Below are 195534 nucleotides of genomic sequence, written 5' to 3' on the forward strand. Positions count from 1 at the left end.
GGCCAGGGTGATGGGGTTTTTGGTTCCCGTGATGCCGGCAACGGCTCCGGCCTTCAACGTGGCGCCCTCCATGATCGCGGCGTCCAGTTCGTTACGGCCATCGGCGGTGAAGACCGCGCCCTTGCCAGCGTTGAACTGCGGATCATCCTCCAGTCCGGTAACCACGGCGACCACGGCATCAAGCGCGGTTCCGCCCGTGTCCAGCACAGCGCGGCCTCGGTCCAGCGCGGCCTGGAGGGCGGCACGATAGGCAGCCTCCGTCTCCGGACCCATGGTTTCCCGATCCATTACCCCGGCCCCGCCATGGATGGCCAGTGCCCAGGCGGGGCGGGCGACCGGTTCTGTCGTTTGTGCGCGCGGTTGGCCAGCGCAGCCCGAAAGACCCAGCGCGGCCAGCAGCAGGGCAAGATGGACAGGGCGGGCCGGTCGCTTCATGGCGGGCTTCTCCTTCAAGCGGAACAGTCGGGTTGGGCGATCATTGGCCCAGCGTCAGGATGACCGGTGTATGGTCGGAGGCTTTTTCCTTGCCCCGCGGCCCCTTGTCGATCTCGCACGCCACAAGCCGGTCGGCGGCTTGCGGGGACAACAGGAAATGGTCGATGCGCAGGCCATTGTTTCGGGGCCAGGCACCGGCCTGATAGTCCCAGAAGCTGTAGGCGGGAATGAGGCCCGGATGCAGGGTGCGAAATGCCTCCGTGTAACCCAGCGCCAGGATCTCCTGGAACTTCAGTCGTGTTTCCTGCCGGAACAAGGCGTCGTCGCGCCAGCCGACGGGATCGTAAACATCCTCAGGCCCCGGAATGACATTGTAATCACCGCCCAGGACGACCGGCTGGCCGCCCCCCAACAAGTCCGCCGCGTGCTGACGCAGCCGATCCATCCAGCGCAGCTTGTAAGGGTATTTCTCGGTGTCCACCGGATTGCCATTGGGCAGATAAAGGCTGGCGATCCGCACGCCATTCACCGTGCCTTCAACATAACGGGCCTGCTCATCCTCCGGCTCGCCCGGCAAGCGCGTGATCAGGTCACTGACCGGCATTTTCGACAGGATGGCGACACCGTTATAGGCCTTTTGGCCCACGGCATGGACCTGGTAGCCCAGTTCTTCAAACGCTGCTGCCGGAAAGGCGGCCGTTTCACACTTGATCTCCTGGAACAGCACCACGTCGGGTGCGGCCTCAATCAGCCATTGCGTGGTGTTAGGCAGGCGGGCCTTGGCGGAATTCACGTTCCAGGTGGCGATCTTCACGATGCTGCTGCCTTATCCGTTGAGCTGCCGGACGGGGTCGTGCCCGGCGGTGGCAGCCGATGGGCGACCACCGGTCAGGGTGACTAAACCGAAAATGAGGTGCCGCAGCCGCATGAGGACGCGGCGTTGGGATTGATGACCTTGAAATAGCTGCCCATCAGATCCTCGACGAAATCCAACTCGGCCCCGGCCAGCAGGTCGAGAGAGACATCGTCGACAACAAGTTTGGCCGTATCCTTGGCAAAGACGTGGTCATCATCGTTGGTGACCGTGTCGAAGGTGAAACCGTACTGGAAACCCGAACAGCCGCCGCCAGAGACCGTCAGACGCAACATCTGGTCTGGATTGCCTTCCAACACCGCCAGCTTGGCGATGCGCCGGGCGGCACTGTCGGACAGGGTCATGGCGCGGGTGCTGGGCGGTGGGGTGCTGGTCTCGCCCGTGGTGGCCGATGGGATGGTCATTGAATGGTTCCTGCCTGCTAACGACTGGACAAACGCTTACACCCTATGTAAGCGGCGAAGGCGTGTCCGTCAAAGGCGGGCATGGCATGCGCTGGAGATACCGCGATGATGCGTTGGCAGTCCCTGTTGTCCCGCAAACGTCTGGCCAAGGACGGATTGGCACCGGAACTGCCCTATCGCAGCGCCTTTGAGATCGATATTGACCGTATCACCTTCTCCACCAGCTTCCGACGCCTGTCGGACAAGCAGCAGGTGCATGGCATCGGGGGGTCGGATTATGTGCGCTCCCGTCTGACCCATTCGATGGAGGCCGCCCGTGTTGGACGGTCGCTGGGCAGTTGGGCCGGTGCAGAGATCATCCAGCGCTATGGGCAGGATGCCGTCCCGGCCAGTGCCGCCGATATTGGCGATGTCGTGGCGGCGGGCGCCCTGGCCCATGATCTGGGAACGCCCTGCTTTGCCCATACCGGGGAGGATGTGATTTCGGACTGGTTCGCGGGCACCGCGCTGGGCCGCGAAATCCTGTCGGGTGTCGATGGGCAACAGGCGGCCGAATTGTCGAATTTCGAGGGCAATGCCCAGGGCTTCCGCGTCCTGTCCCGGCTTCAGGGCTGGCGCGCCCAGGGCGGGCTGCAGCTGACGGCGGCCACACTGGGTACCTATGGCAAATATCCCTGGGCCGCCCCGGCCTTCCCCGGCGAAGAACGGCCCCATAAGCGCAAATATGGATTTCTGGGCAGCGAAACGGATCTGATGGCAGAGGTGGCGGGTCAACTAGGCCTGATCCCCACGGGGCGCGACGCCTGGTGCCGCCATCCGCTGGCCTATCTGGTGGAGGCGGCGGACGATGCCTGTTACTCCGTTGTGGATATCGAGGATGCGGTGAAGATGCGCATGCTATCCTTCGCCGATGCAGAGGAACTGTTGGAACCGCTGATTGATTGGGACCGGGCGGAGTATGAGGGGATCGAGGATGAGGATCGCCGCCTGATCTATCTGCGCGCCCGCGCCATTGACCGGTTGGTCACCGATGCCGCTGCCGCCTTCCTGGACAAGCTGCCCGACATTATGGACGGCAAGCCGGTGGGGCCGTTGCTGAAGATGATTGAGCGGACCGATGCGCTGAAAGAAATCTCCGACGTCTCCTACACCCAGATTTACCGCGGGCAGCAACGCTGCGAGACCGATATCGTCGCTGCCCGCACCGTCACCACCCTGCTGGATGCCTATGGCGAGGCCTTGCTGACGCGGGAGAAGGCGGGTCCGGGCGGAGAGCTGCCCCGGCGTTTTGCGTCGCTGCTGGAAACTGTGCCCGGCATCCGGCAAATCCCCTATGACCGCGCCGGCTGGACGCGGTCCTTGATGGACTACATCGCCGGCATGACCGACCGTTTCGCCATCCGGCAGGCGCAGTTGATCGCGGGGTGAGGGGGTTACAATAGCCCTTCGATCGCTGCCTTCAGCGCCTCGGGCTTCGTGGTCGGGCCGTACCGTCCAACCACCTTGCCCGACCGGTCCGCCAGGAACTTCGTGAAGTTCCATTTGATCCGGCTGCTACCCAGGAAACCCCGCTTTTCCTTGGTGATCCACTGATAAAGCGGGTGGGCATTGTCGCCATTGACGTCGATCTTGGCGAACATCGGGAAGGTGACGTCATAGGTGAGCGAGCAGAAATTGGCGATTTCCGCCGCGTCACCCGGTTCCTGCTTGCCGAACTGGTTGCAGGGGAAGCCCAAGACCACCAAACCGCGCGCTGCATAATCCCGGTGTAACGCCTCCAGCCCCTGATATTGATAGGTGAAACCGCATTTCGACGCGGTATTCACAATCAGCATGACCTTGCCGCGCCAGTCACCCAGGGACACATTTTTGCCGTCAAGCGTTCTGGCGCTGAAGTCATAGAGGCTGGTCATCGACACACTCCTGTTGATCCGTGCGCGATGATGCGACGGGGCGGGGTCGGTTGGCAATGTGGGGCGGGGATGGAATTCGATCTTTTCTTAGGCATCGACTGGACCGGGGCACAGCCGGCCCGCGCCGTGGCCGTGGCCGCCTGTGACAAGGCTGGCCTTGTCCGCCCGGTCTGGCCCTGTGATCGTTATTGGCGCCGGCAGAAGGTGGCCGACTGGATCGCCGCCGAAATTGCGTCGGGCCGCCGCATCCTGGCCGGGTTCGATTTTGGATTCGCCATGCCCTGGGTGGAGGGGGTGGGCTATCTGGATGGCCGCGTGCCGGATGTCACCGACATGTTCGCCCTGTGGGATCTGGTGGATCAGGCCAGCGGCGACGGGGACGATGATTTCGCCGGTGCCGCCGTACACGACCCACGCCTGTTCCCCAGTTTCTGGATTAATGGCCCGACGCCCGCCCATTGGGGCGATGGCGCCACCAAGCGGCGGCGGGTGGAGGTGGTGGCGGCAGAGACGGGGGCCGGCACGCCTGTGTCGCTGTTCAAGCTGGCCGCGGCGGCCAAGCAGGTGGGCAAGGCCTCGCTGGCGGGCATGCGCACCTTGAAGCGGCTGCGCACCCTGACCGGGGACAGGCTGGCGGTGTGGCCGGCCGAACAGCCAGCGCCGGGGCAAAGTGCGGTGGTGGAAATCTACCCCACCCTGTTTCGCAAACAGGCGCTGGGCGGGGTGCGTAAAATCACGGGTCGGGCAGCCATGGCCAACGCTGTGGCGCATTTCGACTGTACCTTGTCGCCGGATCTGCCGGAACAGTTTGACGATCATATCGGCGATGCCATCATCACGGCGGCGGGGCTGTCGCGGCTGGCGGGACAGGCATCGGCCTGGACGCCGGTGGGGATGACGCCCGACATCGCCCGGCGCGAGGGCTGGATTTTCGGGGTCGGCGCATGAAGATGGTGTTCTATGTCGCAATCGGTGGTGCGTTCGGCTCCGTGGCGCGGTATCTGACAGGGCTGTGGTTCGGTCGGCTGTTTGGTGTTGGCTTTCCCTGGGCGACGCTGACGGTGAATATCGTTGGTTCCTTCGTCATGGGATTGCTGGTCGCCCTGATGGCCCAGGCTTGGTCGCCCCCGGCGGAGGTTCGCGCCTTTCTGACGGTGGGCATCCTCGGCGGGTTCACGACCTTTTCCACCTTCTCCCTGGACGTGGCGATGATGCTCGAACGGGGGGAATTGGGTGGGGCGGCGGCCTATGTGCTGTCGTCCTTGATTATCGGCATCGGCGGGCTGTTCGCCGGGCTTTATCTGGTACGGATGGTGACGGCATGAACGATGCCGGTGAAGCGCGCGGTCCTGCAAAGATCGTAGAGACCAAACTGGTGGCCGAGGATGAGGCCGATATCCGCCTGGACCGCTGGTTCAAGCGGCATTACCCGCAGGTGGGCCATGGCGTGCTGCAAAAGCTGTTGCGCACGGGACAGGTGCGGGTGGATGGCAAGCGCGCCGACGCCAATACCCGCCTGATAACGGGCCAGACCGTCCGTATCCCGCCATTGCCCGACGTCGCCCCGGCACCGACAGAGGGGCATGAGGCGGCCGCAAAGCCCGCGAAGCCGCTGTTCAGTGACAAGGAAGTGGCAGCGTTGCGCGCGTGCGTCCTTTATCGCGATGCCGATGTTATCGTGTTGGACAAGCCGGCAGGCATGGCCGTGCAGGGCGGGACGGGGCAGGCCAAGCATCTGGACGCCATGCTGGACCTTTTAAAGTTCGATGCGCCGGGCCGGCCCAAACTGGTTCATCGGCTGGACAAGGATACCAGCGGTTGCCTGGTTCTGGCCCGTAACGCCTTTGCCGCCACACGCCTGACGGAGAGTTTCCGGGGCCGGGATGCGCGCAAGATCTACTGGGCCATCACGGTGGGCGTACCGGAACCGCACCAGGGCCGCATCGACCTGTCCATCGGCAAGGAGATGGCGGCGGGCGGCGAACGGATGATGGTCGATGAACGCAACGGCCAGCGCGCCCAATCCTACTACACCGTTCTGGAACATGCTCACCGCAAGGCGGCTTTTGTGGCCCTGTGGCCCCGCACGGGCCGCACGCATCAGTTGCGCGTCCATATGAATGCCATCGGCACGCCCATTCTGGGCGATGGTAAATATGCTGGGCAGAAGGCTTTCATTGATGGGGCGGACATGAAGCGGCAGATGCATCTGCATGCCCGCCGCATCATCATTCCGCATCCACGCGGTGGCACCATCGACGTAACCGCGCCCTTGCCGGAGCATATGAAAGGCGCCTGGGACTATTTCGGGTTCAGCGCCAATTTGAAGGAAGACCCTTTCCTGGCCCTGGATTGACGCTGCATCCGGATGGGTAGAACCGATCGGAACGGGGGAATGCCGCTGATATATGCCCGGTGATCGGTTCCGATCACGGGGACGGGATGGAAGGACCCCCGTCGCTCCTGCCGCCAGAGGGTTCCGGTATGACCCCGTGCTGCTCGCAGGCGGGTTCCCGCGCAACCACCTTCAGACGGCCGGCGGTAATTTTGGCCTTTGCCGCCTCGATCGCGCTGATCTGCTGTTCGGACAGGAAACGGTCAGCACCGGTGCGGACCCAGTCCACACCACCTTCGGCAATCCCCATCTCGATATTGCCCGGTTTCCAGGTGCCGTCGATCAACTCCCGCAGGGCGACCGTGACGGCGACGTCGATCCGTTTCACGGCGGTGGTGACGATATGGCCGGGGGCCAAGTCTTCCTGGTCACTGTCGACACCGATCCCGTATTTGCCGGCCTGGGCAGCGGCCAGCAGGGCATCACGGCTGGCAAGGCCGGCGGCGGGAAATATCACGTCAGCCCCCTCTGCCAGCATGTCGGAGGCCACATTGCGGGCCAGACGCCGGTCCCGGAATCCGTCCATGTTGGTGGTCATGTACCGGGCAAGCACTGGCATAGGGCGTGCCTGCTTGACGCCTTGAATAAAGCCGCAGCCGAACCGTTGCACCGGCGGTGTGGCAACAGCACCGATGAAACCCACCCGTGCCGCACGGCTGGCATAGGCAGCCGCCATCCCGGCCAGAAACCCCGCTTCCTGTTCGCGAAAGCGGATAGCCCGGACATTGCTCGCTGTCACATTGCCATCAATGATGGTGAAACGGGCATGCGGGTAACGCGGCGCCATTTCCTGCAATGCCTGTTCATGGATGAACCCAACCAGCACCAGGGTGGTGATCCCCCGTTCGACAAAGGCGCGGATGGCATCCGCACTGTCCTGCTGTTCAACTATGACCCGTTGGCGGAAATTCACCTTGTCCTGATATTCAAAGCGGCCGATGGCGCTGACCACCATCGAATTGAACACCCGGTCATCCTTCTGGCCACTATAGATAACGCCGAAATCGGTGACGGCCCGAGCGGGCGACACCAGAAGGCAGCAGGCCAGAAGGAAGAGGCACAGGACAGACCGCATGCTCCGGTGGGCGTTTCCTGGGTAATCGCGCCAAAGGCTATGGGGCAATAGTTGACATTTCGACATTGGTCGCGGCCGTCATTGATCCGGTTCTGCCGACTGGCATGCGCCACATGCCTTGCTGCCTATCGACTCCGATATCAACAGGGAGTAGCACAGACGCTTCGGAAGCGCTCAGTGCATACGGATAGATGTCGTTGAAACTCGCCCTGTTTGATTGTGACGGCACGCTGGTGGATAGTCAGCACGCCATTGTGGCTGCCATGGAAGCCGGTTTCGCGGATCAGGGTCTGCCGCCGCCTGCGGCCCGTGATGTGCGGCGCGTGGTTGGGTTGCCCCTGGTCGATGCGGTGGCGCGGCTGGCGCCGACCTTGTCCGTGACGACGCACGAGGCGATCTCTGAAGCCTACAAGGCAGCCTTTTATCGCAACCGTCTGGCCGGTACCCATTCGGAACCATTGTTTGACGGTGTGGTTGCCGCGCTGGATGCGCTGGAAGCGGCGGGTTTCCTGCTTGGCATTGCCACTGGCAAAAGCCGTCGCGGATTGGACGCCACCTTGGCCCATCATGGGCTGGCCCACCGTTTCGTCACCCTGCAGACCAGCGACCGGGTCGCCGGTAAGCCCAGCCCCGACATGGTTTTTGCGGCCCTGGCCGAAAGCGGGGCGGATGCCGCAGGCACAGTGGTGATCGGTGATACCAGTTTCGATATCCTGATGGCCCGGAATGCCCGTGTCAGGTCCATCGGGGTTGCCTGGGGCTATCATGACGGTGCGGAATTGCTGGCGGCCGGTGCCGACCTTCTGGTGCAGGAATATGCTGCCCTTCCCGACGCGGTGAGGGGCCTGCTGGTCAGGGATTGAGATGATGAAGCGCTTTTACAAAACAGTGGAAACGGCGGCAGCAGAGGGGGGCTTTACCCTGACCCTGGATGGCAAACCAGTCTGTACGCCCGCCAAATTGCCACTGATTGTGCCCACCCAGGCGCTGGCTGATGCGATGGCCGCCGAATGGGCCGCGCAAGGGGACGAGGTAAAGCCCGCCACCATGCCGCTCACGCAATTGGCCAGTACCAGTATCGATGGCGTGCGTGACCGGCTGGATGCCGTGGCCGAAGCCTCTGCCGTCTATGGCGAAAGTGAACTGGTCTGCTATCGTGCGGTCGAGCCCGATGAACTGATTCAGCGGCAGGCGTCCTTGTGGAACCCGCTGCTGGACTGGGCAGCCCGTCGCTATGATGCGCATCTGCTGGTCACCAGCGGGATTATGCACAAGCCGCAACCGGCCGACGCCTTGAAGGCGCTGCGCGCAGCGGTGGACCAGTTGGATGAATGGCATTTGACTGCCCTGCAGAATGCGATCGGCATCACCGGATCCCTCCTGGTGTCCCTGGCCTTGGTGGACCGCCATGTTTCGGCCGAGCAGGCCTTCGAACTGGCGCAGTTGGACGAGAATTATCAGATCGAAAAATGGGGCGAGGATTGGGAAGCGGCCGACCGTCGGGCGGTGCAGCGCGCCGATCTGGCACACACCGTCCGGTTCCTGGATCTGTTGCGCTGAAGCATAGATTGCTGCACTGCGCAAAAGGATGGGTAATATTTCCAGTCTGTCCAGAACCTGTTACAAGCACTTTTGAACAAAATACATTCGGTTTCTGGGGGGATTGGTTAGGATGGTGAATGATATTGGCCGTGTGGCATTGGCGCGTTTGGGCAATGTTGCAGATGCTGCTGTGAATGCTTTGCAGCGGCGGCTGGATGTTGACGGGTTGACTGCCGTTGATCTGCGCGCGCTGATCGAAGGTCGTTTGGACGCCGGCAAGCGCCAGCAACTGGCCGCTGCCTTCCACGCGTCCGGCAGGCCGGTGGCGGTTGCCGCTGCCGCCTTTGCCAGCACCCAGGCTGAATTGTCGGCGGCGCTGGTCGCGGCTTCCCGCTGGAGACATGCTGCTGCGGTGGAAGGCGTTCGGGCGTTGGGGGGCATGCTGTCCGATGCGGTGGCCGCCTTGCTGGAACCGGGTACGGTGGGCGGCGCTGGCCCGACTGCTGACAGCAAAGGCACGACCACCTTCATTGCCAATCTTATGGATCGCACTGTTGATGTGGCGACCGCCATCAATGATGCCTCGATCGCCAATGCGGAGATGGTTGGACAGTTACGGGCTGTCGACAGTCAGGCCCAGGCCATCGCGGCGGCAACCGAGGAAACTGTGGCCGGCGTCAACGAGATTTCGGCCCGAAGCCAGGATGTGGCCCGTTTGGCCGCTGAAGCCCATGATGTCGCCGAGGGCGGGCGTGAAGCGGTGGCCCAGGCGGTTCGTGGCATGGATGCCATCGCCAATGCCGTGGCGCAGAGCGCCGCACGAGTGTCCGAACTGTCAGAAGCCTCCGACCGTATCCAGGATATCCTGGCCAGTATCGAGGCCATTGCCGCCCAGACCAACCTCCTGGCCTTGAATGCCACCATTGAGGCGGCGCGGGCCGGTGAAGCCGGAAAGGGTTTTGCCGTTGTCGCCTCGGAGGTGAAAAGCCTGGCCAACCAAACGGCTAAGGCCACCGAAGATATCCGCGCCCGGCTGGCGCATCTGCGTGCTGAAATGGGCACCATTGTCGGGGCGATGCAGCAGGGGACCCGTGCAGTGTCTGTGGGGCAGCAGCAGATGCGCGAGGTGTCCGCCCGTATCGACGACGTCTCTGACCGTGTCGACACTACCACAGAACGGATGGCCGAGATTGCGGCGATCCTGCGCCAGCAGACGGAGGCTGCACAGGAAGTGGCCCGGGGCGTCACCGACATTGCCAGCCGTGCTGCTCGTAACAGCGTGTCCATTATGCGCAATGTGGACGCCACCAAGGGCGTGGAATCGCTGCTCGGCAAGCAGTTGTCCGACCTGATGAAGCAGGATATCCCCAACAAGATCGTGAAGATCGCCAAGGTTGACCACATCATGTGGAAGAAACGACTGGCCGATATGGTTGTGGGATTGCAGACCCTGAAGGCCGAAGAACTGGCCCGTCATGATAGCTGCCGGCTGGGCAAATGGTATTATGGTGCCGGCTCGATGCCTTTCCGCAGCCACCCGGCCTTTGTCGCCCTGGAAGCCCCGCACCGTTCGGTGCATGAACATGGCATCCGCGCAGTGGAACTGTTCAATGCCGGCAACCTGGATGGGGCCATGGAAGAAATTGCCCAGGTGGAAGAGGCATCGGAACGGGTTGTGGCCCAATTGGATCGGTTGCAGCACGCACCGGCCCAGGCAACACAGCCACAGGCATCCGGTTTTTGACCCCGAACCAGGGCAATGTCACCTGCCCCCCCGCAGATCCAGCACATAGGCCAATGTTACGCCAAGCCGTTCGACCCTGACGATTTCCGGACCCGCCGGGACAGGGCCGCAAGTGCTGCGCTTAAAGGCGATGTAGAAATCGGCCTCCCCTTGGCCATCGGCGGGGGCCTTCCAGGTGGGGGGCAGAAAGTGCAGGGCGCTGTCATGGGGGCCGCAGATGCGGACCCGATAGGGGCGGGCGATGGCACCACTGCCTTCCTGTGCAACGATGCGGTTGCGTAGCCTTTCGGCTGCCTCCGACAAGGGGCTACCCCAGTAATCCAGCTCGAACTTTCCTTGCGCACCCCGTACGCCGCCGGTCAGCGCATTGTACCAGATGGCCTCATACGGGTGCAGGCGGGCCATGGTCAGTCCCTGCCAGCCTATCCATAGGCACAACAAGGCTGCCGCCACCCCTGCACCGTGTGAGAACCGCTCCCGAAAGGCCGGGGCGCCCAGCCGGGTCGCAAGCCGATCCAGCCCGATCCCGGCGGCAACAGATAAAGGCGGCAGCAGGAACAGCAGGTGGCGGATCCCGTCATACAGCACGGCGCCCGTGACGATCACGATCAGGGGCGGCAGCAGGATGGCAGCGGTAAGCCCCACCCGTTCCGGGGGCAGGGATAAAGGCGCGCGTGTCGCGGCACGTATGGCCATGACCAACGCTACAGCCAGCCCCAGCAGCGTCACCTCTGGCAGTTTCACCCCAAATGCCACCGGCACATACCACCAGGGCAGATCGGTGGTGCTCAGGATCTGGCCGGCGAAGGGGAAGTTGAAGGATAAAGGGAAATGGGAAAAGCCGGCCAGCGCCTCCAGCGGGCGTGTCAGCGGGTCCAACTGCGCCCAAGGCCAGCAGGCCAGCATAATCAACCACGCCAGAATGAATGAAGCCAGCAACCGCACCGCCGCGATACACGCGTCACGCAGGGCCGTCGCCGTGGGCACCGTACGCAGATGCAGGGTCAGCCAGTACAGACATGCAATGACCAGTGGGCCGATCAGGACCACCCCGCCGACCCGGATGCCCAGGGCCGCGCCAAATGCCAGCCCGAAAGCCGCCAGACTGCCCCAACGCTGATGGGGAAGGGCACGGATCAGCCTGATTTGCAGCAGGCCCATCCAGGCGGCGGCGGTGGCAAAGGGCACATCCTTGGGGTTGGCGAACGCCTGCCCCAGCCATTCCGGTGTCAACAGCAGCAGCAGCACGGCCAAGGCTCCGGCACGGGGGCCGGCGAGCATCCGCGCCTGTGCCCGCACGGCCACCAGCCCCACGACGCCGACCAAACCGCCGATCAGGCGGCGCGACTCATAGACATCAAAGGGCAGTATGGCCCCGGCCGCCGCTGTCAGCGTGTCGTACAGGGCGCCGTACAGATACAGATTCTGAAAGTCCAGCACCCGCTGGTCCGCGCCCAAGGACAAGTACCAGTCCAGCGCCCGCCAGCCATTTTCAAGGTGCAGCGGTTCGTCCCAGGTGATGCCGTAATTCTTGAATGTGAAGGCCACAAAAAGCACGCTGATAGCCAGGGCCATCTGCGCGACACCATCCCAGAAGGACGATGTGGAGGCCGCGTCCGGTTGCGTGCCCATGGCGTGGGTCAGGTAAGGCCGCTGCTGCGCCGGTCGGGCAGGGCGGCTGGGGGGGCGGCGGCGGCATGACGATGGTCGGTGCGGCCATCCTCGACGGCGGTGCCGGTGGCAAAACCGACACTGTCGGCCACCAGGTACAGCGGCCGTCCTTTGACCTCCGTGAAGACCCGGCCCAGATAATCCCCCAGCACACCCAGGCAGATCAACTGCACCCCGCCCAGGAACAGGGTCGCCACCATCAGCGAAGCATAGCCCGGCAAATCCACGCCGAACAGCACAGTCTTCAGCACGATCACAGCACCATAGATCACGGCTATGGCCGCCACTGCCAGACCCAGCCAGGACCAAACCCGCAGCGGCAGGGTAGAGAAGGAGACAATGCCGTCCAGGGCGAACCGAAACAGTTTCCAGGTGCTGAAGGTTGTGGTGCCGGCATGGCGTGGTGCCGTCTCGAACGGCAATGCCACCTGTCGAAATCCGACCCAGCTATACAATCCTTTCATGAAACGTGTGCGTTCCGCCATCAGGTTCAGCGCATCAACCACGGCACGATCCATCAGGCGGAAATCGCCGGCATCGCGGGGCAGGGGCACTTCCGACATGCTGTCCAGCATGCGGTAGAAACGACGGGTCAGAAAGCGACGCAGCGGTGGGTCGGTATCGCGCGAGCGGCGCACGCCATAGACCACCTGCGCGCCGGCTTGCCATTGGGCATAGAATTCTTCGATGACTTCCGGCGGATGTTGCAGGTCGCTGTCCATCAGGACCACGGCGCGGCCGCTGGCATGGCGTAACCCCGCCGTCATCGCCATCTCTTTGCCGAAGTTTCGGCTGAACCGTACCAACCGAATACGCGGATTGTTGGTATGGGCAGCGACCAGCCGGGGCCAAGTATCGTCACGCGACCCATCATCGACGCACACAACCTCATACGGTACGCCCAGACGCTCCAATACTGGTTGCAGGCGAGCGAACAGCGCGTCGATATTCTCCGCCTCATTATGCATAGGCAGCACCACGGACAGCACCGTGGCCTCATTCAAGGGGCGCAGAGGCGTGGGGTGCCGGGAAGGGTCGTGGGTGGGCGACGACATGACGTGTCCTTGGACGGGCGCGTGACAGGGTGGATGGCGCTGGCCGCCGGCTCTGTCGCTTCACCGCCGACACTAAGCCTTTGCCCTATGGGCCGCCACCCAACCGGACGGTTAGGCCCATACCGGTCATGTGGGTGCCCACCATGGTTCACCTGCCCGGTCGATATAGCGTATCCGCCCTGTTTTTCCAATGGTCGCACAGGGATGCACCGGAAGGTCTATGCCGGTTGGTTCCACCGAAAGAGACTGGGGGGTAGCCTGGTGCTGCCACAATAATGACAATGTCATGGGAAAATCTGTTTAAATCAATGCCCAAAACGGCGCATTGAGCGGTAAATATTGGCCTGTAATGCATGATTTTTTAATCGAATATCGGTCTAAACGCGATCATTTATCGGTAAATTCTCTCGAGATACCCCGCTGATGAAAGGAGTTGATATGGATACCAACCGGAAAAACGCCAATCAATCTTCCGTCAGTGCAGAGCTTGCGCGGCTGGTTGCTGATGAGCGCGCCTATCTGCGCCGCTATGCGCTGGGGTTGTGTCACGACATCAGTTTGGCGGATGATCTGGCCCAGGAATGCATGGAGCGCGCCCTGACCCGGCTGCATCTATGGCAGAATGGCACGAACCTGCGGGCCTGGCTGTCCACCATGCTGCGAAACCTGCATATCAACGGCCTGCGCCGGCATCGCCATCATGTGAGGCTGGATGATTGTGACGGCGCCGATCTCGGGTCGGTGCCGGCCCGTCAGATCGGCCGAATGCAGATGCGTGATCTGCGCCGTGCCCTGTCCCGGTTGCCATCCGACCAGCGGGAGATGGTGGTAATGGTGGCGTTGCGCGGTGCCAGTTATGAACAGGCGGCGCGCAACGCCAAAATTTCGGTAGGCACGGTCAAATCCCGCCTCTCAAGGGCACGTGACACGTTGCGCCGCCTGATGGAGGGAGAGATGGAAGCCCGCGCCTGATGCCGATCAGGACAAACGCGGGCGTCCGCGCCGCCGCTTCTTCACCGCGGCAGGCGCCGCGGGTGGCTGGTTGATGCAGCGATGGAGGCCCTGATAGGCTTGCTGGATCAGAACCGTCAGTTGTTCAGGCGCGACCGGGTTGCCCTGCGCGTAAGACTTTGCAATTTTCACGGCCAGCAAACGCAGGTGCTCGGTCGAAATATCTGTCATCAGTTCCCCCCGCCCAATTGATTTTGGGCAGTGTGGAATCCAAAGCACTGCCAAGTCTATCCGACGCAATGTCTAGATGTACTAACGATCGACCTATATCCTTGGTCGGGTGTGGCGGATGGCGCAGGACGCCACCCGCCGGTTCCGGTCAGAACTGGTCGTCCGACAGCCCCATCACCGCCCGATGGCCATTGGTCACGATCAGCAGCAGCCCGCGGGCCTGCGGCAGGATCTGATCCGCATAGAACCGACCGGTGATAATCTTGCCATCCAGGAAACGGGCATCCGCGCCGGGTTCCCGCAATTGGCTATTGGCAGCCATCATCGCCTTGGCCGTCAGATAACCGCCGATGGTCACGCCGAACATCCGCAGATAGTTGACGGCACCCGACGCAACGGCCGTCAGGTCGGCCTTGCCCGTGTCCAGAACCCATTTTGTGGCCGTTTCGACCGCGTCAATGGCGTCGGCAAGGTTGGCGCCCATGGTGGCCATGTCGTCACCCGGTTGAGAGCCAATAGCGGCTGCCACCGACCGCATTTCGGCGATCAGGGCGCTGGCGGCCTGTCCGCCGTCCCGAAGGACCTTGCGGAACACAAGGTCATTGGCCTGGATGCCGTTGGTCCCTTCATAGATGGGGGCGATGCGGGCGTCCCGGTAATGCTGGGCGGCCCCGGTCTCCTCAATGAAGCCCATACCGCCGTGTATCTGCACCCCCAGACTGGTCAGTTCCACGCCCAGATCGGTACACCAGGCCTTGGTGATCGGGGTCAGCAGGTCATTCAAGGCGTTGGCGGCCTTCGCGGCTTCTGCATCTGGGTTGCGATGGGCGTCATCCAGGGCCGAGGCCGTGAAATAAACCAGGGCGCGGGCCGCTTCGATCTGTGACTTCATGGTCATCAGCATGCGGCGCACATCCGGATGCTTGATGATGGCCACCGGGTTCGGGTCCTTGCCGGTCAGGGCGCGGCTTTGCACGCGGCCCTTGGCATATTCCACCGCCTGCTGATAGGCGCGTTCGGCAATTGCCATGCCCTGAAGCCCAACGCCCAGACGGGCATTGTTCATCATGGTGAACATGTACTCGATGCCCCGATTTTCCTCGCCCACCATAAAGCCGACGGCACCGCCATTATCGCCATAGGCCATGACAGCGGTCGGGCTGGCATGGATGCCCATCTTATGCTCCAGGCCGGCGCAGCGCAGATCATTGCGCGCCCCCAGGCTGCCATCATCATTCACCATGAATTTCGGCACGACAAACAGGCTGATGCCCTTCACGCCAGCCGGGGCCGTCGGCGTGCGGGCCAGTACCAGGTGGATGATATTGTCGGTAAAATCATGTTCACCATAGGTGATTAAGATCTTCTGCCCGGTAATCAGCCAGGTGCCATCCTCGTTCGGTACGGCCTTGGTACGGACGGCCCCCACATCGGAGCCCGCACCCGGCTCTGTCAGGTTCATGGTGCCGGTCCATTCACCGCTGATCAGTTTTTCCAGATACAGCCGCTTCTGCTGTTCTGACCCGTGGGCCTGCAGCAGTTCCACGGCACCCTGGTTCAACATCGGGCACAACGAAAAGGACATGTTGGCCGAGGTCCACATTTCCTGGATCGGCAGGGCCAGCGTCCAGGGCAAGCCTTGACCGCCAAAATCCGGATCGAACGGTACCGCGTTCCAGCCACCCTCGGCATATTTCCAATAAGCGTCGCGAAAGCCGGGTGCGGTGGTGACCACGCCATTTTCCAGCTTGGCCCCGTTCTGATCACCCACCCAGTTCAGTGGCGCCAGCACATCGCGCGCCAGCTTGCCGGCTTCGTCCAGGACCTGATCCACCAGATCGGGCGTCACGGCATCATATCCTGGCAGCCCTGCCACCTGGGGCAGGCCGACCACATGGTTCAGCGTGAAACGCATATCCTGGATGGGTGCATTATAAGCGGTCATTTAGCCATGTCCTCCCGGCTTCATTGTCAGGGCGGGTTCCAGCGCACACCCTGTCCATCGTGGAAAGATTGCGCGAAGCCAATCACCCGGCAAGCCCCACCGGGCGGATGGTCGCATATCGGAACTACGATTTACATCTTACGTTAACGTAAAAGGCAGGTGCCTGTCATCAGCCTTTACGTGACGCACCACTTGGCATGTCTATTGCTTTAGACCCTGCGCCATCCGTACCCGTGGAGCCGACCCGTGAACACCGACCTCACCCTCCTGAACCAGGGCAGCGCTGCTGAAACCAAGGGAAGCGCGCGCAACGCGCCGGTCCATGTCGTTCGTGCCGTGCAGCAGGCCAGTGACGCCACCGGGGTCGATTTTGCCTATCTGATGGATAAGGCCGGGGTTGAAAGCGGCTATCGCACAGATGTCAAGGCATCGACCAGCAGTGCCACCGGCCTGTTCCAGTTCACTGAGGGAACCTGGCTGAACATGGTGGAACAGCACGGGGCCAAGTATGGATTGGGTGTTTATGCCGACAAGATCAATAATGGGTCAGTTTCCGACCCTCAGACCCGCCGCGAAATCCTCAATCTGCGCAAGGACCCGCGCCTGTCGGCGATTTTTGCCGCCGAACTGGCCAATGACAACAAAACCCATCTGGAGAATGAACTGGGCCGTCCGGTGGGCAATACGGAATTGTATATGGCGCATTTCCTGGGGGCAGGGGGGGCTGCCAAGTTCCTGAAGGCCTTGGACAAGAACCCCAACCAGCCGGCGGCCAGCCTGTTGCCTGATGCGGCCAAGGCCAATCTGAATGTCTTCTACGACGGCACGCGGCCGAAATCGGTCGGCCAGATCTTTGATAATTTTGCCGCCAAGTTCGATGGGGCGCCGGCACAATTTGCCGGGTCCACAAGCCTGGGCACGGTCCAGTCGGTCGATAATTCCTCACAACCCTGGCTGACCGGTAACCGCTCCGCCGCCAGCGGCAAGGAACCCATCTCCACATTCACCATCATGATGCTGGACAGTCTGGCCCTGCCATCCACGGATGAGGAGGAGAAGAAGCGCTCCACTGGTTCCGGCGCGCGCGACAGTGACGAAGGCGATGCCAGCAGCGGTAAGCCCAGTAACGGGTACGGCATGAAGGTTGGTCCCAACCTGTCGGCCGGGAGCCTGATCGCCGCGTAACACCGTACCGGCCGGCTACAGCAAAAACCCCGTCGGAGCGATCTCCGACGGGGTTTTTTATGGTGGCACCGGCGTGATTTGAACACGCGACCAAGGGCTTATGAGTCCCCTGCTCTACCGCTGAGCTACGGTGCCGAAACTCGGTCCGTTCAGGTCGCCCCGAACGGGAGCCGCTATTTATGAAACTGCGCCCGGCCTGTCAACACCTGATTTTAAAAATCCTCGTCGTAGAGCAGGTGCCTTTTGAGCTGGGCCCTGTAGGACCCGATACGGGTCCCGTCATGGCCTGGCCAGCCGGCCCGCAGGGCAGACATTTCTGCTTCCCGTTCGTTCAGGGCCCAGCAGGACAGCTCCGTCTCGCGCCCGGCATTGTTGCGCCAGCGGAATATGAACAGCTTGGGCGACGGGGATGACATGGCTCGGGGCATCCGTTCCGATATGATCCGGCGGAGCAGCATGCGGTGCGTCTGGGGGTGCTGTCCACCCCATCCATTGATGGTGGTGTTGCGGCACATGCGCCACAAGACTTTGGGGGTGCCGCCGGGGTAGGATGCCCGATCTCTTGGCCTTACCGGTTCGTCTGCCATGTTGCGCCTTTTGCTGACGCCGCTTCGCTGGTTTTTCCGTTTCCTGCTATATGCGGGTGTCATCCTGACATTGCTGGTGCTGGTGGCGCCCTTCGCCTTTGATATCCAGGGCCGGGCGGCGGCGGCCCTGGCCGCCATAAATGACGGGGGCCTGGCCGGGATCCGGGTGCAGGCTTTGCCGGAGTCGGTCAGCGGCTTTCCGCCGGAGTTGGAAATCCGTGACCTGCGGGTGCAGGTGACCGGCGGACCCAGACCAGCGACCGCCATGACGGCGGCCAAGGTCCGGGTTGGGGTCAATGTGATGGAAAGTGTGCTGCGGGGGCGTTTCATCCTGGTGGCCATGGTGGAAAACCCTGTCATCTACGCCAACCAGCCTCTGAATCTGGGGGCGATCGCCACCGCTATCGGCCTTGCCACCGGGTTGCAGACCCAGATCCAGTTAATCGGGGGCGAGGTCATCAATCCCGGCAGTCGTACCGTTGTGGCCTTGGGTGATGACACCCTGACCAATATCAATTCCCGATCCAGCGATGATCAGCAGGTGGCTGAAGTGGTCGCCCAGGATGATCGCGGGGCGTCAACCCTGGGGGGCGGTGGCGGTGGTGGTGCCGGTGCCACCGGCGCAACGGCAACCGCAGCAGGGGTCGGTGCCGGCGTTGTGCCTGGCGTTGTTGCCGGGGTCGCGGCTGGCGTCGGTGGCGTTGTCGCCGGCGGCGCCGGCGGCAGCGGCGGCAGGGGGCCGGGCGGCGGCACCGGCCCTGGCGGTGGCGGGACGGATCCGGGTGGCGGCGGCACCAACCCTGGTGGTGGTGGCACAAACCCCGGCGGTGGTGGAACTGATCCAGGCGGTGGCGGGACCAACCCCGGTGGTGGGGGGACCAATCCAGGCGGTGGTGGGACGACGCCAGGGGGCGGCGGCACCAACCCCGGTGGTGGGGGGACCAATCCGGGCGGTGGCGGGACGACACCTGGGGGAGGTGGGACCAACCCCGGTGGTGGTGGGACGACACCTGGGGGAGGTGGGATCAACCCCGGTGGTGGCGGGACGACGCCAGGCGGCGGCGGTGTCCTTGATCCCGGTGGCGGTATCATTCCCGGCGGTGGCGGCACAATACCTGGCGGTGGCGGCACCACCCCCGGTGGTGGTGGGACGAACCCTGGTGGCGGTACCAACCCCGGCGGTGGGGGGACCAATCCGGGCGGCGGTGGGACGACGCCAGGGGGCGGCGGCACCAACCCCGGTGGTGGTAGCACCAACCCTGGCGGCGGCACCAGCGACCCCGGTGGCGGCGGCACCAACCCTGGCGGTGGCGGCACCAGCGACCCCGGTGGCGGCGGCACCAACCCTGGCGGCGGTGGCACCAATCCCGGTGGCGGCGGCACCAATCCCGGTGGCGGTGGCACCAACCCCGGCGGCGGTGGCACCAATCCCGGCGGCGGTGGCACCAATCCCGGCGGCGGTGGCACCAACCCCGGTGGCGGTGGCACCAACCCCGGCGGCGGTGGCACCAACCCCGGCGGTGGTGGCACCAACCCCGGCGGTGGTGGCACCAACCCTGGCGGTGGTGGCACCAACCCTGGCGGCGGTGGCACCAACCCTGGCGGCGGTGGCACCAATCCCGGCGGCGGTGGCACCAACCCCGGCGGCGGCGGGACCAACCCTGGCGGCGGCGGGACCAACCCTGGCGGCGGCGGGACCAACCCCGGTGGCGGTGGCACGAACCCTGGCGGTGGTGGCGGGACCAATCCACCTATGTGCACCTGTCCTTGCGGCTTCTGATCAAGCCGTATCAGGCGCCTGTCGGTTGCAGCGGGTGGTTTAGGCCGCCTGCTGCCGCCGTGCCGCGCGGTCCAGGAACAGGCACAACGCCAGGACCGGGATACCAATGGCGGCCGTACCGGCGAAAAACAGGGCGTAGGCCCCCATTTGACCGGCGACCGGTTCCATTGCCTGCACCATCTGGCCGGAGAATCCTTTCAGAATCTTGCCCAGCAACGCATAGAAAGAGGATAACAGCGCATATTGGGTCGCCGTGTAGCCGAGACTGGTCAAGCTGGACATATAGGCGGTGAGCGCCACGCCGGCAAAACCGGTTGAGATATTGTCGACAATGATGGCTGCTGTGAACACGCCGATATCCGGCCCGCTAAGTGCCATCACCGAAAAGGCGAGGTTGGAGAAGGGCCCGAGGATGGCGCCTAGAATCAAGGTCCGGCGGAAGCCAAGCTTCACCGATGCCAGCCCGCCCAGCGCGATCCCGGCAATGGAGGCCCAAAGCCCGACGGACGCCCGAACGGTGCCGACCACTTCTTTGGTGAGCCCGAGATCAACATAAAAGGGGTTGATCATCGGGCCGATCATGAAATCCCCGAGACGGAAGGTGGCCACAACCAGCAGGATCAGGATCGACAGCGTGCCATAGGTGCGCAGGAAGGCCAGGAACGGGCCAATGAAGGCATCGACCAGTCCTTCGATACGCCAGAGCGGTGTCGCCGCCGTTTCCCCTGCCGGCGCATGGCGGGCCGGCTCGCTGCCCAGCAGGGTGGCGACCAGACCCACGGCCATCACGGCCCCGGCTACGCCATAAGAAGCCTGCCAGCCAATCCCCGCCGCCAGCAACAGGATCAGGCTGTCGGTGGCCAGCATGGCAGCGCGATAGCCAGTCTGGTAGGCGGCGGACAGCAAACCCTGTTCTGCGCCGTCCTTTGCACTTTCAATGCGCCAGGCGTCGATCACGATGTCCTGGGTCGCGGAGGCAAATGCCGCCAACAGGGCAAAGGCACCCAGCTTCCACAGGTTTGCCCCCTCCGGCCCCACGGCAGCCATGCCGAACAGCCCGCCGCCGATCAGCAATTGCGACAGCAGCATCCATCCCCGCCGCCGACCCAGCCGGCCCAGGACCGGGGCATCCAGCCGGTCCACCAGCGGTGCCCAGAATATTTTCAGCGAATAGACGATGCCAACCCAGGACAGGAAGCCGATCGTGGCCAGATCGGCCCCGCCCTCGCGCAGCCAGAAACCCAGCGTATTGCCGGTCAGCAGGAACGGCAGGCCCGAGGAAAAGCCCAACAGCAGCATGACCAGCACCTTGCGCTGGCGCAGCGAGCGCAGCACCTCGCGCCAGCCGATAGGCTTTTTCGGCTCCGGGGTTGCGGTGTCGACCGTCATGGGCATGTCCTGTTCGGTAGGCGAAGAGTTGACGCCGGAGTATAGGCAAGCACCGGCCGGCCCGCGCGGCCTATTTGCGCACGAACATTGCGCAGAATGCAGGTCGTTTGGACTGGAAAATACCAACCCTCTCCGCTTACAAAGTTTGACCCACCGGTGAAATCCGATGTTGGGTAAACCATATGCACATCCCGCCGCCGGGACGAGGCCGGTGCGGCGATGGCTGTAGAAGGAAGAGCAGGATCATGTCGACGGATACGCAGAAGGTGGGGACCGCTGGGCGCTGGACGCCGGACAGCTGGCGCGCCAAGCCGATCCGGCAGGTCCCGTCTTATCCCGACGAAACCCGGTTAAAGGCCGTCGAAGCCAAGCTGGCGGCCTATCCGCCGCTGGTTTTTGCGGGCGAGGCGCGACGGCTGAAGGATCATCTGGGCAAGGTGGCGCGCGGCGAGGCTTTCCTGCTGCAAGGCGGCGATTGCGCCGAAAGCTTTGCCGAATTCCACCCCAACAATATTCGTGACACCTTCCGCGTGCTGTTGCAGATGGCGGTCGTGCTGACTTTCGGCGCCGCTACCCCGGTGGTCAAGGTCGGCCGTCTGGCCGGGCAGTTTGCCAAGCCGCGTTCGGCTGATACCGAAATCATCGACGGCGTCGAACTGCCCAGCTATCGCGGCGACATCATCAACGGCTTCGACTTTACCCCTGACGCCCGTATTCCCGATCCGGAGCGGATGGTTCAGGCCTATAACCAGTCGGCCAGCACGCTGAACCTGCTGCGCGCCTTCGCCCAGGGCGGTTATGCCGACCTGCATAAGGTCCATCAGTGGAACCTGGGCTTTGTGGAGAAAAGCCCGCAGGGCGAGCGGTACCAGGACCTGGCCAACCGCCTGGACGAGACACTGTCCTTCATGGCTGCCTGCGGGATTACGGGAGAGACCACACCGCAAATCCGAGAGACAGAACTCTTCACCAGCCATGAGGCGCTGCTGCTGCCCTATGAACAGGCGCTGACCCGCATCGACAGCACGACCGGCGATTGGTACGACGTGTCGGCCCACATGCTGTGGATCGGCGACCGTACGCGCCAGCATGATGGTGCGCATGTGGAGTTCCTGCGCGGGGTGAAGAACCCGGTCGGCCTGAAATGCGGCCCGACGATGGACCCCGATGACCTGATCCGCCTGATCGACATCCTGAACCCGGCAGATGAGGCGGGTCGCCTGACCCTGATCGTGCGCATGGGCTCTGACAAGGTGGCGGACAAGCTGGCGCCGCTGGTGCGTAAGGTGCAGCGGGAAGGCCGTACCGTCGTCTGGTCTTGCGACCCGATGCATGGCAACACCGTCAAGTCCTCCACCGGCTTCAAGACCCGACCCTTCGACCGGGTCCTGGGCGAGGTGCGTGGCTTCATGGAGGTCATCCGGTCCGAAGGTGCCCATCCCGGTGGTGTGCATTTCGAGATGACTGGTCAGGACGTGACCGAATGCACGGGCGGCGCCCAGGCCATCAGCGATCATGCGCTGGCCCTGCGCTATCACACGGCCTGCGACCCGCGCCTGAATGCCAGCCAGTCGCTGGAACTGGCCTTCTTGATCGCGGAAAGCCTGAAGGCTGTGCGGGATGGGCAGCCGCGTACCCGCGTGGCGGCGGAGTAAGGTTCGAAGCCGGCGGCGGTGGGCTGCCACCGCCGTCGGCTCTTGTCTTGGTTGCTTATCTTTTCGGCACCCGCATGGTAACCCTGTTTGCAAAACAGCAATCCAGAGGTTTCCATGCCGTTGCCTGCCACCGTTAAGAAGACGCTCGCCGCCATCCTGCTGTCCGCCACGGCCCTGTCCGCCCAGGCCGGAACCACCTATGTCCAGGCCGACCGCATGGTCGATGTCGTGTCGGGAAAAACGGTGGAGAAGCCTGCCCTGGTCATCACCGATGGCCGGATCACGAGCGTGGGGACGCAAGGGTCGCTGGCGGTGCCGGCGGGGGCGGAGCGGCTCGATCTCGCGGGCATGACCATTCTGCCGGGCCTGATCGACATGCATGTGCATCTGACGGGCCGCCACGACATGCATGGTTATGAAGGGCTGGCGGAATCGACGGGTGATGAAACCATCAATGGTGTCATCCACGCGGAAAAGACCCTGATGGCCGGTTTTACAGCAGCGCGTAACCTGGGTGCCGCTGGTTATGCGGACGTTGCCCTGCGTCGCGCCTTGGCGGCCAACCGCCTGAACGGTCCCCGTCTTTATGTTTCCGGCCCCTCCATTGGCGCGACGGGTGGCCATTGCGACAACAATCTGCTGCCGCCCGAGTATGACGCGCACAGCCAGGGTGCTGCCGACGGTCCCTGGGGTGTGGTCAAGAAAGTGCGCGAGGTAAAGAAATATGGCGCCGATCTCATCAAGATCTGCGCGACCGGCGGGGTGCTGTCCAAAGGCACACAGGTTGGTGCCCAGCAACTGGCCCAGGAAGAAATGGACGCCATCGTCGCGGAGGCCAAGCGCCTGGGCCTGAAGGTCGCCGCCCATGCCCATGGCACTGCCGGCATCAAGGCCGCCATCCGTGCCGGGGTGGATACGGTTGAACATGCCAGCTTCATTGATGATGAAGGCATCAGACTGGCCAAGGAACGCGGCACCTACCTGTCCATGGATATCTACAACACCGAATATATCCTCTCGGCGGGAGAGGCGGCGGGCTTCCTGCCTGAAAGCCTGGCCAAGGAACGGGTGGTGGGCAAGACCCAGCGGGAGAGCTTCAGCCGCGCCGTGAAGGCTGGTGTGAAGATGGTCTTCGGCTCCGACGCCGGCGTCTACCCCCATGGCGATAATGGCAAACAGTTCGCCCGCATGGTGCAGTTCGGCATGACACCGATGCAGGCCATCCAGGCCGCGACGGTGAACGCTGCCGACGCCTTGGGGGCATCTTCGGATATCGGTGCCTTGGCTGTTGGCCGCTATGGCGACTTGATTGCCGTGAAGGGCGATCCGCTGGCCGATATCTCGGTTCTGGAAAGGGTCGATGTGGTGGTGAAGGGGGGGAAGCTGGTGAAGGGCACGCTCTGACGTTACAGGCCATTCACCCTTTCGACATTCGGGGGCAAAGCAGCGGCGGCATCTTGGTTGCCTGAGATCACGCGCCCCCGATAACAGGATCTGTCGATATGCGTCTGACCACCGCCACCCTTCTTGCCAGCCTGGTTCTTGTCATCCCCGCCCATGCCGACGATGCGGCCATTAACCGGATCTATGGTGATATGCGTGCCGCCTACACGACGCTGGATCTTAGCGTCATGGAACGAATTTACACGCCCGATGTCAGCTACCTGCAAGTAGGACCAGGCGAAGCGCAGTGGCAGGCGGGACGTGCCGACGTACTGGGCGGGTTCCGTCAGATGTTCGATGCGGCCCGGACCAATGGCGATGCGCTGGATATCCGCTTTCGCATTGTGCAGCGGACCATGCAGGGCGATGACGCTGCGGCCGATATCGGGCATTTCAAGCTGACGGTGACGCCAAAAGGCAAACCGGCACAGGTAATGGCCGGGACCTTCATCACCATGCCGGTGAAAACGGCCAATGGCACCTGGGCGTTCGCCGCTGACAGTTGGGGGCCGGTCAAGGTTGACGCTTTTGACAAGGCGGTCAAAAGCCAGGGCCTGCGTTTTGATGATTAAGGATTGTGGTCCGGATTTCACGCTGCTGTGACCAGGGCGGCGGCGCGGTGCCCGGACTGCACTGCCCCTTCAATGGTGGCGGGCAGGCCGGTATCGGTCCAATCACCGACCAGAAACAGGTTGGGGCCATGGCGGATGCCGGGCCGCCGTCGATTCTGATCTGGAGTGGCGGCAAAACCCGCCCGCCTTTCCTTGATGAGGCGTCCCATGGCGGGGCGGTCAGGGTCCCGCCCCAGCGCCGCCGCCACATCCCGCCAGAGCAGCGCCAGCAGGTCATCGACAGGCCGGTTGATCAGGGTGTCGGCGGCGCTGACCGTCACCGACACCACATCCTCGCGCACGAACAGCCACTCCGCAATGCCACCCGTCAGCCCCAACAGGGGCAATCCGCCGGGCAGTTGCGCGGACTGATCCAGGCGATAATGGGCGTTGAGGATGCCATGGGAACGATCGGGTATGGATAATGTGGGCAGAAGGGCGCCCACCGTTTCGGCGGGAAGGGCGATCACGACGCGGTCGTCCGGGGTGAGCCGGATCATTTCTGTCCCGAAATCAAGCAGGTCGACGGCGCCGTTCGCCGACCGGTAAAGCGCCTTTAGCCGCTTGCCGAAACGAACATCCCCCCCCGCCTTGGCCAGAAAGTTCAGTGCTGGATCGACCAGGGCTGCGGACAGCCCGCCGGGACCAGCAATGTACGGCCGGCAGGCTTCGGCGCCGCGCAGCAGGGTCTGCCGGAACACGGCCCAGAGCAGCCGGGCTGAACCCTCCTCATAAGGGGTGTTCAGGATCGACACGGCCAACGGCTTCCACAATCTTGCCGTCAGCGGATGGGACTCCGGCAGCAGATCGATCACCCGCCGGTCGGGACCGGCAAAGGCCAAGGTCAGGACCCGCAGATAATCGACCAACCGGCTATCGGGCACGCGGCGGTGCGGATCGGCCAGCCACAGTGGCAGGGGGCCGAGGCCCGGCCGCAGCGCCCAGTTCTCTCCGGTTTGCAGATCCCTGAAGGGCAGACATACCGGATCAACGGTCTGTAAGCCATCCCTGCCACCGACGCGGTCCAGATAGGTCAGACATTCCCGGTTGGCACCCAGGATCAGATGGTTACCATTGTCGATGGTCCGGTCCAGCTTTGCGTCGTACCAGGACCGGCAGCGACCGCCCGCATGGTCCGTCGCCTCATACAGGGTCACCTGCTGGCCGGCCGCGACCAGGGCAGTGGCGCAGGCCAGACCCGCCAGACCGGCACCGACGACATGGGTAGTGCCCGTCACAGCCGGGGCGAACGGCCCAGGGCGCAGGACAGCGCAACGCTGATCTTTTCCCACTTGCCCAGGCGGGGGCGACGGGTCAGCGCATCGGGCGACCAACCGCGCTGGCGCAGCCGCACCAGGATACGATGATACAGCACCATCATTGCAGCAGCAGGCCACAGCTTGCGGTGCGGCTGTTTCAGCAGGTTGTTGGCCTGATGGTAAGCAGCCTCTGCACGGTCCGCCAGCGCTTCACAGACCTGGGGCAGGGCCGGGTCGGTCAATAAGGCGACGGGGTCAGATTGAACTGCGTAAATGTCGATCCCGGCTTCTTCTAGCATCTCCTCCGGCAGGTAGCAGCGGCCATCCCGCGCATCTTCCTCCACATCCCGTAGAATGTTGGTCAGCTGCAGTGCCTCACCCAAGGCCAGGGCAAAGGCGTCGGCGCTTGCATCGCCCTTGCCGAAAATCCGGACGGACAAAAGCCCGACGGCCCCGGCGACCCGCCGGCAATATTGCGCCAGCATGCCCAGCGACGGGGCGCGGATCGGGCCATCAACATCCATCATCATGCCATCAATGACGGCCTGGAACTCTGCCTGGGGCAGATTGTAGCGGCGGACGGCAGCAGCCAGATCGCGCAGGCGCCCATGATGGCGCCCGGGACTGGGCATGCCATACATGGCATCAATTCGCCGCTGCCAATCGGTCAGGGCGCCCCGCTTGACCTCATTATTCTCGGTCCCATCAGCGATATCATCCACCGCCCGACAGAAGCCATAGATGGCGAACATGGCGCGACGCTTACGCTGACCCAGCAGGCGCAGCGGCCAGTAAAAGGTGGAGGTGCCGCAGCTTCCGGCCTTGGCCAGCCCGCTTTCCGGGGACAGGCGCGGCGGCCGGCGTGACATGCCACGCAGCACACCCAGCAGCACGGCACCCACGCGGCTGAAGGCGGACAATTGGACCTTCCCGGCCAGCGGGTCGCGCCGACGCAACTGTTTTGACAAGGCAACCGCCATTTCGATGATGACCGCCGATTCCAAGCGCAGGCCGGGGTTGGCGATCAGGCGGGGCAGGGCGCTGGCCCGGCGCAGCAGCGAATCGACATTGTCCAGGGTCCGGTCGATCACAGTCCGGACAGGCGGTGTTGCCTCCGTTTCCACCAGATGTTCGACCGAACCGCCGGCTTCCTTGAACCAGGCGGTGGGTAGGTAACAACGACCGAGTTCCACCCAGTCATGCCGGCAATCCTGAATATGATTGAGAATCTGCAAGGCCGTACACAGGGCATCGGAGGCCGGCGCCGCGTTTATCCCTTCCCCATGCAGTTCCAGCAGGAAGCGGCCCACGGGATTGGCGGAATAACGACAATAAAGGACCAGATCCTGCCAGGTTTTGCAGTGGCTTCCCATGGCATCCCGGCGGAACGCCTGAAGTAACTGGCGCGCATGGATGCCCGACACGCCGGTCGCGGTCTGGGTGGCCTTCAAAGTCAGGGCGGGGGCCAGCCAGGGCTGGTTACCGATGCCACTGACCAGGGCCCGCTCCAGCGCATCCAACTGGGCAATTTTCATGTCAGGTTCGACATGGGGATCATCGGCAATATCATCCGCAAGCCGCGCAAAGGCATAAAAGGCCAGGACATGCGGCCGGTAGGGCGCCGGGATCAGCCGTGACGCGACCGGAAAATTCTCCGCCGCCGCACCCTTGCGGGCCGCGGGATCGCCCGGTTGGGCGGGGTTCTGTGTGGACAGGCGGAATTCAGCCATGGGTCGGGCGGGGGCTCTGTCGTCGGTCGGAAGCGCAGTTTGCCACGACCGCCTGTCTTGTTGAAGGGGCGATAATGCGGCAGTGACACCCGTGGCGAACAAACCCCGCCGGCGGGACCGGCGGGGTTTGGACAATATCAGGGCAGGAAGGCCGATCTTCCCGGATAAGAGTGGTCAGACCACCCCGCCTCCGGGACCGGGCTGCCGGCGATCAGATCACCGCACCGGCTTTGATCTTGGCCAGGCGATCATTCACGGCATCCCAGCTCACGGTGTTCCACCAGGCGGCCAGATAATCGGCCCGGCGGTTCTGATACTTCAGGTAATAGGCGTGTTCCCACACGTCATTGCCGAACAGGACCGGCGTGCCGTTGAACAGCGGCGTATCCTGGTTCGGCTGGGCCACGATGGCCAGCTTGCCAGCCGTATCGGCGGTGACAAACACCCAACCGGAACCGAACTGCTTCGTGCCGGCTTCGTTGAACTTCTTCTTGAAGTCCTCAAAGCTGCCGAAATCACGGGTGATGGCTGCACCGACATCGCCGGTCGGATCGCCACCGCCATTCGGGCCCATGATGGACCAGAACATCGAATGGTTGGCGTGACCGCCACCATTGTTGCGCACAGCGGTGCGAATGCTTTCCGGCAGTTCGCCCAGGCGCTTCAGCAGATCTTCCAGCGACAGGTCATGCAACTGGCTGTGATCGGCCAGGGCATTGTTCAGATTGGTGATATAGGTCTGATGATGCTTGCCATGGTGAGTGGCCATGGTCAGCGCGTCGATATGCGGTTCCAGGGCCGCGGTGTCATAGGTCAGTGCCGGCAGGGTGAAGGCCATGATGATGGCTCCTGTTCATTCGGGGGTGGGTGTCGTCCCTGACGCGGGGACGACCGGACACGGGGTTGAGAGATACGACCGCCGGGCAGGCTGGTCAACCCGACGGTCTGATTAAATGTTCCCTCACGGCCGGGCGCGCGCCATCCGGCCGCGCGCCTGCACGCGCCAGGCCGGGCAGGCGGCCGATCCGTGGCCTCACCGGCATGCTGCCTGCTATGAATAATCACCGTCTCAACCAACTGGATCGCTTGGGCTTTGCGTTGCGACACGGAACGCCTATAAGGCGGGATCAATCTGGAATGGATGATTTCATGGCGCCGCCCGCCCTGTCCGCCTGCGCCGAGGCGGTCCGCAAGCATGATAATGACCGGTTCCTGACCGCCCTGTTCGCCCCGTCATCGGTGCGGGAGGATCTGTTTGCGCTTTATGCTTTCAACCATGAAGTGGCCAAGACACGGGAAGTCGTTACCGAACCCACCCTGGGCCAGATTCGCCTGCAATGGTGGCGGGAGAGTATCGAAGGCGCCTTTGAAGGGCAGCCCCGTCGGCATGAAGTGGTGGAACCGCTGGCCAATGCCATTACCCGTCATGGGCTGGACCGGACACAGTTCGATCTTCTGATCGATGGGCGTGAAGCCGACCTGGATGATGAGGCGCCCGCCGATATGGAATGTCTGATCAATTACGCCCAGGTAACCGGCGCACCCCCGGTCCGGCTGGCCTGTCAGATATTGGGTGCGCGCGATCCGGCCAGTATGGAGGCGGCACGGCTGGTTGGTACGGCTTGGGCCCTGACAGGGATTCTGCGTGCGACCCCCTTCCTGGCGCGCGGCCACCGTTCCCGGTTGCCCCTGACCTTGATGACGGAACATCGGGTGACCGAGCCGGCCCTGTTTGACGGCAAGCCGGAGCCGGGTCTGGCCAGGGTGGCCGAGGCCGTCGCCGACATGGCCCGGTCGCTGCTGCAACAGGCTCGCACCCTGCGCGCACAGGTGCCCAAGCAGGCGCTGCCAGCGCTGCTGCCGGCCATTCTGGCCGACCATTATCTGAACCGCATGGAAAAGGCGGGGTATGATCTTCTGTCGCCGGTTCTGCTGCGCCCCACCGTTGGGCGGCCGCTGGCGGTGGGCTGGGCGGCCACCATCGGCCGCTGGTAACCCGACAGGATGATCATCCCCTGAACTGAATCCGCCCCGGAAAGTCACCTTCCGGGGCGGATGTCGGGGTTATTCCGGGCTGGACGCGTCGCCGTCGGTTTCTGGCGTGCCCATCATGGCACCGGCCACGATGCCGGCATTGGCCCGGATCTTCTGCTCGATACTGTCGGCCACGGCCGGGTTGTTGCGCAGGAAGGTCTTGGCATTTTCACGCCCCTGGCCGATGCGCTGCCCGTCATAGGAGAACCAGGAGCCGGACTTGTCCACCACGCCGGCCTGGATGCCAAGGTCAAGCAGTTCGCCCACCTTGGACACGCCTTCGCCATACATGATGTCGAATTCGACGACGCGGAACGGCGGCGCCATTTTGTTCTTCACCACCTTCACGCGGGTCTGGTTGCCCGTGACAGTCTCCCTGTCCTTGATGGCGCCGATACGGCGGATGTCCAGGCGGACGGACGCGTAGAATTTCAACGCATTGCCACCTGTCGTCGTCTCCGGGTTGCCGAACATCACCCCGATCTTCAAGCGGATCTGGTTGATGAAGATCACCAGACAGCGTGACTTGGAGATGGAACTGGTCAGCTTGCGCAGTGCCTGGCTCATCAACCTTGCATGCAGGCCGACATGGCTGTCGCCCATTTCGCCTTCCAGTTCGGCGCGTGGCACCAGGGCCGCCACCGAGTCCACCACCAGGACATCAATGGCACCGGAGCGCACCAGCGTATCAGCGATTTCAAGCGCCTGCTCGCCGGCATCGGGCTGTGAAATCAGCAATTCATCCACATCCACGCCCAGCTTGCGGGCATAGGATGGGTCCAGGGCATGTTCGGCATCGACGAAGGCGCAGACGCCGCCATTCTTCTGGGCCTGGGCGATGGCATGCAGGGCGAGTGTGGTCTTGCCCGAGCTTTCCGGCCCGTAGATTTCAATGATGCGGCCCCGTGGGAAACCGCCAATGCCCAGCGCGATATCGAGGCCGAGGGAGCCAGTGGAAACCACCTCCGTCTCCTGCGACGCCTCCTTGGCGCCCAGCTTCATGATCGAGCCCTTGCCGAACGCGCGTTCGATCTGGCCGAGGGCGGCATCCAGAGCTTTTTGTTTGTCCATGGGTGTTTCAACCAGACGGAGTGGAGCTGCCGACATTATTGTCCCCTTCCTTCTCGCACGGATGAGCATGCGCGTTCAACTGAACCTGTTGTACCTTTTTCGTTCTCATCCGCCAAGGGGAAATGTTCTTATTACGTTCACTTTTTTCAGTGCCGTTTCCAGGCGAATACGTCCCACCCTCGAAAAAATGAACAATGTTCAGATGCGATCCGGTGTAAAATCCTCTATCATGATGGCTCCACTCCGGCCGATAGGTCCGCCAATGCCAATTTCTGGTGGGAATCACCGTTCTGTGAGCGGCCGTCTGATGCTGATGGCGCTGGCCTTCATTGCTGCTCCCTCGATCTTGGCGCAGACAGTGCCCCCCGGCCAAAAGCCGGTCGCCCGGAACGGCCCCGCCATGGAACAAGAGGTCATCGTCACAGGCCGCCGCGACGGCGAGCCGGACTTTCAGGAGCAGCAGGAATATCATTTTCAGGAATACCGGCGTCTGAAACAGATTTATGATCCCGACCCGTTGCCGGTCATCCGCAGCGACCGACTGGTCCGGATGCCGGAGGCCATCAGCAGCACGGTTCAGGGCAAACCGACCTTAACGGAAAAACAATGGTGAACAGCGTCGGTGACATGGCCCGTGCCGCACAGGCGGCGATGCGGGGCGGGCAGGAGGGGACAGCCCTCCGCCTGTGGCAACAGATACTCTCGGTTGATCCCGACCATGCGGTGGCCTTGCTGGCCCTGGGGGACGCAGCGCGCCGAACCGGGCAGATCCAGGCCGCGCGGGACCTGCTGACCCGTGCGGTGGCATCGGCCCCCGACCTTGTGTCCGCCCGCTGCGCGTTGGCCAATCTGCTGCTGCATCAGGGGGAACTGGCGGCGGCATCGGCGCATCTGGCGGTGGCGGCAGAACGGGGACCAGCCATTGCCTATGTCTGGCGGGATATCGGGCTGCTGCGTCGGGTGGCCGGGGACCCGGCCGGGGCCCTGCTGGCTTTTGATCGTTGCCTGGAACTGGCGCCAGGGGACAGCGCCGCCTCCTTGGGCCGGTCACTGGCCCTGCTGCGTCTGGGCCGCTGGCGAGAGGGTTTTGAGCTTTATCACCATCGCTGGTCCGTTTCCGCCCGCCCGCCCCGCCACCAGATGATTGAGGCATGGCGGGGTCAGGCCCCCGCGGGCAAAACCATCCTGGTGTGGGATGAACAGGGCGCCGGTGACACTATCATGTGCGCGCGGCTGGTCCGGCCTCTTCTGGCCGCGGGCGCCCAGGTAATCCTCGAAGTGCCAGGCGCCCTGGTGCCGCTGTTCGCCGATGGGCGGCATGGGCAGGTGGTGGAACGGGGGGCTGCCCTACCGCCCGTTGACTATGCCGTGCCGCTGCTGGACCTGCCGGGCCTGCTGAAGGTGGATCCGGGCGCCATTCCCTGGTCCGGTCCCTATATCATCGCGGACCCTGGGCGCACCACGGACTGGGGACGCCGGCTGCCACGACGGGGCAACCGGCCACGCATCGGTTTCAGTTGGGCCGGCAATCCCGCCCATCCCGGTGATGCCTGGCGGACGCCCGGCCTGGTGGCGTTGCAGCCCCTGCTGACGCATATGGGGGCCGACTGGTACGCGATGCAGGTGGTCAGCGGTCGGGACGCGCTAGGCGACCACCCCCTGCCGGACACTGTCACCGATCTGGGGGCGGAGATCGGCGGTTGGGCTGACACAGCCGCGATCCTGCCGCATCTGGATCTGCTGATCACGCCGGACAGTGCTTTGGCCCATCTTGCCGGCGCCATGGGGCGGCCGGTCTGGACCCTGATCGCCACCGACACGGACTGGCGGTGGCTCGAAGGATCGGCAAAGACCGGCTGGTACCCCAGCATGCGTCTGTTCCGGCAGCGTAAATGTGGTGACTGGGCGGGCCTGGTGACCCGCGTCGCCGCGGCGCTGCCGGCTTGATCGGCGACCGGGGGCAGGGCACCATCGGGGCCGGCGCCGCCCGACCAAGGAGAGCATCGTGGACCTGGACAGCCTGACCACGGCCTTCGAGATGCTGACCGACGGCGTGGCCTTGTTTGACGGGCAGGAACGGCTGGTCCTGGCCAATCCCGCCTTCAAGGCGCTGTTTCCGGTCACGGCCGCCCAGATGCAGCCGGGCGTGACATTTGAGACGCTGCTGCGGTTTGGCATTGATGCGGGTGATAATCCGCATGTCCAGGGCCAAGATGTGGAGGGCTATGTCGCCGAGCGTCTGAACCGTTTTCGTCAACCGACCGACCAGCCGGGCGAATTTCTGTTATCGGACGGGCGTTGGATACGGGTGCATGACCGGGCCCTCCCCCAGGGTGGTACCCTTTGCTTGCGCACTGACATCACTGAACTGAAGCGCCGTCAGTCGGACCTGCGTGACAGCGAACAGCGTTACCGACAATTGGTGGATCTGTCGCCCGATGGCATTGCGGTCCATGATGCCCAGGGGCGCGGCCGGTTTGTGAACCGGTCGGGTCGTGCCATCCTGGGCATCGGGGCCGAGGAGCCGGCGGCACGGTTCAATTTTCTGGACGCCACGGATGAGGAAACGCGGCCGCTGGCTGATCTGCTGTTACGCCGGGTGGTGACCGGAGAGCCGTTGCGGCAGATGCGCATCAACCTGCGCCGTCTCGACGGGCGCGGCATTACCGCTGAACTGTCGGCCGTACCGTTCCAGAGCGGGGGCGAGCGGCTGGTCATGTGCCTGTTCCGTGATGTCACGCATGAGGCGGCATCCAGCTTGCGGTTGAGAGAGAGTGAAGCGCGTGCCCGCTCCATCCTGGATACTGCCCTCGACTGTATCATCTCCATTGATGAGGATGGGCATATCCTGGAATTCAACCCGGCAGCGGAACGCACCTTCGGCTGGTCGCGGGCCGAAGCTGTGGGCCAGCGGTTGAGCGACCTGATCGTGCCGGCCCATCACCGGCACCGCCATGACAGCGGCCTGACCCGCATGAAGTTAGGCGGCGCTGGCGCCATGTTGGGCCGCCGCGTCGAGATTGAGGCGCTGCGCCGTGATGGCAGCCTGTTCCCCGTTGAACTGGCGGTGACCACGGTGCCGCTTGGTCCAGGTCAACGTTACACGGCCTATCTGCGCGACATTACCGAACGGCACCTTGCCGAACATGAGATCTGGGAAAAGACACGCATCCTGGACAGCATGATGGACAATGTCGGTATCGGCATTGAGGTCTATGACGCCGACGGTCATCTACTGGTCGCCAACCGCAGGGTGTCGGAACTGCTGGATATTCCGCCCGGCTTCATGAAACCAGGGCTGAAGGACCGCGATCTGGTCCGCTTGTTGGCCCAACAGGGTGAATATCCAGGCGAAACGGTCGAGGAAAGCCTCGCCGATTATGACCGTATCCGCCATGACGGCATCTATTTCAACGAGCGTCAGCGACCCAATGGCACGTGGCTGCAGGTCCGCCATTTCCCCCTGCCGGGGGGCGGTTTTGTGGTCCTGTTCGCCGATGTGACGGAACAGAAGAAGCTGGAGAGCCAGCTTCTGCAAGCGCAGAAGATGGAGGCGCTAGGGCAGTTGGCTGGCGGAATCGCCCATGATTTCAACAATATCCTGTCGGTCATCGGCGGGTATGCCAGCATGGCACAACAGGGGGTGCCGCGGGATGCACCGCAGGCCGGCTATCTGGCCAAGATCAGGCAGGGGGTGGATCGGGCTGCCGCCCTCACCCGTGAATTGCTCACCTTCTCCCGTCAGAAGGTGGCGCGGACAGAGGTGATCGACCTGGGCGCGGTGCTGCGCGGGCAGGAATTCCTGCTGAAACCGCTGCTGGGCGCGACCATCGACCTGTCCCTGCGGGTGCCGAACCATGCGGTCTGGGTGGCCATCGATCCGGATATGATAGCCCAGGCGCTGCTGAACTTGGCCATCAATGCCCGCGATGCGATGCCGGGTGGCGGGCCGCTGACGGTGCGGCTGGGCGTCGCGCAGGGTGAGGTGCCGCCGCCGGGCCTGGAACCGGGGGATTACGCTCTCCTGTCGGTCACCGACCAGGGAACCGGCATGCCGGTGGACATGTTGGACCGCATCTTCGACCCTTTCTTCACCACCAAACCGCCGGGGCAGGGCACAGGGCTGGGGCTGGCCATGGTCTATGGGACGGTGAAACAGGCTGGTGGCATGATCCTGGTCAACAGCCAGCCGGGCCGGGGCACCTGCTTCACGATCTGGCTGCCCCTGTCCACCCCACCAACGGAACAACGGCGGACCGACTTGCCGTCCAACACCCAAACAGCCCCCTGTTCCGCCACCATCCTGGTTGCAGAGGATGAACCCGAACTGCTGACCTTGGTGACGGGCTTCCTGGAACGCGAAGGCCATATAGTACGCCAGGCGGCTGATGGGGTGGAGGCGCTGGCGCAGTTTGAACAGGGCGGCATCGATCTGCTGTTGACCGATCTGGTAATGCCGTCGCTGGGCGGTGTGCGGCTGGCCCATCTGGTGACGGCGCTGGACCCTTCGGTTGCAGTCCTGTTCATGACAGGCTATCCCGGACGCGAGCATGCAGAGGCTGAGGATTTGCCGCCCGATCTTCCTGTGCTTTACAAACCAGTGGAGCCAGAGACCCTGTGCCGCTCGGTGGCAGAGGCCCTGGCCAAGCGGAGAAACGCATGACCCGCCTGTCTATGCCCGAAGATACGATCAGGTCCCTGCACATCCTGGCTAGGAACAACCGATCGCGTATCGGGGGTGCCCCATGAACCACAGCCGCAAGCCCCTGGGGCTGATCTGTGCCATTCCAGAGGAAACCGCCGCCCTGGCGGGCCATTTCCGTCGGGAGACGCAGCGGGAAATTGCTGGTTTCGTGTTTACGACGGGCTGGTTGGACGGGCACCCGCTGGTGATGGTCGAAGCAGGGATCGGCAAGGTGAACGCGGCCCTGGTGGGCACGTTGCTGCTGCATGCGTTCGAAGTGCGGGGGCTGCTGTTCTCCGGTGTGGCGGGTGGGTTGGACCCGGCATTGGATGTTGGCGATGTCGTTATCGCTGACCGGCTGATTCAGCATGATTACGGCGCCCTTTCTGATGGCAGGCTGACGCCCTATCAGCCGGGTGTGCCGCCGCTGCCCGGATTTGACAATGGCCACGGTTATGGGCTGGCTGACGGCATGGCACCGCGCATTGCGGCCGCCCTGGAGGGTGTGACCCTGGCGGGTATGCCGGGCGGCACGCGGGTGCCGGTCTGGCGGTTCGGTACGGTGCTGACCGGGGATCATTTTTTGAACTGCGCTGAAACGCGCCATGCGTTGCATGTCCGGTTCAATGCCCAGGCGGTGGAGATGGAGGGGGCTGCCCTGGCGCAGGTGGCGGCGACATTCGGGGTGCCATTGGTCGTGGTGCGGGCGCTCTCCGACCTTGCGGGCAGCGACAGCCATCTGGATTTCCCCAGCTTTGCCCGCATTGCTGCTGCCAACGCGGCCGCCATTGTCCCGCGCATTGTCCCGCTGTTCTAACTGTTGGGAAAAAAGCGCGGGCGCTCCGACAGGCCATGCCACACCCACCCGTTGAAGGGATGGGTCCGGCAAAACCCTGCAAGGAGCACCCCATGAGTATCAGCAGCATCAGCGGCAGTATCTCTGCCTTAACCAGCATTGGCCGCCCGCCGCAGGCACAGGAACGGTTTGAAGCCGCAGACACCGACAAGTCGGGCGGCTTGTCGCTGGAGGAATTTCAGGCGGCCGGTCCGAAGGATGCGGACAAGACCGGTCGTACCGGCACCCGGCCCAGCGCCGAAGACATGTTCGCCAGGATGGACAGCGACGGCGACGGCGCCCTGACCCAAGGGGAGATGGAAACCGCGTTCCAGAGTATGCGCTCGGAGATGAAGGGCACCTTGCTGGCCGCCCAGGAAGCGGCATCGGGCACATCGCGCACTGGCAGTCGCCCGGCAGGCCCGCCGCCGGACGGCCCGCCGCCGGAGGGTGAGCAAACAAAAACCGCGTCTTCAGCCGCCAGTTCCAGCCCGGACATTGCCAGCCTGCTGTCGACAGGCAGCAGCACCGGCGACGATGACACGGTCAGCACCCTGATCAGCCAGTTGCAAAGCGCAATCGGCCTCTATTCTCAGAAAAACACCGGCAACAGATCGAACATCACCAGTCAGGCTGCCTGACCGGAGACTGACCGTATTGGTCCGGCTGGAACTTCGCATGCCTTCAGCCGTGCCAGTCGGGGGTGGCAACACCGCCGCTACTTTGGGGGATGGCCGTGGGCGCTGCACTGCGGCCTTTCGGCCTCCCCCATATTTTACAGAGGGTTATAGATCGATCCTCGCCTTGCTTCCCCTTGCCTTTGCCGTCAGACTGACCACCTGTTCTCAGTAAACGGTGACCAAAGAGGTGAGGATATGGCCAGCGCCCCCGCTATCAACATCGGCATTTCCGATGATAACCGTGCCCGGATCGCGGAAGGTCTGTCCCGGCTTCTGGCCGACAGTTATACCCTGTATCTGAAGACCCATAATTTCCATTGGAACGTCACCGGTCCGATGTTCAATACGCTGCACACCATGTTCATGGCGCAGTATACAGAACTGCACACTGCGGTTGATGACATTGCCGAACGAATCCGCGCTCTGGGTTTTCATGCCCCCGGCAGCTACAGCCAGTTCGCCGCGTTGACCAGCGTGGCGGAAGAAACCGGTGTGCCCAAGGCGCAGGACATGATCCGCCAGTTGGTTGAGGGGCACGAGACGGTGGCCCGCACGGCGCGGTCGCTGTTCCCCATCGTGGATGAGGCTGCGGACGAACCCTCGGCCGACCTTCTGACGCAACGCATGCAAGTCCATGAGAAGACCGCGTGGATGCTGCGTTCCCTGCTGGAATAGTCGGAGACCGACGTACCCATGGCGATTTTCAAGACAGCGCCGCTCACTGCGGCACTGATGTCATGCTGTTGTGCCGCCGTCCCCGCCTTTGCACAGGAAACCGGTCTTCCTGCCGGTGTCGCGGCCATGTTGCGCGAGGCGGCGGGCCGGGACGATTCCGCACTGGACCTGGCCGAATCCCTGGCACTTGCGGCTTTTCCTGACCAAGGCCAGGCCATCGCAGCCTTGGCGGTTCGTCTGCGTAAAGACCGCAAGGACGCAGAGCACGCGGTGAAGCGTGCTGCCGCTGCCCATCTGTTTGCCGGCTGGTCCGGCGATGCAGAATTAGGGGCAGCCCTGTCTACCGGCAACAGCGATGACAAGACATTGTCAGTGCGTGTTGATCTGGTGAAAGAGACCGTCAGATGGCGGCATCAGGTCACGGCTGGCGCCGATGTCCAACGCGCCGACGGCGAAAACTCCAAAGAACGGTTCGAGGCTGGTTATGAAGTGAATTTCTTCATAAACCCTCGTGTTTACACCGCCGCTGAACTGGCATGGGAGCGGGATATCTTCGCGGGATATCGCCATCGTCTGACGGAAACCGTCGGCGCGGGATATGTCATCCTGGATGCTGATGGACGGCGCCTGTCGGTGGAAGGCGGGCCGGGTGCCCGGCATGTGTTCCTCTATGACATTCCAGGTGAGCCGGCCACCGAGAATGAAGTCGTTCTCCGCGCTGCGGCCGACTTCACCCAGGACCTGTCCAACAGCGCCAAATTTGCCCAGACAGTGAAAAGCCTTGTGGGTGCAAAAAATACGACTCTGGAGGCCACAAGTACCCTGACGGCCCGGATCAATGCCTTGTTTTCCGCCCGCGTTGCGGTGACCATCCGGCATGAAACGGCACCGCCCGATGACCGCAAATCCACCGACACCTTGAGCAGGGCCACGCTGGTCTATACGTTCTAAAGACTGTGTGATCACGGCCGGAGCGGGGGGATAATGTTGAAGCTGATCCTGATCCCACTGTTGCTTTGGTTGGTGTATGCAATCTGGTTCCGGCGGGCGCAGGAACGTATCTTGTTCCCGCCCGACCGCCGACCCCTGGTTCTAGCCGATGCCGGACTTGGCGATTTCCAGACTGTCTGGGTATCAAGCCGCGATGGTCTGTCCCTGGAAGGATGGTATCGGCCTGCCCAGGGATTTACCAAACCAACCTTACTGATCTTGAACGGCCGTGACCGGCATCCTGGCGCATGTGGTCCGCTGGCGCGGCGGCTGGCTGATGCCGGGTTCGGGGTGCTGCTGGCGGGTTTGCGGGGGCAGGCGGGCAATCCTGGGGCTGGCGGGCAGGCGGGCTGGATTGATGATAGCCGTGCCTGGGCCGATTATCTGGTTCAGCATGGCATCTCCGGCGGTCGATTGATCCTTTATGGTCGGGGCTGCGGCGCTTTCCTGGCGGCGGGGCTGGCGGCGGAAAGATCGGTTGCGCGCTTGGTGCTGGAAGCCCCATTCACCAGCATGACCGATCTGTTGAGACCGCGCCTGCCATTTCTGCCCCTGCGGTCGCTGCTGCGCCACCGGTTTGAGATCATACCCACCCTGGCGCATATCCAGGCCCCGGTGCTGATCCTTCATGCCGGTTCTGATCGGGAGGTGCCTGTGGCGTTGGGGCTGCCGTTGGATCGGCACTTTGTCAGCCCGCCACAGCACTACCGACCGGCCGGCGTGGCGGCGGCGGACCTGCTGTCCAATGGCGGTGACGCAGCGCTGATGGCCTTTTTGGAAGCGGTGCCGTCGGGACCCCGCGGCCCGACTCTGGACCAGGAAAAACCCGGTGGCGGCCGTGCTTTGGTGGTGCGTGAGTAAAGAAATCACCGGGTTCATGGCCGTATCCCTGTACCGGGCATGGACAGGGCGGCACTGGCCACGGTAAAACCCACACCCCATATTGTCGCGACCCACCCCGCTGTCAGGCCGTCATCCCATGTCCAAGAAGACCGTCAACGAAATCCGTTCCACCTTCCTCGACTATTTCGGCAAGAACGGCCACGCCATTGTCGACAGTTCGCCGCTGGTCCCGCGTAACGATCCAACGCTGATGTTCACGAACGCCGGCATGGTGCAGTTCAAGAACGTCTTCACGGGCCAGGAACTGCGCCCCTATAACCGCGCCACCACCTCGCAGAAATGCGTGCGCGCGGGCGGCAAGCATAATGACCTGGACAATGTCGGCTTCACGGCGCGTCACCACACGTTTTTTGAGATGCTTGGGAACTTCTCCTTCGGTGATTATTTCAAGGCCGACGCGATTGAGCTGGCCTGGAACCTGATCACCAAGGAATACGGCATCTCCCCGCACAAGCTGACCACCACCGTCTTCCATAATGATGACGAGGCGTTTGACCTGTGGAAGAAAATCGCCGGCCTGCCCGACGATCGCATCATCCGCATCCCGACATCGGACAATTTCTGGATGATGGGTGATACGGGCCCCTGTGGTCCCTGCTCGGAAATCTTCTACGATCACGGCGACCATATCGCCGGCGGCCCGCCGGGCAGCCCGGATCAGGATGGTGACCGCTTCATCGAGATCTGGAATCTCGTGTTCATGCAGTATGAACAACTGCCGTCGAAGGATGGCGGGTTCGAGCGTGTGCCGCTGCCCAAGCCGTCGATCGACACCGGCATGGGCATGGAACGCCTGGCCGCGGTCATGCAGGGCGTTCACGATAACTACGATATCGACCTGTTCCAGGGCTTGCTGGAGGCCTCGGCAGAGGCGACGGGCGCATCCCTGAAGGGGCCGCAAGCCACTTCACACCGTGTCATTGCCGACCATCTGCGCTCCTGCTCCTTCCTGATCGCCGATGGCGTCATGCCCTCGAACGAGGGGCGCGGCTATGTTCTGCGTCGCATTATGCGTCGCGCGATGCGTCACGCGCACATGCTGGGTGCCAAGGACCCGGTGATGCACCGTCTGGTGCCGGCCCTGGTGCGCGAGATGGGCGGCCATTATGCCGAACTGGTCCGCGCCCAGGCCCTGATCACCGAAACGCTGCGCCTGGAGGAAACCCGGTTCAAGCAAACGCTGGACCGTGGTTTGAAGCTGCTGGACGAAGCGGAAGCCCCCCTGGCCGCAGGCCAGGCACTGCCGGGCAATGTCGCCTTCACGCTTTATGACACCTATGGCTTCCCGCTGGACCTGACCCAGGACGTGCTGCGTACCCGCAACCGTCCGGTCGATGTCGACGGCTTCAACGCCGCCATGGATGAACAGCGCAAGAAGGCGCGCGCCGCCTGGGCTGGCTCCGGTGAGGCCGCGACGGAACGTGTCTGGTTCGAACTCAAGGATGAGGTCGGGGCGACCGAGTTCCTGGGCTACGATACCGAAGCCGCCGAGGGTGCGGTGACCGCCATCCTGGACAAGGAAGGCAACCGCCTGACCAGTGCTGCTGAAGGGGCCGAGGTCCTGGTTGTCGTCAACCAGACCCCGTTCTATGGTGAAAGCGGCGGTCAGGTCGGCGACGCCGGCACCATGATTTCCGCCAAGGGGGCCGAAGTCACCGTCCGTGATGTGCAGAAGAAGCTGGGTGCGGTTTTCGCCCATGTCGGCACGGTTACCAAGGGCACGCTGGCTGTTGGCGATGCGGTCGAACTGAAGGTCGATGGCAGCCGCCGGGGGGCCATCCGCGCCAACCACAGCGCCACCCACCTGCTGCATGAGGCCCTGCGCCGCCGCCTGGGTGACCATGTCACGCAGAAGGGATCGCTGGTTTCCGCCGACCGTCTGCGTTTCGACATTTCCCAGCCCACCCCGCTGGCCGCCAATGATGTGGCCGATGTTGAGGCGGCGGTGAATGCCCGTATCCGCGGCAATAGCGAGGTCACCACCCGCCTGATGACACCCGATGCCGCCATCGCCGTCGGCGCCATGGCCCTGTTCGGGGAGAAGTATGGCGAGGAGGTGCGCGTCGTCTCCATGGGTGGTGTGGACGAGGCAGGGAATCAGGAATTCTCCGTCGAACTGTGCGGTGGCACCCATGTCCGCCGCACCGGCGATATCGGCCTGTTCAAGATCGTGTCCGAGGGCGCCGTCGCCGCCGGCATCCGCCGGATTGAGGCGCTGACCGGGGCCGGCGCGCTGGCCTATCTGGAACAACAGGAAGGCCGTCTGCTGGACGCCGCCCAGGCGCTGAAGGTGCCGGCGGGCGAGGTGGTGGCCAAGGTCACCAGCCTGCTGGATGAACGCCGCAAGATGGAAAAGGAACTGGCCGACCTGCGCCGTCAGGTGGCGCTGGGCGGCGGTGGTTCCGGCGGTGCCTCGGAAGTGAAGCAGATCAACGGTTTGGGTTTCATCGGTCGCGTCGTCGCCGATCTGCCCGCTAAGGACCTGAAGCCCTTTGCCGATGAACTGAAGAAGCAGGTGGGCACCGGCGTCGTCGTCGCCATTGCCGTAGCCGACGGCAAGGCCTCCGTGGTGGTTGGCGTGACTGAGGATGCCGTGTCCAAGGCCAGCGCCGTCGATCTGGTCCGCGTCGCGGCAGCGGCCCTGGGCGGCAAGGGCGGCGGTGGCCGTCCTGACATGGCCCAGGCCGGCGGCCCCGATGGGGACAAGGCGGCGGATGCCATCGCGGCGGTGGAAGCGGCGCTGGGGGCTTGATAGATAACAATGGGCCGGGCGACAAACCCGGCCCTTTCGCATCTATCTCCGTTGGATAGTTTGGCGTACAATTTGGCCCAATTGAGCACCGGTTTGAGAGGCGGCCATGGACAGTCAGATGCCTACGCCCCAGGCGCTTATCGGTACATGGCGTCGGTTCGGGCCACTTGGCCCTGTCTATGAAATCCTCTCGGCAGGTGGCAAGCTGACCGGTGGCGACCGCGCCATGCGTATTCGCGTCGTCGAAAGCGGCGAAGAGTTGGATTACCGCCTGTCTGAAATTCTGGAAGACCCGCGGGATCGTTGATGTTTGCGAATGCCTTTGATCTGGTGGTGGCAGAGACAGCGCAACGTCACCCGAAGGGCGTTTCCCAGGCTTATTCCGATATCGGTGCCTGTCTGGCGCGCTATGGTTTCGACCGAGTCCAAGGCAGCCTCTACATTACCTCGCGTGATGATCTCGCCAATCTCTTCGCCGCGATACAAGGGCTCAAGGCGCTGCCTTGGTTACCCACCTGCGTTCGCGATATCAGGGCGTTTAAAGTGGACCATTGGTCGGATTTCACGGGCATTGTGAAATCTCCCTGATCTCACGCCCGCTCCACCTCATCCAGCGCCCAGTCAAAGGCCGCTACCTCTTCTTCCTCGTCCCCCGGCAGCGTCACATCCTCGTCCAGCGTCTCCAGCGTAATGCGCAGGCGCTGGCCCGGCTGGATGCCAAGCCGCAGCAGAATCTCGGGCAATTGTTCGGTTGTGACGTCGTTCAGTACCTGCCGCATGTTCAGGACCTCCGCATGACGATGTTTTCAGGGTAGCCATTCCGGACCGATCCGGCAATGATGCTGCACGGAACCATTGCCACAGCCACCAGCAGAGACCATGACCCGTTTCCAAGGCACCCAGGATTACGTCGCCACCGATGACCTTCGCGTTGCCGTGAATGCGGCGATTACCCTGCAGCGGCCACTTTTGGTAAAGGGCGAGCCTGGCACCGGCAAGACGGTGCTGGCGCAGGAAGTGGCGAAGGCGCTGGACCGACCGCTTCTGTCCTGGCATGTCAAATCCACGACCAAGGCGCAGCAAGGGCTCTACGAATATGACGCCGTCTCGCGCCTGCGCGACAGCCAGTTGGGTGACCCGCGCGTCAAGGACATCAAGAATTATATCCGTAAAGGACCCCTCTGGAACGCGTTCGAGGCCGACGACCCGCCCGTCCTGCTGATTGATGAAATCGACAAGGCCGATATCGAGTTCCCCAACGACCTGTTGCAGGAGCTCGACCGGATGGAATTCTTCGTCTACGAGACGGGGGAGACCATCAAGGCGGCCAAGCGGCCCGTCGTGATCATCACGTCCAACAATGAGAAGGAACTGCCCGACGCCTTTCTGCGCCGCTGTTTCTTCCACTATATCCGCTTTCCCGATGCCGACACGATGGCCCGCATTGTCGAGGTGCATTTCCCCGACCTGAAGGCCGAGCTGCTGCGCGATGCGCTGACCCTGTTCTATGAGGTCCGCGACGTACCCGGCCTGAAAAAGAAGCCCAGCACGTCCGAATTGCTGGACTGGATCCGCCTGCTGCTGGTGGAGGATGTGTCGCCGGAAACGCTGCGCCAGCGCGACCCGAAGAAGCTGATCCCGCCCCTGCATGGCGCCTTGCTGAAGAACGAACAGGATGTCCATCTGTTCGAACGCCTGGCCTTCCTGGCGCGGCGGAACAACGGATAAGGGGGGGCGGGGAGCGCTATATCTCCCCGAAACTCTGAACCAGCGATCCGACGATCAGATACCAGCCATCAATCAGCACGAAGAAAATCAGTTTGAACGGCAGTGAGATCATCGCTGGTGGCAGCATCATCATGCCCATCGCCATCAGCACCGATGACACCACCATGTCGATCACCAGGAATGGCACAAAGACCAGGAACCCGATCTCGAATGACCGCTTGAGTTCCGACAGCATAAACGCCGGGATCAGGACATGGATGGGGATGTCTTTCGGTTCCGCAACCGGTGCTGTTTTCGACATGTCCATGAACAGTTGCAGGTCACGTTCCCGAACATGGCGCATCATAAAAGCATGAAACGGTTCCACCGCACGCTTGAAGGCGGTGATTTCGTCCACCTCCTCATTGATCAAGGGCCGGATGCCGCGTTCATAGGAGGCCTGCAGCGTCGGTGCCATGATGAAAAAGGTCAGGAACATGGCCAGGCTGACCAGCACCTGATTGGGGGGGACCTGCATGGTTCCCAGGGCAGACCGCAGGAAACTCAGCACGATGGTGATGCGGACAAAGCAGGTCATCATGATCAGAATGCTGGGCGCCAGTGACAGCACCGTCAGCAGCATCACAAACTGGATGATACGCCCGGTGCCGCTGGCCCCCTGATCGCCCAGATCCAGGGACAGGCTTTGCGCGACCGCCGGTTCGGCCAGCAGCAGACAGGTGAACAGAGCCGGGACAAGGCGGCCAACCCGGTTCATCAGATGTGCCCTCATGATGTGGTCCCGGCCTTTTCTTGGCGATCCAGCGCCATCTTGAAATCCCCTGGCGGGGTGATGCCCGTTTCGATCACCCGGTCCTCCCCGATCCCCAGCAGCAGCAGATGTTCCACGCCGTCGCGGCGCACAAGCACCAGCCGCCGCCGCGCATCCAGGGCCATCACCTCTACCACGCCCAGCCTCTTATCGCCTTTTCGGCGTACGGCCAGACCGGCAACCGGACCATAGCGGCGCAGCAGCAGGGCGAAAAGCCCGATCAGCGCCAGAACAAGTCCCAAGGCCAGGATCAGGCGCAGATAGTTGGCGGCATCCATTCACATATCCTTGCCAGATCGGTAAGCCTGCGCAGCACGGATACGCGTGGCATGGGTCTCCCGTCCGCCAAGTTTGTCGCCATGCACCCGTTCCAAGGTGCCCGCCACCTTGTCCAGCGCCGCAAGCACCCGTTCAAGTTTGGGCAGCAACGCGCGGGCCTGTGGCGCGGGCAGGGCCAGGATCGCATCCAGGATGGGTTTGATTTCCCGTTCCAGCCCATACAGGTCCACCATCTCCCCGGTGGCCAGCGTCTCCTCTCCACTGGTCAGGAGCGACAGCAGGCTTTCCAGCGTCTGGTCGATATCGGCCGGTGCAGCCAGTGTGGGGATGGTGCCGTGTTCGGTCATGGTGTCGTCGGTCGATCCACTGGTTTCAGATTAAGTGCGCCTGCAGGTTCCGTGCCGCTGGCAGAGGCGCGCTCGTTCCAGGTGCCGTTTGCACGGTAGACATGGGCAAGGATTTCCGCCACGGCGGCGATCGCTTCAATGGGAATTTCGCTTTCCACATCGACGGCGGCAAGAATTTCCGCCAGGTCGGCGTCAGTACGTACCTTCACCCCATGGGCAAAGGCCAACTCCAGGATCTGTTCGGCCACTGCACCATGTCCGCTGGCCACCACACGCGGCAGATTGGGGTCGCCGCGTTCATGCCGCAGGGCAACCGCCACCTGTCGGCGGGCGGGTGGGGGCGGAGGGCTGTCAGCGGGTGGTTGCAACGGCCTTTCCTCTGTCATGCGTGCCGTTACGGGCACGAAACCACCCTTGCGGCAAAAAGCATCCTAACAGATGCCTTGGCCGGGTGCGAGCCGACTTGCACGCTTGCGATTTCACGTTTCTTGGCGCCGGGTTTGCGCTATGTTGGGAATGAAAGCCGCTGGGTCGCCCCCGATCTCGGCGGCGCTGTCCTGCAAAAGGCAGGGCCGATGGATGGGTGTCCATCGGCAGTGATGGCCGAATGGCGCAGAAATTGCATTAATTTTGCTCTGAACGGCATGTCTTGCCGGGCATGCGGTTGGTCAAGGATGGAAGGGTTTTTGCCATGGATCTGAAGGATAGCGGCATATTCCGCCTGATGTCGGACAAGATGGCCTGGCACAATCAGCGCCAAGAGGTGCTGTCGAAGAACATCTCCAATGCCGATACACCCAATTTCCGTCCCAATGATCTGGTGGAATTCGACTTTAAGAAACAACTGCGTGAAACGGCCCGTATGCCGTTGGCCGCGTCGACGTCCGGCCACCTGCAGGGCACCATTGTGTCCAAGACCGGTTTCAAGGATGGGGAGGAACGCAGCCCCTATGAAACCGCCCCGGCGGGCAATGCGGTGGTGCTGGAAGAACAGATGTTGAAGGTCGGCCAGAATTCCATGGAGTACCAGACCGTTACCAACCTGTACCGCAAGCAGGTGAGTATGCTGAAAACCGCGATGACGCCGCCGCGCTGAGGTGGCCGCTAAGGTTTAGGGGGATCGCACTATGGATCTGATGAATTCGTTGGCGGCATCCGCGGCAGGCATGAAGGTGCAGGGCACCCGTCTGCGCGTCATCGCCGAAAACCTGGCCAACGCCAACTCCACCGCGCCGTCGCCCGGCGATCTGCCTTACCGCCGCAAGGTGGTGCTGTTCCAGAATGCGCTGGACAAGGAGATGCAGACCGATCTGGTGAAGGTGAAGAAGATCGATGTGGATCGCAGCGACTTCCAGCGCCGCTGGGATCCAGGCCATCCGTCGGCTGATGCGGATGGGTACGTGCTGTTGCCCAACGTCAATTCGTTGGTCGAAAGCATGGATATGCGTGAGGCCCAGCGGTCCTACGAAGCCAATCTGAACACGCTGGATGCCACGCGACAGATGATCATGCGCACGGTCGATCTGCTGCGTTCCAACTGAGTGATGCACCGTTCCGGACAGGAGAGACAGAGCCATGGACATTCCCTTCAGCGGTGCCGCCGCCGCCTATGCCAGTGCTGCCACGCGCGGTCTTACCGCCGCGTCCAAACCGGCGCCGACGGAGGGACCGTCCTTTGGCGATATGCTGGAAACGGCGGTGGGCCAGTCAATCCAGTCCATGCACAAGGGCGAGGAGATGACGGCCAAGGGTGTCCTGGGCAAGGCTGATCTGGCCGATGTGGTGAACGCTGTCACCAATGCCGAGGTGACGTTGCAGGCGGTGGTCAATGTCCGTGACAAGGTGATTGCGGCCTATCAGGAAATCCTGCGCATGCCGATGTAAGGCCGGCGTCCGGGACAGAGATCATGAACGAAGCCGAAGCCATTGAAATCGTGCGTGATGCGCTGTTCGTGACGATCATTGTCAGCATGCCGCTGATGTTGATCGCGTTGGTGGTGGGGTTGGTGATTTCCCTCTTTCAGGCACTGACCCAATTGCAGGAACAGACCCTCACCTTCGTGCCGAAGATCCTGATCATGTTCACGGCCATGGTGTTCCTGCTGCCCTTCATGAATGGCCATCTGAAAAGCTTCACCGAACGCATCATGGATCGCATCGTGGCGGTGGGAACCGGCGACGATAGTCAGGAACCGGGTGGTGGTGGCTGATGTCGCTGGATGCCCTGCTTGGCGGGTCGGTATTTGCGTTCCTGATGATTTTTGTGCGCCTGGGGTCGGCATTCTTGATTATGCCGGGGTTCGGCGAACAATTTGTGTCGGCCCGTATCCGGTTGCTGTTCGCGTTGGCGGTGTCGTTCCTGTTGTTGCCCATCCTTCTGCCCACCATGCCGCCGCCACCGCCCAGCCCGGCCGACCTGACGCTGCTGATTATTGCCGAGGCGTTGATTGGTATCTTCCTTGGAACGGTGACCCGTATGTTGATGGCGGCGTTGGAGACGGCCGGCATGCTGATCGCCAACCAGGTGGGGTTGGCTGCGGCGCAGGCGTTCAATCCGGCCATGTCGTCACCGGGTAACCCGATTTCGGCCATCCTGGGCGTTTTGGCCCTGATGCTGATCTTTGCCACCGACCTGCATCACCTGCTGCTGATGGCCATTGTTGACAGCTACAGTTTGTTTCAGCCGGGGCAATGGCTGCCCATCGGCGATGTGGCCCAGCACCTGACCCGTGTGATGGCTGACAGTTTTTTGATCGGCATGCAACTATCGGCGCCGTTCACGGTGATCGGTCTGCTGTTCTATCTGGGTCTGGGTCTGATTTCGCGTCTCGTGCCCCAGATCCAGGTGTTTTTTGTGGGTGTGCCCATTCAGATCATTTTCGGCTTGATCCTGCTGGGGTTAAGCCTCACGGCGTTGATGACCTTCTGGCTCGCCCGGTTCGAAGGGCAACTCGTCAATATCCTGCAGCTCTGACGGGGGAGGGACCGAATGGCTGAAGACCAGGATGAAGACAGCAAAACAGAAGAACCGACCGGTAAACGCCTCGCGGATGCCCGCGAGAAAGGTCAGGTGCCTAAGTCGCAGGAATTCTCCCATATCTTTGTTCTGGGTGCATCCCTGGTCCTGGTCATGATGGTGCTGCCCTGGTCGTTCGGGCGGATATCTGTCAGCCTGGTGCCGTTCATCGAACAGCCCCATGCGATCGTGATGGATGTCGGGACACTGTCCAATGTCTTCGGCGACCTGATCATCAGTGTGCTGATCGCCATGGCCGTGCCGCTGTTCATCCTGTTGGTGGCCACAATTGTCGCATCCGTGGTGCAGGTCGGATTCCTGGTGACCACCGAAAAGGTATTCAAGCTCGACCTCAGCCGCTTAAATCCGCTGCCAGCGCTGGCCCAGAAATTCTCCGTCAAGAATCTGGTGGAATTTCTGAAGTCGTTGGCCAAGTTGATCATCGTTTCCATCGTGGTCTATGTATTGTTACGACCACTCTGGGACTCGGTTGATCACTTCATTGCCATGTCGATGATCGATATTGTCAAGGAAACACAAATCCTTTCGGCAAAGATCATCTTTGCGGTTCTACTTGTCCTGCTGGCCCTGGGTGCAGCCGACTATGTTTATCAGCGCTATACCTTCATGAAGGAAATGCGCATGACAAAGCAGGAGGTGAAGGACGAATTCAAGCAGGCGGAAGGTGACCCGCTGATCAAGGGCAAGATCCGTCAGTTGCGTATGGAACGGGCGCGCAACCGGATGATGGGTAACATCCCGACCGCTGATGTGGTGGTGACCAACCCTACCCACTATGCCGTCGCCCTGAAATATGATCCGGCGGTGATGGGTGCCCCAACCGTGGTGGCCAAGGGGGTGGACCATTTGGCCCTGCGTATCCGCGAAATCGCGGAGGAGAATGACGTGCCCTTGATCACCAATCCGGCTTTGGCGCGCGCGCTTTATGCCTCTGCCGAGGTGAATGAGGAAATTCCCGCCGATCATTACAAAGCTGTGGCCGAGATCATCTCCTACGTCTTCAAGATGAAGCGCAAGCCCTTGCCCCGCTGAGCGTTTCTGGCGTCGACCAATCTGTTGTAAACTGTCGGCCCTGCCGACGGACCGGACCCGTATCCCATGCGCAAAAGCAGCCCTGTCGCCCGCCCAGGCCTGAATCCCACCGCCCGCGCCGCCGGCCTTTGGGCTTTGGCCCTGGTGGTGGTGGCTGTGTCGGCGATGATTTATCTTTCCCGCCTGGACGGACCGCCGCCGGTCGAATGGCCGGCCGGGCTGCGGGGTGGGGTCGTCGTGTGGCTGGCGGGCGGGCTGCTGGCGTTCGCTGGCATCATGCTGGTCCGCACGGTGGCTAATCGGGCGGGGGCGGTCGAAGAACGCCGGCATCTGTTGGCGCGCGGGCTGGAGGCTGCATCCGTTCCCATGGTGATTGTCGGGCCGGAGGGGCGGGCGGTGCATTACAACCCCGCCTTTCGCGATCTGGCGCAACCCGGTGCCCAGCCGCCCCTGTCGGCACTGGGTCGTGCCGCTGGCGCCGGCCTGGCGGCGCTGGAGATCAAACGTATGCTGGCGGCAGTGGAGCGCGGCATCGCCGCGGATACGGTGCTGGCCTTTGCCGACGGGCGGGAGTTTCGCCTCTCCGCCCGTCCCCTGGATGGGGCAACGGGTTACTCTATCTGGCAGGCAGAGGAAAGCGCGGTTCAGTCCGCCATGGCGGAGCCGACATCGGTGGCGTCCCTTCCACCGGCCCCCGCTGACACAGAGGAGGTGGCGCGGCTGCGCCATGATCTGGCCCGGATGGAGGAGCGCTTCCGGCGTTTCTTTGATTACGCACCGATCGGCATTGTCCTGGTGGACAGTGACATGCGGCTCGCGGAATGCAACGACACGGTTCTGGCGTTGACGGGGCTGTCTCGTGACGACGTGCAGGGTCGTCCCGTGACCAACCTGTTCAAGCGGGACGGCCGTGCTGCCATTCAGCAGCGATTAATGGCCATCCGTGACGGGGCCGATGGCCATCCGGCGCATGAGGCACAGTTGCGGGGTACCCAAGGCCCCATCGTTCATCTCTACGCCCGCCGGGATGACGGGGCGCCGGGGGGTGGCATTGTTCTGCATCTGGTCGACATGACCAACCAGAAGAACCTGGAAGCCCAGTTCGTCCAGTCACAGAAGATGCAGGCCATCGGACAGTTGGCCGGCGGCGTCGCGCATGATTTCAACAATCTGCTGACCGCCATGATCGGTTTCTGCGATCTGTTGCTGCTGCGGCACAAACCTGGGGACCATTCATTCACTGATATCATGCAGATCAAGCAGAACGCCAACCGCGCTGCCAATCTGGTGCGGCAACTGCTGGCCTTTTCCCGGCAGCAGACCTTACAGCCGCGCGTTCTGTCGGTTACCGATGTTTTGGCTGAACTGTCGAACCTGCTGCGTCGGCTGATCGGTGAGAATATCGATCTGAAAATGCTGCATGGCCGCGACCTGGGTCTGGTCAAGGTTGACCAGGGACAGTTGGAGCAGGTGATCATCAATCTCTGCGTCAATGCCCGCGACGCCATGGCGGAAACGGGCGGGCGGCTGACCATCGTCACCTCCAACCTGCATGTGACTGAGGCGGTGCAACGCGCCACAGAAACCATGCCCCCCGGCGATTATGTGGTGGTGGAGGTCATTGATACCGGGGTGGGCATCCCTGCCGAAAACCTTCAGCGGATTTTCGAGCCCTTCTTTTCCACCAAGGAACTGGGGTCTGGAACCGGGCTGGGTTTGTCCACAGTTTATGGCATCGTGCGCCAGACAGGCGGTTTCGTTTTTGTCGACAGCGCACCCGGCGATGGCGCCAAATTCTCCATCTATCTGCCCCGTTATCAGGAAGATGGTGCTCAGGCAGTTAGCCTGGAGAAGGGGGAGAAGGCCAGCGCCGACCTGACCGGCACCGGCCGCATCCTGCTGGTTGAAGATGAGGACGCCGTGCGCGTCTTTTCCGCCCGTGCGTTGCGCAACAAGGGCTATGAGGTGGTAGAAGCGAAAAGCGGGGAGGCGGCACTTGACCTGCTCCGGGCGCCGGATTGTCCGCAGATGGATCTGATCGTGACCGACGTGGTGATGCCGCAACTGGATGGCCCCGCGATGATCCGCGTGGTGCGTGAATTCATGCCCGACGTGAAGGTGATCTTCATTTCCGGCTATGCGGAGGAACGGTTCCGCAGTTCGGTGGGGGGCGGGGATGTGGTGGAGTTTCTGCCCAAACCCTTCAGCCTGAAACAACTTGCCAGCAAGGTGAAGGAGGTCATGGAGCGGTAGTGGCTGGTCGCCACGCCGCCCAGACCACAAAGGCCAGCGGCACCAGCGCCGCACTATCGACCAGCGCAACGGTGCGCAACGGACCATCGGGTAGGCCGGCTTGAAGGTAGATCAACAGAAAACCCACCACGCTGATACCGGCGCTGATGGTGCCAAGACGGCGTGACGCTGGATCGAAGGCTGCAAACAGGCAACTGGCCATGACCGTCAGGAACAGCGCACCTCGGTGGGTAATAAGTGTAGCGATCGTGCCGTGTGGTTCAACGCCGTAAAGGCGGGTGGAGAGCTCCGGTGCCATCAGCACGGCGGCCGGTGGCATATGGATGATGGCCAGGATCATCCACGCCACCACAACCCAGCGTTTTTCCATGTTCTTCCCCATCAAGACTGTGCGGAACGAAGCATAGGCCGTTAAACCGGGCGCCTGCCATTACCTGGGAGGTAATGGGTCGGAATGTGTGCAATCTCCGACTGGACCGTCCTTTTGTTGACCGGAATGACGCTCTTTCCCGTTACTGCCGTCAAATGCCGGTGCTGCATTTGCAGGGTGGCATGGCCCCGCAGGGGCAGCGCGGCGGCCGTCGCTGTCGGATCTGTTTCCGGTCTGTCGCAAACAGGCATCGCGCGCTTTTCCTTTGACTGCACGCCATGTCCATTGGGGTGTAAACAAGTTTATGTATGCGAGTATAATAATTTAATGCATTAATAATGTATAAGCGCGCATATTAACAAATAAATATCAAGACAACAAATCATTATATCGGTATCAGGATATTACCAAAGCAACCTATGATAGGAATATACCATGTCTTATGATCTCACACAGACTCTCTTCCTCCTATCTTTGGCCTCAAACCGCAGCAGCGTCGTGCAATCGGCGCCGGGACAAAACCCCAAGCCCGCAAACCCGTCCGACCTTCAGCAATTTTTCAGCCTGGCGCTCAACAATCCACAGAGCCAGACGCTCGACATTTATGTGAAGGGTGTGGAGATCAAGAACGCTCAAGTCTCCGGATTTTTTGACAATGTCAGCGGCCAACTCGCCGGTGGACAATGGGATGTGGTCTGGGGGCCGCAGGTTTTCAGCAATCCCAACAACAAAGATGACCTTGAGGCCGACAACGCTCTGTATGTCGCCCACAATGCCACATTGGACATGTGGGTGGTGGCGATTGCGGCGACCAACATGTCTTCGGCCTATGATTGGGAAGACGAGGATTTTGCCGTTCGAAAAATGGTCAACTTTCCCTTCGATCCGACCAAGGCGCTGGAGGTTGTATCGCCAGACGCCAGTGTGGCGCAGGTTACCCAGGGCACTGCGCTGGGCGTTTCCATCCTGCTGTCGCAGATGCCCGACCCCAAGACGGGTGACAGCCTTGGCACCTTCCTGACCAACCTGATTGCAAACGACGTGGCAACTAGTGCGAGCAACCTGATCTTTACGGGCCATAGCTTGGCCGGTGCCTTGTCACCGACCACAGCCTTGCTTTTGCAGCCGGCACTGGCCGCCGCCGGTTGGAAAAACATCTATGTACTGCCGACGGCCGGCGCCACGCCTGGCAATGCCGTTTTTGTCGACCAGTTCACCTCGACCTTCAAACCGACAGCAGCGACCGTTGTTGCGCCCAGCATCGCCCAGGCCAGCGGCAACATCGTCACCACACTCAACCAGCTTTATTGGAACCAGGATGACGTGGTTCCACGCGCATGGACACAACTGAGCAGCTACCTGACCTACACGCCGGGCAAGGTTGTTGGCCATTACAACATCGCCCCCAACAATGAACTCATCGAGTTGCTGTTCGGCGCCGGCCTGAAGGTGGCGTTGACCACAGCACAGTCCTGGGGCACCAGCAGCAACCTGCAGCAGCTCACCAACAACACCGCCTTCTCGGCCCACTTCCCAGTGACCTATTGGGACGGCAGAACAACAAGCTGGGCCGAATACACTCCACCGGCGGAGATCTTCGGCGTTGAGGGCTTGCTGGATATCATTGCGCAGGTTCACATCGGTCAGTATTTCCAACCGTTCAACTTGGCGGTCAAGGCCTATGCGCCACCCTTGCCCACCACCAAGACACCGAATGACTTTGAGAAGCTGATCGCCCTGTTGAAGCGGCTGTTCGGTCTGGGGATCGCGCAGCATGAGGCGGCCAACGCCTGAGACGTGCGTAACATCAACAGCCCTTTGAGCGGAGGCATGTCGACGATCTGAATTCCTGACCGTCGGTACCGCCATGATTATCGCCGCGCAGAGCCCCGGGAATCTCCCATGATCACAGGTGATCATGGGAGATTGGCATGAGCCAAATCATCCTGCGGTGTTCGATCACTCAATCGTTTGCATGGTGCTGAAATCGCCTTACGGTTCCACAACCTTGCGCTGCTTCTTGCGTCCGGTCAGCGCCGCAATGATGCCGTGGAAGGTGCGCACTTCTTGTTCGGTCATTCCGCAGCGTTGAAGCGTATTGCGGACATTACGGATCATGGATGGCCGCTTGTCCGGGTGGGTGTAGAAGCCGGACTGTTCCAGTTCGCCCTCCAGATGGTCGAACAGGTTTTGCAATTCCGCTTTGGTGGCCGGTTCGGACTGGCCGGTATGAAGGTAGCGGTCTTCCACCTCCACCCCCGTCATCCACCATTCATACGCGATCAGCAGGACCGCCTGACCCAGGTTCAACGACGAGAAACCGGGATTCAGCGGTACGGAAATCAACGTATCGGATAAGGTAATATCGTCATTGACCAAGCCGGTGCGTTCCGGTCCGAACATCAACCCGATCTTCCGCCCTGCTGACCAATGGCCGCGCATTTCATTGGCCGCCTCACGCGGGGTGACGACCGGCTTCACCAGATCGCGCACGCGGGCGGCAGTGGAGAAGACCTTGTGCAGGTCGGCGATGGCTGCTTCGGTGCTGTCGAACACCCGCACCCGGTCCAACACCAGGGTAGCGCCCGCAGACGCCGACACAGCCTTTTCATTGGGCCAGCCGTCGCGGGGACTGACAAGACGCAGATCGGTCAGGCCGCAATTCAGCATGGCCCGGGCGCAGGCGCCGATATTTTCCCCCATCTGGGGCTGGATCAGGATGATGGCCGGGCCGTCCCCGTCTGCCTGCATCTTGGCCAGTTCGCGCTTGTTCGTCCCGCTCGACATCGTTGTCCGACTTCTTGAAAACCCTAAACGGCCTGGATATCAGGCTGCTTGGGCACTGTCGATAGCGGCACCAGACCGGTAAAGGCAATAGGTGATGCTGTCGGAGAGCGCGTTGAAGCTGGCATCAATGACATTGGCGGAGACACCCACGGTGGCCCAGCGCTGTCCATGCCGGTCGGCCGTTTCGATCATGACGCGGGTGACAGCCTTGGTGCCATCCTGTGCATTCAAGATGCGCACCTTGTAATCGACCAGCCGCATGCCGTCGAGCGCTGGGTAGACGGGGATCAGGGCCTTGCGCAGCGCCTGATCCAGGGCGTTGACCGGGCCGTTGCCTTCCGCCACTGTCATCACATTGTCCGGGCCGTTGGGGCCGGGCACTTCCACCTTGGTGGTGGCTTCTGACAGGGTTACCAACTCGCCCTTGGCATTCCACCGGCGTTCATCCAGGACCCGAAAGGCGGCGAGACGGAAATAATCCGGCACCTCGCCCAGGGCGCGGCGGGCCAGAAGCTCAAAGCTCGCCTCCGCGCCATCAAAGGCGAAACCTTCAAATTCCTTCTGTTTAACCAGATCGACCAGCACGCCGACGCGGTCATCCTTGGGATCGACATTCACGCCCACCTCACGCAGGCGGGCCAGGATGTTGGATCGACCGGCCTGATCGGAAACCAGAACGTGACGACGATTGCCGACCAGGGATGGATCGACATGTTCATAAGAGGTGGGGTCCTTCTCCACCGCCGAGACATGCAGCCCACCCTTGTGGGCGAAGGCGCTTTCGCCGACATAGGCTGCGTGGCGGTTCGACGTGCGGTTCAGCCGCTCGTCCAGCATGCGGCTGATATGGACCAGCCGGGCCATGCCTTCCTTGGTTATGCCGATATCATAGCCCATTTTCACCGACAGGGTCGGGATCAGCGAGAGGAGGTTGGCATTACCGCACCGTTCGCCCAACCCGTTCAACGTACCCTGTACCAGTCTTACACCGGCCCTTACGGCAGCGATGGAATTGGACACGGCATTTTCCGTGTCATTATGGGTGTGAATCCCCAAATGGCTGCCGGGAATATGTTTGGCCACTTGCCCGACAATGCTCTCCACCTCATGCGGCAGGGTGCCGCCGTTGGTGTCGCACAGCACCACCCAACGGGCGCCGGCCTCATAGGCCGCCTGCACACAGGACAGGGCATAGCCGGGGTTGGCCTTGTACCCGTCGAAGAAATGTTCGGCGTCGAACAGCGGTTCGCGCCCCCGCGCCTTGATCTCCCGGATACTGTCGGCGATCAGGGCCAGGTTTTCCGCCCGCGGGATGGCAAGCGCCACATCGACATGGAAATCCCAGGTCTTGCCCACAATACAGATGGCCGGTGACTGGCTGTCCAGCAGCGCCGACAATCCCGGATCGTTGGATGCGCTGCGCCCTGGCCGCCGGGTCATGCCGAACGCAGTGAAGATGGCCCTTGGCAGCTTTGGCGGATCGGCGAAAAAAGCGTTATCGGTGGGGTTGGCCCCAGGCCAGCCACCCTCGACATAATCAATGCCCAGCGCGTCCAGCTCCTGCGCGATGGCGATCTTGTCCGCCACCGTGAAATCAACGCCGGAGGTCTGCGCGCCGTCGCGCAGCGTGGTGTCATAGAGATAGACGCGGTTCGTTTCGTTCATAATCACAGGCCATACAGCAACGACGTTGCCGAATGTGGCGCATCGGCGCCTGCGGATCAATGGTCATGCGTGCATGGGGCAACTGTCCCCTGGTATCGACACCCTGACAACGGCGCTTGCTGCATGGGGGCACGCTGCAATCATCCCATTGGTCTAGACAGCATTCTGCCCTAAATAGGGCGACCCCCAGCTTGCAGGTTGATGATGATCGAGTGGCGGATCAGCGACCAGACTGTCGAATATCCCGAAGCCCTGGCCTTCATGGAGGCCAGGGTGGCGGACATCCGGGCGGGTACCGCGCCGGAAACCGTCTGGTTGTTGGAACACCCACCGCTATACACGGCGGGCACGTCGGCAAAGGACACGGACCTGTTGACCCCGATGCAGTTTCCGGTGTTCCAGGCCGGGCGCGGTGGCCAGTACACCTATCACGGGCCGGGACAGCGTATCGGCTACACCATGCTGGATGTGCAGGCGCGCGGTGGTGACCTGCATGATTTTGTCTGGCGGCTTGAAGAATGGCTGATCCGAACCCTGGCGCAGTTTGCTGTGAAAGGGGAGCGCCGCTGTGGCCGCGTCGGCGTCTGGGTCGATATGGGCCCGTTCGGACAGCCGGGTGTGGAAAACAAGATTGCCGCGATTGGTGTTCGTGTCCGGCGCGGTGTGTCCTTTCACGGCGTTTCGTTGAATGTGGAGCCAGACCTGAGCCATTTCGGCGGCATCGTGCCTTGCGGTATCCGCGAACATGGTGTCACCTCGCTGGCGGCGCTGGGCCATATCGTCACCATGCATGAGGTGGATATGGCGATGAGGGCCGCCTTTGAGGCGGTGTTCGGGGAGCGGCCCATCGCGCGCGGACCCGCCGCCTGTGATCTCACGGAGGGCTGAGCCATGGAGAAGCGGCGCAGTATCACCGCTCTGGTGCTTTATTTTGTCGGGGGCGCGGCGGTGCTGGTCTCCGCCTTCATGTTGATCGACCCCACCCCCGGCAGTTATGGGCCAGCCCTTGTTGGTTTGCTGCTGGGGGTGTTGCTTTTGGGTGTAGGGCGGGCCTGCCAGCACCTGTCACGCATCCGCGACCTGATGGAAGGGCGGGGATGATCGCCCCGCCATTTCTCAGAACAGGGTCGCGTAGCTCTCTGGTTTGAACCCCACCGTCAGTCTGCCGTCGCGGTCCAGAACGGGGCGCTTGATCATGGAGGGCTGTGCCAGCATCAGGGCGATGGCCTTCTCCCGGTCCAGGTCCTGCTTGGCAGGGTCCGGCAGCTTTTTGAAGGTGGTACCGGCACGGTTCAACAGCGGTTCCCACCCCAGCACATCAACCCAGGCGGCCAGTCGCTCGCCATCAATGCCCGCCACCTTGTAATCATGGAACCGATAGGCGACGCCTTTGGCATCCAGCCAGTCACGGGCCTTTTTCATCGTGTCGCAGTTCTTAATACCATAAAGAGTCACATTGCCCGACATGGCCTTGCTCCGCTGTCTTGAGGGTGTTCGTTTCAATTCGGCGCATTTCAAACAGGCGCAATTGAAGCGCAAATGACACTGTAAAACAATGAATTAGCATGTTTGCCGTTTAACAGATCGGTCCCGGCAAGGCCATCTTGGTCAGCACATGATCCCGGAATGTGCAGCAGGGCTTGTCTCAAATAAGCGGCCGGTGCATCATTGTCCACCGGTTACCAAAAAACAGTTGAGGGGCGGAAATGGCGTTGTCGCGGCGTGACTGGTTGCGCGGGTCGGCATTGGCGGCGGGTATGCTGGCGGCTCCGGGCGCCATGGCGACGATACCGGCCGGAGAAAAGCTTGAAATCTGGCCCGGTGGGGTCGGGCCGGGATCTAAAGGCGCCGCCCTGTCACAAAAGATGGTCGACCGTAGCCAGGACCCGGCACGGCCCGACCGCTACATGGAAGGCATCTCCCGTCCGTATCTGACCATCCACCGCCCCCTGAAGCCCGATGGTCGTGCCCTGCTGATCACGCCTGGCGGGGGCTATCAGCGGGTGGTGGTGGATAAGGAAGGCGGCGAACTGGCCCCGTTGCTGACCGCACGGGGGGTTACCGTCTTTATCCTGACTTATCGTCTTCCGGCGGAGGTGCCGCAACACGGACCCACTGTCGCGTTGCAGGATGCGCAGCGTGCCATGCGCCTGATCCGCCATCGGGCAAAATCGTTCAGAATTGATGGCGACCATCTGGGGATCATGGGATTTTCCGCCGGGGGCCATGTCGCGGCGACGTTGGGCACGCAGTTTGACCAACAGGTCTATGATCCGGTGGATGCCGCCGATAAACTGCCCGCCCGGCCCAGCAAACAGGCGCTCATCTATCCCGTGATTGATATGGGAATGTCCGCGCATGCCGGTTCGCGCGACCGGTTGCTGGGGCCGAACCCCTCGGAAGCGGAGGTGGAACGGTATTCCGCCGACCGACACGTGACGCCCGCAACACCCCCGACCTTCCTGCTGCATGCCAGTGACGATACGGCGGTGCCGGTGGAAAACAGCCTGCTATTTCACGCTGCCTGCCGACAGGCAGGGGTGGCGGTAGAGATGCATCTTTATGCCAAGGGTGGCCATGGCTTCGGTCATGGTGCCCGGATCGCCGCCGACAATACCCTGTACCGCTGGCCCGACCTGTTCATGGAATGGTATGGACGCGGGTAAGGCCGCCATGGACCAGCCCCTGGCCAGCCTCGCTTACAGGCCCCAGGACCGATAGACCTCGCCCCGGCTATCCTGGCGGCGGCTGGCGGGTCGAAATTCATTTTCGCGCCGCCGGGCGGCCTTTTCAACAGCGGCTACGCTGTGAAAATGCTTTCCATCCAGGCTGGTGAACAGCGGGTGGGCGGAATAAAAACGGAAACCCTGGCCATCGGCCACGGCAAGCCCGGCGGCATGCCGGCTGGTTTCAATGCTGTATGCCTGATTGGTCATGTCATGATGCTCCCATCGCGACAAAACAACGTTGTCGCGCTGTACAATGGTCATTTGCGGTGGCTGATGGCGGGCAGATCCCGCGTCAACAGCACCGCATCGGGCCGTCGGTGGGAGAGATGATCGTTGCCAACAAGAGGGTATGGATGCCCATTTGCCCTTCCTCCACAATGGTTTGAACCAAACCACGAAGGGACTTCGTGGCGCTTTAGCGGTTGGTGTCGCGGCGCAAGCTGCTGTTCGTCAAATTCCCGCGGGTCCTGAGGTGGACCAGACCAGACCTTACGACCTGTGGATAGACTTGGTGATCCGGACGCCACTGTCAAGGGGAAATCCAAGTGAATTTTTGTTCACATTGAATTGCATATCACACATGAGGTATGTTGTTTTTCCGGAACCACATTTCTCGTTGACGAAATCCGGCGAATGACAAACCTTGGGCAGCGACGGCGGGTAACCCGCCGACCCGATGCCCCGAAGGAGGCCGCTTCATGTCGCTTACCCGTTTTGCCACCCGCCTTGCCGCCGCCACCGTGCTAACGGGTCTGGCTGCCTTTGGTTCCGCCCATGCTGCCGATCCCGTGGTCGTCCGTGCCGGCTATATCCCCGTGCTGGGCGCGGCGCAGGCCTTTGTCATCGACAATCAGGGCTGGGATCTGCAAAACGGCTTTGATCTGCAATTGAAGCAGTTCGATAGCGGTCCGAACATGATTCAAGCGGTTGCCGGTGGCACGATCGATGCCTACATCGCCGGGATCGCCCCGGTGGTGGTGGCGCGCGGCCGGGGGGTCGGCATCAAGGTGGTTGCCGCCACGGCGGTGGAGGAACTGGTGATCGCCGCCGGCCCCGATCTGGCCAAGACGGCTGGCAGCCCTGCGCAGGCCATTGAGGCTTTGTCCAAGAAGCTGGGTCGCCCGCTGAAGCTGGCCACACAGCCAGCCGGGTCCGTGCCCAATACCTTCCTGCAATATTGGCTGTGGGAAGTGGCCAAGGTTGACAAGCAATATGTCGAACTGGTGCCGCAGGGCATTGACGCCACACAGCAGGCCCTGCTGGTCGGTGCCGTCGACGGGGCGATTATCCGTGAACCGGCCCTGACCATCATCACAGGCCGTAACCCGGATGTGAAGGTGCTGGCCTATGGTCAGGACATCCTGAAGAACCAGCCGGGCAATGTCATTGCCCTGACCGATGACTTCACGTCCAAGCATCCGGATATCGCGCAGAAGCTGGTTGAACTGACGGCCAAGGCGACCGAGGTACTGAAGAAGGACAAGAAAGTGGCGGTCGCCGCGATCGAATCCGCCATCGGCAAGGGTCTGGTGCCGGCCGCCGTGATCGAACAGGCCCTGTCCTCGCCGGCGGTGAAGTTCAACACTGATCCCGCCTCGATCCTGAAGGAAACCGCCCTGGTGCAGGATTATCAGGTGAAGCTGGGCACCGTGAAGGAAGCCACCCCGGTGGAGCAGATTTTCGATCTGTCCTACTACCAGAAGCTCAAGAAGTAATGACCGGCTCGTAAGGGTCGGCCCAGTGGTGGGCGGCACGGTTGCGGAAAACAACCTTGCCGCCCGCTACCCATTTGTGTGGAATTCCACCGCCGCCTCACCGCTGCACCCGTTCAAATCATTGGTCAAACCCCATGGCCCGCCCCCGCGCCCTCCGCCTTTCCCTGTCGCTGCTTGGTGTCCTGCTGTTCTTTGCCCTGTGGGAGGCACTGCCCCGCCTGGGCCTTGTGAAGCCCATGCTGCTGCCGGCACCCAGTGACATCCCCGCCACGTTCTGGCGGGAACTCACATCGGGTGCCTGGGTCGATGCCGTGCTGCAAAGTCTGCAACATTATCTGTCAGGGTTGATCCTTGGTTCGGCCCTGGGGGTGGCGCTGGGCGTGGCGACGGGCATGTCGCGGACGTTGGAGGACATGACCAACTGGATCGTGCGCCTGTTGCGCCCCATTCCGGGCCTGGCCTGGGTGCCGTTCGCCATTATCTGGTTCGGCGTGTCGTCCACGGCGGCGAATTTCATCATCATTGTTGGTGTGTTCTGGATCAATTACTTCGCGGCGCTGGGGGCGGTGCAGGCGGTTGACCGGGACTTGATCGAACTGGCCAACGCCTTTGGCCACCGTTCACCCTTGGCCCGGCTGGTGAAGGTCATTCTGCCGGCATCGGTACAACCGATCATGGCGGGCCTGCGCACCGGCCTGGGGCAGGCCTGGATGGCGGTGGTTGCCGCCGAACTGTTCGGCGTCGCCGGGTTGGGCCAGCGCATGATGCAGGCTTCCTCTCTGCTGGCCACGGATGTTGTGGTCGTCTACATGATCACCATGGCCGTGCTGTATGGCGTGGTTGATATGGCCTTTGTTGCCCTGCGTGACCGTCTGCTGGCGTGGAAAGCATGATTTCGATCAAGGATCTGACCCTGTCCTTTGACAGTGACCGTGGCCGCACCATCGTGTTGAAGGATTTCCATCTTGATATCGCAGATGGGGAGTTTGTCGCCGTGGTGGGGGCGTCGGGGGTGGGCAAATCGACGCTGCTGCGGGTGATTGCCGGTCTGGTCAAACCGACATCGGGTACCGTGACCCGCGACACGCCTGAAACACCGGGCCGCCGGCCTTATGCGATGGTGTTCCAGGATGCACGCCTGCTGCCCTGGCGTCGGGTGGTCAAGAATGTGGAATTCGGGCTGGAAGGGTTGGGCCTGGACAAGGCGACCAAGCGAAGCCGCGCACTGGCAGCGCTGGAACTGGTGGGGCTGGCCGACAAGGCCGACCGCTGGCCGCACCAGCTTTCGGGCGGGCAGCGGCAACGCGTGGCCATCGCCCGCGCGCTGGCCGTCGATCCTGACCTGTTGATGATGGACGAACCGTTCGGCGCCCTGGACGCGATCACCCGTCAGGGTTTGCAGGATGAGTTGGTGGATCTCTGGCAGCGCACGGGTAAGACCATCCTGTTTGTCACTCATGATATTGATGAGGCGGTGTATCTGGCAGACCGCGTGGTGCTGTTGGCCGGCAGCCCGGCCGGTGTGCGCTCGGCTGACCGGATTGACGGCCCCCGTCCCCGTCACCGCGATGATGCCGGTGCCCGTGAGACTGCCAACGCCATCCGCGGCCGTCTTTCCGGCATTGTCGAGGCGGGTGCAGGAATCTAAATTTTACGCGACAGTAAGTCACTTAACATCCGTGCAAGGAAAGACGCGGCCCCATTCGCGTCTTCTTTCATTCCTTCGCGGAGGTTCCCATGGCGTCTCGTCCCGCCCCTGTCGGCACCCTTGTTTCCAACCGTCAGGCATCCGCCCAGAACGGGCCAACCCAGCCACAATCCATCGCGCTTGGCCATATTGGTGTGAATCAGCCTTTGGCCGAAGGGCTGGCCCGGCTGAACCTGCTAGACCTTTTCGCCGACCAGGACAGCGGCGGGAACAAGGATGACAGCGCCGGCGACCGCCCGTCGGTGGCCAGCAGCGAGACAGTGACCACCGATAACACCACCACCACTCGCATCGTTTTTGAGGATGGGTCGACGCTGGTGGTCGATCGCACCCGCACCGATAACAGTGTCATGACCACCTCCACCCGCACGGATGCCGATGGTACGGCGTCGGTGGTGACCAAACTGGTGACCCAACTGGATGACAACACCATCCAGACATTGGTGACCAGTGACAAAGGAACGACCACCACCACCATCGCCCTGGACAGCGGCACCCGCACGGTCGACACGGTCACCAGCGACGGTGACCACATCACTTTTGTCCAGACCCGCGTTGCCGACGGGCTGGTGGGCGAATACACCCTTGTCCAGTCGGATGGTGACAGCGGGACCCTGGATTATTCGTTGCTGGAGAGTGGTGATACCAGCACGCTGAGCGTCGAAGGCACCACGGCCGATGGCGTATTGGTGGATAGCACGGTGATCATCGACACCGACACGCGGATGGTGACCATCACGGACATGCAGGGCGATGTGGCCACCTACAGCCTGCGGAATTTCCATGATCAGGTGCAGGACCTGGGCCTGATCGGCCTGATCGCTGATGTGGATACCGGCTATTTCGGGTGATTCTGCTGCGAAGTAGGACGCTCAGGAAGAACATCTGGGGGGGCAACTGCCCCCTCATACCCGGTGATAGGGGTGCCCGGCCAAAATCTGCTGCGCGCGGTAGACCTGTTCGGCCAGCATGCCACGCACCATCATATGCGGCCATGTCATTGGGCTGAAGGCCAGAACCAGGGCCGCCTTCTGCCGGATGCTGGCATCCAACCCGTCGGCTCCGCCGATGACAAAGGCCAGATCGCCCACGGCGGCGTCGCGCCACTGGCCCATGCGGGCGGCGAAATCCTCCGACCCCATCATGCGGCCGCGTTCATCCAGTGCCACGATGGTGGCACCGGGGGGAAGGGCGGCCAGCAGCAGTTCCGCCTCCGCCCGCTTCAACTCCTCCCCGTCCAGCCGCTTTTTGGTTTCTACCTCGCGCAACTGAAACGGCCAGGTGATACGGGCCTTATATTCCTCGAACAGGTCGCGGGCGGCACCGGGCTTGGCCTTGCCGACAGCGGCCAGCCAGATGCGCATTACTGGGCGGGCCCGCCGTCGAAATCAGCCGTCAGCGACTTCAGCGACGCCGGCGGCTCCACGCCCCACATCTTTTCAATACAATAGAAGGCGCGCACTTCCGGGCGGAACAGATGGACGATGACATCGCCGCTATCAACCAGAACCCAGTCACACTGCGGATAGCCTTCGGGATTGCCGACATGAATGCCCAGATCGCGCAGGCGGCGGGCCAGATGGTCGGACATGGCGCCCACCTGCCGGGCGGACCGGCCCGTGGTGACGACCAGATAATCGGCCATGCTGGTCTTGCCGCGCAGATCGATGGTGATCGTGTCCTCGGCCTTGTCCTCGTCCAGAACGGCCAGGATCAGTTCAAGGGTGCGCTCCGGCATATCCGCTGCGGCATTGGTGCCGGCGGCCGGGTGGGGGGAAGTCTCTGCGCTCACGATTTGGTTCACCAACGTCAATCCTTAAAGGCCTTTGCCATCCAGCCCCTGCCGGATCGCCGTTGCCGATGCGGGGTGCAGGGGCACGTCCAGGAACACCCAGACCGGCGGCGGCAGGTCGGCCAGGCCACCCGCCCGCCGCGCATCCACACGCGCAACGGCAAAACGCCGGGAAGCCTTGCCGCCCAGCGCAAGGGTAGAATAGGGATGTCGCGGGAAGATCGCAACCGGCACCTGCGCAAAAATCCGGGTCCAGTCGCGCCAGCGCGGCACTTGGCACAGATTGTCAGCCCCCATCAGCCAGACGAACTTTGTGCTCGTGAACCGGGCCTTTAATGCCGTCAGCGTGTCCACCGTATAGCGTGTCCCCAACCGCGTTTCGATATCGCTGACCACGATGCGCGGATGGTTGGCAATGGCACGGGCGCGGGCGATACGGTCGGCCAGTTTGCCCATGCCGTCCAAGGGCTTGAGCGGATTCTGCGGGCTGACCAGCCACCAGACCTGATCCAGATTCAAGGCCCGCAGCGCCATCAACGACATATGCCGGTGGCCGTCATGCGCCGGGTTGAACGACCCGCCCAGCAGGCCGATCCGCAGACCCCGCCACAGCGCGCCCGCCCCCGGTTTCGGTGGGGTGGGCACGCGGTGGCCATGCGTCAAGGGCAGGGCAGGGCGGGCGTGATCAGGGCCGGGTATGCCCATCACCACGCACCACGTACTTATAGCTGGTCAACTGTTCGGCCCCGACCGGCCCGCGCGCATGCAGCTTGCCCGTCGAAATGCCGATTTCGGCCCCGAATCCGAACTCGCCGCCGTCCGCAAACTGGGTCGAGGCATTGTGCAGGACGATGCCGCTATCCACCCGCGTCAGGAATCGTTCGGCGGTGGCGGCATTCTCTGTGACGATGCTGTCGGTATGGTGGCTGCCATGGCGACCAATATGGTCGATCGCCGCGTCCACGCCATCCACCAGCTTCACTGACAGGATGGCATCCAGATATTCGGTATCCCAATCCTCGTCGTTCGCCGGCTTTACCCGCGCATCCAGGGCCTGCACCCCGTCATCACCGCGCACCTCACACCCCGCCTGAATCAGGTCATCCAGGATGGGGGGCAGCAGGGTAGCGGCCACATCCTTGTGGACCAGCAGGGTCTCCGCCGCGCCGCAGATGCCCGTGCGGCGCATCTTGGCGTTCAGGGTGACGCGGCGCGCCTTGTCGGCATCGGCATCCTTGTCCAGATAGACATGGCAGATGCCGTCCAGATGATAGATCACCGGCACCCGGCTTTCCGCCGCCACCCGGCCTGTCAGCGACTTGCCCCCGCGCGGGATGACCACGTCGATCCAGCGCGTCATGGTCAGCAATTCGCCCACGGCGGCGCGGTCGGTGGTGGGCGGGGCCTGGATGGCGTCGCGCGGCAGCCCCGCCGCATCCAGGCCCGCATGCAGGGCCGCCAGGATGGCGCGGCCGGAATGGAAACTTTCCGACCCGCCGCGCAGAATGGCGGCATTGCCCGATTTCAGGCACAGGCCGCCGGCATCGGCGGTCACATTGGGCCGGCTTTCAAAGATGATGGCGATCACGCCCAGCGGCACCCGCACCTTCTCAAACCGCAAGCCGTTGGGCCGTTCCCAGCGCTCCAGCACGGCGCCCAGCGGATCGGGACGGTCGGCGATCTCTTCCAGCCCCTTGGCCATCGCCTCCACCCGTGCCGGGTTCAGCATCAGCCGGTCCAGCATGGCACCCGACAGGCCCTTTTCGGTGGCCGCATCCATATCCATGGCATTGGCGGCCAGGATCTCGGCGGTGCGGGCGCGCAGGGTGGCCGCTGCAACCCGCAGTGCCTTGTCCCGCGCCTCGGCTGGCGCCGTCGCGACAATCGCGGATGCGGCGCGGGCGCGGCGGCCCAGGGCATCCATGATGCTGGCGATATCCTGGCGGTCAATGCTGTCCATGGCGGTCAAATCCCGGTGCGGTGTGCGGCACGCAGCCTACATCGTCACACGGTCTGTTTCACCCCTGCCGCGCCGATGCCGGCCATGCTAACCTGTGCATTATGTCGATCAGCAGCCTCACCAGCACCCCGCCCGACCTGACCCGCGCCGGCCTTGAAGGCTTTCAGGACGCGCAGCAAGTGGTGCAGGCGGCGACCGAACAGGTGGCGGCAGGCAACCTGGACCCTGCCGTGATCCTGGATGTGAAACAGGCTGAAGTGACGGCAGGCGTTAGTGCGGCCATCATCAAGACCGATCAGCAGAATTTCCAGCGGCTGCTGGATATATTGGCGTGATGCGGGGCCGGTTTCCCGGCCCCGGTCACTATCACTTCAAGCTGCCGCAGAAGCGCTGAATGCGCGTGCAGGCTTCTTCCAGCACGTTTGTGCTGGTGGCGTAGGAGATGCGGAAGAAGGGGGACAGGCCGAAGGCCGCCCCATGCACCACCGCCACGCCCTCGGCTTCCAGCAGTTCAGAGGCAAAATCCTCATCCGTCTCGATGACCTTGCCCGTCGGTGCCGTCTTGCCGATGGTACCGGCGCAGGACGGATAGACGTAGAACGCACCTTCCGGGTTGGGGCAGTTGAGGCCGGCGGCCTGGTTCAGCATGGACACAACCAGATCGCGGCGCGTCTGGAACACGGCGGCGCGTTCCTTGATGAAATCCTGCGGACCATTCAGCGCTTCGACGGCGGCGGCCTGGGAAATGCTGGTCGGGTTGCTGGTCGACTGGCTCTGGATGATGCCCATGGCCTTGATCAGGGCCTTCGGACCCGCCGCGTAACCAATGCGCCAGCCGGTCATGGAATAGGATTTCGACACACCATTGACCGTCAGGGTGCGGTCATACAGGGCGGGCACGACCTGGGCGATGGTGGTGAACTTGAAATCATCATAGACGAGATGTTCGTACATATCGTCGGTCATGATGTAGACATGGGGGTGCTTCAGCAGCACCTCACCCAGGGCCTTCAGCTCTTCCGCCGTATAGGCCGCACCCGTCGGATTGGACGGGCTGTTCAGGATCAGCCACTTGGTCTTGGGCGTGATGGCCGCGTCCAGATCGCCCGGCAGCAGCTTGAAGCCGTTTTCCGCCGGGCAGGCCACCGTGACGGGCATGCCTTCGGCCAACAGCACCATATCGGGGTAGGAGACCCAGTAGGGGGCGGGAATAATCACCTCGTCGCCCGGGTTAAGGGTCGCCATCAGGGCATTGTACAGCACCTGCTTGCCCCCCACGCCCACTGTCACCTGATCGGGGGTGTAGGTCAGGCCATTCTCGCGCGCGAACTTGGCACAGATGGCCTTTTTCAGGTCCGGTGTGCCATCCACATCGGTGTAACGGGTCTGCCCCGTCTCAATGGCGCGGATGCCGGCGGCGCGGATATTTTCCGGCGTATCGAAATCGGGTTCACCAGCGCCCAGACCGATCACATCGCGACCGGCGGCTTTCAGCGCGCGGGCCTTGCTGGTCACCGCGATGGTGGGTGACGGCTTGATGCGGGACAGGCGGTCGGCAAGCAACGACATTTATCTTCCCCTGGTTGGGACTGCCCCCGATTGGGACAGATTGTGACCGGGCAGGGACCTTAAAGCGCCCGATCATTATCGCCAAGCACAGGATTGTTATAGGACAACCGCGTTTTGGGCAGGGGTGGCGGCAACAGGGCAAAGACACTGGTAACCGTTGCACCCCGTGACATCGGCAGCATTCTGGGTTATTTCCGGCTGATGCTAACAGAAATTGCCCAATGGCTCGGGGTCGCAGTGGTCGACCTCATCACCTTCACAGCGATCACCCTGGTGGTGATCACGCTGGTGGTGACGTTTGCGCTGTCGGTGAAACCCAAGCGGCTGAAGGCGCCCACGATCAAGCAGTATAATGCCGAACTGTTCAAACGGCGGATGGAGTTGGAGGAACTCTCCTACCCGATGTTGAATGACATCAAGATGGGCGGTGGCAAGGCCGGTACGATCCGCATCGACCATGTCATTCGCTTGCCGGCCAGTATCCTGTTGATCATCTCGGCCCCGGCGGATGTGGTGGGTCAGGTGCGATGCAACCAGAATGCCGGCCAATGGAAATATGTGAAGGCCGACCATACGGTCGGGACCTTCATCAACCCGGTCCTCCAGCTACACCCCTTGATCACCGCCATTCGGGCCCGCTTCCCCTTGGTTCGGGTGCGGGTGTTGTGTGTATTCCCCCGTCAGGCCGATTTCGGCGGACGTAATGTCAAGACTGCGTGCCTGCCGGATGAACTGGTGAAGATGATCCGGGAAATGGCGGCGGAGGATGGCACTCCCCAACAGGCAATGGACGCGGCCTGGGACAGCTTGTCCATCGCCCTGCGTCAGGGCGGTGGAGCGACGGAGACCAACAGCAATGAAGGCAAGGGCCGTCGTGCCGGCTGACCCGCAGGGGCTGTTCAGTGCGGAAACACCATGCCCAACCGCTGACTTTCGCTCGCTGTTCTGCTAAATTCTTTGACGCCAGCGCCCAAGCCATGGCGATGCCTCTTCCACTGGCCCCGCGTTTTGGAACACCTGCTGTTTTTGTGTTGCAGAATGTTTCATAGGCGGCTGACCGTGGCGATCTGCTTGGTTTGCAACACGGCCCCCAACCCTGGTTCACACTGTTTCACAGCGTCGCACCCGTGACGGCGCATTCAGGCGGCGCTATGCTGACCGCATGACCTATCTTGGCCCGACACCCAAGGAAGTGATGCTGTTGCTGTGCGCTCGGATCGGGTTTAACCCGCCGGCCTGACGGTGCCTGTCCGTCCGCCTGTCCGTCGCCTTTCGCTTCTTAGGGAGTTCAACCCGTGTCCGCTGTTGATACCGCCGCGTTGAAACGCCTGTCCGGTGCCCATCATTGGCATCCGTTTACTGACCATCAGGAATTGGCCGCCCTGGGTGGTCCCCGCATCATCACCCATGCCGACGGCGTGTGGTTGACCGACAGTACCGGGGCGCGCATCCTGGATGCCATGGCCGGGCTTTGGTGTGTGAATGTCGGCTATGGCCGGCGCGAACTGGCCGATGCCGCCTATCAGCAACTGACCGATCTCAGCTTCTATCACGGTTTCTTCAAGACGACGACGGAGCCGACGGTGCGGCTGGCGGCCAAGCTGGCCGAACTGACACCCCCAGGCCTGTCCCGCGCCTTCTTCGCCAATTCCGGGTCAGAGGCCAACGACACCATTGTGCGCATGGCTCGCCATTACTGGGCGTTGAAGGGCAAGCCCGAAAAGCGTGTCTTTATCGGGCGTGAACATGGCTATCACGGCACCACCATGGCCGCGACCTCGCTGAACGGCATGAAGGTGATGCATGAACAGGGCGGCCTGCCGCTGCCCGGCTTCGCTCACGTCATGGCACCCTATCCCTTTGAAGCACAGGGGCAGATGAGTGCGGAGGCGTTCGGTCGCCTTGCTGCCAGGGCTGTAGAGGAGAAAATCCTCGCCATCGGTCCTGAAAATGTCGCCGCCTTTATCGGGGAGCCGGTGCAGGGGGCCGGCGGTGTCATCATCCCGCCCGACAGCTACTGGCCGGAGATCAACCGCATCTGCCGGGAACATGACATCCTTTTGATTGCGGATGAGGTGATCTGCGGCTTTGGCCGGCTCGGTCACTGGTTCGGTTCACAACGTTACGGCATCCGTCCCGATTTCATGACCCTGGCCAAGGGCATCACATCAGGTTACGTGCCTCTATCCGCGGTCATGGTCGGTGACCGGGTTGCGGAGACGTTGATCCATGAGGGGGGCGAGTTCTACCACGGCTTTACCTATTCCGGTCACCCGGTGGCCTGTGCGGTAGCCCTGGCCAATCTGGAGGTGATTGAACGGGAAGGGCTGGTGGACCGCGCGCGGACGGAAATCGGACCGTATTTGCGGGAAAAGTTGGAAGAGGTTTTGGACGGCCACCCCATTGTGGGTGAAATCCGCGCTGAAGGCATGATCGGGGCCATTGAGATCGTCAAGGACCGGCGCACGCGCGAGCGGTTTGCAGGTGGGGGCAAGGTTGGCCTGATGGCGCGGGATCATTGTTTTAACAATAATCTGATCATGCGCGGCATCCGCGATAGCTTGGTCTTCGCCCCGGCCCTGTCCATGACCAAAGAAGAAGCGGATGAGGCGGCGCGGCTGGCCAGACTGGCACTGGACCTGACGGCCAAGGACCTGGGCGTCCTGTAGGGAAGGGTGGGGGCGGTCATATCCGCCCCCGCTCACCCGACCTTACTTCTTCGCCGGCGCGATATTCGGCAGGTCTTCGGACAGGATCGTCATGTTGAAGGCATAGGAGACATCCCCGTCATCCTCGTCGCGGTAGAGGGTGCCGATGAACTCCTCCCCGATCGTCACTTCCACCGGCTGGCCCTTTTTGGCCGGCGGGTTCACGGTGATCTTGTCGTTGCCGAAATTCTTGCGCAGATAGGTCTGAAGCCGCGCGATCTCATTGGGGGTCATGTCCATCTGCCCTTTCTTGTGGCTGTCAGGTTGTTGGGTTCGATGAAAAATCAGGGGCGCCGCCCCGACCGGAACGGCGCCCCTTCTGTTGATCCGGCCGGGGACAGGATAACCCGATCCCCGACAAAGATCAGTGGGGAAATCAGCCCGCGTTGGCCATGGCGATGACAGTATCGCCCATGCGGTTGGAGAAGCCCCATTCATTGTCGTACCAGGTCAGGATACGCACGAAATTGCCTTCCATGACCTTCGTCTCGTTCAGCGCGAAGATCGAGCTGTGGCTGTCATGGTTGAAATCGGTGGACACCAGCGGCTCGGCATAAGCGCCCAGGATGCCCTTCAACGGACCGGACGCAGCGGCGTCCTTGATCAGTTGGTTGACCTCTTCGACCGTCGTGTTGCGCTTGGCCACGAACTTGAAATCGACGACCGACACGTTCGGGGTCGGCACGCGCAGCGACGTGCCGTCCAGCTTGCCCTTCAGCTCCGGCAGAACCTTGCCCACGGCCTTGGCGGCACCGGTTGAGGTCGGAATGATATTCAGGGCGGCGGCACGGGCGCGGTGCAGATCCTTGTGGAACGTGTCCACGGTGTTCTGGTCGCCGGTATAGCTGTGGATCGTGGTCATGAAGCCATGGGCGATACCGATGCCGTTGTTCAGCACATAGGCGACGGGGGCCAGGCAGTTGGTGGTGCAAGAGGCGTTCGACACGATCTTGTGTTCGGCCGTCAGCTTCTGATGGTTGACGCCATAGACGACCGTCAGGTCCTCATCCGTGGCCGGGGCGGAGATCAGCACCTTCTTGGCGCCGGCGGTCAGATGCTTGGACGCGGCCTCGCGGCTCGTGAAGATGCCGGAGCATTCCAGGGCGATATCAACCCCCAGCTCGCCCCAGGGCAACTGGGCCGGGTCACGCTGCTGTACCGAACGGATCGTGTGGCCATTGACGACCAGATTGCCATCCACCACCTCGACCGTGCCGGGGAAGCGGCCATGGACGCTGTCATATTTCAGCAGGTGGGCGTTGGAATGGGCGTCGGCCAGATCGTTGATGGCGACAACCTCGATATCCTTGCGGCCGCTTTCGATGAGCGCGCGCAGAACCAGTCGGCCGATACGCCCGAACCCGTTGATCGCAACTTTGACAGCCATGCTTTCCTCCGATTGAACGACGCCCGCGCCGGCTCTGGCGGGGGGGCCGAGGGGCCGTGGGACAGCCCCAGTTCCAAAGCCGAATTAACCCTTGAACCCCCCGCATACAAGGGCGCAACAGTCCCTTCCGCCATGCGTGAAGCGCACGGGTTGCAGCTTAGTTTTTTTGTGAGAAGGGTGCAATTCAGGTAACAGCGTTACCGGCATGACTCTTGTCAAGCGACACACGGTGGTGGCTTGGCCCAGAATTGCTGCCTTCTTGACGGGTCCAATCCGGGGGACGCGGCACAGTTCATCCGCTCAAACCTTGAACAGGTACTACCGTCAGCGCGTGCCGGTACCATTGATCCAGCCGCCGCCCAGCATGCGGTCACCATCGTAGAACACGGCCGCCTGACCGGGAGAGATGCCATATTGGGCGCTTTCAAGCTCCACAACGGCATTGCCGCCGCCATGCAGGACAAGGATAGCGGGGGCGGGGTGCTGGGCTGACCGTAGCTTGACCGTTACCGGCAGCGGTACACCCAGCGCCGGGGGGCCCAGCCAATTCAGTTCACGGACCATGACCTTGTCACGGGCCAGCGCTGCCCGTGGTCCCACCACGACCTGGTTCGCCACGGGATCGACACGGACAACATAGAGCGGGTCCACATCCTCGCCGGCGTCGGTCTTCCGCCCACCGATGCCCAGGCCCTTGCGTTGCCCCACCGTGTAGTTGATGACGCCGTCATGGCGGCCCATGACCGTGCCATCGACATGGACAATCTCTCCTGGTCGCACGGCGCCGGGGCGCAGTTTTTCGACCACCTTGGCGTAGCCCCCGGTGGGAACGAAGCAGATATCCTGGCTATCAGGCTTGTCTGCCACGGCTAGGCCCAGCGCATCGGCGATGGCGCGCGTTTCCGTCTTGGGCTTATCGCCCAGGGGAAAGCGCAGGAAATCAAGCTGTTCCTGGGTGGTCGCAAACAGGAAATATGATTGGTCGCGATTATGGTCGGCCCCGCGCAGCATGGCGGCCTGCCCCTCCACCATCGTGCGGCGGGCATAATGGCCGGTGGCCATACAGTCGGCGCCTAACTCGCGTGCCTGATCCAGAAGGTCCTTGAACTTGACCGTCTGGTTACAGCGCACGCACGGGATCGGCGTTTCACCCTTAAGATAGGTATCGACAAAATCGTCCATCACTGACTGCTTGAACCGGCTTTCATAGTCCAGCACGTAATGGGGAATGTCGATCTGGTCGGCAACACGGCGCGCGTCATAAATGTCCTGGCCGGCGCAGCAGGCTCCCTTCTTGCCGACGGTCATGCCATAATCATAGAGTTGCAGCGTGATGCCGACGACGTCATAGCCCTCACGCCGCAGCATGGCGGCTGCCACAGAACTATCGACGCCGCCAGACATGGCGACGACGACGCGGGTATCGGCCGGGGCCTTATCAATGCCAAGCGAGTTCATGAGCGATATATAGCCGCAAATGCCGCCGGGACAATTGCGCATCGCTTGCGGGGCGGCCATTCGCCAACGCACTGGCGGTGCGCCGCCATCTTCGCTAAAACGCTTGTTTGAAAGATTTCGGAATGTGACCGGTTCAACTGCAACTGTCCGGGCGCCACTGGAAGCGCCGACGGGCGATCATGTCGGGGAAGGTGCCATGCCAATCGTGACCGCCAATGGGATCAACATTGCCTATCGGGACGAAGGGCAAGGCCCGGCTTTATTGCTCTGCCACGGGTGGCCTGAACTGGGCCATAGCTGGCGTCATCAGGTGCCCGCACTGGTGGCAGCCGGATACCGGGTGATTGTGCCTGACATGCGTGGTTTCGGCGGTACCGACGCGCCCGGTGCAGTTGAAGATTATACGATCCTGCATCTGGTGGGCGACATGGTTTGTCTGCTCGATTCCCTGAAAATCAATCGTTGCACCATCGTCGGACATGATTGGGGGGCGCCTGTCGCCTGGCATGCCGCCCTGATGCGGCCCGACCGGTTCCGGGCCGTGGCCGGTCTTGCCGTTCCCTGGTCGCCGCGCGGCCCCCATGGCAGTCTGGTGGGCATGGCCCGCGCCCAGGGGTTGGACCGGTTCTATATGTTGTGGTTTCAGGAACCGGGCGTGGCGGAAGCGGATCTGGGCCGCGACCCCTATGAGACCCACCGTCGCCTGCTCGTTGGGGCGTCCGGTGCCTCGGCAGCGATGGGGAAGGGCTGGCCGTTGATGATCGCCGAGGGCAAGGGATTGGTTGAAAGCTGCCCCTCGGTTGATGTTCTTCCCGGCTGGCTCAACGAAGATGATTTGCAGGTCTATGCCGCCACCTATGCACGCACTGGCTATCGGGGTGGGCTGAACTGGTATCGCAATCTCGACCGCAATTGGGCGCTGACAGCCCCCTGGCATGGTGCGGCCATCAGCGTGCCCGCCTGTTTTATTGCGGGCCAACTGGATGGTGTGCTGCGCATGCCCGGCATGGACAAGGCCTTGCGCGCCATGGACGGCGTGACGTGTACGGATTTCCGTGGCACGACACTGGTGCCGGGGGCCGGACATTGGGTGCAGCAAGAGGCACCAGCAGAGGTGAATTCCGCGCTGCTCGCCTTTCTGGCTGGGCTGTGACAGCCTCAGCGACCACCGGCGCAGTGATTATCCGGCATCTCCACCATCCTGGGCGATGTCATCGGCCAGTTCGCCCGCCATTTCGACGAACAGTTCAGCATCGGCCTGGATGCCATTGGCCTCACAAATCCGCATGAACACGCGATAGCCATGCAGGATGGCAACATCCATCGCCGTCTGGTCGCCTTCCTCGCTGTACCGGTCCTTGATGCCCTGTTCTTCCAGGGTGCCCAGGATATCCATCTCGGCAGCCTTCAGGACGGCTTCCATCGCCTGTTTGTGAAGTGTGGACATGGGTCCGAGTTCCTGTAAATGAGCAATCGTCACGCGGCCGGGCCTTGAGACCCGGCCGCTTCATACCATCGAATGGTGGCTGCGCAAGCATTTGCTTGGCACTTCTGCCCAGCATGACGGCCAGCCGTCATTTGCGCCAATGTTCAGTTACGCAGATTGATGGCCTGCGGCTTGCGCGTCTTGCGGTTGATCTCGACCTCATATTCCAGCCACTGCCCCTCTTTCAGGGTGGAGAGGCCGATATACTGGACGGCGGAAATATGGACAAAAACGTCCTCACCGCCATCCTCCGGCGTAATGAAGCCATACCCTTTGGCACTGTTGAACCATTTGACGGTGCCCGTGGGCATGGCCGATCTCCCCGGCGCTGTCGTTTCGATGGCGGCGAACATGGTCCCTTGAGCCCCGCAATGCAAGTGCTCCCCGCGATGTGTCTATTGTGTGCGTGCCGATGCCGGGGTGATCAGCGTTGCCAGCGTGTTGCCATCCACCCGCCCGTCGAACCGGATTTCGGCGTTCATGGCCCAGCGCCGTGCCAGATGGATGGTGGGGATGACGGGCATGTCGCGTGATGCGATCATGGCCATTTCACCCAGCAGCAGCCCGCGCTTCCCGCGATCGGATTCCATCGCTGCCAGCGACAGCAGCCGGTCGATTTCCGGGTTGCTATAGCCCACGAAATTCTGGTTGCCGGTCTTGCGCGCCGGATCGCGGCTATGCAGCAATTCCCTGCCTGTATAGCCCAGTTCGCCGGTAAACGCGATCCAACCGGACAGGAACAGGTCATAATCCAGGGATTGCATGGCCGGCAGGACGTTGCCCACTGCAACAAAACGGATGTCGAGCGTGACCCCGACCGCCAGAAGATAGCGGGCAATCCCTTCGGCCACTCTGGCAAAGGGCTCAACCGTGATAAGCCGTAGGGTGCGGCCTCCCGATACGCCAGACTTCTCCAGAATGTGGCGGGCGTTGATCTGATCAAAGCCGATTGCCGCCCGGGGCTCATGCCCCAGAATGCCGACTGGGGCCAGTTGCGCGGCCGGTTCTGCCGACCCCTGGGCAACCCGTCGGGCCAGGGAAACACGGTCAATGGCCATGGCGAGGGCGCGCCGCACGGCCGGATCGGCCAAGGGCCCGATCGGGTTGGGGGTCAGGATCAGGGTGCGCAGGGGACGGCTATCGACAACCCGCAGATCGCGCCGTCCGGCCAGGAACTCCAAACTCTCCGGCACCACCTGATTGATGATGTCGACATCGCCGGCCACCAGTGCGCGGGCCCGCGCCGCTCCACCGGGAATGGGCAGTAGACGTACCTGTTCCCAATAAGGTTGCGTTCCCCAGTAACCGTCAGTGCGCGCCAGTTCGGCTGGGCCGCCGCTGGTAAAGGCGGTCAGGCGGTAAGGGCCGGTTCCCGGCACCAGACCATTTGCAAAACGGTCTTCACCCAAGCTGGTCAGTGCGGCCGCCATGTTGGCGCATCCGCCAGGGACGTACGGTTCTTTCCAGCCATTCGGCGCCGGGATGATGCTGATCATGGTCAAAAGCTGGGGCAACAAGGGGTTAGGGCCCTGTGTTGTGATCTGCACGCTGCCGGCATCCCGTGCTGCCACCCGTTCCACACCGGCGATTAGCCCGGACATTGAACCGCCATTGCTGTCCAGGCGGCAGAAGGTAAAGGCGACATCCTCCGGAGCGAGGGGCTTGCCATCATGAAAGCGCACATTGGGGCGTAGAGTGAAAACCCAATCCCGCTCACCGACCGGACGCCATTCCGTTGCCAACCACGGAACGGTCCCCAACGCCAGATCGGGCATGATCAGCGGTTCGAAAACATGGAAGGCAAGATTGCGGCTGTCGGCGGAGTTCTGACGGTGCGGGTCCGCCGACATGGCAACCCCGTCCAGCCCGATGCGCAACAAGGGGGGAACGTCGCCAGCCCTGACCGGCACGCCCGTCAAGTATACCCATGCCAACAAAAGCAGAAGGATCACCGGGACGTTGCCGGCAAGCGACTGTGGCGGCAAGAGACGTTTACCGTGGGACACGGCCCGACTTTCCCGAAAAATTGCCTTTAATGCAGGGTAAGTGATTCCCCACTGTCTGAACAGTGTTTCGGACGGGATATCGGATCCGTCAGTTAATCCCTGTCAGCAGATCACTTTCTGCCCCGTCCCGTGGATCGGGTGCATGAGGGTCACCCGCAGCGGTTTCCCGGCCCAGATGCGGTAGACCGATTGAGCGCAGGCCACCGATCAGGGTGCGTTGTACGATCACGCCGCGCTGTTCCAGGTAAGACAGCAGCCGTCGGGCCCGACCGGGAGACCGGCTGCCGCAGGCACGGGCAACGTCGGCATCCGAAGGGCAGGGTGCATGGGCCAGGGCGGCGCGGGCCAGCAACAGGAAAACCCCCTGCATGTCCTCTGGCAGGCTCTTGGCGGCCTTCTCGGCCTCTGCCCAAGCCGGATCATTCGTCTCTTCAACGTCAACACCGGCCCGGATCACGGACAGCCGCCGGCGGAAGCTGGGCATATCCAGCGTTTCCCCCCGCAGCCGATGGATACGGCAGCGCACGAGGAAGTCCTGGTACAGCACTGCATCAGTACGAAAGGCAGCACCGGGGTCGGACAGGACCTGACGCAGCACCTCGTCAAGCTTCTCGTCATTTTCCGCCGCGTCGAACAGCGATGGTTCGGGGTTGAGGGCAGCCGTGGCCGCCATTTCCGCCTGTCTTTGTCCGGCGATCCTTAGGGCGGCGTTGATGTCGGGCGGCGGGGATGGCGGCGCCCGGCGCACGGGTGGCGGGGCCGCCAGTTCCGCAGCCGATGGGGTCAGAATCAGGTCTCGGGCGTCCATGGCCGGCTGGTCCGGCAGGGGCATCAGCTTCGGGCTGCCGCCGCGCCCGGCTGTCTCCACCGGACCGACCTTGATCGGCAGCGGACGGCGCGATAATGCCGGGCCCAAGGCGACGAAATGTCCACGTTGCAGGTCACGGAACATCTCCGCCTGCCGTCGCTCCATACCCAGAAGGTCGGCGGCGCGGGCCATGTCGATATCCAGAAAAGTACGGCCCATCAGGAAGTTGCTGGCCTCCGCCGCCACATTCTTGGCCAGCTTGGCCAGACGTTGGGTCGCGATGATGCCGGCCAGTCCGCGTTTGCGGCCCCGGCACATCAGATTGGTCATGGCGCCCAGGCTGGCCTTTCGCGCCTCATCCGACACTTCGCCGGCAGCAGCGGGTGCAAATAACTGGGCTTCATCGACTACAACCAGCATCGGATACCAGTAGTCGCGCTCCGCATCGAACAGTCCGCCCAGGAAGGCGGCAGCCAGACGCATCTGACCTTCGATATCAGCGCCCTCCAGCGATAGCACCACTGACACGCGATGCTGACGCACACGGGCGGCCACACGCTGCAGGCTCTGCTCGCTGTGTTGGGCAGCATCCACCACCACATGGCCGTACTTTTCGGCCAAGGTTACAAAATCACCCTCGGGGTCAACGACGCATTGCTGCACCCAGGGCGCCGACTGTTCCAGCAGTCGACGCAACAGATGCGACTTGCCTGACCCGGAATTGCCCTGCACCAGCAGGCGGGTTGCCAGCAATTCCTCCAGGTCCATCGTGGCGGCGCGTCCCTCCGCCGTCAAACCCATGTCGATGCCGACCTGCATCCTGACCAATCCCGCTGATTTCCGTCTGAGGCGGTCTATAGCGCATCAAGGCCGTGTGGGGGAACCTTTACGGCCGGGCCTACCGGCCATCAAGCTGATCGACATCCACGGCCACCAGCACGCCATGATGGCCGCCACCGAGGATCACCCCACGCAACGGACAGACATCATCATAATCCCGGCCCCAGGCCAGCGTGACATGGTCAGTATCGCATTGGCGGCCATTGGTGGGGTCCAGGTCGATCCAGCCATCGTGAGGCCCACACCAAGCCTGAACCCAGGCGTGGCTGGCATCGGCCCCCTGCAGCTTTGGTTTGCCGGGCGGCGGCAGGGTACGTAGATATCCGGAGACATACCGTGCAGGCAGGCCCAGTGCTCGCAAGGCCCCGATCATCAGATGCGCGAAATCCTGGCAGACGCCCCGTTTACGGGCCAGAACCTCGCTGATCGGTGTGCTGATGGTGGTGGCTGTGGGATCGAAGCTGAAATCGGCATGGATGCGCCGCGTCAAATCCAGTGCCCCTTCGCCGATTGCCCGTCCTTGCGAAAAAAAAGCGGCGGCGAACAGGGTCAGAGCAGTATCGGCCAGCGGAACACGCGCCGATGGCCGAACAAATTCCGCCGTTTCGGCCAGGGTCGCCGCCAGGGCCGCCACTTCTTCCCAGCATGGGGTGGTCTCGGCCAGCAAGGGCGGAGGCGGCGCTACTGTCACCTCGATCTCTGCGGTGACCGTCAGTTCGCGGTGGGGGGTGTGCAGGGCGGCGTAGGTGACCGGATTGCCGAACCAGTCATGCCGTTCCGTCACAACACCCGGCCAGGGCACGATCGACAAAGTGGCCTTGTGACAGGTCTGACGCGGATGGTCACGCGGGGCCAGATGGGCCAGCATGTGGGCGCTGGTGACCGGATCGCCATAACCATAGCGCGTCACATGTCGGCACTGATAGCGCACGGCGCCCCGTTCGTTGCCGTCCACGGCATCCTCTTCACGTCGTGCGGGCAAAGGCATGGCTGAAGTAAGCCTGACTGAGCAAGTTGGAGATTTCAGGCAATAACCGCCCCAACCGATCGGTCAGGTCGGCTAGTGCCGTGGGGTCCCGCGTCGGCTGGGGATCGGCCACAAGACGAGAGGCGGTTTCCAGCAACTGGTTGGCCAGAAGGGTTGGGCTGACCGACAAACCTTCACCGTCAATGGGGGGCAGCTTCACCAATTGACGCTGCACTGTCTTGATCTGGAAAGCCAGCGAACGCGGATGGTCATCATCGGCCAGTAGCAGGGAAAGCACCGGTTCACGCCGGATTCCGACCGGGTGACGGTCGCGATAGGCGGCTCCGGCGGCAGCCAGTTCCAGCAGGACCGACAGTGATGCAACCGTTCCCGCCGTACCAGGCCCCAAGCCACAGCCATTGAATGCCCCGACAATGCCGATGGCCCGTTCCAGACGGCGGCCCAGTACCAGGAAACGCCAGGCTGGACCACGCGACATGCCATCCAGTTCCAACCCGATGAGCGAGGCCAGCAGGCGGGACACCTCGTCCAGGCGAAGATGCATGGCGGCTGGGTCGGTCTTCAGCGGCTGCGATGCGACCTCGCCCAGAACGGTCAGCACCCGACTGAATTCACCGGGAAGCCGATCGCGCACGCCGGCAGCAGCCCGGCGCAGTCGGTCCATGGTTGCGCGCAAGCCTCCAGGATTGGCCGGATCGGCCACGATCTCCAGCGCCTGGCGCATGCCGCGTACGGCATCGGTCTGCGGCAAGCCGGCAATCTCCATCGGGATCATGCCGTTAAAGCCCATCAGTCGCAGCAGCGGGACCAGTTCCTCCTCGGCGCCCGGATGGGCATCATCGGACAGGCGGCGGGCGGCCGCCCTCAGGGTGCGGACCGCAGCATCGGCGCGTTCAGCATAACGCCCCACCCAGAACAGATGATCAGCAGCCCGCGACGGTAGATCCCCCGCACGTGGTCCACTGTCCCCGCCACCGTCAGGCATCAGGGAGGCAAGTCCCCGTCGGCGTTGCGGCTGACCGATGGCACCGCCGACGATCCACACATCCTTGGCCCCCGCACCGGTCTGTAAGGTGACGGAGGCAAAACGTTCGTCGGCAGAAATACGGGCGAGGCCGCCTGGCATCACCATCCAGTCGCCATCGGGTGTGGCGCAGGCGAAGGCCCGCATAACCAACGGTCGGGCCACCTTGCGTCCATCGCGCCAGACCGGGGCGGTAGAGGGCACCACCGGTTCCTGCGCAACCCAATCCTGCGGGCGGCGGCGCAGACTGGCCGCCAGGGCCGCGCGCCCCGCCGCATCCAGTTCCGGTCCGAAGGTGGTCCGATGACCCATACTGGAATAGGCGGGGCGGAACACAAGCCGGTCAAGGCCGGCGACCATCTCTGCCCGTTGGCGTGGGTCTCCCCCCCAATAGGTGGTGACATCGGCCAGAAGTGGCGCTTCACCCAGCAGATGTCGGCTCAATGCCCCCATCCAAGGCATCAGGGCCACGCTGTCCGTCAAGCCGCTGCCCAGGCTGTTGCACACGGCGACATTGCCGGCCCGCACAGCCTCGACAAGTCCGGCCACACCCAGCGCACTGTCGGGGCGCAACTCCAGGGGGTCACAGAAATCATCATCGACGCGACGCAGGATCACATCGATCCGCTCCAGTCCACCCAGCGTCTTCAGGTAGACCGCTTGGTCACGCACCGTCAGGTCAGCACCTTCCACCAAGGTTAAGCCCAGATGACGGGCCAGGAAGGCATGTTCGAAATAGGCTTCGTTCAGCGGACCCGGCGTCAGCAGGGCCAGACGCGGACAGCCGTCAGGCCCCGATCCACGTGGTGCCAGACTGATCAGGGTCTGTCGCAACTGTTCAAAGAAGGGCGACAGCCGCTCGACATTGCAGCCACGGAACGACTCGGCCAGTGTCTGGCTCATCACCACCCGGTTTTCCAGCGTGTAACCGGTGCCCGTTGGCGCCTGTGTTCGGCTGGCCAGCACCCGCCAGATGCCGGTGCGGTCACGGACCATGTCCGTCGCGACGAGGGTCAGCCGCGCCCCGGCAGCCAGATCCATCCCGTGGCAGGCGCGCAGAAAACCAGGATCACCCAGCACCAGTCCGTATGGCAACACCCCGTCACGCAGGATGGACTGATCGCCGTAAAGATCAGCCAGTACCCGATTGAGCAGGCGGGCGCGTTGCCGCAGCCCTTCCGCAATCATCAGCCATTCTGAATGCGGCAACAGCAGGGGGATTGGGTCGAGCGGCCAGGGGCGCTCCACACCTTGCGGATCAGCATAGGCGTGGTAGGTCACACCATTTTGAAACAGCAGCCGCCTGCCCGCATCCCACCGTTCCTCCATTGACGCACTGTCCGCCGCGCCGGAGGAAATGAAACCTTGCCAATGCGCGCGCACATGTCCATCGCCGGTGACCATCTCGTCCCAGGGTTCCGCAGATGCGCCCGCATTGTCGCGGGAAAGATCAGCCAAGGCGTAGGTCAAGGGTCAACGGGAACTCAGGGTTTTTGATCTCGATCGGGGCCGCCATGGGTCCCGGTGTGTGGCCGAACGGGAAGAACCTGGCCAGCCGCCGCCCCTCTGCCTCATTGGCATTGACCGGGAAGGTGGTGAAGTTCCGCCCGCCTGGATGTGCCACATGATAGGTGCAGCCGCCAATCGAGCGACCCGTCCAACTGTCCACGATATCGAAGATCAACGGTGTATGCACGGGTATCGTGGGGTGCAAACAGGTAGGTGGCTGCCATGCGCGATAACGAACGCCAGCAACAAACTCTCCTTCTGTTCCTGTCGGATGAAGCGGGACCTTGCGGCCGTTACAGGTCACGACAAACCGTTCATCGGTCGCACCGGCGAGTTTCACCTGCACCCGTTCCAGGCTGCTATCCACGAAGCGGACAGTGCCGCCGCCGCCCGGCTCCTCGCCCAGCACATGCCACGGCTCCAGTGCCGATCGCAGCTCCAAGTTCAGGCCGCGCTGGGCGACATGGCCAAGGGTGGGGAAACGGAAGTTCAGATGCGGCTTGAACCAGCTCTCCTCGAATGCGTAGCCGGCGGCACGCAGATCGGACACAACGTCTTGGATATCCTGCGCCACAAAATGCGGCAGCATGAACCGTTCATGCAGTTTGGTGCCCCAGCGGACCAGTTTGGCCCGGTAGGGTGTTTTCCAGAACCACGCGATCAGGGAGCGCAGCAGCAACTGCTGCACCAGACTCATCTGCGCATGCGGGGGCATTTCAAAGCTGCGCAGTTCCAGCAGACCCAGGCGGCCAGTGGAACTGTCGGGACTGTAGAGCTTGTCGATACAGAATTCACTGCGATGAGTGTTGCCTTGAACATCGACCAGCAGATGGCGCAGTGCCCGGTCAACCAGCCAGGGCGGGCAGTTACTTCCGGCTTCATCCAGAATTTTGAAAGCAATCTCCAACTCGTAGAGACTGTCGTGCCGCGCTTCGTCGACACGTGGATGCTGACTGGTCGGGCCGATGAAAGTGCCGGAAAACAGGAAGGAGAGTGAGGGGTGGTTCTGCCAATAGGTTAGCAGCGATCGCAGAACATCGGGCCGCCGCAGGAACGGGCTGTCGGCCGGGGTCGGGCCACCGACCACGACATGATTGCCGCCTCCGGTACCGACATGACGTCCGTCCAGCGCAAATTTTTCGGTTGCCAGCCGACTTTGCCGCGCATCCTCGTAAAGATCGGTGGTGTTGGCGACCAGTTCATCCCAACTGCTGGCGGGATGTATATTGACCTCAATGACACCAGGGTCGGGTGTTACGGCAATATTCGCCAAACGTGGATCCTTGGGAGGGCCATAGCCTTCCAGCACTACTGGCATATCCAGTTCAACACAGGTTGCCTCAATGGCGGCCACCAGTTCCAGCCAGTCCTCCAGATATGAGGTGGGCGGCATGAAGATATAGAGCCGTCCATCACGCGGTTCCACGCACAAGGCCGTGCGCACCACCCACCAGGCCGATTGTCCTTTGTCAGGTGCGCCCTCTCGAACATCGGCCATACGGCGGTGGGGCTCACGGGGTTCTGTCCGGCCTTTGTTATCTGCCACCATCTGCGTCAGTTCTTCATACGCTGGCAGAGGGGTGCGGGGATCGAACGGGTCTTGTTCGTAATGATAGGGATATTGTGACGGCGCGACCCAGGGCAGCGACCCCAATGGCAGGCGGTACCCCACAGGGCTGTCGCCGGGTGCCAGCAGCAGCTTCTCCGTCCGCGTGGCCCAGGATGATGACAGCCAGACCGGTCCCGATGCCTCATGCCGTCGGTTCAGTGGCAGGGCAAAACCGATGGGTTGGTCGAGCCCGCGCTCGAACACCTTGGCCAGACGCGCGCGCTCCTCCTCATTCTCCAGCTTGCTGTCAAACGGATCAACATTGATGGGGAGCTTGCGTTCCTTATTGATGTAATACCAGGGGTCTTCAAACGCGGCGCGGGCATAATCACCAGGGATACCCAGCTTTTCTGCCAGGGTTTTGATGAACTGTTCGGCCTGTTCGGCCTTTAACCCGTAGTCCCGTCGCTCATCCGCCTGATACTCATCATGGGTCCACAGCGCATCACCATCCTTGCGCCAATAAAGCTGCAAGGCCCAACGTGGCAGGCTTTCGCCGGGATACCATTTGCCCTGGCCGAAATGTAGCAGCCCGCCCTGGGCAAACCGTCGCTTCAGCCTGCGGATCAGGTCGCCCGACAAGAGACGTTTGGTGGGACCAAGGGCGGATGTGTTCCATTCCGCCCCGTCCATATCGTCGATTGAGATGAAGGTCGGTTCGCCGCCCATGGTCAGGCGGATATCACCCTCCACAATCTCCCGATCGACCTGCTTGCCCAGTGTATCAATGGCAGCCCATTGGTCTGGCCAATAGGGTTTTGTTGTGCGGGGCTGTTCGCGGATGCGGGTGACCGACATCTGATGGTCGAACGACACTTCGCACATTTCAAGGCCACCGGTGACGGGGGCGGCGCTGAACGGATCAGGTGTACAGGCCACCGGAATATGCCCTTCACCCGCCATCAGGCCGGATGTCGGGTCCAGCCCGATCCAGCCGGCCCCCGGCAGATACACCTCGCACCAGGCATGCAGGTCGGTGAAATCCGCTGTCGGTCCCTCCGGTCCTTCCAACGGTTTCTGGTCGGCAACAAGCTGGATCAGATATCCGGAAGCGAACCGCGCCGCCAACCCCAGATGGCGCAAAGCCTGCACCATCAGCCAGGCGCTGTCCCGACAGGACCCGCTGCGCTTCTCCAACGTTTCTTCGGGCGACTGGACACCGGGTTCCAGACGGATCACGTACCCGATCGCTTGTTGCAGTTTGGCATTCAGACCCATCAGAAAATTGACGGTCGGTTGTTCGGTGCGGTCAACCTCTGCCAGGAACGCCGCCAAAAGCGGGCCTGCTGGTTCAGTTTCCAGGAACGGCTTCAGATCCTTGGCCAGCAGCGGTTCATAGGTGAAGGGCACCTTCTCCGCTGCCGGTTCCAGGAAGAAGTCAAAAGGGTTGATCGCTGCAAGATCGGCGACAAGATCGACTTCCAAAATGAATTCGGTCGTCTTTTCCGGAAACACGAAGCGGGCCAGCCAGTTGGATTGCGGGTCCTGCTGCCAGTTCAAGAAGTGCTTTTTGGGCGTAACCTTCAAGGAATAGGACAGAATCGGGGTGCGCGCGTGCGGCGCTGGCCGCAGCCGTACAATCTGAGGGCCGAGGTTGACCGGTCGGTCATAGCGATAGACGGTCTTGTGGTTCAACGCGACATGAATACCCATTCGCCCGTGGCCCCTCTACCGATATGCGACCGTCAGATGACGACGCGATGACGGTAACACCAAAAGGAAGGGGGGTTAAGGTGCGTTGCAGCATTTAATGGTCCGCCCGCCGAAACTGTTGGTCACTTGCCACAATCCCGCCCTTCCTTTCTGCATGCTGTGCGCAGGCAGGGGTTCGGTGTAGGGTGCCAAAAGACCTCGCGGATCAGATGATTGCGTGAAGGTTCCGTCATGCCCGGACACACACGACCAAGTTTGGAAAAATGAACGTTTTCAAAGACTTCGAAGCCAAGATTCACGATGCCCTGAACCAGCTGGTTCAGGCAGGGGACCTGCCGTCCGGGCTGGACTTCTCCCGAATCACTGTTGAGCCCCCGCGCGATCCCAGCCATGGCGATGTGTCCACCAATGCGGCGATGATCCTGGCAAAGCCCGCTGGCAAGCCGCCGCGTGCCATTGCCGACGCGCTGGTGGCCCGGCTTAAGGACGCCGCGGTGGTGACCGAGGCCTCGGTTGCCGGCCCCGGCTTTGTGAACCTGCGTATCGATACCGGTTTCTGGCTGTCGCGTATGGCAGACATCCTGGTTCTGGGCGCCGGTTTCGGGTCCAGCAATCTGGGTCAGGGCAAGCCGGTCAATGTGGAATATGTGTCGGCCAACCCCACCGGTCCTATGCATGTCGGCCATACACGCGGCGCCGTGGTGGGTGATGCCCTGGCCCGTCTGCTGATCAAGACTGGCTTCAAAGTCACACAGGAATATTATATCAATGATGCCGGCGCGCAGGTCGATGTGCTGGCCCGCTCCGCCCACCTGCGTTACCGGGAGGCGTTTGGCGAGACGATTGAAATCCCCGCCGGCCTCTATCCTGGTGACTATCTCGTGCCTGTCGGTCAGGCATTGAAGGATCGGTATGGCGACAAGTTCCTGGTGGCCGATGAGGCTGAATGGCTGCCGCTGTTCCGGGAATTTGCCGTCGCGCAAATGATGGTGCGCATCAAGGAAGATCTGGCGCAGATGGGCGTGAGGCATGATGTCTTTTCGTCTGAACGGGCCCTTGTCGATGCAGGTGCCGTCGATCTGGCCCTGAAAACCCTTGAAGAACAGGGTCTTATCTATACCGGCGTGTTGGAGCCGCCCAAGGGCAAGAAACCCGACGATTGGGAGCCGCGGCCCCAGACTTTGTTCGCAGCCAGCCGGTTTGGCGACGATGTGGACCGCCCGCTCAAGAAGTCGGACGGGTCCTTTACCTATTTCGCCAATGACATCGCCTACCATTTTGACAAGTTCCGCCGGGGCGGTGGCGACCTGATCGATGTCCTGGGCGCTGACCATGGTGGTTATGTGAAGCGCATGCAGGCCGCTGTGACCGCCATTACCGGCGGAAAGGGCGCCCTGGACGTCAAGATCTGTCAGTTGGTCAACCTGATGGATGATGGTCAGCCAGTGAAGATGTCCAAGCGCGCTGGCCGTTTCGTCACCTTACGCGACATCGTGGATGAGGTGGGGGCCGGGGTGGTTCGGTTCATCATGCTGACCCGCCGCAATGACCAAACTCTGGATTTCGATGTGGCAAAGGTCACGGAGCAATCCAAGGAAAACCCGGTTTTTTATGTGCAATATGCACATGCACGCTGCCATTCCGTCCTGCGCCATGCCGGTGAAGCAGGTGCCGATCTATCAGCCGCCGGGCTGGCTGCCGCCAACCTTTCGCGCCTGTCGTCGGAGGAAGAGGTGGCGATTGTAAAGCAGATACTGTCCTTCCCCCGCATGGTGGAAGCGGCGGCAGAAGCGCATGAGCCGCATCGCGTCGCCTTCTATTTGTATGAATTGGCATCCTCGTTTCATGGCCTGTGGAACAAGGGCAAGGATGACGCTTCCATGCGTTTCCTGATCGATGGCGATGCTGACTTGACCCGCGCCCGTCTGGCGTTGGTCACCGCTGTGGCCCAGGTGATTGCCTGCGGCCTCGATATCCTGGGCGTCGAGCCCGTCAAGGAAATGCGTTGAGGCGCCGTTCGCATGACCTACTACGATGATGAGGATGATAAGGGCCAGAATCCCCCGCCCGCCGCGGGCCGACCGGCCTCGCGTGGGGATTTCCGGGCAGATCCGTCCTTCAGCCCGCGTGCTGTTTCGCCGCCGCCCCATCCCCCGCATCCCCAGGCCGCGCCTAGCCCGATGGATGATTATGTGCAGCCACAACGCCCTGCCGCGCCGCCGCCGCTGAGTGCCCATCCGCTGCCGCCAGTGTCGCCGGCTGAGACCTTTATCGACCCGGCCGCTGCTGGTTACCGCGCACCGGCGCAGGACCCCTATGCCGACCCGGCCTACCAGTCGGGTTATGCTCAGGGTCCCGCAGCGCAGCAGGCCCAGGATGCCTATTACCAGGATTACGAACAGCAGCATCCCGGTTATTATCAGGCTGAGCTGCCCCGCCGCCGTAATCTGCTGAATATTGGTGTCATCGCCGGGGCGGTCATCGTTTTCGGCGGCATTATCTTTTATGCCTACAATCAAGGCATGCGCGCCGGTACGGAAAGTGTCGCCCCCATTCTGCGTGCGGACACCAGTCCGACCAAGATCCGCCCGGAACAGCCGGGCGGTATGGAAGTGCCACACCAGGACAAACTGGTCTATGACCGGTTGAATCCCGCCAACAGTACGCCGCCGGGTGAGGTTGAGCGCCTGTTGCCACCGCCGGAGGCCCCGATGGATCGGCCACGCAGTGACATGGCGGAGCCGTCGGAAGAGCTGCCCCTGGCTGAGGAAGGTGAAGGCGCGGTGGCTGCCCTGCGCGACGCTGTGCCCGAGGAATCTGGCTATCAGCCAGCGCCGCAGCCCATCCCCACTTATGCCCCGCCGGTCGCGGCCCCCGTGCCAAATCCGGCACCGGTGCCGCTTCCCCCGCCGCAACGTTCCGTCCAGGCCCCGCCCGTCGTTGCCCCGCCGCAACCGGTCCCGGCTCCTGCGATCGCCCCGCCACCTGCCGCCACCATGGCACCTAAACCGGCTGTGACGGCGCCGCCGGCTGCCGGCGGTTCCGCAAAGCCCACGGCCGGGGGGGCATCTGTGCGTATTCAGGTCGCTGCGGTGGATGCGGAAAGCAAGGCCACTGCCGAATGGCAGCGGTTGCAGCGCAAGTTCGCCGGTGAACTGGGGGGCCTGTCGATGCGGACGGTCCGGGTGCAACTGCCCAAGGGTATTTTCTACCGGATCCAGGGCGGTCCGGTGGATGAGGCGCGGGCCAAGCAGATTTGCGCCGCCATGACCGCTCAGGGTGCGGGGTGCAGCATTGTCCGCTGATATCGCGGCCCTTGTTCTTGGGTGTGAAGCCACTGTTCTGACGGCGGCGGAACGGGATTTCTTCCGTGATGCCAACCCGTTTGGTTTTATCCTGTTCCGCCGCAATGTTGATAGCCCCGAGCAGGTGCGGGCCCTGGTGGCCAGCCTGCGGGAATGTGTTGGCCGCCAGGCACCGGTCTTGATCGATCAGGAGGGCGGACGTGTGGCGCGGTTGCGCGGGCCACACTGGCCGGAACTGCCGGCAGCGCGCGCCGTCGGTGGTCTGACCGACCCTGAAAAGGCGGCACGTGCCGCTTGGCTGCATGGTCGTCTGCTGGCCGCCATGCTGGCGGATCTGGGCATTGATGTGGATTGCGCGCCGGTGGCCGATGTGCCGGTGCCGGGGGCGCATGATGTGATCGGTGACCGTGCTTTCGCGATGGACCCAGGCGCCGTGACCAGCTTGGCGGCGGCGCAGGCGGCGGGGCTGCTGGCCGGCGGCATTCTGCCCGTCGTCAAGCATATACCCGGCCATGGCCGCGCCTTCGCCGACAGCCACAAGGAGCTGCCGGTGGTTACGACGGCACGGGCGGAACTGGAGACTTGGGATTTTGCTCCCTTCAAGGCACTGGCGCAACTGCCGGCGGCCATGGTCGCACATGTGGTCTATTCCGATATCGATCCCGACCGTCCCTCAAGCATTTCGCCCACCGTGATCGGCGACATCGTGCGCGGCCATATCGGCTTTGACGGTCTGTTGTTCAGTGACGACCTGTCGATGCAGGCCCTGTCCGGTACGCTTGGGCAACGGACGGCAGCGGTGCTGGCCGCCGGCTGTGATGTTGCCCTGCACTGCAATGGCCAGATGGCAGAGATGCAGGACGTGGTCCGCCATGCCCGCCCGCTGGACGCGGACGGCCACCGCCGTTGGTCGGCCGCCTCTGACCTTGTCGCTCCCGCTCCGCCCACCGATATCCATAGCTTGCGGGCCGAGTTCGACCGGCTGCTGGCGGGGTGAGGCAATGCCAGACTTTCAGGACATATTGTTCAAACTGTCGATCATGGCCCTGCCGGCCCTGTTCGCCATCACCCTGCATGAAGCCGCCCATGGCTATGCAGCATTGAAATTTGGTGATCGGACGGCGCAGATGCTGGGCCGTCTGTCGCTGAACCCCTTGCGACACATTGATCCGGTTGGCACGGTCCTGCTGCCGATGACTATGTTCATCTTTACCGGCTTTATGTTTGGCTGGGCAAAGCCGGTGCCTGTGGATTTCCGCAACCTGCGCAACCCGAAGCGCGACATGATCTGGGTGGCGGCGGCTGGGCCCGGTGTGAACTTTATTCTCGCCTTTGTGTCCGCCCTGTTGCTGCATGTGGCACCCATGGCTCCGGATGTCATCGCACCGTGGATGGTGAACAATCTGGCAGTGTCGATCCAGTTCAATGTCCTGCTGGCCTTATTCAATCTTATCCCGCTGCCACCGCTGGATGGCGGCCGGGTCCTGGTGGGTATCCTGCCTATACGGGCAGCCATGGCTGTGTCCCGGCTGGAGCCCTATGGCATGGGTATTCTATTACTGTTCGTTTTCTTGATCCCATTTGCGGCGGGCCATGCCGGATTTGATTTCAACCCGCTCTTCATGGTGCTGGGCCCGGCCACGGATTGGGTCGTCAATGCCATTGCCGGGCTGGCCGGCCTGCCATCGTGAGCGAGCGTTTCGATGGGGGTCGTCCGGTCGATGATCCACCAGTCGCTGAGGCCCTGCTGCTGGACATTGACGGTTTTGAGGGACCGATTGACCTGCTATTGACCCTGGCAAGGGATCAGAAGGTCGACCTGACCCGCATTTCCATCCTGCAGCTGGCCGAACAGTTCTTGTCCTTTATCGATGTGGCGCGGCGACTTCGTCTGGAATTGGCGGCCGATTATCTGGTGATGGCCGCATGGCTGGCCTATCTGAAGTCACGGCTGCTGCTGCCCGACCCGCAGCCCGATGAACCCTCTGCTGAAATACTGGCCGCCGCCCTGACCTTGCAGTTGCAGCGGTTGGAGGCGATCCAGGGGGTCGCGGCCCGACTGATGGCCCGCCCGCGCCTGGGCCGTGACCGCTTTGCGCGTGGGGCACCGGAAGATCTGCCGATCTTTGCCAAGCACCGCCATGACGTGTCGCTTTATGATCTTCTGAAGGCCTATGGAGACATATCCGGTCGGCAGGCGCGGCAGTCCCCCTTTACCATTCCGGTAACGGAATTGTATTCAGTTGAAGAGGCAGTCGCCCGGCTGGAGGCGTTGCTGGGCCGCATTCCCGACTGGTCATATCTTTCAGCTTTGCTCCCCGCGGGATGGCGCGGGCAGGGGGTTAAGGCCCGATCGGTGATGGCGAGTAACTTTGTAGCTCTGCTGGAACTGGCCAGGGCCGGTAAACTGGAAATGCGTCAGGATGGTGCTTTTGCCCCCATCCAACTGCGCGCCCGTCGGGACGGGGAGGGGTTAGGTTGAGCGATCTTTTCAATGCGGACACGCAACTTGTCCGCCTGCTGGAAGCGATCCTGTTCGCGTCTGCCGACCCGGTCACGGAAGAGGCGTTGCAGGCACGTATTGGCCCTACACCGGTCCGCCCCCTTTTATTGCAACTGGAAAATCTGTACCGCCATCGCGGCGTCAATCTGGTGGCGTCGGGCGGGCGGTGGGCATTCCGTACCGCTCCCGACCTGGGTGATCAGTTGCGCACGGCAGTGGAGGTCTCTGCGAAACTGTCGCGTGCCGCCGTCGAAACCCTCGCCATTGTTGCCTATCATCAGCCGGTGACGCGCGCGGAGATCGAGGCAATCAGAGCGGTGGCGACTTCTAAGGGCACCCTGGACATCCTGATGGAGGCCGGATGGATACGGCCGGGCCGGCGGCGCGAAACGCCAGGCCGTCCCCTGACCTGGGTGACAACACCACATTTCCTTGATCATTTCGGTCTTGAAACCCTTCGCGACCTGCCGGGCGTTGATGATCTGCGCGCTGCCGGCCTGTTGGATAAATCCGCCGCTCTCCCCACCCTGCCGGGGCTGGAGCCTGCGAGCGAGTAAAGGCGCGGTATTGCTACTTTCTGCGGATCATATTACCTTCGTCCTGCACGCAAAGAGGGACAGGGTAATATGCGCAAGCTGGTTTTTGCGGCGGTTCTGCCTTTAACCCTGACGGCTTGTGCCAGCATGGTGGACAGGCCCACCACCGCCAGCGCTCTACCGGACGAAACGCCGGCGCAACTCTACGCCGCCGCGCTGTATGAAGCCGCTATTCCCAAGCCCTCCACCATCGGACCGGGGCTGTTGCGCATCGCACCTGATAATCCAAAGCTCTCCTGGCGCAATGGCCCCGATGGCAAGCAGGTGCTGGTGGCCTCTGTGATGTCCAGTTACGCTTACGATCGATACTACAGGGGTCAGCCAACCGGTGGGCCGACCGGCTGGGGCCAGATCTGGGTGACGGCCGTTCCGCAGCTTAAGGAATTCTGCACCGAGGTGCCCGGCGACGCTGCGGCCAAGACCCTGCGGGTGGTGCAATGGCTGGGCCTCAACCCCGCCAGCCCCTACGCCCAAGTGGTGGAGTTGTGGATTGAACCGGAACAGTTGGTCCGCCCCTGTCCCATTACCGATATCACCGCCGCCACCTGCACTCTGGACACGGCGGATCAATCGGGACCGCCCGCCGTGAAGGGAACGACCACCCGCCCCATCTGTGCGCCGGGTGATGCACCCTGCGCCGAAAAACAGTCCTATTGGGACTGGTTTGCCACCAATATGCGCCTGAACCTGAAGGAGGGCGGGGCACCCTGGACCCGGCTTGGTTACACGTTCGACTGGAAGCCTGCCAAGGATGGGGGCTTCGTGCGCTATGGCGGGTCGGAATTCGTGATGAAACCTGGGGCGAAATATCAGGTGCATGCCGCCTATACCCTGGCCGAGTACTGCGCGGCGCCGGGCTCCTAATCCCCCAACCGCCAATCGGCGGGTGCAGGACGGCGGTCGCCGGCCATGAAGCGGCCGCCATAGGGGGCCAGGCAGAGATCGACCAGGGCCAACACTTCGGCAGCGTCCTGGTCACCAAATAACTCCGCGAAGGCATGTTCAAAAGCGCTGGCCAGCATGGGGTCCAGGCGCATCAAAGCCTTGGCCAGACCCTTGCCGCTGCCGGTCCAGGCGCCGGCAGCCCGCACCGTGAAGTCTGCTAGTTCGATGTAAAGCCTGGAACCGATAGCCAATTGTTCGGCCGCACTGCGCGGCTGTGCCAGATCGGCGGCCAGGTCGGAGATGGAATAACGCCGTGTGCGTAGCTCCTGCTCCGTCAGGGGCGGGGGGCCGCCATCCAGTACGGCCTGCGCTTGGCGCTTCAGCTCTTCGATTAAGGCGGGGTCGCCCGCGATGGGCAGGCCATTGGCCACCATGCGGGCCAGCGACGGCTTGCCTTGTTTGCGGTCAGCCTCCCAGAAATAGGCCAGCGTGTCCGGGTCGTGCAGGAACAGTTCGACCATCACGCCCTGGCGTTCATGCGTTTCCCGCACCGCGGCCGGCAAATGATGGTGGATCAGAACGGCGTCGATGTCGGACCCCGGCCCGGCATTGCCCTTGGCGACCGATCCTGCCAGGAAGGCGGCGATAATGTCCGGTTGCTCCGTCCATTCACGCAGGATCGTGTCGGCCAGGTCGATGGTCGGGGTAATCGCACTCATCCCAGGCTTTCCCGCAGCAATTGCAAGGCCCGTCTCACGGTGGCCAGCCGCACCGTCGTGCGGTCACCGGGGAAGATATGGCGTTCCACCACACTATCGCCACCCCGCCTGGCCCGCGCGATGAAGACCAGCCCCACTGGCTTCGTTGCCGTCCCGCCCGTCGGCCCGGCAATGCCGGTGACGGCGACGGCCACATTGGCGCGGCTATGGGCGATGGCGCCTGCCGCCATGGCCTCGGCCACCCGGTCATTGACGGCACCCAACTCGGCGATCAGGGATGCCGGCACGCCCAGCATGTCGGTCTTTGCCGCGTTGGTGTAGGTCACGAACCCCCGGTCGACCACCGCACTGGATCCCGATACATGCGTCAGGCAGCCAGCAATCAACCCGCCGGTGCAGCTTTCCGCCGTGGCCAGCCACAGGCCGCGGGCCGCGAACCCGTCGCGGATGTCCTCGGCCAATTGCACCAGATCGGGCGGGAACATGGCGCCTACTCCAGGATTAGGGGCAGGCGGACGGTGGCGGCGGCCTGTGCGGCGATGCCTTCGCGCCGGCCCGTGAAGCCCAGCCCCTCCGTTGTCGTCGCCTTCACCGACACACGGGCCGGGCTCAGGCCCAGAATGTCCGCGACCCGCGCCACCATGGCATCCCGGTGCGGGCCGATCTTGGGCCGTTCGCAAATGATGGTGATGTCGACATGGGCGATGACCCCGCCCTTGTCCGCCACCAGGTCTGCGGCATGGCGCAGGAACTGCGCACTATCCGCCCCCTTCCATTTCGGGTCGCTGGGGGGGAAATGCAGGCCGATATCGCCCGCCGATATGGCACCCAGGATGGCGTCGGTGAGGGCGTGCAGGGCGACATCGGCATCGGAATGCCCATCCAGCGTGGCATCATGTGGCACCGACACGCCGCACAGCCAGACCTGATCGCCGGGCGCGAACTTATGCACGTCAAAGCCGGTGCCCGTGCGCACATCGCCCAGGCGGGCCAGGAACAGTTTCTCGGCGCGGGCCAGATCGTCTTGGTTGGTCACTTTCAGATTGTCCTGGTCACAGGGCACAAGGGTCACGGTCAGCCCCGCCTCTTCCGCCACGGCGGCATCATCGGTCAGGTTCAGGCCCGCAGCGCGGCGATGGGCGGGCAGGATATCGGCAAAGCGGAAGCCCTGCGGCGTCAGCGCCCGCCACAGAGCCGTACGGTCCACGGTTCCGGCACTGACAATGGCACCGCCCGCCACCGTCCCGCGCTTCAACGTGTCGGCCAGCGGTGTAGCGGCAATGGCGGCGGGGCTGGTTTCAAGCGCCGCAATCACATCACTGATGGCCTGTCGATCGACCAGCGGTCGGGCGGCATCATGGATCAGCACCAGATCGGGCGGGTGCCCGGCCATGGCCTCTAGCCCGTTCAGCACCGAATCCTGTCGCGTTGGCCCACCCGCGATGGGCGGGGGCAGGTCCAACCCCTCCACCGCCTTGTCATACAGGTCCCGGAAGGCCGGATCGATGACGACGCGCACGCCCGTTACCGCCGGATGGCGCAGGAACGCCTCCACCGTGCGGCGCAGGATGGGCTGTCCCGCCAGATGCAGATACTGCTTGGGCAGATCACCCCCGAAACGCAGGCCGCGTCCGGCGGCGACGATCAGGGCGGTGCAGGTGGGCATGGGCCACATCTCTTGTCATGGACAACCGGTCGCGACCCTAGCGCGGATACCGCAGCTTCGCCAATGCCCCCGCATCATGGGTGGCCCCTGTGTCGGGGCGAAAACCGCCATGCGGCGGTGAATATTGTGTTTTTTCAGACCTGTGATAAGCTCTGTGCCTAAATTTCATGCATTCGCGAAAATCGCCCACGGATTAGGCAGTTTTGCGACACGAACGTCAAGGTTCCGCGTCCCATGGTCAAGCCGCTTGCCCCCCTTCAGATCGGTCCTGTGCGTATTGAGGACCCGGTGATCCTGGCGCCCCTGTCGGGTGTGACCGACATGCCTTATCGCCGGCTGGTGAAGCGCACGGGCGCGGGGCTGGTCGTGTCAGAAATGATCGCCAGTCAGGCCATGATCCGCGCCACCCGCGAAAGCCTGCTGAAGACCGAATGGCACCTGGACGAAGCGCCGATTTCCATGCAGTTGGCGGGGTGTGAGCCCGAGGTGATGGGGGAGGCGGCCAAGCTGAATGTCGATCGCGGCGCCCATATCATCGACATCAATTTCGGCTGTCCCGTGAAGAAGGTGGTGAATGGCTTTGCCGGTTCGGCCCTGATGAAGGACGAATTGCTGGCCGGGCGCATCATGGAGGCGACGGTGAAGGCCGTTTCCGTTCCGGTAACAATGAAGATGCGGAAAGGTTGGGACGCCAACAACCTGAACGCCCCCAACATGGCCCGCATTGCCGAAGAATGCGGGATCAAGATGCTGACGGTCCATGGCCGCACCCGCTGTCAGATGTATAACGGCACCGCCGATTGGAAGTTCATCCGGCAGGTGAAGGAGGCGGTGAAGATCCCCGTCATCGCCAATGGCGACATCAACAGCTTTGACGATGCCGTCCGCTGTCTGGAGGAGTCCGGGGCCGATGGCATCATGATCGGGCGCGGCACCTATGGTCGCCCCTGGTTCATTGCCCAGGTCATGCATTACCTGCGCACGGGCGTGAAGCTGCCCGACCCGCCGCTGGCCGACCAGATGCAGACGGTCCTGGAACATTACGACGCCATCCTGGCCCATTACGGGGTGGAGGCCGGCATCAAGATCGCCCGCAAGCATGTCGCCTGGTATTCCAAGGGCATGAACGGGTCGGCCGATTACCGCCATCAGATCATGACCAGCGAGGACCCGGAACAGATGAAACAGCAGATCATCGCCTTCTATTCCGCCGCCCTGGATCGCGGTGTCACTGAACGGATTGCTGCCTGATGGCGCGCACGCCGCCGGCCCGCCGCATCGGCGGGGATATCGACCCGACCTCCATCCTGGCCGCATTGCCCGACCCCGTGATGGTGGTGGATGGCGATGGGCTGATCCGCTTCATCAATCTGGAAGCCCAGGAATTCTTCGATGTGTCCGCGACCCGCGTCCTCGGCACGAAGCTGACGGAGTTGATCCCGGAGGACAGCCCCGTGCTGGGCCTGCTGGAACAGGCGCGGATCACCCATGCCACCGTCTGCGAATATGGTGTTCAGGTGGAAACGGCGCGCATCGGGCCGCATTCTGTCACCATGCAGGCGGCCCCCTTGGGCGACCCGCCGGATCAGGTGGTGCTGACCATCCATGAACGCTCCATCGCGCGGCGCATCGACAAGCAGTTGAACCATCGCGGTGCCGCCCGCTCCGTCGTCGCCATGGCCGCCATGCTGGCGCATGAGGTGAAGAACCCGCTGTCCGGTATCCGGGGTGCGGCGCAGTTGCTGGAAGAAAACGCCAGCGAGGATGACCAGATCCTGACCCGCCTGATCTGTGACGAGGCGGACCGCATCGTGGCCCTGGTCGACCGGATGGAGGTGTTCACCGATGGCCGCCCGCTGGAGCGCCAGGCGGTCAACATCCATGCCGTCCTGGAGCATGTGCGCCGCATCGCCCAGACGGGCTTTGCCCGCCATATCCGATTTATTGAGAAATACGACCCGTCACTGCCGCCCGTGTTGGGCAATCGCGACCAACTCGTGCAGGTCTTCCTCAATCTGGTCAAGAACGCGGCAGAAGCCTGCCCCGAACAGGGCGGTGAGATTCTTTTGACCACCGCCTATCAGCATGGCGTGCGTCTGGCCGTTTCCGGATCGGACAGCCGGATGCAGTTGCCGCTGCTGGTTTGCGTGGGCGATAACGGCCCCGGCATCCCCGAAGATATCCGTGCCAATCTGTTCGATCCCTTTGTTACGACGAAGATGAATGGAACCGGCCTGGGTCTTGCATTGGTCGCCAAGATAATCGGTGACCATGGTGGGGTCATCGACTTTGAAAGCGTACCAAAGCGTACGATCTTCAAGGTCTCCCTACCGGTCACCGACCAGAACGGTCACGGAGAGGGTGCCTAAAAAATGGGCGCAACCATTCTCGTCGCAGATGATGATCGGGCCATTCGGACGGTGCTGACCCAGGCTTTGGCCCGCCTGGGACATGAGGTGAAGACCACCGGCAACGCCGCCACGCTGTGGCGGTGGGTGCAGGAGGGGGAGGGCGATCTGGTCATCACCGATGTGGTGATGCCGGACGAAAACGGCCTCGACCTTGTGCCGCGCATCAAGAAACTGCGTCCCGACCTGCGCATCATCGTGATGAGCGCGCAGAACACGCTGTTGACGGCGGTCAAGGCGGCGGAACGCGGGGCGTTCGATTACCTGCCCAAACCCTTCGATCTGAAGGATTTGATGGCGATCGTGCAGAAGGCGCTGTCCGCGCCGGCGCAGGCCCCGGCCCCCGTTGCCGCCCCCGTCGAAGACCCCGAGGAGGAGGCGCTGCCCCTGATCGGGCGGTCGCCGGCCATGCAGGAGATTTACCGCGTCCTGGCCCGCCTGATGGGCACGGACCTGACGGTGATGATCACGGGCGAAAGCGGGACCGGCAAGGAACTGGTGGCCCGCGCCCTGCACGATTATGGCAAGCGCCGGGGCGGCCCGTTTGTCGCCATCAACATGGCGGCCATCCCGCGCGAACTGATCGAGAGCGAGCTGTTCGGGCATGAGAAGGGGGCCTTTACCGGCGCTACCATGCGCTCCACGGGTCGGTTTGAACAGGCGCAGGGCGGCACCCTGTTCCTGGACGAAATCGGCGACATGCCGCTGGAGGCGCAGACGCGCTTGCTGCGCGTGTTGCAGGAAGGCGAATACACAACCGTCGGCGGGCGCACGCCGATCAAGACCGATGTCCGCATCGTGGCGGCCACCCACCGCGACCTGCGTACCTTGATCCGTCAGGGCCTGTTCCGTGAGGATTTGTTCTACCGCCTCAACGTCGTGCCCATCCGCCTGCCGCCGCTGCGCGAACGCACAGAGGATGTGCCGGCCCTGGTCCGCCATTTCCTGAACCAGGCCGCCCAGCAGGGATTGCCCGCCAAGTCTGTGGACAATGCCGCCATGGACCGGCTGAAGCGTTACCGCTGGCCCGGTAACGTGCGCGAGCTGGAAAACATGGTCCAGCGTCTGGCGGCCCTGTACTCCCAGGAAGTGATCAGCCTCGACGTCATCGACACCGAACTGGCCGAAGCCAACCCGGCGGCGGCCCCGGTGCAGGAACCGGTGAACGAAGGCCTGTCAGCGGCGGTCGAACGCCACCTGCGCGAATATTTCGCGGCGCATAAGGACGGTATTCCTGCGGCGGGCCTTTATGACCGGATTCTGCGCGAGGTGGAGCGTCCGCTGCTGTCCCTGTCGCTGACCGCGACACGGGGCAACCAGATCAAGGCAGCACACATGCTGGGCCTGAACCGGAACACGCTGCGCAAGAAGATCAGGGATTTGGATATTCAGGTGGTGCGGGGGTTGAAGTAACAACGCATTCGCCTGCTCCCAATTGCCTCCCCCGCGAAAGCGGGGGTCCAGGGGCCATGGGGAGGAACGTTGCCAAGACACGCCAAAGCCGTTCGGCTCAGATCGCATCCGCTCCCCTCCACTCCCCAGCGTCATCCCCGCGTAAGCGGGGACCCAGCGTCAGGCGCGGTTAGCGCCGATATGAGTCATGTTGCAGCTACCGCTGCTCTCGCTGGGTCCCCGCTTACGCGGGGATGACGCTGGGGGGCAGGCACCAACCGCTTCAAGCTAAACCAGCTGCCAGCCTCAGGCGGCGTCGTGACGTTTCAGCAATATCTCCAACGACACCGTCTCGCTCCGCCCGGCGCGGACAGCCTCCAGTTCCGCCTGGGCCAGGTAGGCGTCTTCCATGTCCTGAAGATGTTCTTCAAGTGCCTCCCGAATGTACGAAGCCTTGGTCCGGCCCGTGGCACGGGCCAGCGCATCAAGCCGCTGTTCGATATCCGCATCAAGGCGAACACTGACGGGCATGGCGACTTCTCCAGGGCGTCTTGCGCGTACTTTACCCCATCCCCTACACATCGAACGGGGGACACAAGGATTGGGACGATGGGCTGCTGGAACAGCGAAAGGGCGGGGGCATTTGCCATTGCTCTTTCACACCCGTCCCCATACCCTCGTTCCGCTATAAACAGTCTGGCCGAAGGACCGGGCCGCCATGCGCGAAGTCCAGATTACCGATGCCAAGGCGCATCTGACCCAGTTGATTGACGCGGTGGAGCGGGGGGAGACGGTGGTCATCACCCGTCATGGCCGCGCCGTGGCCCGCCTTGTGCCGGAGCCGGAAAGCCACACAGCGAAAACCCGTCAAACCATGGACGAAATCGCCGCATTTCGACAGACCATGCCGCGCCTGTCACTGGATGAAATCCGCCAGGCGCGTCACGAGGGGCACTGCAACTGATGCCGTTCGTGGTGGATGCTTCCGTCGCCGCGATATGGTTGCTGCCTGACGAAGGCAATCCGGTTGCAGATGTCGCTTATCAGCGGTTGCTGACCGACACAGCTTTGGTTCCATCCATCTGGTGGTACGAGATGCGCAATATCTTCATCAGCAACGAACGGTGCCGCCGCATCAGTAGCGAGCATACCGTGCGGGCGCTGACGCTCCTGTCGGGTCTGCCGATCAAGGTCAGCGCAATCCCAGACAGTGACAACATCATGGCGCTGGCCCGAAAGAATCGCCTGACCATCTATGATGCCGCCTACCTCGAACTGGCCCAACGTGAGATCATCCCACTCGCCACTTTGGACGATGCGTTGATAAGTGCAGCGGCGTCGGAGGGTGTTGTACTGATACGATAAGGCAATCGGCCAATTGTAGCCTTGAATGTCGGGCGAGTTACCGGCGTCGGCGCTGTCGACACCGAACTAACCGAAGCCAACCCGGCAGCCTCCGTGCAGGAACTTGAGATCAAGGGCCGGTCGGTCGCTTATTGAGTAATTTAATAATCGGAAATTTAGCTGTTTCGCACGGAAAATTTAATCAATTGCCTTATTTTACAAAGATTTGCCGATTGGATAGAGCGAGACAAGCATAAAAGTCGAGGTTTGGATCGTTGGAGAGTTGGCCTTCACTGAGGTCAATTGGAACAGGTAGTGATTGGCTCGCCCTATGCTTTTGTGTAATTTCATTGGTTCGACGGATGGAGTATTCGCGGAAAGTATCGGGGTCTCCTTGTAGCGCGAGTGCATGATAATAAGATGACACAATTTGAAATGCTGCTTCTCCAAATAGGACGAAGCGTCGTCCGATCATGACTGATTTCTCTGGGTATTTTTTCTGAATTTCTGTGCGCAGAGTGTTCAGTTCATTTTTTTCTTCCGGTAAGCAGTGGTACATAGCGAAGTAATACAGTTGAAAAGCTTCTTCAGAGCCATCTAGGGCCCTTTCAAGGGCTGTGGTAGATGCAAATAAAAGTTGGCGGTCAGAATCTACGGGTTTCTCCTGATTTATTAGTTTTCTAAGCGCTTTGAAAATCATACTTCACCTATGCATAATTATTTGTCAAAATGGACGGATAATTTTAGTTGTGAGGCATATTTAATCTATATGTTGGTGCTTACGTGCTTGCGTCACCATTTGGAGTTTTCAGGTTATGGCGTTTCAGCACCGCCTCAAGAGGTACGGTCTCACTGCGCCCTGCCAGCACGTTCTCCAGTTCAGCCCCTGCAAGACGGGCATCTTCTATATCCTGAAGATGGTCCTCAATGGCTCCATGAAGGTTATCCGGTGTAATCACCTCAATCATGGCGGCGAGGTCAAGTTCGTCCGTTGGCACCGGTTCAATCACGATCCGACCCGCCTCTTCCCGCACATAGACGGTGGCATCCATATCCAGCTTTGCGGCGCGCAGGATTGCGGCGGGGATATGGACAGCGGCGCTGTCGCCCGATTTCTTCATCGTCACCTGCATGATGAAACTCCATCGGCCTGAGCAAACTTTTTGGCATCCTATCATGGGGAAATGCGGCCCGCCACGCCCCAGGCCCAACGCCAGCCCCCACCACACCCTGTTGCAGCTTTATCACGTTGCGGGCTGGCGTCCGGTGTAGCTTTCTGGTAACAGTGTCCCCCTGGTTCTGACAGCCCAAGGCAGACGCTTTGCCCCGTTCCGGATCGTCACACGCCCGTAGCCACTTCCCCGGTGTCCCCGCATGACGGCAACGGCACCCGGCATCGCCCCCCGGTCGGATGGGCTTTGGCGGCGCATTGTGCGCTGGTCGCGGGGGCGGCATCTGTCCACGCTTGCCGGTATCCTGCTGATTGTCGCGGCCATTGCCGCCGGGGCGGCGACCTATGCCGCGCTGACGGAGACGCTGCCCGTCGCCATTGATCAGAATACCCTGATGCTGCTGCTGACGCTGGATGGCGTGTTGCTGTTGCTGCTGGGGGCGGTGGTGGCGCGGCGGATTGTGGCGCTGTGGGTGGAGCGGCGCCAAGGTTTGGCGGCGTCACGGCTGCATATGCGGCTGGTGGCGGTGTTCTCCATCCTGGCGGTGGCGCCGGCCATCATCATGGCCATCTTCTCTGCCCTGTTCTTCTATGTCGGCCTGCAAAGCTGGTTTTCCGACCGGGTGCGGCTGGTGGTGGATGAAAGCCTGGCGGTGGCCGAAGGCTATCTGAAGGAACATCAGCAGACCCTGTCGCGCGACGCCGAGGTGATGCGCAACGATCTGGCGCGTCTGCCGCTCAATATCTATTGGGACCCGCCGCGCTTCCGCCAGTATTTCCAGTCACAAGCCCTGATGCGCAATGTGACGGAGGCGGTGATCTTCGACGGTACGGGGCAGGTGACGGCCGTGTTCGGCCTGGGCTTCGCCTTCGATTTCACTACCGTGCATGCCGAGGATCTGGAGCGCGCGCGCAAGGGCGAGGTGGTGCTGATCGTCAGTGAGGGTGGCAACCGCGTGAATGCCATAGTCCTGCTGGACCAGGATTTTGACCGCTTCCTGTTCATTGGCCGCCCGGTGGAAAGCCGGGTGCTGGAACATATGGATGTGACGCAGAGTGCGGTTCAGGAATATCGCCATATGGAGGAACAGCGGTTCGCGCTGCAGACCCGCATGGCGGTGATCTTTGTCGGCGTGGCGGTGCTGTTGCTGCTGGCCGCCATCTGGCTGGGCCTGAACTTTGCCACATATCTGGTGGCGCCCATCTCGTCCCTGATTGCGGCGGCTGAACGTATCCGCGCCGGCGATCTGACGGCGCGTGTGCCCGATAGCGGGCTGGAACCGGAGGATGAACTGGTCAGCCTGTCCCGTGCGTTTAACCGCATGACCAGCCAGTTGGAAAGTCAGCGGTCGGAACTGGTGGAGGCCAACCGGCAGTTGGATTTGCGCCGCCGGTTTACAGAGGCCGTGCTGGCCGGCGTGTCGGCAGGTGTGCTGGGCCTGGACCAGAATGGCCGCATCAACCTGCCCAACCTGTCGGCGGCCAACCTGCTGTCGGTGGGTGATCCCTCATCGCTGATCGGGCGCGACCTGCTGGAGGTGGTGCCGGAGCTGGAAGAGCTGATGGGCAATATCCGCCGGCGCGGCGGCAAGCAGGTGGAAGGGCAGGTGCAGATCCGCCGCCTGGGGCAGCAGAAAACCCTGCTGGTGCGGGTCGCGGCGGAGGTGGTGGGGGGCGAGGTCAAGGGCTATGTTGTCACCTTTGACGATGTCTCCGAACTGATGTCGGCGCAGCGCAAGGCGGCGTGGGCCGATGTGGCGCGGCGCATCGCGCATGAGATCAAGAACCCGCTGACGCCCATTCAACTGTCGGCGGAACGGCTGCGGCGTAAATATCTGAAGGAAATCACCAGCGATCCCGACACGTTCAAGGCCATGACCGACACGATCGTGCGGCATGTCGATGATATCGGGCGCATGGTAGATGAATTCTCGGCCTTTGCCCGCATGCCGCAGCCGGTGATGAAGCCGACGGCCATGCAGGATTTGACGCGCCAGTCGGTGCTGTTGCAGGCATCCGCCTATCCGGCGATCAAGTTCACCTGCGACATGGCGGACGCCCCGCTGGTTGTCACCTGTGACAGCCGGCAATTGGGTCAGGCGCTGACCAATCTGTTGAAAAATGCCGGCGAAGCCATCGAAGGCCGGTTGGAGGAAACACCCGCTGGCGCGGAAAAGCTACCGGGTGAAATCACGGCCCGCATCCGGGTGGAGGATGAACGGGTCCTGCTGGCGGTTGAGGATAATGGCAAGGGTCTGCCGCAGTCCGAGGAACGGGACAGGCTGACCGAGCCTTATGTGACCACGCGGGCCAAGGGCACGGGCCTTGGTCTCGCCATTGTGAAGAAGATCATGGAAGACCATGGCGGTGCGATATTGCTGGAGGACCGGCCGGGCGGGGGCGCCCGTGTCACACTGGTCCTGCCGCGCAACATCGCACCCACCGCCACGGTCACGCCGGATATGAACACCGCCGACGCGCGGAGGGGTTGAGAAGACATGGCACACGACATTCTGATCGTCGATGACGAGGCTGATATCCGCATGCTGATTGCCGGCATCCTGGAGGATGAAGGCATGAAGACGCGGGAGGCGGCGGATGCGGACCAGGCCCTGGCCGCCGTCGCCGCCCGCCGGCCCAGTCTGGTCATCCAGGATATCTGGTTGCAGGGCAGCCGCCTGGACGGGTTGCAGGTGCTGGCCGAGCTGAAGCGCGACCACCCCGACGTGCCCGTTGTCATGATTTCCGGCCACGGCAATATCGAAACGGCCGTCGCGGCCATCAAGAACGGGGCCTATGATTTCATCGAAAAGCCGTTCAAGGCCGACCGCCTTTTGCTGCTGGTCGAACGCGCGATTGAGGCAGCGCGTCTGCGCCGAGAGAACCGCGAGTTGCGGGTCAAGGTCGGGGCCGATTTCGATCTGATCGGCCGTTCGCTGCCCGTGAACCAGTTGCGCCATTCGGTGGAAAAGGTGGCCCCGACCGGTTCCCGCGTCCTGATCTCCGGCCCGCCAGGCAGCGGCAAGGAGGTGGTGGCCCGCATGCTGCATGCCAAGTCGCGGCGCAATGACGGGCCGTTCGTGGCGCTGAACTGCGCCACCATGCGGCCCGACCGGCTGGAGGTGGAACTGTTTGGTACAGAGCACGGGTTCGAGGGCGGCGGCCGCAAGGTCGGCACTTTTGAACAGGCCCATGGCGGCACCTTGTTCCTGGATGAGGTGGCGGACATGCCGCTGGAAACCCAGGGCAAAATCGTCCGTGTGCTGCAGGAACAGACGTTTGAGCGGGTGGGCGGCACCTCGCGGGTGGAGGTGGATGTCCGTGTCATCGCCTCGACCAACCGCGACCTGACGGCGGAGATTGAGATCGGCCGCTTCCGCCAGGATCTGTTCTACCGCCTGTCCGTTGTGCCCCTGAAGATGCCGCCGCTTCGGGAACGCCGGGAGGATATCCCCTTGCTGGCCCGGCATTTCATGCAACGGACCGCGGAGACGGCGGGCCTGCCGGTCCGGGTGTTCGGGGAGGATGCGATGGCGGCGTTGCAGGCCTATGACTGGCCGGGCAATGTCCGGCAGTTGCGCAATACGGTGGAATGGCTGCTGATCATGGTGGCTGGCGACCCGTCAGAGGCGATCCGCGCCGACATGCTGCCGCCCGAGATTGGCGCCATCACGCCCACCGTCCTGAAATGGGACAAGGGCGGGGAGATCATGGGCCTGCCCCTGCGCGAGGCGCGCGAAGTGTTTGAGCGGGAATATCTGCTGGCCCAAGTCACCCGCTTTGGCGGCAATATCTCCCGCACCGCCAGCTTTGTCGGCATGGAACGCTCTGCCTTGCACCGCAAGCTGAAATCGCTGGGCGTGCATGGCTCGGACAAGAATGGGCTGAAGCTGGTGGAGTAAGCAGCAACGGTTGCTGCGCTTCTTTTCCCGTCAATTCCTGACAGGGTACTCTTCATGAAAGTCATCGTCTGTGGCGCCGGGCAGGTCGGCTCTAACATTGCCAAATATCTGGCGTCGGAGGGCAACCATGTCACCGTCATCGACCAGTCGCCCGAACTGATCCAGAAGATCAGCGATACGCTGGACGTCCAGGCCATGGTGGGCTTTGCCTCGCACCCCAATGTGCTGGAGGCCGCCGGGGCTGCGGATGCCGACATGCTGATCGCCGTAACCCTGGCGGACGAGGTCAACATGGTCGCCTGCCAGGTGGCGGCCAGCCTGTTCAACGTGCCGACCAAGATTGCGCGTGTGCGCCATCAATCCTACCTTCAGCCCATCTGGGCCGATCTGTTCTCCCGCGAGCATCTGCCGATCGACTTCATCATCTCACCCGAGATCGAGGTGGCGCGGGCAGTGTCGCGGCGGTTGCAGGTGCCAGGCGCATTCGACATGATCCCCCTGGCGGACGGCCTGGTGAAAGTGATCGGTGTGGTTTGCACCGACAATTGCCCGATCATCAACACCCCACTGCGGCAGTTGACCGGCCTGTTCCCCGATCTGGCCATCGAGGTTGTGGCCATCATCCGCGGTGACCGGCAGTTCATCCCCGGTGGCAATGATCAGATGTTGCCGGGTGATGAGGTTTATTTCGTTGCCGATACGAATCATGTCAGCCGCGCCATGGCGGCCTTTGGCCATGAGGAACGGCAGGCGCGGCGCGTCATTATCGTGGGCGGTGGCAATATTGGCCTGTGTCTGGCGGAAGAGATTGAACAGAACCAGCCCGGCGTGTCGGCCCGCATCATTGAGGTAGACCGCCGTCGCGCCACCCTTGTGGCGCAAAAACTGAAGCGCACCATGGTCCTGCATGGCGATGGGCTGGACCCTGCCATTCTGGAGGAGGCAAATGTGGCCGCCTCAGAGACCGTGGTTGCGGTCTCCAACAGTGACGAGGGCAATATCCTGGCCAGCCTCCTGGCCAAACGCAATGGCTGCAAGCGCGCCATCACCCTGATTAACAAGACCACCTATCAGCCGCTGGTCCTGCCGCTGGGCATTGATGCCGTGGTCAGCCCCCGGTCCATCACGGTGTCATCCATCCTGCAGCATGTGCGCCGGGGCCGCATCAAGGCGGTGCATTCCCTGCGTGAGAATTTTGCCGAGGTGATCGAGGCAGAGGCACTGGAAACCTCTACCCTGATCAACACGCCGCTGAAAGATATCCGCCTGCCGGAGGGCATTATCGTGGGGGCCATCGTGCGCGCCGGCAAGGTGATCATCCCGCGCCCCAGCACCGTCATCAAACCCAACGACCGGGTGATCATCCTGGCCGAGGTGGGGCAGGTGAAGAAGGTGGAGAAGATGTTCGCCGTGCGGCTGGAGTTTTTCTGATCCGGTTAATATTCATTGCCGCTGATATTATTTGAACCCTTCTATCGACCTCCGGATGGGCCCGCTGGCGGTTGAAGCCCGGTGGTCGGGTCCGATCACTGGGACATGGTGTTAGAAGCCTGTCAGAATCCGCAGTCTGCGTTCTATTAGGGCGATTACGGGACCCCAGTCGCCTGACTGCTGCTGTCGAAACAGGGTTGCGGTTGGGTACCATGGGCTTGACGTTCTATCGCGTAGCCAGCGCCAATCACTGGGCCAGCCCAGCAGTACCCATGTTGGCCGTTTGCACGCCCCAGCCAGATGGGCGACGGATGTATCAACGCTGATCACCAGATCAAGCCGGCCTAAAGCAGCGGCCGTATCCGCAAAGTCGTTTAACAAAGGACCGAGATCGGTAACGCCTGGGCGGGAAGCCAGTGAACAGGACTGTTGCGGCCTCATGTATTTTTGCAGCAGGAACCAAGCGATCCCTGGTATCGACAGTAATGGCTCTAGTGCCGAGACAGGGATTGACCTGTTCTGGTCATTATGGTGATCCGGATTGCCCTGCCAAACCAAACCGACGCGTAAGGTCCCGCGTCGTGCCATGATCCGCGCTGCCCACTGTTCCTGTTCAGCCGTTGGCGGTCTTAGATACGGGGTCTGATTTGGAACGGTGGAAAGCGTGGTCTTGAATATTCCGGGCAAACTGGCAATCGGCACATGGGTTGTGAAAGGGGGCAGGCCAGTACTGCCGGGAAAATCCGCCGCCCTTTCCACAATATGCAGGGACTGCCGGCTGAAACTGCTTTCAAGTAACCGGACCAAACTGTTTTGCGCTTCCACGACCACCTTTCCTTGAAAGGCTTCCGCAGCCATTGGAATATATCGCGCCATCTGCAGTGTATCACCCATCCCTTGTTCGGTATGGATCAGCAAACAGCCATCAGGGTTTGGATCACCTCTCCATTGCGGGGCGTTGAAGTTCCGGCTTCCCGCAGCCATGCCACCATGGCCGCACCACCGCGCCTCAAACTGCCGCCACCCTTCCTCATACCGTCCTTCGCGTAAAAGACAGAGGGAGAGATTCCAGGCTGCCTTTGCGGAATCTGTTTCAATCTTGAGCGCTTGTTCAAGGTCCGTAATCGCGTCGGCATCCCGGCCCAGAACATGAAGCGTGATGCCGCGCTGAATAAGGGCACCAACCATATTCGGCTTCAGAGCGAGTGCATGGTCATAGCAGGCAACGGCGTCGTTCAGCCGCCCTGCATTTTCATGAAGACGTCCCAGGTTGAAAAAGCCCGTGGCATCGGGCTGCAATCTTACCGCATTTTCAAGTGAAACTCTCGCTTCGTCAAATCGCCTTAATGTTGTTAAGCAGATCCCCAGGTTGGTATGTAAATCGACATTATCCGGTGCTAATGTGATTCCGAGCCTATAAGAGGCTACGGCCGCGTCCCAATCATGTTGAGATTGGGCAATTAGGCCCAATCCGTTCAAGGCCGCTACATCATTTGGGCTGATTTTCAACAGGGTGCGGTAATAATTACCTGCTTCTTGATACTGACCATCTTCAAGGTTGATCGCAGCTAGATTGATCAGGGACATTCTTAAAGCGAGTTCGTCGGGCTCCATCATGGAAAGCACTTGCCCATAGAGTTCCCGTGCCTGGGAAAAATCTTCGGATTTGTGTGCCTGTAGGCCAAGATTGTAGAGTGATCGAGATTTTTTATGGCTGTCCATGTTATTCATTTTTCTGCTTTGTTAAAGATTTTATCCACTTAATTTGCCAAGACGGTGGTGTCTTTGGGAGCATATCTTATTTAATCATTCGCTGTCAGAGGTTTCAATGAATCCAAGAAGCCCTTCTGTTTACATAAAATATATGGGAATAGCGGATTGGTGTTCTTCAGATTGGATCATGCGAGGCTTATGACCTAGGCAGAGCAAATTTCAGTCTGGCATAGCGCATTCTTCGGCCGTTGGGGCAAGGTCCACAATGACAATTCCGCCCCTTGACCATGCGGGGCCGGACGCGCGACATCTGGCGTAGAAATCACCGATGGACCGCTCCCATGCCCCGCATCGCCTATGTCAATGGCCGCTACGTCCCGCACGCTGATGCCAGCGTGCATATTGAGGACAGGGGGTTTCAGTTTGCCGATGGCGTTTATGAGGTGGTCACCATCGTCGATGGTCGGCTGGCCGACGCGGACGGGCACCTGACCCGGCTGGCGCGGTCGCTCAAAGAACTGTCGATCCCGTGGCCGGTGAAGCCAGCGACCCTGCGCTTTGTTATGGGCGAAATGGTCCGGCGCAACCGCGCGCGCCATGCACTTCTGTATATTCAGATCACGCGCGGTGTGGCGCCGCGTGATTTCAAATTCCCGAAGAACCCGGCTCCGACCCTGGTCCTGACCTGCCGACGCACCGCCTTTCAGCCGGCAGCCACCCTGGAGAAGGGCGTGTCGGTCATCACCATGCCCGATATCCGCTGGCTGCGCCGGGACATCAAATCCACCAGCCTGCTGCCGCAGGTGCTAGGCAAGCAGAAGGCGGCAGAGGCGGGGGCGTTTGAGGGCTGGATGGTGGACGACCAAGGTTTCGTGACCGAGGGCTGTTCGTCCAACGCCTGGATCGTTACCACTGACGGCATCCTGGTGACCCGCCAGCCCAGCAATGAGATTTTGAACGGCATCACCCGTCTGTCCATTCTGGATTGCGCCCGCGATCTGGGCATAGCGTTTGAGGAAAGGGCGTTCCGCGTGGATGAGGCCTATGCCGCGCGTGAGGCCTTCATTTCCAGCGCCAGCACCTTCGCTCTGCCGGTCACCCGTATCGACGGGCACACCATCGGTGACGGCAAGCCCGGCGCCCTCAGCCTGCGCCTGCGCCAAGCCTATATGGACCATATTGGTTCGACTGACCCTGTGAGTGCCAAGTGACCCTTGATCATCCGGCTCCCCCCTTTGACCGCCTGCCGCGCGCCATTCTGTTCGATTGGGACAATACGCTGATCAGCAATTGGCGCTGCGTCCATGCCTCCGTCAACGCGGCCCTGCGCGCCTTCGACAAACCAGAATGGACGCTGGAGGAGAGCTATGGGCGCATCCGCAAATCCCTGCGCGACAGTTTCCCGGAGATTTTCGGGGAGGAATGGCCGCGCGCCCGCGACATTTTCTACGCGCATTTTGAAGCCAACCACCTAACCCACACCGACGTGCTGGAGGGGGCGACGGAAATGCTACGCATCCTGCATGGCCTGGGCATTCGGCTGGGTGTGGTGTCTAACAAGACAGGCCGGTTTCTTCGGGCCGAGGCCGAGATGCTGGGCTGGGCGCCCTTGTTCGTCGCGCTGGTCGGGGCGACCGATGCGGCGGCGGATAAGCCGGACCCGGCCCCCGTTCACCTGGCGCTGAAGCCCATGGGGTTTGAGCCCGGCCCGGATATCTGGTTCGTCGGCGACGCTGATGTCGATATGGAGATCGCGCATCGCACGGGCCTGACCCCCATTCTGGTGGGGGATACACCGCATGTCGGCGATGGTTTGGATCGCTTCCCCCCCGCACTATGTCTTGACGGGTGTGCGGCGATTTCATCCTTGGTGAAACGGATTGCTGCTACCATATCGACGGACATCCGCACTGTTGGCTGAAAGGGTGATTGTCGGATATCCTGATCAAACTTGGGCCCCCGTCGGATGGGTGCCCCAATAACCCGAGCATAAGCGAGGCTGCTCCAATGTCAGAAAAATCCCAAAATGTGCAGGACGTGTTCCTGAACCATGTCCGCAAGAGCAAGACACCGGTGACCGTATTCCTGGTCAACGGTGTCAAGCTGCAGGGCATCATCACCTGGTTTGACAATTTCTCCGTGCTGCTGCGCCGCGACGCCCATTCGCAGCTTGTCTATAAGCACGCGATCTCGACCGTGATGCCGGCGCATCCGATCCAACTGTTCGATCCGCCGGCCAAGGAGACCGACCACGACTGAGTTGAGTAATCACGAGGGGCGCGGGTCATCCACCCGCGCCCTCGTCCTGCATCCGGTCCTGCCTGAGGACCGGAACGACGCACGTGGCCCCGAATCCCGCCTGGAAGAGGCGATGGGTCTGGCCGCCGCCATCGACCTTGACGTGGCCTATGCCCGCGCCATCCGCGTGACCCGCCCGCGCCCAGCGACATTGCTGGGGACCGGTGCGGTGGAGGAGGTGGCTGCCCTGGTGAAGGACGCAGATATCGGTCTGGTCATTGTTGACCAATCCCTGACCCCCATTCAGCAGCGCAACCTGGAGCGTGACTGGAAGGCCAAGGTCATTGATCGCACTGGCCTGATTCTGGAGATTTTCGGAAAGCGGGCCCGTACGCGTGAAGGCCAGCTTCAGGTGGAACTGGCGGCCCTGACCTATCAGCGCTCCCGCCTTGTCCGCTCCTGGACCCACCTGGAACGCCAGCGAGGTGGTTTCGGTTTCCTGGGCGGTCCGGGTGAAAGCCAGATCGAAATGGACCGCCGCCTGATCAGCGACCGGATCGTGAAGCTGAAGGGCGAGTTGGAGGAGGTGCGCCGCACCCGTGGCCTGCACCGTAAGGCGCGCGAAAAGGTGCCCTACCCGGTGGTGGCGCTGGTTGGTTACACCAACGCGGGCAAATCCACCCTGTTCAACCGCATGGCCGGGGCGGATGTCTTCGCCAAGGATCTGCTGTTCGCCACGCTTGATCCGACCATGCGATCCATCATGCTGCCGTCGAACCGCAAAATCATCCTGTCGGACACGGTGGGCTTCATCTCCGACTTGCCGCACGGTCTGGTGGAAGCGTTCCGCGCTACCCTGGAGGAGGTGATGGCCGCCGACATCATCCTGCATGTACGCGATGTTTCGCACCCCGATACCGAGGCGCAGAAGGCCGACGTCGAGTCTGTCCTGAAGGGCCTGGGCATTGAGGTTGATACCGATCCGCGTGTGATGGAGGTCCTGAACAAGCTGGACCGTCTGGGGGAGGAGGATCAGCAGACCCTTCTGCGCCAGGCGCGGCGTAATGGTGGCATCGCCATTTCGGCCCTCACCGGCTCTGGCCTGGATACGTTGTTTGACGCGATCGACCGCCGCATGGTGGCCGGACGCGAAGTGGTGGAGTTCGACATCGATGTCAGCGACGGTGCCGCCATCGCCTGGCTCTATGGCAAAGGTGAGGTGCTGGACCGCCAGGATGACGAAACCTGCGCCCGCCTGCGCGTCGGACTGGACCCGGCTGATCTGGCCCGGTTTCAGGATCGTTTCCCCTATCGCGTGCGTGAACAGGCGCTGGCATCATGACCCTTCCTGACCCTGATAAGGTGGCCGCCATTATCCGGGATGTGGCGGCCACCGAAATCATCCCCCGCTTCCGCAGCCTGTCCAAGGCTGACATTAAGGAGAAGGGGCCGGGCGATCTGGTGACCGTCGCTGATGAAGCAGCAGAGCGGGCACTGACCGCACGCCTGTCCGACCTGCTGCCCGGCTCGTTGGTGGTGGGGGAGGAGGCGTGCGCCGCTGATCCCACCATCTTGTCCCGCATCACGACCGGCAACGATCCGGTCTGGATCATTGATCCCGTTGATGGGACGAGTAATTTTGCCAGTGGTCGCCCGGTCTTCGCCGTACTGCTGGCCCTCGCGGTCAAGGGGCAGACCGTGGCTGGCTGGATCTTTGATCCAATGGGCGAACGGATGGCCGTGGCGGAGCGGGGGCAGGGCGCCTGGATGGATGGACAGCGGTTGACAGCTTTGTCCGGCGGCGCCCTGGCAACGCTGCGCGGGTCGCTTTCCACCAAATTCTTCCCACCGGAGGAAAAGAAGCGGATCGAGGCGCTACGCCCGCACTTTGCCTCCACCTACCGCCTGTTCTGTGCGGCACATGAATATCTGAACCTGCTGACCGGCAAGGGACAGTTCGCACTTTACAACCGCACCATGCCCTGGGACCACGCCGCCGGCGCCCTTGCCTATGCAGAGGCGGGTGGTCATGTGGCCCGTTGGGATGGCGACACTTATCAACCCGGCCGAACCGATGGCGGTATCCTGCTGGCGGGCGACCGGGAGACCTGGGACCAGTTGCGCCGTTTGTTGTTTCCAGGTTTACACTGAGGGTGGCGTGCGCCACCCTTAACCCTTCGCCTTCAGCAGATCGCGGATTTCAGTCAGCAGAAGTTCGCTCTTGGTCGGCTCCACCGGCTTGGCTTCTTCTTTCTTTTTGAAGCGGTTTACCTGCTTGACCAGGATGAACACCGCCCAGGCGACGATGAAGAACTTGATCACCGCATTGATGAACAGGCCATAATTGATGGTGGTGACACCGGCGTCCTTGGCGGCCTTCAATGACGGGTAGTCACCGCCCGACAGGCTGATGAAATAGTCGGAGAAGTCGATCCCACCCATCAAGTAACCAATGGGCGGCATCAGGATATCATTGACCAATGAGGTCACGATGGCGGTAAAGGCGGCACCGATAATGATACCAACCGCCAGATCCACCACATTACCACGGCTGATGAAGGTCTTGAATTCGTTGAGCATGGGTTCCCCGTTCCCATCGGCAATGCCCCCATGGCGCTTGCCTGAAAAATCAGCATCTTCCATCGTCAACGGAATGGAAAGTCCGAACTGCCCGGCTGAAGGTTAATCTGATGCCCTTATCCCGTCCCGTTATTGCTGAAACCATCAGCGATGTTGCCATGCTGGAAGCGCTGTATGGTCCGCCAGGGGCCCCATCTTTGGCCAAGGTGACAGGGCAACTGACCCCCGCCTATCGGAGCTGGTTATCAGCAGCCCCCTTCTTTGCCCTGGCTACCGCAGGCCCCAATGGTCTGGACGTCTCCCCACGCGGCGATGCCGGTGCGGCGGTCGCCATCCTGGATGACCGGACGCTGCTGATCCCCGACCGGCGGGGCAATAACCGTATCGACAGCCTGCGTAACATCATCGGTGATCCGCGTGTGGCCTGCCTGTTCATGATCCCTGGCGTTAATGAATGCCTGCGCATCAATGGCCGCGCCGCCATCAGCACCGCTGCCGATCTGTGCACACGGTTTACGGTGGCAGGACAGGTGCCCCGGTCCGTGATCTGGGTGGAGATTGACGAGGTTTATTTTCAGTGCGCCCGCGCGCTGATCCGCTCCGACCTCTGGGCCATGGGGGCCAAAGGTCGACCACAGGGCATCCCGACCGCCGGCCAGATGACGGCAGAGGCCAGCCAGGGGGCAGAGGGTGGCCCTGCCTATGACGCGGCCCTTTCCGAACGCCAGCGCCGCACATTATGGTAGGGTTGGTCAAAACCGGGGTCGGGGGAAGAACGGGGATGTGGGGCCTTCTACGCTTTATCGCCACGCTGATCGGCGTGATTATGTTCCTGACCCTGCCCATGGTTTTCCGGGATAGCATCCCTGACGGGCTGTTCGGCGCTTGGGATGGCCTGCTGCGGCCTCTGCGTGACCCGGTTACCCAATTCTGGTGGCAATATTTCAACCGCCTGGATCAGCAGCCGCTGTTCCAGCTCTCAACCCTTCTGACACAGGCGTTGCTGATCACCCTGGTGATTGCTGCCCTGCGCTGGGTCTGGCAGCGCCGCACTGCCTAGGGGCCAAGGGGCATTGCAATGCCTCCCGCAAGGCCGGCGACTGTCGCTCCGTGCGCCCCTGTTTGCGTAAGCCAAGCCGCCGGAAGGCGGCGCCCGGCGTCTGACGGAGCGTGCCTTACAACCAGTCCTGCAACCGGTACCACAGCATGCCCAGCACCAGGGCCGGCATTTTCAGCCCCGGCGGTCCCGGAAAGGCCCGGTGTGGCACACGGGCAAAAAGGTCGAAGCGGCCCGCCTGACCGGCAATCGCTTCGGCCATCACCCGCCCGGCAATGGCGGTCAAGGCCAGACCATGGCCGCTATAGCCTTGCGCGAAATAGGTGGTGGGGCTGACGCGGCCCAGATGCGGCATGCGGTTCATGGTGATGGCGACATAGCCGCCCCAGCAATACTCCACGCCCAGATCGGCCAACTGCGGGAAATATTTCAGCATGGTCCGGCGCAGGGATTGTTTCAGGTCGGGCCGGTCAAACCCGGAATAGCTGACGCCCCCGCCGAACAGGAACCGGTTGTCGGGGCTGCGCCGGTAGTAATTCAGCACAAAATTCACATCCGCCACGGCAATGTCGGACGGGATCAGGGCCTGCGCCCGCGCTGCCTCCATCCGCTCCGTGCCGATGATATAGGTGCCCGCTGGCATCACCCGACTGCGAATGGGCGGACATACATCGCCCAGATAGGCATTGCCGGCCAGGACCAGGAATTTCGCCGATACCGACCCCGTTGCGGTAAACGCCTTGGGCGCTGCCCCCGTATCGATGCGCACCACCCGGCTGCCCTCATGGATGCGCACGCCCAGCGTCTCTGCCGCCACGGCCAGCCCCAGCGCATAGTTCAACGGGTGCAGATGCCCGCTGCCCGCATCGAACAGCCCGCCCAGATAGGCATCGGTCGCCACCATGGACCGGATTTCATCCCGCCCCACCATGCGCGTCCTTCCATAGCCCACCCCCTCCAACTCCGCCTGATGCTCGGTTAGGCTTTTCAGATGCCGGGGTTTTAATGCAGCCAGCAGATATCCCCATTTCAGATCGCAATCGATACCATGCCGCGCGATCATGTCGGTCAGCATGGCCTTGGCCTCTTCCGACAGGTCCCACAGCCGCCGTGCATCCGCCTTCCCGACCCAGCCCTCGATCTCCGAAATGCCCTTGTTGAACCCGGTGATCAACTGCCCGCCATTGCGCCCAGACGCCCCCCAGCCCACAGACTCGGCCTCCAGAATGGTGACCGACATCCCCTTGTCCGCCAGCTCAATGGCCGTGACAAGGCCCGTATAGCCACCACCGACGATGCAGACATCGGTCGTGACATCCCCCACCAGCGGCGGGCGGGCGGGGGCAGGGTGGGCCGTGGCGGCGTACCAGGAGGGGGCGTGGGGCATTGTCAATCGCGCGCAATGTGAAGGCAATGACCCTTGAAAGGGTAACAGGTTCATTATGTCTAGCAAAGAGTTTAGGGGATATTCGGCTGCGACGATGAAAAACCTTATAGTAAGTTATCTTTATTAATAAAACTTACAAATACTGTTTCTGACTAAATATTGTCAAAGTAAGCTCATTTGTTATGTGAAATTCAATCTAATAACACCGACCAAAAGCCATTGCTCTGGACGACGTGAGTGCGTTCCCATCGCAAAAGCCATTCCATTTCTCGGGTATTCTTCCCCGAATGTGACTTCCATACTTCTTAGTGCCTCCTGTTCCCCTTTGTCATGTCTTCTGCGATAAAAAGTAGCGGCTGTCTCCCAGTCGTCACAAGTGGCTTTGTGTGATTTTCCGTCAGAATCTTTCCAGTCAAAATGAAAAGCGAATGGGCACGGTTCCAATGCCTCTAAGTCAGGATCCAGGAGGGATTTTTGCCTAGCCGCTTCCTGATATGCGATGCGTTCTCTTTCAATTTGAGTAACACTCTTTCTTTTATAAAAGAACTTTACAGTTTCTGGTCTAATTAACGCTAACGTCATGCCGTGGCTGGCAGCTTGGTCCGTGGAGTTCATTATTATGCGGTTTAGGAAAATAGCTCGATCCCGCTCAGGCATGATTTCACATGATTTGATCGTATCCTCCTGAACCCTTCTACTTTCCTTGCGTCGATCGTCAGGGCCGGGTGCAATCCAATCATATTCGATCCACTGCCATCTTCTGAAACCCTCTTGGAGACGGCGAAAGTGTATAGGGTACTGACGACGCCATTCTCCTTGTAGCGTCACACCTGCACAACAAACCGTCTCTCCATGTTTCTGGCCAACATGGGGTAGAGCCTTTACTAATATGACAACTCTTTCACGCCCGCTTTTCTGAAATCCATGTACTATGGACATTCCTTACCTGCCTGCTAAGGCCGTGTCTGACGCCTAAGTGGAAAATCGGCACGGTAATCTTATCAGAAATAGCTTCAGCGACAATGCTTCTATGGCATTCAGAGTGACTGCGCTCGTAGCACAGCAAACAAGCACCGCCTTTCTCAACGTGCTGAACTGCAAGCGATAAATCTCTCTGGGCTGCCACTGATTTCATATGTTCATTAAAAATATCTTTAAATTTTTTATAGTCACCGGCTCGCGCAGCTTCACGGCCTGCCTTTGGGTCACCTAATCCACGAAGATGAATGTACTCTATGCCTGCGTCAGCTAATGCCTCGGAAAGGGCCTTTTTTGCGAATCCCTTTCTTCGCGATATGGGAAGTTCTCTAATGTCTATAATGCGCTCCACCGAGGCGGTTTTGAGCGTGGCAATGAAATCCGCTATGTCAGCGGATTCATATCCTATCGTCGCTAGTCTGATTTTATCCATCATCATTCTGAGAGTTTTGAATGAATCGGTGTCGTCTGTCAATCTACATAAAGTCATTCATGAGTTGATATTTCTTGCTAAGATGTGCATGAGTAGAAGGATTTTGTCAAAATGGAATTGATAGGTGCTAACCGGCCTCGCTACTTTGTTTATCAGGTGGTAGCCGCAGTGTTAAAGTACTTCAAAATAGACAGCGGCGAAGCCAGTAGTTCGCCGTGGAATTCAGCATTGGGTAACCAAAATCTTCATATGTTCAACAACTCATTGATTGTCACTTCGTCCTCCCCCTCCCCCCACCTCACGCCCTATCCCGTTCATGCTCCATATAAGCCCGCAGCACCCCGTTCATCCGCGTCAGATAGCCGCCGCCCTTCGACTTGAAGAACTCCAGCACATCGGCATCCACGCGCAGCGACACGGCAACCTTGTTCCTTGGCTCCACGCGGCGGGCGGCGTCGAACCATGTCGCGTCGGCCAGGGGGGCGGCGTCGGGGTCTTCGGCGACGGCGCGGGCGATGGCGGCGTCATCCATGTCGCGCAGCGCCGACAGGTCAGGTAAGGTCCGGTTCGGGTCCGGCAACCGCCGCGTAATAGGCTTTTCGTTCATCCTCGTTGGCCTTTCTTGCCGAAATCAGGCGAATGGCGTCACCGCGCGGGGTCCAGACGACCGCCAGGACCAAATCCGCCACCACGCCATAGGTCACGAACCGTTCCTCGCCATAATCCTGCCGCCGGTCGGGGCGGTCGAATGTCGGCTGGTCCCAGATATACAGCGCCCATGCGAAATCAACCTTGTGCTTGGCGATGTTCGCGGCGCGTTTGTTCTCGTCCCACTCGAACGCTGGCGGCATGGTGCTGGCTCCGGATCAACCGGACCAGAATGCCGCTATTCGTATGGGTGGTAAATCAGGGACAGAAAACTATCTAAGTGTTTAGCCAGTGCCTCGGTTATGTATATACAATCGAATACACAAACCGTCAAGAGCCACACAACCCTTACCCCGACCGCAGATACTTCACCGCCGCGTCCCGCTCAAACAAATACAGCAGCGTCCGTAACGCTTTGCCCCGTTCCGTCTCCAACTCCGGATCGCGGGTGATGATCAGCTTCGCATCATCGCGCGCCACGGCCAGCAGTTCGCCATGCACCGCGATATCGGCCAGCCGGAATTCGGGGATGCCGGATTGTTTCGTGCCCAGCATTTCGCCGGCACCGCGCAGTTCCAGGTCTTTTTCGGCGATGATGAAGCCGTCTTCGGTGTCTTTCATCACCTGTAGCCGCTGTCGCGCCACCTCGCCCAATGGTTGGTAATAGAGCAGCAGGCAGGTGCTGGCCCCGGTGCCGCGCCCGACGCGGCCACGGAGTTGGTGGAGTTGGGCGAGGCCGAAACGTTCGGCATGTTCGATGACCATGATGGTGGCTTCGGGCACGTTTACGCCCACCTCGATCACCGTGGTGGCGACCAGGACGTCCAGGCGGCCTTCGGCGAAATCGGCCATGACCTTGTCCTTGTCCGGCCCCTTCATCTTGCCATGGATCAGGCCCACGCGGTCGCCCAGCCGTTCCACCAGGGTGGCGTGGCGGTGGGTGGCGGCGGCCAGATCGACCTGTTCGCTTTCTTCCACCAACGGGCACACCCAATAGATGCGCTGGCCCGACGCGATGGCGCGGGAAAGGCCGCCCGCCACCTCCTCCAACCGGTCGGCATGCATGACCACCGTTTTCACCGGCTGCCGACCCGGTGGTTTTTCATCCAGGCGCGACACATCCATGTCGCCATAGACGGTCAGGGTCAGGGTGCGGGGGATGGGGGTGGCGGTCATCACCAGCGTGTCGACCCCGCGTCCCTTGGCCGCCAGTTGCAGGCGCTGGTGCACGCCGAACTTATGCTGTTCATCAATCACGGCGATGGCCAGATCGGCGAACATCACCTCTTCCTGGAACAGAGCGTGGGTCCCGACCAGAATGTCGATCTCCCCCGCCGCCAGCCGCTCCAGCAAGGCGGCCCGCGCCTTGCCCTTGTCCCGCCCCGTCAGGACGGCCATGCGCACGCCCGCCGCTTGGCAGAGCGGGGCCAGGGTTTCGGCATGTTGGCGGGCCAGGATTTCGGTGGGGGCCATCAGCGCTGCCTGTGCCCCGGTTTCGACGGCGTTCAGCATGCACATCAGGGCCACGATGGTCTTGCCGCTGCCCACATCGCCCTGCAACAGGCGCAGCATGCGCGACGGCTCCGCCATGTCGGCGTAAATCTCCGCGAGCGACCGTTCCTGCGCGCCCGTCAGGCGGTAGGGCAGGGCGGCTGCGACGGCGGCACGCATGCGTCCATCGCCCTGGGTCACCCGGCCCGACAATTTGCGCTGCTGGGCCCGGACCAGGACCAGCGCCAATTGGTTGGCGAGCAGTTCATCAAAGGCCAGACGTTGGCGCACGGGGCCCAGCGGGTTGATATCCGCCTCATCCACCGGATGGTGCAGGCGGGTCAAGGCGCTGTGCCAATCCGGCCAGTCCCGCGCCCGCAGCCAGGCCGCATCCTGCCATTCGGGCAACTGCGGCGCACGGGTCAATGCCGCCTGGATGGCGGTGCGCAGCGGCTTGGGGTTCAACCCGCCCGTCAGGGGATAGGTTGGCTCCGTCGCTGAGGGTGGTGCCCCTTCATCGGCGGGGGCGGCATGGTCGGGATGGGCGATCTGCAAATGGTTATTGTAATATTCCGCCTTGCCGGAGACGGTGATCTTGCTGCCCACGGGCAGCTTCTTTTCCAGCCAGTCGCCCTTGATATGGAAATAGACCAGATCCATCGACCCCGTATGGTCGGTACAGCGGATGCGGTAGGGGCGGCTGGGGGTTAGCGATGGCATATGCCCATCCACCCGGACCGTCAGCACCACATGCCGCCCGTCCGGCGCCTCGGCAATGCTGGGCACCTGGATACGGTCCACCACGCCCACGGGCTTGTGCCACAGCAGGTCCACCACATGCGGGCCGGCCAGCTTTTCCGCCAGCTTGCCAAGGCGCGGGCCCAGGCCGGGCAGGCTGGTCACGGGGGCGAACAGGGGAAACAGGATGGCAGGGCGCAAGGGCTTGACCCTATCTGACACGAACGGGGCAGGGGACGGCTGACAGCCGGTCCACCACGTTCTATATCAAAGCCCAGCTTCAAACCGGAACCAAGATGATGATCGATCTTCCCGACGCCGACCTGTCCCCCCGCCGCAAGCGCCTGATCTTCCGCAGCGACCATCGCGGGACCAAGGAGATGGACCTGCTGTTGGGCAGCTTTGCGCGCAAACATATCGCGACGATGGACGAAGCGATGGTCGACCGGTTCGAGGTGCTGTTGGAAATGTCAGACCCCGATCTCTATCACTGGATCACGGGCCAGGAACCCACCCCGCCCGAATGGGATGACGCGCTGATGGACATGCTGAAGGCGCATCGGTATCGGTGAGGCTGTTACGGTAACGAGTGGGCGATAGGGTTTAAGTCGTCTTTAACATGCTTTCCCCGCGAATGCGGGGAGCCAGGGGGCCACAGGCCCGACCGTTGGTCCCATCGGCCCCTGGACCCCCGCTTTCGCGGGGGAGGCACGTTTTGGCGATTGGAAGCATTGTGCCCTCTGTCGCCTGATCCCCTTTTGTTCCGGTACATCCTGCGCTATACCCGCCCTGTCGCGCCCAAGCCGAAGTCAGCCCCCATGACCATGATTCCCACGCCCGATATCGCGCTCAACCTGGGCCATCCGCGCCGCCTGCTGCTGTCCGGCGCGCCGGACGGGCAGGATGCGCGCCTGCTGGCCGCCCTGGCCAAGCGCGGGGGATCGGCGGGGTTGCTGCATATCGCCAGCGATGATGCGCGCGCCGCACGGCTGGCCGATGTCGTATCGTTCTTCGCGCCGGATGTGGAGGTGCTGCATTTCCCGGCCTGGGACGTGCTGCCCTATGACCGCATCTCCCCCAATGGGGAAATCGTGGCCCAGCGCATCACCACCATGACCCGGCTGCTGCGCGCCAATGCGGGCAAGCCGTTCCTGGTGCTGACCACCGTCAACGCCGTGGTGCAGAAACTGCCGCCACGCCTTGCCTTCCGCAATGCCAGCTTTGCCGGCAAGGTGGGCGCCCGCATCAATGTGGCGGAGCTGCAGCGCTTCCTGTCGCAGAATGGCTATGTCCGGGCGCAGACAGTGCGCGAGCCGGGGGAATTCGCCATCCGGGGCGGTATCATCGACCTGTTCCCGCCCGGCAGTGGCGAGGCGCTGCGCCTGGACCTGTTTGGCGATGACCTGGACGGGGTGCGCAGCTTTGATCCCATGACCCAGTTGACCGTGGAAAAACGCGACGGGTTCCTGCTGACACCCATGTCGGAAGTGTTCCTGGACGAAATGTCGATCCAGCGCTTCCGTACTGGTTATCGGGAGCATTTCGGCGCGGTCATGGATGATGATCCGCTGTATGAGGCGGTCAGTGCAGCACGCAAACATGCGGGCATGGAACATTGGTTGCCCTTGTTCCACAGTTCCATGGAAACCCTGTTCGATTATCTGCCTTATGCGTCGGTGACGCTGGACCCTAATGTCGAACAGGCCCGCGACGAGCGGTTGGAGCAGATCCAGGATTTCTACAATGCCCGCCGGACCATGGTTGAGGCGGAGAAAAAATCCGGCAATCCGGCCTATAAGCCCATACCGCCCTCGCTCCTGTTCCTGGATAGCGACACGTTCGACCGGCATCTGGCCGTGCGCGCCGTGGCGCAGCTTTCGCCCTTCGCTGCCATCGAAGGGGAAACGTCCAACACGGATATGGTCGATGGCGGCGGTCGCAAGGGCCGCGACTTCGCTGATGCGCGTGTCCAGTCCGGCGTCAATGTCTATGACGTGCTGCGCGAGCATATTGAGGCGCTGACCCGCGACGGTCGGATGGCGGTGATTGCCGGTTACACGACCGGTTCACGCGACCGTCTGCTGTCGGTGCTGAAGGAACATGGGCTGACGCGGCTGAAGGCTGTGGATACCTGGGCCGAGCTGGGCACCCTGGACAAGGGCACCACGGCGCTGGCCGTCCTGCCGCTGGACCATGGGTTCACGGCCCCCGGTCTGGCCGTGATCACCGAACAGGATATTCTGGGCGACCGCCTTGTCCGCGCCGGCTCCAAAAAGAAGCGCCGCAACGCCAACTTCATTGCCGAGGCGGCGTCCCTGAACCCGGGCGATTTCGTCGTGCATATCGACCATGGCATCGGCAAATATGACGGGCTGGAAACCCTGACCGTTGGCGGTGCCCCGCATGATTGCCTGCGTATCCTCTATGATGGCGGCGACAAGCTGTATGTGCCGGTAGAGAATATCGAGGTCCTGTCCCGTTATGGCAGCGAGGAGGCGGGTGCAACGCTGGACAAGTTGGGCGGGGCCGGCTGGCAGTCGCGCAAGGCCCGCGTCAAGCGCCGCTTGAAGGACATGGCCGACGCCCTGCTGCGCATCGCCGCCGAACGCGCGCTGCGCCAGGCCGATGCCGTGCCGATCCCGGATGGCGCCTGGGACGAATTCTGCGCCCGTTTCCCCTATGCCGAAACCGACGACCAGCTTCGTGCCATCGATGATGTGATCGAGGATATGGGCTCGGGCAAGCCGATGGATCGCCTGATCTGTGGCGATGTCGGTTTCGGAAAGACGGAAGTGGCCCTGCGCGCCGCCTTTCTGGCCGTGATGGCGGGCAAACAGGTGGCCGTGGTCGTGCCCACCACCCTGCTGGCACGCCAGCATGCCCGCACGTTTGAGGCGCGGTTTGCGGGCCTGCCCGTCCGGATCGGGCAATTGTCGCGCATGGTGACGACCAAGGATACCAACCTGACCAAGCAGGGGGTGTCCGACGGCACCGTCGATATCGTCATCGGCACCCATGCCCTGCTGGGCAAAAACCTGGATTTCAAGCGCCTGGGCCTGGTCATCGTGGACGAGGAACAGCATTTCGGCGTGAAGCAGAAGGAACGGCTGAAGGAATTGCGGGCCGATGTGCATGTGCTGACCCTGTCGGCCACGCCCATCCCGCGTACCCTGCAACTGGCCTTGTCGGGCGTGCGCGAATTGTCGGTCATTGCCACGCCGCCTGTGGACCGGCTGGCCGTTCGTACCTTCGTCCTGCCCTTTGATCCCGTGGTGATCCGCGAGGCCATCCTGCGCGAACATCACCGGGGTGGGCAGAGTTTCTATGTCTGTCCGCGCGTGGAGGATCTGGACAAGGTGCGGGTGCGGCTGGAAGAGCTGGTGCCCGAGGTGAAGCTGATCACCGCCCACGGCCAGATGGCGGCGACAGAGTTGGAGGACGTGATGACGGCCTTCGACGATGGCAAGTATGACGTGCTGCTGGCCACCAACATCATCGAAAGCGGCCTGGACATCCCGCGCGCCAACACCATGATCGTTCACCGCGCCGACCTGTTCGGTCTGGCCCAGCTCTATCAGATCCGGGGCCGCGTGGGCCGCTCCAAGGTGCGGGGTTATGCCTACCTGACCTATCAGCCCAAGACGGTGCTGTCGGCCACGGCGCAGCAGCGTCTGCATGTGCTGGAGACGCTGGACAGCCTGGGGGCGGGTTTCCAACTGGCCAGCCACGACATGGACATCCGTGGTGCGGGTAATCTGCTGGGCGAGGAACAATCCGGCCAGATCCGCGAGGTTGGCGTGGAGCTGTACCAGCAGATGCTGGAGGAAGCGGTGGAGGCCGCCAGAGGCGGCCTGTCCGACCTGCAGGTGGCAGAGGATGCCTGGTCACCACAGATCGCGCTGGGCATGCCCGTTCTCATCCCTGACAGCTACGTTCCCGACCTGGGCGTGCGCCTGACCCTCTATCGTCGCCTGTCCGACCTGGACAGCAGGCAAGAGGTCGAGGCGTTTGGTGTGGAACTGATCGACCGGTTCGGCAAGATGCCGCCGGAGGTCGACAATCTGCTGCGTCTGATGGAGATCAAACGTCTGTGTCGGGAGGCTGGCGTGTCCAACCTGGATGCGGGGCCAAAGGGAGCGACCGTCGGCTTCCGCAATAACAGCTTCAAGAATCCAGCCAAACTTGTTGAATTCATTCAGAAACAGGCGGGTACGGCCAAACTGCGCCCCACAGACCATAAGCTGGTCTTCCTGCGCCCCTGGGATTCGGAAGAAACCCGCATGGCGGGCGCCCGCACCCTGATGCAGGCACTGGCCCAGATGGCCGCCGGGGAGCGGGTTACCGCCGACTTAGCGCCGCCCCCGCCACCGCCTCCACCCCCGCCGCCGCCAAAGCCACTGGTCAAGCGGCCGCCTTTTGGCGCACCAAAGCGGCGGTGGTGATACCTTTGGCATAAAGCAAAACGGCGCCGGGGTGACCCGGCGCCGTTTCAGACTGCTGACAAACCCCGTCGAAATTTGGCGTGGTTTTGTTTTTGGTGATTGCAGGCGGCGCGGCGATGGGCGGGCAGGATGTCGGCGAAGCGAAAGCCCTGCGGCGTCAGCGCCCGCCACAGGGCCGTTCGGTCCACCGTCCCGGCACTGACAATGGCACCGCCCGCCACCATCCCGCGCTTCAACGTGTCGGTCAGCGGCGTGGCGGCAATGGCGGCGGGGCCATGCGCCAGCGCAGCGATCACATCGCTGATGGCCAGTGCATCAACCAGCGGCCGGGCGGCATCATGGATCAACACCAGATCGGGTGGGTGGCCCGCCAGCGCCTCAAACCCGTTCAGCACCGGATCCTGCCGCGTTGGCCCACCCGCGATGGGCGGGGCGAAGTCCAGCCCCTCCCGCCGCCATGTCATACAGGTCCCGGAAGGCCGGATCGATGATGGCGCGCACGCCCGTCACCGCCGGGTGACGCACAAACGCCTCTATCGTGCCGCGCAGGATGGGCTGTCCCGCCAGATGCAGATACTGCTTGGGCAGATAATCCCGAAACGCAGGCCGCGTCCGGCGGCAACGATCAGGGCGGTGCGGGTGGGCATGGGGCCAGATCATTTGTCGTGAAAGAGGGAAGCCGACCCTTGCGCGGAACTGTGTGCCAGCCAATCGCCGCGGCGCCCAGGTTGGGTCTGCGCCCGCGGCAGAGGGCAAAGCCTTGTCCGGCCTTATCACCACCGCCGCTATGGCGCGTGGCCTCGGGATATCTGCCCCAGCGTGTGCTGCATCCCTCCCGTTGGAGCGACTTCAAAATCGGACAGATGACATGTTGGCGACACCAGTGACATATCTGGGTTGCCTGCAAATAATATCTTAAGTTATCATTAAGAATTGGCACCTGCAATTAAAGGCCGCATTCTCATGTCCAGGAGAACAAGCATCAGCGACATTTCTGATTACCGTAAATTGTGTGCTGAGGCTGCTGAGAAGGATAGTATTTTCGCCACTTTCCGTAATCATCCAGTTTACACATCTATCGTTGAGACGGTAAATGGCGAGGCTGGTGCTCAGTATGCTACAGTTGCAATTAATAGATTTCCTATAATAGCAAAACATTTGGATGAGCTTAGGCGCAATGACCTTCACGGTGGGCCACAAATGTTCCGATATAGTGATATCGGGGCATTCTCGCCAACGACTCTACGCTATATTAAATTTTCAGTCGACATGCGGGAAATGTTTGGCGACCTCGATGGTATGCGTATTGCGGAAATTGGTATCGGATATGGTGGACAATCTCGTATCCTGCGTTCTCTATTCAAGATAAAATCATATGATCTCTTTGATCTACCTGAACCTCTGCTGCTTGCCCGGCGATATTTGGGTATGTTTGGTTTGGAAAATGCTAATTTCTTCGATATTGATGCTGGGGAATTCGGACCGTATGATCTTGTGATCAGTAATTACGCGATCAGCGAGGTCGAGAAATCGGTTCAAGATAAATATATTGACAAGGTTATATTAAAATCAGCACGAGGTTTTGTGGTGTGTAATCGGGAATTCTTCAAATACTCTTATCCTGGGTTTTTGTATGACCCCGTTGAATTCTGCAGAAAGATCCCAGGAGCAAGCCAATCACCGGACTGGCGCGATGAGATCAGCACTAACCGTTTAATATTCTGGCCACATCCATAAGAAGTGAAGATAACAACAGCCCCTGGCGGGATATCACCCAGGGGCTGTTGTCATCACATGCTGCAGCAGGATGAAACAGGCTTACAGCCGTTCCTTCGCCGCCTTGACAATGGCATCGGCAGTGATGCCGAAATGCTGGTACAGTTCCTGGTAAGGCGCGCTCTCGCCGAAGCCGGGCATGCCGATAAACACGCCCTTCTCTCCGATCCAGCGGTCCCAGCCAAAGCGGACCATGGCTTCCACACCGATGCGCAGCCCATCGCCCAACACGGCCTTCTGATAGGCTTCGGACTGTTCAGCGAACAGTTCCCAGGACGGCATGGACACCAGCGCCGTGGGGATGCCCTCGGCTTCCAGCTTCTCGCGCGCGTTGAAGGCGATCTCCACCTCCGACCCGGTGGCCAGCAGGGTCACTTTGCGGGGACCGGATGCTTCCCGCAGGACATAGGCGCCCTTGGCGGACAGGTTCTCGTCCGTGTGCTCCACACGCATGGTAGCCAAATTCTGACGGGTCAGCGCCAGCACGCTGGGCCGCGTCTTGGCGTCCAGGGCAATTTCCCAGGCTTCTGCCGCTTCCACGGCGTCGGCCGGGCGCAGGACCAGCAGGTTGGGGATGCAGCGGAGCGCCGGGATATGTTCCACGGGCTGGTGTGTCGGGCCGTCTTCGCCCAGGCCGATGCTGTCATGGGTCATCACATGGATGACCCGCTGCTTCATCAGCGCACCAAGGCGGATGGCCGGGCGGCTATAGTCAGAGAAGGCCAGGAAGGTGCCGGAATAGGGGATCACGCCGCCATGCAGGGCCATACCGTTCATGATGGCGGCCATGGCATGCTCACGCACGCCGTAATGGACGTAACGGCCATCCCAGCTATTCTTCTGCACGGCCTTGGACAGGGCCTTGACGCGGGTATTGTTCGACCCGGTCAGGTCGGCCGAGCCGCCCATCATCTCCGGCACCAGCGGGACGATCACGTCCAGCGTGTTGCCCGATGACTGGCGGGTGGCGATCTTGGGCTTGGTCTCCGACACGGCCTTCTTATGGGCGTGCAGGGCAGAGCGGGCCTCGGCCGGCAGGTCGCCGGCAATGGCGGCCTTGAAGGCCAGACGGTTGGGCGACCGCGCCAGACGCTTGACCCAGGCATCGACGGTCGGGTGACCGCGGTCGCCGAAATGGCGCCACGCCTGCAGGATGGATTCCGGAATCTCAAATGGCGCATGCGGCCAGTTCAGGGCCTTGCGTGCGCCCTCGATCTCGGCAGCACCCAGCGGGCTGCCATGGCTGCCGGCGGTGTTAGCCTTGGTGGGTGCACCATAGCCGATGGTGGTGCGACACGCGATCAGCGACGGCTTGTCCGTTAGTTTGGCTGCCGCAATGGCCTGGGCAACCGCCACCGGGTCATGACCGTCCACGGCGGACACGTCCCAGTTATAGGCGGCATAGCGGGCCTTCACGTCCTCGGTAAAGGACAGGTCAGTGGAGCCATCAATGCTGATGCGGTTGTCATCCCACAGCACGATCAGCTTGGACAGGCCCAGATGGCCGGCCAGCGAGCAGGCTTCATGGCTGATGCCTTCCTGCAGGTCGCCGTCGCCGGCAATGACATAGGTCGTGTGATCGACCAGATCGTCACCAAAGCGGGCATTCAGGATGCGCTCGGCCATGGCGAAGCCGACAGCGGTGGAGATGCCCTGGCCCAGCGGACCGGTCGTCATTTCGATGCCGCGGGCCATGCCATATTCGGGGTGGCCGGCAGTCTTCGCACCCATCTGGCGGAAGCGCTTGATCTCGTCCAGCGTGATGTCTTCATACCCGGTCAGGTACATCAGGCTGTATTGCAGCATGGAGCCGTGACCCGCCGACAGGATGAACCGGTCGCGGTCGGCCCAGTCCGGGCGCTTGGGATCGAACTTCAGGAACTGCGTGAACAGGACGGTCGCGACGTCGGCCATGCCCATCGGCATGCCGGGATGTCCGGACTTGGCGGCTTCCACCGCGTCCATGGACAGGGCGCGGATGGCGTTGGCGAGTTCGGCGTGGGAGACGCCAGCGGTCAGATCGGACGACATTGCGCGAAGGGCCTTTCATGCGGGGCGCCGGCCTTTGGTGTGGCCGGACATTGCTCTAACGAAGCGCGGTACCGTTATGCTGTGTCGGAACAAGGCAGACGGGTAACTGCGACCGTCCCGGTCCGACGGCCGATATCCCCCGTATGGTGGCGGCAAATTGGCCAAAAGCGCCGGGGGGGTCAAGCGACAGCCAAGCATGGCGGATGCCCGGCCATGGCGGGGGCTATCGTGACGGAATCAGCGGTTTTTTTCGGTGGCATTGTTGACGTGGGGGGAGGGCGGCCCCTAAGGTCTCTCGTCTGTGCCGTGCGCGGTGCCGGCACCCGTCCACCTGCCCCTGAATGAGCCACCGCCTTGGACAGCCTGACCGCCGCGCTGGAGCGCCTGGATAAGTCCATCGGTCTGCTGGATCGCGCCTTGACGCGCCGGCTGGAACGGTTGGATGCCCATGCCGGAACGGCTGGCTGGCTGGCGGAAAAATTGCGGCTGGAGGCGGAACTGGCGGCCGCGCGGCATGCCGAACGACAGGCACAAGAACAGGCCCGCGTCATGAAGGTTCGTCTGGACGCGGCGATTTCACGCCTGCAGGGCGTGCTTGAGGAAGGTTGAACATGCGTCGTGTCGATTTCACTCTGAATGGCCGTAACCACTCGCTGAACTGCGAGGATGGGCAGGAAAAGCGTTTGTTGGAACTGGCGGCTTATGTCGATGCCCGCATGCAGGAACTGACGGGCGGATCGGCGGGGCATGAGGTGCAGAACCTGATCGCCACCTGTATTGTGCTGGCAGACGAGTTGATGGAGGCGCGGGCCGAGGCCAAGGCCCTGCGGTCCGGCCAAACTCCCGCGCCGATCATCCATGAACCGTCGCCGCCGGCACCGGCTGCGTCGTCGGCAGATGAGGCAAAGGTGGTTGCCGCTGTCGATACGCTGGCAAAACGCATCGAAGACATTGCAGCGCGGCTTGAACGCGCCTAAGTTAGAGTCAGGAAGTTGGCTGCCTGGCGCGTCAGGTCGCTTTATCCCCGGGGCCGATAATCATTCCTCGAGGGGGCTGTCCCTACCGGCGCCGTGGTGTCGGCATATGGCTCCCACCTGTTTGCACAGGTCACGAGGGATAGCATTCACCAACGGCCAAGGCGGCCATCTTCCGCTTTTTCCCGCCACTGCACTTGGTCGACCGATGACCGACCCCGATGTCGATCTGATCGCACAGGCCAAGCAGGCCGCCCGCGTCCGGGCACGCGAAGCCCGTGCTCTGTGCCATGCTGAACGGGGTGCCACCGCGGCCGCTTTAATCGCCACCCATCTTCTGTCGCTGCTGCCGGACCTGCGCCCCGGTCCCCTGACCATTGCGGGCTATCATCCCAAGGGGGATGAGGTCAATGTGCTGCCCGCCCTCTCGGCTATAGCGGCGGCCGGCCATGCCACCGCCTTGCCGGTGGTGACGGGCCGTGCCTGGCCTCTGATCTTCCGTCTCTGGCGGCCTGGCCATCCGCTGGTACCCGGTGCTTTCCGCATTATGGAGCCGATGGATGAGGCACCCCTGGTGCAGCCCGACATCGTGCTGGTGCCGCTACTGGCCTTCGATCAGTCCGGCTTCCGTCTGGGCTATGGCGGTGGTTTCTATGACCGCACCTTGGAGGTCTTGCGCGCTGAGGCGCCTGTCCTGGCCGTGGGCATCGGCTATGCGGGGCAGGGGGTGGATAAGCTGCCCATCGACGCCTACGATCAAAAACTGGATTGGATTGCAACGGAACAGGGCGCATGGCGTCCGTCCTGAGCGTTTTTTGGGGTAGAAGATGCGGTTGCTTTTCCTGGGCGATATTGTGGGGCGCAGCGGACGTGAAGGTGTCTTGCGGCATCTGCCCGACCTGAAAGCCAGGCTGAAGCCCGACTTCATCGTCGTAAACGGGGAGAATGCTGCTGGCGGTTTCGGCATTACCGAAAAGATCGCGCAGGAACTGTTCGATGCCGGGGTCGATTGCGTGACCCTCGGCAACCATGCCTGGGATCAGAAGGAGTTGCTGGGCCAGATTGGCCGTCTGCCGCAACTGGTACGCCCTATCAACTATCCTGAGGGCACACCGGGGCGTGGTTTCACGATCCTGCCTGCCAAGAATGGGCGGCATAAGGTGATGGTGATCAATGCCATGGGACGCGTCTTCATGGACCCGCTGGACGACCCGTTCCCGCCTGTGGAGAAGGTCTTGAATATCCACCGCCTTGGCGGGCCCCGCATGGGGCCAGCGGGCGTTGATGCCATCATCATGGACATGCATGCCGAAGCCAGCAGCGAAAAGATGATCATGGGCCATGTCCTGGATGGCCGTGTCAGCCTTGTGGTCGGCACCCATTGCCACGTCCCTACCGCCGATCTTCAGATCCTCAATGGCGGGACTGCCTATCAGACGGATGCCGGCATGTGCGGTGACTATGACACTGTCATTGGCATGAAAAAGGAAGCAGCCATCCATAAAATGCTGCGTAAGACCCCGGGCGAACGGTATTCACCGGGCGAAAATGATGCAACCGTTACCGTCTGTGGTGTGTTTGTGGAAACCGATGACCGCACTGGCTTGGCAAGGCGGGCTGAATCCGTTCGGGTTGGTGGCCGTTTGGGGCAGAGCCTTCCTGTGGTCTGATGGTTTTCAGTTGGTGGTATCGTCAATGTCGCGCAGCGGCAGGACGATCCGTTTGTCCAACCCCAGTTCCCGCGATAATTTTCCATAATGCTTTTCCAGCAACTGGGCGTACCGACCATTATCCCGCAGCCGCTCCAAACCTTGTTTCAGGATTGGTGCCAGGTTGGCGGCGGCGGGTGACAGGTAAAACACACTGTCACGGTTGTAGCGCAGCACAAGGCGTCGCTCTATCTGCAGGTTGGGATTGGCGCGCTGATCATTTTGAACTTCCAAAGCGCCCCGTGGCAGGTAATCGATGCCTCGGTTACCCACCTCCAGCATTTTGAACAGGCGTCGCCAGTCCGATACGCCGGGGCTGACGGCCAGACCGTTCAGCTCCCAGATGTCTTTATCGACCCACTCTCGACCCATGCCGGCAGATAGTCCTTGTTGTCGAAAGTCATCCAGCGAGCGGATGTTATCAAACCGAGCCTGATCGCCTTTGCGGATAAGCAGGATACGTTGTCCAATCAACCCACCGGTCAACGGAAAATCTACCAGAATATAGGCCTGATCACGCCGTGGCCCCCGGACCATCCACATCACATCCAGTTGGCTGGTGCGCAGCATCACTTTGAACCGGTCCATGCCGGGACCGGATACCCCTTGCAGTTGTACTGGTTTGCCCGCCGCAGCAAAGGCCTCCGTTAGCAATTCATAAAAGAATACATGGTTGCCTTCCGGCGTCTGTAGCACACGCAAGGTGGTGGTTTCCGCCAGCACTGCTGGTGGGGCGCTAAGCAAGATCATCAGAAGAAGCAGCAAAACCTTGCGCAGCAAAATTGGCTTCCATGAACACGCCGTGATTAAAAACTGACGATAGCGGAGCGATTGGCAACAATCACGCCCTCTCACTATGTACATATGTATGGGTTGAAGGGCCGAGATTGGCGCCCAATTCAGGCGGGCAGTGTGAGGGGCGCCCCTGGGATACGACACCATTCATCGCTGGGGATCAGGAAATCAATCCGCTCTGCGCCCGTCGGCAGATCGCTGGTTTTTATACTGAAGCCGCACAGCCCGTCACCCTGTCCGGCAGCAGCGACATCACCGCGGTATTCGTCAGCCAGCAGATTTCGGAAGGGGCGGCCGTCAACTTCAATCCGGACGGTAACGGGGGGCCGACCCGGATCATAGGCCCACCCATGGATACTGTTGCCGATAATGCCATCAACCCACCCGCGGGTCCGACCGCCAGCGGAGTAAGGTTGGCGATGACCTGCCTGGGTATAGGTGAGAATGCTGTCCGGACCTTCATGAAAGGCCTGCCATCGCCGCCGCTGCTCGGTGGGCGGCATGTCCGGTGTGATCTGGGCCAGCAATAGAATGTCTGATCGCCGCCTAGCGGGGCCGCGCCAGGATTGGCTGGGGCGGGGGGGGAACGGCCGGTGTCCATAAAAACATGGTGCGAGTTCACCCACCAGGGACAGCAAACAGGGGAAGGTCAGTTCATCCAGGCTGCGATGCCCGATCCCTGGCGGAATGTCGAAATATCGGACGGCGAGGATGGGCCCTGCATCGACAGCCGCTGTGGTGATATGGGCCGTCACCCCAAACCGCTGCGCACCCTCATACAGGGCTAGATGGTTACTGGCGGAACCGGGATAGTCGGGCGTTGCGGGGTGGAAGTTTATGGCCCCCGCGCTGCACAGATCCAGCATCCAGGCTGGGATGATATGCCCGAACCCAACACTGATCAGCCGGATGGACCGTTGGCCACTGGACTTTAGAACCGTATCCAGTTGTGAAAGATCGGTAACGACTGTCGCGTCCGGAAAGAGCGGCTTTAAGATTGAAACCAGACCTGCTCCCGTTGCCAGGATCACCTGGTCTGGTGGGGGCAGGGCCAGATCCATTGCCTGTTTACCCCCGGCTTTCCTGGGCGAAACGGACGGCCTCTTCGGCTGCCTTGAACAAGGCCTTGGCTTTGTTCACCGTCTCCTGATACTCAGCCTCCGGATCGCTGTCCGCTACAACACCGCCGCCCGCCTGTACATGCATCACCCCATCTTTCAGAACGGCAGTACGCAGGGCAATACAGGTATCCATCGTGCCATTGGCAGCGAAATAGCCAATGCAGCCACCATAGATCCCGCGCCGTGTCTTTTCCAACTCGTCAATGATCTCCATCGCCCGCACCTTGGGAGCGCCAGAGACTGTACCGGCGGGAAAACCCGCGACCAGCGCCTCGATCGGGGTGAATTTGGGGTTCAGCTTTCCTTCCACGTTCGAAACGATATGCATGACATGGGAATAATATTCGATCGTAAACTTTTCCGTTACCGTAACGGTTCCCGTCTGCGACACCCGGCCCACATCGTTACGGCCCAAATCCAGCAGCATCAGATGTTCGGCCAGTTCTTTGGGATCGGACAGAAGGTCGGCGGCGAGGGCCTTGTCTTCCGCCGCATCCTTGCCCCGTTTGCGGGTTCCGGCGATCGGGCGGATGGTGACAGTGTCGTCACGCAGGCGCACCAGAATTTCCGGACTGGACCCGACAACTGACAGGCCACCGAAGTCCAGAAAAAACAGGAAGGGTGACGGGTTCAGACGGCGCAATGCCCGATACAGTGCGAACGGTGGCAGGGTGAACGGCACGGAGAAACGCTGGCTGGGCACCACCTGAAAGATGTCGCCAGCGCGAATATACTCCTTCGCTTTTTCCACGATGCCGAAATATTCCTGCATCGCCGTGTTGGATTCCGGGGCGGGCAGCGCAGGGATTTCCGTTGTGGTCTCATGAGTACCCGGAACCGGTCCTTCCAGATCGGCGACTGACTCAGCCAGACGGTCGCGCGCCGCCTGCAATGCCGCCGTTGCCGACATGCCGGCGGCCGGACGTACCGGGGTCACAACTGTCACGACATTCTCGATGCCATCGAAAATCGCCATGACCGTGGGGCGGATCATAATGCTGTCGTCGACATCGAGTTGATTGGGATTGCTGTCGGGCAGCTTCTCCATCAACCGGACCATGTCATAGCCCAGATAACCGAACAGCCCGGCTGACATGGGCGGCAATTCCGCCGGCAGGTCAATCCGGCTCTCTTCCAGCAGATCGGACAATACCGTCAACGGCGCGCCGGTACAGGGAACAAAGCGACCGGGGTCGGTCTCGGCGTTGCGGTTAATCTCCGACGCCGTACCGCGGCAACGCCAAATCAGGTCTGGCTTCAACCCGATCATGGAATAACGTCCGCGCACCGATCCGCCGGTGACCGATTCCAGCAGGAAAGCGTTGGGACGTCCGCGTACCAGCTTCAGCATGGCGGAAACGGGCGTATCCAGGTCGCTGACCAACCGGGTCCAGAGCACCTGTGCCGCCCCAGCCTCATAGGTGCGGATAAAGGTGCTGTCTTCCGGGAAGGTGCGCACGGGAATTACTCCTGGGTAGTGCGGTAAAGCTGGTTGATCAAATTCTGGTTGATCGTGACCCCGGAATGGGCACGCAGCGCCGCCAGATATTGCAGGATCAGTTCATCCTGCATTGCTTGGCCGGTCGCATCAGCCAGTTGGGCCAACTGACCCGCCGCCAAGGGGTTGGCAGGATCGGCCGGGATGATCCCGGTCAGTTTGGCCACAACAACCCCGGTCGGCTTGTCTGCCGTGGTTACATTGCCAATGGCACCGCTGAACAGGGTCTGGACGGCGGCGGGCGGGATCAGGGCACTGGGCGCACCAACCCGCATCAGCGGATCAATATTCTGGGCGAGTGCGCCAGGAACCCCAAGAGCGGCATCCTTGGCGGCGGCACCAGCCTTCATCTTTTCGGCCACTTCTTCGGCTTTTTTGCGCGCTGCGATCTGCTTCTGTTCCGCCTGCCAGTCGCCAAGTACGATTGATTTAACGTCGTCGAGCGGCTTCAGCGTGGCCGGGATCACCGATTCCACCTGGACAGCGAAGAAGGCATCACTTCCGGCTTCTTCCACGCTGCCAGTCTGGCCGTCAGCCACAGTGAAGCCCGAGGCCACGATCTTGTCGAAGGCCGGCAGGCCGGTGCCCTGGACAGTGCCCGTCTTGTCAGCGCCACGATTGTCGATGCTGTCCAGTTTGACGATGCGTGCTCCAACGGTCTGAGCGGCCTCAGCCAGGGGTGTGCCACCGGCCAGCTCATCCTCCAGCTTCGTGGACAGTTCAAACAGCTTTTCGATGGCCTTGTCCTGCCGCACCTTTGTGGCGACTTCTTCCTTCACCTCTTCCAGCTTGCGTTCACCGCCCGGCTGCACCTTGGTGACGGTGAAGATATGGAAGCCAAAGGCACTTTCGACCGGCCCGCCTGACGCGCCTTCCGGTGTGGCAAATGCGGGTTCAGCCAGTTCGGTCGGTAGCCCGTCCTTCAGCACGTCCTCAAGCGTTACAGCTTCCACGCCAACGGCGCGTGCCACCGCTTCTACCGCCTGTCCGGCAGTCACGTCAGCCAGCGCCTTCTCTGCGGCTTCCTTGTTGGGGAACACGGCCTGGGTGATCGACCGCTTTTCCGGCGTGATATAGTCCCCGGCATGGGCGTCGTAATATTCCTTCAGCAACTCTTCCGTGACCTCGATATCCTTGGTCAGGTTTGCCGCTTCGATCAGGGCCACGTTCAGCGTGCGATATTCCGGTGCGGTGTAACGGATGGCCTTTTCCTTGTGGAATGCCTCCAAGGTGGCCTGGTCCGGAGAGGGGGCGGCCGGCATGGCATTGTAGGGAATGGTGACAATTTCGAATGTCCGCCCTTCAAACCGATAGCGGTAAAGCGCTTCGGCCAGGGTTTTGGAGGCATTGGCACCGGCAGTCACGGCGCCAATCATGTCACTGCGCGCCATGTCGTTACGCACATCTTCGACAAAGCCCGCCTCTGTCAGGCCATTCTGCTGCAAAAGTGCGCGCATCAGATTGGCGTCAAAATTGCCGAAACTGTCCTTGAACGCCGGAACCTTCAGGACTTCCTGGCGCACCGTCTCATCTGCGACCCGGAGGCCCAGATCTTCTGCGGCCAACGCCAGCAATTCCTTTTGCACAAGCTGTTCCAGGGCGCGGTCGCGCAGACCGAACTGATTGGCCTGCTCTTCGCTGAATTCCGGACCGATCATCTGCCGCATCCGGTTGAATTCGGTACGGTAGGCCTGATCCAGCTCTAGGGGTGTGATGCTGCGGTCACCGACCTTGGCGACGCCAGTCTGCACCCCCTTGGTGACATCGCCGATGCCCCAGACAGCGAAGCTGATGATCAGGGCCACGAACAGGATCTTGACGACCCAGGAGCCAGCGGTGCTGCGGATGATCTGAAGCATGGGGACGCTTGAAGTTCCATCAAATGGGTGCGGCACAATCCGCGGGACTGCGGATGGCACCGCCGGGCCACAGCCCGGAAAGCGCGGCATCATAGGGAAGCTGCAACCGTGGGGCAAGTCCGGGGGGCGGGCAGGGGCCATGTGTTGCACTTGGGCCCATGACAGCGTTGACCTTTTGGACAGGACTGGGCTGTCCGCATAATGTTTGTGTCACATAAGGCCGGCAGACCGGGATCAACCTGGCGGACATGGCCGAAAAGAAGAGTAGAGGATAAAATGACCGTTCGCCGTTACCTGATTGCCGGCAATTGGAAGATGCATTGTCGGCGCAGCGATGGTGCCGCACTGGCTGCCGATCTGGCTGCCCGTGTCGGTCCCGTTGCCGATAGACGATTCGACCTGTTGGTCTGTCCGCCCGCTACCATCATCGGCGCCATCGCCCAGACCGTCGCCGGTCAGGCTGTTGCAGTCGGCGGACAGGATTGCCATGCCCAGGCCCAAGGCGCCCATACCGGTGACATTGCCGCTGAAATGCTGGCCGATGTCGGTGCTGGCTGGGTGATTGTGGGCCATTCGGAACGCCGCACCAACCACGCAGAAACCAGCGCCCTGATTAAGGCTAAGGCTGCTGCTGCCCTCCGTGCCGGACTGACCGCGATCATCTGTGTGGGGGAAACAGAGGCTGAACGGGATGCAGGTCATGCCGAAGCTGTCGTAGCGGCGCAGCTTGCCGGCTCGATTCCCGAGGGTGCGACCGCCGCCAACACCGTCGTGGCCTATGAACCGGTCTGGGCGATCGGCACCGGCCGGACGCCGACCCTGGCGGACATTGCTGCCATGCATGGCATGATCCGCGCACGCCTGTCCGGTTTGGTCGCCGACCCGGATGCCGTCCGCATCCTTTATGGCGGATCGGTGAAGCCGTCCAATGCCGCCGAAATCCTCGGGCTGCTCGATGTCGATGGCGCCCTCGTAGGGGGTGCCAGCCTGAAAGCGGATGATTTCTGGGCCATCGCGCAAGCCTGCCCTTGAGACTTCGCTGTGGCGTGCCGACGCGGGACCGGATAAGAAGCGTGACGGTTACATGACGCGGGTGCATCCCGTTTCCCCTGCATGGGGAAGCGGGCGGCCTTGCGTTTGGGCGCGTGATGCGCCATTTGCTTATGGTCAGGTATCGTGGGGTCCCACGATCCGTTTCAATTGGTTGCAGGGATTGTTGGGATGCAAGAGGTAGTCCTGGTCGTGCATCTGCTGATCACGTTGGCGTTGATCGGCGTGGTTCTGGTGCAGAAGTCGGAAGGCGGCGGCCTGGGCGTAGGGGGCGGCACGATGGGTGGTTTCATGACCGCTCGCGGCAGCGCCAATCTACTGACCCGCACGACGGCCATCCTGGCGGCCCTGTTCTTCTGCACCAGTCTGATTCTGGCCATCTTGGCCGGCACGGATGGTAACCAGAAGAGCATTTTTGATCAGGTGCCGGCCCCCGGCACCCAGGCGCCGGCAACCCCTGCCGAGCCTGCCAAACCGGCGGTTCCCGTCGGCCAGTAAGGTCCGGTGGCGAAACGGCCCGTTGAACAGGGGAGAGGCGGCAGACATGCCGCCTCTTTCCGTTAGGGCGTGAATAGGGTGACGTGGGCTTTTTGCCTCGGTTTAATCTCAAGTGCTTGGGCCGTATGGGCCCAACCTGTTGGCATGTTTGGCGAAGGTTAGGGTTCCATGACGCGCTTCATCTTCATCACCGGTGGTGTGGTTTCGTCGCTGGGCAAGGGCCTGGCATCCGCAGCCCTGGGGGCGCTGCTGCAGGCTCGCGGCTTCAAGGTCCGCCTGCGCAAGCTGGACCCCTATCTGAATGTCGATCCCGGCACGATGAGCCCGTATCAGCATGGCGAGGTGTTCGTCACCGATGACGGCGCCGAAACCGACCTCGACCTGGGCCATTACGAACGCTTTACCGGTGTTCATGCAACCAAGTCGGACAACATTACCACCGGCCGCATCTATTCCAATGTGCTGGCCAAGGAGCGTCGGGGTGACTACCTGGGCGCCACGGTGCAGGTGATCCCCCACATCACGGACGCCATCAAGGATTTCATCGCCGCCGATCTGGATGGCGAGGATTTTGTGCTGTGCGAGGTGGGCGGTACCGTTGGTGATATCGAATCGCTGCCTTTCCTGGAGGCCATCCGCCAGTTTGGCAATGACCGTGGTTCGGAAAACGTGCTGTTCTGCCACGTTACCCTGGTCCCCTATATCCCGGCCGCCGGCGAGTTGAAGACCAAGCCGACCCAGCATTCGGTGAAGGAACTGCTGTCGGTCGGCATCCAGCCGCAGATGCTGCTGTGCCGCGCCGACCGCGACATTCCGGAGAATGAGCGCCGTAAGATCGCGCAGTTCTGCAACATCAAGAAGGAATGCGTGATCGCAGCATTGGATGTGGACACGATCTATCAGGTACCAATCTCCTATCACGAGCAGGGCTTTGATACCGAAGTGCTGAAATATTTCGGCATGGCCGCCGACAAGGCGCCTGACCTGTCGCGCTGGGAAGAGATTGTGCGCCGCGTGCGCAATCCCGAAGGGACGGTCACCATTGCCGTGGTGGGCAAATATACCAGCCTGCTGGACGCCTATAAGTCACTGGGCGAGGCGTTGACCCATGGCGGCATCGCCAACAATGTGAAGGTCAAGCTGGATTGGATCGACGCTGAGATATTCGAAAGCGGCGAGGCGCTGGAACAGCTAGAACATGTCCATGGCATCCTGGTGCCGGGTGGATTCGGTGAGCGCGGGACCGAGGGCAAGATCCGGGCTGTGCAGTTTGCGCGTGAACACAAGATCCCCTATTTTGGCATCTGCTTTGGCATGCAGATGGCTGTCATTGAGAGTGCCCGTCACTTGGCAGGGTTGGAACAGGCCGGCTCCACCGAATTCGGTAAGCCCGATCCGGCTGTTGTCGGTCTGATGACGGAGTGGGTGCAGGGTAACCAACTGGTGCAGCGCCAGGAAGGCGGTGATCTGGGCGGTACCATGCGCCTGGGTTCCTATAGCTGCCACTTGCTGCCCGGCACCCGCGTGGCAGATATCTATGGCAGCGAGGATATCGTTGAGCGCCACCGTCACCGCTACGAAGTGAACATCAACTTCAAGGAAGCACTGGAAAAGGTCGGCCTGAAATTCTCCGGCCTGTCACCCGACGGCATCCTGCCGGAGATTGTGGAATTGCCGGACCATCCCTGGTTCGTGGGCGTGCAGTTCCACCCCGAACTGAAGTCCAAGCCGTTCGACCCGCATCCGTTGTTCACCAGCTTCATCGGTGCCGCCATCGCGCAGAGCCGGTTGGTGTGATTGAACAGGATATGAAAGGCCGGGGTGGGTGCTCACCTTCCCCGGCCTTCTTTATTTTCTGCGCCCGCCGCCCCATATGGCGGCATGAAGGAGCAAGCCATGACCCGCACTGTCACTGTCGGCCCGCTGTCGATCGCCAATGACCGTCCCTTTGTGCTGATCGCGGGCCCCTGTCAGTTGGAGAGCCGTGATCATGCCTTTGCCATGGCGGGAGCCTTATCGGAACTGACGAAGAAGCTGGGTATCGGCCTGATCTACAAGACCAGCTTCGACAAGGCCAATCGCACCTCGGTCAGTGCGCAGCGCGGTCTGGGCATGGATCAGTCGCTGCCCATCCTGGCCGATATCCGGGCGACCTTCGGCTGTCCCGTGCTGACCGACATCCACACGGCCGAACAATGCGCGCCCGTGGCGGAAGTGGTGGATGTGCTGCAGATCCCCGCCTTCCTGTGCCGGCAGACCGACCTGCTGCTGGCAGCGGGTGAAACGGGCAAGCCCATCAATCTGAAGAAGGGGCAGTTCCTGGCGCCCTGGGACATGAAGAATGTCGCCGCCAAGATCGTATCCACCGGCAACCACAACATCCTTCTGTGCGAACGTGGGGCCAGTTTCGGCTACAACACATTGGTCAGCGACATGCGGTCCCTGCCAATCATGGCGCAGACCGGATATCCCGTCGTCTATGACGCCACCCATTCGGTACAGCAACCGGGCGGGCAGGGGACCAGCAGCGGCGGGCAACGGGAGTTCGTGCCCGTTCTGGCCCGTGCCGCCATCGCCATTGGCGTGGCGGCTGTGTTCATGGAAACGCATGAGAACCCCGACTGTGCCCCCAGCGATGGCCCCAATATGGTGCCGCTGGATCAGATGGAAGGCGTGCTGGGCACGTTGCTGGCTCTGGACCGCATCGCCAAGGCGAACCCGGTGGTTATGTAGGATTGTAGTTTTTTATATTCAGCTCTTGAGATTTAGTCTACGTAATATTATCTTTTTGAGTACAGGCTAAGAAAAGTTAATCTTTACTATAATTTTTACTATTGGAGGTCGCAATGAGTAACGTTAAGCAGTCTGCTCTTGATGAGATATATAATATTGCTCTGGACGCCAAAAGTAAAATTGGTGACCAAGATTTTATCGCGAACGCATTAGATAAAATCATTTCAGCCGCACGGTATGCTCAACCGGTAAATAATTATAAAAAAGTTAATCAAGATGGTTGATGCTATTGTGGTTGAGGTCGCGTCATCTGGTTCTAAAAATGGTATTGGTTTATATAGATTTGTTTCGCTCCCGAGAGTCGGGGAGATGATTACGATTGCTGGAAAATTGGATTTAGAGCATTATTTGGTAAGCACTGTCGAACACTTAGGTGTGGATGTGAGGCCTACGACTGTAGCTGCGTCTGTTGCCCTTGAGGAGGGTGCTAAAGTTATAATTTATGTATCCGTTTGTTCTGCTATTTAGCGGGGGCGATTTCGTTTCCTCGTAAATCCTATTCGTTCAGTAGTTTGACAAATTCTCCCCATTTCCTCACCATCGGCGTATAACGAAAGGTGGGGTCACCAATCCCGCTGGTGGTGTGAGGAAGACGCAATCCATGTCCGTTCCGTCCCTGGGCCCCCGCAATGACCGGCGGGGCGGCCCAATTTCCCGTTTTATTGGTCGGATGGGCCTTCGCCTCCTGGGGTGGCGCATTACGGGTGCCTTCCCGAACCTGGAAAAATTCGTCGTTATCGGCGCCCCGCATACGTCCAACTACGATTTCTTTGTCGCCATGGCCACCATCCTGGCCACCGACCTGCGTATCCATATCCTGGGTAAGCACACTTTGTTCTGGGGACCACTGGGTCCAATCATGCGCTGGTGTGATATCCTGCCCGTGGACCGTCGTTCGGCACATGGTGTTGTCGGTGATTGCGTGGCTGCCTTGAACGCCGCCGAACGGATGGTGGTCGGTATCGCCCCAGAGGGCACACGTAATCCGAAGCCGGGCGCCGGATGGAAGACGGGCTTCTGGCATGTTGCCCGACAGGCCGGCGTTCCGATCATACCTGTCGCGCTGGATTATGCGGCGCACACGATCCGCATTGGGGAGCCGCTGGCGACAACAGAGAGTATCGAGGCGGATTTTGCCTTGCTTTCCGCCTTCTATGCAGGCGTGCAGGGGGCGAAGCGTCAGCTTCCCGACATCATACCGGTGGGCAATGGGCGGCCTGCCGACCCTGTGGGCACGGCGGGGTAGCGAAACCGTCCCTTGTCGGCGCTTGTCTCTGGCGTTATCCCCTTCATCCCGTATTAACCCTTCACCGGGTTCACGGCATCCACCACGCCCACGTCAGAGAGAGGCCCCATGTCCGCCATCATCGACATTCACGCGCGCGAAATCCTGGACAGCCGCGGCAACCCGACCGTTGAGGTCGAGGTTCGCCTGGAATCTGGCGCCTTTGGCCGGGCCGCCGTTCCGTCGGGCGCCTCCACCGGCGCGCATGAAGCCGTCGAACTGCGCGATGGCGACAAAGCCCGTTACCTGGGTAAGGGTGTGCTGAAGGCTGTCGAGGCCGTGAATGGCGAGATCGCCGACACGCTTGTTGGTCTGGAAAGCACCGATCAGGTCGCCATTGATCAGGCGATGATCGACCTGGACGGCACGCCCAACAAGGGCCGTTTGGGTGCGAATGCGATTCTGGGCGTGTCCATGGCCGTGGCCAAGGCGTCGGCCGATGAGCTGGACCTGCCGCTCTACCGATATGTCGGTGGGGCCAATGCCCGCATCCTGCCGGTGCCGATGATGAACATCATCAATGGCGGCGCGCACGCCGACAACCCGATCGACATCCAGGAATTCATGGTGATGCCGGTTGGCGCGGAAACCTGCGCCGAGGCCATCCGCGTGGGTGCGGAGATTTTCCACGCCCTGAAGAAGAAGCTGAAGGCTGCCGGCCATAACACCGCCGTCGGCGATGAGGGTGGTTTTGCGCCCAACCTGTCCTCCACCACCGAAGCTTTGGACTTCATCGTTGCCGCTATCGCCGACGCTGGTTACAAGGCCGGTGAGAATGTTCTGCTGGCGCTTGATGCCGCCTCGACGGAGTTCTTCAAGAACGGCAAGTATGAGCTGGAAGGCGAGGGCAAGAGCCTGACCCCGGCCGAGATGGTCGCCTACTGGGCCGATCTGGTGTCGAAATACCCGATCGTCTCCATCGAGGACGGCATGGCCGAGGACGACTGGGACGGCTGGAAGCTGCTGACCGACACGATCGGCGGCAAGGTGCAGTTGGTCGGCGACGACCTGTTTGTCACCAACCCGGCCCGCCTGTCGGACGGAATCAAGAAGGGTGTTGGCAATTCCATCCTGGTGAAGGTCAATCAGATCGGCACCCTGACCGAGACGCTGGAAGCTGTCCGCATCGCCCAGAATGCCGGCTACACCGCCGTGCTGTCACACCGTTCGGGCGAGACCGAGGACAGCACCATTGCTGACCTGGCCGTTGCCACCAACTGTGGTCAGATCAAGACTGGCTCGCTGTCCCGCTCCGACCGGATCGCCAAATACAATCAGTTGATCCGCATCGAGGAAGGCCTGGGTGTCGCGTCCGTCTATCCTGGCCGGTCGGCGCTGAAGCGCGGGTAACCCCGCAGGGGTGCCGGACCCCAACACGCCCGTTTTGTTTGTGAAAAGTCCACCCAGCATGGCGCCGGGTGGACTTTTCTGTTCGAGTTGAACAATATTCGCGCCAGGGTAAGGTCAAAGCTGTTCTTTCATTCTTTAGCACCAAGAAAATCTATTGGAATTATACAATCAAGAATGTGCAAAAAATTTGTTTTATCTTAAAAATCATGTTTATTTTTGGAGCGGTTATTTGCGTTCCCTTTGTTAGGCTGGATTTCCGCAATGTCAAAGTCGCTCAAGGTGGCGTTCGTGACCCCTTACAATCCTCACTCACTGCGGGATTGGAGCGGCACACCATTTTATGCGTATCGGGCGCTACAGCGGGTTTTTAATGAGGTCTGTCACATACCCTGCCCGATTGTCGGGACTTTTCAGCGACTTGCCCTGAAGGTTGGGGCGCGGTTTGGGGTGGATACTGCCCGTGAACCCTTAATCTCCACCTTGTTCTGCCGGGAGATTGAAGGCAGGCTAAATGCGTGCAGCCCAGACATTGTGATCGGTTTATCGGCATCCGTCATCTTGTCCAGATTGCGGACTGCGGCGCCGATGCTTCACATTTCGGATGCAACCTATGCTGCGATGAGCGGCTATTATCCGGGTGAATTCGCGGGTGTTTCGGCCAGGTCGAAACGCCTTGGTAATGCCATGGATGCCGCGTCGCTGTCGCGTTCGGCTGCGGCAGTGCTAAGCAGCGACTGGGCCGCGCAATCGGCCCGCGAGGATTATCAGATTCCGGCCGATCGCGTTCATGTCTTGCCCTTGGGGGCCAATCTTGATCCCGACACAGTTGCTGTGACTGACCGTCAAACCGACAAATGCCGGTTATTTTTTCTGGGTGTTGATTGGAAGCGCAAGGGCGGTGACATTGTTCACGAGGCATTCCAATGCCTTCGTGCGCGCGGTCTTGATGTGGAACTGCATATCGCAGGCTGCACCGCCCCTGTTGATGGGCCCGGCATTTACCAGCATGGATTCCTGTCAAAAGGTGATCCACAGCAATATGCCAGGTTGAAGTCGCTGTTCAGCACGGCGTCATTCCTGTTTGTTCCGTCACGGCAGGAGGCCTTCGGGCTTGTTTTTGCCGAAGCGAGCGCCGTGGGGCTGCCCAACATCTCCACCGCGACCGGTGGCATCCCTAGCGTCGTGTCAGACAGTGTAAACGGTGTACTATTACCACTGTCGGCCAATGGTGCCCATTATGCGGACCGTATTGCCGCATTATGGTCTGACCAACAGGTCTATAGCCGGATGCAGCAGGCATGCGAGGAACGGTTCCACGCATGCCTGAGCTGGGATGCGTGGGGACAGGCGGTGGCGCGGATTTCGGGCGCGGTGACGGCTCGTCACTGACCCGCCGCTCGCAGCAATCTTGCCGCATCAACGGCGCCATAGGTCAGGATGGCGTCGGTACCCGCACGTTTGAAGCCCAGTAGGGTTTCCAGCAGCGCCGCTTCATAGTTCAGCCAGCCATTGGCCGACGCTGCCTTCAGCATCGCGTACTCACCACTGACATGATAGGCGAAAGTGGGGACACGGAATTCTTCCTTTACCCGGCGGATGATGTCCAGATAGGGCAGACCCGGTTTTACCATCACCATATCGGCCCCTTCAGCGATATCCAGGCCAACCTCACGCAGCGCCTCATCACTGTTGGCCGGGTCCATCTGATAAGTCTTCTTGTCACCCTTCAGCAGACCGCCTGTCTGGACCGCATCACGGAAGGGGCCATAAAAGGCTGAGGCATATTTGGCAGCATAGGCGCAGATCCGGGTCAACGTATGCCCCTTGGCCTCCAGCGCGTCGCGGATGGCCCCAATACGCCCATCCATCATATCGGACGGGGCCACGATATCGCAGCCGGCATCAGCCTGTACGAGCGCTTGCAGGACCAGGGCCTGCACCGTTTCCTCGTTTAAGACATAGCCATCCTTCACGACGCCATCATGACCATGGCTGGTATAAGGGTCGAGCGCCACATCGCCCAGAATACCGATATCCGGCACTTCCCGCTTGATGGCGCGGATAGCCTGGCACATCAGATTGTCCGGATTGCCCGACTCGCGGCCCTCCGGGTCTTTTCGGTCGAACGGCAGGACCGGGAACAGGGCGACGCAGGGGATGCCCAAGTCACGGGCCTCCGCCACTGCCGGCACCAGCAGATCAAGCGACAGACGCTCTACCCCCGGCATGCTGCCGATAGGTTGACGTTGGTTCACGCCCTCCACCGCGAAGATCGGCCAGATCAGGTCGTTCACCGTCAGATGGTTTTCCGCCACCATACGGCGGGTCCAGCCATCGACACGGTTACGGCGCGGGCGGGTGCGGGGAAAGCTATGCATCTTGGGACCTGTTCAGGGGAACGCAGATGGATGCTACGCCTCCCCAACCACCGGCGGCAACAGGAAGCCCACAGCATTAAAGCCCCAGGAACTCATGCACCGCATAGAGCATGATTTTGACCGTCAACGCGATGAAACCGAAGGCGATGACGGTGCTGGCCACCGCACTGATATAGCCGGCAATCAGGGCGATTCCATCTCGTTCCATCAATGCCAGCGCAATCAGGGCGATGGCGATGGACGGAAAGATGTTGCCCATGAAGATCGGTAGAATCAGGACAATGGATAGGAAAAAAACGATGAAGCCGGCCAGCCGCTCCATACGCCCATCCATCAGATGTGTGAACCGCGGTATGGTAATGTTCTCCACCTTGCGCAGCCAGGGTTCCGCCTTCACCAGGACCGCCATCAGGTCCGCCCGCAGAATGCTGCGGCGGCGCAGGAAACTGGGTAACCAGGGATGCGGATGGCCAACCATCAACTGCAAGGAAAACACCACAATGGGCATTCCCGTAACAGCCGACATACCGGGTGGGGCCGGTAGGATGGTTGGCAGCGCAAAAAGCAGCATCAAAATGCCGTAAGCCCGTTCGCCCAGGCCATCGATCATCTCGCCAATGCTGATCCGCTCACCTTCGACCCTGGCGATTGTATCCAGCAGAACATCGGTTGTGCGCTTGGTTTCAATCGACGCCGGCTGTTCCGGGGGAACTTTACTGGCGTGGCCGGGCAAATCATCGGGTTCGGGCGGCAATTGTGTGTCCACGGATCAACCTTCATCCCGACGGAACGCTATGTCCGCCAGCCCCTCATATATCCCGCGTGGGTTACCGGATCATGAAGGGACGTCCGCGGCCGAACGTCCCACCCTAACAACGCGGGATATGGGGATGCTCATCCCAGATTGAAACGGGTAATGGTCGCCGCAATGTCGTCACCGAATGTTGCACCCAGTCGAATGACACCCGCATCGGCGGGAACCCCCTTCAACTGGTCAGCGCCCATACTGGTCATCAGTGCGGCCGGCACGTGCTGGGTTACGGACATGGCGCGCAGGCCACGGATCAGGTCGATGCCGCCCAACCCTTCCATGACGGCGGATGCGATCAGCAGGTCCGGGGGCATCCGCACGGCAATTGAAATTGCTTCGATCGGATCGGACACAATATTGACGCGGAAGCCGCAGGCCGCCAACTCACCGGCAGCCTTGCGTGCCACCAGCTTGTTTGGCGTTACCAGCATGATTTCAACATCCCGCACCTCGACATCAGTAATGTCGAATTCAAACCGGGCGGGCAGGCGGCGGATAATCTGGTTGGTCGCCGCGATGTCGGGCTGTTCCTCCAACTCTGCCATTTCCGCGATACGGTCGGCAAAGATCTGAATTTCGGCGATCTGCTTCTCATCCAGGTCTTTTAGGTCGGAGCAATAGGTCTCCAGGCGCTGGGCAATCAGGGACACGATCGGATAGCCGAAGGTTGACCCGGACCCTTTCAGGGAATGGATTTCGCGGCGCAACTCGCGCAGCCCATCCGCCCCCTTGGCGGTACCCGACTTCACCTGATCGAGCGTGCCGTAGATGGAGGAAAGACGGTCACTGATATAGTCGCTGAATTCCGACTTGAGCTGTTCAAGCAGCTCGTCCATATCGACTTCGGCCATCCTGATATTCCTCCTGTCCGCAAGACTTATCCCTGTACCCCGCCGACGGGTCCGCCATCAAGAGCGCCGGGGTAACCGATGGGTTACAGCGGGCATGCGGAAATGAACAAGGCCTGGATGCAGGGTCGCATCCAGGCCTTGCCCCTGTGCGTCAGTGGCCCTGTGATCAGGCCGCGCGCTTCAGTTCCAGGGTCTTCCACACCGACAACAAGGCATCGACCAGATGGTCCATCTTGCGGTCATCATGGAAGGGGGTGGGGGTCAGGCGCAGCCGTTCGGTGCCGCGTGGCACGGTCGGGTAATTGATTGGCTGCACATAAATGTCGTGGTGGCGCAGCAGGTCGTCGCTGGCTTGTTTGCACAAATGCGCGTCGCCGACCAGCAGTGGCACGATATGGCTGACTGATGGCATCACCGGAAGACCGGCCTGGGCCAGACGTCGCTTCAGCGTCGCCGCGCGTTCCTGATGCCGGATACGGATTTCGTTGTGTTCCTTCAGGAACATGACCGACGCTAGTGCGCCGGCCGCCAATACCGGGGCCAGTGACGTGGTGAAGATGAAGGACGGCGCGAAGCTGCGCACGCAATCAACCAGCGCCGTGGAGCCGGTAATATACCCCCCCATGACGCCAAACGCCTTGCCCAGCGTGCCCTCAATCACCGTCAGGCGATCCATCACGCCTTCGCGCTCCGCCACGCCAGCGCCGCGCGGGCCGTACATGCCTACGGCATGCACTTCGTCCAGATAGGTCATGGCACCGTGCTTGTCGGCGACATCGCACAGTTCCTTGATGGGGGCGATGTCGCCATCCATCGAATAAACACTCTCAAAGGCCACCAGCTTGGGCTGGTTTTTCGGATAGCGCGACAGCAGGGCATCCAAATGGGCCACGTCATTATGGCGGAAAATATGCTTTTCGGCCCCTGAATGACGGATACCCTCAATCATCGAGTTGTGGTTCAGCGCATCGGAGAAGACCACACAGTTGGGCAGGATGCGCGGCAGGGTCGAAAGCGTGGCCTCGTTACTGATATAGCCCGAGGTGAACAGCAGCGCGGCTTCCTTGCCATGCAGATCGGCCAGCTCCTTCTCCAGCATCACGTGATAGTGATTGGTGCCGGAAATGTTGCGTGTACCGCCGGCGCCAGCCCCGCATTTATGCAGGCTGTCGACCATAGAGCCGATGACCACAGGGTGTTGACCCATGCCCAGGTAATCGTTGGAGCACCAGACGGTGACATCCTTCGGGGGGGCATCCTCCCCGTGAAATGTGGCGGTCGGAAATTCACCCACACGGCGTTCCAGATCAGCGAAAACGCGGTAACGGCCCTCACGCTTCAGGCCGTCGATCTGGCTCTTGAAAAAATTCTCGTAATCCATGGGCCGTTGTCCCGTTCACGCCACTGATGGAAATGTCACGCCGGTCGTGCCGTTTGTCCACCCTTGTTTATTACTGCAAAGGTGTCGTCGGCAAAACCCCACGCGACCGCTTGTCGCGCCATTCCAAGATAGGTCGAAACGGGCGACTGTCAGCCAGCTTGCCGAAGAACCATGAAGACCGCGTTGATTTCGGTCAATTCATCATTGGCTATGCGAGGCATCCGGCGCGTAGCGATGATCCGGGCATGCTCGCCCATCCGCCGCCACACGCCGATCGATACAACGCTGTGCACCAACAGCCAGGCTGATCGTTCACGCACGCAGACAGTGGATTTAGCCAGGATGATCGCAGCGAACCTGGTGGACGCATCTGTCGCATCAAAAAACAGATCCCGGCCTGGAGGACCCACGGTCGATGCTGACGGGGGACTGAGGCGAAGTACGCATTAGCCCACCTTTACTCCTTCCCGCACCAGCCAGTCCGCCGTATCGGCCAGCGATTTCTCAAATCGGAACAGCAGCGTTTCGATTTCCTGTTCGGTGATGATCAGGGGCGGGGAGAAGCCAATACTGTCGCCGATGGGACGCAGAATGGCGCCATGCTGGTGGCTGAAGGAGACCAGCTTCGCCCCCACCCCCAGGGACGGGTCAAAGGGTCGCTTCGTCATCTTGTCGGCCACCAGTTCGACCCCGCCGATCAAGCCGATGCCACGCACTTCGCCGACTAACGGGTGGTCACGGAAGGCGCGCAGCCCTGGTTGCAGGTGCTGCGCCATGGCGCGGACATGGCCGACAATATCACGCTCCTCATAAATCTTGAGGGTCTCCAGGGCGACGGCGCAACTCACCGGGTGGCCGGAATAGGTGTAGCCGTGGCCGAACGTCCCGATCTTGGCGCTTTCCGCCACGCAGGCCTGATAGATCGGTTCCGACACCAGTACCGCAGACAGGGGCAGATAGGCCGATGTCAGGGCCTTGGCCGATGTCAGGATATCCGGCTTCATGCCATAGGTCTGGCTGCCCCACATATTGCCGGTGCGGCCATAACCGCAGATCACTTCGTCAGCGACCAGCAGCACGTCATACTTTTTCAGCACTGCCTGGATTTTCTCGAAATAGGTGGCCGGCGGCAGGATGACGCCGCCGGCCCCCATGACCGGCTCAGCAAAGAAGGCGGCCACGGTGTCCGGGCCTTCTTGCAGGATCAGGGCCTCCAGATTGCCGGCCAGCCGGGTGGCGAAATCCGCCTCGCTCTCTCCTGGCTGTCCGAACCGGTAATAATGCGGGCAGTCGGTATGCAGGATACCTTGCAGGGGCAGATCGAAATCCCGATGACAGTTCGGCAGGCCCGTCAGGCTGGCTGCCGCAACCGTGACGCCGTGATAGGCCTTTTGCCGAGCGATGATTTTTTTCTTCTGCGGTCGGCCAAGGGCATTGTTGTAGTACCAGATCAGTTTCACCGCCGTATCGTTGGCCTCCGACCCCGAGCAGGCGAAGAACACCTTGCTCATCGGCACGGGTGCCAGAGCAATCAATCGTTCAGCCAGATTGATGGCTGGTTCATGCGATTTATGGGCAAAGGCATGGTAAAAGGGCAGGGTCCGCATCTGCCGGATGGCGGCGTCGATCAGACGCGGCTCATCAAAGCCCAGGCTGGTACACCAGAGACCGGCCACCCCCTCGATATAGTCCTTGCCCGTCTCATCTGTGACGGTGACACCCTTGCCCGAGGCGATGACCAGTGGCCCGGTCGTCTCATGCGCCTTCAGGTTGGTATAGGGGTGCAGGTGATAGGCGATGTCACGGCTGCCGGCGGAGTTTCCCAGATGCGTCATGATGGTGGCGTCCTGTTGCAGGTTGCTGCCATGGTGAAGCGGGCAGGTGCCGGAACGCAACCCCCTAGCCCACCCGTCGAGCGGTGCTGGGTGGGGCATCGTGCAGCCGGCCCCAGGCACGGCGCAACTGCCGGGTTGAACCAAAGCCAGCCCGTTCAGCCACCGCCTCCATGTCCAGACGCGAATTTTCGATCATGCGCCGGGCCAGACCGACCCGCAGCCGGTTAACATAATCGGGTATTGTCATGCCTGCATGTTCCCGGAACAGCCGTGACAAATGGCGCGGGCTGGCATGAGCGATGTTTGCCAGGGCCGTCAGGGACCAATCGTGCGCGGGATCATTGGCGATGGCGTCTTGGACCCGGTGAATGGCGGGATGCAGGTGGTTACGCCCCTCAAGCCAAGGGGACAGTTGCGGATCGGCCCCGGCCCGGCGCATGTAGACAACCAGGTACCGCGCGACGGCAGCCGCGACACCGGCGCCGCAGCGACGGGAGACGAAATGCAGGGCCAGATCAATGCCGGCGGTAATCCCGGCACTGCTCCAGCAATTGCCATCCTCCACAAACAGGCGATTCTCCAGCACCCGGCAGCCATTTTCGGCCCGACGCAGATCATCATAGGAACTATGGTGCGTGGTGCAGGCCTTTCCTGCCATCAGGCCGGCACGGGCCGCAATAACAGAGCCAGAGCAGATACATAAAAGCAGATGGTCAGGACGCACGCTCCGGCGCAACCAGTCCACGATCACTTGTTCATACTCATCATCAACGCGCACATCCTGGCCGGGCAGCGGGTCAATATTGCCAGACAGCAGGATCACGGCATCGGGCGGCAAATGGTCAGGCAGGGGGGCAATGCCGGAGAGGAGCAGACCCACAGAACTCGACATCTCCGACATCGGCCCCACAAAGGTCAAGGTGAAGGCGATCCTGTCTTGCTCCACCCCCGCGCGGCGCAGCACTTCTGTCGGTCCGGCGACGTCCAGCAGCATGGCCCTTGGTGGCAGGACAACATAAACGGGGATCATCTGCTGCCCGCTTGTCTCCTGTCCCCGGTGGTTACCGGCGCGCATCAGGCTGCCTCCCGCCCCGTTCTGCCTTGAATGGCGCGGGAGAGGGCCTGTTCCACGCCAGTGATCGTAGCAAAGCGATCCGCCAGGACCAGTTCCGTCCGCGCCTTGATCTCGGCGGCTGGCCAGCAGCGGCCCGCCCTGTCCGTCATGTCGAAGGTCAAGGTGGCCTCGGTGACGTAATCGACCGCATAGCCCAGATCGCTGGCATGGCGTGTTGTTGTCTCGCAACATTGTTCGGTGCGGATGCCGCAGATGATCACGCGCTGGATTCCTTTGGCGACCAGCCAGACATCCAGGCCGCTGCCGACCAGGGCGCTGTGGCGTGATTTTTCAAAACATGCATCGGGCGCGATACGGATGGGCGATAGCAGGCGGACATGGCCGGACGCTTTCGAAAATGGCCCATCCGGATCAACATGGAAAATCTGGGCGATGGGCAGACCTGCCTGTGCGGCGCCATCTATCAGGGCCTGAAGGCGCTCAAAGAACGGTATCGCCACGGCTTCCTGCCAGTAGGGGCGCTGACGGAAACTCTCCTGGACATCAATAACCAGCAGGGCCGTATCATGTGCGGACATTTTATGCTCCGGTGCTTGTCGTGACGCGTCGGAGGCTAATCAGATTTCACCCTATCCGAAAGGCATTGGCCGGACCAGAAGCGGACGAAAAAAGACATCAGTGTTGGGGTGCAGGTCGCGCCTGACGGCGGGAGAAGACCGGGCTTTGCGACGAATTATGCGGAATTCCTTCCTGTGCCCCTGCAAATCCGTGGAAAGCGCTGAATCGGCTTGGTATCATTCCGGTTCGACAGCGATGCTGGATTCTCCTGGGGTCAACCCCGATGGAGTTTCAGTGGGCGTGTGTCGGTTCTGGGACGTGTCGGGGTGATGTCAATGGAGACCGATGGCGGCGGGTCAACCGATGCCGAAGTGCCGCGCAAGAAGTTGAGCGGCAAGAAGATCGTCCTGTTCATTGTGTTGCCCGTTGTGCTGATCGTGGCGGGCGCTGCGGCAGCGTTTTTTACTGGTGCGCTGGATGGGCTTCTGGGCAAGAAGCCGGCAGGTGAAGGCGAGCATGTGGAGGAAGAGCAAAAAGAACCGGAGTTGCCGCCCTATAATGGGCCGCCGGTCTATGCCGACATTCCCGACATGCTGGTCAATCTGAACACAGGCGAGCGCCGGGCCACGCTGCTGAAGCTGGGGATCTCGCTTGAATTGAACCGCCCGGAGGAGAAGGCTGCCGTTGATCTTGCCATGCCGCGCATCACCGATGCGTTCCAGGTCTATCTGCGCGAGTTGAAGGTGGATGATCTGCGCGGGTCGGCGGGCATGTACCGGCTGCGGGAGGAGCTGCAGCTGCGGGTGAACACGGCGGTCGCCCCGATCAAGGTCAAGGACGTGTTGATCAAGGAATTCCTGGTCCAGCAATGATGCAAGGGGAAGCGTGATGGCCGGGCCCGAGGAACTGAGCGAAGAAGAACGCATGGCGGCCGAATGGGCTGCCATGGCCGATGAAGGGGCTGGCGACGCCTTTGGCGACATGGGCGGCGGCGGTGGTGGCGGTGCCACGCGCGTTCTTAATCAGGACGAAATCGACAGTCTGCTGGGTTTCGACAAGGACGGAGCCGGCGACGGCGACAATACTGGCGTTATGGCGCTGGTAAACTCGGCGCTGGTGAATTACGAACGTCTGCCGATGCTGGAGGTGGTGTTTGACCGCCTCGTTCGCATGATGTCGACAAGCCTGCGTAACTTCACCTCCGACAATGTCGAAGTCTCACTGGACCAGATCAGTTCGGTGCGTTTCGGCGATTACCTGAATTCTATTCCGCTGCCGGCCATGCTTGCCGTATTCAAAGCGGAAGAATGGGATAATTACGGGCTGATGGTCATCGACTCGGCCCTGATCTATTCTATCGTGGACGTGCTGCTGGGCGGTCGGCGTGGTACCGCGGCGATGCGTATTGAAGGCCGCCCCTATACGACCATCGAACGTAACCTGGTTGAACGTATGGTGCATGTGGTCCTGTCGGACCTGTCGGCGGCGTTTGACCCACTATCGCCGGTCACCTTCCGTTTTGACCGGCTGGAAACCAACCCCCGCTTTGCCACCATCGCACGACAAGCCAATGCCGCCGTGCTGGTCAAGCTGCGCATCGACATGGAAGATCGTGGCGGGCGTCTGGAACTGCTGATCCCCTACGCAACGCTGGAACCTGTGCGCGAACTGCTGTTGCAGATGTTCATGGGTGAAAAATTCGGTCGCGACAGCATTTGGGAAACCCACCTGGCATCCGAACTCTGGATGACGGATGTGCATCTGTCCGCCGTCCTGGACGAGATCGTGCTGCCGCTGAGCGAGGTGATGGCCTGGCGGGTTGGCAGCCGGGTGCTGCTGAACGTGGCCCCGGACGAGACGATCGAACTGCGCTGCGGTGATGTGCCGATGTTCCTGGGCCGAATGGGCCGTAAGGGTGGTAACATCGCTGTCCGTATCGACAAGGAATCCCCGAAACCGGAGACGCAGCCATGATCGCCTCCATCCTGTCCCTGTTGCTGGATGTGGCCATCGTCGGCCTTCTGGTGGCCACCATCATTTATGCCCTGCGCTTGAACCGGCAATTATCCGCGGTCAAGGAAAGCCGGGCCGAGCTGGAAGAACTGGTTAAAGGCTTCGCCGAGGCTACGGCCCAGGCCGACAGCTCTGTGAAAGGCATGCGTAAAACTGCGCAGGAGTCGGGGGAAAACCTGTCCGCTCTGATCAATCGTGCCCAGACCTTAAAAGAGGAAATGGAGCTGATTGTTCAGGCGGCTGATGGGTTGGCTAACCGACTGGAGGCCGCGTCGGGCAAGGCGCGGGCTGCCGTGATGAATGCGGCCCCGGCCGCCCCGGTGGCGCCCGCCCCTTTGGCGGCGCGTCCAGCCGGAGCCCCTGCGCCGTCGGCCCCGCGACCGGCGGCGGCAGCATCGGCGCCGTCGGCGCCGCCCGCTCCAACGACGGCCGGGGCTGAACCCCGATCGCGCGCGGAGAAGGAGTTGTTGCAGGCGCTGGAGAATCTGCGGCAATGACCGACACGTCCAGCCCGTCCGCCGCCAAACCAGTGGTCAAGCCCGTTACCGGCGCAAAACCGGCAGCAAAACCCGCCGCACGCCCTGTAGCTCGCAAGGTGCCGCCAAAGCCGGCAAAGCCGCGTCGTGCGCTGATGCGTCCTGGGCTGCTGCCGGCTACGATCTTCGTGGCGACTCTGGTCTTGGGGTTCAAGGTTGGTGATATCTGGCTGACGATCTCCACCGGCAAGGGCCTGTCGTTGATCCCGTCATCGGTGGCGGAGGAAACGGTCCCACAGGGCCTGCCTGCGGCGACAGCAGCGTCGGCCAGCGCGACGCCGCCCCCTGTTGCGCCGGGTCCCACAACCACTCTCGCCGTCCCGCCTGCCCCCGCGCCCGCCATACCCGTTCCGACGCAGGTGGCTCAGGCACCACAGACACAGCCGTCCACCGCCCCGGCGCAGGCACCACCCGCGACGGAGCCGGCATCACAACCGGCCGATGCCCCGAGCCCCGCCCCTTCCGGCACGCCGGGCCAGGGTTTCACCCCCACGGAGGTGGAACTGCTCCAACGCCTGCAGGAGCGGCGGGAGCAACTGGACAGCCGGGCACGCGAGCTGGACCAGCGCGAAGCCATGCTGACCGCCGCCGAGACACGATTCGACCAGAAAATCACTGAACTTCAGAACCTGAAGAAGGAAATCCAGGGGCTTCTGACACAGGCAAATGCTGAACAGCAGGCCCAGTTGGACAGTCTTGTGAAGATTTATGAGACGATGAAACCGGCGGATGCTGCAAAAATCTTCAACAACCTGGAAAATGATGTGTTGCTGAACGTGATCAGCCGCATGAAGGAAGCCAAGGTCGCCCCTGTCTTTGCCGCCATGGACGAAAAGCGGGCGCAGGAGGTTACCATCCTTCTGGCTGCACGGAAGAGACTGCCCACCGTGCCAGAATGATTGTATGAAGGGCGGGGGGAGCCTGTCCCCCCGTTATCCGGCGCCCCGCCAGCCCCGCATTATCGCGCTTCGAAGGTGTTCTGATGTTCCGCACCGCCACTGCCACCGACCCCGTTCTTCAGGAACGGCTGGACAATGCCCGTTCCGAAGCGCGCCAGCCGCTGTCACGTGAAGAGGTGGCGACCATTGTCGCGTCGGTTCTGTCCTCCATGGGCGGCGACATGGGGCAGCATGACCTCCATCTTTATGCCGAACTGGAAGGACTGGCGCGGTTTATCAACAACGCGAAGAAGGAGATCGCCAGCATCCAGCCGGCCGATATCCATTCCGAGCATATCCCATTAGCGACCGATGAACTGGACGCGGTGGTCGGCGCCACGGAAGATGCGACCAACCGTATCATGGATGCCTGTGACCAGATGATGGCATTGGCCGGCGATGTGCCGGCAGAAGTGTCCAACAAGCTGATGGACATCACCACCGGCATCTATGAGGCCTGCAATTTTCAGGACATTACCGGCCAGCGTATCACCAAGGTGGTCCGCGCCCTGAAACATATCGAACAGAAGGTCGAAGCCTTGCTGGTGGCCCTTGGTGAGGAAGTGCAGCGCCGCCACCCGACCATGGAGACCGCCGCCACGCCCGACACGCCGTCCGATGCCAAGCTGTTGAATGGTCCGTCCATGCCCGGCGCGGGTATCGACCAGGCCTTCATCGACAGTCTGTTTGATTGAGGTTGAATGCCCGAGACGCACACATCCGGCAGCACCGATCCTGACTCGGCGGTTCCCCTGCGGTTCGGCGCGTCCGCAAACCGACAGGAGGGCGGGGATGGGGCGACCATGCTCTATCTCGGTGTGTTTATCCTGCTGCTGGCCTTCTTCATCCTGTTGAACAGCATCTCGCATTTCCATGACGAGAAGGTGGGCGCGGTTATCCGCAGCGTTGATGAGGCCTTTTCCACCCAGGCTCTGTTGACAGGCTCTCCTGGCGACCGGCAGCAGGCCCGGCGTGAGGCGGCGCGTGCCATCCAGGATCTGGGTGACCTGATCCGGGCGGATCTGCCGCTTGCCAAGGTTGAGGCAGGGGATCAGACGGGGACATTGGTGGTGTCGCTGCCGGTTGATAACCTGTTCCTCGCCGATGGCAGTGCCATCCGGCCCAGTCATCAGGCACTGATGGAACGGATGGCGCGGGCGTTGGAGCCGCGCCGGCACGGCGTATCGGTGCGGGCGGAGTTTTTGTTTGCCACCACAGGGGCGGCCGACCGGGCGGCCCTGGTAACCCGCGCCGGTGTGCTGGCCCGGTCTGTCACGGCGTTGGGGGCCGATCCCGCTTCCTTGTCGGTCGGAATGGAACCTGGTACGCAAACAGGTCAGGTGCGCCTGCTGTTCACCCTTCAGACGGGGGAGGGGCCATGATGACGCCACCCCGGTCCCCTCATTCCCCGTTCAGCTTTGCCACACCAGCCACCCCGTCGGCCAAGGCCTGGCTGGTTACCTTTTCCGATCTGATCTGTCTGCTACTGACCTTTTTTGTGATGCTTTATGCCATGTCGGAGCCTGACCCCGCCCGGTACAAGGCCCTGGCGGCCGGCGTGCCGGGGGCGGACCCGATGCAGGTCGGAGAGCAGCGGGCAGAGGCGGCCTTTTCTGCTGCCAGCCTGGATCGTGGCAAGGCTATCGATTTGGGTTATTTGGGCCGTGTCTTTGAAAGCCAGATGGCGGCAAACCCGGAATTGGCCGATATGCGCATTGCCCGTATTGATGGCAGCCTTGTCCTGTCCATGCCGTCCGACCTGCTGTTTGCGCCGGGTGACGCTGCCCTGTCGGCGGGGGGCAAACGCATCCTGTTCCTGATGGGAGGTGTTGCTGCCAATATTGGCAATGCGTTAGACGTGGTCGGCCATGCAGATGCATCACCAGCCGGTGCGCGGTGGACCAGCAATTGGGAGTTATCGCTGGCCCGTGCGCAATCGGTCGCTGATGCGCTGCGGGAGGCAGGATATCTGCGGGATATCACCCTTCGCGGCCATGGTGACGGTCAGTCGGGTGGGATGGTTCGGGCTGAGGCACGGCGGGTTGATCTGGTTGTTCGTGAACATGGGGACGGGTCATGAAGACTTCCCGCCTTCTGAACACGACACTAGCCCTGTCGGTTGCCGCGGTGGCGCTGCTGTCCGTTCCGGCAGGGGCGCAGCAACCCGCACCGACGGCCGCCAACGCTGCGCCGGCAGCCCCCCGCGTTCCAGTTCGCAGTGGGGTCCATCCCGACTATAGCCGCCTTGTGTTCGACTGGCCACGGGAGGTCGCCTACACTGTAGAACAGGCCGGTGCATCGGTCAGCGTGCGGTTCCCCGTGGCCGCACAGATCGACCTTGCTGGCGTGTTGCGGGCCCGGCCCAGCCGTATCAACGGTCTGACACAGGCATCGGCCGATGGTGCGGTGACGGTGCGCTTCGACATTCCGGCCGGTGCCGGTATCCGACATAGCCGTGCAGGCAACCGGATTGTGCTGGATGTCCTGGACAGGCCGCCCACCGGAACCCAAGCCGCCCCGGCCGCTACGCCGCCGTCGACGACCCAGACTGCCAGCAGCACCGCTGCGCCGGCATCGGCACCGGCACAAGGCCAGCAGACGGGCTCCCGACCTGTCGATCCCCGATCCGCACGGGAAGGGGCGCCGCTTTACCAGCTTCGCGGCAATGGCATCCCGGCTGCTGCGGGGGGAACGGCGGCGCCCGCTCCTTCGGTTGCCGCCGCCTCGGGAGCGCCCACACCGTTGGTGCCGCCACCGGCTGCTACACCGCTTGCCCCTCCGCCGCCCGTCGCGGCAACACCCGTGCCGCAACAGCCGGTCACTGCACCACCAGCAGTGGCACCTGCGGCCGCTGCGCCACCCGTACCGGCACCGACTGTTGCGGCAGCCTCGGTCCCTGCGGCCCCGTCCGAGCCGGTCTCGGCACCAGTCATGCTAACGTTTGATCCAAAGGTTGCGCGGACAGCCGCAATTTTTGAACGCGCTGGTTTTCTTTATGTGCTGTTCGGGGAACCGGTTCCGGCAGACACGGCACCGGCCATACCGCCAGAACTCCAGGTCGCTGTAGAACCGGTGGCAGTGGACGGTGGCGGCGGTTATCGCCTGCCAATGCCTGCTGTGGTGCAGGCCGCAGTCAAACGCGATGGCACTGCCTGGCAGGTGGTTCTGTCGCGCACCAGCGAGATGGACGATGCAGCCGTTTCCAGCAGCAGCATCCAGCCAAAGCCCGATCCGGATTTTGCCCTTGGTTCCCGGCTGGTTATTCCGGCGGCCGAGGCGGAGCGGGTGATCCCGTTCAAGGATCCTGTGGTCGGCGACACCCTGTTTGTAATCCCGCTTCCCCTGCCGGGCCAGCATGTACAGGCGCCGCTGCGCTATACCGAAGCACAGTTTCTGCCGACATTGCAGGGCGTGGTGGTCCGCGCCCTGGACGACCGGCTTTCGGTGCAGCCGGTGCGTGAAGGGGTGGAAGTGACGGTGCCTGGCGGCCTGCGCCTGTCGCCGCCGGCCGATGTGGCGGCGGCAATCCCACCGCCCCCGCCGCCGGTCGAGCAGGAGAAATTGTTCGATTTCAAGCGTTGGGGTCAGGTGCCGGTTAAGGATTATATCAAGACCCGACAGGCCCGCTGGGACCGTCTGGCCGACCTTCCGGAAGCGGAGAAAACCCGCGGCCGGCTTGATATTGCCCGTTTCTATCTGGCCAACGGCATGGGGTACGAGGCACTCGGCATGTTGAGCCGCGTGCAGACCCTGCAGCCTGATGTCGATCGGCGGGCGGAGTTCCTCGCGATCCGCGGCATCGGACGGGTCTTGACCGGCGATTTTGCCGGCGGTCTGGCTGATCTGTCGAACCGGCAACTCGCCGATGAACCGGATGCTGCACTCTGGCGGGCCGCTTCCTTGGCAGGGCAAGGTGATTATGCCGGTGCGCATGCAGGTTTCCAGGCGTCAAAAGACCTTTTGGATCGCTATCCGGAGCCGTTTTACACCGGTCTTGCCCTGGCGGCGGCCGATGCGGCCTTGCGTGTGAACCAGCCGGAAGCCGCAGCCCTGACTATGGATCGGGTGGCCAAACGCGGCGGCGAAACCGGGAACCAGGCAGCGGCAGTGCAGTATTTCCGTGGCGCCGTGTTCCGCGCGCTAGGCGATCATGATAAGGCCCTGTCTTACTTTAAGCAGGCACGGGACGGCCGTGATCGGCTGTATGCGATGCGGGCCAAGCGGGATTACATCGATACGGCCCTGGCTGCCGGTAAGATGGACCCGAAGGTCGCGGCCAAGCAGATGGAGGAAATGCGGTTTGCCTGGCGCGGTGATGCCCTTGAACTGTCCAACCTGCGCCGGATCGGGGAGGTCCATGCCCTGGCCGGAGATTACCCGCAGGCGTTTGACACCATGCGCCAGACCATTTCCGCCTTTCCCGACACGGCCGAGGCCAAGGAGATCGCGGCCGACATGACGCGGACCTTCACGGACCTGTTCGCCAAGGACGGGGCCGCGAAGATGACGCCGCTGGAGGCAATGGGGCTTTATGAGCAATATCGCGAACTGACCCCGCCCGGCCCTGAAGGCGACCTGATTATTCGCAGACTGGCGGAACGGCTGGTGGAAATCGACCTGCTGGACCGTGCGGCACAATTGCTGGATCATCAGGTTCAATATCGCCTGGCCGGCGCGGAAAAGGCGCAGGTCGGGACGCGGCTGGCCGGTATTCGGTTGCTGGACGGCAAACCAGAAGAGGCCGTGGCCGCGCTGGATAAAAGCACCGTGCCGGAAATTACCCCGGAACTGGCAGAAGAGCGGAAGTTACTGCGTGCCCGGGCTCTTTCGCAGATCGACAAGGGGGCGGAGGCGGTGCAACTGCTGGCCGCAGATCAGTCCCGCCTTGCCAATTTGCTGCGGATTGATATCGCCATGCGGGACAAGCAATGGAAAGCCGCTGCCCAGGCTCTGGCTGATGTCATTGGCCCGCCCCCGGCGCCTGGCACCACCCTGGACCCGCAGGTTTCAAGTCTGGTCGTGAACCGGGCGACGGCACTGTCGCTGGCGGGGGACAATGCCGGGCTGGACACGCTTCGCCGGGATTTCGGGCCGGCGATGGAAAAGACCAAGGATGCGACCTTCTTCCGCCTGCTGACCCGGCCGGAGGAGTCGGCGGGGCTGGCCGATGCCAATACCATCCGTCAGCGTATCACTGAGATCGACCTGTTCCGCAGTTTCCTGGACAATTACCGCACCGCCCGCCAGGAAGCAGCCACTCCGCCGCCGGCAACGCCCGCCGGACCGGCACAGCCGCCGTCGTGACCTTGAACATTGCGCCGCGCCGTGCCCATCTGAAATAGTGGGAACGGAACGGGATCGGCTGTGCGGGGATTTACCAGGTGTCGGGTTTGTTTGAAGCACAGGCGCCACGGCCGCTAGCCGACCGGCTGCGGCCGCAAAGCCTGGATCAGATGGTTGGCCAGGATCACCTTCTGCGCCCTGATGGTCCGATCGGCCGCATGATCGGATCGCGGCGCTTGGTCTCCATGATCCTTTGGGGACCGCCCGGCTGTGGCAAGACTACCCTGGCCCGGCTGCTGGCGCAGACAACCGACCTGCATTTTGAACCCCTCTCCGCCATTTTCAGTGGCGTGGCCGATCTGCGCAAAGTGTTTGAAGCGGCGAAATCCCGCCGGCAGGCGGGTCAGGGCACGCTGCTTTTCATTGATGAAATTCATCGTTTCAACCGCTCACAACAGGACGGGTTCCTGCCCTATGTGGAGGATGGGACCGTTACGCTGGTGGGGGCAACGACGGAAAATCCCAGCTTCGAACTGAACGCCGCCTTGTTGTCGCGGGCACAGGTGTTTGTGTTGAACAGGTTGGATGATGCGGCCCTTGAGAAGCTGCTGCAACGGGCGGAAGCTGAGGAGGAGCGGCCCTTGCCGCTGGACGCGGATGCCCGCGCCTCGGTCAAGGCCTTGGCCGATGGTGACGGGCGCTATTGCCTGAACCTGTGCGAGGAACTGTTTGCGCTGCCGGCAGACACGATGCTGGACACCAATGCCCTGGCCAGTGCGGTTCAGCGGCGGATGCCTCTCTATGACAAGGCGCAGGAGGGCCATTACAATCTGATTTCTGCGCTGCATAAATCCCTGCGCGGATCGGACACGGATGCGGCACTCTACTGGTATGCCCGCATGCTGGCCGGGGGCGAGGATCCGCGTTACATCGCACGGCGCCTGACAAGGTTCGCGGTAGAGGATATCGGCATGGCCGACCCGGCGGCCCTGACCCAGGCGACAGCGGCGTGGGAAGCCTACGAACGGCTGGGCAGCCCGGAGGGGGAACTGGCGATCGCACAACTGGTCATCTATCTGGGCACGGCGCCCAAATCGAATGCCGCCTATACCGCCTATAAGGAGGCTGTGCGGGCCGCCAAGGAGACGGGCAGCCTTTCGCCGCCCAAGCACATCCTGAACGCGCCTACCAAGCTGATGAAACAGCTTGGCTATGGTCACGGCTATCATTACGACCATGACATGGCGGAAGGTTTCAGCGGCCAGAACTATTTCCCCGAGGAGATGGGGCGGCGCGCATTCTACCGCCCTGTCGAACGCGGTTTTGAGCGCGAGATCAAGAAACGCCAGGATTACTGGGCGCGGCTTCGGGTGGAGAAGGGTGGGGAGTGAGTTTTTTAGGAGTTTGCCAGTCGCATGAAAATCCACCGTCGTACCTTCCTTGCCTCTGCCGCCGCCCTGTTAGCCGTCGGTCCGGCCAGTGCCGCACCTTCGGGTTTGTCGTTGGGTGAGTTGCTCCATGCCGACCATTTCTGGGATGGGCTGGGCCAATGGCTGTTGCAGGCCCACCGGCCGGGCAGGGTGACGGCAGCCGGTGGTGTGCTCGATATTGATGTGCCCGCCGGGACCAGCCTATGGTTCCGGCCCCGGTTGTCGGGGCCGGTCGCCATTCGGTATGAGGTGTTGATGGTGGCGGAAGGCGGACCGAACGACCGGTTGTCGGACATGAATGCCTTCTGGATGGCCAATGATCCGGCGGCACCGGATGGCGATGCGCTGGCCCGGGATCGTTCGGGCAGGTTCGAGGATTATGACGATCTGGTGCTCTATTACGTGGGCCAGGGCGGCAATTCCAACAGCACCACACGGTTCCGTCGTTACACAGGCCGGGTGGGGGATCGTCCCTTGCTGCCGGAGAATGACCGGCGGCTGCCGGCGGACATGCTGGTCGGTAATGTCTGGCAGACAGTGACCCTGGCGGCGGTCGGGTCGCGCATCCGCTATTGGCGTGATAACCGACTGTTGTTCGATTTCGAGGACCCGGCCCCCCTGACTGCTGGCCATTTTGCGCTGCGTACAACGCAAAGCCACCTGCGGGTTCGGAATTTCCGGGTGCATCGCGCGGGTTACATCTGATTTGCTCAGGCCACGCTTGCGTTAACCGGTACTTGCGCCGACCGGATTGCCGCCCCACTCTTAAGGCGCCCGATGCCGGAGAGCCCACCTCTTGACCGCCTTCCTGTCCGACCGCGTTCGTGCGATTACCGACTGGCTGTTGCTGGAAGGCAACCAGCTTGTCGATATCGACCAACTGTTCGCACAGTTGGTCGATCGTGTGGCGCAATCGGGCATCCCGATTGGCCGGGTGTCGCTGAACCTGGAAATATTACATCCCGAAGTGGTGGGGGAAGGACGGGTCTGGCTCTGTGGCCAGGCCACCGGCACGCACCGGCTGAACCGTGTCGATACTGACATGGCCGAATATCTGCGTTCACCTGTTCATCGTGTGGATGAAACAGGTATGCCTTTTCGTGTGCGCCTGACCGACGAGGTCACGGATATGCCGCTGTTGGGCCGCCTGACGCGGGAAGGGTTTCTCGATTACTTTATTGCCCCTATTCAGGTGCAGGATAAGCACCGGTCAGCGGCCATGTCATTCGCATCCAAACGCAGCCATTTCAATGATGACGATATCCGCGACCTGACCCATATCGTGGCCGCCGTGTCGCCCATTCTGGAGGCCCGCGTGGTGCGCAACATCGCGCGCGACCTACTGGCCACATATCTCGGGGCTGGCGCTGGTGACCGCGTCTATGCCGGGCAGATTTCGCGCGGCGACGCGGATAACATCTTTGCTGCCATCCTGTTCGCCGACCTGCGCAGCTTCACCCGTTTCACGGCGGACAATCTGTCGACCACCGTCATGGAGCGGTTGAACCATTGGTTCGACCTGGCGGTCGATGCGGTGGAGGCGCATGGCGGTGAGGTACTGAAATTTATGGGCGATGGCATGCTGGCTATCTTTCCGGCCGACATGCTGAACCCGCGGGAGGCCTGCGGACAGGCATTGGCCGCCGCCGCCACCCTCCACCAGGCGGTCATCACCTGGAACGACGCCTGCCCCCACGGTCAGACCCCTATCGATTATGGCCTGTCGCTGCATCTGGGCCATGTTGCATTCGGCAATATTGGCGGTAAGCGCCGACTGGATTTCACGGTGGTCGGTCCCGCCGTCAATCTGGCGAGCCGCCTGCTGGAAGTCGCCAAGGAGCTGGATAGCCATTTTGTCGTCTCCACTGCCTTTGCCGGCTGCTCCGGTCGGGCCATGCGATCGGTGGGGGTGCATCCCGTGCGCGGATTGGACCATCCGGAAGAGATTTTCGTGCCCTGTTGATGGGGTCCATGCTATCGCTGGCCACCGTTTTCATCCTCTTTGTCTGATCCCGGAAAATGACCGTCGCCGTCCGCTTCGCGCCCAGCCCGACTGGCCACCTGCATATTGGCAATATCCGCACCGCCATAGTGAACTGGCTGTTCGCGGCGCGCCATGGTGGCAGTTTTATGTTCCGTCTGGATGACACGGACGAGGAGCGGTCAACGCAGGCCTTTGCCGATGCCATTGCAGAGGATTTAACCTGGCTGGGGCTGACCTGGGACCGGTATGCGCGCGAATCCGACCGCTATGCCCGCTATGCGGACGCGGCAGAGGCGCTGAGGACGGCCGGTCGCCTTTACCCCTGCTATGAGACGCCGGATGAATTGGGGCTGAAGCGCAAGGCCATGTTGGCCCAGCATCGCCCGCCTATCTATGACCGCGCCGCCCTACGCCTGACCGATACCGACCGTGCACGTCTGGAAGCGGAGGGCCGCCGGCCGCATTGGCGCTTCAAGCTGAACCATAGCGACATCGTCTGGGACGATCTGGTTCAGGGGCACAAACATTTCCGGGGTGCCGACCTGTCAGACCCGGTGCTGATCCGGGAAGACGGGCGCCCGCTCTATACTCTGACCTCCGTTGTCGATGATCTGGACTTTGCCATCACCCACATTGTCCGCGGCGAGGACCATGTGACCAATACGGCGGTGCAGGTACAGTTGTTTGAGGCGCTGATCGGCATTATGGGCCAGGGCATCGTGCCCACCTTCGCCCACCTGCCGCTGATTGCCGGGTCTGAAGGCGAGGGGCTGTCCAAACGGTTGGGTTCGCTCTCCGTCCGTTCCCTGCGCCAGGATGAGGGGGTGGAGCCGCTGGCCCTGATCGCCTATCTGGCGCGGCTGGGCACATCGGATGCCATCACTGCGGCTGGCAGCATGGCCGAGCTGGCTGAAGGTTTTGATTTTGGCAAGTTTGGACGCGGTACGCCTAAGTTCGATTCTGACGAACTCATGCGCCTGAACACCCAGGTGCTGCACAATGCCGCTTTTGCCGACGTCGCTGACCGCCTGACCGCGATGGGTATGGTGGGGGTGGAAGAGGCCTTCTGGCTGGCCGTGCGCCCCAACCTGACGCGCCTGTCGGACGCGAAGGAATGGTGGGCCGTGACCAAGCAGGCGGTGACGCCAATGGTTGATGACGCTGCCTTTCTGGCCACAGCGGCGGGATTGCTTCCCGCCGCCCCGTGGGATGACACGACCTGGGGTGTCTGGACAAAGGCAGTGTCGGCGGCCACGGGGGCCAAGGGCAAGGCCCTGTTCCTGCCGCTGCGCCGGGCATTGACCGCCCATGATCACGGGCCAGAGTTGAAGACCCTGCTGCCGCTGATCGGGCGGGAGCGGGCGCTGGCGCGGCTGTCGGGTTGTACGGCCTGACCGACGCCCGTTCTTTCTGATGACGATCTTTCTGCAAACGGAAAGCCTGCTCCCATGACCCTGTCGCTTTACAACACGCTGCTGCGCACCAAGGAAGCGTTCGCGCCCATCGACCGGACCCATGTGAAGCTCTATGTCTGCGGGCCTACCGTCTATGACTATGCCCATATCGGCAACGCCCGGACCTTCAGCGCCTTTGACCTTCTGGCCCGGCTGCTGAAGCATCTGTATCCGAAGGTCACCTACGCCCGGAACATCACGGACGTGGATGACAAGATCATTGAGCGGTCGAACCAGTCCGGCGAGCCCATCGACAGCGTGACGGCGCGCACCACGGCACAGTTCCATGCCGATATGGATGATTTAGGGCTGCTGCGCCCCGATATTGAACCGCGCGCCACCCGGCATATCGGCGATATGATCGCCATGATCGAGGCGTTGATCGCGAAGGGTTTTGCCTACGCGGCAGAGGGCCATGCCCTGTTCAATGTGCCATCCATGTCCGATTATGGAAAGCTGTCACGCCGCAGCCAGGATGAACTGATCGCTGGCGCGCGGGTGGAGGTGGCGCCCTACAAGAAGTCGCCCGCTGACTTTGTGCTGTGGAAGCCGGCCAAGGAAGGGGAGCCCGGCTGGGACAGTCCGTGGGGCAAGGGGCGCCCCGGCTGGCATATCGAATGCTCTGCCATGACGGCGGCGCATTTGGGGCAGGTGTTCGATATCCATGGCGGCGGGCTGGACCTGATCTTCCCGCACCATGAAAACGAGATTGCGCAAAGCCGCTGCGCCCATGGCACGCAGGTCATGGCCAATGTCTGGATGCATTCCGGCTTCCTGACCATCGCCGGCGACAAGATGTCCAAGTCGTTGGGCAACTTCTATACGGTGCGCGAACTGCTGGATGAATTTCCGGGCGAGGCGCTGCGTCTGGCCATCCTGTCGGCCCATTACCGGCAGCCGCTGGATTTCACCAAGGACAAGGTTGAGCTATCCAAGAAGAAGCTGGATCGCTGGTACCGTTTGTTCAAGGAGAATTCCGGCGTCTTTAATTTTGCAAACTCTGCTGTTTTGGATAAGCATGATGGTAAGGATTTAGATCCGGATTTTCTGAATGCACTGTGCGATGATTTGAACACGCCAGAGGCTATAAAGGAAATTGACCGCCTGGTTAACGAAGCGTACGCGGAAAACAGTTCGACAACAGCCCTTGCATTAGCCATGCGGAAAGTAAAGGTCGCCGCCAACCTGATGGGTTTCCTGACCCAGGAGCCGGAAGCCTGGTTCAAATGGCAGCCGGCGGGTGCATCCGGTCTGGATGATGCGGCCGTTGAACAGGCCATTGCTGACCGTCTGGCGGCCCGGAAGGCCAAGAACTTCGCTGAGGCGGATCGCATCCGCAACGATCTGGCTGCCCAGGGCATCATTCTGGAGGATGGGCCGAAGGGCACGACCTGGAAGCGAGGGTAACAGGCAACGCCTCGTGTCAGGTCTTGGGCTTTGCCGTCGACCTGACTTTCTTATGCAAAATCAGCGTGCCAGGCGGGGCCCGGCCTGGACGCTGATCTCGCCGGTGCGGTTCAAGGCCTTGGCCAGGGCGTCCAGGCGGCGCTGAACACTGTCGCCGGTTAACATGGCGGCATCTTCCGGCAGGACCAGGGTCAGCTTCTGATCGCCCAGGCGCAACAGCGTCCGTTGCAGCAGGGTCGCGGCACCGCCGGTCAGCGTGTGGGCCAGACGCAGGGCCAGCCCGACAATATAGGCGCGGGCCAGCGCCCCTTCCTTCAGCAGGCCACGGGCAGGCGCCAGGATGGGGCTGTCCATGGTGCCGGCATAGCGCACATGGACGGATGTTGCCAAAAAGGCGCGTTCGGCATGGTCGACACCGGCGAACGGCATGCGCAGGATGCGAAGGAAGGCATGTTCGGCGCGGTAATCGGGGTGTTCGGCCCACCCTAGATCCGACAGAAGACAGGCCGCCTGCCGCAGCCTTCTGGCCGTCGGGTCCTCGCCCACGAACAGGGGGGCGGTCCAACCGGTCAGGATTTCGGCATGGCCGAAACGGCCGATCCGTTCAGCGACATCCTCGCAGGCGGTGATCAACGGATCTTGCCGTTTCTCCGTCGCGTCCAGCAGGTCATACAAGTGCCCTTCACGCAGCCCATAGGCAGAGAAAGTGACACGGGCTGGCTGTACCGCCTTTAACACCCGTTCCATGACCAGGGCCGCCAGCGGCAGCGTGTCCAGGCGCCGTTTTGATACACCCTGCATCTTTTCCAGATTGCTGCGGCCAGCGCGGGCCACCGCGCCGGCAAACTCTGTCATGGCGGCGCCATCCACACTGTACTGATGGATGATATGCAGTGGATGGTTGACCTGTTCCAGATGCATCTTGGCCAAGGCACGCCAAGCGCCGCCCACCGGGTAATAGGTGCGGCCCCTGCCACGCGACAGCCAGTCCAGTTTGGCCAGATGTTGGTCGATCAGTTTGGCAGCCGGTCCTGGCTTGCCCTCCGTTGCCTCCAACAGGCGCAGCGGGCCCAGCGGCGTTGTGACCTGTGCCCCGATCTCACCCTTCTCTAACAGCACCAGTTCGAGGCTGCCACCGCCGAGATCGCCCGCCAAGCCTTCGGCATTGGGCGACCCGGACAGCACACCCAGTGCCGCCAGCCGCGCCTCTTCCTCTCCCGACAGAACATCGACATGAAAGCCGGTACGGCGCGTGATTTCTGCCACGAAGTCGGCCCCATCGGCGGCATCCCGTACTGCCGCCGTGGCCAGGACGTCGATCCGGCGGACCTGCATACCTTCCAGCAGGCGTCGGAAGCGGACCAGATTATCCAGCGCCACCATCACCCCGTCGGGGTTCAGCCGACCCGTCCGTTCGACTGTTTTGCCCAGACTGGGCAGCACCTTTTCATTGAACAGGGCGACGGGCGACCGTGTCAGTTTCTCATAAACGACGCAGCGCATCGAATTGGAACCAACATCGATGACCGCCAAGCGGTCGTCGGCATGGGCGTGATCCACGTTGGGGTGATCCGCTTTTAGTGACAACATCGGGGAGAATGCCGGGTTACGGGAAATTGCTCAATACCAGTTTCGGTGGCAACCGCGCCTCCGTTGTGGCACTGCCCCGACCGGACAGGCTGGGGTTTGTCATGAAGTAGGTATGAGCATTAAAGCTCTCCAGGCAAGGCTCCACGCGGCGGTATGTCGCGTCAGGCTGCAAGACCCAGCTTTGCGTATTATCCTTCAGGTTGGCGACCATGATCTGGTCCAGAACCTGTTGGTGTACGGTCGGGTTCTCAATGGGCACCAGGGTTTCGATGCGGCGATCCAGGTTGCGCGGCATCCAGTCGGCGGAGGAGACAAAGATCTTGGCCTGACGCGCAGGCAGGCCATGACCATTGCCGAAACAGATCACGCGGCCATGTTCCAGGAAGCGCCCCACAATCGACTTCACATGGATATTGTCCGACAGGCCGGGGACACCCGGCCGCAGACAGCAGATACCGCGAATGACCAGTTCGATCTTCACCCCGTTCTGCGACGCTTCATACAGTTTGTCGATCAACTTTGCATCGACAAGGCTGTTCAGCTTCACCCAGATCTGGGCCGGACGCCCGGCATGGGCATGCGCGATCTCCGCATCAATCAGGTCGACCAGCCGCTGACGCAGGGTGATCGGGGCGATCGAAATCTTTTCCAACGCCTTCGGCGTGGCGTATCCCGTCATGTAATTGAACATATGGGCCGCGTCATGACCCAACGCCACATCGCAGGTGAAGAAAGAGAGATCCGTATAAACCTTGGCCGTGATCGGGTGGTAATTGCCGGTACCGAAATGCACATAGGTACGCAGCCCGTGACTTTCTCGGCGGACGACCAGCGATACCTTCGCATGGGTCTTCAGGTCCACGAAGCCATAGACCACCTGCACACCGGCGCGTTCCATGTCGCGGGCCCAGCGGATATTGGCTTCCTCATCGAAGCGGGCCTTCAGTTCGACCAGCGCCGTCACCGACTTGCCCTGTTCGGCAGCGTCGATCAGGGCGGCGACGATGGGACTGTTCTTTGATGTCCGGTACAGGGTCTGCTTGATGGCCAGCACATTGGGGTCGGCCGCAGCCTGGCGCAGAAACTGCACCACAACATCAAAACTTTCAAACGGGTGATGGACAACAATGTCCTTCTGCCGGATCGCGGCAAAACAATCCCCACCAAAATCGCGGATACGCTCGGGGAAGCGGGCATTATAGGGGGAGAACAACAGGTCCGGGCGGTCATCGCCGATGATCTGCTTGGTATCCGCCAGCCCGATCAGACCGTCCAGAACAAAGACATCATCGTTGGAGACGCTGAGTTCGTCGACCAGAAAGGCCCGCAATTCCTTTGACATGCCGGCGTTCACGGCCAGTCGGATCACACTGCCGCGCTTGCGCCGCTTCAGGGCGGACTCAAACGTGCGGACCAGATCCTCTGCCTCCTCCTCGATTTCCATTTCGCTGTCGCGCAGCACCCGGAACACCCCATGACCTTTCAGAACAAAGGGGGGGAACAGGCGGGAAATGAAGGTCAGGACCACCTGTTCCAGCAGGATGTAGCGTGTCTCCACGCCCGGCAGCCGGATGAAACGTTCCAACTGCTGTGGCAGCAGCACCAGCGCATCCAGGTTGGCGCTTTTCTGCGGGTCAAACAATTGCAGGGCCAGCGCAAAGCCGCTGGACGGTACAAAGGGGAACGGGTGAGCCGGATCGACCGCGATGGGCGTGAGGACGGGGAAGATCTCGTCAATGAAGCGCGCTTCCAGCCAATCATGCTCTGACGCCGTCAATTCATCGGGATCGACGACAGCAATACCGTGGGCCCGCAACTGTTTGCGCAGCATCAGCCAGCAGACCTGCTGGTCGCGCATCACCTCCGTCACCCGGTAGTTGATCGCTGCCAATTGCTGGGCCGGGGTCAGATTGTCATCTGACGGGGTGGCCACTTTGGCCGCCACCTGTGCCTTCAGGCCAGCGACACGCACTGTGTAGAATTCATCCAGGTTACTGGCCGAAATGGACAGGAAGCGCAGCCGTTCAAGCAGCGGGTGCTGGTTGTTATAGGCTTCTTCCAGGACGCGCTGATTAAAGGCCAGCCAGGACAGTTCGCGGTTGATAAACCGCTCCGGGCTGTCGGCGGCGATACCGGCCTTGGGACCTGTCGCCGCACCGGGCAGCAAATCCGGTGTAGGCGCGTCGGCGGGCAGCATGTCGGGGGCGGCGGTCACGGTGGTATCGTCCTTCTGGTCCTCACGGGCCGGGGAAGTATATGTTGCTTCTGTGACGGTTTCGGGTACGCGGGTCCCGCGCGGGCGGCGACGCTGCCCTGCTGTTGCGGTTCCGCTTTCCTTGCCATGGGTCGTCATGAAGACACTCTATCTGCTGCGGCACGCCAAATCGGACTGGGATGATCCCCGTTTGGCCGATCATGATCGGCCATTAAGCGCGCGGGGCCACCGCGCCGCCGCGACGATGGCGAATTATTGGGCCGCGCGCAAGGGTGGGCCGCCGCGACCGGAGCTTGTTGTCTGTTCCACGGCGGTGCGCGCCCGTGCCACGCTGGATATTGTGGCGGCATCCTGGGGACCTGACCTGCCACCCATCACTTTCGACCGCGGTCTTTATCTGTGTGGAGAGGAATTGCTGCTGGACCGGGTGAAGGCCGTGCCCGATGCAGTGGCCGGGGTGCTGTTTGTCGGCCACAACCCCGATTTCCAGTTGCTGGCCCGTGACCTGTGCGGCCGGGGCGACGCGGGGTTGCGCCAGTCATTGGTCGCCAAGCTGCCGACCTGTTCTTTTGTAGAAATTACGGTGCCGGATGGCGTGACCTGGCGGGACCTGACCTGGGGCAGTTGCACCTTGTCGGGCTTCATCCGGCCGCGTGATCTGGAAGAACGGTAACCGGGGGTCATTGCCCCTTCCGTCTTATGACGCACTGCGGTATGTGAAGGGAAATCCTATGTCGGAACCAAGGCGCGAGCCCCCTTGAACGCCAAGCCCAAGGCCCCCCGCATTCCCCGCCCGCAGCGGGAAGTGGAAATCAAACTGCTGGCTGACCCGGCGGACCTGCCGCGTATCGCAGCCCTTTCCCTGGTCCGGGAACGGCTTGTCGCGCAGGCTGAGCCGGTGCGTCAGCACACAAGCTACTACGACACGCCTGGTCTGGCATTGGCTAAGCGGGGCTTGGCGCTTCGTCTACGCCGCCAGGGGATGAAGCGTGAACAGTCAGTGAAGACCATGTCATCCGGCGAGGGTGGCGATGGGGCCGGTATTGCTGTGCGCCGGGAATGGCGTTGGGATGTGGCGGGTGATGGGCTGGATACCAGCCTGCTGCGCCTGGGGGATCTGTCAGAACTGATCCCGCCTGATGCGCTCGACTGCCTGTCCCCCTTGTTTACCACCGATGTGCAGCGCACGATCTTGATGTTGCGCGCCGGGGATGAGGGGCGGGTGGAACTGGCGCTTGACCTGGGGCAGGCGCTGGTTCTGTCGCCCGACGGACAGCCTTCTGCCCGGCACACCATCAGCGAAGTGGAATTGGAATTGCGCCAGGGTGAGGTGGCGGATCTGTTTCGCCTGGCCGCCGATATCCATGCGCGTGTGCCGCTGCGCCTGTCGACGCGCAGCAAAGCCGATCTGGGACTGGCTTTGCTGACAGGGGCGCAGCCGCGCGCCCACGCTGTACGCCCCCTGGGTATCACCCCCATCACCACGGTGATGGAGGCGTTCCGGCATATCGGTCGTAACGGTTTGGCCCATCTTCTCGACAATCAACCCGCCTTCACTGAAGCCATGGGCGATCCGGCGGCCCTGCGTGAAATGGCGTCGGCGGTGCGGCGGCTGATCACGGCGTACAGCCTGTTCGCTGACCTGATCCACACTGATCAGGGCGATGCGTTGCGCGACCAGTTGAAGGTGCTGGGGCGTAAACTGGAAAAGGCACGCGATTGGCAGAAGCTGGCCGTGGCCCTGACCGACCTGCCACAGGATGCCCGCAAGGGGGCTGTTGGGCCGGTTTCGTCGGCGCGGGCCAGGGCATTGAATAAAGCCATGCGCCTGTTGGCCTCTCCGGCATGGACCGGGTGGCAGCTTGAGTTTGCCGCTTGGCTGGAAGCCGGCGACTGGGCGCAGCAGCCCCATGGCTGTCCTTTCGGGACCACGCTTTCAGAAATTGCCGGCGACATGCTGCGCCAGCGCCTGGATGCCCTGCGCGCCGTTGGTCTGCCGACGGATGTGTCCACTGCCATCAAGGCGCATAAGCGCCTGCGCAAGCTGCGCTATGACCTGGATTTCTGCCGGGCTGTGTGGCCCGCCGAGCGGGTAGATCCGTTGCAGCGCGCCGTTGATGCGCTGCGGGTGCCGTTAAAGCAGGTGGCCGACGATATGACCGCTGCCGGCCTGCTGGACAAGATCGAGCAACCGGTTGCCGCAGACGCGCTGCGTCAACGCGCGGCGGCCGCCCTGAAGCCGCTGCCGGCTTTGTGGACGGCGTTCCTGGCGGCGGATGTGGCGGCAGTGGCCGCGTAAGCTGGCTGCGCGCTGTGAGTGTTCAGTTGATGCCGGAAGAGCTGTGTGGCGCGTCGGGGGCTGATCTTTCACCGGCCACTGTCATCTGGCACCTGATGTGGCGCCACGGTCACGCAATCCCAAAGCGATATTCACTGCGTGACCGGAAATGCTCCCCTGGACGCAGGATAGTCGTCGGGAAACCCGGTTGATTGGGGCTGTTCTGGAAGTGCTGGGGCTCCAGGCAGACGCCGCAATGCGGTTTATAGGCGGCACCGCCGCGACCGATCATGTCGATACTGTTGGCGGTGAAAAGCTGCACGCCGGGTTCGGTTGTCCAGAGTTCCATGGTGCGGCCGCTGCCGGGATGATGCAGCCGGGCTGCCTTGCGGGGTCTGCCACCATAGGGGCCACGTATCACGAAGCAATGATCGTAGCCGCCGCCGATACGCATCTGTTCCTCAGGTGACGCAATATCGCGGCCAATCGGCTTGGGCGTGCGGAAATCCAGTGCCGTGCCGTCGACAGGCCGGATCTCCCCCGTCACCATCTTATCAGGAGCAAAAGCCGTGAACCCATCGGCCTCCAAGGTCAACAGGTGGTCATGGATCAGTGACCCTGGTACGCCGGACAGGTTGAAGTACCCATGATGCGTGGGGTTCAGGACGGTGGGCCGGGTGGTCAGCGCTGCGATATCCAGACAGAAGCGGTTATCCGGTGTCAGACTGTAGGTCACACTGATGGCCAACTCCCCCGGAAAACCCTGGTCCCCATCGGCAGATAGCAAGGTCATGCGAACGGCGGCACCGTCCAGGATCATGCCATGCCAGTTACGCTTGGCAAAACCCACTGGCCCGCCATGGGAGGAATGTTTTGATCCTCCCGTCTCTAACATCACCTCGCGCCCCTCCAGGGGAAAGCGGCCATTGCCAATGCGTCCGGCATAGCGACCGACCAGCGTACCGAAGTTCCGCGACCTGGTTCGGTAACTCTCGAAATCATCCAGCCCCAGGACGATATCGGCGAAACCGCCGCTCTTGTCCGGCATGATCAGATTGGTGACGGCGGCGCCATAGGTCATGACCCGCAGACTGGCCCCGGTACCATTGCTCAGGGTGTAGAGCGTCACCGGCGACCCGTCCGGCATCCGCCCGAAGACCTGTTCTGTCACGCCCCGCCGCCCGGATATCCGCGTGGAACAGGCGGCCAGTGGCAATGCCGATAATGCGGAAAGAAGCGTGCGGCGGGACAGGATCATGGTCATGGGCGGCAATTTCCCCAGCATCAACAAAAAAGGGCCGGGACGCGGCATGCATCCCGGCCCCCGTTTCTCGGTGTCACTTACAGCTTGTACCGGGCCCCCAGGAAGAACTGACGACCGGTCTTGTGATAGACGTAAGTGGAGTTACGCACCCCATCAAGCTCGCCATGATACTGGCGGTTGGCTTCATTGGTAAGGTTCAGCGCCTCGAACGAGATGGTGAAATTCTCCGTCACATTGTAAGAGGCTGAGGCGTCAAAGGTGGTGGTGGCGGATTTGCCATTAGCCACAATACCACGGGTGCCGGCATTGGCGGCCGGGACCTGCTGATAATAGCCGGAACGGTAGGCAACAGAGACGCGGGCATTAAACTTTTCCCCATCATCATAATAAAGCGTGCCGTTCCAGGCGTCGGGCGACAGGTTGACCAGATCCGCTGTGACAAAGACTGAACAGGCCGCCGTCGTACAATAGTCGATCTTCGACGACACATGGGTATAGTTGGCCTGGACACCCAGGTTGTTGAACCCTTCCGGCAGGAAGCTGAACGGCGCCTGGAAGCTGATTTCAAAGCCCTTCAGCGGCCCACCCGGTGTATTGGTCGGTGTGCTGAACACGTAGGTCAGGTTGGGGTCACGCCCGCCGCCGGCCGGGAACGCTTCGGCATTCATGGCTGTCAGTTGGGCATAGGTCATCGTCTGCTGCGTGGTCTGCACAAAGGTTGAGATGTCCTTGTAGAACCAGGCAAAAGAGATCAACGACTCCTTGGCAAAGTACCATTCCAGCGACAGGTCTACTGTATCAGCGCGATAGGGTTCCAGCGTGACATTGCCCAAGGACGCGCTGGGGTTCGGCGCATTCAAGGCGGTCAGGGTGAAGACCGGCGTCAGATTGGTGACCGGCGGCCGCGACATCACCTTGGCGGCGGCGGCGCGCAGGATCACATCATCTACCGGTTCCAGCGACAGGTTGATGGACGGCAGTGTGTCCTTGTAGCTGTTCTTGCCGGTGACGGGACGGGTGGCCCCATTCACAAAAGAATAACCCGTGGCGGTCACATCCGTCTCGACCTGACGGACGCCGACATTGCCGCGGAACGGCATGTCGCCCAGTTCGGCGTTCCAGTCAACCTGGGCCCAGAAGCCCAATGATTCTTCCTCGACATTGCGCCAGTTGGCCACGGTAGCGCTGTTTTCCAGACCCTGGCGGCGGAAATCGCCGCCGGGTACACCCGTGTCGCAGTTACAATTGATATTGAACAAGCGCTCGAACGCCGCGAGATCCGGGACCAGCCAACTGGTCACCGAACCGCTGGGCAGGTTCAGTCCCTTGCCAAAGCCGGTCAGAAGCTGGGTGACGCTGGCCAGAGTGGTGCCAGCGGGCAGGGCCGGGGAAACATTGCTGGTCGCTGACGGGCGGGCGAAGGCCTGGGCATCAGACTTGAACCGTTTCCAGTTGACGCCACCCTTGGCGCTGAACGTGTCATTGATATCCCAGGCCAAGTCACCCTGGGCGGTATCATAGACATTGGTCTGGAAGGTCGGATTCATGCGGATTTCCGACCGGGGGTTGGCGCCGGTGGGACCGGTAATCACCCAACTGGACGGGCTGGTGACATCAAACCCATAACTGATCAGGGGCAGGTTCCGGTTCTGGCGGAAATCCCAGCTATAACCGTCGGTATCCTGACGATCCATCAGGACCGTGGTCTGTACTGGATTGTCGAACTTCGACTTGGCACGGCCACCGGTGACGCTGCCGCGCACCGTTTCGCTGAAATCATGGTCGACATTCAACGTATACTGAGTGAATTCGGTTTGCAGCACATCGAAACGCTGTTCGGACCGGATATCCATGTCATCAAGGCGGGCGAACAGCATTTCGCCGGTCTGCGAGTCAATTTCCGTCTGAACGATATCGACCTGCGGCTTGCCGCCTTGTGTGGCATTGCGGCTCAGCGACCAGGCTTCCAGGAAGTTTTCCTGACGTGTGCTGTCCAGTTTTGAATACAGCACGTCAAAGCTGACGGTGGTGTTGCCCTCTGCCGGGCGGGCCTGCAAGGACAGGGTGGCGCCTGTACGTTCCTGGTCATGGACCAGACGGCCATAGCGCGGGATGCGCGGATGGAAGATACCGCCGGCGGCCGCCGCACCGCCGGGGAGGGCGGCCGGGTTCTGGAAGCCGTTATCGCCATTGGCGGGGCCCCAGCGCACAGAGCTGAACCCTTCCTCCAGCAGGTCACGCTCGGAGTAAGCGACCGACAGCAGCGCGCCGATCTGATCGTCCAGCCAGGTGTTGGACAGCAGCACCGCACCGCGCGGGTTTACCTTTTCCGACAGATCATTGTACCCGGCCTGACCGGAAGCAGCCGCGGTAAAGCCGCTGAAATCAAAGGGGCGGGAGGTTTTCAGGTCGACAGTGGCGCCCAGTGACCCTTCCTCAACCTCGGCCGAGGCGGTCTTGCGCACCGTGATATTGTTGAACAGTTCAGAGGCGAAAACATTGAAGTCAAAGCCACGGCCGCGGTTGGTGCCACCAGAACTGTCGGTGGCGCCAGTGGTCGCCTGCGCCTCGATCCCGTTGATGCGGGTACGGGTGAATTCCGATGACAGGCCGCGCACTGTCAGTGACCGGCCTTCGCCTGCGTCGCGGTCGATGGAAACGCCGGGAATGCGCTGAATGCTCTCGGCCAGATTGGTATCGGGGAAGTCCGCGATATCCTCGGCGCTGATGGCATCAACGACGCCGGCCTCATTGCGCTTGATGTTCAGGGAGTTGGCCAGGCTGGCGCGGAAACCGGTGACAATGATTTCCTCAAGCACGGCACCACTGTCGGTCTGGGCTGGTGCTTCCTGCGCCTGCACAGCGCCGGTTCCAAAGGCCAGGGACATGGCGATGGCCGAGACACCAACGGGAAAAAAGCGGCCAGAGCCGCGATGGCTGCGGGACATGGGGTTCCTCCTCCTGTTCGGGACGTCGATGCTGTACCGCATCGTTTGTCCCATTTTTACACCGATGACTGGCGATTTTACTTGCCAATTGTCACCGGTGTCATATGAAACTATGCACGGTTTAGGCTGGAACGCAAGCGGTGGAAACAGCAAGTCGAAACTTCTTCGGCCCTGTGGCGCAGACGCGTTTTGACAACCGGCAAAAGCAAGGCAGGCGGTTAAACCGCCGCCATGGCCAGGGAAGGAAACCAGAATGGCGCACGCGAAACGGTTGCTGGCAGGGGTCGCCTTGCTTGCCTTGAGTGTTGGAGCCTTTCCGGCGATGGGCGCGGATACGCCTGATGGGCTGCTGTTCCAGGTCACGGGTGACCGGGGGCTGGCCGCTGACAGGGCCGTCGGTGATACCCACCCGACCTTCGCCGACAAGGTGGCTGTGGTGGCCAAGGGTGGGGCCAATGGTGCCTATCTTCAGGCGGCTGATGATCAGGTCCTGGCCTGGTCTGCGCCTGGCAATATCCGGGCGCAGCGCGGAACCCTCAGCTTCTTCTGGCGCTCCCGCTATCCCGTTGGCAGCAATCAGTTTCCCCTGTTCCGCGTGTCCTTCGCCAACCACAGTAGTTGGGACATGGTGTTCTTGCGGCTGGACTGGAATGGCAAGGGCTTCGACGGCTTTGTGACCGATACCAATCTTGCCCGTGTGCGCGTTTCTTGGGAAATGCCCACGGCCCTGGCACCTGATGCCTGGACTCATATCGCCTTTGCTTGGGATGAGGCGGTGGGGGTGCAGCTTTATGTGAATGGGGCCCTGGTGGCCCGCAAGGATCAGCCTGCCTCACTGGATGCCAGTCTCGACCAGTTTGGACCTCATAGCCGGATCATCAGCCCGATCCAGGTTCAAAGCCGGTATAACTTCCTGCGTGGTGGCGACCTGGATGATATTCGTATCCATGATCGCGCCCTGGATGCGGCCGCGGTCAAAATGCTCGCCCAGGGGGGAAAACCTGCATCGATACCATCGGTACCCGATGGCGCAGCCGTTTGGATGCACCGTCACGGCTTTGACCGGGCCGATGATCCGCCTCCCTATCTGGCCGATGCCAGCACCCGCATTCGGAAGGTGGAATTCACTGAACAGCGCGATATTGCGCAACGGATGTGGAAGGGCAATGACGGTATCCGGGAGACTACCTGGCCGGGCGTTTACAACCGCTCCCGACTGGCTGGCCGCCATGATTATTTCACCTTGCCGGACTGGAACGTCTATTCAATGGGGGGCAAGTCCGGGACGTGGTTCCTGCCGGAAGAACCGTTCAATCAGGTGGAAATTCAGGGTGCCGCACATGGAAAGCTGGGCTGGCTGAAGGCGGTGACGGTTCCAGAAGGAAACGCCCAGATCACCAGCGATGGTGATCTTCTGGCCCGGCGCCGGGTAGGGACGGAACGCAGTACAACCCGCCTGCCACAGACCGTGGCCGGTGGCGCCCTGCGTTTTGTGAATGAGGTTCAGGAGACCCCGATCCAGGAGATTGCAGCCTATCATGTCGGCCCCGGCACAGCGCCGGTTGGCCTGGGTGATTTCCATTTCAACCTGCGCTTGGCGGTAGAGCCGGATTTTGTCGCAATCCAACCTCTGCGTCGTTTCATCAACGGACGTTATCCAGAGGGGGAACGCGATGTGATCGTCGCCTTACCAGATGGCAGCGTTCCCACCCGCCAGCGTGTGACAGCCCCGGTCAGCGCTGGCCGGCCCGTCGCCCACATCGCTATCCCGATGGATTTCCGCCGTCAGCAGCCCGGACTGCCGCTTTATCGTGCCAGCACGGAAGGGTTTGAGAATGTCGGTGGCCTGGATGGGATCGAGTTGGAGATCCCTGCGCTTGACGTGAAACCAACCCATAAGGGCGGGTTGGTCGCCCTCAATATAAGAGTGAAGGACCCGCTGACGCCCGAACGGGATTTGCTGGATGTGAATGTCGCTGTCAAACCGGGTGAGGCGCGGACCTTGTGGCTGGACACACGCGACCGCATCCTGCCGTCAGATAAGCCGCTCTATCTGACCATCGCGGCTTCTGCGCCTGACTTTTCGATGGCGAAGCTGGATGGTGCCGCCCTGCGGTTGGTATTCAAAACCAAGGCTGAGGCCAGACCTGAGCATGTGGTTGATCGCCAGCGACAGATTCAGGATAATTACGGCTTCCTGGTGGAAGAGCGCCAGAGCAGCCGCAATCTGCGCCTCTTCCAGCGTTTTTATGAAGATCTGGCCGACCTGCTGCGTATTGACCCCGATAACAAGGTCGCCAATGCCTATTGGTCTGAATGGAATCCGCAGCAACCGCTGCCGCCGGTTGATCTGCAACCCGCCCCGGCGGGGGTACCAGCCTGGGCTTGGGGCCAAACACGCTATCTGTCTCAGGTTCGCTCCTTTGTAAACTGGTGGATCGACCATCGGCAGGTACAGGGGGAATTTGGCGGCGGTCTGTCGGACGATACCGACCTGACCAACCAATGGCCGGGTCTGGCCATCATGGGGGTTGATCGGGAAAAACTGACGAAGTCCCTGTCAGACATGGTCGAGGCCCTTTATGCCAATGGCATGATGACCAACGGGCTGGGGACGATCGTCACCGATGAGTTGCATGTTTATGAGGAAGGCATCAATGCCCAGGCGCAGATTTCGCTGTTGACGCCGGGCGATCCCTTGGTGGTGCAACGGCTGATGGAAACGGCCGCGACTTATCCGGACCTGACGGCAGTCAACCCCAAGGGCAACCGGCTGCTGGTTTCCAACTATTTCGGCGCCGGCCATATCGTCAAGGAAGCACCCTGGCAATGGTCCAAACCCTATTCCTATCTGGTCTTCCACCCCGGTATCCGGTTGGTGGAGATCAATGGCGATCCGGCAACCCGCACGTTACTGCTGGAGGTTGCCGATGGGTATCTGGCGCATGGCAAGCAGGGGGGGGATGGCACCTGGGTCTTCCCGTCGGAAATCAACTGGCCGGATGGCGCTACCCGCGGTACGGCCGGGCCTGAACAGACCAATCTGCTGATGTGGGCCGCCTACCGCTGGACGGGGGATGCCAAATATCTTCGGCCTATCGAACAGGTGTTGCGCAGAGGGGGGCTGGCGGCCCTGTCGGGCATCATCAGCAGCGATGCCGCCATTGACCTGAAGCGTACCGACTTGCGCACGGCTGTTCTGGAACAGGCCAAGGCCGATCGTTACGCCAGCCCCTACATATATCACACCGCCTGGGTGGCTACGGACGACAAGGGTTGGCTGGTCAAACAATATGATCGGCAGCGGCATCTTGCGACACTGCGCATGGAAATGATGACAGTTGATCACTGGTGGACCGACCGTGTCGAGCTGCCGACCCAGGAATTGCAGCGCCAGCGTTTGGGTGGTGTCGCCCTGTATCGCAACGCTATTGTGCGCGGCCATCGCATCGAATGGGATTTTGATGATCGCGATGGAGCGGAGAAGGTGGCCATCCTGGTAAAGGAACCGACCCGAACCGGTATGCGCATCTTGGCCCATAACCTGTCTGACACACCTGTCACGGCCCGGATCATCGGGGCGGACGTCGCCGCAGGCGACTGGACCCTGGCTGAAGGCATCGACACCGATGGTGATGACCGGGCTGATTCCACCCCTAACAGCAGCAAGATCATATTCGGGGAGGGCAAGTCGGTCGCTGTCACATTGACGCCGGGTCAAACCCATGTTCTGGAACTGACACTTTCAGGACCGGAACAAGACCTGACCGGGCGCCCTGACCTGGCGGTCGCAGCCCGCGATGTGGTGCGGGCCAAGGGCAAGGTGGACGTGACCGTTTACAACATTGGTTCTGTGCCTGCACCCACCGGCCGTGTGCGGTTGCTGTCCCAAGATGGCGCCGTCCTGGCCGAAACGCCGCTGCCGATGATTGCCGCTCCGCTGGATCTGAAGCTCAGGCAGGCCACGGTATCGCTGAAGGCCCCGGCCGCGGCGGCAGCGGTGGAGGTTGTGCTGGATGGGGGCGTCTTGGAGGCGCGGTCCGACAACAATAAGGTGATGCTGCGTTGAAGGTTGCACTGGGGGTGGCTGGCGCCAGCCGACTTGTCACCCCCACAACAATCGGATTGGACGCACCGCGCGGCGGGTCTATAGGCTGAGGCCGGAATACACGCCACCGGTGCCTTCATGCCCGTCAATCTTGCTTTGTTTTTCTGTTCGGTCCTGATCTGGGGCTCAACCTGGTATGCCATCACGTTCCAGTTGGGGGCCGTGCATCCGGCTGTTTCGGTCGCTTATCGATTCTTGTTGGCAGGCGGTGTGTTGCTGGCCTGGCTGGCGCTGCGTCGACAGCCGATTCTCCCCAAACGCGACGGGTGGGGCCTGATCCTCGGTGCGGGTCTGCTGAACTTTTCGCTGAACTATTTCATGGTCTACAAGGCCACGGAACTTCTGCCGTCCGGTCTGGTGGCTGTCGCCGGTTCGGTCCTGTCAGTGATGAATGTCGTCAATGCCCGACTGTTTCTAGGGCAGCCGATCCGGCCCGCCGTGCTGGTCGGGGGCATGATGGGGGTAGCGGGCGTGCTGCTGCTGTTCACGCCGGAGCTGGATGGGGGTGTTCTGACGGGCGGGGCATTGATCGGATTCGGCCTGATGATGATTTCCAATTATTCTGCTTCGCTGGGCAACATGGTTGTGTCCAAGACCCGCAAGGCCGAAATGCCGCTGATCACGACAACGGCTTGGTCGATGCTGGTTGGTGCCTTGTTCATGGTGTTGGTCGCGTTGATCCAGGGGGCCAGCTTTGCGATTGTCCCGTCCATGCCCTATTTTCTTTCTCTGCTCTATCTGGCCCTGTTTGGCTCTATCGCCGCTTTTCTGTGTTATTTCACATTGTTGGGGCGTATCGGGCCCGGCCGTTCAGGGTATGTCGCCATCATGACGCCCGTGGTAGCGCTGGTTGTGTCTACCCTTTTCGAGGATTATCACTGGACGCCCGCTGGCATCGCCGGGCTGTTGCTGGCAGTCCTGGGCAATCTTCTTGTCATGGCGCCGGCCTCGCTGGGGGCTCTTCTGCGGCGTCAGGCCGCATGAACCTGAAAACGGATTGGGGCCATGTGCGGGTGGCGTGTGTTGGGATGCTTGCCCCCATGCTTTCGGTGGTGTATTCCCACCGGCTGAATGTCGGAGCGTAGCGCAGCCTGGTAGCGCGGCTGGTTTGGGTCCAGCAGGCCGGAGGTTCGAATCCTCTCGCTCCGACCATTCCTTTCTGTTCAACCATCTGTGTGACAGGGTCAGCCATGAAGGTCCGGATCTACCAGCCCTCCAAGACCACGATGCAGTCCGGCCGTGGCAAGGTCGGTGATTGGGTGTTGGAATATGAGCCGGCCACCCCGCGTCGTCCCGAACCCATGATGGGCTGGACCAGCTCTGGTGATACCCTTAATCAGGTGCGGATGAAGTTCCCGACCAAGGAGGCCGCCCTGGCCTTTGCCACAAAGAAGGGTTGGGACGCCGATATCGCTGAATGGCAGGAGCGCCGGGTGATCCCCAAGAACTACGCGGATAATTTCCGCACCGATCGGCCGCGCATCGGCCGTTTCTGATCCGAGCGCTATCCGGCCCCATAGCTCAGCTGGATAGAGCACTCGCCTTCTAAGCGAGCGGTCGCAGGTTCGAATCCTGCTGGGGTCGCCATCTTTCCGTTCTGCAAGGGCCGCCTGTCCATCGTGACTGGCGGCCCTTTTGTTTGCCCGCAAGCATGCCAAGCATGGCTCAGGCCGGCAAAAGCCGCCGCTTTCCGGCTTTGTGGGACCATTTTCATCACTCGGCAGGAAATGCCTGCCTAGGCAAAAATCGCCGCCCGGTCCTGACAATCCCGCCCCGATGCCGGGAAGAAACCACCGTGCCTGTCCTGCTCGGCCCCGAAAAATACCTCTTAAGTACAGGTCCGTCGTCATTCTAAGACTTGGCACGCTTCCTGCTTATCCCCTGTCGAACCCATCGTGTTCACCCTCAGGAGGAAGAGACCGAAGCTCTGGACAAGGCGTTGAGCGAGTAGCGGTGCCGACCGGCCTCACGGCGAAAGCCGAACAAGCAAGTCTGATACCGCGATCAGCAAAACGGATTGCCCGATCCGAAAAGAAACTGCCGGTCCTGCACCGCACCCGGCGTCTTCCACGGTTACGGCGACGTCCTTCCTGATCAGTCCACGAGATCGATTTGGGCCGAAACGGCCCCTCTCACGGCTCAAAAGGAGATATACCATGTCGACCAGTGACGTTCAGTTGACCGCAGGAATGCGAAACAACCTGCTGCTGCTCCAGAAGACCAACAAGCAGGTAGAAAGCATTCAGAACCGTCTGGCAACGGGCAACAAGGTGAATTCTGCCCTGGACGGTCCCACCAATTTCTTCGCGGCTAAGGGCCTTAGCGTTCGGGCCGGTGACCTGTCCAAGCTCAAGGAAAGCATGGGTCAGTCGATCAGCACGATCCAGGCTGGCGACAAGGGTATCACCGCGATCGAAAGCCTGGTGGAACAGGCTAAGGGTCTGACGACCACTGCCTACGGTAACCTGGGTACCGACGCGGCATCGATCGCCACCCGTAAGTCGCTGGCCGAACAGTTCAACCGCATCAAGGACCAGATCGACAAGATCGCCCGGGACAGCGGTTATCAGGGCAAGAACCTGCTGGTCGGTAACGGCCTGACGCTGGACAGCACGGCCGAAAGCCGTGCCAAGGTGAACTCCATCAACGGCTTGTCCAACAGCCGCGTCACCAACGTGGTCAGCGCCGACACCTACTCCATCCGTGTCTCCGGTACCGGCGCAATCAGTGCTGATCTGGAAGATATCGCCAAGGCCGAAGATGCCCGCGGCATCACTTCGCTGAAGGTTTCGGGCACGCTGTCGTCCACCGCTGGCAACTTCTCCGACATCAGCATTCAGATGCGCGGTAATGCCGGACGTGAGCGTACGCTGGTTGTCACCGAAAATGGCGAAAGCCGGACGGTGAAGTTCTTCGACAACACCCAGTCGGCGACCGCGGCCAATGTGACCGCTGGCAAGTCCGGTGTGGCGCAGGTGTCGAAGATAACCATCGGTGGTGCGATCGAGAAGGGTGACACCTTCACGGCCACCGTGAACGGTCAGGCTTTCACCTACACGGCGGTTGACGAGGACGTGACGTCCGCTGTTCCGGCTGAACGCCGCGCTGCCATTGCCGAGAAGCTGCGTGACATCGTGGATAACGCCGTCGGCGGCGGCACCGGTGCCACCGGTCGCTTCAGCATCGCCGATCTGGATGAGGATAACGATGGCACCATCGAAGGCTTCACCATCACGTCGTCTGAAACGACTGGTACGGGCGTCAGCTTCGCGGTCGGTGCCACCACCACAAATGCGGCTGAAAAGGCGGTGTCCATCTCCTTCTCGTCCGGCACTGTTGTCACCTTCACAGTGGATCGCAAAGCCCTGGAAGATCTGGGAACGGCCGCTAACGGTACGTCCACGATCGAAAAGAACGTCGATCTGACCGTGTCGGCCACCAACCTGAACGGTGTGACCATCGAACGGTCGGGCAACAATGCCCGCGGTGCCGGCAAGCTGTCGGATGGTGAGAACTCACTGGCCTTTGACAGCGGTACGGTCCGGTTCGAGGTTGACAGTTCGGTTCTGAAACAGGCGGCTTCGGCAAACCTGTCGAACAATCTGATCACGGTTCAGCGGACGGATGCGAATACCGAAAACGATCTGACGGTGCAGTTCAACGAGAACAACACCTCCACAATCTCGGTGGCCTCGCAGAACATTCAGACCGATGGTCAGGGCTTGCGTCTGGATTATGCTCAGAACGGCTTCCTGGATCGCTCCGATATCGACAAGGCCGTGGCCAGCCTGGACTTTGCGACCTCAAGGCTGCGGTCGACATCTCAGGCGCTGTCCACGAACCTGAATGTGATCCAGACCCGCGAAACCTTCACGAGCGAGTTCTCGAACGTGTTGACCGAGGGTTCCAATAAGCTGATCCAGGCTGATCAGAACGAGGAAGGTGCAAACCTGCTGCTGTTGCAGACCCGCCAGCAGCTCGGCACCATCTCCCTCTCCCTGGCCAACCAGGCCCAGCAGGCCATCCTGCGTCTCTTCTAAGAGACAAACGCAGGGTCAGGACGGGCGGCGACCGCAAGGTCGCCGTCCTTTCTTTTTGAATTGATATTTACATCGCAATAAACAGACGAATTATTCTAAAAAGCAATTTATCTGACCGGTGATGGTGGGCTGTTGCGTGCTCGCGTGCATTCGGGTACAGGCGATGACATGCGTTTTCTGATCCGTATCCTGATCTGGTCGCTGGCGGTGGGGTTGGTGCTGGCCTGGTTGGGCTGGACACCGGGCGACCTACTGCGCCATGCCCTGGCTGTACTGGGGCAGGTCCCCGACGCGCTTGCCGACCTTTTCGGATGGGCATGGCCCTATATGCGCCAGGGGGCGATCATCGTTGTGCCTGTCGCCCTAATCCTGCTGCTGCTGCGGGTGATGCGCGCACCAAGGAGCCGCAACCGCCCCGATTGAGCGCGCGGATTTACGGTGACCGCAAAAACGCTCCAAAATCTGAGGTCCGTGCGGTGGAACCTGATCGGCTTTCGCACCGGGGGTTCTGGTTTTCGGACCTCATGGAGGGGCCGTTACGACCCAACGATGACGGACAGGGTCGCAACTGTCAGTGCCAACCTGGTCAGACGGGCAGGGCGCGTTTTTCTGCGGCGGCGACATGCACCAAACGGGCAGCGCGATTAAAGTTTATGGTGATCATCAAGGTCGCGCGCCCATTGATCAGATGGACATTCTTGTCGGCATCCACCGGCAATGGCACCTTTCGGGCCATGCAATGGGCCAACAGGGCCGCCTGCAGCTCTGTTTCCGGAATGGTCAAAGAATGGTGGCCATTGTCATATGTGATGGTGCAATTGATGCTCTCATCCACGCTGTTCAGGCTCAGGCCGGTGATCTGCCCTGCTGGCAGCTCTTCTTTTAAGCGCCGTTTACGATCCAGAATCGCGGACAGCACTTCCCGGTCCTTGAACAGAATGCAGCGCAGTTCCTTCATCCGACAATGTCCGGTAGCATCACGACCTGGCCACCGTACACGCATCCACCAGTGTGTCACAGCCCTGAAGTTATGAACTTATGGCTGGGCTTTCTGTTTGGGCCATTCAGAAACCTGGAGAAGGATCCGGCTTACCGTACAATGCCTCCGGTGACATCAGGATCGGGTCGGTAACATGCAGACCTGTCGTTTCCGCTCGCCGGTAAAAGCAGGATCGACGGCCCGTGTGACAGGCCGGCCCCTGTTGGTCAACGCGCAGCAATAATGTGTCGCCATCACAATCGACGCGCCATTCGATCAGCATCTGGGTCTGCCCCGAGCTTTCACCTTTGCGCCAAAAGGACTGGCGGGAGCGCGACCAATAACAGACACGGCCTGTCCGCAGGGTCTCCGCGATGCTGTCCCGGTTCATCCAGGCCATCATCAGCACCTCGCCACTGTCATGCTGTTGGGCGATGGCCGGAACCAGTCCATCGGCATCGAACGTGACGGCGTCCAACGCCATCGCAATAGCGCTATCGGGCAGGGGGAACGGGGTCATTTCGCCTCCAACGCGGCATTCAGTCGGGCAAAACCGGCATCCAGATCAGCGATCAGGTCATCGGCATCTTCCAGCCCGATATGCAGCCGGATCAACTCGCCGCCAGCCCACGGGGTGGCTGTGCGGATCGCTGCCGGGTTTGACGGCAGGATCAGGCTTTCAAAGCCGCCCCAACTATACCCCATCCCGAAATGGTGCATGCCATCGACCATGGCAGCCAGGGCAGGGCGCGGAACCGGTGCGATTTCAAACGCAAACAGGCCGCAGGCCCCGGTGAAATCCCGTACCCAAAGCGCATGGCCGGGACAGTCGGGCAGGGCAGGGTGGCGGACCCGCGTCACCTCCGGACGCGCCTCAAGCCAGCGAGCGACCTTGATACCGGATTCATGGTGCCGACGCAGACGGACCTGCAGACTGCGCAGACCGCGCAGTCCCAGGAACAGATCATCCGCCGACGCGCAGGCGCCCAGTTCAATGGCCGCTTTCTTCAGGCGAAGCCAATGATCCTGCCGCATACAGACCGCTACACCCAGGCTGGCATCGGAATGCCCGCCCACATATTTGGTTGCCGACTGGATCGAGACATGGACCCCGTGCTTCAGCGGTTTGAACAACAGGCCCGCAGCCCAGGTATTGTCGATCATCAGCACAATATCGGGATTGGCAGCAGTCACTGCGGCGCAGATCGCCGGCACGTCCTGCACTTCAAAGGTCAGCGACCCTGGTGACTCCAGAAAAACCACGCGTGTGGTCGGGCGCAGCAGGGCTGTGATCCCGGCGCCGATGCCCGGATCGAAATATTCGACGGTGATCCCGGACCGGCTTAAAATGCCATTGGCGAAACCGCGTGTGGGGGCATAGGCCGTATCCGCGATCAGCACATGGTCGCCCTGCCGGGTGAAGGCCAGAAGGCTGCTGGTGATGGCCTGCAGGCCAGAGGCAAAGGATACCGCATCGTGCCCTTCCTCCAGTTCTGTGATCGCCGCCTCAAAGGCATGGCTGGAAGGGTTGCCGGTTCGGCCATACCGCACCATACGCAGGGCGGGGTCATGGGCATCCAGGTCAGCCAGCGTCTGAAACAGCACGGTTGAGGCCCGGAAGGGAGGGATATTCACGGCACCACCAAACAATGCCGGCGCGCGCCCGGCATGGATCAGGCGGGTTTCCTCGGCAAACGGGCCGTGCTTGTCGATGCTGCTCATGCGGGTGTGGCCTCAGGTCCAGGCAGGGGCTGATCAGGCAGGGCGACATGTGACCCGGCCGTCATCGGGATCAATCCGGCCAGACGCGGGTCCGGATCGAACCGCACTTCCTGACCGACTGGCCGGAACCCGGCTTTCTGATAGGTCATCAGGGCGCGGGGATGGTCCAGATCACAGGTATTAACTGTGATCTTCTCTACACCGGCACCGTTCCACGCGGCCTCAATCGCCCATTCCAGCAGCCAGCCGCCGATACCCCGACCAATAAACTCCGGGATTAGTCCCAGATATTGCAATTCGCACATGCCGGGGTTGGTTCGGCTGAGTTCGACATAACCCGCCGGCACCCCGGCCACATAGGCCACATAGATCTCCGTGCGATTGTCGGCCAGGATGGCGCGCAGATCATCGGCCGGCATGGCACGGCGGAACCACCACAACCATTCCTCGCCCACCGTGTCGTAGAGATAGCGGTAGAAAGAGAAGGTGCAGTTCTCCGCCCTTAACAGCGACAGACCGTGCGGATGCGGCCGTTGCCGGCGCGCAGGTTTGGCTGCCATTTCCAGATAAGTGACCGTCACCTTGATATGGCCGGGCGGCGGGGCGGAGAGCTTGTCGGTCATCGTCCATTTCCTGTGGTGGGTGCAAAGGACCCATCCATCTGTGATGTCTCCACCATAACGGCAGTATCGTCTGGATCGACCCGGTGTCCGCCAAGTCTCGCCATGTTGGTTGAGGGGGGGACAGAGGGTTACCCCACAGGTCCCGTGGCCACGGGCAGGTCGTCGCGTCCTCCCCATTCGGTCCAGGACCCATCATACAGCGCGACAGTGTCAATGCCCAACCGATGCAGCCCCAGGGTCAGCACGGCAGCGGTCACACCGCTGCCGCATGAGGTCGTGATGGGTTTGGACAGGTCGATGCCGGCCTGTCTGAACCGGTCACCAAGGGCGTCCCCGGCGAGCATCTGTTTGGTTTCCGGGTCCAGGATATCGCTGTAGGGCAGATTGCGGGCTCCGGGGATATGGCCCCCCCGCAAGCCCGGACGTGGTTCTGCCACCGTGCCGTCGAACCGACCGGCGGCGCGGGCATCCAGCACCTGTTCAGCATGGTTCTGCAAATTGGCCCGCATCTCCTCCACCGATCGCACGAGGTGGGCTTGGTAACGCGCACAGAACTGACCAGGGATCGGGGGCTGTACCGGCCCACTGTCCAACGGTCCGCCGATTTTCTGCCAACCGGGCAGGCCGCCATCCAGGACAAATACCTTGTCATGGCCAAAGACCCGGAACATCCACCAGGCGCGGGCCGCGCTGGAAAGACCGGTAACGTCGTAGATCACGATGATGCTGTCTGACCCTATGCCCAATGCCTCCACAGATGCTGTGAAGCGCTCAGCACTGGGCAGCATGTGGGGAAGGGGGGTATCTGGATCAGAAATCCCGTCAATATCAAAGAACTGTGCCCCGGGAATACGCTGGGCCGTGAACTCCGCCCGGGGATCGCGCTTGGCCGTCGGCAGATGCCAGGAAGCGTCCAGGACCCGCAGGTCAGCGTCACGCAGGTGGCTTTCCAGCCATAGCGGGGATACCAAGGGATCACTCATCACATGCTCTCCGATCCTGCACCAGTGCGACGCCGGCACCGCCGGTTCATTCCTTATCCCGCAGCGCCAACTGCACCCGGCGGTTCTGCTTACCCTTATTCTCGATCTTCACGATCGTGATGCCGCCAATTTCACCGGTTCGGGCGACATGGGTACCACCGCACGGCTGTAGGTCGATGATCGCATCATCTGTGCCGATCTGTAACAGCCGGACGGACCCCGACCCTGTCGGTGGCTTTACTGACATCGTACGGACCAGATCGGGGGTGGCGTCCAGCTCGGTATCCGTGATGGTGCGTTCACGCACCGGATAGTCGGCGGCAATCAGTTCATTGACCGCGGTTTCGATTGCGTCCTTGTCCAGACTGGCTGAGGGCACATCAAAATCCAGACGCGAGCGGTCAGCACCCACCTGGCCGCCGGTCACGGCCCCTGGCACCACGGCACAGAGAAGATGCAGGGTCGTGTGCATCCGCATATGCCGGTGGCGGCGGTCCCAGTCGATTTGTTGCGTTACCGTCGCGCCAACAGGCGGGATCAACGCGTCGGGCGCCGGGATGTGCAGGACCTGTGCGCCCTGTTCCACCAGTGCCTGCGCCTTGCGGGCATCAATGATCGCGGTGCTGCCACCGTCCCAACGCAGGCTGCCGGTGTCACCTGGTTGGCCGCCGCCATTGGGATAAAACAGGGTACGATCCAGGATGATGCCATCCGGCCCTGCCGCCAACACCACCGCCTCGGCCTCAACCTGGTACGGGTCGTCACGGAACAGCAGGGTCATGGGCGTCCACCTTACGATTATTCCAGCCAGTCAGGCACCGGCAGACCTTTTTCGCGCAGGAAAGCTGGATTGAACAGCTTCGATTGATAGCGCGACCCGCCATCACACAGGATGGTCACGATCTTGTGGCCGGGTCCCAACATCCGTGCCACCTTGATCGCCGCGCCGACATTGATGCCGCTCGACCCACCCAGTACCAGCCCTTCATTTTTCAACAGGTCAAAAACGATAGGCAGTGCTTCCTCATCCGTGACCTGAACCGCATCATCTATTGGAGCATCAACCAGATTGGCCGTGACTCGGCCCTGACCGATCCCTTCGGTAATAGATGTGCCTTCGGCTTTTAACTCGCCGGTCTTTTTCCAACTGAACAAGGCTGATCCCATCGGGTCGGCCAGCACGATTTTAACATCCGGCTTGCGTTCTTTCAGGGCCAGCGCGATGCCGGCCAAGGTGCCGCCGGTGCCGGTTGCACAGGTGAACGCGTCGACCTTGCCGTCCAGTTGGGCGTAAATCTCCGGTCCTGTTGTCCGGCGATGCCCTTCACGGTTGGCCAGATTATCGAACTGGTTGGCCCAGATGGCACCATTCGGCTCTGTCGCGGCCAGTTCTTCGGCAATTCGACGGGACACATGGACATAATTGCCGGGGTCCTTGAACGGTACGGCGGGCACCAGCCGCAAGTCCGCCCCGCACAGGCGCAGCATGTCCTTCTTTTCCTGGCTCTGCGTCTCCGGCATCACGATAACGGTCCGGAAGCCCAGCGCATTGGCCACCAGCGCCAAACCGATGCCGGTGTTACCCGCTGTGCCCTCTACGATAGTGCCACCCGGGCGCAACTGGCCGCGGTCAATCGCATCCTGCACTATGGCCAGAGCGGCACGGTCCTTGACCGATCCACCGGGATTCAGGAATTCGGCCTTGCCATAGATCTCGCATCCCGTTAGCGCCGACGGACCGTTCAAGCGAATGAGGGGGGTGCGGCCGATACTGTCCAGAAATCCGTTGCGCACGTCCACAGCAATTGCCCTTGGATGTTGTGTGAAACCCAGGCGCCAATATGGCCACACATCTGTGCAATTACCAGTGCTCGCTTCCGCACCGCTGCTGCTCGCAAGGCGCAACACAGGTGTACAATTCCTTAAACCACACCATAATCCGCGCGCATGCGATCCCGATGACGGGCAAACCATGACAGGCCCAAAAGGGTGAAGCCACTGGGTACCCGATCGCCATCCAGCAGGGCAATGGCAGTTTCCGCTGGCACCAGATGAACGCGGATATCCTCCACTTCATCCTCAAGCCCGTGGATACCGCCAACGCCGGTGCTGTCCACCACACCGAAGAAGATCTCCACCACCTCGGTGCACCCGCCGGGGCTGGGCATCATCGTATAGACCCGGCGTACATCGCGGGGCATGCAGCCCGCTTCCTCGGCCGCTTCCCGGATGGCCACCTCTGCGGGGTCTTCGCCGGGCTTGACCATGCCGGCCACAAATTCCAGCATCCAGGGATTGACGCCGGCCGCAAAGGCGCCAATGCGGAACTGTTCCACCATGACCAGCATATCGGCCTGTGGGTCATACAGTACGATGGCCACCGCATAACCGCGGTGGCAGATGTCACGTTCGATCACCGGGGTCATGCCACCGGCAAATCTCTCATGCCGCAGGGTCATGACCGAAAACTTCATGAACCCCTGGTGCCGGACATTATGCTGCACGACCTCCACCTGGCTGGGGCTGTTCTGTCCGGGAAGCGGCGGATGAATGGGAAGGCGCATGATGGGTCCGTTCAAGGGCAATTCACTTGCATCCTGCCTCGGGCCCGGTTCAGCTTAAAGGCTGAACGGAGCAATCTTGCCGGGGCAGACGGGGGCCACCATGGCGCGCGCAACACAGGAATTCAACTTCGCCGGTTCGACAGGGGCTACGCTCGCCGGGCGTATCGACCTGCCGGACGGGAATCCCGTTGCAACGGCGATTTTTGCCCATTGCTTTACCTGCAACAAGGATTACCACGCTTCGGCCCGAATCAGTCGCGGGTTGGCAGAACGCGGCTGGGCGGTTCTACGCTTTGATTTTACCGGACTGGGGAACAGTGCCGGGGCCTTTGACGAGACCAATTTTTCCACCAATGTGGCTGACCTGCTGGCCGCCGCCGCCGCGCTGACCCTGGAAATCGCGGCACCCCGGTTACTGGTCGGGCACAGTCTGGGAGGCACCGCCATGCTGCGGGCGGCTGCCCATCTTCCGTCGGTCGGGGCGGTTGTCACCGTCAACTCGCCCTCTGGTCCCCACACATTGCTGGCCAAGATTGCTGGCCGCGACGCCGAAATGCAGCGGGATGGGCGCGTGCAACTAAATGTCGGTGACCGGGAAATGCCGATCACAGCCGATTTTGTGGCCGATGTGGCCCGCCATGATATGGCGGACGTTATCGCCAGCCTTGGTCGCCCGTTATTGGTGCTGCATGACCCCAAAGACCCGGTTGTGCCCCTGGCCGAGGCGGATCGTATCCTGTCGTTGGCCAAACATCCGAAAAGTTTCGTGGCCCTGGATGGGGCTGGCCATCTTGTCGCCGATCAGCGCAATACCGGCTTTGTGGCCAGTCTGGTGGATGGCTGGGCCCGCCGGGCACTGCGCCTGGACACAGCGACCGCACCTAAACCGGCGGGGGCCGCGCATGAAGGGCCTGTAACCGTCAGCGAAACCGGGGAAGGGGCCTTCCATAATCTGGTTACCGCCGCCGGCACCCGTTTCATTGCGGATGAACCCACTGATGTCGGCGGTACCGGGTTAGGCCCGAACCCTTATGAGTTGTTGCAGGCTGCCCTGGGCGCCTGCACCTCCATGACCATTCGCATGTATGCCAACCGCAAGAACCTGCCTCTGACACGGGTTTCGGTCACCGTCAGCCATGAAAAGCGCGAGCCTGTGGGAGGGGACGTGACCGACAATGCCGGTGGTAAGGTTGACCATTTTACCCGTGCCATCCGCCTGGAAGGTAATCTGGATGCCGCACAGCGTCAGCGCCTGCTGGAGATTGCTGGTAATTGCCCGGTACATCGCACCTTGCGCAGCCGGGCCCACATTGACAGCCATCTCACCTGATTGGCTTTGATGGGGTCAGCCGGTCGCATGACTATGAAATTCACAAGAGAGTGACTATAGAATAGCGCCACACGTGACAGTTTGGGGATGTCATCTTGCGGCGCGGGGATAACTGCTACAGTTGCCGGTTCTGGGTCGGTCACGGGGTGCGGGAACGAGGGCCAAAAGGCACGTGCCGTCGCTACCCGCCGGTGGTCACTGATCGTTTTCCATCCGGCGCGATGCCGATCACCAATTTTACCGACTGGTGTGGTGAATGGCAGCGCAACGCAGGTATCCGGGAGGTGCCGGAAGCCGATATCCCCGGCACCTCAACACTTTACGATGATGTGTGAGTGGTAATCGGCGTCTTTTGTCCTCAGTGAAGCGACCCTAACCACCCCCGACTTGCATAGGGGGGACTGTATATATCTTTTGCCGTAAGACAGCGGACATAGAACGCGGCTTGGCCATTGCACATCTTTGTTGATTGAGGCGTACTGTTTACATGCAGGCCGCAAGATCGCCTGACATGAAACAAAGGGTACGACGGATTTGGACCCGGTGCGTGATCAGCGCTGCAACTTTTGGTTCCTGGCCGCCGGTCTGGCGGCAGCGGGTCTGTGGTTGTTGTCGCCGACCATCGCCAACGCTCAGTCCCGGAAGGGGGAGCCGACGCTGCTTCTGGTGACCGAGCCAAATCCACCGGTCAATTTCCTGGACCCGTCGAGTGGTCAATTGGTGGGGCTGGCCAGTGACAAGGTCCGGCTGATCATGCAGGAAGCCGAAATCGCCCATGAGTTCAGCATCATGCCATGGCCAGAGGCGCTGGCAACGGTTGACCGTCGCGCCGATGCCTGCATCTTTTTGATGAATTTTACTGAAGATCGGCGGCCACATTATCAGTGGGTTGTGCCGCTGATGGAAGGGGGCTGGGCCCTGTTTGCCCCGCTTGGCTTTCAGCGGCGGATCAGTGACCCTGCTGATCTGTCGGGCTTGCGGATTGCTGTACAGGCGGGCGGTGCGGTCGAAAGGCATCTTCGCGACATCACCCGGAATGTACCCGACGTCACCCTGGTCACCGCCGAGGGGGCGGCAGAAATCGGCAATATCTTCAATGGAAGGGCCGACCTTTATGCCGGTGGTGCCTGGGCTGCGCCGTATCAGGCCCGACAGATCAACATGCCCGTCCGTATGGTTTTGCGGCTGACACGCTCTATCGGTGCCCTGGCATGTAACAAAAAAGTGCCGGCGCCGATGGTTGCCCGCATGCAGAAGGCGCTGGATACCATCACCGCTGACGGTCGGGGTGCTGCGGTGGAAAGACGCTACAGCTTGCCTGGAAGTTGGGGCGGATGGGGTCTTGACCGCTAGCGGAACCGCGCTGCGCCCAACGTGCGGCCATGGCAGCCTTCATTGCTAACCATCTGATTATAAAGGAGAGTCGCACTTCAA

At 61.7% G+C, this 195534-nt stretch carries 182 protein-coding genes, 3 tRNA genes, 1 other RNA gene and 1 pseudogene (1 of these 187 running past the window's edge); 107 read left to right on the top strand and 80 right to left on the bottom strand.

The window, feature by feature from the left end; genetic code table 11:
* The 3 genes from CHU95_RS18455 to erpA all read right to left on the bottom strand — a co-directional run.
* Positions 1-435 carry the 5' end (the start) of an isoaspartyl peptidase/L-asparaginase family protein gene (locus tag CHU95_RS18455; protein ID WP_094457776.1) on the bottom strand. 657 nt of this gene lie to the left of the window's left edge, so the window shows 435 of its 1092 coding nt (coding positions 1-435); the start codon lies at positions 433-435; its stop codon lies beyond the left edge, outside the window.
* A 40-nt stretch (positions 436-475) separates the two neighbouring features.
* Complete coding sequence (xth, locus tag CHU95_RS18460; RefSeq protein ID WP_094457777.1) at positions 476-1249, bottom strand: exodeoxyribonuclease III; 774 nt, start codon at positions 1247-1249, stop codon at positions 476-478.
* 83 nt (positions 1250-1332) lie between these two features.
* Positions 1333-1713, bottom strand: a complete 381-nt coding sequence (erpA, locus tag CHU95_RS18465) for an iron-sulfur cluster insertion protein ErpA (protein ID WP_094457778.1) — start codon at positions 1711-1713, stop codon at positions 1333-1335.
* 105 nt (positions 1714-1818) lie between these two features.
* Between erpA and dgt the strand changes: the two genes are divergently transcribed.
* Positions 1819-3141, top strand: coding sequence for a dGTP triphosphohydrolase (gene dgt / locus CHU95_RS18470; RefSeq protein WP_094457779.1), 1323 nt, complete (start codon positions 1819-1821; stop codon positions 3139-3141).
* Positions 3142-3146: 5 nt separating this feature from the next.
* Here the strand turns inward: dgt and CHU95_RS18475 are convergent, their stop codons facing one another.
* Positions 3147-3626, bottom strand: coding sequence for a glutathione peroxidase (locus CHU95_RS18475; RefSeq protein WP_094457780.1), 480 nt, complete (start codon positions 3624-3626; stop codon positions 3147-3149).
* A 69-nt stretch (positions 3627-3695) separates the two neighbouring features.
* Between CHU95_RS18475 and CHU95_RS18480 the strand changes: the two genes are divergently transcribed.
* Genes CHU95_RS18480 through CHU95_RS18490 form a run of 3 tightly spaced genes read left to right on the top strand, consistent with a single transcriptional unit; the run spans position 3696 to position 5982 of the window.
* Positions 3696-4574: a hypothetical protein gene (locus CHU95_RS18480; protein WP_094457781.1), complete on the top strand. Its 879-nt coding sequence runs from the start codon at positions 3696-3698 to the stop codon at positions 4572-4574.
* Positions 4571-4951 carry a fluoride efflux transporter CrcB gene (gene crcB, locus CHU95_RS18485; protein WP_094457782.1) on the top strand — a complete coding sequence of 127 codons (381 nt, stop codon included), beginning with the start codon at positions 4571-4573 and terminating at the stop codon, positions 4949-4951. Before CHU95_RS18480 ends, crcB begins: the two co-directional genes overlap by 4 nt.
* Positions 4948-5982: an RluA family pseudouridine synthase gene (locus tag CHU95_RS18490; RefSeq protein ID WP_094457783.1), complete on the top strand. Its 1035-nt coding sequence runs from the start codon at positions 4948-4950 to the stop codon at positions 5980-5982. The genes crcB and CHU95_RS18490 overlap by 4 nt, the downstream gene beginning before the upstream one ends.
* A 73-nt stretch (positions 5983-6055) precedes the next feature.
* Here CHU95_RS18490 and CHU95_RS18495 read toward each other — a convergent pair whose 3' ends face one another.
* A complete protein-coding gene (locus CHU95_RS18495) occupies positions 6056-7096 on the bottom strand; it encodes a BMP family ABC transporter substrate-binding protein (protein ID WP_165772255.1) in 1041 nt (346 codons plus the stop codon).
* Between the two features lie 191 nt (positions 7097-7287).
* On the opposite strand from CHU95_RS18495, the gene CHU95_RS18500 reads away from it, so the two are divergent.
* The 3 genes from CHU95_RS18500 to CHU95_RS18510 all read left to right on the top strand — a co-directional run bounded on the left by CHU95_RS18500 (position 7288) and on the right by CHU95_RS18510 (position 10382).
* Positions 7288-7959, top strand: coding sequence for an HAD-IA family hydrolase (locus tag CHU95_RS18500; RefSeq protein WP_094457785.1), 672 nt, complete (start codon positions 7288-7290; stop codon positions 7957-7959).
* A gap of 1 nt (position 7960) precedes the next feature.
* Entirely contained in the window at positions 7961-8656 is a 696-nt protein-coding gene (locus CHU95_RS18505; protein ID WP_342744755.1) for an ATP12 family chaperone protein, read from the top strand.
* Positions 8657-8768: 112 nt separating this feature from the next.
* Positions 8769-10382 carry a methyl-accepting chemotaxis protein gene (locus CHU95_RS18510; protein ID WP_094457786.1) on the top strand — a complete coding sequence of 538 codons (1614 nt, stop codon included), beginning with the start codon at positions 8769-8771 and terminating at the stop codon, positions 10380-10382.
* Between the two features lie 18 nt (positions 10383-10400).
* Here CHU95_RS18510 and CHU95_RS18515 read toward each other — a convergent pair whose 3' ends face one another.
* Both CHU95_RS18515 and CHU95_RS18520 read right to left on the bottom strand, forming a co-directional pair.
* Complete coding sequence (locus tag CHU95_RS18515; protein WP_094457787.1) at positions 10401-12014, bottom strand: glycosyltransferase family 39 protein; 1614 nt, start codon at positions 12012-12014, stop codon at positions 10401-10403.
* 8 nt (positions 12015-12022) lie between these two features.
* Positions 12023-13108: a glycosyltransferase family 2 protein gene (locus CHU95_RS18520; protein WP_094457788.1), complete on the bottom strand. Its 1086-nt coding sequence runs from the start codon at positions 13106-13108 to the stop codon at positions 12023-12025.
* Positions 13109-13546: 438 nt separating this feature from the next.
* On the opposite strand from CHU95_RS18520, the gene CHU95_RS18525 reads away from it, so the two are divergent.
* Complete coding sequence (locus CHU95_RS18525) at positions 13547-14080, top strand: RNA polymerase sigma factor (protein ID WP_245838389.1); 534 nt, start codon at positions 13547-13549, stop codon at positions 14078-14080.
* A 6-nt stretch (positions 14081-14086) separates the two neighbouring features.
* Here the strand turns inward: CHU95_RS18525 and CHU95_RS18530 are convergent, their stop codons facing one another.
* Both CHU95_RS18530 and CHU95_RS18535 read right to left on the bottom strand, forming a co-directional pair.
* Positions 14087-14290 carry a hypothetical protein gene (locus tag CHU95_RS18530; protein ID WP_094457790.1) on the bottom strand — a complete coding sequence of 68 codons (204 nt, stop codon included), beginning with the start codon at positions 14288-14290 and terminating at the stop codon, positions 14087-14089.
* A 148-nt stretch (positions 14291-14438) separates the two neighbouring features.
* Entirely contained in the window at positions 14439-16235 is a 1797-nt protein-coding gene (locus CHU95_RS18535; RefSeq protein ID WP_094457791.1) for an acyl-CoA dehydrogenase, read from the bottom strand.
* 246 nt (positions 16236-16481) lie between these two features.
* On the opposite strand from CHU95_RS18535, the gene CHU95_RS18540 reads away from it, so the two are divergent.
* Entirely contained in the window at positions 16482-17420 is a 939-nt protein-coding gene (locus tag CHU95_RS18540) for a lysozyme family protein (protein WP_094457792.1), read from the top strand.
* 60 nt (positions 17421-17480) lie between these two features.
* On the opposite strand, the gene CHU95_RS18545 is transcribed toward CHU95_RS18540, so the two are convergent.
* Both CHU95_RS18545 and CHU95_RS18550 read right to left on the bottom strand, forming a co-directional pair.
* A tRNA-Met gene (locus tag CHU95_RS18545) sits at positions 17481-17555 on the bottom strand.
* A 77-nt stretch (positions 17556-17632) separates the two neighbouring features.
* Complete coding sequence (locus CHU95_RS18550) at positions 17633-17836, bottom strand: hypothetical protein (RefSeq protein WP_133065574.1); 204 nt, start codon at positions 17834-17836, stop codon at positions 17633-17635.
* Between the two features lie 734 nt (positions 17837-18570).
* On the opposite strand from CHU95_RS18550, the gene CHU95_RS22560 reads away from it, so the two are divergent.
* Positions 18571-19830: a hypothetical protein gene (locus CHU95_RS22560; protein WP_165772256.1), complete on the top strand. Its 1260-nt coding sequence runs from the start codon at positions 18571-18573 to the stop codon at positions 19828-19830.
* On the opposite strand, the gene CHU95_RS18560 is transcribed toward CHU95_RS22560, so the two are convergent.
* Positions 19827-21176: an AmpG family muropeptide MFS transporter gene (locus CHU95_RS18560; protein WP_094457994.1), complete on the bottom strand. Its 1350-nt coding sequence runs from the start codon at positions 21174-21176 to the stop codon at positions 19827-19829. The two genes, CHU95_RS22560 and CHU95_RS18560, sit on opposite strands and share 4 nt — an antisense overlap.
* A gap of 245 nt (positions 21177-21421) precedes the next feature.
* Between CHU95_RS18560 and CHU95_RS18565 the strand changes: the two genes are divergently transcribed.
* The 3 genes from CHU95_RS18565 (at position 21422) to CHU95_RS18575 (ending at position 24846) form a co-directional block, all read left to right on the top strand.
* Complete coding sequence (locus tag CHU95_RS18565) at positions 21422-22831, top strand: class II 3-deoxy-7-phosphoheptulonate synthase (protein WP_094457795.1); 1410 nt, start codon at positions 21422-21424, stop codon at positions 22829-22831.
* A 114-nt stretch (positions 22832-22945) separates the two neighbouring features.
* Entirely contained in the window at positions 22946-24235 is a 1290-nt protein-coding gene (locus CHU95_RS18570) for a Xaa-Pro dipeptidase (protein ID WP_094457796.1), read from the top strand.
* Positions 24236-24333: 98 nt separating this feature from the next.
* Entirely contained in the window at positions 24334-24846 is a 513-nt protein-coding gene (locus tag CHU95_RS18575; protein WP_094457797.1) for a YybH family protein, read from the top strand.
* A 17-nt stretch (positions 24847-24863) separates the two neighbouring features.
* On the opposite strand, the gene hpnE is transcribed toward CHU95_RS18575, so the two are convergent.
* The 3 genes from hpnE to CHU95_RS18590 form a co-directional block, all read right to left on the bottom strand.
* Positions 24864-26123 (bottom strand): hydroxysqualene dehydroxylase HpnE, encoded by a 1260-nt coding sequence (gene hpnE, locus CHU95_RS18580; RefSeq protein WP_165772257.1) that lies wholly within the window; start codon positions 26121-26123, stop codon positions 24864-24866.
* The gene (locus CHU95_RS18585) at positions 26120-27874 is read right to left on the bottom strand and encodes a squalene/phytoene synthase family protein (protein ID WP_094457798.1); all 1755 of its coding nucleotides are present in this window, start codon (positions 27872-27874) and stop codon (positions 26120-26122) included. The genes hpnE and CHU95_RS18585 overlap by 4 nt, the downstream gene beginning before the upstream one ends.
* A gap of 211 nt (positions 27875-28085) precedes the next feature.
* Complete coding sequence (locus CHU95_RS18590) at positions 28086-28712, bottom strand: superoxide dismutase (RefSeq protein ID WP_094457799.1); 627 nt, start codon at positions 28710-28712, stop codon at positions 28086-28088.
* Positions 28713-29011: 299 nt separating this feature from the next.
* On the opposite strand from CHU95_RS18590, the gene CHU95_RS18595 reads away from it, so the two are divergent.
* Positions 29012-29869, top strand: coding sequence for a phytoene/squalene synthase family protein (locus CHU95_RS18595; protein WP_245838391.1), 858 nt, complete (start codon positions 29012-29014; stop codon positions 29867-29869).
* A gap of 69 nt (positions 29870-29938) precedes the next feature.
* Here the strand turns inward: CHU95_RS18595 and recA are convergent, their stop codons facing one another.
* Positions 29939-31015: a recombinase RecA gene (recA, locus tag CHU95_RS18600; RefSeq protein WP_094457800.1), complete on the bottom strand. Its 1077-nt coding sequence runs from the start codon at positions 31013-31015 to the stop codon at positions 29939-29941.
* 31 nt (positions 31016-31046) lie between these two features.
* Here recA and CHU95_RS22190 point away from each other — a divergent pair, with 31 nt between their 5' ends.
* From CHU95_RS22190 to CHU95_RS18655, 11 genes are all read left to right on the top strand, one after another.
* Positions 31047-31592, top strand: a complete 546-nt coding sequence (locus CHU95_RS22190; RefSeq protein WP_133065575.1) for a hypothetical protein — start codon at positions 31047-31049, stop codon at positions 31590-31592.
* Entirely contained in the window at positions 31586-32926 is a 1341-nt protein-coding gene (locus tag CHU95_RS18610; protein WP_094457802.1) for a tetratricopeptide repeat protein, read from the top strand. The genes CHU95_RS22190 and CHU95_RS18610 overlap by 7 nt, the downstream gene beginning before the upstream one ends.
* Positions 32927-32984: 58 nt before the next feature.
* A complete protein-coding gene (locus tag CHU95_RS18615; RefSeq protein WP_094457803.1) occupies positions 32985-35642 on the top strand; it encodes a PAS-domain containing protein in 2658 nt (885 codons plus the stop codon).
* An 82-nt stretch (positions 35643-35724) separates the two neighbouring features.
* Positions 35725-36480, top strand: a complete 756-nt coding sequence (locus tag CHU95_RS18620) for a 5'-methylthioadenosine/adenosylhomocysteine nucleosidase (protein WP_094457804.1) — start codon at positions 35725-35727, stop codon at positions 36478-36480.
* A 92-nt stretch (positions 36481-36572) separates the two neighbouring features.
* Complete coding sequence (locus CHU95_RS18625) at positions 36573-37139, top strand: EF-hand domain-containing protein (RefSeq protein ID WP_165772259.1); 567 nt, start codon at positions 36573-36575, stop codon at positions 37137-37139.
* A gap of 234 nt (positions 37140-37373) precedes the next feature.
* Positions 37374-37853, top strand: coding sequence for a Dps family protein (locus tag CHU95_RS18630; protein WP_094457806.1), 480 nt, complete (start codon positions 37374-37376; stop codon positions 37851-37853).
* An 18-nt stretch (positions 37854-37871) separates the two neighbouring features.
* Entirely contained in the window at positions 37872-38804 is a 933-nt protein-coding gene (locus tag CHU95_RS18635; protein ID WP_094457807.1) for a DUF481 domain-containing protein, read from the top strand.
* Between the two features lie 33 nt (positions 38805-38837).
* The gene (locus tag CHU95_RS18640; RefSeq protein WP_094457808.1) at positions 38838-39704 is read left to right on the top strand and encodes an alpha/beta hydrolase; all 867 of its coding nucleotides are present in this window, start codon (positions 38838-38840) and stop codon (positions 39702-39704) included.
* Between the two features lie 118 nt (positions 39705-39822).
* Positions 39823-42498, top strand: a complete 2676-nt coding sequence (gene alaS / locus CHU95_RS18645; protein WP_094457809.1) for an alanine--tRNA ligase — start codon at positions 39823-39825, stop codon at positions 42496-42498.
* 118 nt (positions 42499-42616) lie between these two features.
* Entirely contained in the window at positions 42617-42805 is a 189-nt protein-coding gene (locus tag CHU95_RS18650) for a DUF5397 family protein (protein WP_207762541.1), read from the top strand.
* On the top strand, positions 42805-43086 hold the full coding sequence (locus CHU95_RS18655) for a virulence factor (RefSeq protein WP_094457811.1): 282 nt from the start codon (positions 42805-42807) through the stop codon (positions 43084-43086). Before CHU95_RS18650 ends, CHU95_RS18655 begins: the two co-directional genes overlap by 1 nt.
* A 2-nt stretch (positions 43087-43088) precedes the next feature.
* Here the strand turns inward: CHU95_RS18655 and CHU95_RS18660 are convergent, their stop codons facing one another.
* Entirely contained in the window at positions 43089-43277 is a 189-nt protein-coding gene (locus CHU95_RS18660) for a hypothetical protein (protein WP_094457812.1), read from the bottom strand.
* A 100-nt stretch (positions 43278-43377) separates the two neighbouring features.
* Here CHU95_RS18660 and CHU95_RS18665 point away from each other — a divergent pair, with 100 nt between their 5' ends.
* The gene (locus tag CHU95_RS18665) at positions 43378-44226 is read left to right on the top strand and encodes an AAA family ATPase (RefSeq protein ID WP_094457813.1); all 849 of its coding nucleotides are present in this window, start codon (positions 43378-43380) and stop codon (positions 44224-44226) included.
* 16 nt (positions 44227-44242) lie between these two features.
* On the opposite strand, the gene fliP is transcribed toward CHU95_RS18665, so the two are convergent.
* The 4 genes from fliP to CHU95_RS18685 are packed head-to-tail and all read right to left on the bottom strand — an operon-like array spanning position 44243 to position 46049.
* Complete coding sequence (gene fliP, locus CHU95_RS18670; protein WP_094457814.1) at positions 44243-44998, bottom strand: flagellar type III secretion system pore protein FliP; 756 nt, start codon at positions 44996-44998, stop codon at positions 44243-44245.
* A complete protein-coding gene (locus tag CHU95_RS18675; RefSeq protein WP_094457815.1) occupies positions 44995-45315 on the bottom strand; it encodes a flagellar biosynthetic protein FliO in 321 nt (106 codons plus the stop codon). The genes fliP and CHU95_RS18675 overlap by 4 nt, the downstream gene beginning before the upstream one ends.
* Complete coding sequence (locus CHU95_RS18680) at positions 45316-45663, bottom strand: hypothetical protein (protein WP_094457816.1); 348 nt, start codon at positions 45661-45663, stop codon at positions 45316-45318.
* Complete coding sequence (locus CHU95_RS18685) at positions 45660-46049, bottom strand: EscU/YscU/HrcU family type III secretion system export apparatus switch protein (RefSeq protein ID WP_094457817.1); 390 nt, start codon at positions 46047-46049, stop codon at positions 45660-45662. The genes CHU95_RS18680 and CHU95_RS18685 overlap by 4 nt, the downstream gene beginning before the upstream one ends.
* Positions 46050-46354: 305 nt before the next feature.
* On the opposite strand from CHU95_RS18685, the gene flgB reads away from it, so the two are divergent.
* The 7 genes from flgB to CHU95_RS18720 all read left to right on the top strand — a co-directional run bounded on the left by flgB (position 46355) and on the right by CHU95_RS18720 (position 51985).
* Positions 46355-46759: a flagellar basal body rod protein FlgB gene (gene flgB / locus CHU95_RS18690; RefSeq protein WP_094457997.1), complete on the top strand. Its 405-nt coding sequence runs from the start codon at positions 46355-46357 to the stop codon at positions 46757-46759.
* 31 nt (positions 46760-46790) lie between these two features.
* Positions 46791-47204, top strand: a complete 414-nt coding sequence (flgC, locus tag CHU95_RS18695; RefSeq protein ID WP_094457818.1) for a flagellar basal body rod protein FlgC — start codon at positions 46791-46793, stop codon at positions 47202-47204.
* A 34-nt stretch (positions 47205-47238) separates the two neighbouring features.
* Positions 47239-47547 (top strand): flagellar hook-basal body complex protein FliE, encoded by a 309-nt coding sequence (fliE, locus tag CHU95_RS18700; protein WP_094457819.1) that lies wholly within the window; start codon positions 47239-47241, stop codon positions 47545-47547.
* A gap of 23 nt (positions 47548-47570) precedes the next feature.
* Complete coding sequence (fliQ, locus tag CHU95_RS18705; RefSeq protein WP_094457820.1) at positions 47571-47873, top strand: flagellar biosynthesis protein FliQ; 303 nt, start codon at positions 47571-47573, stop codon at positions 47871-47873.
* Entirely contained in the window at positions 47873-48637 is a 765-nt protein-coding gene (gene fliR / locus CHU95_RS18710; RefSeq protein ID WP_094457821.1) for a flagellar biosynthetic protein FliR, read from the top strand. The genes fliQ and fliR overlap by 1 nt, the downstream gene beginning before the upstream one ends.
* A gap of 15 nt (positions 48638-48652) precedes the next feature.
* Positions 48653-49732, top strand: coding sequence for a flagellar biosynthesis protein FlhB (flhB, locus tag CHU95_RS18715; protein ID WP_094457822.1), 1080 nt, complete (start codon positions 48653-48655; stop codon positions 49730-49732).
* Positions 49733-49798: 66 nt separating this feature from the next.
* Entirely contained in the window at positions 49799-51985 is a 2187-nt protein-coding gene (locus tag CHU95_RS18720) for a PAS domain-containing hybrid sensor histidine kinase/response regulator (RefSeq protein WP_245838392.1), read from the top strand.
* Here the strand turns inward: CHU95_RS18720 and CHU95_RS18725 are convergent.
* Entirely contained in the window at positions 51972-52355 is a 384-nt protein-coding gene (locus tag CHU95_RS18725; protein ID WP_094457823.1) for a hypothetical protein, read from the bottom strand. The genes CHU95_RS18720 and CHU95_RS18725 overlap by 14 nt on opposite strands.
* A gap of 435 nt (positions 52356-52790) precedes the next feature.
* Between CHU95_RS18725 and CHU95_RS18730 the strand changes: the two genes are divergently transcribed.
* Positions 52791-54149 carry a hypothetical protein gene (locus CHU95_RS18730; RefSeq protein ID WP_094457824.1) on the top strand — a complete coding sequence of 453 codons (1359 nt, stop codon included), beginning with the start codon at positions 52791-52793 and terminating at the stop codon, positions 54147-54149.
* Positions 54150-54347: 198 nt separating this feature from the next.
* On the opposite strand, the gene CHU95_RS18735 is transcribed toward CHU95_RS18730, so the two are convergent.
* Both CHU95_RS18735 and cimA read right to left on the bottom strand, forming a co-directional pair.
* A complete protein-coding gene (locus tag CHU95_RS18735) occupies positions 54348-55142 on the bottom strand; it encodes an RNA methyltransferase (protein ID WP_094457825.1) in 795 nt (264 codons plus the stop codon).
* 39 nt (positions 55143-55181) lie between these two features.
* Complete coding sequence (cimA, locus tag CHU95_RS18740) at positions 55182-56807, bottom strand: citramalate synthase (RefSeq protein WP_094457826.1); 1626 nt, start codon at positions 56805-56807, stop codon at positions 55182-55184.
* 207 nt (positions 56808-57014) lie between these two features.
* Between cimA and lipB the strand changes: the two genes are divergently transcribed.
* A complete protein-coding gene (gene lipB / locus CHU95_RS18745) occupies positions 57015-57695 on the top strand; it encodes a lipoyl(octanoyl) transferase LipB (protein WP_207762552.1) in 681 nt (226 codons plus the stop codon).
* 3 nt (positions 57696-57698) lie between these two features.
* Positions 57699-57908, top strand: a complete 210-nt coding sequence (locus CHU95_RS18750) for a hypothetical protein (RefSeq protein WP_094457828.1) — start codon at positions 57699-57701, stop codon at positions 57906-57908.
* Positions 57909-57923: 15 nt separating this feature from the next.
* Here CHU95_RS18750 and CHU95_RS18755 read toward each other — a convergent pair whose 3' ends face one another.
* Positions 57924-58274, bottom strand: a complete 351-nt coding sequence (locus tag CHU95_RS18755; RefSeq protein WP_094457829.1) for an ArsC family reductase — start codon at positions 58272-58274, stop codon at positions 57924-57926.
* Between the two features lie 239 nt (positions 58275-58513).
* Here CHU95_RS18755 and CHU95_RS18760 point away from each other — a divergent pair, with 239 nt between their 5' ends.
* Positions 58514-59473 carry an alpha/beta hydrolase gene (locus tag CHU95_RS18760; RefSeq protein WP_094457830.1) on the top strand — a complete coding sequence of 320 codons (960 nt, stop codon included), beginning with the start codon at positions 58514-58516 and terminating at the stop codon, positions 59471-59473.
* Between the two features lie 33 nt (positions 59474-59506).
* Here the strand turns inward: CHU95_RS18760 and CHU95_RS18765 are convergent, their stop codons facing one another.
* Complete coding sequence (locus CHU95_RS18765) at positions 59507-59743, bottom strand: hypothetical protein (protein ID WP_133065576.1); 237 nt, start codon at positions 59741-59743, stop codon at positions 59507-59509.
* 491 nt (positions 59744-60234) lie between these two features.
* On the opposite strand from CHU95_RS18765, the gene CHU95_RS18770 reads away from it, so the two are divergent.
* The 4 genes from CHU95_RS18770 (at position 60235) to CHU95_RS18785 (ending at position 63810) form a co-directional block, all read left to right on the top strand.
* Complete coding sequence (locus CHU95_RS18770) at positions 60235-61251, top strand: ABC transporter substrate-binding protein (protein ID WP_094457832.1); 1017 nt, start codon at positions 60235-60237, stop codon at positions 61249-61251.
* Positions 61252-61385: 134 nt separating this feature from the next.
* Positions 61386-62144 (top strand): ABC transporter permease, encoded by a 759-nt coding sequence (locus CHU95_RS18775; protein WP_094457833.1) that lies wholly within the window; start codon positions 61386-61388, stop codon positions 62142-62144.
* Positions 62141-62899, top strand: coding sequence for an ABC transporter ATP-binding protein (locus tag CHU95_RS18780; RefSeq protein ID WP_094457834.1), 759 nt, complete (start codon positions 62141-62143; stop codon positions 62897-62899). Before CHU95_RS18775 ends, CHU95_RS18780 begins: the two co-directional genes overlap by 4 nt.
* An 89-nt stretch (positions 62900-62988) precedes the next feature.
* On the top strand, positions 62989-63810 hold the full coding sequence (locus CHU95_RS18785) for a hypothetical protein (protein WP_094457835.1): 822 nt from the start codon (positions 62989-62991) through the stop codon (positions 63808-63810).
* A gap of 54 nt (positions 63811-63864) precedes the next feature.
* Here CHU95_RS18785 and rlmH read toward each other — a convergent pair whose 3' ends face one another.
* Genes rlmH through CHU95_RS18805 form a run of 4 tightly spaced genes read right to left on the bottom strand, consistent with a single transcriptional unit; the run spans position 63865 to position 66711 of the window.
* Positions 63865-64323: a 23S rRNA (pseudouridine(1915)-N(3))-methyltransferase RlmH gene (rlmH, locus tag CHU95_RS18790; protein ID WP_094457836.1), complete on the bottom strand. Its 459-nt coding sequence runs from the start codon at positions 64321-64323 to the stop codon at positions 63865-63867.
* Positions 64323-64763, bottom strand: coding sequence for a ribosome silencing factor (gene rsfS, locus CHU95_RS18795; protein WP_245838394.1), 441 nt, complete (start codon positions 64761-64763; stop codon positions 64323-64325). The genes rlmH and rsfS overlap by 1 nt, the downstream gene beginning before the upstream one ends.
* Before the next feature lie 12 nt (positions 64764-64775).
* Positions 64776-65456 (bottom strand): nicotinate-nucleotide adenylyltransferase, encoded by a 681-nt coding sequence (locus tag CHU95_RS18800; protein ID WP_094457837.1) that lies wholly within the window; start codon positions 65454-65456, stop codon positions 64776-64778.
* Positions 65437-66711: a glutamate-5-semialdehyde dehydrogenase gene (locus CHU95_RS18805; protein ID WP_094457838.1), complete on the bottom strand. Its 1275-nt coding sequence runs from the start codon at positions 66709-66711 to the stop codon at positions 65437-65439. Before CHU95_RS18805 ends, CHU95_RS18800 begins: the two co-directional genes overlap by 20 nt.
* 101 nt (positions 66712-66812) lie before the next feature.
* Here CHU95_RS18805 and CHU95_RS18810 point away from each other — a divergent pair, with 101 nt between their 5' ends.
* Complete coding sequence (locus CHU95_RS18810) at positions 66813-67046, top strand: hypothetical protein (RefSeq protein ID WP_094457839.1); 234 nt, start codon at positions 66813-66815, stop codon at positions 67044-67046.
* Positions 67047-67077: 31 nt separating this feature from the next.
* Here CHU95_RS18810 and CHU95_RS18815 read toward each other — a convergent pair whose 3' ends face one another.
* Entirely contained in the window at positions 67078-68280 is a 1203-nt protein-coding gene (locus CHU95_RS18815; protein ID WP_094457840.1) for a pyridoxal phosphate-dependent aminotransferase, read from the bottom strand.
* Between the two features lie 237 nt (positions 68281-68517).
* Here CHU95_RS18815 and CHU95_RS18820 point away from each other — a divergent pair, with 237 nt between their 5' ends.
* Both CHU95_RS18820 and CHU95_RS18825 read left to right on the top strand, forming a co-directional pair.
* Positions 68518-69165 carry a nuclease-related domain-containing protein gene (locus CHU95_RS18820; protein WP_133065577.1) on the top strand — a complete coding sequence of 216 codons (648 nt, stop codon included), beginning with the start codon at positions 68518-68520 and terminating at the stop codon, positions 69163-69165.
* Positions 69166-69575: 410 nt separating this feature from the next.
* Positions 69576-70949: an aspartate aminotransferase family protein gene (locus CHU95_RS18825; protein WP_094457842.1), complete on the top strand. Its 1374-nt coding sequence runs from the start codon at positions 69576-69578 to the stop codon at positions 70947-70949.
* Between the two features lie 42 nt (positions 70950-70991).
* Here the strand turns inward: CHU95_RS18825 and CHU95_RS18830 are convergent, their stop codons facing one another.
* From CHU95_RS18830 to mnmA, 3 genes are all read right to left on the bottom strand, one after another.
* Positions 70992-71228 (bottom strand): DUF3126 family protein, encoded by a 237-nt coding sequence (locus CHU95_RS18830; protein ID WP_054169668.1) that lies wholly within the window; start codon positions 71226-71228, stop codon positions 70992-70994.
* 136 nt (positions 71229-71364) lie between these two features.
* Positions 71365-72375 carry a type I glyceraldehyde-3-phosphate dehydrogenase gene (gene gap, locus CHU95_RS18835; protein ID WP_094457843.1) on the bottom strand — a complete coding sequence of 337 codons (1011 nt, stop codon included), beginning with the start codon at positions 72373-72375 and terminating at the stop codon, positions 71365-71367.
* Between the two features lie 324 nt (positions 72376-72699).
* Positions 72700-73833, bottom strand: a complete 1134-nt coding sequence (gene mnmA, locus CHU95_RS18840; RefSeq protein ID WP_094458000.1) for a tRNA 2-thiouridine(34) synthase MnmA — start codon at positions 73831-73833, stop codon at positions 72700-72702.
* Between the two features lie 196 nt (positions 73834-74029).
* Between mnmA and CHU95_RS18845 the strand changes: the two genes are divergently transcribed.
* The gene (locus CHU95_RS18845) at positions 74030-74986 is read left to right on the top strand and encodes an alpha/beta fold hydrolase (protein WP_094457844.1); all 957 of its coding nucleotides are present in this window, start codon (positions 74030-74032) and stop codon (positions 74984-74986) included.
* 27 nt (positions 74987-75013) lie between these two features.
* On the opposite strand, the gene CHU95_RS18850 is transcribed toward CHU95_RS18845, so the two are convergent.
* The 7 genes from CHU95_RS18850 to CHU95_RS18880 all read right to left on the bottom strand — a co-directional run bounded on the left by CHU95_RS18850 (position 75014) and on the right by CHU95_RS18880 (position 85756).
* Positions 75014-75280, bottom strand: coding sequence for a hypothetical protein (locus tag CHU95_RS18850; protein ID WP_094457845.1), 267 nt, complete (start codon positions 75278-75280; stop codon positions 75014-75016).
* Positions 75281-75423: 143 nt separating this feature from the next.
* Positions 75424-75630 (bottom strand): cold-shock protein, encoded by a 207-nt coding sequence (locus tag CHU95_RS18855; RefSeq protein WP_094458001.1) that lies wholly within the window; start codon positions 75628-75630, stop codon positions 75424-75426.
* Positions 75631-75714: 84 nt separating this feature from the next.
* Positions 75715-77325 (bottom strand): ABC transporter substrate-binding protein, encoded by a 1611-nt coding sequence (locus tag CHU95_RS18860; protein ID WP_133065578.1) that lies wholly within the window; start codon positions 77323-77325, stop codon positions 75715-75717.
* 88 nt (positions 77326-77413) lie between these two features.
* Complete coding sequence (locus CHU95_RS18865; RefSeq protein WP_094457847.1) at positions 77414-78952, bottom strand: helicase HerA domain-containing protein; 1539 nt, start codon at positions 78950-78952, stop codon at positions 77414-77416.
* Between the two features lie 79 nt (positions 78953-79031).
* A complete protein-coding gene (locus CHU95_RS18870; RefSeq protein ID WP_094457848.1) occupies positions 79032-79961 on the bottom strand; it encodes a transglutaminase family protein in 930 nt (309 codons plus the stop codon).
* Complete coding sequence (locus tag CHU95_RS18875; RefSeq protein WP_245838395.1) at positions 79939-82443, bottom strand: circularly permuted type 2 ATP-grasp protein; 2505 nt, start codon at positions 82441-82443, stop codon at positions 79939-79941. Before CHU95_RS18875 ends, CHU95_RS18870 begins: the two co-directional genes overlap by 23 nt.
* Positions 82436-85756: a transglutaminase family protein gene (locus tag CHU95_RS18880; protein ID WP_094457849.1), complete on the bottom strand. Its 3321-nt coding sequence runs from the start codon at positions 85754-85756 to the stop codon at positions 82436-82438. The genes CHU95_RS18875 and CHU95_RS18880 overlap by 8 nt, the downstream gene beginning before the upstream one ends.
* Positions 85757-86019: 263 nt before the next feature.
* On the opposite strand from CHU95_RS18880, the gene argS reads away from it, so the two are divergent.
* From argS to CHU95_RS18915, 7 genes are all read left to right on the top strand, one after another.
* On the top strand, positions 86020-87765 hold the full coding sequence (gene argS / locus CHU95_RS18885) for an arginine--tRNA ligase (RefSeq protein ID WP_094457850.1): 1746 nt from the start codon (positions 86020-86022) through the stop codon (positions 87763-87765).
* A 12-nt stretch (positions 87766-87777) separates the two neighbouring features.
* Positions 87778-89061 (top strand): SPOR domain-containing protein, encoded by a 1284-nt coding sequence (locus tag CHU95_RS18890; RefSeq protein WP_094457851.1) that lies wholly within the window; start codon positions 87778-87780, stop codon positions 89059-89061.
* Positions 89051-90058, top strand: coding sequence for a beta-N-acetylhexosaminidase (nagZ, locus tag CHU95_RS18895; RefSeq protein WP_094458003.1), 1008 nt, complete (start codon positions 89051-89053; stop codon positions 90056-90058). The genes CHU95_RS18890 and nagZ overlap by 11 nt, the downstream gene beginning before the upstream one ends.
* A 4-nt stretch (positions 90059-90062) precedes the next feature.
* Entirely contained in the window at positions 90063-90752 is a 690-nt protein-coding gene (locus CHU95_RS18900; RefSeq protein ID WP_094457852.1) for a site-2 protease family protein, read from the top strand.
* Positions 90749-91543: a segregation and condensation protein A gene (locus CHU95_RS18905; RefSeq protein WP_245838397.1), complete on the top strand. Its 795-nt coding sequence runs from the start codon at positions 90749-90751 to the stop codon at positions 91541-91543. Before CHU95_RS18900 ends, CHU95_RS18905 begins: the two co-directional genes overlap by 4 nt.
* Complete coding sequence (scpB, locus tag CHU95_RS18910) at positions 91540-92121, top strand: SMC-Scp complex subunit ScpB (RefSeq protein WP_094457853.1); 582 nt, start codon at positions 91540-91542, stop codon at positions 92119-92121. Before CHU95_RS18905 ends, scpB begins: the two co-directional genes overlap by 4 nt.
* Before the next feature lie 69 nt (positions 92122-92190).
* Positions 92191-93024 (top strand): hypothetical protein, encoded by an 834-nt coding sequence (locus CHU95_RS18915; protein WP_094457854.1) that lies wholly within the window; start codon positions 92191-92193, stop codon positions 93022-93024.
* On the opposite strand, the gene CHU95_RS18920 is transcribed toward CHU95_RS18915, so the two are convergent.
* Genes CHU95_RS18920 through CHU95_RS18930 form a run of 3 tightly spaced genes read right to left on the bottom strand, consistent with a single transcriptional unit; the run spans position 93021 to position 95430 of the window.
* Positions 93021-93764 carry a nucleotidyltransferase domain-containing protein gene (locus CHU95_RS18920; RefSeq protein ID WP_094457855.1) on the bottom strand — a complete coding sequence of 248 codons (744 nt, stop codon included), beginning with the start codon at positions 93762-93764 and terminating at the stop codon, positions 93021-93023. The genes CHU95_RS18915 and CHU95_RS18920 overlap by 4 nt on opposite strands.
* Positions 93761-94249: a CinA family protein gene (locus tag CHU95_RS18925; protein WP_094457856.1), complete on the bottom strand. Its 489-nt coding sequence runs from the start codon at positions 94247-94249 to the stop codon at positions 93761-93763. Before CHU95_RS18925 ends, CHU95_RS18920 begins: the two co-directional genes overlap by 4 nt.
* Before the next feature lie 5 nt (positions 94250-94254).
* Entirely contained in the window at positions 94255-95430 is a 1176-nt protein-coding gene (locus CHU95_RS18930) for a bifunctional 2-C-methyl-D-erythritol 4-phosphate cytidylyltransferase/2-C-methyl-D-erythritol 2,4-cyclodiphosphate synthase (RefSeq protein WP_094458005.1), read from the bottom strand.
* Positions 95431-95664: 234 nt separating this feature from the next.
* On the opposite strand from CHU95_RS18930, the gene dusB reads away from it, so the two are divergent.
* Genes dusB through ntrC form a run of 3 tightly spaced genes read left to right on the top strand, consistent with a single transcriptional unit; the run spans position 95665 to position 99251 of the window.
* The gene (gene dusB / locus CHU95_RS18935) at positions 95665-96681 is read left to right on the top strand and encodes a tRNA dihydrouridine synthase DusB (RefSeq protein ID WP_094457857.1); all 1017 of its coding nucleotides are present in this window, start codon (positions 95665-95667) and stop codon (positions 96679-96681) included.
* Positions 96681-97799: a two-component system sensor histidine kinase NtrB gene (locus CHU95_RS18940; RefSeq protein WP_094457858.1), complete on the top strand. Its 1119-nt coding sequence runs from the start codon at positions 96681-96683 to the stop codon at positions 97797-97799. Before dusB ends, CHU95_RS18940 begins: the two co-directional genes overlap by 1 nt.
* A 3-nt stretch (positions 97800-97802) precedes the next feature.
* Positions 97803-99251, top strand: coding sequence for a nitrogen regulation protein NR(I) (gene ntrC / locus CHU95_RS18945; protein WP_094457859.1), 1449 nt, complete (start codon positions 97803-97805; stop codon positions 99249-99251).
* Positions 99252-99536: 285 nt separating this feature from the next.
* Here ntrC and relB read toward each other — a convergent pair whose 3' ends face one another.
* Complete coding sequence (relB, locus tag CHU95_RS18950; RefSeq protein ID WP_094457860.1) at positions 99537-99761, bottom strand: type II toxin-antitoxin system RelB family antitoxin; 225 nt, start codon at positions 99759-99761, stop codon at positions 99537-99539.
* A 187-nt stretch (positions 99762-99948) separates the two neighbouring features.
* Between relB and CHU95_RS18955 the strand changes: the two genes are divergently transcribed.
* On the top strand, positions 99949-100194 hold the full coding sequence (locus tag CHU95_RS18955; RefSeq protein ID WP_094457861.1) for a type II toxin-antitoxin system Phd/YefM family antitoxin: 246 nt from the start codon (positions 99949-99951) through the stop codon (positions 100192-100194).
* Positions 100194-100595, top strand: a complete 402-nt coding sequence (locus CHU95_RS18960; RefSeq protein ID WP_094457862.1) for a type II toxin-antitoxin system VapC family toxin — start codon at positions 100194-100196, stop codon at positions 100593-100595. The genes CHU95_RS18955 and CHU95_RS18960 overlap by 1 nt, the downstream gene beginning before the upstream one ends.
* Positions 100596-100785: 190 nt before the next feature.
* On the opposite strand, the gene CHU95_RS22195 is transcribed toward CHU95_RS18960, so the two are convergent.
* Entirely contained in the window at positions 100786-101274 is a 489-nt protein-coding gene (locus CHU95_RS22195; RefSeq protein ID WP_133065579.1) for a hypothetical protein, read from the bottom strand.
* A gap of 79 nt (positions 101275-101353) precedes the next feature.
* Complete coding sequence (locus CHU95_RS22975) at positions 101354-101707, bottom strand: AbrB/MazE/SpoVT family DNA-binding domain-containing protein (RefSeq protein ID WP_245838399.1); 354 nt, start codon at positions 101705-101707, stop codon at positions 101354-101356.
* 241 nt (positions 101708-101948) lie between these two features.
* Between CHU95_RS22975 and CHU95_RS18970 the strand changes: the two genes are divergently transcribed.
* Genes CHU95_RS18970 through trkA form a run of 3 tightly spaced genes read left to right on the top strand, consistent with a single transcriptional unit; the run spans position 101949 to position 107078 of the window.
* Entirely contained in the window at positions 101949-104237 is a 2289-nt protein-coding gene (locus tag CHU95_RS18970; RefSeq protein WP_094457863.1) for a sensor histidine kinase NtrY-like, read from the top strand.
* A gap of 6 nt (positions 104238-104243) precedes the next feature.
* Positions 104244-105647, top strand: coding sequence for a nitrogen assimilation response regulator NtrX (gene ntrX / locus CHU95_RS18975; RefSeq protein WP_094457864.1), 1404 nt, complete (start codon positions 104244-104246; stop codon positions 105645-105647).
* 54 nt (positions 105648-105701) lie between these two features.
* Entirely contained in the window at positions 105702-107078 is a 1377-nt protein-coding gene (gene trkA, locus CHU95_RS18980) for a Trk system potassium transporter TrkA (RefSeq protein WP_094457865.1), read from the top strand.
* A 111-nt stretch (positions 107079-107189) separates the two neighbouring features.
* On the opposite strand, the gene CHU95_RS18985 is transcribed toward trkA, so the two are convergent.
* Positions 107190-108800, bottom strand: coding sequence for a tetratricopeptide repeat protein (locus CHU95_RS18985; protein WP_165772260.1), 1611 nt, complete (start codon positions 108798-108800; stop codon positions 107190-107192).
* A gap of 332 nt (positions 108801-109132) precedes the next feature.
* Here CHU95_RS18985 and CHU95_RS18990 point away from each other — a divergent pair, with 332 nt between their 5' ends.
* From CHU95_RS18990 to CHU95_RS19010, 5 genes are all read left to right on the top strand, one after another.
* On the top strand, positions 109133-110002 hold the full coding sequence (locus tag CHU95_RS18990) for a D-amino-acid transaminase (protein WP_094457867.1): 870 nt from the start codon (positions 109133-109135) through the stop codon (positions 110000-110002).
* Positions 109999-110712 (top strand): HAD family hydrolase, encoded by a 714-nt coding sequence (locus tag CHU95_RS18995; RefSeq protein ID WP_094457868.1) that lies wholly within the window; start codon positions 109999-110001, stop codon positions 110710-110712. Before CHU95_RS18990 ends, CHU95_RS18995 begins: the two co-directional genes overlap by 4 nt.
* A gap of 86 nt (positions 110713-110798) precedes the next feature.
* Complete coding sequence (gene hfq / locus CHU95_RS19000) at positions 110799-111050, top strand: RNA chaperone Hfq (protein WP_054167448.1); 252 nt, start codon at positions 110799-110801, stop codon at positions 111048-111050.
* A gap of 1 nt (position 111051) precedes the next feature.
* Positions 111052-112371 (top strand): GTPase HflX, encoded by a 1320-nt coding sequence (gene hflX, locus CHU95_RS19005; RefSeq protein ID WP_245838401.1) that lies wholly within the window; start codon positions 111052-111054, stop codon positions 112369-112371.
* Entirely contained in the window at positions 112368-113180 is an 813-nt protein-coding gene (locus tag CHU95_RS19010; RefSeq protein ID WP_094457870.1) for an inositol monophosphatase family protein, read from the top strand. Before hflX ends, CHU95_RS19010 begins: the two co-directional genes overlap by 4 nt.
* Before the next feature lie 18 nt (positions 113181-113198).
* Here the strand turns inward: CHU95_RS19010 and mscL are convergent, their stop codons facing one another.
* Positions 113199-113609 (bottom strand): large conductance mechanosensitive channel protein MscL, encoded by a 411-nt coding sequence (gene mscL, locus CHU95_RS19015; protein ID WP_094458006.1) that lies wholly within the window; start codon positions 113607-113609, stop codon positions 113199-113201.
* 110 nt (positions 113610-113719) lie between these two features.
* On the opposite strand from mscL, the gene CHU95_RS19020 reads away from it, so the two are divergent.
* Together CHU95_RS19020 and CHU95_RS19025 are read left to right on the top strand one after the other, a co-directional pair.
* The gene (locus CHU95_RS19020; RefSeq protein WP_094457871.1) at positions 113720-114355 is read left to right on the top strand and encodes a pyridoxamine 5'-phosphate oxidase family protein; all 636 of its coding nucleotides are present in this window, start codon (positions 113720-113722) and stop codon (positions 114353-114355) included.
* Positions 114356-114390: 35 nt separating this feature from the next.
* Positions 114391-114669, top strand: coding sequence for a hypothetical protein (locus CHU95_RS19025; RefSeq protein ID WP_094457872.1), 279 nt, complete (start codon positions 114391-114393; stop codon positions 114667-114669).
* A 115-nt stretch (positions 114670-114784) separates the two neighbouring features.
* Here the strand turns inward: CHU95_RS19025 and CHU95_RS19030 are convergent, their stop codons facing one another.
* The 6 genes from CHU95_RS19030 to recG form a co-directional block, all read right to left on the bottom strand.
* The gene (locus tag CHU95_RS19030; protein WP_094457873.1) at positions 114785-116053 is read right to left on the bottom strand and encodes an NAD(P)/FAD-dependent oxidoreductase; all 1269 of its coding nucleotides are present in this window, start codon (positions 116051-116053) and stop codon (positions 114785-114787) included.
* A gap of 180 nt (positions 116054-116233) precedes the next feature.
* The gene (locus CHU95_RS22200; protein WP_133065580.1) at positions 116234-116992 is read right to left on the bottom strand and encodes a hypothetical protein; all 759 of its coding nucleotides are present in this window, start codon (positions 116990-116992) and stop codon (positions 116234-116236) included.
* A complete protein-coding gene (locus CHU95_RS19035; protein WP_207762542.1) occupies positions 116955-117506 on the bottom strand; it encodes a DUF488 domain-containing protein in 552 nt (183 codons plus the stop codon). Before CHU95_RS19035 ends, CHU95_RS22200 begins: the two co-directional genes overlap by 38 nt.
* 256 nt (positions 117507-117762) lie before the next feature.
* Positions 117763-118071 carry a BrnA antitoxin family protein gene (locus CHU95_RS19040; RefSeq protein ID WP_094457874.1) on the bottom strand — a complete coding sequence of 103 codons (309 nt, stop codon included), beginning with the start codon at positions 118069-118071 and terminating at the stop codon, positions 117763-117765.
* Positions 118016-118315, bottom strand: a complete 300-nt coding sequence (locus CHU95_RS19045) for a BrnT family toxin (protein ID WP_094457875.1) — start codon at positions 118313-118315, stop codon at positions 118016-118018. The genes CHU95_RS19040 and CHU95_RS19045 overlap by 56 nt, the downstream gene beginning before the upstream one ends.
* A gap of 145 nt (positions 118316-118460) precedes the next feature.
* Positions 118461-120542 (bottom strand): ATP-dependent DNA helicase RecG, encoded by a 2082-nt coding sequence (gene recG / locus CHU95_RS19050; protein WP_094457876.1) that lies wholly within the window; start codon positions 120540-120542, stop codon positions 118461-118463.
* A 95-nt stretch (positions 120543-120637) separates the two neighbouring features.
* Here recG and CHU95_RS19055 point away from each other — a divergent pair, with 95 nt between their 5' ends.
* Together CHU95_RS19055 and mfd are read left to right on the top strand one after the other, a co-directional pair.
* Positions 120638-120913: a succinate dehydrogenase assembly factor 2 gene (locus CHU95_RS19055; protein ID WP_094457877.1), complete on the top strand. Its 276-nt coding sequence runs from the start codon at positions 120638-120640 to the stop codon at positions 120911-120913.
* A gap of 246 nt (positions 120914-121159) precedes the next feature.
* On the top strand, positions 121160-124783 hold the full coding sequence (mfd, locus tag CHU95_RS19060; RefSeq protein WP_094458008.1) for a transcription-repair coupling factor: 3624 nt from the start codon (positions 121160-121162) through the stop codon (positions 124781-124783).
* 104 nt (positions 124784-124887) lie between these two features.
* On the opposite strand, the pseudogene CHU95_RS19065 reads toward mfd, so the two are convergent.
* Positions 124888-125430 (bottom strand): annotated as a pseudogene (locus CHU95_RS19065) (IspD/TarI family cytidylyltransferase); the annotation flags it as partial.
* Positions 125431-125746: 316 nt separating this feature from the next.
* On the opposite strand from CHU95_RS19065, the gene CHU95_RS19070 reads away from it, so the two are divergent.
* Positions 125747-126520 (top strand): putative sugar O-methyltransferase, encoded by a 774-nt coding sequence (locus tag CHU95_RS19070; protein WP_094457878.1) that lies wholly within the window; start codon positions 125747-125749, stop codon positions 126518-126520.
* Between the two features lie 81 nt (positions 126521-126601).
* Here CHU95_RS19070 and tkt read toward each other — a convergent pair whose 3' ends face one another.
* The gene (gene tkt, locus CHU95_RS19075) at positions 126602-128590 is read right to left on the bottom strand and encodes a transketolase (protein ID WP_094457879.1); all 1989 of its coding nucleotides are present in this window, start codon (positions 128588-128590) and stop codon (positions 126602-126604) included.
* 354 nt (positions 128591-128944) lie between these two features.
* On the opposite strand from tkt, the gene CHU95_RS19080 reads away from it, so the two are divergent.
* The 5 genes from CHU95_RS19080 to CHU95_RS19100 all read left to right on the top strand — a co-directional run bounded on the left by CHU95_RS19080 (position 128945) and on the right by CHU95_RS19100 (position 131234).
* Complete coding sequence (locus CHU95_RS19080) at positions 128945-129199, top strand: hypothetical protein (RefSeq protein WP_094457880.1); 255 nt, start codon at positions 128945-128947, stop codon at positions 129197-129199.
* A 2-nt stretch (positions 129200-129201) separates the two neighbouring features.
* Positions 129202-129567, top strand: coding sequence for a cell division protein ZapA (locus CHU95_RS19085; RefSeq protein WP_094457881.1), 366 nt, complete (start codon positions 129202-129204; stop codon positions 129565-129567).
* Positions 129568-129580: 13 nt separating this feature from the next.
* Positions 129581-129739: non-coding RNA, 6S RNA (gene ssrS / locus CHU95_RS19090), on the top strand.
* A gap of 33 nt (positions 129740-129772) precedes the next feature.
* A complete protein-coding gene (locus CHU95_RS19095; protein WP_094457882.1) occupies positions 129773-130372 on the top strand; it encodes a 5-formyltetrahydrofolate cyclo-ligase in 600 nt (199 codons plus the stop codon).
* Between the two features lie 19 nt (positions 130373-130391).
* Positions 130392-131234: a TIGR00282 family metallophosphoesterase gene (locus CHU95_RS19100; RefSeq protein WP_094457883.1), complete on the top strand. Its 843-nt coding sequence runs from the start codon at positions 130392-130394 to the stop codon at positions 131232-131234.
* A gap of 6 nt (positions 131235-131240) precedes the next feature.
* Here the strand turns inward: CHU95_RS19100 and CHU95_RS19105 are convergent, their stop codons facing one another.
* The 4 genes from CHU95_RS19105 to CHU95_RS19120 all read right to left on the bottom strand — a co-directional run bounded on the left by CHU95_RS19105 (position 131241) and on the right by CHU95_RS19120 (position 136546).
* Positions 131241-132053: a hypothetical protein gene (locus CHU95_RS19105; protein ID WP_094457884.1), complete on the bottom strand. Its 813-nt coding sequence runs from the start codon at positions 132051-132053 to the stop codon at positions 131241-131243.
* A gap of 119 nt (positions 132054-132172) precedes the next feature.
* Complete coding sequence (locus CHU95_RS19110; protein WP_094457885.1) at positions 132173-133129, bottom strand: formyltransferase family protein; 957 nt, start codon at positions 133127-133129, stop codon at positions 132173-132175.
* Positions 133130-133136: 7 nt separating this feature from the next.
* Positions 133137-134648, bottom strand: a complete 1512-nt coding sequence (trpE, locus tag CHU95_RS19115; protein WP_094457886.1) for an anthranilate synthase component I — start codon at positions 134646-134648, stop codon at positions 133137-133139.
* Between the two features lie 5 nt (positions 134649-134653).
* Entirely contained in the window at positions 134654-136546 is a 1893-nt protein-coding gene (locus CHU95_RS19120) for a peptidylprolyl isomerase (RefSeq protein WP_165772261.1), read from the bottom strand.
* 276 nt (positions 136547-136822) lie between these two features.
* Here CHU95_RS19120 and tpiA point away from each other — a divergent pair, with 276 nt between their 5' ends.
* The 8 genes from tpiA to CHU95_RS19155 all read left to right on the top strand — a co-directional run bounded on the left by tpiA (position 136823) and on the right by CHU95_RS19155 (position 144911).
* Complete coding sequence (gene tpiA / locus CHU95_RS19125; RefSeq protein WP_094457888.1) at positions 136823-137578, top strand: triose-phosphate isomerase; 756 nt, start codon at positions 136823-136825, stop codon at positions 137576-137578.
* Positions 137579-137767: 189 nt separating this feature from the next.
* A complete protein-coding gene (gene secG, locus CHU95_RS19130; protein WP_094457889.1) occupies positions 137768-138094 on the top strand; it encodes a preprotein translocase subunit SecG in 327 nt (108 codons plus the stop codon).
* Between the two features lie 168 nt (positions 138095-138262).
* Positions 138263-139891, top strand: a complete 1629-nt coding sequence (locus CHU95_RS19135) for a CTP synthase (protein ID WP_094457890.1) — start codon at positions 138263-138265, stop codon at positions 139889-139891.
* A gap of 99 nt (positions 139892-139990) precedes the next feature.
* Positions 139991-140827 carry a 3-deoxy-8-phosphooctulonate synthase gene (kdsA, locus tag CHU95_RS19140; RefSeq protein WP_094457891.1) on the top strand — a complete coding sequence of 279 codons (837 nt, stop codon included), beginning with the start codon at positions 139991-139993 and terminating at the stop codon, positions 140825-140827.
* A gap of 113 nt (positions 140828-140940) precedes the next feature.
* Positions 140941-141111: a hypothetical protein gene (locus tag CHU95_RS22565; RefSeq protein ID WP_165772262.1), complete on the top strand. Its 171-nt coding sequence runs from the start codon at positions 140941-140943 to the stop codon at positions 141109-141111.
* 377 nt (positions 141112-141488) lie between these two features.
* A complete protein-coding gene (locus CHU95_RS19145; RefSeq protein ID WP_094457892.1) occupies positions 141489-142133 on the top strand; it encodes a lysophospholipid acyltransferase family protein in 645 nt (214 codons plus the stop codon).
* Between the two features lie 108 nt (positions 142134-142241).
* Entirely contained in the window at positions 142242-143522 is a 1281-nt protein-coding gene (eno, locus tag CHU95_RS19150; protein ID WP_094457893.1) for a phosphopyruvate hydratase, read from the top strand.
* A 216-nt stretch (positions 143523-143738) separates the two neighbouring features.
* The gene (locus tag CHU95_RS19155; protein ID WP_133065581.1) at positions 143739-144911 is read left to right on the top strand and encodes a glycosyltransferase family 4 protein; all 1173 of its coding nucleotides are present in this window, start codon (positions 143739-143741) and stop codon (positions 144909-144911) included.
* On the opposite strand, the gene hemB is transcribed toward CHU95_RS19155, so the two are convergent.
* The 7 genes from hemB to CHU95_RS19195 all read right to left on the bottom strand — a co-directional run bounded on the left by hemB (position 144905) and on the right by CHU95_RS19195 (position 152431).
* Positions 144905-145900, bottom strand: a complete 996-nt coding sequence (gene hemB / locus CHU95_RS19160; RefSeq protein WP_094457895.1) for a porphobilinogen synthase — start codon at positions 145898-145900, stop codon at positions 144905-144907. The genes CHU95_RS19155 and hemB overlap by 7 nt on opposite strands.
* Positions 145901-145976: 76 nt before the next feature.
* Positions 145977-146666 carry an exopolysaccharide biosynthesis protein gene (locus CHU95_RS19165; RefSeq protein WP_094457896.1) on the bottom strand — a complete coding sequence of 230 codons (690 nt, stop codon included), beginning with the start codon at positions 146664-146666 and terminating at the stop codon, positions 145977-145979.
* Positions 146667-146794: 128 nt separating this feature from the next.
* The gene (locus CHU95_RS19170; protein WP_094457897.1) at positions 146795-147562 is read right to left on the bottom strand and encodes an Hpt domain-containing protein; all 768 of its coding nucleotides are present in this window, start codon (positions 147560-147562) and stop codon (positions 146795-146797) included.
* Between the two features lie 166 nt (positions 147563-147728).
* Entirely contained in the window at positions 147729-148943 is a 1215-nt protein-coding gene (hemA, locus tag CHU95_RS19175) for a 5-aminolevulinate synthase (RefSeq protein WP_094457898.1), read from the bottom strand.
* A 446-nt stretch (positions 148944-149389) separates the two neighbouring features.
* Positions 149390-150778 carry an aspartate aminotransferase family protein gene (locus CHU95_RS19185; RefSeq protein WP_094458009.1) on the bottom strand — a complete coding sequence of 463 codons (1389 nt, stop codon included), beginning with the start codon at positions 150776-150778 and terminating at the stop codon, positions 149390-149392.
* A 64-nt stretch (positions 150779-150842) separates the two neighbouring features.
* A complete protein-coding gene (locus CHU95_RS19190; protein WP_094457900.1) occupies positions 150843-151853 on the bottom strand; it encodes a GlxA family transcriptional regulator in 1011 nt (336 codons plus the stop codon).
* Positions 151853-152431: an isochorismatase family protein gene (locus CHU95_RS19195; RefSeq protein ID WP_094457901.1), complete on the bottom strand. Its 579-nt coding sequence runs from the start codon at positions 152429-152431 to the stop codon at positions 151853-151855. The genes CHU95_RS19190 and CHU95_RS19195 overlap by 1 nt, the downstream gene beginning before the upstream one ends.
* Before the next feature lie 309 nt (positions 152432-152740).
* On the opposite strand from CHU95_RS19195, the gene CHU95_RS19200 reads away from it, so the two are divergent.
* From CHU95_RS19200 to cysS, 13 genes are all read left to right on the top strand, one after another.
* Positions 152741-153283, top strand: a complete 543-nt coding sequence (locus CHU95_RS19200) for a flagellar basal body-associated FliL family protein (RefSeq protein ID WP_094457902.1) — start codon at positions 152741-152743, stop codon at positions 153281-153283.
* 16 nt (positions 153284-153299) lie between these two features.
* A complete protein-coding gene (gene fliM / locus CHU95_RS19205) occupies positions 153300-154385 on the top strand; it encodes a flagellar motor switch protein FliM (RefSeq protein ID WP_094457903.1) in 1086 nt (361 codons plus the stop codon).
* Entirely contained in the window at positions 154382-154921 is a 540-nt protein-coding gene (locus tag CHU95_RS22570; RefSeq protein WP_165772263.1) for a DUF6468 domain-containing protein, read from the top strand. The genes fliM and CHU95_RS22570 overlap by 4 nt, the downstream gene beginning before the upstream one ends.
* Positions 154918-155859 carry a MotE family protein gene (locus CHU95_RS19215; RefSeq protein ID WP_094457904.1) on the top strand — a complete coding sequence of 314 codons (942 nt, stop codon included), beginning with the start codon at positions 154918-154920 and terminating at the stop codon, positions 155857-155859. The genes CHU95_RS22570 and CHU95_RS19215 overlap by 4 nt, the downstream gene beginning before the upstream one ends.
* 83 nt (positions 155860-155942) lie before the next feature.
* Positions 155943-156593 carry a protein phosphatase CheZ gene (locus CHU95_RS19220; RefSeq protein ID WP_094457905.1) on the top strand — a complete coding sequence of 217 codons (651 nt, stop codon included), beginning with the start codon at positions 155943-155945 and terminating at the stop codon, positions 156591-156593.
* Positions 156594-156599: 6 nt separating this feature from the next.
* Complete coding sequence (locus CHU95_RS19225; protein WP_094457906.1) at positions 156600-157280, top strand: hypothetical protein; 681 nt, start codon at positions 156600-156602, stop codon at positions 157278-157280.
* On the top strand, positions 157277-157978 hold the full coding sequence (locus tag CHU95_RS19230) for an OmpA/MotB family protein (RefSeq protein ID WP_094457907.1): 702 nt from the start codon (positions 157277-157279) through the stop codon (positions 157976-157978). Before CHU95_RS19225 ends, CHU95_RS19230 begins: the two co-directional genes overlap by 4 nt.
* On the top strand, positions 157975-161202 hold the full coding sequence (locus CHU95_RS19235) for a tetratricopeptide repeat protein (RefSeq protein ID WP_094457908.1): 3228 nt from the start codon (positions 157975-157977) through the stop codon (positions 161200-161202). The genes CHU95_RS19230 and CHU95_RS19235 overlap by 4 nt, the downstream gene beginning before the upstream one ends.
* A gap of 77 nt (positions 161203-161279) precedes the next feature.
* On the top strand, positions 161280-162572 hold the full coding sequence (locus CHU95_RS19240; RefSeq protein WP_094457909.1) for a replication-associated recombination protein A: 1293 nt from the start codon (positions 161280-161282) through the stop codon (positions 162570-162572).
* A gap of 24 nt (positions 162573-162596) precedes the next feature.
* Complete coding sequence (locus CHU95_RS19245) at positions 162597-163316, top strand: DUF6250 domain-containing protein (protein WP_094457910.1); 720 nt, start codon at positions 162597-162599, stop codon at positions 163314-163316.
* A gap of 91 nt (positions 163317-163407) precedes the next feature.
* A complete protein-coding gene (locus tag CHU95_RS19250) occupies positions 163408-164574 on the top strand; it encodes an adenylate/guanylate cyclase domain-containing protein (RefSeq protein ID WP_094457911.1) in 1167 nt (388 codons plus the stop codon).
* Positions 164575-164630: 56 nt separating this feature from the next.
* Complete coding sequence (gltX, locus tag CHU95_RS19255; RefSeq protein ID WP_094457912.1) at positions 164631-165989, top strand: glutamate--tRNA ligase; 1359 nt, start codon at positions 164631-164633, stop codon at positions 165987-165989.
* Positions 165990-166043: 54 nt separating this feature from the next.
* Positions 166044-167456 carry a cysteine--tRNA ligase gene (cysS, locus tag CHU95_RS19260; protein WP_094457913.1) on the top strand — a complete coding sequence of 471 codons (1413 nt, stop codon included), beginning with the start codon at positions 166044-166046 and terminating at the stop codon, positions 167454-167456.
* Positions 167457-167516: 60 nt separating this feature from the next.
* Here the strand turns inward: cysS and CHU95_RS19265 are convergent, their stop codons facing one another.
* Positions 167517-169016, bottom strand: a complete 1500-nt coding sequence (locus CHU95_RS19265) for a Ppx/GppA family phosphatase (protein WP_245838403.1) — start codon at positions 169014-169016, stop codon at positions 167517-167519.
* 46 nt (positions 169017-169062) lie between these two features.
* Positions 169063-171243: an RNA degradosome polyphosphate kinase gene (locus CHU95_RS19270; RefSeq protein ID WP_094457915.1), complete on the bottom strand. Its 2181-nt coding sequence runs from the start codon at positions 171241-171243 to the stop codon at positions 169063-169065.
* Between the two features lie 154 nt (positions 171244-171397).
* On the opposite strand from CHU95_RS19270, the gene CHU95_RS19275 reads away from it, so the two are divergent.
* Positions 171398-171934, top strand: a complete 537-nt coding sequence (locus CHU95_RS19275; protein WP_165772264.1) for a SixA phosphatase family protein — start codon at positions 171398-171400, stop codon at positions 171932-171934.
* Between the two features lie 84 nt (positions 171935-172018).
* Positions 172019-173560: a CYTH and CHAD domain-containing protein gene (locus CHU95_RS19280; protein WP_094457917.1), complete on the top strand. Its 1542-nt coding sequence runs from the start codon at positions 172019-172021 to the stop codon at positions 173558-173560.
* 109 nt (positions 173561-173669) lie between these two features.
* Here CHU95_RS19280 and CHU95_RS19285 read toward each other — a convergent pair whose 3' ends face one another.
* Both CHU95_RS19285 and CHU95_RS19290 read right to left on the bottom strand, forming a co-directional pair.
* Complete coding sequence (locus CHU95_RS19285) at positions 173670-174803, bottom strand: aldose epimerase family protein (RefSeq protein ID WP_165772265.1); 1134 nt, start codon at positions 174801-174803, stop codon at positions 173670-173672.
* A gap of 77 nt (positions 174804-174880) precedes the next feature.
* On the bottom strand, positions 174881-177751 hold the full coding sequence (locus CHU95_RS19290; protein WP_165772266.1) for a TonB-dependent receptor: 2871 nt from the start codon (positions 177749-177751) through the stop codon (positions 174881-174883).
* A 253-nt stretch (positions 177752-178004) separates the two neighbouring features.
* On the opposite strand from CHU95_RS19290, the gene CHU95_RS19295 reads away from it, so the two are divergent.
* The 7 genes from CHU95_RS19295 to CHU95_RS19325 all read left to right on the top strand — a co-directional run bounded on the left by CHU95_RS19295 (position 178005) and on the right by CHU95_RS19325 (position 186322).
* The gene (locus CHU95_RS19295) at positions 178005-181820 is read left to right on the top strand and encodes a LamG-like jellyroll fold domain-containing protein (protein ID WP_094457920.1); all 3816 of its coding nucleotides are present in this window, start codon (positions 178005-178007) and stop codon (positions 181818-181820) included.
* A gap of 117 nt (positions 181821-181937) precedes the next feature.
* Positions 181938-182843 (top strand): DMT family transporter, encoded by a 906-nt coding sequence (locus CHU95_RS19300; protein ID WP_094457921.1) that lies wholly within the window; start codon positions 181938-181940, stop codon positions 182841-182843.
* A 91-nt stretch (positions 182844-182934) separates the two neighbouring features.
* Positions 182935-183011 (top strand) — tRNA-Pro (locus CHU95_RS19305).
* A 38-nt stretch (positions 183012-183049) separates the two neighbouring features.
* Positions 183050-183355: an ETC complex I subunit gene (locus CHU95_RS19310; RefSeq protein ID WP_094457922.1), complete on the top strand. Its 306-nt coding sequence runs from the start codon at positions 183050-183052 to the stop codon at positions 183353-183355.
* A 14-nt stretch (positions 183356-183369) separates the two neighbouring features.
* Positions 183370-183446 (top strand) — tRNA-Arg (locus CHU95_RS19315).
* Positions 183447-184015: 569 nt separating this feature from the next.
* Complete coding sequence (locus CHU95_RS19320) at positions 184016-185899, top strand: flagellin N-terminal helical domain-containing protein (protein ID WP_094457923.1); 1884 nt, start codon at positions 184016-184018, stop codon at positions 185897-185899.
* 168 nt (positions 185900-186067) lie between these two features.
* On the top strand, positions 186068-186322 hold the full coding sequence (locus CHU95_RS19325; RefSeq protein WP_094458010.1) for a hypothetical protein: 255 nt from the start codon (positions 186068-186070) through the stop codon (positions 186320-186322).
* 163 nt (positions 186323-186485) lie between these two features.
* Here the strand turns inward: CHU95_RS19325 and CHU95_RS19330 are convergent, their stop codons facing one another.
* The 8 genes from CHU95_RS19330 to CHU95_RS19365 all read right to left on the bottom strand — a co-directional run bounded on the left by CHU95_RS19330 (position 186486) and on the right by CHU95_RS19365 (position 192770).
* Positions 186486-186857, bottom strand: coding sequence for a hypothetical protein (locus CHU95_RS19330; protein ID WP_094457924.1), 372 nt, complete (start codon positions 186855-186857; stop codon positions 186486-186488).
* Positions 186858-186963: 106 nt separating this feature from the next.
* The gene (gene hisI, locus CHU95_RS19335) at positions 186964-187398 is read right to left on the bottom strand and encodes a phosphoribosyl-AMP cyclohydrolase (protein WP_094457925.1); all 435 of its coding nucleotides are present in this window, start codon (positions 187396-187398) and stop codon (positions 186964-186966) included.
* A complete protein-coding gene (metC, locus tag CHU95_RS19340) occupies positions 187395-188600 on the bottom strand; it encodes a cystathionine beta-lyase (protein ID WP_094457926.1) in 1206 nt (401 codons plus the stop codon). Before metC ends, hisI begins: the two co-directional genes overlap by 4 nt.
* Entirely contained in the window at positions 188597-189223 is a 627-nt protein-coding gene (locus CHU95_RS19345; RefSeq protein WP_094457927.1) for a GNAT family N-acetyltransferase, read from the bottom strand. Before CHU95_RS19345 ends, metC begins: the two co-directional genes overlap by 4 nt.
* Before the next feature lie 128 nt (positions 189224-189351).
* Positions 189352-190206, bottom strand: a complete 855-nt coding sequence (gene sseA / locus CHU95_RS19350) for a 3-mercaptopyruvate sulfurtransferase (RefSeq protein ID WP_094457928.1) — start codon at positions 190204-190206, stop codon at positions 189352-189354.
* A gap of 46 nt (positions 190207-190252) precedes the next feature.
* A complete protein-coding gene (locus tag CHU95_RS19355) occupies positions 190253-190987 on the bottom strand; it encodes an alanyl-tRNA editing protein (protein ID WP_094457929.1) in 735 nt (244 codons plus the stop codon).
* A 17-nt stretch (positions 190988-191004) separates the two neighbouring features.
* A complete protein-coding gene (locus CHU95_RS19360) occupies positions 191005-192006 on the bottom strand; it encodes a cysteine synthase A (RefSeq protein ID WP_094458011.1) in 1002 nt (333 codons plus the stop codon).
* Between the two features lie 122 nt (positions 192007-192128).
* The gene (locus CHU95_RS19365) at positions 192129-192770 is read right to left on the bottom strand and encodes an NUDIX domain-containing protein (protein WP_094457930.1); all 642 of its coding nucleotides are present in this window, start codon (positions 192768-192770) and stop codon (positions 192129-192131) included.
* 100 nt (positions 192771-192870) lie between these two features.
* Here CHU95_RS19365 and CHU95_RS19370 point away from each other — a divergent pair, with 100 nt between their 5' ends.
* Positions 192871-194100: a bifunctional alpha/beta hydrolase/OsmC family protein gene (locus tag CHU95_RS19370; RefSeq protein WP_094457931.1), complete on the top strand. Its 1230-nt coding sequence runs from the start codon at positions 192871-192873 to the stop codon at positions 194098-194100.
* A gap of 543 nt (positions 194101-194643) precedes the next feature.
* Positions 194644-195453 (top strand): substrate-binding periplasmic protein, encoded by an 810-nt coding sequence (locus tag CHU95_RS19380; protein ID WP_165772267.1) that lies wholly within the window; start codon positions 194644-194646, stop codon positions 195451-195453.
* Positions 195454-195534 lie beyond the last annotated feature (81 nt).

Source organism: Niveispirillum lacus (assembly GCF_002251795.1).
GTDB lineage: Bacteria > Pseudomonadota > Alphaproteobacteria > Azospirillales > Azospirillaceae > Niveispirillum > Niveispirillum lacus.

Bases quoted from the DNA above. Each gene is read 5' to 3' on its own strand.
- CHU95_RS18955 (WP_094457861.1), top strand. From the start codon at position 99,949: ATGCGCGAAGTCCAGATTACCGATGCCAAGGCGCATCTGACCCAGTTG.
- CHU95_RS18640 (WP_094457808.1), top strand. From the start codon at position 38,838: ATGTTGAAGCTGATCCTGATCCCACTGTTGCTTTGGTTGGTGTATGCA.
- ntrX (WP_094457864.1), top strand. From the start codon at position 104,244: ATGGCACACGACATTCTGATCGTCGATGACGAGGCTGATATCCGCATG.
- CHU95_RS19145 (WP_094457892.1), top strand. From the start codon at position 141,489: ATGTCCGTTCCGTCCCTGGGCCCCCGCAATGACCGGCGGGGCGGCCCA.
- CHU95_RS18560 (WP_094457994.1), bottom strand. From the start codon at position 21,176: ATGACGGTCGACACCGCAACCCCGGAGCCGAAAAAGCCTATCGGCTGG.
- CHU95_RS19230 (WP_094457907.1), top strand. From the start codon at position 157,277: ATGATGACGCCACCCCGGTCCCCTCATTCCCCGTTCAGCTTTGCCACA.
- CHU95_RS18815 (WP_094457840.1), bottom strand. From the start codon at position 68,280: ATGTCGTTGCTTGCCGACCGCCTGTCCCGCATCAAGCCGTCACCCACC.
- hemB (WP_094457895.1), bottom strand. From the start codon at position 145,900: ATGCATAGCTTTCCCCGCACCCGCCCGCGCCGTAACCGTGTCGATGGC.
- CHU95_RS18830 (WP_054169668.1), bottom strand. From the start codon at position 71,228: ATGGACATGACCCCCAATGAGATCGCGCGGCTTCAGACCTATCTGCGC.
- CHU95_RS18880 (WP_094457849.1), bottom strand. From the start codon at position 85,756: ATGGGTATTCATGTCGCGTTGAACCACAAGACCGTCTATCGCTATGAC.
- CHU95_RS19275 (WP_165772264.1), top strand. From the start codon at position 171,398: ATGAAGACACTCTATCTGCTGCGGCACGCCAAATCGGACTGGGATGAT.
- CHU95_RS22560 (WP_165772256.1), top strand. From the start codon at position 18,571: ATGATCGCGGGGCGTCAACCCTGGGGGGCGGTGGCGGTGGTGGTGCCG.
- secG (WP_094457889.1), top strand. From the start codon at position 137,768: ATGCAAGAGGTAGTCCTGGTCGTGCATCTGCTGATCACGTTGGCGTTG.
- CHU95_RS18725 (WP_094457823.1), bottom strand. From the start codon at position 52,355: ATGGAAAAACGCTGGGTTGTGGTGGCGTGGATGATCCTGGCCATCATC.
- mfd (WP_094458008.1), top strand. From the start codon at position 121,160: ATGACCATGATTCCCACGCCCGATATCGCGCTCAACCTGGGCCATCCG.
- CHU95_RS19220 (WP_094457905.1), top strand. From the start codon at position 155,943: ATGTTCCGCACCGCCACTGCCACCGACCCCGTTCTTCAGGAACGGCTG.
- flgB (WP_094457997.1), top strand. From the start codon at position 46,355: ATGGATCTGAAGGATAGCGGCATATTCCGCCTGATGTCGGACAAGATG.
- CHU95_RS18855 (WP_094458001.1), bottom strand. From the start codon at position 75,630: ATGCCCACGGGCACCGTCAAATGGTTCAACAGTGCCAAAGGGTATGGC.
- flhB (WP_094457822.1), top strand. From the start codon at position 48,653: ATGGCTGAAGACCAGGATGAAGACAGCAAAACAGAAGAACCGACCGGT.
- CHU95_RS18510 (WP_094457786.1), top strand. From the start codon at position 8,769: ATGGTGAATGATATTGGCCGTGTGGCATTGGCGCGTTTGGGCAATGTT.
- CHU95_RS22565 (WP_165772262.1), top strand. From the start codon at position 140,941: ATGAGTAACGTTAAGCAGTCTGCTCTTGATGAGATATATAATATTGCT.
- flgC (WP_094457818.1), top strand. From the start codon at position 46,791: ATGGATCTGATGAATTCGTTGGCGGCATCCGCGGCAGGCATGAAGGTG.
- CHU95_RS18635 (WP_094457807.1), top strand. From the start codon at position 37,872: ATGGCGATTTTCAAGACAGCGCCGCTCACTGCGGCACTGATGTCATGC.
- CHU95_RS19045 (WP_094457875.1), bottom strand. From the start codon at position 118,315: ATGCCGCCAGCGTTCGAGTGGGACGAGAACAAACGCGCCGCGAACATC.
- CHU95_RS19190 (WP_094457900.1), bottom strand. From the start codon at position 151,853: ATGCGCGCCGGTAACCACCGGGGACAGGAGACAAGCGGGCAGCAGATG.
- hemA (WP_094457898.1), bottom strand. From the start codon at position 148,943: ATGGATTACGAGAATTTTTTCAAGAGCCAGATCGACGGCCTGAAGCGT.
- CHU95_RS19320 (WP_094457923.1), top strand. From the start codon at position 184,016: ATGTCGACCAGTGACGTTCAGTTGACCGCAGGAATGCGAAACAACCTG.
- CHU95_RS18665 (WP_094457813.1), top strand. From the start codon at position 43,378: ATGACCCGTTTCCAAGGCACCCAGGATTACGTCGCCACCGATGACCTT.
- CHU95_RS18675 (WP_094457815.1), bottom strand. From the start codon at position 45,315: ATGGATGCCGCCAACTATCTGCGCCTGATCCTGGCCTTGGGACTTGTT.
- CHU95_RS19095 (WP_094457882.1), top strand. From the start codon at position 129,773: ATGACCGACCCCGATGTCGATCTGATCGCACAGGCCAAGCAGGCCGCC.
- ntrC (WP_094457859.1), top strand. From the start codon at position 97,803: ATGGGCGCAACCATTCTCGTCGCAGATGATGATCGGGCCATTCGGACG.
- CHU95_RS18915 (WP_094457854.1), top strand. From the start codon at position 92,191: ATGCGCAAGCTGGTTTTTGCGGCGGTTCTGCCTTTAACCCTGACGGCT.
- CHU95_RS18525 (WP_245838389.1), top strand. From the start codon at position 13,547: ATGGATACCAACCGGAAAAACGCCAATCAATCTTCCGTCAGTGCAGAG.
- CHU95_RS19270 (WP_094457915.1), bottom strand. From the start codon at position 171,243: ATGCTGCCCGCCGACGCGCCTACACCGGATTTGCTGCCCGGTGCGGCG.
- CHU95_RS19285 (WP_165772265.1), bottom strand. From the start codon at position 174,803: ATGACCATGATCCTGTCCCGCCGCACGCTTCTTTCCGCATTATCGGCA.
- CHU95_RS18870 (WP_094457848.1), bottom strand. From the start codon at position 79,961: ATGCCTTTGCCCGCACGACGTGAAGAGGATGCCGTGGACGGCAACGAA.
- CHU95_RS18550 (WP_133065574.1), bottom strand. From the start codon at position 17,836: ATGTCATCCCCGTCGCCCAAGCTGTTCATATTCCGCTGGCGCAACAAT.
- CHU95_RS18985 (WP_165772260.1), bottom strand. From the start codon at position 108,800: ATGGACAGCCATAAAAAATCTCGATCACTCTACAATCTTGGCCTACAG.
- CHU95_RS18930 (WP_094458005.1), bottom strand. From the start codon at position 95,430: ATGCCCACCTGCACCGCCCTGATCGTCGCCGCCGGACGCGGCCTGCGT.
- metC (WP_094457926.1), bottom strand. From the start codon at position 188,600: ATGAGCAGCATCGACAAGCACGGCCCGTTTGCCGAGGAAACCCGCCTG.
- trkA (WP_094457865.1), top strand. From the start codon at position 105,702: ATGAAAGTCATCGTCTGTGGCGCCGGGCAGGTCGGCTCTAACATTGCC.
- CHU95_RS18900 (WP_094457852.1), top strand. From the start codon at position 90,063: ATGCCAGACTTTCAGGACATATTGTTCAAACTGTCGATCATGGCCCTG.
- CHU95_RS18625 (WP_165772259.1), top strand. From the start codon at position 36,573: ATGAGTATCAGCAGCATCAGCGGCAGTATCTCTGCCTTAACCAGCATT.
- CHU95_RS18925 (WP_094457856.1), bottom strand. From the start codon at position 94,249: ATGTTCCCGCCCGATCTGGTGCAATTGGCCGAGGACATCCGCGACGGG.
- mnmA (WP_094458000.1), bottom strand. From the start codon at position 73,833: ATGAACTCGCTTGGCATTGATAAGGCCCCGGCCGATACCCGCGTCGTC.
- CHU95_RS19295 (WP_094457920.1), top strand. From the start codon at position 178,005: ATGGCGCACGCGAAACGGTTGCTGGCAGGGGTCGCCTTGCTTGCCTTG.
- CHU95_RS18750 (WP_094457828.1), top strand. From the start codon at position 57,699: ATGGAGAAGCGGCGCAGTATCACCGCTCTGGTGCTTTATTTTGTCGGG.
- fliM (WP_094457903.1), top strand. From the start codon at position 153,300: ATGGCCGGGCCCGAGGAACTGAGCGAAGAAGAACGCATGGCGGCCGAA.
- CHU95_RS19185 (WP_094458009.1), bottom strand. From the start codon at position 150,778: ATGACGCATCTGGGAAACTCCGCCGGCAGCCGTGACATCGCCTATCAC.
- CHU95_RS18515 (WP_094457787.1), bottom strand. From the start codon at position 12,014: ATGGGCACGCAACCGGACGCGGCCTCCACATCGTCCTTCTGGGATGGT.
- CHU95_RS19235 (WP_094457908.1), top strand. From the start codon at position 157,975: ATGAAGACTTCCCGCCTTCTGAACACGACACTAGCCCTGTCGGTTGCC.
- CHU95_RS19330 (WP_094457924.1), bottom strand. From the start codon at position 186,857: ATGAAGGAACTGCGCTGCATTCTGTTCAAGGACCGGGAAGTGCTGTCC.
- argS (WP_094457850.1), top strand. From the start codon at position 86,020: ATGAACGTTTTCAAAGACTTCGAAGCCAAGATTCACGATGCCCTGAAC.
- CHU95_RS19100 (WP_094457883.1), top strand. From the start codon at position 130,392: ATGCGGTTGCTTTTCCTGGGCGATATTGTGGGGCGCAGCGGACGTGAA.
- CHU95_RS22200 (WP_133065580.1), bottom strand. From the start codon at position 116,992: ATGTCCATAGTACATGGATTTCAGAAAAGCGGGCGTGAAAGAGTTGTC.
- CHU95_RS19070 (WP_094457878.1), top strand. From the start codon at position 125,747: ATGTCCAGGAGAACAAGCATCAGCGACATTTCTGATTACCGTAAATTG.
- CHU95_RS19345 (WP_094457927.1), bottom strand. From the start codon at position 189,223: ATGACCGACAAGCTCTCCGCCCCGCCGCCCGGCCATATCAAGGTGACG.
- CHU95_RS19010 (WP_094457870.1), top strand. From the start codon at position 112,368: ATGACCCTTCCTGACCCTGATAAGGTGGCCGCCATTATCCGGGATGTG.
- kdsA (WP_094457891.1), top strand. From the start codon at position 139,991: ATGACCCGCACTGTCACTGTCGGCCCGCTGTCGATCGCCAATGACCGT.
- CHU95_RS18500 (WP_094457785.1), top strand. From the start codon at position 7,288: ATGTCGTTGAAACTCGCCCTGTTTGATTGTGACGGCACGCTGGTGGAT.
- CHU95_RS18920 (WP_094457855.1), bottom strand. From the start codon at position 93,764: ATGAGTGCGATTACCCCGACCATCGACCTGGCCGACACGATCCTGCGT.
- CHU95_RS18845 (WP_094457844.1), top strand. From the start codon at position 74,030: ATGCCAATCGTGACCGCCAATGGGATCAACATTGCCTATCGGGACGAA.
- CHU95_RS18565 (WP_094457795.1), top strand. From the start codon at position 21,422: ATGTCGACGGATACGCAGAAGGTGGGGACCGCTGGGCGCTGGACGCCG.
- rlmH (WP_094457836.1), bottom strand. From the start codon at position 64,323: ATGCGCATCTGGCTGGCCGCTGTCGGCAAGGCCAAGCCCGGTGCCGCC.
- CHU95_RS18490 (WP_094457783.1), top strand. From the start codon at position 4,948: ATGAACGATGCCGGTGAAGCGCGCGGTCCTGCAAAGATCGTAGAGACC.
- CHU95_RS18775 (WP_094457833.1), top strand. From the start codon at position 61,386: ATGGCCCGCCCCCGCGCCCTCCGCCTTTCCCTGTCGCTGCTTGGTGTC.
- CHU95_RS18575 (WP_094457797.1), top strand. From the start codon at position 24,334: ATGCGTCTGACCACCGCCACCCTTCTTGCCAGCCTGGTTCTTGTCATC.
- CHU95_RS19195 (WP_094457901.1), bottom strand. From the start codon at position 152,431: ATGTCCGCACATGATACGGCCCTGCTGGTTATTGATGTCCAGGAGAGT.
- CHU95_RS19325 (WP_094458010.1), top strand. From the start codon at position 186,068: ATGCGTTTTCTGATCCGTATCCTGATCTGGTCGCTGGCGGTGGGGTTG.
- hisI (WP_094457925.1), bottom strand. From the start codon at position 187,398: ATGACCCCGTTCCCCCTGCCCGATAGCGCTATTGCGATGGCGTTGGAC.
- CHU95_RS18685 (WP_094457817.1), bottom strand. From the start codon at position 46,049: ATGACAGAGGAAAGGCCGTTGCAACCACCCGCTGACAGCCCTCCGCCC.
- CHU95_RS19170 (WP_094457897.1), bottom strand. From the start codon at position 147,562: ATGGCCGAAGTCGATATGGACGAGCTGCTTGAACAGCTCAAGTCGGAA.
- CHU95_RS18800 (WP_094457837.1), bottom strand. From the start codon at position 65,456: ATGGGCATACCCGGCCCTGATCACGCCCGCCCTGCCCTGCCCTTGACG.
- CHU95_RS18760 (WP_094457830.1), top strand. From the start codon at position 58,514: ATGGCGTTGTCGCGGCGTGACTGGTTGCGCGGGTCGGCATTGGCGGCG.
- eno (WP_094457893.1), top strand. From the start codon at position 142,242: ATGTCCGCCATCATCGACATTCACGCGCGCGAAATCCTGGACAGCCGC.
- gltX (WP_094457912.1), top strand. From the start codon at position 164,631: ATGACCGTCGCCGTCCGCTTCGCGCCCAGCCCGACTGGCCACCTGCAT.
- CHU95_RS18570 (WP_094457796.1), top strand. From the start codon at position 22,946: ATGCCGTTGCCTGCCACCGTTAAGAAGACGCTCGCCGCCATCCTGCTG.
- CHU95_RS22975 (WP_245838399.1), bottom strand. From the start codon at position 101,707: ATGCAGGTGACGATGAAGAAATCGGGCGACAGCGCCGCTGTCCATATC.
- alaS (WP_094457809.1), top strand. From the start codon at position 39,823: ATGTCCAAGAAGACCGTCAACGAAATCCGTTCCACCTTCCTCGACTAT.
- CHU95_RS19290 (WP_165772266.1), bottom strand. From the start codon at position 177,751: ATGTCCCGCAGCCATCGCGGCTCTGGCCGCTTTTTTCCCGTTGGTGTC.
- CHU95_RS18620 (WP_094457804.1), top strand. From the start codon at position 35,725: ATGAACCACAGCCGCAAGCCCCTGGGGCTGATCTGTGCCATTCCAGAG.
- CHU95_RS19030 (WP_094457873.1), bottom strand. From the start codon at position 116,053: ATGCCCCACGCCCCCTCCTGGTACGCCGCCACGGCCCACCCTGCCCCC.
- CHU95_RS18785 (WP_094457835.1), top strand. From the start codon at position 62,989: ATGGCGTCTCGTCCCGCCCCTGTCGGCACCCTTGTTTCCAACCGTCAG.
- CHU95_RS22195 (WP_133065579.1), bottom strand. From the start codon at position 101,274: ATGATTTTCAAAGCGCTTAGAAAACTAATAAATCAGGAGAAACCCGTA.
- CHU95_RS19300 (WP_094457921.1), top strand. From the start codon at position 181,938: ATGCCCGTCAATCTTGCTTTGTTTTTCTGTTCGGTCCTGATCTGGGGC.
- CHU95_RS19215 (WP_094457904.1), top strand. From the start codon at position 154,918: ATGACCGACACGTCCAGCCCGTCCGCCGCCAAACCAGTGGTCAAGCCC.
- cysS (WP_094457913.1), top strand. From the start codon at position 166,044: ATGACCCTGTCGCTTTACAACACGCTGCTGCGCACCAAGGAAGCGTTC.
- CHU95_RS19110 (WP_094457885.1), bottom strand. From the start codon at position 133,129: ATGGATCTGGCCCTGCCCCCACCAGACCAGGTGATCCTGGCAACGGGA.
- hfq (WP_054167448.1), top strand. From the start codon at position 110,799: ATGTCAGAAAAATCCCAAAATGTGCAGGACGTGTTCCTGAACCATGTC.
- CHU95_RS19020 (WP_094457871.1), top strand. From the start codon at position 113,720: ATGCCCTTATCCCGTCCCGTTATTGCTGAAACCATCAGCGATGTTGCC.
- CHU95_RS18720 (WP_245838392.1), top strand. From the start codon at position 49,799: ATGCGCAAAAGCAGCCCTGTCGCCCGCCCAGGCCTGAATCCCACCGCC.
- CHU95_RS19025 (WP_094457872.1), top strand. From the start codon at position 114,391: ATGTGGGGCCTTCTACGCTTTATCGCCACGCTGATCGGCGTGATTATG.
- CHU95_RS18865 (WP_094457847.1), bottom strand. From the start codon at position 78,952: ATGCAGGTCGGCATCGACATGGGTTTGACGGCGGAGGGACGCGCCGCC.
- CHU95_RS18780 (WP_094457834.1), top strand. From the start codon at position 62,141: ATGATTTCGATCAAGGATCTGACCCTGTCCTTTGACAGTGACCGTGGC.
- cimA (WP_094457826.1), bottom strand. From the start codon at position 56,807: ATGAACGAAACGAACCGCGTCTATCTCTATGACACCACGCTGCGCGAC.
- CHU95_RS18610 (WP_094457802.1), top strand. From the start codon at position 31,586: ATGGTGAACAGCGTCGGTGACATGGCCCGTGCCGCACAGGCGGCGATG.
- CHU95_RS19245 (WP_094457910.1), top strand. From the start codon at position 162,597: ATGAAAATCCACCGTCGTACCTTCCTTGCCTCTGCCGCCGCCCTGTTA.
- CHU95_RS19055 (WP_094457877.1), top strand. From the start codon at position 120,638: ATGATGATCGATCTTCCCGACGCCGACCTGTCCCCCCGCCGCAAGCGC.
- CHU95_RS19365 (WP_094457930.1), bottom strand. From the start codon at position 192,770: ATGCGCCTTCCCATTCATCCGCCGCTTCCCGGACAGAACAGCCCCAGC.
- CHU95_RS18960 (WP_094457862.1), top strand. From the start codon at position 100,194: ATGCCGTTCGTGGTGGATGCTTCCGTCGCCGCGATATGGTTGCTGCCT.
- CHU95_RS18890 (WP_094457851.1), top strand. From the start codon at position 87,778: ATGACCTACTACGATGATGAGGATGATAAGGGCCAGAATCCCCCGCCC.
- fliQ (WP_094457820.1), top strand. From the start codon at position 47,571: ATGAACGAAGCCGAAGCCATTGAAATCGTGCGTGATGCGCTGTTCGTG.
- CHU95_RS18630 (WP_094457806.1), top strand. From the start codon at position 37,374: ATGGCCAGCGCCCCCGCTATCAACATCGGCATTTCCGATGATAACCGT.
- dusB (WP_094457857.1), top strand. From the start codon at position 95,665: ATGGTCAAGCCGCTTGCCCCCCTTCAGATCGGTCCTGTGCGTATTGAG.
- CHU95_RS18495 (WP_165772255.1), bottom strand. From the start codon at position 7,096: ATGCGGTCTGTCCTGTGCCTCTTCCTTCTGGCCTGCTGCCTTCTGGTG.
- gap (WP_094457843.1), bottom strand. From the start codon at position 72,375: ATGGCTGTCAAAGTTGCGATCAACGGGTTCGGGCGTATCGGCCGACTG.
- recA (WP_094457800.1), bottom strand. From the start codon at position 31,015: ATGTCGGCAGCTCCACTCCGTCTGGTTGAAACACCCATGGACAAACAA.
- CHU95_RS19355 (WP_094457929.1), bottom strand. From the start codon at position 190,987: ATGACCCTGCTGTTCCGTGACGACCCGTACCAGGTTGAGGCCGAGGCG.
- CHU95_RS18595 (WP_245838391.1), top strand. From the start codon at position 29,012: ATGGATGATTTCATGGCGCCGCCCGCCCTGTCCGCCTGCGCCGAGGCG.
- CHU95_RS18735 (WP_094457825.1), bottom strand. From the start codon at position 55,142: ATGTCGAGCGGGACGAACAAGCGCGAACTGGCCAAGATGCAGGCAGAC.
- CHU95_RS19310 (WP_094457922.1), top strand. From the start codon at position 183,050: ATGAAGGTCCGGATCTACCAGCCCTCCAAGACCACGATGCAGTCCGGC.
- CHU95_RS18660 (WP_094457812.1), bottom strand. From the start codon at position 43,277: ATGCGGCAGGTACTGAACGACGTCACAACCGAACAATTGCCCGAGATT.
- CHU95_RS18680 (WP_094457816.1), bottom strand. From the start codon at position 45,663: ATGACCGAACACGGCACCATCCCCACACTGGCTGCACCGGCCGATATC.
- CHU95_RS18655 (WP_094457811.1), top strand. From the start codon at position 42,805: ATGTTTGCGAATGCCTTTGATCTGGTGGTGGCAGAGACAGCGCAACGT.
- CHU95_RS18990 (WP_094457867.1), top strand. From the start codon at position 109,133: ATGCCCCGCATCGCCTATGTCAATGGCCGCTACGTCCCGCACGCTGAT.
- crcB (WP_094457782.1), top strand. From the start codon at position 4,571: ATGAAGATGGTGTTCTATGTCGCAATCGGTGGTGCGTTCGGCTCCGTG.
- relB (WP_094457860.1), bottom strand. From the start codon at position 99,761: ATGCCCGTCAGTGTTCGCCTTGATGCGGATATCGAACAGCGGCTTGAT.
- CHU95_RS18475 (WP_094457780.1), bottom strand. From the start codon at position 3,626: ATGACCAGCCTCTATGACTTCAGCGCCAGAACGCTTGACGGCAAAAAT.
- CHU95_RS19225 (WP_094457906.1), top strand. From the start codon at position 156,600: ATGCCCGAGACGCACACATCCGGCAGCACCGATCCTGACTCGGCGGTT.
- CHU95_RS18590 (WP_094457799.1), bottom strand. From the start codon at position 28,712: ATGGCCTTCACCCTGCCGGCACTGACCTATGACACCGCGGCCCTGGAA.
- CHU95_RS18765 (WP_133065576.1), bottom strand. From the start codon at position 59,743: ATGACCAATCAGGCATACAGCATTGAAACCAGCCGGCATGCCGCCGGG.
- CHU95_RS18970 (WP_094457863.1), top strand. From the start codon at position 101,949: ATGACGGCAACGGCACCCGGCATCGCCCCCCGGTCGGATGGGCTTTGG.
- fliE (WP_094457819.1), top strand. From the start codon at position 47,239: ATGGACATTCCCTTCAGCGGTGCCGCCGCCGCCTATGCCAGTGCTGCC.
- CHU95_RS18530 (WP_094457790.1), bottom strand. From the start codon at position 14,290: ATGACAGATATTTCGACCGAGCACCTGCGTTTGCTGGCCGTGAAAATT.
- CHU95_RS18520 (WP_094457788.1), bottom strand. From the start codon at position 13,108: ATGTCGTCGCCCACCCACGACCCTTCCCGGCACCCCACGCCTCTGCGC.
- CHU95_RS18940 (WP_094457858.1), top strand. From the start codon at position 96,681: ATGGCGCGCACGCCGCCGGCCCGCCGCATCGGCGGGGATATCGACCCG.
- CHU95_RS19040 (WP_094457874.1), bottom strand. From the start codon at position 118,071: ATGAACGAAAAGCCTATTACGCGGCGGTTGCCGGACCCGAACCGGACC.
- CHU95_RS18650 (WP_207762541.1), top strand. From the start codon at position 42,617: ATGCCTACGCCCCAGGCGCTTATCGGTACATGGCGTCGGTTCGGGCCA.
- CHU95_RS18480 (WP_094457781.1), top strand. From the start codon at position 3,696: ATGGAATTCGATCTTTTCTTAGGCATCGACTGGACCGGGGCACAGCCG.
- fliR (WP_094457821.1), top strand. From the start codon at position 47,873: ATGTCGCTGGATGCCCTGCTTGGCGGGTCGGTATTTGCGTTCCTGATG.
- CHU95_RS19120 (WP_165772261.1), bottom strand. From the start codon at position 136,546: ATGCTTCAGATCATCCGCAGCACCGCTGGCTCCTGGGTCGTCAAGATC.
- CHU95_RS18770 (WP_094457832.1), top strand. From the start codon at position 60,235: ATGTCGCTTACCCGTTTTGCCACCCGCCTTGCCGCCGCCACCGTGCTA.
- CHU95_RS18805 (WP_094457838.1), bottom strand. From the start codon at position 66,711: ATGGACAGCATTGACCGCCAGGATATCGCCAGCATCATGGATGCCCTG.
- mscL (WP_094458006.1), bottom strand. From the start codon at position 113,609: ATGCTCAACGAATTCAAGACCTTCATCAGCCGTGGTAATGTGGTGGAT.
- CHU95_RS22190 (WP_133065575.1), top strand. From the start codon at position 31,047: ATGCGCGTTCAACTGAACCTGTTGTACCTTTTTCGTTCTCATCCGCCA.
- CHU95_RS22570 (WP_165772263.1), top strand. From the start codon at position 154,382: ATGATCGCCTCCATCCTGTCCCTGTTGCTGGATGTGGCCATCGTCGGC.
- CHU95_RS19200 (WP_094457902.1), top strand. From the start codon at position 152,741: ATGTCAATGGAGACCGATGGCGGCGGGTCAACCGATGCCGAAGTGCCG.
- CHU95_RS18505 (WP_342744755.1), top strand. From the start codon at position 7,961: ATGATGAAGCGCTTTTACAAAACAGTGGAAACGGCGGCAGCAGAGGGG.
- CHU95_RS18755 (WP_094457829.1), bottom strand. From the start codon at position 58,274: ATGTCGGGCAATGTGACTCTTTATGGTATTAAGAACTGCGACACGATG.
- CHU95_RS19085 (WP_094457881.1), top strand. From the start codon at position 129,202: ATGCGTCGTGTCGATTTCACTCTGAATGGCCGTAACCACTCGCTGAAC.
- fliP (WP_094457814.1), bottom strand. From the start codon at position 44,998: ATGAGGGCACATCTGATGAACCGGGTTGGCCGCCTTGTCCCGGCTCTG.
- dgt (WP_094457779.1), top strand. From the start codon at position 1,819: ATGATGCGTTGGCAGTCCCTGTTGTCCCGCAAACGTCTGGCCAAGGAC.
- CHU95_RS18730 (WP_094457824.1), top strand. From the start codon at position 52,791: ATGTCTTATGATCTCACACAGACTCTCTTCCTCCTATCTTTGGCCTCA.
- CHU95_RS19370 (WP_094457931.1), top strand. From the start codon at position 192,871: ATGGCGCGCGCAACACAGGAATTCAACTTCGCCGGTTCGACAGGGGCT.
- sseA (WP_094457928.1), bottom strand. From the start codon at position 190,206: ATGAGTGATCCCTTGGTATCCCCGCTATGGCTGGAAAGCCACCTGCGT.
- erpA (WP_094457778.1), bottom strand. From the start codon at position 1,713: ATGACCATCCCATCGGCCACCACGGGCGAGACCAGCACCCCACCGCCC.
- CHU95_RS18585 (WP_094457798.1), bottom strand. From the start codon at position 27,874: ATGGCTGAATTCCGCCTGTCCACACAGAACCCCGCCCAACCGGGCGAT.
- CHU95_RS19135 (WP_094457890.1), top strand. From the start codon at position 138,263: ATGACGCGCTTCATCTTCATCACCGGTGGTGTGGTTTCGTCGCTGGGC.
- tkt (WP_094457879.1), bottom strand. From the start codon at position 128,590: ATGTCGTCCGATCTGACCGCTGGCGTCTCCCACGCCGAACTCGCCAAC.
- tpiA (WP_094457888.1), top strand. From the start codon at position 136,823: ATGACCGTTCGCCGTTACCTGATTGCCGGCAATTGGAAGATGCATTGT.
- CHU95_RS18850 (WP_094457845.1), bottom strand. From the start codon at position 75,280: ATGTCCACACTTCACAAACAGGCGATGGAAGCCGTCCTGAAGGCTGCC.
- CHU95_RS18535 (WP_094457791.1), bottom strand. From the start codon at position 16,235: ATGACCGCTTATAATGCACCCATCCAGGATATGCGTTTCACGCTGAAC.
- CHU95_RS18810 (WP_094457839.1), top strand. From the start codon at position 66,813: ATGTCGATCAGCAGCCTCACCAGCACCCCGCCCGACCTGACCCGCGCC.